The organism is Paenibacillus kribbensis (assembly GCF_001705305.1).
Lineage (GTDB): Bacteria > Bacillota > Bacilli > Paenibacillales > Paenibacillaceae > Paenibacillus > Paenibacillus kribbensis_B.
Map to the genome: position 1 here is coordinate 1 of NZ_MCBP01000013.1, position 198,146 is coordinate 198,146.

Annotated in this window: 154 protein-coding genes, 3 pseudogenes and 2 riboswitches; of the genes and pseudogenes, 35 read left to right on the forward strand and 122 right to left on the reverse strand. The window is 46.6% G+C overall.

The features are described from left to right. Window positions 1-59 precede the first annotated feature (59 nt). The 6 genes from BAZ21_RS20575 to BAZ21_RS30300 all read right to left on the reverse strand — a co-directional run bounded on the left by BAZ21_RS20575 (window position 60) and on the right by BAZ21_RS30300 (window position 6,187). A complete protein-coding gene (locus tag BAZ21_RS20575) occupies window positions 60-740 on the reverse strand; it encodes a hypothetical protein (protein WP_068504677.1) in 681 nt (226 codons plus the stop codon). Window positions 741-754: 14 nt separating this feature from the next. After that, window positions 755-2,644, reverse strand: coding sequence for a KAP family P-loop NTPase fold protein (locus BAZ21_RS20580; protein ID WP_068504679.1), 1,890 nt, complete (start codon window positions 2,642-2,644; stop codon window positions 755-757). 673 nt (window positions 2,645-3,317) lie between these two features. Then, window positions 3,318-3,842 (reverse strand): VOC family protein, encoded by a 525-nt coding sequence (locus BAZ21_RS20585; RefSeq protein WP_068504681.1) that lies wholly within the window; start codon window positions 3,840-3,842, stop codon window positions 3,318-3,320. Window positions 3,843-3,893: 51 nt separating this feature from the next. Further along, on the reverse strand, window positions 3,894-4,520 hold the full coding sequence (locus BAZ21_RS20590) for a type 1 glutamine amidotransferase family protein (protein WP_068504683.1): 627 nt from the start codon (window positions 4,518-4,520) through the stop codon (window positions 3,894-3,896). A 109-nt stretch (window positions 4,521-4,629) separates the two neighbouring features. Continuing rightward, on the reverse strand, window positions 4,630-5,592 hold the full coding sequence (locus BAZ21_RS20595; RefSeq protein ID WP_068504684.1) for a helix-turn-helix transcriptional regulator: 963 nt from the start codon (window positions 5,590-5,592) through the stop codon (window positions 4,630-4,632). Between the two features lie 412 nt (window positions 5,593-6,004). Then, window positions 6,005-6,187, reverse strand: a complete 183-nt coding sequence (locus BAZ21_RS30300) for a hypothetical protein (RefSeq protein WP_373441567.1) — start codon at window positions 6,185-6,187, stop codon at window positions 6,005-6,007. Between BAZ21_RS30300 and BAZ21_RS28125 the strand changes: the two genes are divergently transcribed. From BAZ21_RS28125 to BAZ21_RS30400, 3 genes and pseudogenes are all read left to right on the forward strand, one after another. Further along, window positions 6,098-9,211 carry a CdiA family toxin C-terminal domain-containing protein gene (locus BAZ21_RS28125; protein WP_373441565.1) on the forward strand — a complete coding sequence of 1,038 codons (3,114 nt, stop codon included), beginning with the start codon at window positions 6,098-6,100 and terminating at the stop codon, window positions 9,209-9,211. The genes BAZ21_RS30300 and BAZ21_RS28125 overlap by 90 nt on opposite strands. A gap of 11 nt (window positions 9,212-9,222) precedes the next feature. Next, complete coding sequence (gene cdiI, locus BAZ21_RS20605) at window positions 9,223-9,606, forward strand: ribonuclease toxin immunity protein CdiI (RefSeq protein WP_068504686.1); 384 nt, start codon at window positions 9,223-9,225, stop codon at window positions 9,604-9,606. 335 nt (window positions 9,607-9,941) lie between these two features. After that, a pseudogene (locus tag BAZ21_RS30400) lies at window positions 9,942-10,169 on the forward strand (transposase); the annotation flags it as partial. A gap of 48 nt (window positions 10,170-10,217) precedes the next feature. Here the strand turns inward: BAZ21_RS30400 and BAZ21_RS20610 are convergent. Continuing rightward, entirely contained in the window at window positions 10,218-12,797 is a 2,580-nt protein-coding gene (locus tag BAZ21_RS20610; RefSeq protein WP_068504688.1) for a glycosyl hydrolase, read from the reverse strand. A gap of 359 nt (window positions 12,798-13,156) precedes the next feature. Here BAZ21_RS20610 and BAZ21_RS20615 point away from each other — a divergent pair, with 359 nt between their 5' ends. Together BAZ21_RS20615 and BAZ21_RS30125 are read left to right on the forward strand one after the other, a co-directional pair. Next, on the forward strand, window positions 13,157-13,516 hold the full coding sequence (locus BAZ21_RS20615) for a putative zinc-binding protein (RefSeq protein ID WP_068504689.1): 360 nt from the start codon (window positions 13,157-13,159) through the stop codon (window positions 13,514-13,516). Between the two features lie 176 nt (window positions 13,517-13,692). Next, window positions 13,693-14,086, forward strand: a pseudogene (locus tag BAZ21_RS30125) (hypothetical protein). A gap of 158 nt (window positions 14,087-14,244) precedes the next feature. On the opposite strand, the gene BAZ21_RS20625 reads toward BAZ21_RS30125, so the two are convergent. The 6 genes from BAZ21_RS20625 to BAZ21_RS20650 form a co-directional block, all read right to left on the reverse strand. Then, on the reverse strand, window positions 14,245-15,126 hold the full coding sequence (locus BAZ21_RS20625) for a carbohydrate ABC transporter permease (protein WP_068504694.1): 882 nt from the start codon (window positions 15,124-15,126) through the stop codon (window positions 14,245-14,247). A 56-nt stretch (window positions 15,127-15,182) separates the two neighbouring features. Further along, on the reverse strand, window positions 15,183-16,064 hold the full coding sequence (locus BAZ21_RS20630) for a carbohydrate ABC transporter permease (protein WP_068504696.1): 882 nt from the start codon (window positions 16,062-16,064) through the stop codon (window positions 15,183-15,185). Window positions 16,065-16,090: 26 nt separating this feature from the next. Then, the gene (locus tag BAZ21_RS20635; RefSeq protein WP_068504698.1) at window positions 16,091-17,434 is read right to left on the reverse strand and encodes an extracellular solute-binding protein; all 1,344 of its coding nucleotides are present in this window, start codon (window positions 17,432-17,434) and stop codon (window positions 16,091-16,093) included. A gap of 155 nt (window positions 17,435-17,589) precedes the next feature. After that, on the reverse strand, window positions 17,590-18,390 hold the full coding sequence (locus BAZ21_RS20640) for a response regulator transcription factor (protein WP_068504700.1): 801 nt from the start codon (window positions 18,388-18,390) through the stop codon (window positions 17,590-17,592). A 2-nt stretch (window positions 18,391-18,392) separates the two neighbouring features. Next, window positions 18,393-20,153 (reverse strand): cache domain-containing sensor histidine kinase, encoded by a 1,761-nt coding sequence (locus BAZ21_RS20645; RefSeq protein WP_068504702.1) that lies wholly within the window; start codon window positions 20,151-20,153, stop codon window positions 18,393-18,395. Window positions 20,154-20,439: 286 nt separating this feature from the next. Continuing rightward, window positions 20,440-21,432, reverse strand: a complete 993-nt coding sequence (locus BAZ21_RS20650) for a Gfo/Idh/MocA family protein (protein WP_068504704.1) — start codon at window positions 21,430-21,432, stop codon at window positions 20,440-20,442. 326 nt (window positions 21,433-21,758) lie between these two features. Here BAZ21_RS20650 and BAZ21_RS20655 point away from each other — a divergent pair, with 326 nt between their 5' ends. Both BAZ21_RS20655 and BAZ21_RS20660 read left to right on the forward strand, forming a co-directional pair. Beyond that, window positions 21,759-22,952 carry a glycoside hydrolase family 5 protein gene (locus tag BAZ21_RS20655; RefSeq protein WP_068504706.1) on the forward strand — a complete coding sequence of 398 codons (1,194 nt, stop codon included), beginning with the start codon at window positions 21,759-21,761 and terminating at the stop codon, window positions 22,950-22,952. 295 nt (window positions 22,953-23,247) lie between these two features. Further along, window positions 23,248-23,577, forward strand: a complete 330-nt coding sequence (locus BAZ21_RS20660) for a hypothetical protein (RefSeq protein ID WP_068504708.1) — start codon at window positions 23,248-23,250, stop codon at window positions 23,575-23,577. Window positions 23,578-23,777: 200 nt separating this feature from the next. Here the strand turns inward: BAZ21_RS20660 and nfi are convergent, their stop codons facing one another. The 3 genes from nfi to BAZ21_RS20675 all read right to left on the reverse strand — a co-directional run bounded on the left by nfi (window position 23,778) and on the right by BAZ21_RS20675 (window position 25,705). Next, the gene (nfi, locus tag BAZ21_RS20665; RefSeq protein WP_068504710.1) at window positions 23,778-24,455 is read right to left on the reverse strand and encodes a deoxyribonuclease V; all 678 of its coding nucleotides are present in this window, start codon (window positions 24,453-24,455) and stop codon (window positions 23,778-23,780) included. Between the two features lie 10 nt (window positions 24,456-24,465). Further along, window positions 24,466-25,047: an NAD(P)H-dependent oxidoreductase gene (locus tag BAZ21_RS20670; protein WP_068504712.1), complete on the reverse strand. Its 582-nt coding sequence runs from the start codon at window positions 25,045-25,047 to the stop codon at window positions 24,466-24,468. A gap of 73 nt (window positions 25,048-25,120) precedes the next feature. After that, the gene (locus tag BAZ21_RS20675) at window positions 25,121-25,705 is read right to left on the reverse strand and encodes a TetR/AcrR family transcriptional regulator (protein ID WP_068504933.1); all 585 of its coding nucleotides are present in this window, start codon (window positions 25,703-25,705) and stop codon (window positions 25,121-25,123) included. Window positions 25,706-25,792: 87 nt separating this feature from the next. Here BAZ21_RS20675 and BAZ21_RS29850 point away from each other — a divergent pair, with 87 nt between their 5' ends. Then, window positions 25,793-25,921, forward strand: a complete 129-nt coding sequence (locus tag BAZ21_RS29850; RefSeq protein WP_256022203.1) for a hypothetical protein — start codon at window positions 25,793-25,795, stop codon at window positions 25,919-25,921. On the opposite strand, the gene BAZ21_RS30080 is transcribed toward BAZ21_RS29850, so the two are convergent. Beyond that, entirely contained in the window at window positions 25,899-26,543 is a 645-nt protein-coding gene (locus tag BAZ21_RS30080; protein ID WP_305119361.1) for a DUF4183 domain-containing protein, read from the reverse strand. The genes BAZ21_RS29850 and BAZ21_RS30080 overlap by 23 nt on opposite strands. A 440-nt stretch (window positions 26,544-26,983) precedes the next feature. On the opposite strand from BAZ21_RS30080, the gene BAZ21_RS20685 reads away from it, so the two are divergent. Continuing rightward, window positions 26,984-27,397 carry a DUF4183 domain-containing protein gene (locus BAZ21_RS20685; protein ID WP_068504714.1) on the forward strand — a complete coding sequence of 138 codons (414 nt, stop codon included), beginning with the start codon at window positions 26,984-26,986 and terminating at the stop codon, window positions 27,395-27,397. Between the two features lie 162 nt (window positions 27,398-27,559). Here the strand turns inward: BAZ21_RS20685 and BAZ21_RS20690 are convergent, their stop codons facing one another. Then, on the reverse strand, window positions 27,560-28,297 hold the full coding sequence (locus BAZ21_RS20690; protein WP_068504716.1) for a cyclase family protein: 738 nt from the start codon (window positions 28,295-28,297) through the stop codon (window positions 27,560-27,562). A gap of 464 nt (window positions 28,298-28,761) precedes the next feature. Here BAZ21_RS20690 and BAZ21_RS20695 point away from each other — a divergent pair, with 464 nt between their 5' ends. Then, window positions 28,762-30,045, forward strand: a complete 1,284-nt coding sequence (locus BAZ21_RS20695; RefSeq protein WP_068504718.1) for a pectate lyase family protein — start codon at window positions 28,762-28,764, stop codon at window positions 30,043-30,045. A 132-nt stretch (window positions 30,046-30,177) separates the two neighbouring features. Here BAZ21_RS20695 and BAZ21_RS20700 read toward each other — a convergent pair whose 3' ends face one another. The 5 genes from BAZ21_RS20700 to BAZ21_RS20720 all read right to left on the reverse strand — a co-directional run bounded on the left by BAZ21_RS20700 (window position 30,178) and on the right by BAZ21_RS20720 (window position 40,526). Then, window positions 30,178-31,245, reverse strand: coding sequence for an ABC transporter ATP-binding protein (locus BAZ21_RS20700; RefSeq protein ID WP_068504720.1), 1,068 nt, complete (start codon window positions 31,243-31,245; stop codon window positions 30,178-30,180). Window positions 31,246-31,458: 213 nt separating this feature from the next. Beyond that, the gene (locus tag BAZ21_RS20705; RefSeq protein ID WP_068504722.1) at window positions 31,459-32,838 is read right to left on the reverse strand and encodes a sensor histidine kinase; all 1,380 of its coding nucleotides are present in this window, start codon (window positions 32,836-32,838) and stop codon (window positions 31,459-31,461) included. Continuing rightward, on the reverse strand, window positions 32,819-33,550 hold the full coding sequence (locus BAZ21_RS20710) for a response regulator transcription factor (protein ID WP_068504723.1): 732 nt from the start codon (window positions 33,548-33,550) through the stop codon (window positions 32,819-32,821). Before BAZ21_RS20710 ends, BAZ21_RS20705 begins: the two co-directional genes overlap by 20 nt. A 169-nt stretch (window positions 33,551-33,719) precedes the next feature. Further along, window positions 33,720-34,280, reverse strand: a complete 561-nt coding sequence (locus BAZ21_RS20715; RefSeq protein ID WP_068504725.1) for a hypothetical protein — start codon at window positions 34,278-34,280, stop codon at window positions 33,720-33,722. 159 nt (window positions 34,281-34,439) lie between these two features. Continuing rightward, entirely contained in the window at window positions 34,440-40,526 is a 6,087-nt protein-coding gene (locus tag BAZ21_RS20720) for a WIAG-tail domain (protein WP_068504728.1), read from the reverse strand. Between the two features lie 235 nt (window positions 40,527-40,761). Between BAZ21_RS20720 and fabV the strand changes: the two genes are divergently transcribed. Both fabV and BAZ21_RS28140 read left to right on the forward strand, forming a co-directional pair. Beyond that, window positions 40,762-41,949, forward strand: coding sequence for an enoyl-ACP reductase FabV (gene fabV / locus BAZ21_RS20725; protein WP_068504731.1), 1,188 nt, complete (start codon window positions 40,762-40,764; stop codon window positions 41,947-41,949). 359 nt (window positions 41,950-42,308) lie between these two features. Then, window positions 42,309-42,461, forward strand: coding sequence for a DUF1540 domain-containing protein (locus BAZ21_RS28140; RefSeq protein WP_010347361.1), 153 nt, complete (start codon window positions 42,309-42,311; stop codon window positions 42,459-42,461). A gap of 123 nt (window positions 42,462-42,584) precedes the next feature. Here the strand turns inward: BAZ21_RS28140 and BAZ21_RS20730 are convergent, their stop codons facing one another. Together BAZ21_RS20730 and BAZ21_RS20735 are read right to left on the reverse strand one after the other, a co-directional pair. Then, on the reverse strand, window positions 42,585-42,791 hold the full coding sequence (locus tag BAZ21_RS20730; protein WP_068504734.1) for a hypothetical protein: 207 nt from the start codon (window positions 42,789-42,791) through the stop codon (window positions 42,585-42,587). Window positions 42,792-42,921: 130 nt separating this feature from the next. Continuing rightward, window positions 42,922-43,284, reverse strand: a complete 363-nt coding sequence (locus tag BAZ21_RS20735) for a DUF4190 domain-containing protein (RefSeq protein WP_068504736.1) — start codon at window positions 43,282-43,284, stop codon at window positions 42,922-42,924. Between the two features lie 344 nt (window positions 43,285-43,628). On the opposite strand from BAZ21_RS20735, the gene BAZ21_RS20740 reads away from it, so the two are divergent. Together BAZ21_RS20740 and BAZ21_RS20745 are read left to right on the forward strand one after the other, a co-directional pair. Then, a complete protein-coding gene (locus tag BAZ21_RS20740; RefSeq protein ID WP_068504738.1) occupies window positions 43,629-44,993 on the forward strand; it encodes a DUF6055 domain-containing protein in 1,365 nt (454 codons plus the stop codon). Between the two features lie 308 nt (window positions 44,994-45,301). Beyond that, a complete protein-coding gene (locus tag BAZ21_RS20745; protein WP_176718187.1) occupies window positions 45,302-45,637 on the forward strand; it encodes a YfjL-like protein in 336 nt (111 codons plus the stop codon). A 197-nt stretch (window positions 45,638-45,834) separates the two neighbouring features. Here BAZ21_RS20745 and BAZ21_RS20750 read toward each other — a convergent pair whose 3' ends face one another. Then, window positions 45,835-46,956 carry an NADH-dependent flavin oxidoreductase gene (locus BAZ21_RS20750; protein ID WP_068504742.1) on the reverse strand — a complete coding sequence of 374 codons (1,122 nt, stop codon included), beginning with the start codon at window positions 46,954-46,956 and terminating at the stop codon, window positions 45,835-45,837. A gap of 251 nt (window positions 46,957-47,207) precedes the next feature. Here BAZ21_RS20750 and BAZ21_RS20755 point away from each other — a divergent pair, with 251 nt between their 5' ends. Then, window positions 47,208-47,600, forward strand: a complete 393-nt coding sequence (locus BAZ21_RS20755; protein ID WP_256022214.1) for a MerR family transcriptional regulator — start codon at window positions 47,208-47,210, stop codon at window positions 47,598-47,600. Between the two features lie 105 nt (window positions 47,601-47,705). Here the strand turns inward: BAZ21_RS20755 and BAZ21_RS20760 are convergent, their stop codons facing one another. The 5 genes from BAZ21_RS20760 to BAZ21_RS20780 form a co-directional block, all read right to left on the reverse strand. Next, a complete protein-coding gene (locus BAZ21_RS20760) occupies window positions 47,706-48,197 on the reverse strand; it encodes a hypothetical protein (protein ID WP_141695011.1) in 492 nt (163 codons plus the stop codon). 576 nt (window positions 48,198-48,773) lie between these two features. Further along, window positions 48,774-50,192 (reverse strand): helix-turn-helix domain-containing protein, encoded by a 1,419-nt coding sequence (locus BAZ21_RS20765; RefSeq protein ID WP_068504750.1) that lies wholly within the window; start codon window positions 50,190-50,192, stop codon window positions 48,774-48,776. A 316-nt stretch (window positions 50,193-50,508) separates the two neighbouring features. Further along, entirely contained in the window at window positions 50,509-50,883 is a 375-nt protein-coding gene (locus tag BAZ21_RS20770; RefSeq protein WP_068504935.1) for a VOC family protein, read from the reverse strand. 67 nt (window positions 50,884-50,950) lie between these two features. After that, entirely contained in the window at window positions 50,951-51,463 is a 513-nt protein-coding gene (locus BAZ21_RS20775; protein ID WP_068504753.1) for an SRPBCC domain-containing protein, read from the reverse strand. A 26-nt stretch (window positions 51,464-51,489) separates the two neighbouring features. Then, window positions 51,490-51,834, reverse strand: coding sequence for an ArsR/SmtB family transcription factor (locus tag BAZ21_RS20780; RefSeq protein WP_068504754.1), 345 nt, complete (start codon window positions 51,832-51,834; stop codon window positions 51,490-51,492). A 663-nt stretch (window positions 51,835-52,497) separates the two neighbouring features. Here BAZ21_RS20780 and BAZ21_RS20785 point away from each other — a divergent pair. From BAZ21_RS20785 to BAZ21_RS20795, 3 genes are all read left to right on the forward strand, one after another. Then, a complete protein-coding gene (locus tag BAZ21_RS20785; protein WP_068504756.1) occupies window positions 52,498-52,908 on the forward strand; it encodes a DoxX family protein in 411 nt (136 codons plus the stop codon). 39 nt (window positions 52,909-52,947) lie between these two features. Beyond that, window positions 52,948-53,445, forward strand: a complete 498-nt coding sequence (locus BAZ21_RS20790; protein WP_068504758.1) for an SRPBCC domain-containing protein — start codon at window positions 52,948-52,950, stop codon at window positions 53,443-53,445. Between the two features lie 340 nt (window positions 53,446-53,785). After that, the gene (locus BAZ21_RS20795; RefSeq protein WP_068504760.1) at window positions 53,786-54,373 is read left to right on the forward strand and encodes a hypothetical protein; all 588 of its coding nucleotides are present in this window, start codon (window positions 53,786-53,788) and stop codon (window positions 54,371-54,373) included. 8 nt (window positions 54,374-54,381) lie between these two features. Here BAZ21_RS20795 and lpdD read toward each other — a convergent pair whose 3' ends face one another. The 5 genes from lpdD to BAZ21_RS20820 all read right to left on the reverse strand — a co-directional run bounded on the left by lpdD (window position 54,382) and on the right by BAZ21_RS20820 (window position 65,256). Beyond that, window positions 54,382-54,732: a prenylated flavin chaperone LpdD gene (gene lpdD / locus BAZ21_RS20800; protein ID WP_068504762.1), complete on the reverse strand. Its 351-nt coding sequence runs from the start codon at window positions 54,730-54,732 to the stop codon at window positions 54,382-54,384. Between the two features lie 182 nt (window positions 54,733-54,914). Next, window positions 54,915-60,416, reverse strand: coding sequence for a S8 family serine peptidase (locus BAZ21_RS20805; protein ID WP_068504764.1), 5,502 nt, complete (start codon window positions 60,414-60,416; stop codon window positions 54,915-54,917). Between the two features lie 535 nt (window positions 60,417-60,951). Beyond that, window positions 60,952-62,562 carry a S8 family serine peptidase gene (locus BAZ21_RS20810; protein ID WP_068504767.1) on the reverse strand — a complete coding sequence of 537 codons (1,611 nt, stop codon included), beginning with the start codon at window positions 62,560-62,562 and terminating at the stop codon, window positions 60,952-60,954. A 514-nt stretch (window positions 62,563-63,076) separates the two neighbouring features. Next, on the reverse strand, window positions 63,077-64,897 hold the full coding sequence (locus tag BAZ21_RS20815; RefSeq protein WP_068504769.1) for a SulP family inorganic anion transporter: 1,821 nt from the start codon (window positions 64,895-64,897) through the stop codon (window positions 63,077-63,079). Between the two features lie 29 nt (window positions 64,898-64,926). Further along, window positions 64,927-65,256 (reverse strand): ArsR/SmtB family transcription factor, encoded by a 330-nt coding sequence (locus BAZ21_RS20820; protein WP_068504771.1) that lies wholly within the window; start codon window positions 65,254-65,256, stop codon window positions 64,927-64,929. 544 nt (window positions 65,257-65,800) lie between these two features. Between BAZ21_RS20820 and BAZ21_RS20825 the strand changes: the two genes are divergently transcribed. Beyond that, the gene (locus BAZ21_RS20825) at window positions 65,801-67,258 is read left to right on the forward strand and encodes an RtcB family protein (RefSeq protein WP_068504773.1); all 1,458 of its coding nucleotides are present in this window, start codon (window positions 65,801-65,803) and stop codon (window positions 67,256-67,258) included. A 1-nt stretch (window position 67,259) separates the two neighbouring features. Then, a complete protein-coding gene (locus tag BAZ21_RS20830) occupies window positions 67,260-68,540 on the forward strand; it encodes an AAA family ATPase (RefSeq protein ID WP_068504776.1) in 1,281 nt (426 codons plus the stop codon). A gap of 57 nt (window positions 68,541-68,597) precedes the next feature. Here the strand turns inward: BAZ21_RS20830 and BAZ21_RS20835 are convergent, their stop codons facing one another. The 3 genes from BAZ21_RS20835 to BAZ21_RS20845 form a co-directional block, all read right to left on the reverse strand. After that, window positions 68,598-69,350: an amino acid ABC transporter ATP-binding protein gene (locus BAZ21_RS20835; RefSeq protein ID WP_068504777.1), complete on the reverse strand. Its 753-nt coding sequence runs from the start codon at window positions 69,348-69,350 to the stop codon at window positions 68,598-68,600. A gap of 14 nt (window positions 69,351-69,364) precedes the next feature. Continuing rightward, a complete protein-coding gene (locus BAZ21_RS20840; RefSeq protein WP_007431540.1) occupies window positions 69,365-70,033 on the reverse strand; it encodes an amino acid ABC transporter permease in 669 nt (222 codons plus the stop codon). 73 nt (window positions 70,034-70,106) lie between these two features. Further along, window positions 70,107-70,958, reverse strand: a complete 852-nt coding sequence (locus BAZ21_RS20845; protein WP_068504779.1) for an amino acid ABC transporter substrate-binding protein — start codon at window positions 70,956-70,958, stop codon at window positions 70,107-70,109. A 301-nt stretch (window positions 70,959-71,259) separates the two neighbouring features. On the opposite strand from BAZ21_RS20845, the gene BAZ21_RS20850 reads away from it, so the two are divergent. After that, window positions 71,260-72,564 (forward strand): MFS transporter, encoded by a 1,305-nt coding sequence (locus tag BAZ21_RS20850; protein WP_068504781.1) that lies wholly within the window; start codon window positions 71,260-71,262, stop codon window positions 72,562-72,564. Window positions 72,565-72,692: 128 nt separating this feature from the next. On the opposite strand, the gene BAZ21_RS20855 is transcribed toward BAZ21_RS20850, so the two are convergent. Continuing rightward, the gene (locus BAZ21_RS20855) at window positions 72,693-72,950 is read right to left on the reverse strand and encodes a GlsB/YeaQ/YmgE family stress response membrane protein (RefSeq protein ID WP_068504783.1); all 258 of its coding nucleotides are present in this window, start codon (window positions 72,948-72,950) and stop codon (window positions 72,693-72,695) included. Between the two features lie 294 nt (window positions 72,951-73,244). Between BAZ21_RS20855 and BAZ21_RS20860 the strand changes: the two genes are divergently transcribed. After that, a complete protein-coding gene (locus tag BAZ21_RS20860; RefSeq protein ID WP_176718188.1) occupies window positions 73,245-73,508 on the forward strand; it encodes a YkgJ family cysteine cluster protein in 264 nt (87 codons plus the stop codon). A 165-nt stretch (window positions 73,509-73,673) separates the two neighbouring features. On the opposite strand, the gene BAZ21_RS20865 is transcribed toward BAZ21_RS20860, so the two are convergent. Further along, window positions 73,674-73,997 (reverse strand): DUF3817 domain-containing protein, encoded by a 324-nt coding sequence (locus BAZ21_RS20865; RefSeq protein WP_068504785.1) that lies wholly within the window; start codon window positions 73,995-73,997, stop codon window positions 73,674-73,676. A gap of 149 nt (window positions 73,998-74,146) precedes the next feature. Here BAZ21_RS20865 and BAZ21_RS20870 point away from each other — a divergent pair, with 149 nt between their 5' ends. After that, window positions 74,147-75,151: an LLM class flavin-dependent oxidoreductase gene (locus BAZ21_RS20870; RefSeq protein WP_068504787.1), complete on the forward strand. Its 1,005-nt coding sequence runs from the start codon at window positions 74,147-74,149 to the stop codon at window positions 75,149-75,151. A gap of 342 nt (window positions 75,152-75,493) precedes the next feature. On the opposite strand, the gene BAZ21_RS20875 is transcribed toward BAZ21_RS20870, so the two are convergent. The 8 genes from BAZ21_RS20875 to BAZ21_RS20910 all read right to left on the reverse strand — a co-directional run bounded on the left by BAZ21_RS20875 (window position 75,494) and on the right by BAZ21_RS20910 (window position 84,593). After that, window positions 75,494-77,047, reverse strand: coding sequence for a cellulase family glycosylhydrolase (locus tag BAZ21_RS20875; protein ID WP_068504790.1), 1,554 nt, complete (start codon window positions 77,045-77,047; stop codon window positions 75,494-75,496). 355 nt (window positions 77,048-77,402) lie between these two features. Continuing rightward, window positions 77,403-77,654: a hypothetical protein gene (locus BAZ21_RS20880; protein WP_068504792.1), complete on the reverse strand. Its 252-nt coding sequence runs from the start codon at window positions 77,652-77,654 to the stop codon at window positions 77,403-77,405. Window positions 77,655-77,843: 189 nt separating this feature from the next. Then, window positions 77,844-78,425: an ATP-dependent Clp endopeptidase proteolytic subunit ClpP gene (gene clpP, locus BAZ21_RS20885; protein WP_068504794.1), complete on the reverse strand. Its 582-nt coding sequence runs from the start codon at window positions 78,423-78,425 to the stop codon at window positions 77,844-77,846. Window positions 78,426-78,445: 20 nt separating this feature from the next. Next, window positions 78,446-79,219 carry an RNA polymerase sigma factor gene (locus BAZ21_RS20890; RefSeq protein ID WP_068504796.1) on the reverse strand — a complete coding sequence of 258 codons (774 nt, stop codon included), beginning with the start codon at window positions 79,217-79,219 and terminating at the stop codon, window positions 78,446-78,448. Between the two features lie 209 nt (window positions 79,220-79,428). Then, window positions 79,429-80,094, reverse strand: a complete 666-nt coding sequence (locus BAZ21_RS20895) for a hypothetical protein (RefSeq protein ID WP_068504799.1) — start codon at window positions 80,092-80,094, stop codon at window positions 79,429-79,431. Between the two features lie 59 nt (window positions 80,095-80,153). Beyond that, on the reverse strand, window positions 80,154-81,086 hold the full coding sequence (locus BAZ21_RS20900) for a DUF2167 domain-containing protein (protein ID WP_068504937.1): 933 nt from the start codon (window positions 81,084-81,086) through the stop codon (window positions 80,154-80,156). A gap of 1,055 nt (window positions 81,087-82,141) precedes the next feature. Continuing rightward, the gene (locus BAZ21_RS20905) at window positions 82,142-82,456 is read right to left on the reverse strand and encodes a hypothetical protein (protein ID WP_068504800.1); all 315 of its coding nucleotides are present in this window, start codon (window positions 82,454-82,456) and stop codon (window positions 82,142-82,144) included. Window positions 82,457-82,643: 187 nt separating this feature from the next. Further along, window positions 82,644-84,593, reverse strand: a complete 1,950-nt coding sequence (locus BAZ21_RS20910; RefSeq protein ID WP_068504803.1) for an RHS repeat domain-containing protein — start codon at window positions 84,591-84,593, stop codon at window positions 82,644-82,646. Between the two features lie 50 nt (window positions 84,594-84,643). Here BAZ21_RS20910 and BAZ21_RS20915 point away from each other — a divergent pair. After that, a pseudogene (locus BAZ21_RS20915) lies at window positions 84,644-85,411 on the forward strand (IS3 family transposase); the annotation flags it as partial. Between the two features lie 142 nt (window positions 85,412-85,553). Here the strand turns inward: BAZ21_RS20915 and BAZ21_RS20920 are convergent. From BAZ21_RS20920 to BAZ21_RS21025, 22 genes are all read right to left on the reverse strand, one after another. Next, the gene (locus tag BAZ21_RS20920; RefSeq protein ID WP_068504808.1) at window positions 85,554-86,087 is read right to left on the reverse strand and encodes a hypothetical protein; all 534 of its coding nucleotides are present in this window, start codon (window positions 86,085-86,087) and stop codon (window positions 85,554-85,556) included. 194 nt (window positions 86,088-86,281) lie between these two features. After that, entirely contained in the window at window positions 86,282-89,890 is a 3,609-nt protein-coding gene (locus BAZ21_RS20925) for an RHS repeat-associated core domain-containing protein (protein ID WP_068504811.1), read from the reverse strand. 232 nt (window positions 89,891-90,122) lie between these two features. Next, window positions 90,123-90,713, reverse strand: coding sequence for a CbrC family protein (locus tag BAZ21_RS20930; protein WP_068504812.1), 591 nt, complete (start codon window positions 90,711-90,713; stop codon window positions 90,123-90,125). 26 nt (window positions 90,714-90,739) lie between these two features. Beyond that, complete coding sequence (locus tag BAZ21_RS20935; protein ID WP_068504814.1) at window positions 90,740-98,332, reverse strand: RHS repeat-associated core domain-containing protein; 7,593 nt, start codon at window positions 98,330-98,332, stop codon at window positions 90,740-90,742. A 30-nt stretch (window positions 98,333-98,362) separates the two neighbouring features. Further along, the gene (locus BAZ21_RS20940) at window positions 98,363-98,839 is read right to left on the reverse strand and encodes a DUF4280 domain-containing protein (protein ID WP_068504817.1); all 477 of its coding nucleotides are present in this window, start codon (window positions 98,837-98,839) and stop codon (window positions 98,363-98,365) included. Further along, window positions 98,836-99,378 (reverse strand): imm11 family protein, encoded by a 543-nt coding sequence (locus tag BAZ21_RS20945; protein ID WP_068504818.1) that lies wholly within the window; start codon window positions 99,376-99,378, stop codon window positions 98,836-98,838. Before BAZ21_RS20945 ends, BAZ21_RS20940 begins: the two co-directional genes overlap by 4 nt. A gap of 23 nt (window positions 99,379-99,401) precedes the next feature. Next, complete coding sequence (locus BAZ21_RS20950) at window positions 99,402-100,538, reverse strand: pentapeptide repeat-containing protein (RefSeq protein WP_068504820.1); 1,137 nt, start codon at window positions 100,536-100,538, stop codon at window positions 99,402-99,404. A gap of 20 nt (window positions 100,539-100,558) precedes the next feature. Next, window positions 100,559-102,067, reverse strand: coding sequence for a contractile injection system protein, VgrG/Pvc8 family (locus tag BAZ21_RS20955; RefSeq protein ID WP_068504822.1), 1,509 nt, complete (start codon window positions 102,065-102,067; stop codon window positions 100,559-100,561). Further along, the gene (locus tag BAZ21_RS20960; protein ID WP_068504824.1) at window positions 102,067-102,696 is read right to left on the reverse strand and encodes a hypothetical protein; all 630 of its coding nucleotides are present in this window, start codon (window positions 102,694-102,696) and stop codon (window positions 102,067-102,069) included. The genes BAZ21_RS20955 and BAZ21_RS20960 overlap by 1 nt, the downstream gene beginning before the upstream one ends. Window positions 102,697-102,721: 25 nt before the next feature. Beyond that, window positions 102,722-103,498, reverse strand: coding sequence for a DNA and RNA helicase (locus BAZ21_RS20965; protein ID WP_068504826.1), 777 nt, complete (start codon window positions 103,496-103,498; stop codon window positions 102,722-102,724). A gap of 45 nt (window positions 103,499-103,543) precedes the next feature. Then, complete coding sequence (locus BAZ21_RS20970) at window positions 103,544-104,128, reverse strand: RDD family protein (protein ID WP_068504829.1); 585 nt, start codon at window positions 104,126-104,128, stop codon at window positions 103,544-103,546. A 55-nt stretch (window positions 104,129-104,183) separates the two neighbouring features. Next, window positions 104,184-104,696, reverse strand: coding sequence for an RDD family protein (locus BAZ21_RS20975; RefSeq protein WP_068504831.1), 513 nt, complete (start codon window positions 104,694-104,696; stop codon window positions 104,184-104,186). 64 nt (window positions 104,697-104,760) lie between these two features. Continuing rightward, window positions 104,761-107,412, reverse strand: coding sequence for a molecular chaperone (locus BAZ21_RS20980; protein WP_068504832.1), 2,652 nt, complete (start codon window positions 107,410-107,412; stop codon window positions 104,761-104,763). Between the two features lie 32 nt (window positions 107,413-107,444). Continuing rightward, the gene (locus tag BAZ21_RS20985) at window positions 107,445-108,134 is read right to left on the reverse strand and encodes an iron-dependent peroxidase (RefSeq protein WP_068504834.1); all 690 of its coding nucleotides are present in this window, start codon (window positions 108,132-108,134) and stop codon (window positions 107,445-107,447) included. Beyond that, the gene (locus BAZ21_RS20990) at window positions 108,131-109,450 is read right to left on the reverse strand and encodes a normocyte-binding protein (protein WP_068504836.1); all 1,320 of its coding nucleotides are present in this window, start codon (window positions 109,448-109,450) and stop codon (window positions 108,131-108,133) included. The genes BAZ21_RS20985 and BAZ21_RS20990 overlap by 4 nt, the downstream gene beginning before the upstream one ends. A 51-nt stretch (window positions 109,451-109,501) precedes the next feature. Next, entirely contained in the window at window positions 109,502-111,391 is a 1,890-nt protein-coding gene (locus BAZ21_RS20995) for a PP2C family protein-serine/threonine phosphatase (protein WP_068504838.1), read from the reverse strand. A 22-nt stretch (window positions 111,392-111,413) separates the two neighbouring features. Beyond that, window positions 111,414-112,244: a PP2C family protein-serine/threonine phosphatase gene (locus tag BAZ21_RS21000; protein WP_084011800.1), complete on the reverse strand. Its 831-nt coding sequence runs from the start codon at window positions 112,242-112,244 to the stop codon at window positions 111,414-111,416. Between the two features lie 35 nt (window positions 112,245-112,279). After that, complete coding sequence (locus BAZ21_RS21005; RefSeq protein ID WP_068504841.1) at window positions 112,280-112,807, reverse strand: FHA domain-containing protein; 528 nt, start codon at window positions 112,805-112,807, stop codon at window positions 112,280-112,282. A 67-nt stretch (window positions 112,808-112,874) separates the two neighbouring features. Further along, complete coding sequence (locus tag BAZ21_RS21010) at window positions 112,875-113,423, reverse strand: FHA domain-containing protein (protein ID WP_068504844.1); 549 nt, start codon at window positions 113,421-113,423, stop codon at window positions 112,875-112,877. Window positions 113,424-113,455: 32 nt separating this feature from the next. Further along, window positions 113,456-113,905: a DnaJ domain-containing protein gene (locus BAZ21_RS21015; protein ID WP_068504846.1), complete on the reverse strand. Its 450-nt coding sequence runs from the start codon at window positions 113,903-113,905 to the stop codon at window positions 113,456-113,458. A gap of 132 nt (window positions 113,906-114,037) precedes the next feature. Continuing rightward, window positions 114,038-114,463 (reverse strand): hypothetical protein, encoded by a 426-nt coding sequence (locus BAZ21_RS21020; RefSeq protein ID WP_013311475.1) that lies wholly within the window; start codon window positions 114,461-114,463, stop codon window positions 114,038-114,040. A gap of 119 nt (window positions 114,464-114,582) precedes the next feature. Continuing rightward, on the reverse strand, window positions 114,583-116,751 hold the full coding sequence (locus BAZ21_RS21025; RefSeq protein WP_043891231.1) for a hypothetical protein: 2,169 nt from the start codon (window positions 116,749-116,751) through the stop codon (window positions 114,583-114,585). A gap of 641 nt (window positions 116,752-117,392) precedes the next feature. Between BAZ21_RS21025 and BAZ21_RS21030 the strand changes: the two genes are divergently transcribed. Further along, on the forward strand, window positions 117,393-119,483 hold the full coding sequence (locus tag BAZ21_RS21030) for a VWA domain-containing protein (protein WP_068504938.1): 2,091 nt from the start codon (window positions 117,393-117,395) through the stop codon (window positions 119,481-119,483). A gap of 42 nt (window positions 119,484-119,525) precedes the next feature. Here BAZ21_RS21030 and BAZ21_RS21035 read toward each other — a convergent pair whose 3' ends face one another. From BAZ21_RS21035 to BAZ21_RS21100, 14 genes are all read right to left on the reverse strand, one after another. After that, window positions 119,526-120,437 (reverse strand): serine/threonine protein kinase, encoded by a 912-nt coding sequence (locus tag BAZ21_RS21035; RefSeq protein ID WP_068504847.1) that lies wholly within the window; start codon window positions 120,435-120,437, stop codon window positions 119,526-119,528. Window positions 120,438-120,615: 178 nt separating this feature from the next. Next, window positions 120,616-121,881 carry an L-lactate MFS transporter gene (locus BAZ21_RS21040; RefSeq protein WP_068504849.1) on the reverse strand — a complete coding sequence of 422 codons (1,266 nt, stop codon included), beginning with the start codon at window positions 121,879-121,881 and terminating at the stop codon, window positions 120,616-120,618. A 192-nt stretch (window positions 121,882-122,073) separates the two neighbouring features. After that, a complete protein-coding gene (locus BAZ21_RS21045; protein WP_068504851.1) occupies window positions 122,074-122,838 on the reverse strand; it encodes a LytR/AlgR family response regulator transcription factor in 765 nt (254 codons plus the stop codon). After that, a complete protein-coding gene (locus tag BAZ21_RS21050; RefSeq protein ID WP_305119364.1) occupies window positions 122,835-124,496 on the reverse strand; it encodes a sensor histidine kinase in 1,662 nt (553 codons plus the stop codon). Before BAZ21_RS21050 ends, BAZ21_RS21045 begins: the two co-directional genes overlap by 4 nt. A gap of 28 nt (window positions 124,497-124,524) precedes the next feature. After that, window positions 124,525-125,511, reverse strand: a complete 987-nt coding sequence (locus tag BAZ21_RS21055; RefSeq protein WP_068504853.1) for a S66 family peptidase — start codon at window positions 125,509-125,511, stop codon at window positions 124,525-124,527. A 173-nt stretch (window positions 125,512-125,684) separates the two neighbouring features. Further along, complete coding sequence (locus tag BAZ21_RS21060) at window positions 125,685-128,564, reverse strand: glycoside hydrolase family 9 protein (protein ID WP_068504855.1); 2,880 nt, start codon at window positions 128,562-128,564, stop codon at window positions 125,685-125,687. 510 nt (window positions 128,565-129,074) lie between these two features. Beyond that, a complete protein-coding gene (locus tag BAZ21_RS21065) occupies window positions 129,075-129,716 on the reverse strand; it encodes a 50S ribosomal protein L25 (protein WP_068504857.1) in 642 nt (213 codons plus the stop codon). A 199-nt stretch (window positions 129,717-129,915) separates the two neighbouring features. Then, window positions 129,916-132,348 (reverse strand): type I pullulanase, encoded by a 2,433-nt coding sequence (gene pulA, locus BAZ21_RS21070; RefSeq protein ID WP_068504859.1) that lies wholly within the window; start codon window positions 132,346-132,348, stop codon window positions 129,916-129,918. 264 nt (window positions 132,349-132,612) lie between these two features. Further along, window positions 132,613-134,268 carry an amino acid ABC transporter ATP-binding/permease protein gene (locus tag BAZ21_RS21075; RefSeq protein ID WP_068504862.1) on the reverse strand — a complete coding sequence of 552 codons (1,656 nt, stop codon included), beginning with the start codon at window positions 134,266-134,268 and terminating at the stop codon, window positions 132,613-132,615. Then, window positions 134,261-136,414: a DUF454 family protein gene (locus BAZ21_RS21080; RefSeq protein WP_084011802.1), complete on the reverse strand. Its 2,154-nt coding sequence runs from the start codon at window positions 136,412-136,414 to the stop codon at window positions 134,261-134,263. Before BAZ21_RS21080 ends, BAZ21_RS21075 begins: the two co-directional genes overlap by 8 nt. 216 nt (window positions 136,415-136,630) lie before the next feature. Then, window positions 136,631-137,776 (reverse strand): mannitol-1-phosphate 5-dehydrogenase, encoded by a 1,146-nt coding sequence (locus tag BAZ21_RS21085; RefSeq protein WP_068504863.1) that lies wholly within the window; start codon window positions 137,774-137,776, stop codon window positions 136,631-136,633. Further along, entirely contained in the window at window positions 137,773-138,207 is a 435-nt protein-coding gene (locus BAZ21_RS21090) for a PTS sugar transporter subunit IIA (RefSeq protein WP_068504866.1), read from the reverse strand. The genes BAZ21_RS21085 and BAZ21_RS21090 overlap by 4 nt, the downstream gene beginning before the upstream one ends. After that, the gene (locus BAZ21_RS21095; protein ID WP_068504867.1) at window positions 138,204-140,282 is read right to left on the reverse strand and encodes a BglG family transcription antiterminator; all 2,079 of its coding nucleotides are present in this window, start codon (window positions 140,280-140,282) and stop codon (window positions 138,204-138,206) included. Before BAZ21_RS21095 ends, BAZ21_RS21090 begins: the two co-directional genes overlap by 4 nt. Before the next feature lie 82 nt (window positions 140,283-140,364). Then, entirely contained in the window at window positions 140,365-141,843 is a 1,479-nt protein-coding gene (locus tag BAZ21_RS21100) for a PTS mannitol transporter subunit IICB (RefSeq protein ID WP_068504870.1), read from the reverse strand. Between the two features lie 773 nt (window positions 141,844-142,616). On the opposite strand from BAZ21_RS21100, the gene BAZ21_RS21105 reads away from it, so the two are divergent. Continuing rightward, window positions 142,617-144,815, forward strand: coding sequence for a DUF6055 domain-containing protein (locus BAZ21_RS21105; RefSeq protein WP_068504941.1), 2,199 nt, complete (start codon window positions 142,617-142,619; stop codon window positions 144,813-144,815). 298 nt (window positions 144,816-145,113) lie between these two features. Here BAZ21_RS21105 and gcvH read toward each other — a convergent pair whose 3' ends face one another. Continuing rightward, a complete protein-coding gene (gene gcvH / locus BAZ21_RS21110; RefSeq protein ID WP_068504872.1) occupies window positions 145,114-145,512 on the reverse strand; it encodes a glycine cleavage system protein GcvH in 399 nt (132 codons plus the stop codon). Window positions 145,513-145,815: 303 nt separating this feature from the next. Then, a riboswitch (glycine riboswitch) is annotated at window positions 145,816-146,003 on the forward strand. Next, window positions 146,004-146,099: riboswitch (glycine riboswitch) on the forward strand. 79 nt (window positions 146,100-146,178) lie between these two features. On the opposite strand from gcvH, the gene gcvT reads away from it, so the two are divergent. The 3 genes from gcvT to gcvPB all read left to right on the forward strand — a co-directional run bounded on the left by gcvT (window position 146,179) and on the right by gcvPB (window position 150,251). Then, window positions 146,179-147,279, forward strand: a complete 1,101-nt coding sequence (gcvT, locus tag BAZ21_RS21115) for a glycine cleavage system aminomethyltransferase GcvT (protein WP_068504874.1) — start codon at window positions 146,179-146,181, stop codon at window positions 147,277-147,279. A gap of 123 nt (window positions 147,280-147,402) precedes the next feature. Beyond that, complete coding sequence (gcvPA, locus tag BAZ21_RS21120; protein ID WP_068504877.1) at window positions 147,403-148,758, forward strand: aminomethyl-transferring glycine dehydrogenase subunit GcvPA; 1,356 nt, start codon at window positions 147,403-147,405, stop codon at window positions 148,756-148,758. Beyond that, on the forward strand, window positions 148,755-150,251 hold the full coding sequence (gene gcvPB / locus BAZ21_RS21125; RefSeq protein ID WP_068504879.1) for an aminomethyl-transferring glycine dehydrogenase subunit GcvPB: 1,497 nt from the start codon (window positions 148,755-148,757) through the stop codon (window positions 150,249-150,251). The genes gcvPA and gcvPB overlap by 4 nt, the downstream gene beginning before the upstream one ends. A 131-nt stretch (window positions 150,252-150,382) precedes the next feature. Here gcvPB and ptsP read toward each other — a convergent pair whose 3' ends face one another. The 10 genes from ptsP to BAZ21_RS21175 form a co-directional block, all read right to left on the reverse strand. Continuing rightward, complete coding sequence (gene ptsP / locus BAZ21_RS21130; RefSeq protein ID WP_068504882.1) at window positions 150,383-152,095, reverse strand: phosphoenolpyruvate--protein phosphotransferase; 1,713 nt, start codon at window positions 152,093-152,095, stop codon at window positions 150,383-150,385. Then, window positions 152,088-152,363: an HPr family phosphocarrier protein gene (locus BAZ21_RS21135; protein ID WP_007431597.1), complete on the reverse strand. Its 276-nt coding sequence runs from the start codon at window positions 152,361-152,363 to the stop codon at window positions 152,088-152,090. The genes ptsP and BAZ21_RS21135 overlap by 8 nt, the downstream gene beginning before the upstream one ends. A gap of 124 nt (window positions 152,364-152,487) precedes the next feature. Next, on the reverse strand, window positions 152,488-154,533 hold the full coding sequence (gene ptsG / locus BAZ21_RS21140; protein WP_068504884.1) for a glucose-specific PTS transporter subunit IIBC: 2,046 nt from the start codon (window positions 154,531-154,533) through the stop codon (window positions 152,488-152,490). A 264-nt stretch (window positions 154,534-154,797) separates the two neighbouring features. Then, on the reverse strand, window positions 154,798-155,649 hold the full coding sequence (gene glcT / locus BAZ21_RS21145; RefSeq protein WP_068504885.1) for a glucose PTS transporter transcription antiterminator GlcT: 852 nt from the start codon (window positions 155,647-155,649) through the stop codon (window positions 154,798-154,800). 194 nt (window positions 155,650-155,843) lie between these two features. Beyond that, the gene (locus BAZ21_RS21150; protein WP_068504887.1) at window positions 155,844-157,379 is read right to left on the reverse strand and encodes a flotillin family protein; all 1,536 of its coding nucleotides are present in this window, start codon (window positions 157,377-157,379) and stop codon (window positions 155,844-155,846) included. A gap of 48 nt (window positions 157,380-157,427) precedes the next feature. Next, window positions 157,428-157,946 (reverse strand): protease, encoded by a 519-nt coding sequence (locus BAZ21_RS21155; protein WP_068504890.1) that lies wholly within the window; start codon window positions 157,944-157,946, stop codon window positions 157,428-157,430. Window positions 157,947-158,135: 189 nt separating this feature from the next. Further along, window positions 158,136-159,299 carry an iron-containing alcohol dehydrogenase gene (locus BAZ21_RS21160; protein WP_068504892.1) on the reverse strand — a complete coding sequence of 388 codons (1,164 nt, stop codon included), beginning with the start codon at window positions 159,297-159,299 and terminating at the stop codon, window positions 158,136-158,138. Between the two features lie 186 nt (window positions 159,300-159,485). Further along, window positions 159,486-161,129, reverse strand: a complete 1,644-nt coding sequence (locus tag BAZ21_RS21165) for a UDP-glucose--hexose-1-phosphate uridylyltransferase (RefSeq protein WP_068504894.1) — start codon at window positions 161,127-161,129, stop codon at window positions 159,486-159,488. A 17-nt stretch (window positions 161,130-161,146) separates the two neighbouring features. After that, complete coding sequence (galE, locus tag BAZ21_RS21170) at window positions 161,147-162,136, reverse strand: UDP-glucose 4-epimerase GalE (RefSeq protein ID WP_068504896.1); 990 nt, start codon at window positions 162,134-162,136, stop codon at window positions 161,147-161,149. 1 nt (window position 162,137) lies between these two features. Continuing rightward, entirely contained in the window at window positions 162,138-163,316 is a 1,179-nt protein-coding gene (locus BAZ21_RS21175) for a galactokinase (protein WP_068504942.1), read from the reverse strand. A 220-nt stretch (window positions 163,317-163,536) separates the two neighbouring features. Between BAZ21_RS21175 and BAZ21_RS21180 the strand changes: the two genes are divergently transcribed. Beyond that, on the forward strand, window positions 163,537-164,403 hold the full coding sequence (locus BAZ21_RS21180) for an AraC family transcriptional regulator (RefSeq protein ID WP_068504898.1): 867 nt from the start codon (window positions 163,537-163,539) through the stop codon (window positions 164,401-164,403). Between the two features lie 216 nt (window positions 164,404-164,619). Here the strand turns inward: BAZ21_RS21180 and mgrA are convergent, their stop codons facing one another. The 4 genes from mgrA to BAZ21_RS21200 form a co-directional block, all read right to left on the reverse strand. Continuing rightward, window positions 164,620-165,627: an L-glyceraldehyde 3-phosphate reductase gene (gene mgrA, locus BAZ21_RS21185; protein WP_068504899.1), complete on the reverse strand. Its 1,008-nt coding sequence runs from the start codon at window positions 165,625-165,627 to the stop codon at window positions 164,620-164,622. 95 nt (window positions 165,628-165,722) lie between these two features. Continuing rightward, the gene (locus BAZ21_RS21190; RefSeq protein WP_068504902.1) at window positions 165,723-166,466 is read right to left on the reverse strand and encodes an NAD-dependent protein deacylase; all 744 of its coding nucleotides are present in this window, start codon (window positions 166,464-166,466) and stop codon (window positions 165,723-165,725) included. Continuing rightward, window positions 166,454-167,233: an HAD family hydrolase gene (locus BAZ21_RS21195; protein ID WP_068504904.1), complete on the reverse strand. Its 780-nt coding sequence runs from the start codon at window positions 167,231-167,233 to the stop codon at window positions 166,454-166,456. The genes BAZ21_RS21190 and BAZ21_RS21195 overlap by 13 nt, the downstream gene beginning before the upstream one ends. A gap of 14 nt (window positions 167,234-167,247) precedes the next feature. Further along, the gene (locus BAZ21_RS21200) at window positions 167,248-168,051 is read right to left on the reverse strand and encodes an alpha/beta fold hydrolase (RefSeq protein WP_068504906.1); all 804 of its coding nucleotides are present in this window, start codon (window positions 168,049-168,051) and stop codon (window positions 167,248-167,250) included. Window positions 168,052-168,376: 325 nt separating this feature from the next. On the opposite strand from BAZ21_RS21200, the gene BAZ21_RS21205 reads away from it, so the two are divergent. Both BAZ21_RS21205 and ilvD read left to right on the forward strand, forming a co-directional pair. Next, a complete protein-coding gene (locus tag BAZ21_RS21205) occupies window positions 168,377-169,411 on the forward strand; it encodes an acyltransferase family protein (protein ID WP_068504908.1) in 1,035 nt (344 codons plus the stop codon). A gap of 233 nt (window positions 169,412-169,644) precedes the next feature. Then, entirely contained in the window at window positions 169,645-171,333 is a 1,689-nt protein-coding gene (gene ilvD / locus BAZ21_RS21210) for a dihydroxy-acid dehydratase (RefSeq protein WP_068504909.1), read from the forward strand. Window positions 171,334-171,483: 150 nt separating this feature from the next. Here ilvD and BAZ21_RS21215 read toward each other — a convergent pair whose 3' ends face one another. Next, window positions 171,484-172,881 (reverse strand): polysaccharide deacetylase family protein, encoded by a 1,398-nt coding sequence (locus BAZ21_RS21215; protein ID WP_068504911.1) that lies wholly within the window; start codon window positions 172,879-172,881, stop codon window positions 171,484-171,486. A gap of 165 nt (window positions 172,882-173,046) precedes the next feature. Here BAZ21_RS21215 and BAZ21_RS21220 point away from each other — a divergent pair, with 165 nt between their 5' ends. Then, window positions 173,047-174,201 carry an AI-2E family transporter gene (locus tag BAZ21_RS21220; RefSeq protein WP_068504913.1) on the forward strand — a complete coding sequence of 385 codons (1,155 nt, stop codon included), beginning with the start codon at window positions 173,047-173,049 and terminating at the stop codon, window positions 174,199-174,201. On the opposite strand, the gene BAZ21_RS21225 is transcribed toward BAZ21_RS21220, so the two are convergent. From BAZ21_RS21225 to BAZ21_RS21275, 11 genes are all read right to left on the reverse strand, one after another. After that, window positions 174,156-175,964: a peptidoglycan D,D-transpeptidase FtsI family protein gene (locus tag BAZ21_RS21225; RefSeq protein WP_068504915.1), complete on the reverse strand. Its 1,809-nt coding sequence runs from the start codon at window positions 175,962-175,964 to the stop codon at window positions 174,156-174,158. The genes BAZ21_RS21220 and BAZ21_RS21225 overlap by 46 nt on opposite strands. 95 nt (window positions 175,965-176,059) lie before the next feature. Beyond that, complete coding sequence (locus BAZ21_RS21230; protein WP_068504917.1) at window positions 176,060-178,300, reverse strand: methyl-accepting chemotaxis protein; 2,241 nt, start codon at window positions 178,298-178,300, stop codon at window positions 176,060-176,062. Window positions 178,301-178,524: 224 nt separating this feature from the next. Then, the gene (locus BAZ21_RS21235; protein ID WP_068504919.1) at window positions 178,525-179,856 is read right to left on the reverse strand and encodes a peptidase U32 family protein; all 1,332 of its coding nucleotides are present in this window, start codon (window positions 179,854-179,856) and stop codon (window positions 178,525-178,527) included. Window positions 179,857-179,886: 30 nt separating this feature from the next. Beyond that, window positions 179,887-180,816: a peptidase U32 family protein gene (locus BAZ21_RS21240; protein ID WP_068504920.1), complete on the reverse strand. Its 930-nt coding sequence runs from the start codon at window positions 180,814-180,816 to the stop codon at window positions 179,887-179,889. A gap of 11 nt (window positions 180,817-180,827) precedes the next feature. Further along, window positions 180,828-181,856 carry an endolytic transglycosylase MltG gene (gene mltG / locus BAZ21_RS21245; protein ID WP_068504921.1) on the reverse strand — a complete coding sequence of 343 codons (1,029 nt, stop codon included), beginning with the start codon at window positions 181,854-181,856 and terminating at the stop codon, window positions 180,828-180,830. A 95-nt stretch (window positions 181,857-181,951) separates the two neighbouring features. After that, window positions 181,952-182,254, reverse strand: coding sequence for a DUF1292 domain-containing protein (locus BAZ21_RS21250; RefSeq protein WP_007431621.1), 303 nt, complete (start codon window positions 182,252-182,254; stop codon window positions 181,952-181,954). After that, on the reverse strand, window positions 182,251-182,553 hold the full coding sequence (locus BAZ21_RS21255; protein ID WP_007431622.1) for a DUF1292 domain-containing protein: 303 nt from the start codon (window positions 182,551-182,553) through the stop codon (window positions 182,251-182,253). Before BAZ21_RS21255 ends, BAZ21_RS21250 begins: the two co-directional genes overlap by 4 nt. A gap of 13 nt (window positions 182,554-182,566) precedes the next feature. Next, window positions 182,567-182,983 (reverse strand): Holliday junction resolvase RuvX, encoded by a 417-nt coding sequence (ruvX, locus tag BAZ21_RS21260; RefSeq protein WP_068504922.1) that lies wholly within the window; start codon window positions 182,981-182,983, stop codon window positions 182,567-182,569. Window positions 182,984-182,992: 9 nt separating this feature from the next. Next, window positions 182,993-183,253, reverse strand: a complete 261-nt coding sequence (locus BAZ21_RS21265; protein ID WP_007431624.1) for an IreB family regulatory phosphoprotein — start codon at window positions 183,251-183,253, stop codon at window positions 182,993-182,995. Window positions 183,254-183,390: 137 nt separating this feature from the next. Further along, a complete protein-coding gene (alaS, locus tag BAZ21_RS21270; RefSeq protein ID WP_068504923.1) occupies window positions 183,391-186,024 on the reverse strand; it encodes an alanine--tRNA ligase in 2,634 nt (877 codons plus the stop codon). Between the two features lie 352 nt (window positions 186,025-186,376). Next, complete coding sequence (locus tag BAZ21_RS21275; RefSeq protein ID WP_068504924.1) at window positions 186,377-187,444, reverse strand: AI-2E family transporter; 1,068 nt, start codon at window positions 187,442-187,444, stop codon at window positions 186,377-186,379. Between the two features lie 208 nt (window positions 187,445-187,652). On the opposite strand from BAZ21_RS21275, the gene BAZ21_RS21280 reads away from it, so the two are divergent. Further along, entirely contained in the window at window positions 187,653-189,626 is a 1,974-nt protein-coding gene (locus BAZ21_RS21280) for a methyl-accepting chemotaxis protein (protein WP_068504925.1), read from the forward strand. Between the two features lie 130 nt (window positions 189,627-189,756). Here the strand turns inward: BAZ21_RS21280 and BAZ21_RS21285 are convergent, their stop codons facing one another. The 6 genes from BAZ21_RS21285 to cymR form a co-directional block, all read right to left on the reverse strand. Next, a complete protein-coding gene (locus BAZ21_RS21285; RefSeq protein ID WP_025718630.1) occupies window positions 189,757-189,969 on the reverse strand; it encodes a hypothetical protein in 213 nt (70 codons plus the stop codon). 10 nt (window positions 189,970-189,979) lie between these two features. Next, window positions 189,980-190,501 (reverse strand): PRC-barrel domain-containing protein, encoded by a 522-nt coding sequence (locus tag BAZ21_RS21290; protein ID WP_068504926.1) that lies wholly within the window; start codon window positions 190,499-190,501, stop codon window positions 189,980-189,982. Between the two features lie 136 nt (window positions 190,502-190,637). Further along, window positions 190,638-191,789, reverse strand: a complete 1,152-nt coding sequence (locus tag BAZ21_RS21295; RefSeq protein WP_068504927.1) for a cysteine desulfurase family protein — start codon at window positions 191,787-191,789, stop codon at window positions 190,638-190,640. A 205-nt stretch (window positions 191,790-191,994) separates the two neighbouring features. Further along, window positions 191,995-192,486, reverse strand: a complete 492-nt coding sequence (locus BAZ21_RS21300) for an AAA family ATPase (RefSeq protein WP_084011804.1) — start codon at window positions 192,484-192,486, stop codon at window positions 191,995-191,997. A 123-nt stretch (window positions 192,487-192,609) separates the two neighbouring features. Next, a complete protein-coding gene (locus tag BAZ21_RS28655) occupies window positions 192,610-192,801 on the reverse strand; it encodes a hypothetical protein (protein WP_141695013.1) in 192 nt (63 codons plus the stop codon). A 37-nt stretch (window positions 192,802-192,838) separates the two neighbouring features. Beyond that, on the reverse strand, window positions 192,839-193,258 hold the full coding sequence (gene cymR / locus BAZ21_RS21305; RefSeq protein ID WP_010347246.1) for a cysteine metabolism transcriptional regulator CymR: 420 nt from the start codon (window positions 193,256-193,258) through the stop codon (window positions 192,839-192,841). Between the two features lie 304 nt (window positions 193,259-193,562). Between cymR and mnmA the strand changes: the two genes are divergently transcribed. Then, on the forward strand, window positions 193,563-194,684 hold the full coding sequence (mnmA, locus tag BAZ21_RS21310; RefSeq protein ID WP_176718189.1) for a tRNA 2-thiouridine(34) synthase MnmA: 1,122 nt from the start codon (window positions 193,563-193,565) through the stop codon (window positions 194,682-194,684). 155 nt (window positions 194,685-194,839) lie between these two features. Here the strand turns inward: mnmA and BAZ21_RS21315 are convergent, their stop codons facing one another. From BAZ21_RS21315 to BAZ21_RS21335, 4 genes are all read right to left on the reverse strand, one after another. Continuing rightward, the gene (locus tag BAZ21_RS21315; RefSeq protein WP_256022289.1) at window positions 194,840-195,295 is read right to left on the reverse strand and encodes a DinB family protein; all 456 of its coding nucleotides are present in this window, start codon (window positions 195,293-195,295) and stop codon (window positions 194,840-194,842) included. 157 nt (window positions 195,296-195,452) lie between these two features. After that, window positions 195,453-195,689, reverse strand: coding sequence for a DUF1871 family protein (locus BAZ21_RS21320; protein ID WP_068504930.1), 237 nt, complete (start codon window positions 195,687-195,689; stop codon window positions 195,453-195,455). Between the two features lie 189 nt (window positions 195,690-195,878). After that, the gene (locus BAZ21_RS21325; protein ID WP_068504931.1) at window positions 195,879-196,133 is read right to left on the reverse strand and encodes a CPCC family cysteine-rich protein; all 255 of its coding nucleotides are present in this window, start codon (window positions 196,131-196,133) and stop codon (window positions 195,879-195,881) included. 15 nt (window positions 196,134-196,148) lie between these two features. Next, window positions 196,149-197,327, reverse strand: a complete 1,179-nt coding sequence (locus BAZ21_RS21335; RefSeq protein ID WP_084011806.1) for a WXG100 family type VII secretion target — start codon at window positions 197,325-197,327, stop codon at window positions 196,149-196,151. Between the last annotated feature and the right edge of the window lie 819 nt (window positions 197,328-198,146).

The following is a 198,146-nucleotide window of genomic DNA, read 5'->3' on the forward strand; positions in this document are numbered from 1 at the left end:
GTTTCTTGAACTCTGCTGTAAAGGTACGTCGTTGTTTAGGCATGTAGATGATCCGCTCCTTATGAAGATATGTTTATTCTACAAGCCCTTATTTTTGTTGTCCAACTAAGTGTAGCCGATCCACTTTTCAAACCATCACGTTTATAATTTTCTGCAATTTCAAGCCTGATAAACTCCTTAATTCTCTCCTGCATTTTCACGGCTTGTCCAATATCTTTACAAAGAGCATTGATTTTTTCAGCAAAATTAGTAAAGAACGATACTTGGACATACTTTGTTAAATAGTCTTGTATAAAAACTTCCGACTCCAATTTAGCAAAGGCATCTTCAAGTTCATCTTTATTTCGTACACTCCCCATCATTTCTTCCATGTATTCTTGCATGGCCTGATCCGCAATTGATTGTTGGAGAGAATTTGTCCCTTCTGAAAAATAATTCACTAAACCCTCAAATACTGCTTGAGGGTCTTGACCTGCCAAATGTGCTAATCCCACTTGATTAAGAGCGTTGTCTAATCCTATGCTTTTAACAAGGTCGGCGAAATTCAAAGCTTTAGCTCCAGAAGCTCCTATTGCCGCATTTCCTTGATTTCTGGTTCCACTACTCGCCTTGGAAAAGCTTGAAATAGCTTTACCGATAGAACTGCTACTATAGTTATTTCTGTTCATGCTAGAAACCGCTCTTTTTGTTTCACTCCATAAATGTCCCGTTGGTGGTAAATACCCTTTTGAAGTTCCCATATTTCCCCTCCGTTTTATCTTCTTCTGTTTGCTACACTATCCCAAAGCTCTCCCTCTACTATTCCCTCTTCAATAAAATACTTTTTCAGTTCATCGTAGTGTAGAATGTTTGTTTGTTTGACAAAATTGAATTGCATCACATTTGCTGGAGACATATCAACTTTCCTCAACTTTTTGAACTCTTTGACCAGCTCTTCTCTATGATTAGGAAACAATCCATAAATCTTTATTAATATCTTTAGGATAAATTCTCTATTTGTTTGGTACTTCGCAATAATCCCTTTTATAATTTTTGAATGATCAACATCTGCTCTATTGAACTCCTCTATTTTTTGTTGTCTCAACGATTCCTGAAGACCGTCAACACATATGTCGCTGACCCATTTCCTTTCTTCAGCCGTCAAATTCAACATTGAGATATTCTTCTCTTTAATCGATTCCTTTGCTAAATAGAAATACTGTCTTAAATCCACTTCAGATAATTTAGTTGGCTCTACCTTTAGCCAATGTTGAATGATCGGTTTAAACCATGCATTACTATATAGCTGTTTTAGTTCGTCAATATTTTGTGTTTCTGCATCGAGAGAATACTTTTCTAACGGTGCAAGCTCTCTGGCAAATCCTTCATTTGCTATATGCCACGAATACACCTCTCTGAAAACATCCAGATTGGTGTACTCCAGAACCATTAACTTAGCAAGTATCCCTAAATCAAGTTCAAGATTTTGAATTTCTGATAGTTTCTTTCTTATATAGAAGGTATTTAAGAATCTTTTTGCTTGACGTGGATTTCCTTTCAACGTAGTCGAAATAATATCTGCCACTCTCCCAAAAACATCCAACTGCAATTCAAAATCTTCTTTGTTGTGACTTGGTTTGAAAAATGCATCTGAAATTTCATCCTCATGTTCTAATATTGAACGGATTTCTTCCTGACTTATAATCTCTCCCTTTACAAAGACTTTCCTTTCCTTTAATCCAGATAGCAATCTATCCAAGTGAATTTCATCTAAAAACATTTCACAAACTAAGAGTAATAAGTAGTTTTTCACTTCAATATCCGATAGCTCAGGTATCTTAATAGGCATCTGCACTATTTTTTCTATGTAATCCTTTGAAATATCAAGCGATGCATCATCTATCTTAGGGTACTTTCGTTGTACTGCATAGCTCACAACATCTTCATCAATTGCGATGATAAAAGTTGTTCTTTTCACCGACAAAAATAACTTTATTGCCTCCATGGTTTCAATTATGCGATCTGGGCTACACCTGTCCAAATCATCAATAATAATGATTAAATTTTCTAATCCTGAATCATCCATCATCTGTTCAAACTCTTCACGAAATTTTCTGATATTTTGAACAACATTATCTTCAGGAAGATCTTTTAGGAATTCTTTCATTTCAATTAATTGAGAGATTTTCTCTTCTGCCTGACTTTGGTCTTTGGGAATCATTGTTTTTAAGCCTTCCATCAACATGGGTATAGGATTCCCAAATGCCGCACTTAAAAGTAGAGGAGTTCCCTTTTTTAAGGCATACCCTCCTAACCTAAACCAATCTACTCTATCTTTTAACTTTTTGAGTACCCCCCCGACCTTTTCCTTGACCCCCTTGTTGTCTTCCAAGGTTCTTAGAATCACTTCCATAAGTGCTGTTTTCGCATCATCATATCCTTCAAACATCCATGCATTTACAAAGATAGACACAACCTTTTTATTATCTTCAGCCGTTATCTTTTTATTAATTAAATTTAGAACTGTTGATTTTCCACTTCCCCAATTACCAAAAAGGCCTATTGTTAATGGATTTACCCGCTCACTTAATGACATTTCGTGCAATAATTCAGCGTATGGTTCAAAAGAAAGCATATCTATCTTAGAAGCGTTATCTGCCCACATAAAAATCCCCCTCAGCTTTTTGTTTGAATTCTTCGATGGAAAACCTTGTTTTTAACTAAGTCAAAATACCAAGAGATACAAGAATCTCTTTTATTCTGATAGATTCGACAAATGGTAATATTGTCCTGCATTTTTTAAGTATAATGCACTTATGAATATTCTGAAAAGGCATGTTTTCTCCATAAATGTGCTTTCTTTTTTTTAATTTCATCGAATATAAATTCCAATTTTCAACGTAACATATTTAATTCAATTAATCCTTGTTCTCAGTGATTCTATTACCGTTTCCACTTTCTTTTCCAAAAAGAAAAAAGAGAAAATTACTTTTCTCCTTTTTTCGTCCCTACTATGTTCAGTATAAATAAACCCATGCTAAAAAACAGCCCTCAAACCCACATTCCACCGTTGCTCGTATAAATAAACATTTGCTACAAAACAGTGATTTCCTCAATTTTATCACGTCTTTATTCGATTTTTAGCACGATTTTATTTGGAATAGTACGGGTTTATTTGAGGTCTACATGATCTCGATATATTACTACCACGCACTGCACATGCCTTATGTGGTGATAATGATGCCGTATTATCCGCCAACTATTTTGCACCAGAATTTCTATTACATCATTTCAGCAGATAGACACTTTTAATAATTTCACCAAAAAAGTGATTGCCTTTATTCTCCACTAAAGCTTTTGGCCCAATCAGCAACCCTCCGACTACTTTCTTCTTCTGACAAATCCTCGATCCTAGTCATAATAGACCATCTTACTCCACAAGGATCCAATATACTTCCGAATCGATCACCTGAAACAAAGTTCGCAACTGGTTCTCTTACTTTTGCTCCTCTTGCTACCGCATTTTCAAATACCTGATCAACATTCATTACGTAAATTCCTAAAGAATAACACGCATTGTCTTCATCTGGCGGCAAGACCAATTTATACGTCGGATTCGCTGCTCCCAGTTGCAAAAAACCATTCCCAAAGTCTAATTCCGCATGAACAATTATTTTATTGCCATTCTCATCAGGATATTCAGTGATATCCTTAACCCTTGCATTGAAAACACTTTTATAGAACTCTATTGCTTCAGAAGGATTCTTCACTGTAATAAAAGGGGTAATAGATGTAAAGCCGTTGGGCATTCCACTCTTTGTATATTCACCTGACACTCCCGTATATTCTCTGCTTTCAGTCATTTTAACTCCTCCTTTAAATGTTCGTAACAGTTCAATTTTATGCTCATACCTTCATTGGATTGAATTCATCAACTCATAGAAATATTTGGATTTATGGGTCTTATTTAGACTATACCAGGCTTCTAATGTTTTAGAAGAAAACACACCCAGAGCTTTCAAAACGTGTACGGAAAATTCCAACGGAGCTGTTCCAGATGCAGTGATCAGTTTTCCATCCGTTACAACAGACTGCGTTTTGTAATACTTTTCGCCCGTGTAAGTGGGACAGGTCATTTTGAGGTATCCTAGATCATTGCTTGTATGCCAACGTGAATTCAGCAATCCTGTCTGGGCGAGTCCCATTGTAGCACCACAAATCGCAGCAACCCATATACCTTCCTCTAAACATCTCTCAACGAATTTTAAGATGGGTTGGTGAATTGTTTCTGTCCATGTATCTCCACCGGGTAAAATCAATGTATCTGTGCTTTCGATGCTGCACTCATCCAGTTTGATGTCAGGCAGGGTTTTCAATCCGCCCATTGTAGTTACAGGAGTCTTTTCAATTCCCACAGTAACTATTTTGGATGGAATCAGCCCCTTCTTATAATATCTCCCCGAGTTCAGTTCGGCAGTTAAGTAACCTATTTCCCAGTCTGCCATGGTGTCAAACACATAAAGATATACCGTACTATTCATTTACAAGTTCTCCTTATTTTATAATTTATCAAGTGATACCAACCCTCGGTAATCAATGATTATCCTCATTATAAAAAAGCTTCACTGACATCTGCTGTCAGTGAAGCTATTAAAGTTGATAATATTCCATTAACTCCGACGCAACAGCAACAAGTTTTTTCTTCAAACTCTGTGGTTCGATTACTCGAATGGATTTCCCGTAGGGTAGGAGTAAATAAGGGACATATGTATGAATTGATTTCTCCTCAAGCAAAAAGATTGCTTGATTTGATGCCCGCTCTTTCAGATGATGCCCCAAAAACCAATGCAGACATAAGTCATCCAATGCCTCTGACCTGCCTTCGATCATTAAAGAAATTAAACCGCCCTTGTCCACTAAACCAGGTAACAAATTTTGCATAAAAAATTCACGAGCCGAAAAAGCCTCAGGACGCTTAAATATGATTGGAGTACGCTTGATTTGTAGAATCCGATCTGCCCGAAAGCTACGGATCTCATTCCTTAGGTGACAAAATGCAACAGTATACCATTTGTTGTTCCAGTAAAACATTCCATAGGGGTCTATCACCCTATTCTTGGGTTGTTCTTCATGGCTTGTGCGATAATCCATTTCTACAGAGAATTCGTTCGCTACAGCCTGCTCCAATTCTGCCAATACCGGCTGAAGAGAAGGATCTCCCATGCGATTTATCACTTCAAATCCGGCTAAATGACGGCTAAGTATACTTTCCTGCTCTTGATTCGAATACATTTTCAACTTTGATGTCGCATTGCTTAATGCCTCACTCAAAGGGTATCCAGCTTCTTTTGCAAAAACAGCAGCATGAAGGAGTGCCTTTTTTTCCTCAATATCAAATAGTAAGGGTGCTCTAATAAAATTATTCAGCAAGCTATACCCGCCATTATGACCTGTGTCGGATATTATAGGCACTCCACTGGCACATAGTGCATCAATATAACGATAAACTGTCCTTATATTTATTTCTAACTTTTCGGATATTTGTTTTGCAGTCATTTTTACGCCTGAATTCAGCATCCATAGAATTGCCAGCATATTATCGTTTTTTGGCATAACATAAACCCTCATCTTTCATTAAAGCTCAATCTTTTATAAATATCTTTTTATACTCCCTCTTCATCTATTATATGCTTTTTTCTGCTCAAAACCCCTCTCCGTTATCTCCTTCTTCCAAATATAAACATTGTAAATACCGCTTCCAATGGGTCATCCTGTAAACTAAATTTCTCTTTTAACCGATAAATACATATGCTGGGTTGTTTATTAAATATCACCTCTCGTACCTTTATACTAAACAAATCCTGTAATACATATCTATCTCGACTCAAATTTGTACCCATCTGCGGCTTCTAATATTCAGAAGCGATTGCAAGATGACGTACTTTACTTGGAAATAACCATTGCATCTAGAAAGGAGTCATGAACCCACTTGAGTGTATTGTCAGAAGCAATCGGCTATGAAAGCCTACGCTTTTATGGTCCCTTTCAGCCGCAACACATCGAACAACTTCAAATAACACGTGCCATCAACGATCATGCCTATTTGCATATTAGCGGTATGCTCTCCGAAGAACAGGGAGCAGCTTGCATTGGACAGGATATGGAGCAGGAGCCGATTGTAATTCGTCAATTGGATGATCAGGGACAATCGCTAAGAAGACTGTTCCACGGGATCGTTACGCGCATGTCCGTACATTGTGTACGAGGCGTATATACATTTGAACTGGAGGCCGCTTCCCATTCGTACCAGATGGATATTAAGAGTAAAAGACGCTCCTATCAAGATATTCACCGCACTTATGATGATCTGGTCACTGCGCTGGTTCGAAAATATCAATATGGAGATGCCATTGATACCGTCACGAACTATGCCAAACTGGAGACATTTGTTTTACAATATGATGAGACCGATTGGGCGTTTTTAAAGCGTCTAGCCTCTCGCTTTGGTTCCGTACTTGTACCAGAGGTAACCGCAGCCTCGCCTAAGGTTTTCTTCGGGATGCCAGAAGGCAAACAGCACAAAGTGGAACGGGATGTATTTTACAGGGTACGGAAAACGTTTCATGAGCTGGATGCGGAAAAGCCGGGAGAACAACGTGCTAGCTCGTATGTCACCTATATGATTGAAAGCATGCAATACTATGCTCTGGGTGACCTGATCACGTTACCGATTGGACAAGGTAAAGAATTGGTCGTGGTTCGGGCAGTAACAACGTTAGCAGATGGCTTACTGCGAACCCGTTACGATCTTCAAGCCGAACAAGATATCCGCTATGCCCGTTATGAAAACGATCAGGCTACCGGGATTTCACTGACAGGAACGGTGCTGAAGGTACAGCAGGATTTCGTCCAGCTTCAACTGGACATCGATCCGAAGCAAGATCCTGCCAAAGCCTGCTGGTTTCCCGTGGCCACCCGTTATGTCGCTGAAGAACATGGTGGCTGGTACGATATGCCTGAAATCGGAGAACAGGTGGAATTGTATCTGCCAACACACCACGAACAGGATGCCTATGTGACGGATTCGCTACGACAACAACGCCACACAAATGGACAGCCGAATGTGAAGGCATGGCAACATGTGCAAGGTAGCGGGATAGAAATGTCTGAGCAAGAACTGACCCTTTCTACCTCCGATGGATTTTCAATTACACTGAATGAAGATGGTGGCATTACCGTTAACAGTCCAGGGAATGTGCAGATTCAGGGTAGTCATGTAAAGCTGGATGCAGGTGAGGAACTTTCGCTCGAAGCTGGAACGGCGCTGTATCTGAAAGGCGGAGCCAGCAGCATGGTACTGGATGGTGAGACGGATACCAAAGCTCCGGTGATTTATCAGGAAGGTACAGTAAAAGCACCTGTTTTCGTGGCTGACCTCCCGCCTGTGCCTGAGCCGCCATTGATGAGTATAAAAGCCTATGAAGCTGCACAAGCCGCAACAACCAAGACCAGCCAAGCTCCTACTCCTAAAGCAAAGGTTACAAGTCCGGCAGCACTTCAACAGGCGAATGCCCTGATGGGTACGGTGTCCAAGCTATTAGGCTCCATTCCAGTGATGGGAAAAGTGTCCAGCGTGATGTTGAATATGGTGGGTGGCCTCTCTGGTAAAGTAGCAGCAACGGTTTTACAAGCCACCGCAGCGATCCCCATTCGGAGTAAAGGTACACCTACCGTTGGAGGCCATAAAGAATCAGGATTGCATCCGCTCAAACACTTGGCTGGTTTAGCCATGCAAGGGTTGATTAGTCAATACGAGCATGAGCAAGCCAAACAAGCTTACTATAGCAAGTGGATTTTGGGTAAAGTGTATACGAGTGCGCGTCATATAGCGCATTCCGATGGCACATTAGAGCTGGTTCAAAACTTGCTGGCAGCATCAAAAACTATGGTTCATGCCTATCAGCAAGTTCCTAAAAGCGTTCGAGATAGAATGCTGAGGGAATATAAAGAACAAGAAAAAGCTAGAACTGAAGCTGCTCTTAAAGCAGAAAAAGAAGCTGCGCCACCAGAGCTGACAGAAGAAGACTACGAAAGAATCTGGCAGGATTATCTTAGGGCAGCATATACCGAAGATTTTACACCCAAACTTCAACCGGGGAGTTATCGAGGAGAAGATGGTCTTGTACGTACTCGTGACGGTAAACCGGATCGCCAATACTATAGTGAATGGAAAAATAATTATCCAGGCGATTTCTTCATGCTAACTAGGAAGCAAGGAGTATCCGAAGAAGAGAAAAAATGGATGTTCTATGCTATTATGACAGAAAACCCTCTTATGATTGGTGGTCGAGGGGGTGTGGACAATACTAAAGAATTAAAGGGGATACTTTCAAAACTGGGTAGAGGAAAAGGATTCTTTAATATTTCTTCTGGAGTAAGTGCAAAAGTAAGAGTCCAGGAATTATTATCAAGACAACAAATAGCAGCTAGAGAAAACATAGCTACCCAAAAAAATAACCAAACTCTTGAAACCAGAGGCTACATGCCACAACCAAATGAAAGGTTAACAACGAAAAACCAATATAAACAACAGGATCAACAGACAAGGAAAACATTACGGGAGACTGCTTCCAAGGCAACTAGAGAAGAAGATAGTAAAATTCAAAAGAAGGTCATATATAATGTAGCTAAGAGTACAAATACAAGAAAAGCCTCAAATATAAAAGAATATTTAAAAAAGGAAAAAGAAATTGTTAAATCATCAATAACAGCAACTCCCGAGTTGGAGACTCATATAAAACATAGAGAGTTTGTGGATAAAAACGGAAAGGAGCACCCAAACAAAAAAGGAATCGTTGGTGCACACAATAGTGAGGAGTTTTATAAAAATGATGTAAAAGTAGTAAACGAGTATAAAGTTTATGACGTGAATGGTAATGAAGTAAGGGGGGTTAAACAAGTAGAGTATAGCATGCCTGAATTAGATCCTAAAACAAGACAACCGACTGGTATTTATAACAGTAAGGTGCTAAAGAAAACTATTTATGATCCTAATGTTATATCTGATAAAAAATATATTGAGAGAGGTATCGAAGCCGCGAACAATGCTTTAACAAAAGAGACGTCAGGAACTTTACCTCGTGTTTGGATGGGAGTAGATTCAAAAGGAGTATCATGGGTCGGATATTATGAAAATGGAAGTATAACATCGTTATTCCCAACCACACCTTAGGAGGAAGAAAAATGGAAAAGCTTTTAAATTCTGAAGATTTGATTAGTATTGAACACTTGCCTTTGGAAGGGCTGATGAATTTTTGCTACTTATCAAGATCATTCAAAGATGCAATGAAGTATTTAAGTAGGGAAGTTGGTTTTGGGACAGATTTCGGCGGCTTTACCTTTTGGAGTGATCTTGATGAAAGTGATAAAAGTTTATATCATGAAGAGTTCAAAGGTATTGAAATCGAATACGGAGATGATTCGATAATTATTGCTTATGAAAATCTATATTATTATTTTAAATTAGCAGCAAAGAGATACATTGAAAAAAATCCGCAAGATGAGCAAGAAATCGAAAAGTATCTTAAAGAAATGAGAAGAAACCTAAATGTAGTACAGGAATATTGATTTATAAATTTTATAAGAATTAACTATCAGTATTTATATTGTATAACACCATATGTATAAAGATTTCTCCATTTTGATAGTACGCACACTTTATACCCCAAATAACGCTAAAGCGTTACATAAAACAGGTCGATTATGGTCAGGGACCGCCAGATTGACCTGTTTTTTTGTTTTATCTATTACTTATTTTCTTAATATTTTCATTTATATATAAATCTAAAATTCCCTTAATGAAAAATTTATTTTTAAATATAATTCAAATCTCACTACACAAAAACAAAGACTTGCCATCCCTCCCCATCAGAAATACACAGGAGATTCTGCTAGACCTGATAGTGGGTTTCACCCGTTGGTTGGAGCAAGGCAAGAAAATTGCATAACGCCGTACGCGGAGCACCTTGAAAACCATGCGAAATTGGCAGGATGAGATCATAAACTACCATCGTTGTCGCTGGACGAACGAAACCATTGAAGGACGGCATAATCGCATCAAGGCTTACCAGCGCCGCCACTACTTCACACGTAATCGTGATTGCTATAAAGCTGGCATTTTGATTGAATGTGGGTTGGAGCAGGGTATAACCCCCGATCCAACCCTTTTTCTTACTTCCTTACAGCTCAATCCCCCATACAAGCTGACCGTTCATATATCCGGTAACCTGTTCGTTGTCTGCGAACTGACTGCTGGATGCCTTAAACGAGTAATCGTCAGCCTGGTTGTAATTGGACCAGTCTGTTTTGGAGAACCGAGCTTGAACTTCTGCGCTCTGACCGGGATTAAGCTTTCCAGCCGAACTCGTAAAACCAATTTCCAGATAATAATCGGCTCCGGCAACCGGAGTCGCCAGTTTAACGAATTTGCCGGTTACATTCGCACTCCCGATACTGGACCAGTCGCACCAGAAGTTCTGTGACTTTTCCCCGTCAATCGTATAGTAATACCGCAGTTTTACATCACTAAGCTGAATCGCCGAATCACCGGTGTTGACTATTTTGAATCTGGGTGAAATTCCATTGGTGGAGGCACTCGTGTTGCCGTTGAAGGCTTGGATCGTCAAGTCTCCCGCGGGTACAGGAACAACACTACTGTCCACTACATTTACTGTAAGAACAGCGTTATTTCCTCCGTTGAAATGAAAGGTTATCGCATTCTGGCCCAGCGGCAGCGTGGAAAGATAGGATTTACTCAGAACGACAGCAGCGCTTGATTCCGTATAATCCTGGCCCGATGTAAGCGTATAATTTCCATTCGTTATGCTTGCAAGCTGGTGTCCGTTTAAGATAAGAGATGCGGAAATATCCTGCCCTAGATTCGCCGCTTTATCAAATGTCGCATTCACGGGCGAAATCGCAGCGCTCGGTGTTGAATCGACAATTTTGACTTTTAATACGGAATCTTTTCCTTGATTAAAATCAAAGACGATTGAATGCTCGCCAACCGGCAGCCCAGCCAGGAATTCTTTTTTCAGCAGCAGCGTATTTCCGTTCAAGGTATAATCCTGAGTCACGGTCAATGCATTGTCGCCTGCTCGGAGAGCGGTTAACGTATTGTCGTTAAAATTCACGGTTATGGCTTTGTCGCTTTGATTGGACGCATATGTGTCAAATTCGACGTTTGTAGGTGTGATGGACGCTCTTGGGGTTTTATCGTCAACCTTTAAATCGGGCAGCTCATCCAACGTGATTACATAATCACTTTGATAAAGTGTTTTCAGGGTGGCCGGATAATTAAAGGCGGAACTCATGAGATGCTCGCCATACCAGGGCAAGAAGTAGAGCCATCCCGATTTTTCCTCTGTCAGATTCTGTACGCTTGGGACGGTGTCGTTCTCCGTCATGGCCACCATTTTCTTGCCGCCAGTTAAATCAACAAGCTGATAGAAAATCGAGGTAATGGCATCCTCATTCGGTACGCCGGACAAACCGTCATAGCGGTTGTAGACCGTATTGTATTTATCGTAGCCGACAATATCCACCTGATCGTCGCCGGGATACCATGCGGGAGAAGTGCTATACACGTAGCTGTTGTAGGTCCAGATCAAGTTGTGCAAGCCGTACGTCTCCGTAAGTTCGGTATAGATCTGATCCCACAGCTGTTTGTACACATCCGCGCCTGCCGAAGCCCACCAGAACCACGCGCCTTCCCCTTTCAACCCGCCGTTGCCCTCCGCCTCATGATAGGGACGGAAAATAACCGGCACATTGTTATCTTGCAGAATCTGCAGCTGTTTTGCCAAATCCTTAATAGTCATCTTCACGTATTGATATTCTTTAGTACCGGGAACCACCGCATTGGCTGTATTAAAATTGGTTTCCGTCGGCTTGTAGGTGGCGTTCTTCCAATCCACAGACTCCCCGAGCTGATAGGCGGTGAAATTTCGGGGCACATTGATATGCCAGGAAGCTGTCGCGATCCCGCCCCGGTTATTTACCCAATCGATCATCCGATCGGTTGTACCGTCCTCCCAACCGTACAGCGGATTATAGTTCATCAAATCGAAGCCGCGGATTGCCGGATACTTTCCGGTTAAATTGTGTATCCAATCAAACTCCAACTCCGTATTTCCGTCATTTCCGCCTCCATAAATCTCCTGTTGGCCGGAGATCATATGGTTGCCGTAAACCTCCGTTAAATAATTCATCAAACGTTGAGTTTCCGGTGTGGCTTTAGAATCGGTGAGGACAGGCTGCACATCCAAGGGATCAAGATTGGCATAATCCACAGTGAAGGTGTCAAAATAAGCGAATCCCCAACCGGCCTTCAGTTGGATGGTGTTGCTTCCTTGTTTCAACTTATGAAAGCCAAAATCGAAATTCGACCACGTGGTCGTGTAAGGCAGCATATACGAACCCTTGGTATCGCCGTTAACGGTTAAATATTGAAGTCTGCCGTCAGGACTCAACTCCTGCATATACCGAGTGGAGATCGCATACATGCCGGTTTCCGGGACAGTCACTGTGAAGGTTATTGTGCCGGAATTCTGCATCCAGACAAATCCACTCCCGGAGAATCCGGGCTTGGGCTGTCCGTAAATTTGAGTCGCCACTTGAAGATCGGATGTGAGCTGGGCGTTTTCGCCTTCAATCGTGAAAAGTGGGGTGTCGTCTGCCTGTACGGGTGCTGTCATTAATCCAAGTAGCAGAGTAAATGCCAGCATAATTGCGCTTGCCTTTTTGAGCAAATTTTTCATTCCCATTATTCCTTTCCATGTGAAATATGATAAATAATTGCGCAATCTGTCGACTCATGGTGTCGCTTCCATAGTAAACATAGCACACATACCATAATCTGTAAATATATCAATATTAAAAAGTTTTGCACTTCGTTTCTCCATAATCCCTACGTTCTTCCACTCTCCTTTTCCTCAACGTCAACCACTGATTTTGGGTTTGAGCCACATCTATAATAGATTTTGGAAAATATTGTCGTGACCATTATCACGGTCTAACCTGCAAATTTAAGTTAAAATACAAACAATTTTAATTTGTTTCATTTAAAATCAAAGATACCGTGATGGATCACAAAGAAAAAACAGGGAAGTGTACAAAGATGAAAAGAACTGATTTACCTCTTGTCTATTCATGTTCTGGATGTTCCTCCGCAGCACAAACCGCTAACATGATCGCTATAAAAATGGATCGAGAAAAAGTCGCTGAAATGTCCTGCATTGCTGGTGTTGGTGGTGATGTCAAGCCACTTGTCAGAACAGCAAAATCGGGACGCGACATCATTGCAATTGACGGCTGCCCCTTGTCCTGTTGCAAGAGTTGCTTAGCAAGGCACGAAGTTCAACCCAAACACCATTTCCTGCTGTCTGACTTTGACGTACCCAAAATAATAGGAGAAGATCCTAACCCCAATCATTATAGGAATGCTTATACACAAATCTTAGAACTAATTGGACAATAATTCTTAATCAAAATAAAGGTATGTATCGAAAATTAGATTTTACTGGTGGCTCCTAACACATCTTTAAGGGCCACCAGTATTATTTTTTATACAGCAAAACATCTTTTTGATATGATTATTTTGTCGACTTTACTTCATATCATAATACATAGACAAATACTTCAAGGAGGGACTTTATGGAACATCCCTTTTCATCAATATTGACGTATAGCATACAAACAATTGCAATTTTGCTAATTATCCTTACACTGTTGAGAAAAAACGAAAAAAAAAATAGGTTGGGGATCACTTTCACTGCTTTTAGCTCTTCTTGGTATGGCTGTTTCTTTTGAATTTGGCAATTACATATTTGGTGACCAGTTGCTTTCCTTTTTAGGATTGCCCGCATGGTCTAATGTTGACAATACTGGGTTTCACTACACCCTTTTTCTTTCCAGTATTTTTTTTACTCCCAGTTTAATCATTGGATATAAAAATCCTAACGAATTTGGAGCTCTTATTGGAAAACGGGTTTCAAGTATATATCTATTTTTGATAATAATTTCGCTTATATTTTTTATTACAAGCTAATTTCTTGAAGTGAAAAATACAACTTCCCTTATCATTTGATCACCACTCAAACTAGACTCGCATAAAAATGCCCCCCTAGCATTCATCGGACAAACCAAGAGATTTGTTCCAATGTTTGCTTTAAGAGGTGCACTTTAAATCCGGCAGGGGAATTTGTTTTACCCCTTAACCGACCCGGCGGCGATCCCTTCCACAATCCGGTCACTCATAATGAGGAACACAAGCAAAATGGGCAAAATGCTGATCATCAACGTAGCTCCGATCGCTCCCCAATCGGTCGTATATTGTCCAATAAAGTTCTGGACGCCAACGGTTAGTGTTTTGTTTTCGTCCGAGCTGATGAACGTATTGACGAAAATAAATTCATTCCAGTTATAGATCATGTTGATAATGGAGGTCGTTGCCATCACCGGGGTCGTCATAGGCAGCACAATCCGGAAGAACATCCGGTTGACAGAGCAGCCGTCCATAACGGACGCTTCTTCTACTTCCCGGGGCAAAGCGTAATAGAATCCCAGCAGGATCATCATCGTTGTAGGCAGATTAAAAGCGACATACGACAGGATGATGGACAGCGGCGTGTCTGTCAGATGCAGCTTGAGAAACATACTGAACAACGGAATCAAGGTGGCATGGACCGGAATCATCAGTCCGACCATAAAGAGTCCGAGGACCAGTTGGCTTCCCTTCCAGCGCATACGTGTAATCGCAAACGTTACGAAACTGGCCAGCAGCACCGTTAGCGCCACGGATATGAGTGTAATCAACACACTATTGAAAAAATACCGCCCGATATTGCCACTGGTCCACACATTCACATAGTTTTCCCAATGCGGTTGGGACGGGAGTGCAAACGGTGGAAGGTTAAATACTTCCTGATTATTTTTAAGCGAGAAAAGCATCAGCCACAGCAGCGGTAATAGCTGCGTCACCGCCAAGATGATCAAAATGGTATACAAAACGGCATAACCGGCCCGGGTTAACAGTCTGCTGCGAGTAGCGACTCCAAGCGGATAGCTGGCGGCTGCCTGGGTTTTCATGTCTGTACCTCCCTCTTCCTGTGCTTTGTTGTCCATTATTTATTTGCATGACCATACTATGAATATTCGATCGTGTCACCGGAAGCGGTAGCCTTGCGAATCAGCCATGTAGCGACCAGACAGATGACTAGCAGGGCAAAGGCTGTAGCACTGCCATATCCAAAATCAAAGCTGCGGAACGCCTGGTGGTACATGTAAGAAGCCATCACTTCACTGGCTCCGTTCGGCCCACCGTCCGTCATGACGTAGATCAGGTCAAAATATTTGAGCGAGCCGACAATGGACAATATGATCGTGACGTTAATCACCTCGCGCAACAGAGGCAATTTGATACGAGTCGCAATCTGCCAGGCACTGGCCCCGTCGATCCGGGCAGCCTCCACCAGCGTTTCGGGGATGTTTTTCAGCCCGGCATAATAGATCAGAATATAAAAGCCTGCATATTGCCAAATAATCGGGATGAACAAGGCAGGCAGCACCAGAGACGGATTAGCCAACCATTCGGGCGGGTTGTGGACTCCGAGCGACACCAGTAAGGAATTCAGCACTCCGTTCGTAGGATGATACATTTTGAGCCACAATTGCGCGATAGCTACAGAAGACAGCAGCATGGGAATCAGATACATTTTCCGCAGTAGATTGGCTCCCTTGATTTTCCCTGACAAAATCATCGCAATGACCAGATAACCGATCAGACTGACGCCTGAAAACAAGGCCAGCAGCAGCGAGTGCCAAGCACTTTGCCAGAACGCCGTGTCTGTGAACAAATGTTGATAGTTGTCCAGCCCGACAAATGTCATGGAGCCGATTCCATTCCACTGATTCAGGCCGTAATAGCCGGTCAGCACAATAGGCACATAAATCACAGCGAGTAACAGCAGCAGGGAGGGCAACACATACAGAGCAATGACAAGCTTATTGGACATGACCTTTTCCACGGCCGAACCTCCTTAGGTGATCAATTTCAATTTCCTTTCTCGATGGCAGCCTTATGCTGATCGGCAAACTGCTGCGGTGTCACTGCTTTGCCAAACAACGCCTGAATCATATTCAAATGTACCTGCGCCGCATTCGGCTTCATCTGTACATCGGCGAATAATGTAATGCTGCTGGCTTGGTTCAGCCCATTGAGCAAATCGACATACAGCTTGGGTAAATTTCCTTTGGAGGTGTCCACTTTCGTCGCCGGAATAACTCCCGCCTGCGTTACCGACTGCTCGCCCCATTGGACTACGAAATACTCAACGAACGCTTTGGCCTCTTCTTTTACCTTGGAATTTTCCGAAACAAACAAGCCTACTCCCGGGCCTCCTACCCAACTGTTCACGTTGCCCTTGCCGCCTGCAACCATCGGAAATTTAAAGAAGCCAATTTGATCTTTAAATGCTTGCGGGATGGCAGGATTGGTCGTAAAATTCGGCAATTCCCAAGTCCCCATCAAATACATAGCGGCCTTGTCGTTCATAAACTCGGATTTCCCTTCATCATTGGACAAGCCGTTAAATCCCTTGTTAAATGCATTCATATCCACGAGCGTCTGGATTTCAGATGCCGCCTGGATTAAACCAGGGTCATCGAACGAGCCTGAGCCGTCAATCGCTTTTTTCAGCGTTTCGTTACCTGCTATACGGTCCGCCAGATACATATACCAGAGCGAGCCAGTCCAGCGGTCTTTATTGCCCAGTGCAATCGGTGCAACTCCATGATCTGCAAGTGTTTTCACAACCTGCTTCAATTCGTCATATGTCGCAGGTACTTTCAGGTTGTATTTTTGGAATATGGCTTTGTTGTAGTAGATGGGGGAAATGTTCAATTCGATGGGAAGCGCATACGTTTTTCCATTCAGCGCATAAGCTTCGGTCGTTCCCGGTACGAATTTGCCCTTCAGCTTGGAGCCATTCAACAGGTCATCCATCGGCGTAAATAATCCACCTTTGACGTAAGGCTCCATGAAGCCCGCCGCCCAGGTGATGCCGATATCCGGCAATTCATTGGAGGCTGACAGCACTTTGAGTTTGTTTTTGTATTGTTCATTTTCCAGCACTTCCTGCTGAATGACGACATTCGGATGATCCTTTTCATATTGATCTATAATCTGGGTCACAAGCTTGCTCTGCTGTGCCGAGCTTCCCTCTGGCCACAGGTGCATCATTTTGAGCGTAATCTTTCCCCCTCCACCATCGGAACCACCCTTGCCATCTTTACCAGCACCACAACCGGATAGCACCAGCATTAATGACAGCAGCAGAATCAACCCGGCAACCCATTTTCGGTGTGAGCGCTTACGCAAACCATACTCGTTGGACATCGTTAGACCTCCATTAATGTAGTTGTATTTTTTGTAACCGTTATCATTTGTAAGTTTAGCACTCCATTCCTGCTTCCAACAGGGTACGCTGATTGGGTATAATTCCACTTTTATTGGGTTGTGTATTGGGTTGTGAGCAGCATCAGCATATGCTGTCAATCAATATTCCCCGGCTCTTTACGCATCTGCTGCCTGTAGCGGCTGGGACTTACCCCCTCGGACGCTTTGAACACTTTAATAAAATATTTATCGGTCCTGTAGCCTGAACGCTCTCCGATTTGCGCAATCGTCCACCGGGTATGCAGCAGCAGCTCCTTGGCCCGTTGCATCCGCAGCCGGTGCAGATATTCGGTGAAGGACAAGCCACTTTGCTCCTTGAACAAAACACTAAAATAGCTCGCATTCAGGTGTGAATGCGCAGCAGTCTGCGCCATCGTGATGGATTCATGAAGATGCTCCGCCATATAGATGAAGGCACGCTGTACCGGGTCACTAAATGTAGCCGCTTGGAGGTCAAGCTCTAACAGCACAGGATCAGCTATCTTTTCCAGCTTCTCGTATCGCTGACGTTCCTCCTCCAGCCGTAGCGCTTCATCTACCGCTTTCAGCAGCTCCTGCTTATCAATCGGCTTGAGCAAATAATTGACGGCTCCCAGACGAAGAGCCTGCTGGACATAATCAAACTCCGCAAATCCCGAGATGACAATGATCGCTGGCCGACGTGAATCCCGTTCCAGAGAGCGGATCAAATCCAGTCCGCTAAATTCCGGCAACCGGACATCCGTAATCAGCAAATGAACCGTCTCCGCCCGCAGCATATGTAGTGCTTCCAAACCATTAGCCGATGTCACGATCCGGTATTTTCCCGCGGCCCATTGCTCCAGTGTCTGGTGTATCCCCTGACGTGTTCTCTGTTCATCGTCTACAATTAGAATGGTTTTGGATAAAACACTCATTTCTACCGCCCTCCGTATTCATCAGGAATTTCAAAAACGACCACCGTTCCTTCCCGTACAGCACTATGTATCAGCAAACCGTCCGTGGGATCAGATGCACTGTCATAATAGAGGGCAAGCCTGCGCTGCACATTAACCAGTCCCATACCTGTCCCCTTGCTCTGGCAGGCCGATCCCTCAATTAGCGCTGCACGCACAGCCGCAAGCTCCTCCGGTGTCATGCCCGGCCCGTCATCTATGACTGCGATCTTGGTCCATCCCGATCTTGCCGAAGGAGTGGCACGGATTTCAACACGGCCGTTGCCGATACGATTTTCGACGCCATGCAAAATGGCATTCTCTACAATAGGCTGAATCAGCAGCTTGGGAACCGGAATTCTCACCGCCTCTGGAGGCATATGAATTTGCCAGCTCAGACGTTCACCCAGGCGCATCTCCATCAGTTCCAGATAACGGCGGACTTGTGCCATTTCTTCCCCAAGCGTCACCCAAGCGTCATGGTGAGCCGGCTCGATAATATAACGAAACAACCGTGACATGGACACCATCAGCCCGGCAAGCTCCTCCTCCCCCTTTTCCTGTAGCGACCAGTTGAAAGCATCCAGCGTATTAAAAAGGAAATGCGGATTAATCTGTGCCTGCAGGGCTTTAAGCTCGGTCTGGCTTTGCAAAACCTCCTTCTCGCAAATAACACGGATCAATTCATTGATATCGACAATCATCGTGTTGTACTCTGCGTTCAATTCCCGCAGCTCAACCGCTGCTGCCGGTTCTGGATTCAAGGTCAATGCTCCTTGCCGTGAACGGCGCATCGCCTGGATCAAGTGACCTATCGGTCTGGTAATCAACGTAGACAGCATAAAGGACATAAACAGGAATAACACGGCACCAAGAGATGCAGAGATCATAAGTGTAGTCCTTAAAACCGTAATCCCGTCTGTGACGACGCTAACCGGAATCAGGATCAGCAGCGACCAGCCGGTCCGCTCCGACTGCTGAACCGCCTTTACATATTCCCGCTCCCCAATATGAACCGTCTGTGCCCTGCTGTGCAGTACACCTGACAAATCCGTCTGGTTCATAGGCTCGCCTGACAGCAGCTGGCCTTGACGATCTACAAGCAGCATCGTTTCACCCGCTTCTTCCTTGACCTTCGATACATCATTTAGTCCAAAATAACTTCGCTCTATACGGGTAATCAGATATCCTCCGCGTGAAAACCAACGGTCTACCAGGCTCACCTGCCGAATCGCCAGCAGCGACCGGGGGTCCTCGGGATCGATGCCGATCCAGACTAATCTTCCTTTCATCTGATTCGCTTCCCGGATGTCCGCCTGTCCGATCCGCTCCTCCAGACTGCCCTCCCTTATCGGAAACAACATCTCCCCTTCAGCGGTGTACAGTTCCAGCGAACCGACACTCGGCATATAAGCCTGGTAGCTGTGCATCACTTGCAGTAGTGATTGACGCTGCCGAAAAGTCACCTTGCCCCCGCTGCGCTCCTCCAGCAAAATATGCTGAACAGACGGATGGTTCGCCACCTGCTCCGTCAGGCTGTCCATCTGGCCGATTAATGCATCCAGCCTGCCGCTTGCTTGTACCGCGGTCTGACCAATATGCCGCTCGGCACTGTTTTTCAATAGGCGAGAGACATTGAGGTAAATGAACGCCCCCGCTACACTCATCATAATGAGCATCACCAGTATAAATCCGATAAAGATCTGATTACGCAACGTGTTTAATGGTTGGAACCTTGAACGCATATGCCTTCTCCCCCTGAACCATCACAGAAAAATGGGTATTGATAACGCTTTCTTTTTCTATTCTATCGCATCGTTCTCCTCTGTTAGCATATTTTACAGCAGAGATGATGAATAAAGACGAACCAGACGGATATGAAATAAAAAAATCACAGGGTAAACGAAAAAGATGACTCCCAAAGAATGCAGGAGCCATCTACTCACTAGTTATACCGAAGCTTCTTTCAAAGCGCCCAAACTAAACTAAGGTACAGTTCAGGCTCCAAAGCTTGTCTATTAAATCTGTATCCTATTGAAGCGCAGCCAAAATACGGTCACATAGTTCCATCGTTTTCACGTTATCCCGTCCACTTGAATAAGGCGTCAGTCCTTCTTGGCAGCAGTTCATGAAATGAGCGATTTCACCAACAAAACCGCGCAAATACAAATCACGGTAGCCGCCCGACATCGCCGAGGCTGACGGTGTCAGAACCGTATCGGTTTCCGCAAGGGATTTCCAGGGGAGCTCCGCGTGACTCTCCGACTTGTGAATGAGCAGTGTGTTTACCTCATCCGCGTTCGCAAACCCGTGATCAAAGGTTACAGTGATACCTTCACTCTCGCGCGTCCATGCTGTCATCCCTGCGAAGTATACGCTGCCCACCACACCATTTTCAAATTTTAGCGAAATTGTATGCGAAATAAACTCGCCGTTATCGTTCGCAAATCCGGTAACCTGCGCCACTTCTCCGAACAAATAACGTACCAAATCGACCATATGAACCGCCGCCAGCTTCATGAAATCTTCACCGGTTTTGCAAAATAGAGTACTGTCCACGAGAAATTTCGCCTGAAATGAGCGTGCGGCCCCAAGCGAGCCTCCCTCAATCAGTTCTTTCAATTTTATGTATACAGGCGCGTAGCGCTTCATAAAACCGACCATCAGCACGACCCCCGCCGCCTCGGCCGCATCTGCAATTTGAGCCGCTTCCTCAGCGTTCCAGCCCAGTGGCTTGTCTACAAAAACATGCTTTCCAGCCGTAATACAGTCCAGTACGAGCGACGGGTGATCTGCCGCTTGTGCAATCACGACAACTCCATCACAGTCCTCCTGCTCCAGCATGGTCTTGTAATTGTCATAAGGGGTGCCGCTGCTCCCAAACCGCTGAAGCGCTGCCTTCGATCTGCCTAAATCTCTGGTCGCAATCGCTTGAATTTCAGCACCTGCCCCAATGACAGCAGGATATATATTCGTTGAGGCGTGAAAGCCAGCCCCGATAAAGCACAGCCTCGCCTTGCTCATGTTAGTCCCTCCCATATGTGTGCTCAAATATTCCGATATCATCGTACCATATGGGCACAGCATTTACACCGTGGCAGAAAAAGGATCAAGGCAACGACTTCGCCTATTACTATGTATTCCTTTTCATTCATAAACAAATGCGTTGAATGCTTTTGCATCTAATAATGAATAGGACAAGTTATTTGCATAATTAAGATTGCTAGAAGAAGGCCAATATACCGTCCTGTTTATATGAATTTTATGAACTTGTTTAATGGAAGATTTCAACATAAAATGAAATTGTAACAGGTTATAAATATATTTAGATAAAGGAGGAAGTAAGAATCATGAAAAGAAAAAGCATGAAGAAGCCATTTCTCGTTATTGCATCCCTCGTAATGGGCTTCACATTGTATGGCTATACTCCTGCTTCAGCAGATGCAGCCAGTGTGAAAGGATATTATCACACCCAAGGAAACAAAATTGTAGACGAATCCGGCAAAGAGGCAGCATTTAACGGATTAAACTGGTTCGGTCTGGAGACCCCCAATTACACCTTGCATGGACTGTGGAGCCGTTCGATGGACGACGTGCTGGACCAGGTGAAGAAAGAAGGCTACAACCTGATCCGTCTGCCTTACAGTAATCAGTTGTTCGATTCCAATTCCCGCCCTGACAGTATTGATTATTACAAAAATCCTGATCTGGTTGGATTGACTCCGATTCAAATTATGGACAAGCTGATCGAAAAAGCCGGAGAACGCGGTATTCAGGTTATCCTTGACCGTCACCGTGCAGACTCGGGTGGGCAGTCCGAGCTGTGGTACACGTCCAAGTACCCTGAATCTCGTTGGATCAGTGACTGGAAAATGTTGGCTGACCGTTATAAAAACAACCCGACCGTCATCGGGGCAGATTTGCACAATGAGCCACACGGTCAGGCAAGCTGGGGTACAGGCAACATTTCCACAGACTGGCGTCTTGCGGCACAACGCGCAGGGAATGCGATTCTGTCCGTAAATCCGAATTGGCTGATTATCGTAGAAGGTGTGGACCACAATGTCCAAGGCAACAATAGCCAATACTGGTGGGGCGGCAACCTGACAGGTGTAGCCAACTACCCTGTCGTGCTGGATGTACCGAACCGCGTCGTATATTCTCCGCATGATTACGGCCCTGGTGTGTCTTGGCAGCCATGGTTCAATGAGTCGACCTTCCCGGCCAACATGCCGGCCATCTGGGATCAAACATGGGGCTACATCAGCAAGCAAAACATAGCTCCGGTGCTGGTTGGTGAATTCGGCGGTCGTAATGTTGATTTGTCCTCTGCTGAGGGTAAATGGCAAAATGCACTCGTAGACTATATTGGTGCCAACAACCTGTACTTTACGTACTGGACCCTGAATCCGAATAGCGGTGACACAGGTGGACTGCTGCTGGACGACTGGGTTACCTGGAATCGTCCGAAGCAGGATATGCTGAGCCGCATTATGAAGCCTGTAACCTTCGTAGCAGAGCAAGCGAAAGCTGCCGCTGAATAGATCTGTCGTCTCTATAGACAGGCTATGCTTTTTTTGCTAGCTAAAAAAACCGCTTTTCCTCCTTCTAGCTCAGATTATGCTGGGCCTAGGAAGATGTGGAGAAGCGGCTTTTTTTTGTATTGGCCCAGCTTTACACATTGAAAATACCCCCAATGAATGGGTCATTCTGTAAACTAAATCTCTCTTTTAACCGATAAATACATATGTTGGATTTGGTAATAACAATTTATACTCCAAAATCTTTGGAGAAGGGGCTCACCATGGACGTAAACACAACCAGAAAGGAAGTTTTGATGTGATTATTTGGAAGGGTTTTGGTATTTTGAATATTATTATTCCAGGGGTGCTATTTGCGATTGTCAATATTATATTATCCTCATTGGAGCTTGATTCAATAGATTCGCGGCTGCCGCTGGCTTTTGTGTTCATTGTATCGGGAGTTATTATCTGGCATCTGGGAAAAGCGCTCAACGCCAAATCGGGCAAGGTGCTAGTTGATATGGAAACGGGGGAACACTACCGAATGGGGACCGAGCACAGTCTGTTTTTTATCCCGATGCATTATTGGGGCCCTGCCGGTCTAGTATTAGGATTTGTTTTAACAGTTGCAACGATAGTTACATAACGTTAATGCAAAACATGAGCTATTCCTTGATCAAGGTGTACCTGATTCTCCGATGCATAATCTATAAAGGACCACAATATGAGCGAGTCGCTCCAGTTGTGGCCCTTTTTTCCTTTGGTTCCTATCGCAGCAGCAGGCGAAATAGCCTCCACCCACCATGGTTTACCTGCTATTTGCTTATCGCCTTGGCACTAATTCTATTAATAGGCCTTTGATAAAACCTTTCTCACAAGCTGATCAGCTTGTCGAGTTGTCTCAGGCAAGCGATAATGGGGAGCAAGCTTTAATATCCAATTACAGGCGGTTTCTAATGAAATACGATGACCTACAGATACAAAAAGAGGCTTAACGCTTTCCTGTGTTCTTAATACTCCACCGATAGTCTCCTCATCATCAACTAATAATGAACATGCACCTCTTTCTTGAGAGGGTTCTTTATAATCGCCCCACAGCTTCGTTTTACCACATCCAATGGTAGGAATATCAAAGATAACCCCTAAATGACTGGCTAATCCAAACCGTCTAGGATGAGCAATTCCTTGGCCATCGCAGACGATTAGCTGAGGAGAGGTCTTTATTTGCTCAAATGCTTTAACTATAGGCGGTAGCTCTCTGAATGAAAACAATCCTGGGATATAAGGAAATTGGACAGAATCTTCAACTACCACTGATTCCACGATGTTTAATGAGCTTGCTTCTAAAATGACGATTGCAGCTATTAATAGGTCACTTTGTTCGCTGTAAGCCACGTCGATCCCGGCAACATAATTAATTTCAGGAAATTGGTCTTCCTTTGTAACTTTTAAAGATAATTCCTTTTGTAATTTTATGGCTTCCATTTCACTCAAATTCCATTTGTGATTTATTACGGGTTTCATTTTTGCCCTCCTACTTCATGCTTCGCCCCAGTTGCTCCACCTTACCTAGCCAATCGTTGCGCTGTTGATCCGTCTTCTTATTCATGAGATCAATGGCGGTAGAACGTACGGTCTTGACACCGCATAGCTGGAGCGTGGAATGCTTCATCATGCGATGCCCCGGCTGTCCCTGAAAAAATCGGTAATACCAGTGCGGTCCATCCATCGTTGTGATGAGATGGGCCGTTCTGCCTTTTAAGAGCTTTTCAGGCAAGGGTTTACCTTTGTGATATTTAAACGCAAATCCCGGCATTAAGATACGATCAATGAAACCTTTCATTAACGCAGGCAAGCTGCCCCACCAGATCGGAAAAATGAAAACAAGATGCTCTGCCCATTTAATCAATTCCTGAGCTTGGATCAAGTCGGGCTCCAGCGGCAACTTATCACGATATCCACCTGATAAATTAGGATTAAATTCCAACGCGGACAGCTGCAACAACCGCACCTCAGCTCCCGCAGCCTCTGCTCCTTTTATATAGGATTGAGCCAGCGCTTCTCCATAACTGCCAACGACCGGATTTCCTTGAATAACCAATATTTTTTTAGACATACAAATCACTTCCTACCCTCATTTTATAATTTTAGTTAGAGAACGCTAACCTTTAATTTAAAAGAAAAGGCCACTATTGACCTTTACTTAATAAAGCGGTTAAACGTTGTTTGACCTCTGTTGCCAATGGAATGAGTTCCTGCGGAAGTTCACCTTCCAGGCTGGACACGGATAAGCGTGTAATAGCTCCAATGATAAGCACACCGGATAGCCGGGCATCCTGCTTGGGCAATTCTCCCCGCTCAATCCCCTGCTCGATGAATTCCGTTAACGCCTCCAGTGGCTGACGTACATTCTGACTCTGGCTTGCCTCAATGTACAACTCATGATGCTGCGACAGCAAAAGCAGGCCACACTGATCTTCATCATGCATCCCCAGCACTTCATCTACCAATTTATGGAAACAACTGACAAAACTTCCGCTCTGCTTGCGATAAAAGTCAATTAATGTAGTGTAGCTGTTGCAGTACTGCCCGAATACTTCCATTGCCATTGCATCTTTACTCTTAAAATGCTTGTATATTGCGGCATCCGTCACACCGGCAGCTTCACCAATTTGTTTAACGGAAATCCCATCAATCCCCTTGGTTGCAAATAAGCGCATCGCCGCCTGCAATATATCCTTCTTCTTGCTATCTACATGTGTTTTCTTGTTCATAAACATATGGTAAGTGATAACTAACCAAATTGCAACTCATATGTAAGCAGGCATGTTCCCCACTACGAAAGGTCGTACAAGCCATCCATGCGTTGCGTTGTCTTTAAAGAGACTGCTGAGCGGGCTGCACAATCCATTCTGGCCAGACTGGCAGCCGATCGCATTGAAGGGCCTGCGCCGTATAACGACGATGTCATGCACTGTATCGCACACTAAATTGAACAATTTCCACAATAATCGGTGTGCCTGAGAGAATAGACTCCCCTTCACTGAGGTGAATCGTCAGCGATGCAGGTGTCAGGCTGTACAATGTGCTTTCTTGGATCATGCCGTTAATATACAGATTGGTATAGCTGTTGGGTCCGATATAAAACTGCTGGAAAGCCTCCTGCACACCATCTGCCGAAAACTGTTCCGCCCTAATTGTAACTGAAGATTCAATAGCATCAGGTGCAAAATAAAAATACCGCTCCGCCGTGGGTATAATTTCAATAAATCCAATGTCAGGTGCCGGGCCGGTAGAGCCTGTTACACCTTGGGGTCCTATAGAACCAGTTATGCCCTGCGCTCCAGTGGGACCTCGTAAGCCTGTTGTGCCTGGTATACCTTGCGATCCTGCCGGACCCAGCACTCCCTGTGCTCCCTGTAAACCTGCCGGACCCGGCATTCCTTGCGCTCCCTGTAATCCAGCTGGACCTGGTATTCCTTGGACTCCCTGCCCCCCTGCTGGACCTGGTATGCCCTGCGGTCCTGTTATACCTAAAATACATCGGGCTCCTGCCAGCCCGGTTTGGCACTGCTTTCCTGCTATCTTTTTGATCCATCGCTTATTTACCAAATTTCTTTTCTTCCGATGCTTTCCAGGCGTATTGCAATATCGTCGTTGTATGTTTAGGATTGGATGCTTTTTGGCACGGGACCCCGTTTTCCTTCTTCTGGACGGATACCTTGTTTTATATTTTGTACGACATATACAATGGATGCTCCGCTTTCTATGCCTTCCTAGTGATACAACACGTCTCCTCATACCAGCCGTCTACACCTCCTTCATTCCTGCTTATGTATTGTATGCACATTCCCCTTTAGGGTTTTAGGCATTTGTAGCACTCCGATTTCAAGGATTCGGTTCCAGCCTTATTTGTAACAAAATTGTGCTTTCTTCACTTACCCTATTATTAATAGAAAGGTTCATGTGCCGTTTCCGAATAGATCAAACAATCATTTATTAAATAAGAGCCAGCGCGTGGCTCATGCCCGAAAAGAAAGGAGGTAAAAACCATGCCAATCGTAAAGCCTGTTTTTACAGCGGTTGCTTCAGCTCCAGTCGCAAGCGGCGGTGCTGTAACCACGACCATAAGTCCAACCTCAACTCGATTTTTCGCAACGATTACAGCCGGTATGATCGGAGCAACAGAAACAACCATTCCAGCTGCAAGCTTTGTAGATGACGCCAATGCTCCGGTTGTTAATTTACCAACATTAGCGGCTACTGATACTTCTAATTATTATGTTAACGGACTTGTTCAGCAAAGCTCCTTATTCACCCTAAGCACAGCAAGTCTGGTCATTGACTCCACTGATATTTCAGTAGGTGTTCCAGTTGTTATAGAAATATCCAATTTTAGCGGTACAGCCTCTACGATCTCAACCCAGCCTACCATCTCGGCTCCTACCGTTACGATTACCAGTTAAGATGTTTCACCGTTTAGATTCAAGCTGAATATGCACTCCATAAAGCTATACACTCCTCCCGAATGAGTTAAAAAGGACCGATTCAGATATAAAATATCGGAATCGGTCCTTTATGCTCAGCATCATTGTATAGTCGTATTCAAACGCTCCGGTACCGCATGATTAAGGCAAAATAGCAAAAGAGCGCACCGGAAATCCCGGAGAATCCTGAATGCTCGGAACGATATTATAAATGACCGCACCTGTCGCAGGCAGCTTGTCCAAATTCGTCAGCACCTCAACCTGATAACGATCCTGCTCCAATATGAAATATTCCCCTACCAGCCTGCCCTCTTTGCGATAAGCTGCAGAGGAGTCAGTATCCAGTGTCTCATGTCCAATGGCAGCCACATTTCGTTCTTCTACCAAAAAGCGCAGCGCCTCCAGCGACCAGCCCGGGCAGTGTGCGTCTCCGGCGTCGTCCTTGTTTGAGAACGCATCTGAATCAGGCCAACGCTTGCTCCAATCACTGCGAAAGGCGACAAAGGATTGATCGGCAATGCGTCCATGCTCCTTTTCAAAATCCAGAATATCCGCAACCGTAAGCTCATAGTCGGGATTGGCTGCAACAGCAGCCGAACGGTCAATAACAACCAGCGGCAAAACCAGCTCCTTCAACGAAAGCTCATGCAGATAACGTTTACCCTTCACAAAATGAACGGGTGCATCTATATGAGTGCCATACTGACCCGGAAAGCAGTATTGTTTTACAAAAAAGCCATTGTCATGGGTAAATAAGGTATCCACCTGAACATGATCGAATACCGGAAAATGAGGGATTTCAGGATAAAAGGCGTGGGACAAATCCACCCACTCTTTTTGCTTCAACAACTTCAAAATATCTGCTAAATGCTCTGCCATGATGTCCATTCCTCCTCAGCTATATTATGAGCATTGTACCTGAGGGTTTGGCAAAAATCTACAAACCGGCTTCCAATTCGGCAAAGTAGAATTCCAGCCTCCTTCTTCTGATTTGAAATCGTTAACATTTCAAGCAGATCTATTGCACTTTTCTAGCCTAATATGAAACCCATGAACAGTGTTGCTTCCGAGCAAAAAACACAAAAACAATTCCATATATTCATATATACAATTCCTATTTCATATGATTGTTAACGTTTTCATTATTTTGTATGCGCTTTTAATGGAAAAAGAAGGTTTCTGTTTCATTCTATAAAAAATTAGACAAAAGTTTTAGTATGTAACTTTTATTATATTAACAAATACTGGAACGCGAAGTATGATAGAAAATGTAGAAAACATAAGGAGCACCCGGGACTTCCTTCGTTCGTCTACTCCATTCATCTCATATACGGAGGTATTTTATGAAAAAGAGATTTTCACTCGGAATCGCAGCAGCCCTGCTGTTCACAACCCTGGCTCCTCTTGGTACACCTGCTCAGGCAGCCACTGATATTGGTAAAGAAACGCTCGGCAGCAAAAACGGTTGGGCAGCCTTTTCTACAGGTACAACAGGCGGGGCCGCAGCCTCCTCTTCTAATATTTTCACTGTAACGAATCGCAAACAACTAGTGGATGCTTTGGGCAAAAGCAGCAATACTACCCCTAAAATCATTTATGTCAAAGGTACGATCAATGTCAATGTCGATGACAATAACAAGCCGTTGGGATTGAACGATTACAAGGACCCTAATTATGATTTTGACGCATATCTCAAAGCATATGACCCGTCCACATGGGGGAAAAAGGCTCCTTCCGGTACATTGGAAAAGGCACGTGAAGCTTCACAAAAAAATCAGGCCAGTCGTGTTGTCATTCAAATTCCATCCAATACAACTATTGTCGGCCTGGGCAGCAATGCCGTTATTAACGGCGTGAACTTCCAACTGAAAAAAGGGACAGACAATGTCATTATCCGCAATATTGAATTCCAGGATGCCTACGATTATTTCCCACAGTGGGACCCAACCGACGGCAGTACAGGCAACTGGAATTCGGAATATGACAGCATTACCATTAACGGTGCCACTCATGTATGGGTAGACCACAATACCTTCAACGATGGGTCTCACCCGGATAGCCAAAACGGTACCTACTATGGGCGGGAATACCAGCATCATGATGGACTTCTCGATGTGATCAATCAAGCCGATCTGGTCACTGCTTCTTACAATCATTTTTCCAATCATGATAAAACCTCAATTATTGGCAACAGCGACAGCAAAACAGCAGATGAAGGGGTTTTACGTGTAACCCTGCATCACAATTATTATGAAAACACAGTACAACGCACACCACGTGTACGGTATGGACAAGTCCATCTGTACAACAATTACTATACAGGTGATGTAAAACGTTCCGAATATCCTTTACTGTATATATGGGGCGCAGGCAAATCCTCCAAAATCTTCGCCGAAAACAATGCCATTGACGTTGCCGGTTTATCAGCAGCTAAAATCGTGACTGTCTTTGGTGGAACTGCCCTGTCAGATACGGGCACAATCCTGAATGGACAAGCTGTTAACGCAGGCTCCAGCGCAGGTCTTAGCTCCTCTGTAGGCTGGAAACCATCGCTGAACGATAAGATTTCCCCATCTGCCAGCGTAAAAGCAGAAGTCACTTCGCAGGCCGGTTCCGGCAAACTGTAAAAAAAGGCTTCGCTAACACCAAAAAGGGCTGTCCTCCCCGTAGATTATTCCATGGAGAGAGCAACCCTTTTTTTATTTCAGAATTTTGCAAATCCTTATTACGAGTCATTTAGTAGCAAATTACATCGTTCGTTAAACGCTGTATTGTTCGACCAAAACCGGCTTTTCAAATGCATTATCCAGCTTGCGAAGCTTGGCCTTAACCGCTTCTGGTGGCTCAACCGCAGGCGCATCTGGATGCAACAGCCATGATTTCACAAAGTGTGTATCAGATACTTGAAAGAGTGGAGGCTCTTTCTCAAAGTCAATCTTCATGGCATAAGCACTGCGGGCTGCAAAAGCATCGCCTACAGGTGGGTGCAACAGATCCGGTGGTGTTCCCGGAATAGCTGCCAGCTTCTGACCATGGCTATCCAAACTTGGCATGGAAGCGAGAAGCCCCCAAGTATATGGATGTTTTGGATTATAGAAAATTTCATTAACCGTACCTGTTTCCACGATTTGTCCGGCATACATAACAGCAACGCGGTCCGCCATTTTCGCTACAACGCCGAGGTCATGGGTAATAAAGATGATGGAAGTGTCGATCTTCTTCTGAAGGTCCTTCATCAATTCCAAAATTTGAGCTTGAATCGTTACGTCCAGCGCAGTCGTCGGTTCATCGGCAATCAGAAGCTTGGGATTAGCAGCCAGTGCCATCGCAATCACGACACGTTGACGCATACCGCCACTGAACTCATGCGGATATTGGTTAAAGCGCTGCTCTGGATGCGGAATACCTACCAGATTAAGCAACTCAATGCCCCGCTTGTGAGCAGCATCCTTGGATATCTTTTCATGCTTGAAAAGCACTTCCGTGATCTGCTTGCCGACCTTCATTGTCGGATTAAGCGAAGTCATGGGGTCCTGAGAAATCAGACCGATTTCCTTACCACGAATTTTTTGCATCTGCTTTTCCGTTTTATTAATCAGCTCTTCCCCGTCAAATAAAATTTGACCCTTTTGATAAATACCGGGAGGGGTCGGAATCAACTTCATTACAGCCTGTGAGGTTACGCTTTTGCCTGAGCCGGATTCACCGACAATGGCTAGCGTCTCTCCTTTATTGACATGAAAGTTTACGCCACGAATGGCCTGCACTAGTCCCTGACGGGTCTTGAAAGATATCGTTAAGTCCTTCACTTCCAAAAGGCGGTTCATCTCATCACTCTTTCATTTTTATTCATCACTATTATTGACCACTATCTAAAAAAACGACGTTCATGAGTCAAGGTATATACGGACAATTTTACTCAGTTTAGTGCCTGCCAGTCAAGCAATATCTAAAATAAGCCCAAAAACCTTCCATCGTTTGTCACATCAACGGAAGGTTAAGCCCGAAAAACGATCAGTTTTAACCATTTTTGTACTCATTTATAACATATGTTGTATATAACTGAACCGCGCCCCGCCCAATGGTGAACGTGTGCAGTTCAATTCACCGCCCAGCCGGGAAGCGATTTGACAGCAAATAGCCAATCCCAGCCCCGTGACACCGTTCGAGCCTGTATAAAATCTCCCGAACACCTCGGCTGCCTCTTGTTCAGTCAGTCCTTCTCCATCATCATCCACATGCATAACCCATACAACCTCCGGTGTTGTCCCCGCCTCCAAATGAATGACAACCTCCGTAGAGGTGTGTCGAACCGCATTTTGCAACAAATTCAATATCATGCGGAACAATTGTTCGGCTGGAACGGCCACATGCAGGCCCTCCCCCTCCACACGAAGCGAGATCGAGCGTTCAGCAGCCACCGGCATCAACAAATGAACAGCGTCCTCTGCCATGCTTCCAAGATCTATCAGAGAAACAGGCCATTCTTCATTCAACGCCTCCAGCCTCGATAGCTGAAGCAGCTTTTCCACCATATCAATTAATCGCTGGGACTGCACTTTAATGATACTAAGCCCCTCGTCCTGGGATACGACTTGATCCTGAATGGCATATACGTAGCCTTGAATGGACATTAACGGTGTCCTTAGCTCGTGAGATACATTTTGCAAAAATTCAATTTGACCGTTGTGATGCTGCTGAATACGGGCCGACATGGAATGAAAGGTGCCGATCAGTTCTCCAATTTCGCTTTTATCTGCCTGCGGAAAATCACTATCCTGTGGTTGATTCGGCTCATAGTTGCCTACAGCCTCCTTCAATCGCTTGAGCGGGCGTACCAGTCGTGAAACAACCATCAGCCCAATGACGAGAATCACCAGAAAGCTCGCCACGATGGACAATATTGTGGTTCTCATTAACGGGACATACAGTGCTCTTAATGAAGACAACGGCGAGTATACAAAAATTCGAAAAGGTTGTCCGGGCAATTCTTCATTTGTAAACAGTATCTTTTTACCTTGAAACACGGCAACCCCTTCATGTACGGAAGCCAGATCATGGGCAGACGGATGAACAGATGCAAAAAATCCCTGACGGATCAATAGCAAACTTTCTATCTTCTTGCCCTCCACTCCAGACACGCTGGAGTCGATGATACGATTATCCGTGCTTAAAATAAAATAATCGGCAGACAACAGCATACCTTTGATGACATAGTTAAGCTCAGCGTTATCCAGCCGGTCAAAGCCTCCGTCGCTCATAATATGGACGGCTTTGCGTGCCTGCTCATGAAGCTTTGATTTAGCCTGATTTACGAGTATGTCGTCGATAAGCCTGATGAACAAAACTACCGTAATACAGACAGTAATGAGCATTGCGATAGATAGAGACAGCAGTATTTTAGCTCTCATCGTTCGCATGGCTACGCTCCTGAACCGTTGCTTTATATCCGAATCCCCAAACGGTATTAATGACGAGCGTAGAGTGGTATTCCGCCAGCTTTTTGCGAATTCGTTTGACCAGATCGTCCACGACCCTCACATCACCTATAAAATCATAGCTCCACACCTGCTGAATCAGATGCTCCCTGCCAAAAGGTCTTTCCAAATGATTTGAAAGAAACAGCAGCAGATCAAATTCACGGGAGGTCAAATTTAACTCTTGTCCGTCCACAGTGACCTTACGAAAATCTGCAAAAATACACAGATTGCCCGCTCGGCATGCTTCTGCGCTTCCTGCCGCTCCCTTATCATCCGATGCTGGCGTCCCGGCCTTGCTCAGTCGCAGCATCGCTTTGACCCTTCCAACCAACTCCCGCGGATTAAAGGGCTTGGTCAAAAAATCGCTGCATCCCAGCTCCAGCCCGTGGATACGATCACTTTCTTCGCCGCGCGCGGAAATCATAATAATTGGCATTTCCGTAAACTCACGAAGCTGAGTCAGCAGGGAAAGTCCATCAATTCCGGGCATCATGATATCAAGGACGAGGCAGTCTGGACGGTCCGTATGGATATGCTCTATCAGGGTTTTGCCACTGGAGAAGGAAGTCACCTCGTAAGATTCTTTTTTCAAATACTCAGATATTAATTGCAAAATGAACACGTCGTCATCCACCACTACTATTTTTGTCATGACCATAACCCCTTGCCGTTGTTCTGGATGATTCCATCCTCTCTATAAGCTTAACAGAAGCCCGGCAAAATAGACAAAAGACGGGTATACCGTTCCCGGTCCCGTCTTTTCTTATCATGAATCGCTGCTGTATATGCCAGGCGAACTGAAAACTGACTGCGCTTCAACCTTATTTTTTGGTTGTTGTTACTGCTTTAGCTGCTGCTTTCGGAGCTGTTTTCACTGCTGTTTTTGGAGCTGTTTTCACTGCTGTTTTTGGAGCTGTTTTTGCAGGTGCTGCTTTTTTAACCGGAGCTTTGTGAACTACTTTGTGAGCTGCTTTTTTAGCTACAGCATGATGTGCACGAGTTTTGTGAGCTGTTGCTTTATGTTTAACTGCATGATGTTTAACTGTGCCGTGCTTAACTGTACGATGTTTCGCTTTTACGGCTTTTACTTTGTGGCTTGCCACTTTTTTGGCAACTGCTTTTTTGACAGGAGCTTTTTTCGCTTTTGTTGTTGCTTTATGAGCTACTACAGCTTTTTTAACGGGTGCTTTCACCAAAGATGTTTTCGTCACAGGTGCTTTTGCCGGGGTTTTGGTAGCTGGTGTTGTAGCCGCAGGAGCTTTAGTAGCTGGTGCAGTTGTGGCTGGAGTCGTTGTTGCTGTAGCGGCAAATGCGCTGCTTGCTCCTCCCAGTACGCTTACTACGGTCAATACGGCTGCTGCATTTTTAGTCCATTTTTTCATGATTGAATCACCTCTCCTTTAAAGTATCTTTAGCTTATCAGGAGAATCCGGGATAATTGTGGAGGAAATGTGTGAAAAGTATATGAAAAAAGCGTACAGCTCCGTATCTGGAAAAATACACGGGCTGCACGCTATAAATGTCATACAATAACGCCTTGACTAACCGATGGCAATCCAGGAGACAATGCCGTAGTTATGCGAGGTTTCGTTCCATTTGGTTACGACGATCACCGCCCCACCGGGCGTCTGTGATTTTAGAGTCGCATGAAAAAGAGGATGGTTAGTCATAGCTACGAGCGTATAGTCCGGGTTTACAAAAGGCTCCTCGAATACAATTCTAACCTCCGTTTCTCCTTCACTGCCCTTGAGAAGAAACGGCGCTCTGCCGAACTGCTGCAATGCGGGCTGATTCGCACAAGTACGAACAGGGGTGATGGTCAGATGCTCCGGCTTCACTGCGTTCAGCTCAAGCTCACGTGAGCCTACGGAGCCTTCCACCAGATGATGCCCTTCGATGCTCTGCTCTGCCAAGTGGTGGCTTTGTACCGCAGCGGCCTGCAGATGCTCCGCTCCTACAGCTTCCGGGCTCAGCACCTCACTGTCGACAGCCTGAGCTTTCAGATGGCTGCGAGATACACTATCTGCCTGGAGTCTGTCGCCACTGATGCCTTCCTCCGGCAAAAGCCCCGAGAGGTGAATATCTGTGGATAGCTGAGCCAGTGTCACCGCCCCCGGCTTCAGGTGATACGTATCAATGACTTCCTCGCCAATGTGTTGGCCATCAATGGACTCCTCAGCCACATGCCAGGACTGTACCGCTCCATTCGCGATCTTGCTGGACGTAACCGCTCCGTCCTGCAAGGCCTCCTCCGACACCACCTGCATGCCTACATGCTGTTGCTGGATGACCCCTGCTTGCAGATGCTCCGACTGGACGGAATCCAAAGCGATATGTTTTGACTGTACCGCTCCTTCTGCCAGCGCAGATCCTTGTACTGCCCCATCGGCCAGATGCTGAGGGTGTACAGCATGCTCCGTCAGATGTACGGAGCTTACACTAGCGTCCGCCAGATTCGAAGCATGCACCGCCCGAAGCGCAAGCTTCTCACTGTTCACGCTTCCTGCCTGGAGTGCGTGAACCGATATACTCCCCGGCGCAATATGCTGGGTCGTCACTGCCGAAGCCTGCAAATGGGAAGAGGTGACGGATTCCGGGGCCAAATGGTTCGACTGGATAGCCTCTTCTGCCACATGATTCCCTTGCACAGCTTCGTCGATAATGTGCCACGGCTGTATTGAATAAGGAGATATTTTGGCCGCTGTCACGCTCTCATCCGCCAGTTTGTCAGACGTAACAGACTCATCTTGCAAGGCGTGGGTCGATATCGTTTCTGATGCGATATGCACGCCCTGGATGGTTCCGTTGCTTAGATGGTGCGGCTGGATGGACTCTGATGCAATGTGCACAGACTTCACTGCCCCTTCTGCCAGCGCTATGTCCTGTACCGCTCCTGCTGCCAAATGCCGGGTGTGTACGGCCTGCGCGGACAAATGTGAAGGGCCCACGCTGTCTTCCGCGAGATTCGTCGCTTGCACTGAGCGTGCCGCCAGCTTTTCCGAGGTGATGCTTTCCGCTTGGAGCGCACGACCGGATACACTGTCCGGGGCCATGTGTTGGCCTTTAATGGACTCCTCAGCCACATGCCAGGACTGCACCGCTCCTTCCGCGATCTTGCTGGACGTAACCGCTCCTTCCTGCAAAGCCTCCTCCGACACCACCTGCATGCCTACGTGCTGTGGCTGGATGGCCCCTGCTTGCAAATGCTCCGACTGGACGGAATCCAGAGCGATATGTTTTGACTGCACCGCTCCTTCTGCCAGCGCAGATCCTTGTACCGCCCCATCGGCCAGATGCTGAGGGTGTACGACATGCTCCGTCAGATGTACGGAGCTTACACTAGCTTCCGCCAGATTCGAAGCGTGCACCGCCCGAAGCGCAAGCTTCTCACTGTTCACGCTCCCTGCCTGAAGGGCGTGAACCGATATACTTCCCGGCGCAATATGCCGGGTCGTCACCGCCGAAGCCTGCAAATGGGAAGAGGTGACGGATTCCGGGGCCAAATGGCTCGACTGGATAGCCTCTTCTGCCACATGATTCCCTTGCACAGCTTCGTCGATAATGTGCCACGGCTGTACTGAATAAGGAGATATTTTGGCCGCTGTCACGCTCTCATCCGCCAGTTTGTCAGACGTAACAGACTCATCTTGCAAGGCGTGGGTCGATATCGTCTCTGATGCGATATGCACGCCCTGGATGGTTCCGCTGTTTAGATGGTGCGGCTGGATGGACTCTGATGCAATGTGCACAGACTTCACTGCCCCTTCTGCCAGCGCTTTGTCCTGTACCGCTCCTGCTGCCAAATGCCGGGTGTGTACGGCCTGCTCAGACAAATGTGAAGGGCCCACGCTTCCTTCCGCGAGATTCGTCGCTTGCACTGAGCGTGCCGCCAGCTTTTCCGAGGTGATACTTTCCGCTTGGAGCGCGCGACCGGATACACTGTCCTGGGCCAAATGTCTCGTAAGCACTGAGGAAGCCTGTATATGAACCGAGGTCACTGCTCCGGCAGCCAAATGTGTCGAATCCACAGCCGCCACAGCCAGGTGACTGGTTTGTACGGCTTCATCTGTAATATGCCCGGACTGCACGGAATGGGCAGATAACTTGGTAGAGGTTACGCTTTCCTCGGCCAGTTTATCAGACGTAACAGCCCCATCTTGCAAGGCGTGGGTCGATATTGTCTCTGATGCGATATGCACACCCTGGATGCTTCCGATACGCAGATGGTGCGGCCGGATGGACTCCGATGCAATATGCACAGACTTCACTACCCCTTCTGCCAGCGCTTTGTCCTGTACCGCTCCCGCTGCCAAATGCCGGGTGTGTACGGCCTGCTCAGACAAATGTGAAGGGCCCACGCTTCCTTCCGCGAGATTCGTCGCTTGCACCGAGTGTGCCGCCAGTTTTTCCGAGGTGATACTTTCCGCTTGAAGCGCACGACCGGATACACTGTCCGGGGCCAGATGTCTTGTTAGCACTGAGGAAGCCTGTATATGAACCGAGGTCACTGCTCCGGCAGCCAAATGTGTCGAATCCACAGCCGCCACAGCCAAGTGACTGCTTTGCACGGCTTCATCTGTAATATGCCCGGATTGCACGGAATGGGCAGATAGCTTGGTAGAGGTTACACTTTCCTCCGCCAGTTTGTCAGACGTCACCGCTTCATCCTGTAAGGCCGGGGTCGCCACAGCCTGCAATGCGATATGCTCTCCCTCAATGACCCCGTTTTGCAAGTGCTCCGATTGGATGGATTCCGGTGCAAGATGCACAGACTTCACTGCCCCTTCTGCCAGTGCGGTTTCCTGTACTGCTCCAGCAGCCAAATGCCGGGTGTGTACGGCCTGCGCGGACAGATGTGAAGGGCCCACGCTGTCTTCCGCCAGATTCGTCGCTTGCACTGAGCGTGCCGCCAGCTTTTCCGAGGTGATGCTTTCCGCTTGGAGCGCACGACCGGACACACTGTCCTGGGCCAGATGTCTCGTAAGCACTGAGGAAGCCTGTAAATGAACCGAGGTCACTGCTCCGGCAGCCAAATGTGCTGAATCCACAGCCGCCACAGCCAGATGGTTGCTTTGTACAGCTTCGTCCGTAATATGCCCGGACTGCACCGAATGGGCAGACAGCTTGGTGGAAGTTACACTGCCTTCCGCCAGTTTGGCAGAGGTGATCGCTTCATCCTGTAAGGCCGGGGTCGCTATAGCCTGCAATGCGATATGCTCTCCCTGAATGAGTCCGCTTTGCAAGTGCTCTGATTGGATGGATTCCGGTGCAATATGCACCGATTTTACAGCCCCATCTGCCAGTGTGGTTTCCTGTACCGCTCCTGCTGCCAAATGCCGGGTGTGTACAGCGTGTGCAGCCAGATGTCCAGGTCCCACGCTATTTTCCCCCAAATTGGAAGCTTGCACAGCACGAGCCGCTAACTTCTCAGAGGTGACGCTTTCCGATTGAAGTGCATGACCGGACACGCTATCCGGGGCGAGATGCTTGGTCTGAACCGATGCAGATTTCAGATGGTCGGAGGTGACGGATTCCGGAGCGAGATGATTCGCCTCCACCGCTTCTATAGCCAAATGGTTACTCTGCACCGCTTTATCCGTAATGTGCCACGGCTGCACAGAGCGAGCTGACAGCTTGGAGGAAGTTACACTACCTTCTGCTAATTTAGGAGCCGTAATCGCCAAGTCATTAATTTTGTCCGTAGCCACACTTTCCGGCGATAGCTTTAGCGAAGTGACGGAATGATCCTGCAAATGATGGGAGTACACCGCCCCATTCGCCAGGTGTCCGGTTTGAACCGCACCTTCACCCAATATATCTGCGGTAACGGACTGTCCCTGCATCGCCGAGGTTCCTACACTGCCCTCTCTAAGATGTTCGCTCATCACAGAACTGTGGGCCAGATGTTTCGAATCGACCGATTGAGCCTGCAATGCCTTTCCACCCACACTGTTGTTGGCAAGGTGGTCCTCACGAATCACGCCGGTTGCAATGTGTACGTGTGTAATGGCTTGTGGCGCAATTTTATCTCCCGTTACCGCTCCTGTACCTATTTTAGTCTCAGTCACCGCTTCTTCAGCGATTTTGTCAGACTTAATAGAGTTCGGGGCGATATGGTTATCCTTGACAGCCTGATTCGCCACATGATGATCCAGAATTGCGCCCATCCCTATTTTCTGGCTCGTCACAGCGCCGGATTGCAAATGTTGTTCCGTCACTGCTTCGGCTACGATATGATGCTTACGAATAATTTCAGACTGGAGGTGTAATGAAGAGACCGCCTCCGGAGCAAGCTGACGACCTTTAATTGCCGACGCAGCAATATGTCTGGTAAGTACTGCCTCATCAGCAATTTTGTGTGGCAAAATGCTCTGATCCGATATTTTGGATGATGTCACAGACTGATCGACAATTTGCAGTGAGCCTACGGACTGATCCGCCAGCTTATTGGACTGAATACTCCGGTCCGCGAGATGCCGGGCTGTCACTTCACCTGTACCAATCTGCTCTTCTCCGATAGCGCCGGGACTCAGATGCTTTCTTTCAATCGCTTCTGCCTGAATATGCTCACCGCTGACCGCCTCATGCTCCAGATGACGTCCACTGACAGCACCTTCCTCCAGCTGTTCCTTGCCCACAATTCCGCTAGAAAGCTGCTGACGGTTGATTGAACCAGGGGCCAGATGCCGGGCATGAATGGCATGATCGGTCAGGTGTGCGCTCTCAATGCTGCTAGACTGAATTTTAGAACCATCCACAGCACCGTCCCGCAGCTTGGAAGTGGTTACAGACTGCTCTCCAAGCTTGGAGCTGTCGATGGCTTCATTAGCCAAATTATTCGATTGAATCGTACCGCTGCGAATTTTATCAGAGGTAACCGCATGATCTTGAAGCATGTCTGGAGACACAATCCAATGCTTGAAATGACGGCTCTCAATGGAGCCATTTGCAATATGATCACCGCTGATAATCTTATCGGCCAGCTTTTCCGGGGTGATGCTGCCATCACGAAGTTTCTCACCGCTAATGGAGCGATCCTGCAATTTGCTACCTGACACCGATGCATCCGATAAGTGCTCCACAGTAATGGAATCAGGGGCAATTTTCGAAGAAGTCACTGCACCGTCAGCTATTTTAATCGTTTGAACGGCATAATCCGCCAGATATTCCGTTTGGATGCTTTCTTGCTTCAGCTTGCTGGAGTCGATGGAAGCAGGAGCAATCTTCTCACCAGTCACAGCCAAATCGCTCAAATCATCTGTATAAATGAAAGCGTTGTTTACATGGGGCGCCTTCTTATTGTTCAAAATTTCCTCGACATCAATGGGATCAGGCTGAGGCTCCGGCTCGTTTGCTTCCTCCATCGTAACCTGTCTCTCTTCTGCATCTTCATTTTCAACCTCAGTCTCGTGTACAATATGAACCTCGGGTTCGACAACAGCCTGCTTCTCCAACTCCTCTACTATTGGGGGAGGCGGAGAAGCAACCTGATGAAGTCTTGCTTCTGTCTCCCTCTCCGCGGGCTGTGGCTTCACGCGCTGTATCATACTTAATTCATTCATATCCGGGTCAATTACACTATAGAGCGGCTTTTTGATTCTGGTGGTTTTGCGACTCTTGTTCTTCAAGCAGCTCTCTCCCTTCATATTTATCGTTACTGCATCATATGCAGGCCCATGGGCACTTGCCACCCTTCTCAGGGGTACACTTTTCAGCGAGAAAGCAAATACTACCGAAGTAAATTGCATCATTCGATTTCAGCGGCTCGTAATCCTCACCGAAATCCACGTTTGAAAAAAAATTGTTAAAAGTTAAAATAGTAAGGGTGAAGATTGCTGCAAGAAGAAAGGAATTACAAATAACATGATAATCAAACCAAGAACACGTGGCTTTATATGTACCACTGCTCATCCAGTGGGCTGTGCCCAGCATGTTCAGGAGCAAATTAACTATGTGCAAACCCATCCTGCTATTCAGGGGCCTCGCAACGTGCTTATCATCGGGGCATCTGCCGGATATGGGCTGGCTTCTCGTATTACTGCCGCATTCGGAGCACGGGCCAATACAATCGGTGTATATCGTCCTAGTCATGCTACGGCCACACGTACAGCGTCGGCAGGCTGGTACAATTCCGCCGCATTTGAAAAGGCTGCTCAGGAAGCAGGGCTGACATCCTTAAGCGTGACAGGAGATGCCTTTTCGGATGAGGTCAAAGCCAAAACAGTGGAGGTTATTCGCAAAGAGCTGGGACAAGTCGATTTGGTGATCTACAGTGTCGCTTCCGGTCGCCGTACGAATCCTCGTACAGGTGAAACGTTTAATTCTGTACTCAAACCGATTGGTAAACCCTATACAAATAAAACCGTCAATTTCCACACCGGAGAAGTCAGCAGCGTTACACTGGAACCCGCGACGGCAGAAGAAGTGCAAGCAACTGTAGAGGTCATGGGCGGTGAGGACTGGAAGTTGTGGATTGACGCCTTGCGTGAAGGCGGTGTATTGGCTGATACCACAACCACCTTCTCTTTTTCATATATTGGTTCAGAGATTACGCAAGCCATTTACAGAGAAGGCAGTATCGGAAGTGCAAAGGATCACCTGGAGGCGACAGCACGTCAGCTGAATGATCAACTAAAAGTCACAGGCGGCCGCGCCTTCGTCGCAGTCACCAAAGGACTGGTTACTCAATCCAGCTCTGCCATCCCTGTCGTTCCTCTGTATATTTCCGCTTTGTACAAGGTGATGAAGGAAAAAGGGCTGCATGAAGGGTGTATAGAACAAAGCTACCGCCTGTTTGCCGAGCGTCTGTATGCTCCTGAAACTCCTGTGGATGAAGAGGGACGTATTCGTATTGATGATTGGGAGCTGCGTGAAGACGTGCAGGTAGAGGTTGCGAAAATATGGGACGAGCTGACGACAAACAATATCTACGAGCTGTCTGATCTCGAGGAGTACCGTCGCGAGTTTTTCCAACTGTTCGGCTTTGAGTTTGAAGGTGTGGACTATGAGGCTGATATAGATCCCATCGTAAATATTCCTAACGTTCGCTAACTCTTTTGAGTACCGTGATTATGTTGTTGGAAAAACAAAAAAGCTGTTCTCCGGTAGAGGGGCATTCCGCTCTGCACGAAGGACAGCTTTTGCTTTAAATTATATAAGTTGACTTAAAGGTTACCTATTGTGCCACTACGCAGTCGGATGGTACTTCCCATCGCCACCGCCCCGCTTATATAAAAGGACCAAAATGAAGCAAATATTGCAATTTTAAAATTCATTTGATATTGTACAGATAAGCATAGCAAAAACCCTCTTCTTAACAAGAGGGTGAGCACAGTTGGACAAGTCCTACCTTGACTGACCGTGATACTATTTGCTTAGCCCATCACATCCACATTAAGGAGGTGAACAATATGGCAAAAGACGTTCTGTGTGAAGTTAACTCTTGTACGTTCTGGGCCCAAGATAACAAATGTAGCGCAAACTCCATTTATATCGTAAGCAACAAGCCTGCAGACACTCACACGTCTGAAGAAACAGACTGCAAAACCTTTGAAGCAAAATAAACCTTTTTTAAACCAAAACGTAGTTGCACAATGAAGGAGCCCCTGCCCGGGTTCCTTCTTTCTTATGATATTCTAACAAGAATGATAATTATTATCAAGTTCTTTTTACAGTAATGACTTGAATCATACGAAAACAAAAAAAGAAGCGTCGCTCTGAACGATTCGCTTCTTGTGCTTGATTTTTTGTAATTGTTCCTGCTTGGTCGGCCTCATTCGCACATGCTGTGATATATCGGCATAATGACCATTCGTTTTGCGGCTCTGTGCAGCGCAATACATTCCTGCGCGTTTCGCCTTGCTTAGTGCTTTTTGTGTTCGAGTACGTGCCATGCAGCTTCACTCCCCTTACATTAGACTCCATTCATCATAGCATCAGACATTTGAATCGTGAAGAGGCCATGTTCAGGAAGTATGAAGCAACAACCAAGTGAATCAAAAGCGTACGAATATCATTAAATGTCTAAAACGGATTCGAGTCACTCTCCGCTACTATTACAATAATAACTATAGCAAAAATAATGAGGCCAAAAACCGTGCCAACGATACCACATACTAAACCGGCAACCGCCATACCTTTACCATTTTCGCCATGACGGCGAATTTCTTTGAACGAAATCGCGCTTAATATAATAGCAAGGATCCCCAAAATAACCGAGATATAAGGCATAAATACCAACAAAAGATTTAAAATGCCCAATACCATAGAGGCAATCGATTTACCATTTGTAGGTGGAACCACTGGTGGCTGGTTTAATGGGGCGTTATAATCATTCCTCTCCTGAAAAGAATTGGAAGATTGAGGTTCCTTGTAAAAATCACTCATCTGTTTAATTCAACTCCAATATGTAAAATAGCAATATATACGTTCTAGGGTACCACAATCTTACAAATCAGGACAGTACTTATTTTAAAAAATGACAATATTCTGAACAGAAGTATCCTCATTTTACATATAACAAGAACTTTTATCCATAAATTTGATTTTATCAAGGAACTAAGCAATATTCTCCAGCTAAATCAATTTGATTTCTCAGGCCGTTCTTCTGTTTCAGAGTATTATTGGAAAATAATATAAATTACTATATTTTTTTCATTTTGGTATTAGAGAATTTACGTTATTATATGGAAGAGATCAATATACTACATTAATGTAAAGGAGTGTTAATTATGAAAAAGCTAGTATTCTGCTTGTTAATGGTTTTATTATTGTTGAATGTAACAAGCTATGGGACAGTAGCTGATTTACTAGGCACTGTCAAAACGACAAAAGCTGAAGGCACTGAAAGCGTTATCACTACAGAAATTACGAAGAATGCAAACGAATACAAGGCAAGAGATGCTTTTTATTCTTTATCTGATTCTTCTGTAAATCGTGCTACCTCCGAGCATTTTCAAATTATTTGGGGAAACAATGATACAACTGGAACAGTAAATAGGGATTTTGTTAATGGCAACTTGGCCAACCTCGAAAGTATCCGTTCATTTTACATGGATAAATTTGGACTGGGGGATATCGGAACTTCTCCAAATCCACAAATAACCGGAAAATATAAAACGAACGTTTACATCGCAAGCACTGGACTGAAAAAGATTGACGAAGATTGGGCTTATATGTCAGTAGACAAAGATGCATTTGCTTACATGGTCATGATGCCGGCTGCGATGCGTGTAGACCCACCAAGCTGGGTAGTTCCTCATGAATTAGGCCATGTATTTACCTATCATAATGGAGGAGAAGTCCCTTATGAGTGGTATGAAGCGGTAGCTAACTTCTTGCGTAATGAATATTTGGGTAGCGATTACTATAGTTATGGTGGAACGGTATATGGTCCAGACTCCGACTTTTTTGCCCCCTTTATACTAAATTCAGAATCACATTTTCCACATGTAAAGAATTGGTATGATGCATGGCCTATTCTCCTGTATATTCATGAAAATCCAGATCACATCAACGGACTTGGCCATCAAGCAATGTTGAATTTATTGTCTTACAGTGGAAAAGATACGACCTACTTTGAATCTATGGAAAAGGTAACTGGAGTTTCTATTAAAGAATTACTGGGTGGAATGGCAAGAAGATTGGTAACGATGGACTTCAAGAGTCAACCATATTATTTGAAGCATTTAGATGAGCTTTTGAGAACTAACGGCAATTATGAAAAGATATATACAACATTGAAAAGTGACAAAGGCGGCTGGCTGACCGTACCTCAAAACAAGGCTCCACAACAGACAGGCTACAACATTGTTCCTTTAGATGTTGATTTGAAGAAGGCTTCCGTCACAGTTGATTTCCAAGGAACAAGCACAGCAAAAGGCGCTGATTGGAGAGCTAGCATTGTTTCCGTAACGCATTCGGGAGATACTCGATATTCTACAATGTGGAATAAAGGAAAGAATTCCTTGAATTTGCAAGGAGACGAAAAAACTGTTTATTTGGTTGTTTCCGCAACTCCAGATGCAATTAAACATTTTAATATTGAAGAGAACGGCGAAACTTATCCTTATAAAGTAAAAGTAACAACAAAGTGACTTAGGATAATAGAAGAGTTTGCGAAAAAAAGTGAATAAATGCCTGAACAATGACACTGGTATCAAAATACCAGTGCCATTGTTGTTGATATGCCCTGAAACTAATCTTTTTGGATTGAATACTTTAAAAAGATGTACGTTCAATCGGCATATCAGACAGAGTAATTTACAAGAATAATGAGCGGAAAGATAAAAGAATTGGGTATTGCCAAATAATGTTTCGTATTTATTTCTATTAGTGTATAATTATTACAGAATAAAGTTTGGTATATAATAGATTGATAATGTTTGTAATGAAGGTGAATTATTTGAGCAAAAAACGTTTATTTTTTATAATAGGAATAATTCTCTTGGTTTTGATTGTAGGCTTTATCTATTATTTTTTTAATGGTTCCCCTAATAAAAAAAGCGATGCTGCAACAGAAGTTAAAACATACCTAATGACAGAACGTTCTTACAAAGCTGAATACTTCCAGGAAATTGATGGAATTTATTCTTTTAAGTACAAAGAATATCAAGCTGTTGTAAAGTTTAAAGATGAGCCGAATGTAAATTACACTTATGCCAAAGTTAATGGAAAATTTAGGCTTGTTGGTACCACAAACGTACAAGGTAAACATATGGACAGCACCTTTAACAATTAGATTAAATAAAAGAAACAGCGTGTACCGATTTTTAAAAAAGGGTACACGCTGTTTCTATTTAGCGAGACTGTTGCAAGAGTTAAAAGAAAATAAAGTATTGGACTGAAAAATAAAGTCTTAGACTGCCACCGCTCGATTAAGCTAACGGGCAGCTTAGTTCATGCAAATAGAAAAGCAGCCCCAATGGGGCCACCTTTCTACTCACTGATATTAAACCACCCTGGCGCTGCTTGAATAACATTCCAAAGTTTTTCTGGAATATGAAGCTGGTCAAGTTTTGAAACGCTTAGGACGGAATCGACCTCGGCTTCACGTCCATTTGCCACCTTTTCAACCCAATCAGGGTTTATAATTAACGCATGCCCAATGGCGAAAAGAGGTAATCCTACTTCCATAGCTTTAAGAGCATCATCTGGTGTAATTATGGAACCAGCCGCCAACACAGGTACCTTACCATTTGCTCTTTCAAGAATCAATTCAAGCCTTGTTTTCTCATCTTGACTTTCGACTGGCTTCGAAGACACATGATCTAATGAAGCATGTATATAGTCTAAATTTTGTTCAACAAGGAAATCAATTAATTCATATGTGTGTTTCATACGCAATCCGTCCACTTTAGAGGATTCTTCAGGGGACAAACGATACCCTAACAGGAATGGTTTTGTAGCATGCTTTTCAATTACCTTTTTGATTTCTTCAATAATTGCCAATGGAAAACGCAGTCGATTCTCAAGGGTTCCCCCCCATTGGTCTGTCCGTTTATTGGTTGCTGGAGACCAAAAGTTTTGAATTAAAAATCCATGAGCCCCATGAATTTCGACGCCATCAAATCCAGCTTCAATCGCTCTTCTCGTTGTGTCACCAAATGCACGTATCGTCGACAGGATTTCCTCATTTGATAGCTCTCTTGTTTCTGCACTTGGGCCAAAAGGAGTAGCCTCAGGCTGATAGACACTCGCACTGACTGCATCCAATTCAGGCAAGGCTTTATCGCCTGCATGAAAAATCTGCAGTACAGCAGGGGATCCTCCACTTTTTGCTGCATCAGCTAATTTTCGTAAACTTGGAACGAATTCATCGTTGTATCCAGCAAATTCATTCGTAAATCCTTGCCCATTAGGTAAAACATGAGTACAACCAGTAATGACGAGTCCTACTCCATTTACTCGCTGTTTGTAATATTTCACCTCTTCATCGGAAATGGTAAGATCATCATTGCTTGACCATGTGGTCATAGGTGACATAACGACTCTATTCTTGATTGTTATTCCGCTTCTGAATGTGAAGGATTCAAATAACTTACTGTATTTTTGATTCATTTCAATAACCTCTCATTCCATTATTTTGTGGTATTAAAATTTGTCTAGATGCTAATGCTATATATCACTTTCTAATCCATCGCCTCCCTGTTGCTAGTTCTGCCTCAGTGTATTCTGTTGACGTAAGGGGAAGTCAAGCTTAAATATTTGCATAATTAAACCAAGATTTTTGGATATCCATAATCCTTTATGATATTCTTTTAGTTACAGTAACTGTAGCTAAAAGGTGGGGCGGGTAAATGTTGTATTCAATGAAATATGTAGTGGAAAACTTAAATATAACGGCAAAGACACTTCGATTTTATGAAGAGCAAGGGATCCTGCAAAATGTATCTCGCGATGAAAATGGTCGAAGAGTCTATTCCGAACAACATATAGACTGGATTTCTTTTATTCGTTGTCTCAGAGAGACAGGAATGTCTCTTGCTAAGATAAAAGAATATATGGATCTTTTTGGAGTTGGAAATGCTACTTTCTTGGAAAGACAAGAAATGTTGGTGAAACATAAATTGGAAGTGCAGAAGAAAATTGAAGAAGACCTAAGGTACTTGGAGGAAATAAACTATAAGATAGCCATGTATGAACTTCAAAAAGAAGAGGTTAGGAAAAATCCCAATCATATCTTTAAATGCCATGGTCTATAGATTTAGGATGTGAACTAATATACTTCTAAACGGGAAACGTTAGTTGAATGACAACAGCGACAGTCTAAGACTTTATTTTCACCTAACAGCAAGACAAAAATATTATCAATTTCCAAAGCTAGCAGCTATGAAGAAAGCTTGTTTCCCTGTTTCTCCAAGACTCTCACAATCATATGGAAGTATGTTATAACCATTACCTATAGTATTAACGTGACGTGCATTTAATCCAAAAGAATAATAAGCTAGCCAAGGAATTTTAGAGCAATAAACTTCTTCTAAATTGAGCATATTATTAAGAAGTCCGTATTTTGCATTTGGGTGCTGAGCAACATAGCTTTTTGCCCATGATCCGGCTGAATGTGCCAGAGAAGCATCGCTATTAGAGACAACCACTGTATTGGGGTTTTTTCTAAACCAAGTAGAAAGAGATGTTAATTCTGGGTGTGCCCCATATCCTGCTATAGAAGCGATATATCCATTAGCATCTGTAACAATACCAGCATGTCCCGTTAATCCAGAACTCGATGTATTATTTGTAACTAACACATCTCCACCTTGAACAGTAAGACCATTTGGATATGTGGCCCTAACAGCCATTGTTTCAACAAGAGCATTATATGTAACATCTGTAACACTAGCATCATGTGACGATAATGTCAGTTAAGGTACTTCTTCCACAACTCTAGCTGCATAAGAGGTTGATGATAGCTGCGGTGTTAATGTTAAAAATAACACAAAAAACATTGCAATTGAGAAAAACTTTTTGAACATGGATACATCTACTTTTATATTTTTTGGACTAAAACTCATATAATTATATATTAATTTTATCCATATATAGATTATAAAGTATAGGGATATATTTGTTTGACTTCCTCCTATCATGCTGTTGTTAAATTTAGTTCTTAAGCTATATCTGCTTGTGTTCTGGATGGAAAATTATTTTCTATCCAAATTCTATATGTATGGTGATTACTTATATAAATATAAAATGCACTCTCAAAACTTCATTGGCTAAACCTGTTGGTTCTTCTCCAATAACTGTTTTGAGAGTGCATTGTTGAATGAACTTTTAATTTAATTTGCGTTTAAGAACCTCCAACCGTCTCCTGAAGCTGGATGCTTTGATTATGGCTGTGCGGATGAATAGGCATAGCTAAGATAAACAAAAAGCTAGTTGCCGTGACTAACAGAAGCATTTTTTTCAACATTATTTTCCCACACCCTTTCAACAAGATTGAAATACTCCGCTTTGGTTTCAGGAACTGCATGAGCTTGAAAACGAACAAACAATCCCATACAGTTTATAAAATATGTCTCATTATTTAGTATATTCGCTTTTATCGATGCATTCATCAAATGTTTAAAGCCATCTTTATACATCCCTCGATACAAATAATAATAAGCTAACTCGTATCCAAAACGTGCATACTGGTCTGGTACAACCTGTTGGGTGTACATATCATTAGATGTTGGCAATTGAGCGAAGGAATTAATGTTATCTTCAAATTGTAAGAGGACATCATCAACATCTATCTGAAATTGGTTTGCTGCCATGACTATATTCATCAGATTGGCGATCATTTCTTTTTCAGTGTTATCTGGCGATGCAATAATATGGTCAACATAATCGTGTAGCACACTTAAATCACCAGATAAAAGCTTGTATACGTAAGTATTACACTGCGCCCAGTGTTGATACAGTTTTATCCAATGCAGGGCATCCTCGTCCGTCTCCATAACCCAATCTAAATTAGCGTAGGCGTATGTATATTGTAGTGCTTGTTGATAATCGCCTTTGGCTTCACATACACTGGCACACAGTAAATCAGCATAGGTGATGTACACAAACAGGGGACGACTCAGCTTCTTAGCAGCCTCATTGAGTTCTCGGCTGTTCTGTTGGTGTTTCAAAGTATATTGGATTCTCGCTTTATCTCTCATTTTTCTTGCCATTTCATCAACCTTGTCCCATTTGCGCAATGACCTGTACACGTTGGCCAAATCCTTCAATGCGTCAAGCTGTTCTACTTCATCTAGGCGCTCTACAAAAGCTTCAAATATCGCTGCTGCCCTGACATTTCGGTTTTGATCGTCTCCAATCTGAATCGTGAATATACGATAATGGCAGATTGCCAAACGTTCGGAGTGCTGATATTTCTCCGCTTCTGCAACCCCCTCATAGAGCAACAATGCAGCAGCATGTCGTCCTTGTGCTAATAGCGCTTCTGCTATGTCAAATAGTTTAGGCGAATAGAGTAGATTGTCCATGATTTGCCCAACGATTCGACGGATCGCATCCAGCTTGTCCAGCTCGGCACAACGATATAGCAACCGCTCAATCCGCCTCATATTTGGGGGAAAGTCGATAATGTAGTTTTCTATATATAAGTCGTAAAAGTAGCCTTCCGCTAAACCCATAGCCTCAGTAATTCGGTCAAGCTGGTTTACAGACATGGACTTATTTCCTGTCACAATACTACTTACTATTCCCCGATTAATTCCTGCAATATGCCCAAATTGCGTTAGGCTCAAACCCTGTTGTTTTAAGTATCTGTCTAATTCTGCTCGTATCGTAGGTGTGATTTGCATGAATAAACCACCCTTCCATCATAAAATCGTCATAAGATGCATACTTAAATAAACTATGAAGTTGAGAAATAAGCAGTAGAACATTTTTATCGCTCATGATTGTACCATTTATTAGAATAAAATCATATATCTTTTAGATATTTACTTTAGATACCTTTTTAGATGGTTTACAATGATTTCGTGATTAAGGGTATCATTATTTTACTTATGTATGGCTCTCACCATTCCATTCTTTAAAACACCAATTCACCTGGACCGCATTAAAAAAAGCAGCTGATCATTTTGATTAGCTGCTGTCGTAACTTGTTAAACTCTCTTATTTCTTTTCCGATACAGCAAAGTAATTTTCTTCATTATCTGCGAAGTTAAAGACTCTGCCGAAGGGAAGCTCCACAATTTCCCCAACCTTGATGTTTCTGTTCTTCAGATCGCTATACAACGCATCGAAATTCTCCGTGTAAAACATGATAGATGGTGCTCCGAGATTCATTTCAGGGTTCATTTTGGCAACGAACTCCTTACTATGAAGAACAATGCTAGTTGCTGCACCCTTAGGAGCGACTTCGATCCATTTCATCGGACCATTGGTTTCTTCCGCAATGACCTCGAATCCTAATTTTTCAGACCAAAAATCTCTGGATTCGTCTTGGTTATTCACATACAACATAACTTGGCCAATTTTGTTAATCATCATTTGAACACTCCTCATATGGAATAATTTACGGGTCAAGCCCGAAGGTTTTCTTTCTAACTAAACTTTACTTAAGTGACTCCAACAACTCGCCCAAGCGATTCCAGGTTTCGGTGATTCCTTGTAGCATGCCCATGTCCATGACGGTTTTAAGGGCCTCTACCGTCGCATATTCAGAACGGTTTACCAATTTGGTCTTGCCGCCTAGATCGATAAATTCCATCGTGATTAGGGGCGCTGGCATGGACTCGTTTATATTGCCTTCGGCATCTGAGAAATAATCGGTGTAGATGATCTTCTCCGGCTCGACAATTTCTTTATAAACGCCTTTCCCCCATGATTCCATGCCGTAAAACTGACTTTGATTCTGATCAACGCACTTCATACAGTAGTGCCATATGCCGCCTGGACGGAAATCGATGTTACAGACCGGGATTTCCCAGCCTTTCGGTCCCCACCAACGCTTGAGATGCTCAGGCTCCTTAAACATCCGGAATACGAGATCGCGTGGCGCATCGAATACACGCTCCAGCACCAGGACGCGATCGTTCTCTACACTCGAAATTATGTTATTTGACATTGTTATGATCCTCCAATGAAATGATATTATGGTTTTTCCTTGTTCTGCAGTTCACGCAAGTAATTGTCCAAGTTATCAAACCTATCTTCCATAAGATGCCGGAAGGACTGCACCCAAGAATCCAACTCTTGGAAGGGTTCAGACCGGAGCGTGTAGATACGACGGTTCGCATCGACTCGCACTTCCACAATCCCGCTGTCGCTTAGCACTTTCAAGTGCTTTGACGCTTGTGGTTGGCGAAGCCCCAGCCGATCGGCGATTTCGCCCACGGCCAGAGGACCATCGCGCAACAGTTGAACGATATTCATACGATTCGGTTCAGCTAAAGCACTCAGAGTTGTTATGTCCATTCCCAGTCCTTTGCCGGACATGATACTCACCTCTATATTTAATGGTTTCTTGTCTAATCATCTCCTTGATTCAGAGTAACTTTCTCTTGCCGAATTAAATATACCCGTTAAGGAATATTCTTGTCAATGCATATTTAAAATGAACCCCCCATTTAAATTTATACAGTAAGCTTGCAGACGGCTTGGTGATTCAATCCCTAGCGTTTTGCCTAGGGGCGGTTATACAAAATTTTTCCTTAGGTAAAACCATTGAGGCTAACAGACCGGTATTGCCCCTAGATGTTGGAACAAACTTTGAGATAAGCAAAATCTGACCGTTTACCACGGAGAATCTTTGGTCAGTTCCTTCCTTTACATTTCGATAGTGTGGGCAATGAAGGAAACAAAAATACATTTCAAATATTCCTTGACAGGTATATTCCGTATGGAGTATATTCGACACATGAATTCGATATGGAGTGCTCTGGCTGAGCCAAATCGCCTGGGTATTGTTGAACTGCGCTTCGTCCCCAGCCTTTTATGGAGATCGATATCTGGGTAGAGTCCTATCGCCACCTCTGGGAGGAGAGATTCGACCAATTGGAATCTTATCGAAGAATTGAAAAGAAAGGAAGTGAACGATGACGATAGGCAGAAATTATGCAAGAAATGTTTAGTCCTAGTGGAAGGAGAGGCTGAAATTCAATGAAAAAAATTACGATTCCTTACTGGATTTTTACCGGGCTAGTGGTGTTATTTATGGGGATGGGCGCGATTGCCGATACCGCATCTGTACCTGATGCGGTTGAACTCTTCGAGCATTTGGGTTACCCCGATTATCTTCTTCCCTTTCTCGGAATTGCAAAGATATTAGGGATCATAGCGATTCTTATCCCAGGCTTTCCACGAATCAAGGAATGGGCGTATGCTGGATTGGTCTTCGATTTGACGGGCGCTATGTATTCAAACATCGCTAAGGATGGCATTTCGGCTGGATTGAGTTTTCTTATTGGCTATATTATCATCGCAGGCTCCTACGTTTATTATCATAAAAGACAGAAATCTGGCTTGTTGAACCAAACAAATCAAGTGAAGCAAGCAGAACGCGCACTTTAAACTTTTTAAATACTAATGAATCTTCCTGGAGGAATGAACATGTCCAAATCCAACGAATTAGTGATCACACGTACTTTTAATGCACCGAGAGAGCTTGTATTCCAAGCATTTACACAAGGGGAGCATCTTAAACATTGGTGGGGCCCGAAGGACTGGACACTCAATGTTTTAAAGTCCGATGTCCGTCCAGGCGGTATTTTTCATTACAACCAAACATCAGCAGAAGGGCATGTCATGTGGGGCAAGTTTGTTTACCGCGAAATTTCCGCGCCTGAGAGAATAGTGTATACCAATTCCTTCTCTGACGAAGAAGGCAATACGATCCTGCCGCCATTCAGCCAGACATGGCCTCTAGAAATATTGAACACTCTGACGTTTACAGAACAGGATGGCAAGACAACACTAACCATGCACGGTACGCCTCTTTCTGCAATAGAGGAGGAGCTACAAGCGTTCAAGTTTATGCATGATGACATGCTAAATGGTTTCGTCGGAACCTTCGATCAATTGGCAGAATACCTGGCATCGAAAGTGTAAATCCAATATTCGGCGAAATGGAACCGCCAGTGTTTGAACATAGATTTTACGAAAACCGGATTCCCCTGTATGGGTCCGGTTTTCTCAGCTACTTAGCTGGGAGTGTCAGCTTCGCTGGTATAGCTTAATGAAGCTTCGTTAGTCTAATACCTTATTTTTCAGTCTAGTACTCTATTTTCTTTTTACACTTCAATCTTCTCCCGAAGTCAGTTATAATGTCTCGTTAAAAACCAAACGGCATGATACATAAGCACTTTCCGTGGTGATTGAGCATACAGTATTTTACCCATTACCGATAAAATGCGCTCCATGAGAGCATTCTGCCAAGGAGGACGGAGCTATGGTATCTCGTGCAACATCCCGCAGAAGAGGCTCACTTCACAAACGTTTAAAAGCTGACACGCTCAGAAAAATATCCGTCGCCATGCTGCCATTTTACAAGGCAATCGCGACCCGCCGTGGTTTTGCCGTTCAATGGTCACAGGCTGTGGTTCAGGGCAATTTGGATCGGATAAAATCCCTTCTTTGCTCGGTAGCGCCATTTGCCGCCAAACAAGGATTAGGCACGAACGGCATCGGTTACTTTATTTCCTTTTTATCGCAACCCCCGATGCTCTATTATACGAACGGAACGACGATTCCGCCGGGGACAGTGCAATTTACGTTTGAACCGAGGGTTCATCGCGCCATCGCCAAAGCCGTTTTTCCGCTATATCGGGAGTTGGCACACAATCGATGTTTTGCTTCTGCTTTAGCCAAAGCGATCAACAGGCAGGACCAGCGTGTGGTTACTGTGATGATCCGCAGTTTGATTCCATCTTCTGCACTGAAATCCGTACAAATTGAGGATTATGGTTTTGCCTTGCTTTTTAAGTACCCCTTCAGTATGTATTCCTATCGTAATCTACTCCTTCGGGAGTTCACTTAAAATGGTCGCTACAAGCGTTTTTGCTTAAGCTCTCCAATAAGCTCTTTCCCCAATTGTATAGCCATATCTGTAAGCACTCGGATTTCATCCTTGGTTGCATCGTCCAAATGAGCCCCACAGCAAATCGCAAAATTGCCTGCAAACTCTTTTCGCAAGCGAACTGCAATTTCTTCGGTAATATAAAATTCCTTGTGGGATTGCAATTGCACGGTTTGAACCGGCTCCAGTCTCGCTCCTGCTGTAATCGTTCCCAGATGGGGCAGGTCACCGCCTGATATGAGTACGACTATGTCCTCCCCCATAAAGTAGGCATCCAGCACAAGCCGGATACGTCCGCTTTCTTTTTGCAAATGAATCATATGATCCTCTCCCGCTTAGAATAATATTGTTGTGTGAATATATTCACTTTAGTTGTTTCTAATTATTGTATCGCTTCCTGAGCAGTTCGACAATTAAAAATGGCCCACAGCAGCCTCCATTCACGGTGGCTTGCTGTGGGCCCCTTCGCTATTTTAAAAGAATCATTCCATCCTACGGTCTGCTAACGGATCGTAATTGCATGCACCGCTTTACCGGTTGCACCATCATTATCTGTCACGGTTAGCTCCACCGTATAGGTTCCGGCTGTGGTGAATTTATGCTTCACCTTGGAACCGATGGCTGTATCGCCATCACCAAAATTCCAGCTGTAGCTGACGATTTTACCATCTGCATCACGTGAAGCTTTGGCATTAAATTGTACATTCTTGTTCTTCTTGGCTGAATCATTCGCCTGAATAATGGCTACCGGCTTTTCATTGGATGCAGGTGGATTCGGATCAGGGTCCTGTCCACCGCCTTTCGTTACATACAATCTTCCCGGCGTTTCCGTCTTCACTTCATTGCCTGCCGCATCCCTTACCCGGATTGCAATGACTCCGCCTTCCAGATTCAGGGAAGACGATGTGAAATAAATGCCTTCATAGTGCCCTGACGAAGTTTCGTTTAACGGAATTTCGTTCTGTCCCAAGGTGGACAGGTCAAAGGGCAGCTCCACATGGAAGGACGCCTCCAAGCCGGATGCACTATCGAAGGATACCCGTACCGGCTCCCCTGGAGTGATATGCACATCCTCCGCAGGGCTAATGTTTTCCAGCTTCGGCAGAGCTGTATCGACATACACCGAACGGGTAACGGTCGTTTCATTTTGGGCAAGATCCTTGGCCGTCACCGTAATCTGGTTTTCTCCTTCGTTGATAAGCAAACGCTTGTTAAAGCTGCCGTCACTTCCAAATTCGGCTGGCTCGCCGTTAATGATCAATTCGGAAAGGAACTCATCATACACCGTACCGATTACACTGACAACACCCGCATTGGTATGAGCTCCTTCATCGGGTGAAGTCAAAACCAGTCCCGGCTTCGTCTGGTCGAGCGTCACAACCACCGGCTCGGAACGATCTGTTACTTTGCCGTATACCGCTGCTTGAACGCTGAGCGGATTGGCACCTGGCTGAAGATTGACCGACAAACTGAACTGGCGGTCCTTCACCTTGGTTGTGCCAGCCAGCTCCTTGCCGTTAAAGAGCTGAATGTCAGCTCCTTCTGCCGGGGAAGTACCTGTTACGGTAATGGTATCTTCCTGCGTATAGGTAGCCTTTGTAGGTGTTGTAATCGCTGGAGCATTCACCGGATATCTGACGATAGCCCGAATCATATAATTGCCTTCACTTTCAGGTGATTGGCTCCATGTGCCGCTTACGCCCTGCCAGCTGCGAAGCGCATTCGGTCCACTCTCGTCCGTAGCAAGACCCGGCGACTGTGTGCCTGCCGCAGGCTGTGTATAGACGATATAGAAGTCACCTTGAACGGTTACCGGCTCTGGGAGCTGTACCGTCGTCCACTGTGTCTCATCCCGTACGGCCGTCCCGTCGAATGGGCCAGCCAGCAGATGTCCTGGTGCTCCTCCTGTACCGGAGGCATCATATACGGAGTATTGGAATGCCTTTCCTCCTGGATTCGGAAAGGCAGCGTTCCAGAACAGAAGTGATGCGCCTGTCACTTGAGCCACTTCCGACTCAGGTGTCATTCTGACCGCCCAAGAGTTGCCTGCCGCATTAAAGGCTCTGGCATTTTCCCCTGTGCCGTCATCATAAGCGATGCCTCCCTGAAACCCGATGAAAGGCTTCAACGTGACGTTCGCTTCCACACTGCCGTTTGGAGGAGCAGTAACGGATACACTATCGCTATAATAGTTTTCGGCTGAAATGGATAATGTATAGTTTCCTTCCAGCACGTCCAGCGTAAATTCTCCAGCTTCATTCGTCTCTACCGGAGCAATACGTGCATCCTCCAGCACCAGCACTTTCGCTTTTTGGATGGGTTCACCGGATTGCTTGTCGGTAATGACTCCGTGAATCGTACCGTGAGGTACGGCCTGGAGACTAAAATTCGCTCTGATGACTTTATTATTCTCAATCGTGACCTGTTTCGTTTGAGGCTCGTAGCCATAGGCTTCAGCCTTCAGCGTGTAGTCACCCGCCACATGAATGAAGCTGTATTTGCCCGTGGTTGGATCGGTTTTCACCGAACGTCCGGTTTCGAGTACGGTAACCGTAGCACTGGCTGGAAGACTGTCGAGACCGACACGTCCACTATCCACCGTTGTTTCCGCTGGCTTCACCTTTTCCTGGAATTCGCTCTTTTCAGTGCTTGTAATTTTGTACAGCGGGAATTGTTCTTCTGCTTTTTGCAGTTTGGTATTCGACTCAGGTACGATATCCTTCGTCACCGTCGAAGCTGGAATGCCCAGCACACGGAAATCATCAATGTACCAGCCATTTTTATTCACACTGTTATCCGACTTCAAGCGGAAGCGAATTTGGATCTCATTACCGGTGTAGCTATCCAGATTGTAGTAAACCGGAGCCCATTTTTTCCCATTGGTGTTATGAGAGAATTTGCCTAGCTCGCTCCAAGTGTCACCATTGTTTTTGGACACTTCCACATATCCGTAATCATAGCCGGCCTCAATTTCAAACCAGTGATTGAAGGTTAGTGTTGCGTTGCGTATACCATTCAAATTAATTTTGGGAGAAACCAGCGAAAAGTCCGCACCGTTCTCATAGTTGCTATCGAGATCTGTGGCCCACACGTTCGGTTTGGATACCGCGCTCTCAGGCCCGACTTTAGGAATGCCACGCTCCCATTCATCCTTGGTGCCGGAATGAGTCCAGCCATTATCCGAACTGCCGTCAAAATGATCGCTATACAGCGTATCCGGCACGTCTACTCTCAGAGACACCTCATTCGACTTGGCTCCCTCGTTACCGCTGTAATCCTCGGCCGCGACTGCATAATGATAGGTCGCACTGCCGACGGTGATCGTATCGGTGAAGGTCAGTCCAGAGGTTGTACCGATAGTAGTATAATTTTTGCCTGATTCGTTGGAACGATACACCTTGTACTGCTTCACATCTTCATCGGATGAAGCATCCCAGGCCAGTGCAACGTTGCCGACGGTATCCGCTTCGGCAGTTAAATTACCTGGCGCGGCAGGTGCCACGGTATCCGGTTCCTGAATCGACAGGTCGTCGATGTACCAGCCGTCCTTTACAATCGTATTGTCGCTCGTAAAGTTAAACAGGAGGTAAACCTTTTGACCAGCGAATGCTCGCAAATCAAGATACTGTGTTTTCCAGCCATTGCTGGAACCGGTAAACGATAATACCTGCTCAAATGCATTTTGGCTATTGGTGGTGGCTACATACACTTTACCGAAATCAGAATTGTTTTCAAGATCGTACCAATGCTTGAAGCTGACAATTGCCCCTTTCGGGCTTTCAGTCAAATCAATCGGTGGAGCCATGAAATAACTGTTGGAGTTGGCCTGGTATTGACCTTCGAGATTGGTCGCGATGACCTTTGTTCCCGAATACGCGCTTCTAGGGCCGCTTGTCGGGGTTCCCCATTTCCAGACACTGCCTTGTCCGCCGACATTGATACCAGTGATGTCTTTTTCAAAATCCTGCGTATAGCCCGGTTTAACACCCTTGGAGATGTTAACCTTATATACTTCCGTTTCAAAACCGTTATTACCGTAATCATTTACACGAATATAGTATTCCAGACCAGCGCTGTTCACTAAAAAAGTCGGGATGGACGCTTGATATGTACCGTCTTTGCTGTCACCGGAGGTCCGTTCCAACGGAATATATACATAGTTTGACGTACCCGCTGTTTTGGCAAATGCCTCAACGGCTGTCACGCCGACATTATCTGTTACATGAGCAGTCAGAGGTATATCAATACCCTCGAATGCCGCAGCAGGCGGTGTATGCTCCAGAACAGGAGCCTCCAGATCGTCTCCACCTGTTACAACCTTACCAGATACGGAACCGAGACCCTGAATGACCGAACCAACCGCATCCAGCGCATTAATGACACCATGTCCGTAGCCATTGTTTGGCGAAGTAGGATAGGTGCTGTCTGTACGCGGTGTAGCTGTGTTCATCAAAATTTCCTCAAGCTGGTCTACAGTAAGAGAATGATTCGCTTGCAGCAGCAGTGCTGCGAGACCCGCAACATGAGGACCTGCCATGGAGGTGCCGTTATATCCGCCTTTATAGGCGCCGCCAGCCACGGATGACCGGATATTTACCCCCGGTGCGGAGACTTCAGGCTTTATCTCTCCGTACGGTGAGGGCCCCAGCAATGAGAAGCTTGCCAGTTTATCATTGATATCGGTTGCTCCGGTAGCAAAGGATTCAGGATAGTTGGCCGGATTTGCGACCGATGCAGGGCCACCCGGATTGGAAAGAGAGGTGTTACCTGCAGAGAATTCGGGGAATATTTGGGCATCACGCCATGCCTGAACCACAGGTCGGAACCATTCATCCAGACCGGGTCCGCCTCCCCACGAGTTGTTCACTACATCCGGTGCAAGCTCGGGATGCAGATTGCCTTGGGCGTCTTTCGGCGCAAGCAGCCATTGACCGCCATCCAGTATAATCGCATCCGTCGTCTCCGGATTAAAAATCCGAACCGCAATCCACTTCGCACCAGGTGCAACGCCAATTCGGTTTGTTCCGTTTTCCTCGGAGCCGACCATCGTACCCATCGTATGCGTACCGTGGGAATCAGCCTCCTGATCGACCGGAAGCGTCGCATGACTGTGCGGATCGTACCAGCTCAGCTCGGGATTCACAATATTGCCTGCCGCGTCCAGACCACGCCATTTGCGATGCAGCGCCGGATGTGTATAATCTACGCCTGTATCCAGGTTGGCGACCACAATTCCGGTTCCGTCAATGCCTTTGTCCCAAACTTGTGGTGCGTTAATGTGGGATATATTCCATTCCACCGTAGAAGGGTCTACAGCATTTTTGCCTGCATTGCCGGGCTTGGCCGATGTTTTTCCATCGTCTTTCTCCGGTTCCACAGCTTTCTCTGCCGTTTCAGACTTTGCTGTTTCGGTTGTCGCTTTTTCAGCTGTTTTGGCGTCGGTCCCCTCTGCCTGCTTGTCAACCGTCACTTTCTGCAAATAACGTGTTTCATTCGGCAAAATTTTATCGACTTCAGGCAGCTTCGAAATATGATCCAGCACCTCCTTGGTGCTCGTAACAGCCATCGCATTCACAATAAAGTAGCTTTTATATTCCTTCACTCCACCGTCCTTTGACTGCTGATCCAAATAATTTTCAAGCCCGTATTGGGTTCTGGAAGCCGTCTCGCGCAAAGAACTGATCACATGGCTGCGTACAGCCATTTTGGCAGCGGAGGGTGTTATTTTCTCAAGTGAAGCCTTTTGAAGAGCATTTTTGGAAACCTTGTTGGTATCTACCTGCTCTTTTAATTTAACCAGATAGGTAACATAGTTGTTCTCCTCAAACTGCTTGGTTAGCTTCGGAGATACTTTCGCGGTCGTAACCTTGTGCGAAGCTGATTTCAGCTCCAGCTTGGAGCCATCTGGTGTGTTATTTGCCAAAGCAGGTTGTACAAAAGAAAAGGCCATAAGCAAAGATAGTCCAATAGATAGCGGTTTCTTGAATCGTTTAGGCTTAATCATTGACTTTTCCACTCCTTTTACTAGGTTTAATGTTTCTGTAATAACCTGTACGAGAGTAAGACCTCATGCCTGGCACACCAAACACACGGGCTGCGTGACACGATGTGGCTGACAACCACCTCCTTCATAGAGTATAGAGGCACAAAAGTATATTTGATTGTTCATAGATGGATGTACTTCATAGTGAGTTAACGATTCGAATAGCAAGTGATAAAATTCAGTAGATACCAAGGAGAGAAAGCAGGAGTACTTCGAAGAAAAAGTATGATATATCATTACATGTTATATCATCGCAATTTATATTAAAAATTGTAATATAAATATATAATATGGATAGTATAAAGTTATCAAAACAGATATACAAGTAGTTTTATTGCATTTTTCTTGAAATTCTATGAATTTTATATTCTATTATGTACGAAAACCCCTTTATAGCGGCTGCGTAAACGATGCATTACCAGTTAGCAGGTGTATGCAATCTCTGCGCGAGCCGCTCAAAGGGATTTCGAAGTCTTTTTAATCCTATCTGATCGTGTTAGTTAAGTACTGAATTCACCGCAGCGAGCGCGTCGATCAGGCCGTAGCCGTAGCCATTGTTCGGTGAAGTCCGATACTGGCTGTCTGTCAGCGGCGTTGCTGTTTTCGAAATAACGTCCTCTAATTGATCCACGGTCAAGGATGGCTTGGCTTGAAGCAGCAATGCCACCAATCCGACTGTGTGCGGACCTGCCATGGAGGTACCGTCCCATCCACCCTCATAGGACCCGCCAGGTACAGAGGAACGGATGTTTACGCCAGGAGCCGTAATTTCCGGCTTCACTTCACCATAAGGAGAAGGGCCGCGGAGGGAGAAGCTGGCCAGCTTGTTGTTAATGTCAGTCGCTCCGGTGGCATAGGCTTCCGGCAGGTTCGCCGGATTGGCTACAGACCCGGCTCCACCCGGATTGGTCCATGTGGTGTTGCCAGCAGAGAACTCAGGGAAAATCTGAGCCGCTCTCCATGCTTTCGTAACTGGACGATACCATTCATCCAGGCCAGGTCCGCCGCCCCAGGAGTTGTTCACCACATCCGGTGCAAGCTCAGGGTGCTTTTTACCATTTTTATCTACAGGGGCAAGAATCCACTGTCCACCGTCCAGCAAGATGGAGTCTGTGGTATCCGGGTTGAATACCCGAACGGCAATCCATTTGGCACCGGGAGCAACACCGACTTCATTCGTACCGTTGCTGTCCGAGCCAACGATCGTCCCCATCGTATGTGTACCATGTCCATCTGAATCTGTAGGCAGTGATGCTCCGTTAACCGCATCATACCAACTCAGCTCCGGATTAACGGTTTGGCCGGAAGCATTCAAACCGCGCCATTTTCTTTTCAACGCCGGGTGAGTATACTCTACGCCTGTATCAAGATTGGCAACGACAACCCCTTTGCCGTCAATGCCCTTGGCCCACACTTGTGGTGCTTTGACTTTGGAAATATTCCATTCGACCCGGCTAGGCGTTACAGCATCCTTGTATACAGATTCTTCCACTGACTTCTGTGCATTTTCTTCTGTTACAGCCGTGTCTGCAGCAGCTTGTTCGGCTGTCGCTTCCTCTACTGCTGGCTGGGCATCCTTGTCTATTTCAACCTTTTGCAGCTCTCGCTTTTCATCCGGTAAAATTTTATCCACCTCAGGCAGTGTCGCAAGATTATCCAGCACCTCTTTCGTACTCGTTACCGCCAGCGCGTTGACGATAAAGTAGCTCTTGTACTTTTTAACGTTTCCGTTGTTGACTTCCTTTTTTAAGTATTCTTCCACAGGCTGTTGCGTTTTTTCTGCTGTATCCATGAGCGAGTTCACAACTGTTGTCCGTACAGACAGCTTAGCGGCAGCAGGGGAAATCTGCTCTGCAGAAGCCTTTTGAAAAGCATGCTTGGCAACCGACTCCGTGTCTACCTGATCTTTCAATTTAACCAGATAGGTGACATACTCGCTGTTACTGAACTGCTGGTTCAGTCTGGCTGAAACCTTGGCAGAAATCGTCGAGGCTCCTGCCGAGGAGGTTGTGCTGGAATCTCCGTACACCGGAGAAATGAGAGAAAAAGCAAGCAGAGCGGTAAAACTGACCGACAACGTCTTTTTAATATTTTTTGACTTAATCAATACTTTCCATCTCCCTTTACTTGGTTTTTAAATTCTCAAGGACAACCTTACGGACAGCTGCGTCAAAAGCTCACAAAATAGCCTCTGGTACTCACCTCCTTAAAAATATAGACTCGGAGTGAAATCCATAGGTCATCATTCTGAGGTGAACAACCCTTGGTGCAGACCGCAGGGAACGACAATCAGGTATGGTATATGTGAATAAGTCTTGAAGAAAGTAAGAGAAAAATGAAGAGAAAGGTAGGATAAAAGAAACTAGAAGTTGTCGAGGAGGTAAACATTCGTATATTAAAATACAATTTAAAACAAAACAATGTGAAACATGGTATCTTTTGAATCTAGTATAGTGTCACAAAATCAGATATTCAAGCATTTTTTTGAATTTTATTCCTTTTTTTCTTGAAGCAGAAAAAATCTCTTCCATTTTTCGAAGCAAATGCGAGTCTTGATTGCGCACTTTCTATCGGAAAATAGAAGAGATTATTCGGCATTCAGCAACAAATCTGGAAGCGCGCTATCTGCCGCTATTTACTGATATGGGAACCGGAACGGCAGTATCTGGAAAGGAAGACTTGGACTGCGCGACTGGCTTATGCAATCCTGCTCCTCCCTGCCGCTCTTGCGATTTGCCGCACAGAGTGGCACATTCCCGAAAAGCCATTTGCCTGCATCCAAAGCATTGGTTCTGATTCACCAGTGCAATGGCTGCTGTAATTGCTTCTCCGGTGTGCTCGAAAAAATGATCTTGTCCAATCATGTCGTAGCATCCGGTTTTCTGTAGCAATGCCTGCGGTTGAGGCTGAAGCCCCGACACAAGCACCGTCCCTCCAAACTGCCGATATTTCTGAATTAATGCGGTAAAATTAGCTTCTCCCGTCATATCCATAAAAGGGACCTTGCCCATCCGCAGCAACAAAATCCCTTGCTGGTGGTCAGCCCTGCCTCCCATTCCTGAGCTTTCCAATACGGAAGCTGCACCAAAAAACAGCGGACCTTCCACATTATAGATGGCTACCTGTGGGCAATCATGCTGCTCTGTGACCATATGCGCGCCGACTTTTTCATGTTTTACAGAAGGATCAGGAAGTACCTTATTTACCGAAAGTGTACTGCTCATTCGTTTGACGAACAGCACAATCGCCAAAACCAGCCCCACCTCAACTGCTGTGGTCAGCGTTGTAAAAACGGTCAGCAGGAAGGTAACAACCAGCACGATAGAATCCGCTGTTCGCGTCTTGAGAATATGCGCAAAGTGCTTGCGCTCACTCATATTCCAGGCTACCACCATCAGCACCGGAGCCATACTGGCGAGCGGAATATTGGATGCATATGGAGCAAAAAGCACCAGAATGAGGAACACAACGAACCCATGCACAATGCCTGACATAGGAGAAACAGCACCGTTGCGGATATTTGTGGCGGTGCGGGCAATTGCACCGGTCGCAGGAATGCCGCCGAATAACGGTGTGAGCAAATTAGCAATACCTTGTCCAACCAGTTCGCGATTGCTGTTATGCCGTGCACCCGTCATCCCGTCAGCTACCACTGCGGAAAGCAGAGATTCAATAGCCCCCAGCATCGCAATTACGAGTGCTGGCGGCAGCAGCTTCACGATCAAATCCCAGGTCATCGCAGGAATATGTAGTTCAGGCAAAGAAGCAGGAATATCTCCATAAGCAGAGCCGATTGTAGCCACTTGCCCTGGAAAAAGCCAGACGGCTGCCAATGTTGACAAAAGTAAGCCGACCAGCGAACCCGGCACCTTAGGCCATTTTTTAGGCACCCAAATCAGGGCGGCTAGACAGATACAAGCCGTCAGAATGCTATACACATTCAGTGAAGGCAATCGACGGATCAGCTCTGCCATGGAAGGCAAAAAAGTCTCATGCCGCTCTACCCCGCGCAAGCCGAGAAAGTTGGCAATCTGACCGCTGAAGATCGTCACGGCGATCCCCGCCGTAAACCCAATCGTTACCGGCTTGGGAATAAACTTGATCAGTGCGCCCAGTCTCAGCACACCCATTAAGATGAGCATAACCCCCGCCATAAGACCGGCTATAAGTAAATTCTCATACCCGTATTGCATGACAATCGCGAGCAAAACGGGAATAAACGCGCCTGTAGGTCCTCCAATCTGGAATTTGGACCCTCCCAGCAGTGAAACCAGAATTCCCGCTACGATCGTTGTATATAGCCCATATTCCGGCTTTACCCCTGATGCAATGGCAAACGCCATACCGAGTGGAATCGCCACAATCGCTACAATACTTCCGGAAATCAAATCCTTTCGCAAAGCCCCTGCGTTATAGCCTTCGAACCTTCCTGTCCACTTCATCCCTGTAACCCTTCTTTTCTGTAGTAGCATTACTTCTCGTTACGTATACCTTCCAGCAACGAGATCGCCTCAACCAAATGATTGTCAAAAATCCGCCGTGCCACCGCAAGCAGCTCCTTCAAAAGCGGGTCACGCAATGAGTACACGACCGTTGTCCCTTCCTTGAAGCTGTTCACCAAATTTTTGGCCCGTAAAACGGCCAATTGCTGCGATACGGCAGAACCTTCGGAACCGAGAGCAGTCTGCAGCTCGTTCACATTCCGCTCTCCTTCACTCAGCACCTCCAAAATGCGGATGCGCAGAGGGTGAGCCAATGCTTTGAAAAAGTCGGCCTTAAACTTCTGGAGATCTCCTTCCATGCTTGCTCCATCCCCTCATAAAATTGTCATGTAAACGACCAACAATATCTGAATATTTGAATATTCAGTACAATAACAGCTTTGGGCCAATTGAACTATGATGTTACTCACACTTCACTATGAATATAGTCATATCTTTCCATGCTTCTACCTTATCGGGGTTGACAGCTTCCACAGGTTTCCATTAACATAACAATTAACTTTAAGAAAAGGGGGCCGACAGACATGACTGTGCTTTACATGATAACGACATACAGACAGCAGGATACAACCACATATTTGAATTTTCGTCTCATCGGCCCCGTTCGGGCGACATGATGGGTGACATCACGCTGTCTGACGGCGTGATTAGCCAGGCTTTTTTATTTTTTATGCGATTGGAAGAATAGGTTATTTTACGTATTTATGATGTACGGATCATAAAATGTAGTGACACTTTCGGTGCAGGAAGCCGTAGACGACAAGTCTGCGGCTTTTTTGTTTTTCAAAATCATTTTGTGCAAGACTTTATCCATTTACATGAAGAAGGGAATTACCCCATTATATGAATATACAACATACTCAAAACTCGTCCTTCCAGGAAGGACCCTACAGCCATCTGATGAAGCTTCCGGCAGGTGATCTGACCGTATATGCTTCTCCGCAGCTTTTCTCCTCGTTCGATTACAAAGTGTTCGAGATGGCTAATAACAATCTACAAATCCCGGGAATCCGCTATATGGGATACACACCGGATGTACATGTAGGCGTCGGAACCTGCATCGGTACGACTGCTGTATGGGGAATGGAGGACGGCTATGTATCTCCCTCCATCGTCGGCAGCGATATTGGCTGCGGCATGCGTGTACACCTGACCAATCTGCACAAGGATGCCCTAAAGGAAACCAAGCTGCGCCGTAAGCTGGTCAAGGCCATCGACAAATACCTGCCGATGGAAGCCCATCAGCGTGGACATTATTCGGACATTCGGCTGGAGCATATTGTACGCAAGGGGCTGCATGGCTTGCCCAATAAATATATTCCGGACAGCTACACGCCTAAAAAATCCACCTCGCTCACTCATGTGGAGCACAGTAAGTTCTCATTTGACGAAGAGGTACTGAATCTAGTCGAAGATCGCACATGGCATCGGGCTCACCGACAGCTTGGCACGCTGGGCGGCGGCAATCATTTCGTCGAAATTCAAGCGATTGAAATTGCGGAAGAAAACCGCGAAATAGCCGAAGCCTGGGGCATGTTTGACGGTCAGGTGGCCGTGATGATCCATTCCGGGTCGCGGGCTTGGGGTGGAGCCATTAGCCAGACCAGTTCGTCTGCCATTGCCAAGGTGATGGGTCGTCTCGGACTCGGCACCTCCGACCCGAGACTGGTATTCGCGCCGCTGGATCATCCCGAAGCTGTACATTATGTTGATATGATGTATTCTGCGCTGAACTATGCTGTGGTGAATCGGCACCTGATCGCCTATTCCGTACGTGAAGCCTTCCGCGATGTTTTTGGTACAAAGTGCGAGTTGCGTACCTTGTACGATCTGATGCACAATTATGCTTGGAAGGAATCTCATCCGGAGCACGGCAGCGTGTTCGTACATCGTAAAGGTGCTACACGCGCTCTCCCGGCAGGTCACCCCGACAATCCGCGACCCTATCAGGCAACCGGGCACCCGGCTCTGATTCCAGGCTCTATGGGTACAGCCTCTTATATTATGGTCGGTTTGCCGGGGGGCCAGGATAACTTCCATTCCATTTGCCATGGAGCGGGCCGTATTCGTTCACGCTCTGCGACCAAACGGCTCATCAGTGTGGATGATTTTGCCGGAGCACTCGGTGTAGGGACAGACGACGAGATTGTGGTTAATCAGGCATCACTGGAAAGCATTCTCGACGAATCTCCCCAAGCCTATAAAAACGTAGATGATATTATTGAAAGTGTCACCGGGGCAGGACTCGCAGCCGTTGTAGCCAAATGCAAGCCGCTGGCCGCCCTGAAAGGAGCCAAATAAGTTGAGTATAGACATCCCTGCTATTTACCAATTTGATGAACATACAGATGGGCGGATTACCGGCTATGCCGCATATGCCCGTCTGATCGACGGCATCAGCGAAGCACTCTATCATCGCTATGGCGTAAAATACGAGCTGTATGCCAGTGATGATCCCAATATTGAGTATTGGGACTTGCTGGAGGAGGACATTCGTTCAGGCAGCCCGGAGCTGGAGCATGTGGCGCGGGTCTTTGATCGTTTGGAGGAGCGCACCATTCAATATGACGATGACGGACCAACTCCAGAATACGGTGTGCATCTGTCGATGCGTAATAATGTTTTTGCCTATCCCAAGTGGGGCATCGCGTTGGCGCGGGTTCCCTTCTTCCGTGAGAATGGCGTATATAATGAAGATTACGTATTTGCCATAGGCGATCAGGAGCTGCAAAGCTTCCTCGCGGGAGTACGAGGTCGTGAACGCAAGCAAAATATGAAGCGGGTCACCGTTTTTACCGATACAAGCCGTGGACTTTCTCGGCAGGCAGAGCCGATTACCCGAGCAATTACGCGCGAAGACGTTATATTGAAGGCCGAAATTAAGCGGGATATTTTCCGTTCACTTGATCAGTTTTTTGAAGCAGATCGTACCTTCTATCAGACTTATAACATTCCTTACAAACGCGGTATTCTGCTGTACGGCCATCCAGGCAACGGCAAAACGACACTTGTAAAATCAATTGCAAGCAGTGTACCGGGGCCAGCCGCCTACTGGCAAATTACAGAGTACACAACCAGTGAGTCGGTCAAAGAGGTATTCGAGGCGGCTACCCGTCTGGCTCCAATGGTGCTGGTCATAGAGGATATTGATTCCATGCCGCAAGAGGTCCGCTCCTTTTTCCTGAATACCCTTGACGGGGCTACCTCCAAGGAAGGCATCTTCCTGATCGGAACGACCAATTATCCTGAAAAAATTGATCCCGGTCTGATGAATCGGGCAGGTCGTTTCGACCGGGCCTACGAAATCAGCTTGCCTGACGAAGCACTGCGATTAGCGTATCTCAAGCTGCGTAACTTCCTTGTTTTTGCAGGAGAAGCAGGTACGCAGAAGGCAGCGGCGTTGACCGATGGCTTTTCGCTGGCTCAGCTCGGAGAGCTGTATGTCAGCGCTGCGCTGGAATGGCACGAGCATGGAAAAGCAGATATCGAGCTGATTATTAAAGACATGCGGGGCGAACTGGATAAGAGCCGCAAGCAGGATTGGTTAAAAAACACGGCCGAAGGGCGAGTTGGATTCTTTTGAATATGCAAAGAACCTCTGATGCCCATATTGGTGCAATCAGAGGTTCTTTTCTCTTCTTTATTCCGTTTCTCCGCTCAGACGATTCAAAAACTGAATAGCCCGTGGACTGGTAGGGTGCTCCAGAACGTCATGCGGTGAACCCTGCTCAACGATCACACCCTGATCCATTAAAATAACATGGTCCGCAACCTCGGCTGCGAATTTCATTTCATGCGTGACAATGACCATAGTCATCCCTTCAGCAGCCAGTTGCTTCATGACCTTGAGCACCTCGCCTACCAATTCGGGATCAAGAGCAGAGGTCGGCTCGTCGAACAATAGCACTTCCGGTTCGACCGCCATTGCCCGGGCAATACCGACCCGTTGCTGTTGTCCTCCCGACAACTGATGCGGATAAGATTCTGCTTTATCTGCCAGTCCCACCTTTTGAAGCAGCTCCAATGCACGTTTGCGCGCCTCGTCCTTGTTCTTTTTCTGAACCGTGACTTGACCCTCCATCACATTTTGCACGGCTGTCATATGCGGGAACAGGTTGTAGGATTGAAACACCATACCGGTTCGCTTGCGCAGTGCCAAAATGCTTTCTTGCCGAAGCTTCGTTCCTGTGGCAAAATTCAGTGCAATATCTCCGAGCTGGATCTCTCCCTGGTCAGGAACCTCCAGTAAATTCAAACAGCGCAGAAGCGTTGTTTTTCCAGAGCCGGACGGGCCGATGATCACGAGCACCTTCCCTTTATCCAACGTCACGTTAACACCCTTCAGCACTTCCAGCGAGCCGAACGATTTGTGTATATTCCGAATTTGGATCACCGGTACAATCTCCTTTATCTAACGGAAAAACGGCTCAGGCGCTTTTCCAGGTAATTTTGCAGCACAGTCAAAATGGTGCTAAACAGCAGGTAGATCACTCCAGCCTCGGTATATACCAATAAAGGTTCATACGTGGTAGCTACAATCTGGTTAGCTGTTCTGAACATTTCCACATAGGTAATGGTCGCAGCCAGTGAAGTATCCTTCACCAAACTGATGAATGAATTAGCGAGCGGAGGTACAGATACACGGGATGCTTGCGGAAGCACGATACGGCGCAGCACTTGCCAGCGCGTCATCCCCAGAGAGTATCCCGCCTCCCATTGGCCTTCCTGAATGGAAATAATAGCGGCACGTATAATTTCAGAGCTATAGGCCCCCACGCTAAGCGTAAAGCCGATCACTGAAGCAATAAACGGGTCCAGTGTAATACCGACGGACGGTAAACCGTAGAAAATAATATACAATTGCACCAGTAAAGGAGTTCCCCGAATCACCCATACATAGAAGCCGAAGATCAACTTGAGTATTCTCCATTTGGACAGCCGGGCCAACGCTGTAATCAGCGCCAGCACGAGTCCCAAAGCAAAGGAGATCAGTGTGAGCGGAATTGTAAAAGAAACCCCTGCTTTTAGCAGAGGCCATAATGAATCCATAATGATTTGTATCTGGCGTTCATCCATTATACAGACATCCTTTAAAAAGATAGGTTTGCGAAAATCCGGTTCGACTCGTCGAATCTTCGATCATTCATTGTTATTTGGATACATCGGCTCCAAAATATTTCTCGGAAATTTTCAGGTACGTACCGTCAGCCTTCATGTCAGCCAACGCTTTGTTTACTGCCTTGATCAAATCTTCGCTGCCTTTATTGAAGACAGCTGCGCTATGTGAAGCGTCTGCAGACTCATCCACCTTTTTGATAGGAGCGTCAGGCTTTTGCTTTTTCAAATCAAGATAGGATAATCCGTCATTGACGGTCGCATCCACCCGTTTGGATGTCAGAAGGTCAATGGCTTGGTTGAATCCTTCGGTTGCTACAATTTCCGCACCGTTGCTTTTCGCGATTTGAGTCAGGTTGCTGGTCAGGGATTGCGCGGCCTTTTTACCTTTTAGATCAGCAAATTTTTTGATGTCCGTGTTATCTTCGCTCACAATCAGAACTGCCTTGGAGACAATGTACGGATCGGAGAATTCGTATTTTTGCTTGCGCTCATCTGTAATGGACACTTCATTGAATACCGTATCGAACCGCTTGGAGTTTAATCCCGCGAAGATCCCGTCCCATTGTGTCTCGATAAACTCCGGTTGTACACCCAGACGTTTACTCACTTCAGTCGCAATATCAACGTCGAAGCCTGTCAGTTTGCCCGCAGCATCATGGTAAGTAAACGGAGCATAGGTTCCTTCTGTTCCGATTCTCAGCTTGCCGCTTGCTTTTACAGATTCAAGCGTAGCTGTAGCGGTTGTATCTGCTTTTCCATTGTTAGTTCCGGTGTCTCCGGTCGCAGCATTATTCGTATTAGCGCCTTTATGATTATTACCGCAGGCCGAAACCAGCAAAGCCATCACGATAAGTACAATCGGCAAAAAGTTAAATTTTTTCATGTTAACCACACTCTTTTCCTTGTTCTTGATAACCTAGCACGTGGCTGGCTCATTGAATAGTACATCATTCATTTTGGCACGTCAATGCTTTTATCCAATAATCCCTATGCAAAAGGTAAGTTATATCTTATTTGAAGCCTATAGTTATTCTAGGTTGACTCATTCAGAAGCAAGATATTCATTTTCACAGCTATCGCAGCGACTTTCTCTGTACCTTTACGCTTGTGGTTTCGTATAATGGTTTCAAAATGAAGTTTAGTAATATTTACCTCAATTCTGTTTGAAAGGAATACATACTAATATGGAAACCCAAAATTCAACCCCATCCGCCGCTTCTTCGAAAGGAAAGCACTCGGCCTGGGCTACCTTTACTTCGCCCTTAAAGCAATCCAAAGCATTCACCCTGCTGTGGCTTGGACATTGGATTGCTATGCTGGGAAGCTCAGTCACGACCGTTATTTTGCCACTGGTCATCTATTCCCTGACAGGTTCAACTACAATCATGGGACTGGCAATGACTGTCTATATGCTGCCTAACGTACTTATTCTGCCCTTCGCCGGGATGATCGTCGACAGAATTGATCGAATCCGTCTGCTTCTGTTTACGAATATCGCCCGGTTCGGACTAATGTCTGTTGCAGCGGTGCTGATGTTGACCGGCGGAATGAAAATGCCGTTTCTGTTCATTGGCCTTGCGTTATACGGATTGATGGACGGCATCTTTAACCCGGCTTATTCTGCCTTGCGGGCACAGGTGTTCACACCGGACATTCGCAATGCGGCCAACGCGCTCAGTCAGATCAGTATACAAGCCGTCCGTCTGCTTGGCCCTCCGTTGGGAGGCTTCATTGTATCCTTTTCCTCGCCAGGCGTCGGCTTTGGACTGGATTCTGTCACCTATCTAATCTCTTTTGCCTGCTTTTGGATGCTGAGCGCTCATTTGGCCTCAATCATCGGTAAGCGGCAGGTAGCAGATCCAGAGCAACAGGATCAAGGTGGACAGCATTTTGTCAAGGATTTTATAGCAGGCTTTACCATTCTCAAAAGCCATCCCTGGCTGTGGATTACGATTCTGGCCTTTTCCTTCATTAATATTTGTTATTCAGGCATTATTGCTGTACTTATTCCGTGGCTGTTCAAGGTACATCATAGCTATAGTCCCGTTGTGTACGGTGTCGCAATGGCAAGCAGCGGCGTTGGCGCCATGGTGGGAGCCTTTGTGTATGGGTCACGCAAGCATTGGAAGCATCGTGGTCTGCTGGCTTACCTAGGCGCTTTGGTCAGCGGCCTTGCTTTGCTTCTGTTGTCTGTCATCACCTGGATGCCCGGATTGATTATGAGCATGATGCTCGAAGGCTTCGGCATTATGATATTTGCGATTATATGGGAGACCAGCCTTCAGGAATTGGTGCCCGCCGAATCTTTTGGCCGTGTAGCCAGTCTGGATCTGATGTTTTCCTTTGCCCTACTGCCTGTAGGCTATCTGGCAGTAGGTGCCGTGGCGGACAAGCTTGGCGGCATCTTCACGATTGGCATATTTGCAGCGATCGGCATGTGTATCGTACTAGGCGTTCTATTTGTTCCCCATATCAGGCGCTTTCAATAAGAAACGAACGCTCTTTTTGCAAAATAAAAAAGCTGCTCCCACAGGCTCATTTGCGAACCTTGCGGTAGCAGCTTCTTTCATTTTATTTTTGTGCCTCATGGAGGACAGTCTATTCATGATTCGTAAAATCAGCTTCTGCTCCGCCCTACAGAACGGAAGATCAGGCTTACGATAACAACCAGCACGATCGCACCAATTAATGCAGGAACGATGTAGAACGATCCGATTACAGGACCCCAGTTCCCCAGAACCAAGCTTCCCAACCATCCACCGATAAAACCGGCGATGATATTGCCAATGACACCACCCGGAACATCTCGACCTGCGATAATTCCTGCCAACCAACCAATAATACCACCAACAATCAATGCCCATAACCAACTCATTTTACGTCACCTCGTTTAAGTTTTTATCGTTGTGTTCTATTATTAACCACTCGAACTCCTTTTGATCACACAGAAGACAATTGGTTAATATTACCTTTGGGTAGCACGCTGATTTAGGGGCTTGATAACATCTTACGTACCTCCTCGACGATTTATGCCCCTTGTGTGAAAAGCGTGTCTAAAATACAGTTATCCTTGTCTTCCTGCTTTTTTTGTGCCATCCTCACATTATGGCTTCATTGAAGTCACTTCATGCAACAGTAACAAAAATAACGATTAATAAGGAGTGACCCAATGGAGTGCCGAGTCGGATGCGCCGCGTGCTGTATTGCTATTACGATTTCATCCCCGATTCCCGGCATGCCGGATGGAAAACCAGCTGGCGTACCTTGCCCTCAGCTCACTTCGGATTATCGTTGTCAATTGTTTGGCAAGCCTGAGCGTCCAGCGGTATGTAGTGGATTTCATGCTGATGAGGATACGTGTGGAAGCACCAACGAAAAGGCATTTGAGCTGCTCAGAGAGCTGGAGGAGTCCACTTTACCGGATAGAGCTTAAAACATTAGCATTAAGTTCATTTTCTGATATAAAAAAAGAGCACTACGCCTCAAACGGGACCAGTCCAGCCAATCCCAATTGCGTAATGCTCTTTTTAGTTCAACGAGGGCAGCCCCACACTTGCAGACAAGGTCCGGGACACTGCTTACCAGATACCTTCAAATGTTACGATACAACTTGCTGTTTGGCTGCCGTATCCCCTGTCCATTTTCGCACCCACACAAAATCCATAATCATCAGACCAAACGGAATAAAGGATGCAAACATAATAAACAGAGGCCGCCGGATGGGCCAATGCAATGCTGTTTTGCCATAGATCAAAGCGACGAGAAGGAGCAGAAAGCTCACCCGATATATATTACCAATCACCATAACCGCCTGAGTCAGGCCCGCAGCTTGCAGCGGCTGGTGGGTGAAAAGTATCGCCAAATACGCTATAGCTTGAATCCAGAGCATGAGTCGGACACGCCCCAAAGGTGTTCTTAACACAAATTCGTTCCCCTCTCCAAAAGCAAGGATGTTCTCTCATCCTGCACAATCTTCATTATAACGAAAAGGGGCTCAAACTCCAACCTTCCCATTCTAAGTTTTGACCTAATGAGTTGTGTCTGATACAGTTGTGTAAGAGGTGATTGCATATGCTTAAACTGGGTATACTGGACCAGTCTCATATTCCTGAAGGCGGTACTGCTTATGATGCATTATCCAATACAACAGATTTAGCGCGTGAAGCTGATCAATTGGGATACAGCCGTTATTGGGTATCCGAGCATCATGCGTCCAAAACACTAGCGCACTCCAGCCCCGAGGTCCTGATTGCGCATTTGGCTGCTCATACATCACGTATTCGTGTTGGTTCAGGCGGTATTATGCTGCCTCACTACAGCGCGTATAAAGTCGCCGAAAATTTCCGGCTGCTGGAGGCGCTCCATCCAGGACGCATCGACCTGGGAATAGGACGTGCTCCTGGTGGTTTGCCGCTGGCTACTCGTGCTCTGCAGGAGGGCAAGTATCAATCTGTCGAACAATATCCGCAGCAGATTCTCGATTTAATCGACTACTTCCATGATTCCGTGCCTGACAATCATCGTTTTGCCGGGCTTCATGCCTCCCCGATGATACCGACCGTTCCCGAGATGTGGCTGCTTGGCTCCAGCGGGGAGAGTGCCAGATTGGCCGCGATGATGGGTGCTTCCTATGCCTTTGCCCAATTTTTCGGCACTCCGGGCGGCGTGGAAGCTACCGCACGTTACCACGAGCAATTTCAGCCTTCCATCCTGGGGGATAAACCCCGCTCCATGGCGGCTGTTACTGTAGCCTGTGCGGAAACTGAAGAGGAAGCCGAGCAGTTGGCGTCCAGTGCCAGCTTATACTTCCTTTTGCTCATGCAGGGCAAAGAAATGAGCTCTCTCCCGTCAGTGAAAACGGCAATGTCCTATCCATACACGGAGTGGGACCGCGAGCGGCTGCGTCAGTCCGCAGCATGGCGTGTTGTAGGGACACCTGAGCAATGTAAGGAAAAGCTGCTAAGACTGGCTGAGCAGTATCGTACGGATGAGCTGCTGGTCGTCTCCTCCATTCATGACTTTGATAAACGTGTTCAGTCCTACCGTCTGCTGGCCAAAGTTTTTAATTTGGCATAAACATAGTTGAACGGACGCAGAGCTTCCGAAACATTAAAAAGCCCCCGCCTGCCTGTAATGGCAACAGCGGGGGCTTGTTGTTGAGGAACGGTCCAATGGGACCAAATCCTCGGTACTATGGAAGCAGTTGATGAAGTACCTAAGGAGTACTTGAAATACCACGAAAGTCAAATAGGATATGGTACTTTGGTAGTATATACATTGGAACCAAAGTATCCAAGGTTGCCTCCTAAAGTTCCAGTACCCATATACCAAAGGCGCATACTCTATACTCCAAATCTCCAAATCATCGCAGCCTGAAGTCCCATATTCTCTAGGTCCGAAGTAGTTAACAGATAGATTCTAGGGTTCTATGCCCCATACCAGCTTACCCTGCTGATATACAGTGGCATGGTTCCAGTCTGCGAATGCAGTTTGGTTAGCTCCATACGAATAATCGTTGGTCTCATCAAAATTACTCCAATTCGCAGCATGAATTCGAGACTTGATATCCCCACTTTCCTCGCCAGGCTGAATACTTCCTGCTCCATCGGTGAAAGAAATTTCCACATATTTATCAGCCTTGGCCTTCGAGTTTGGCAAGGTTACAATGGTCCCCTTTACCTTTTCATTGCCTAGCCTGGCCCAATCTACAAAAAATTGCTGGGCTTGTTTGCTTTCATCAGTGTAATAGTAGCGAATTTTCAGATCACTCAGCTTCACAGCGGTTGTACCTGTATTTTTGATATTAAATTCAGACCGAATGGCATTATCCTTTGCGTTCGTATCGCTAGTACGATATTGCAGCACAATCCCCTGGTTATCACTGCCCGGTGTGTTTCCTCCGTTATCGCCACCATTGTTGCCGTCTCCACCGTTATGGCTGGAGCCTTCCAAAATCGCCTGTTTTACGAATTTACCGGAAGCTGACAATTGCGAGTCAGGCCATCCGCCCTTACGGTCAGCATCAGGCAATAGCGCAGCAGAGGTCTCCTCTTTGTCGGCTAGCGACCAGTTTGCCCAACTGATTCCACGACTGGCCATAAAATCAGTCCATACCTTAGCTTCGTTCAGGAACGGACCACCGTCACCCGAAGCGTCGCTTGTCCCCCATTCGGTAACAAATACGCCCACGCCTTTATTCAGCGCATAATCGATCCGATCCCGTAAATATTGTCCATGTGTTCCCGCATAGAAATGTACGGTATACATGGTATTCTTGTCTGGCAATGGATTGTCTGCTGCATCATGTACATCCTGACTCCATGTGCCTGTTCCTGCAATAATAACATTGTCCGGGTCCTTGGCACGAATGACCTGGGATACCTCCAATGCATATGGCCGGATTTGGTTGTTCCACTTCACATTATTACCATTCGGCTCATTGGCAAGCTCATAAATTACGTTAGGCAAATGGCCATACTGAGTGGCAAATTCATCAAAGAAGGCTTTAGCTTCATTTTTATGAATGTTCGGATCTCCATCCGAAAGAATATGCCAGTCAATAATGACGTACAAGCCCAGTTTCTCTGCTGCCTCAATCGCTTCCTTCACTTTATTTTTTAATGAAGGATCTGAAATATAACCGTCTTCTTCAGTGTACAACGCAACCCGGAACAAGGAAATGCCCCAATCGTCCCGCAACCATTTCATCGAATCTTCGTTTATTAGATCCCCAAACCATTGCACCCCATGAGAGCTAATCCCTTTGAGCTGCACAGGCTTTCCACTTTTATCTACCAATTTCCCGTTCTTCACTGAAAGTTGTCCATAACGCTCCACAGGAGTCGTTCCAGCAGCCTCTGCCGTTTGTGTGTTCCAGTTGAATCCGTTTGTTAACGTTAACAGTAATACCGCAGTTAGCATCACCGCAACTTTTTTTGCGATCCTTGGCAGGATCCTTTGCCTTTTCATCATTTACACATTCCTTCCTCTTTTAAAAAGTGTTATCAGTACGTTGTTCTCTGCTTTTCCACTCCTCCCTTCATACAACAAGAGGATCAGGTCCAAATCGATGCCACTTACCTGTATATGGATGATACTACTATTATAGTTAGTTCTATGTTACATTTCGACTTTATGGTATAAAATGAACTAAAAGTCACAATTTTGGGACAAAAGACCCATTCAACATCCGCGAAATTTGACGAATTTTAGCTAACATACGAGAAGACGCTTCCAACTTATTTAACCTAAAAAAAGACTGCATCCCGATGCCTTAGGCTCGGTATAGCAGTCTTGTATATTATCGTGTATGTGATTGATCCCCTTATTACCTCTTGACGGCTGCCTGAGGTTCTTGGGTCGTCTGAGCCTTCTTCTTATCGCCGCCATCCGTCGCTTGATCTGTCAGTACAGTCTCAGATGAGTTGCCCATTACCTTGTCCATGAGTTGCAGCCAAGGTTCTTCACTGCCTCCACAGCTCTCAATATCACCGAGCAGGGACTCTAGCGTGGTTCCTTCTTCCGGCAAATCAATAACTAAACTGTCTTCGTCAACTTGGATGGTGCAGCAGGTTTTCATTGTAAATCCCTCACTTAATTCTTATTTGAGCATGCCGTATGCAAGCTCAGATGGGATCATTCCCATGAATTCCGGGATAAGCCCTTTGAATCCGTCTGAGATTATAATCCTATTGCACATCAATTGCAATGAACAAAGTTTGAACTTTTTCAGAATTAGCGAGGGATCATATGAAATTTTCAAAAACAATTAGATACGTGCAACAATCCGATCAACCAAGCCGTATGCTACCGCTTCTTCAGCCGTAAGGAAGTGATCTCTTTCCGTGTCTTTTTCCACCCGCTCCAGCGGTTGCCCGGTGTGATCTGCCAAAATGCGGTTGAGCTGTTGTCGGCTTTTGATCAGACGCTCGGCATAAATCAACACATCGGAAGCTTGGCCCTTCGCTCCACCCAGCGGTTGATGGATCATTATCTCACTATTGGGCAATGCCATTCGCTTGCCTTTTGTGCCTCCAGTCAATAAAATCGTACCAAAGCTCGCTGCCATTCCTGTGCATATGGTAGATATATCATTTTTCACAAATTGCATCGTATCGTAAATGGCAAACCCTGCCGAAATAGACCCGCCCGGACTATTTATATACATCTGAATATCCTTTTCGGAATCCTCGGCAGTGAGATGCAGCAGCTGAGCTACAATGACATTGGCCATATGGTCCTCAATCTCACCTGATACCATAATAATGCGATCCTTTAATAACCGGGAGTAAATATCATAGCTTCGCTCTCCTCGGCTCGTTTGCTCAATTACATAAGGAATGGTGCTCATTTGTATTAACTCCCTTCTCGTTAAGCGACCATCATAGCCTTGATGTCATGAGACGTATGGGAATTCATTAACGTACCGGAAGGATAAAAGCGCTGGTACAGCACAGAACCGGCAATTGCTATCGGCTCAGCAGCATCGTTCAAGCTAAGCGTAATCCAGCGCTGTATGTCTCCGGCGCGAAAGGCGGCCAAATAAGCTTTAAGCCATTCTCTTTCTCCTTCAAGCTCAGGTATGGATACAGATTCCAGCTTATATCCCTCCCTGTGCCTCTGAGCGAGCAGAGCGCGTGCGCGACTTAAAGCCGCTTTTACCGCACCTTCCGTCGTATCCAGCAGCTCTGCCGTCTCCGGCCCCGTAAAGCCCCATACATCCCTGAGCACCAGGATGGTTCGCTGCCATGGCGATACATGTGTACATAAATATTGAAGCGCCAGCTCCAGATCTGTTGTGTAGTTTTCATTACAATACCGAGCAGACTCCTCATGCCGCCGGGAAAACTCTTTTTCGTCAGGGGCAGATAGGCGCTTTTGGGCGTTTTGCCTGCGAATATGATCAATCCATCTATTCCGCGCGGAACGGATCAAATAAGCCTCTTCATTTTCCACCTCATGCAGGTTCTTCTCAGATTGCAGCATATGCAGGATGGTCGTCTGTACCAGATCCTCGGCATCCCATACCGATCCTGTCAACGAAAGACAGTAGCGATAAAGCACAGGAAGCACGTTATGCAATAATTCATTTCCCTTAGGCGGGGACGATTCATTTGTCATCCGTTCGGATATCACAAAGGCCATGTTTGGGGCCCCCCTTTGCTTAGTCCATTTGTGTTCAGGTGTTCGTTAAAGTAGACGGAATCGCATCCCCAAAGGATACGGCTGTTACAATAAATTTATTGTAGCAAGTAAAACAAACGAAAAACAGATGATTCACGGGGTCTTTGCCACCATGATCATCTGTTCAGGTAAACTTATTCTGCTAAACTGTTGTATAGCCTGTGTACTTCTCAGGCAACCTGAGATTGAGATTTGCGCTCTATAACCAGTTTAGTGCTTGGTTTGACGGCTCTATTTACGACCATCATTAAGGAGACTAATGCAATTCCCCCCATAAAGATAGCCACCGGAATATATCCGGTATGTGAAATCAACTCAACAACCGGGTACAGGATGGCGGGCACCCTGAGCGAATACTCTTCAGCCGTCTCCATATAATACGCCAGCCAGGAGAGAAAGCCCCCGATGAGTAACGTGTACATGAAAAAAACAAACGACGGTTTCATTGATGCCCAAGCGGTATTCGTATATTGCTCATAAGAGTAATCCTGCTTCATGTAACTATACATGTGCTGGACAAACCTATCCTTTTCGTCGCTGGCAAATTCCATTTTCACCTTTTCAGATTTGGAGTTTCCTCCTTTTGTATAGGTAAGAAGCAACGTATCATCAAATTTAGTCAAATTCGTTTGTACACTCTCTATTGTATTTAAGGGAATACAGTTCTCATAGTGCTCCATTTCCTCTAGGGTCACTGTCCCTTCCGAAAGCTGTGCAGTGATTGCTTCTGCCTGAGCTTGATCCAGATTGGTTAGAATGGCATAGGAATGAAGAATAGCAAAGCGTTTATCATCCAATTTATAAATTTGTGTCTCCGTAACGCTGTTAACGGACATCTTATATCCCCCTCTTTATCTGTTTATTTATTAATTTATTTGATCATGTCAGCTTGGGGTTACGGTAATGTCTCTGAATGCTCGCGGTCGTTCGTTTCATCCTGCACCGCTTTTGATTTTTTTCTGCGAAATAATTTAGCAAAAAACTTGCCTATCACACCAAAAACACCCGCACAAGCTGCACCAATAATTACGATAACCTTAACTCCCGCGCCCTTAAAAAAAGCAATTAGTAAGGCCAACAATCCTGCTTTTTTGGCTACCGCCAAGCCTGCTCCTCCCAAAATCAGTCCGGTCAGGCCATATTCGGAAATTTTGTCCGTTGAAGCATTAAAATCTTCGTATCGCTCGCCTGATTTGACTGTCAGCTTGGGCAATATTTTCTCACTCAAAAATTTCTTGTCCGCATCCAAATGCGCAGGATCGGACACTAATATTGCAGAAATATAACCCTGACGGGTAAGCAAACGAACATTATAATTGATCAGTTTCTCCTTGTTTCCATCCTCCGCCAGCATGGACCAGGTAAGATTATGAGTACCTTCATTATAGAAGGGCTTCACATCCCAGCCCGTTACATAAAGGCGATCACTTTCCGCTTTTTCCTTGTTGCTTTCTTCTGTACCTTCTTTATAGCTTTCCAGAATGGCATCCGCATCGATGTCCTCTTTTTCATCATCCTTGATGTGCCCAAGCTCATAGTATTCAAAAACGACTTCCCAATTTTGATTTTCATCCTTAGGAAATATACTTCCAATTTCGTTGCCAGATGGGTTGTCGTGATTCATTCTGCTCGCCTTTGCTGTGTTAGCCGCATCTAGGAAAAGAAGCGAAGTGTCCAAATCAACCTCAGCCACGTTTCCCAAGTCTACCTTTCTGCCGCCTTCTATCCATGTTAATTGTTCATTGGATGAAGCCCATGCGCTACCTCCACTGAATAATACCAGACTAAGCGCTAGCAGCACTCCAAAAATCGTTTGACTCCATTTCAATTTGTCGTTACCTTTGTCGTTATCTCTGTTATCTAGTCTCTTGTTCAAAACGCATTACCCCTTTTATAAATTCCAAAATCCCCCTGTACCCAAATCATATTATCTACTGCTTCATATTTTGTCAATTTACAGTAGTAAAGGGAGTTCCTAAGACCTAATACTCATTTTTATACATATGCATGCAAATTCTCTAATCTAATCGAACTGTTTTTACAATATATGGTTTACAGATAAAGAAAAGCTCATGCAGAACAAGCACAATTGCGCAATGGCTGCTACTTGTCCTTTAAAGTTTCCCGCTTATGAATTCCTAAAAAGGGCATATTCCTTGATATGACAACCTTGTTGACTTTTGTATTAATCTCGAATACATACATCTATCATAAAAAATGTCGAATTTCAGCAGATTAAGGGATACGTAATTCATCAAATAAGAGACTATAGTCCCAGTGACTTTTTTCCTGTTTTTAAACATATGTCATCTTTTTTATTTAAAAGAATGTATAGGCTTACATAGGGTCGATTTATATTAAAATAAGCTAAATATCAAAAAATCTTCCATACAAGTTTCCTGCTTGTTTTGAGGGTTAAGGAGCTATTCACCAACATCTGATAATGTCACCATACTACTTAGGTCTTAGTTCTTTTACCTTTTGTTTAGCTGCCTCTACTAGAATGTATTTCATTAATACGACAAGCCTCGTTGTAACTCATCAAGCCGGCAAACGCTGCGCTCATATTTCCATTGCCCATATAATATTTACCCATTTAGCAAACTATCTTCATATCGCGTATGCTCATTTGCCGCTCTTTGCAGCAGAACGAAAATCTACTCAATTGCATGTTATGACAGAATAAATCACTGTTTGATACATGTAGTAATAAAAATAAAACACCACTTTTTTTGTTGAAATGACAGTATAGAACTATCATCACCATATAAAAGAGGTGTTTTTTATTTTCTACAAATTATATTAAATTTAAAATTAGTTTAGTTTTCGTTTTAAAACCCATTATTGTATTCTCGTAAATGAACATCAATCAACCTGTCTTGCTTATTGAACATCGTTTATTTGCTGGTCGATAGGTCTACCCTCTTCTTTATATTTTTTTAAAGAATCTGCAATTTTTATTAGGATTTCTATATGGCTTTCCTTTAGATGTTCGTGTAAATCATTAATTTCGTCTTCTAAAAAATTTTTACCTATATTTTCTAAACACGCTGATAAGATCGATATCATTCCATATATATTGTATTGTTCCCATGTATCATATAAATTCCCCCAATTTGTTATAGTATGTATAAATCCTTCAAAATCTTGTATTTCTCTATAGGGTTTATCCCAATCTGATTTATTACTATCCGTCATTTTTTTCGACCTCCTGTTTATTTGATTTTTATTCTCCCTACTTCTTGGAACACTTTATCTAATAACTTTAGCCCTTCCTCATTAAATATCTTTCTTTTAGATATAATCCTTATATGATATGGATTTCTACTCGTTGAGCATATAGTACATCAAAACTAGCATTTCTAATTTGTTCGACACTTGCCTGTTATTTCTGTACCTGTTTTTTTGTCCAACCATCACCAAACATTTTTGTATACTCACTTTCCACTTGAGCTGTGGTGAATAAGAAACCTGATTTCCCCGGTTTATTAATACTCCCCAGTGGTTTGTCATCAAAACCCGGTCTTAATTTGAGGTGGCCTCCCTTTCCAGCTATTACTATCATCTCATCTGCAGGTAAAGGTGAACCCTCCAAAATATTTCTACCCTGTAAATCTGCATATGTTCTCTGTCCAGATGAAGTTGTATTAAATTCAAACTTTCGTGAAGAAGTCCCCGTCCCCTCACCTCTGAGATTAACGCCAATGTTATCTCCTGCCATTGGTCTGTCAAGAAGAGGTGGGTTCTTACCCTCGGTACCGTATGGGCTATTCTTATTCCCTTCGTACACATCACTTTTCTGCTTAGACATGTATCCACTCGGGTCCACGTAGTGGATCGGGTTATTCCCTACATACGCATAGAGATTCAGTCCGTCTCCGCGATACGTATCTTCCTGGGTAAAGCGGGCAATGGCCGGATTGTAAAAACGCGCACGCAGGTAATACTGCTGCGTTACGCTGTCCCACGCCTCTCCCGCATAGCGGAATCGGTTCTCAATCTGCTCTGCCACTGACAGCGTATTCCCGAACGCATCGTATGCGTAGCTGTTCTGAATTCCGCCCTTACGGTCGGTCAGATGCAGGACATCTCCGTGTGGGTTATTTACATAATAAGACGGATTCCCTACCTCGTCCACCCGGGCCAACCATTCATGTCCGCGTACAAATGAGGCCTGAACTCGGGCTTGCTCATCCAGTTCGTTCACCATATGCCAGCCGTCATACACAAATCGACGATGCGTGCCGTTCTCCTCGACTCCGTTTCGCAGTCCTTCCGGATCATATAAATGGCGGATATAGCTACCGTCGGACTTCTCTGCTCTCACTGTTCGGTTAAAGGCATCATAGGTATACGAGATACTTTCCTGTCCGCTTCGCTCTCGCAGTAAGTTTCCCTGCGGATCATATTCGTAACGCGTCTGCTGTCCTCGCGCTCCCGTTTCCTGATCCGAACCTTCACCCAGCGCTTCTTCCAAAACCGACAGCAATCGGTTACGTGAATCGTACGTATAACTCGCTTTATGTTCGTTCCACATCCGACTTAGCCGACTTCCCACCGCATCATAGGATAAACGTTCCGTTCCCCATCCCGGGTATTCGGCTTCTACCAATTGCCCTATGGCGTCGTAGTGATACTTTGTTCGTTTTCCGTTTTCGTCCCGAGCGATCTGGTGACCGTTGTTATCATATTCGTAACGGTGCTGTAGAAGCGGACTTCCGTCTGGCGATTGAGCTTGCAACTTCGAGACATTTCCATCCGCATCATAGTTATATGCCATCTGAACGCCGTTACCATACAAAATGGAAGCCACACGGTTGCCGTGTACGTATCCATACTTCGCCAGCAGCTCTTCATCCTGTCGGATCTCGGAGACACGCCCAACCAAATCATAACGGTATTCCGTAGACCGGCCACCCGCATCGGTCTGAGCAATCCGGTTGCCTTCCACATCATATTCATAAGCCAGTATTTTACGACCTGACCCACGATCTTCTGCCGTGTTGTTACTCATCAGGCTGGCAAACGCTGCACTCATATTTCCACTGCTGCTGCTCATATATTTGCCCGTCAGCAAACCATCTTCATTGTACGTATAATCATATCGCGTATGCTCGTTAGTCGCCGTTTGCAGCAGACCGTCTTCCCGGTACATGTAGGATTCTTCCATACCACTCGACATTTCACGCCGCTTGATCAACTGATCATTGAAGTTATAGGCATACTCTATGACCTTGCCGTTACGGTCCGTTTGGCGGGCCAAGCGGCCTTCGGTGTCATACTGGTACAGCATCTTCTGCTGGCCCGGGTCTTGTATAGCAGACAGCTTGCCCAAGCTGTTGTAGTCATACTGTGTCGTTTGACCGTTGCCACGATAATTCTAGCCTGAGGATTGCCCGCTCGAAATACTATCGTTGGAAAGCAGTATACGGGACTAAGCCCATAGATCACACGGTCGAGAAGATACGGGACCTCTGCACTCAACATCAATTTCGTTGCGGATATCGAAAGATCACTGCGCTACTTAGAAGAAAACAGACCATCAATCACAAACGTGTACAGCAGATTATGCAGCGCGAAAGGTTACAGTGCCGAGTCAGGGTGAAGAAACGTAAGCCAACCAGACAGCCTGTGCAAATCGCGGAGCATCAGTTAAAGCGTCAATTCGGTGCTGATGCACCCATTCAAAAACTCGTCACGGATATTACGTATTTGCCGTTTGGTGGAAAAACGTTGTACCTGTCAAGCATTTTGGACTTATACAACAGTGAGATTGTCGCTTACAGTATAGCAGACAAGCAAGATACGACGTTTGTTCTAGATACGCTGAATCAACTGCCAACCCTGCCAGGTACGATGCTTCATAGCGATCAGGGCATCGTATACACATCGGAGGCCTATCAAACAGCCGTCAAAGGAAAAGGCATTACCATGAGCATGTCCCGCAAGGGTACGCCCGCTGATAATGCCCCCATCGAATCGTTTCGTTCCAGGCTAAAGTCTGAAACGTTCTATCCCGAAGGTCTCACATGTACAACGACGGCAATCGTTGAACAAACCGTTCGAGACTACATTACCTACTATAACTCTATTCGGATTCAAGCGAAACTAAATAACCAGTCACCGATTGATTCCCGGCGACTGGCTACTTAGACTTGCAAGGTGTTTTGATCCCTGTCTCACAAATGGGGGGCAGTCCCAATCAAGATCCATAGTATTTATTTCTTCTTCTGTCCATTCCTTAAAACCATTGTGGATTTTACCTTACCCCAAGGATTCACAAGCACTCAGGATCTTATTCTAATATATGAGCAATATTGTACATAGATATCCAATCCCTAAAAAGCTTTTCACTCAATAGTTCTGGACATACCTTTTGGCTATAAGCAATAAAATTTCCAAACAACTCTTCTATCATTTTTTTCACAGTTGGCTTTTCCATTGCTATACATGATGGTGAAGGTGACCATCCATGCATTAAACTTTTGCATTCTAACTGTAGCTTTCCACCTTCTTCATCACTAAAGACTATTTCCCTCATCACACCTTGCTCATAAAAACCTAAGCAGAAGTTGTATTCATTTTTATTGAGATTTTGAATTATTTCTGGCAATTCCTCAATAATTAATGGAAGGTCGAATTTACAATCTACAGGCCATCGCTCACTTCCAAAACCTGAAACAATAAAATCAATATCTCCAGTTTGATGTAGATATTTACAAATGTCAGATATTATACTAGTTTCATCATCGAGCTCATCATCATATTCTTTTTCTTCAATTGTCACTTTATCAAAGTTGTTTTTATGCTGTAAATACATACTAAACACTGAATTTCTCCTCCTTTATTTATTACCTACCTGACTGAATCCATGGCAGAGGAAAATTGAGATTCAGAGAAAACAAGAGAATATCAGAAAAAAATTGAGATTTTATGAATTTCTCAAGCAAATCGCAGGATATACTTCACAAATCCCCGTAAATCTCTTGTTTCTAAAAATGACGATTACGGATTCAGGGACTATCATTTTAATTTAAATGTTTCACTTACAGGGTATGAAGTTATTAATTTGCCTGTTTTTGAACTAGGGATAATAACGGCTTTTGTAGCTGGTACTATATCCCAAGAAGGTTTTATTACTTGTCCTAATCCCTCTGGTATGTTTACAATGGTTGGCTTATCAACTTTACCATACGAATTTAAAAAATCTGCTGCTTTTTGATTATCAAGCCATTGGCCTTGTTCTGTCATTTCTCCCAGTTCATTAACAGTTCTTGCTCGTCCTTTCAATGACTCTAAATTCTTCTTGCCCGCGCCATGTGTTTCAAAAGTATGCCCAAAGTTAGGTCTGCTCTTCCAGTTTACCTCGCCATTTTTCCCAATCAACCATCCACTTACTCCTGTATCTCCTGTCCCCTCATTATTTAAAGAACCTTTCTTTTTATTACCATCATAAACATTCCCTTTTTCCTCACACATGTATCCACTCGGGTCCACATACGTGAGCGGATTATTCCCTACATACGCATACAGATTCAATCCATCCCCACGATACGTATCTTCCTGGGTAAAGCGGGCAATGGCCGGATTGTAGAAACGCGCACGCAGGTAATACTGCTGCGTTACGCTGTCCCACGGCTCTCCCGCATAGCGGAAGCGGTTCTCGATCTGCTCTGCCATCGACAGCGTATTCCCGAACGCATCGTAGGCGTAGCTATTCTGAATTCTGCCCTTACGGTCGGTCAGATGCAGGACATCCCCGTGTGTGTTATTTACATAATAAGACGGATTCCCTACCTCGTCCACCCGGGCCAACAGTTCATGTCCGCGTACAAATGAGGCCTGGATTCGGGCTTGCTCATCCAGTTCGTTCACCATATGCCAACCGTCATACACAAATCGACGATGGGTTCCGTTCTCTTCTACGCCATTGCGAAGTCCTTCCGGATCATATAGATGGCGGATATAGCTACCGTCCGACTTCTCTGCCTTCACCGTTCGGTTAAAGGGATCGTAAGCATACGAGATACTTCCCTGTCCGCTTCGCTCTCGCAGCAGATTCCCTTGGGAATCATATTCGTAACGCGTCTGCTGTTCTCGCGATCCTGCTCCCGAACCCGAAACTTCACCCAGCGCCTCTTCCAAAACCGACAGCAGTCGATTACGGGAATCGTACGTATAACTCGCTTTGTGATCGTTCCACATCCGACTTAGCCGATTTCCCACCGCATCATAGGATAAACGTTCCGTTCCCCATTCCGGGTATTCGGCTTCCACCAATTGCCCTATGGCATCGTAGCGATACTTTGTTCGTTTTCCGTTTTCATCCCGGGCGATCTGGTGCCCATTGTTATCATATTCGTAACGGTGCCGTAGGAGCGGACTTCCGTCTGGCGATTGAGCTTGCAGCTTCGAGACATTTCCATCCGCATCATAGTCATATGCCATCTCAATGCCGTTACCATACAAAATGGAAGCCACACGGTTACCGTGCACGTATCCATACTTCGCCAGCAGCTCTTCATCCTGTCGGATCTCGGAGACACGTCCAGCCAGATCGTAGTGGTATTCGGTGGTTCGGCCCCCTGCATCAGTCTGAGCAATCCGGTTGCCTTCCGCATCATACTCATAAGCCAATATTTTACGACCTGACCCACGATCTTCTGCCGCGTTGTTACTCATCAGGCTGGCAAACGCTGCGCTCATATTCCCACTGCTGCTGCTCACATATTTACCCTTCAGCAAACCATCTTCATTGTACGTATAATCATATCGCGTATGCTCGTTTGCCGCCGTTTGCAGCAGACCGTCTTCCCGGTACACGTAGTTTTCTTCCATGCCACTCGACATCTCACGCCGCTTGATCAACTGGTCATTGAAGTTATATGCATACTCAATAACCTTACCGTTACGGTCCGTTTGGCGGGCCAAGCGGCCTTCGGTGTCATACTGGTACAGCATCTTCTGCTGGCCCGGGTCTTGTATAGCAGACAGCTTGCCCAAGCTGTTGTAGTCATACTGCGTTGTTTGACCGTTTCCGTCCGTCGAGCTGACGATATTCCCCGCATAGTCGTAGCGGTAATGCTCCGTGCTACCGTCCGCTTTGTGGAGGGCCGTGATCTTACCCCAGCCGTCTACGGTATGGCGAGTCAGATGGCCTTCACCATCCCGAATGCCGGTAATGTTACCTGCCGCATCATATATATATTCTTGCCTAACGATACCTTGTCCTGCGGCACCTGATGTCATCACTTGCTTCACTCGGCCACCAAGGGTGTACGTATATTCGGCTCCAACGCCACCTTCCATTTTGCTAACCAGTTCACCGAACTCATTATACCGGCTACGCTCGATGATCTGGCCATACGGATCAGCCACTTCAATTAACCGGTTCAGGCGGTCATAGGTGAAGGTCATTCCCGGCCCATCATCGACAGCCGGATCATACTGATTCGGCGTGACTTGCTTCACGATATTCCCCGTCTTGTCATAGAACAGACGGGTCGTTCCGCCACGTTTTCCGATCATGCGGATACGCCGGTTCATCGGATCATACGCATAGGTTACCTTGCTGCCGTTCGTATCCGTCTCTTCGATCACGTTACCCGTGCAGTCGTATTTCAAATAGACGCTGCTTGCTCGGGCACCTTCCCCCTCCCGGCGGCTGATCTGAGCCATTCGATCCACGGCATCGTAGCTGATCTCGGTGTGATACCCTTCCGGAGTTATGATCTCGACCACATTGCCGTTACGGTCATAACCGTAAGAAGTGACAGCATGCACCAAGCCCGGTACATGATCGGTCAGATCTTCAGCGTTCAGCACTTCCACACGCCGTTGCAGCCATCCAGCTTTGTTATATTCGTAACGGATGAACCGATCCTTTTGCTCGTTCAGTTTCTGTCTTTCCGACGTTTTCTGGTTCAGACAATCGTACGTATAGCGAATTTCCGCTCCAGTATCATCCGCAATGGCGACCACCCGATGATTCCGGTCATAGCTGTAACGAACACTTTGATAGTTCTCCGCATAACCCGTTTCGCTAACATACTCCTGTGTACGCTTCTCTTCCAGCAGGTTTCCAGCTTGATCATAACGGTACAAGGTCAGGCGATACTGAATGGGACCCGTGCTGACAGCTCCTCCTGAGCTTTCTTCCCCGGCTTCCTCCACAGGCTCACGCTTTTCAATTAACCAGCCTGCCGTATTGTACACATAAAGCGTGCCAAAACGTTCATTATCGTTTGTTCCACTAGCATAGCCCTTGGCATCAATGGCCTTTATTACACGCCCTGCATGATCATACACGAATCGGCGGCTGACATGACCTTCTGCATCGGTGATCTGAACCAAACGATTCATGACATCATATACATACTCAGTGCCCGGTCCATCATCAACAATCAGATCATAATGTTCCGGTAAGACTGTTTTGATCCTATTCCCGGCAGCATCGTATTTCATGCGAGCGATGCCACCGTCCGGATACATCGCCTTGATCCTGCGTCCCCGGTGGTCGTACTCTGTTCCGGGTCCATCATCTTCCGCGTGATTATAGTAATTCGGTTCAATCTCTTTTACTGTCCTTATCTTCACAATTCCTCTGTCTACAGTCAGCGTATGATGCGCCATCTTTGCTTATACTTATTAAACCTAATGCTCTGATGGGTAATTTATTGTCCCTTTGTCTTCTCTCCTTTCGTTTTTCTGCACACAAAAAGGCTTATTCCAACTCATATTTCGAGTGGAATAAGCCTCCAGTTCATCTATGATTTTTTCAAATTTATCAAATTATTCTAGTCTACCTTTTTAACAGGTGTCGCACTTCAAATTACAATCCATAAAATAAAAAGGTATAAAACCTTTAAGTGAAATCAACATGTAATTTATACTTATCATCTCTTAAAGATTTAAAAAGATATATACCTGCATCTTCTGCTGAACCGTCTAATGAGATACCATATTTGGCTTCAGCTTGAACTATCGCATCTCCTAACTGCTCTCTCATATCACCTAATTTCTGTGAATCAAGATATTCAATAAAAGCATACAACTCATTGTCTTTGGATAACCACTGAGACTCTTGCCATGACACATAACCTGGCGTCCGAAACAATAATTCATCTAATTCTTTATCATTAATTTTAGGAATTTCTTCGTAGTCTAAAAAATACATAAAATCTTCATTTTGATCATCGTAAGTAATAGAGAGTAATCCCCCATTATACTCTACAGCAGCTTGGAAGACTCCCTTGTACTTTGTAGCAGCAGTTCCATTATGAATACACCAAGGACACATCTCATGCACATCCTCAATAGAGTAAAAGGGACCCGCATAAATGTATTCAGTTTCTTGTTTGCAAATTGGACATATTTTCATAGAAACCCTTTCGAAAATTCCATTATCATATGCATTTGGCTGTAATCGAAAGAAGGGTACTTTATCTTTTGACATAAAAATTTTGTGCTCCTCTCCATTATTTATTTATGCTTTTTAAATCCATTGTATCCATGATATGTGACATCTAGTATTTCAGCATGAGTACGTGGAGCTACAATTAAAAGGTTGTCTAAATTGTATACCGCACCTCCTCTTCCTATAGGGGTTGTATGATGAATATTATATACCATTTGTGGCCAAGCCCGTCCAGATTGTTGGGTTTTATCAGCAAAAGGCGCATTACCATTTTTCATTCTGGTTAAATTGGCTTTGTGGTAAGAAGTAAACTCATCAGCATATTTGCTGTTCGCTACTGATTTCCAAAAAGATTTTTGGAAATCACTGAAGTTTTTGAATGATTTTCCTTGTAGCTGCGATGCTACTTCTTTAGGTATGCGACCAATGTTTCCGTGTGTTCCTATTAGGATCTTTTCGTAATCCTTCGCTCTATATCCACCAGTTACTGTGCCGGGACTATTTCGACGCTGTGTAGCTGTTTTAGGTCCTGAAAGCAATAAAGTACTTTCAGATGCGTCCGTTCCAAATTTGTTATTACCATCATAAACATTCCCTTTTTCCTCACACATGTACCCACTCGGGTCCACGTAGTGAATCGGGTTATTCCCTACATACGCATAGAGATTCAATCCATCTCCGCGATACGTATCTTCCTGCGTAAAGCGGGCAATGGCCGGATTGTAATAACGCGCCCGCAGGTAATACTGCTGCGTTACACTGTCCCACGCCTCTCCCGCATAGCGGAAGCGGTTTTCGATCTGCTCTGCCATCGACAGCGTATTCCCGAATGCATCGTATTCGTAGCTGTTCTGAATTCCGCCCTTACGGTCGGTCAGATGCAGGACATCCCCGTGTGGGTTATTTACATAATAAGACGGATTTCCTACCTCGTCCACCCGGGCCAACCATTCATGTCCGCGTACAAATGAGGCCTGGACTCGGGCTTGCTCATCCAGCTCGTTCACCATATACCAGCCGTCATACACAAATCGACGATGGGTTCCGTTCTCTTCTACGCCATTGCGAAGTCCTTCCGGATCATATAGATGGCGGATATAGCTACCGTCGGACTTCTCTGCCTTCACCGTGCGGTTAAAGGCATCATAGGCATACGAGATACTTTCCTGTCCGCTTCGCTCTCGCAGCAGGTTCCCCTGCGCATCATATTCGTAACGCGTCTGCTGTTCTCGCGATCCCGCTCCCGAATCCGAAACTTCACCTAGCGCCTCTTCCAAAACGGACAGCAAACGGTTGCGTGAATCGTACGTATAGCTCGCTTTGTGGTCGTTCCATAGCCGAGTTAACCGATTCCCCACCGCATCATAGGATAAACGTTCCGCCCCCCATCCCGGGTATTCCGCTTCCACCAGTTGCCCTATGGCATCGTAGCGATATTTTGTTCGTTTTCCGTTTTCATCCCGGGCGATCTGGTGACCGTTGTTATCATATTCATAACGGTGCTGTAGGAGCGGACTTCCGTCTGGCGATTGCGCTAACAGCTTCGAGACATTTCCATCTGCATCATAGTCGTATGCCATCTCTATGCCGTTGCCATACAAAATGGAAGCCACACGGTTGCCGTGTACGTATCCATACTTCGCCAGCAGTTCTTGATCCTGTCGGATCTCGGAGACACGTCCAGCCAAATCATAACGGTATTCCGTAGTCCGGCCCCCCGCATCCGTCTGAGCAATCCGGTTGCCTGCCACATCATATTCGTAAGCCAGTATTTTATGGCCCGGCCTACGATCTTCTGCCTCGTTGTTGCTCATCAGGCTGGCAAACGCTTCGCTCATATTTCCACTGCTGCTGCTCATATATTTGCCCGTCAGCAAACCATCTTCATTGTACGTATAATCATATTGCGTATGCTCGTTTGTCGCCGTTTGAAGCAGACCGTCTTCCCGGTACACGTAGGTTTCTTCCATGCCACTCGACATCTCACGACGCTTGATCAACTGGTCATTGAAGTTATATGCATACTCCATGACTTTGCCGTTACGGTCCGTTTGGCGGGCCAAGCGGCCTTCGGTGTCATACTGGTACAGCATCTTCTGCTGGCCCGAGTCTTGTATAGCAGACAGCTTGCCCAAGCTATTGTAGTCATACTGCGTCGTTTGACCGTTTCCGTCCGTCGAGCTGACAACATTCCCCGCATAGTCGTAGCTGTATCGCTCCGTGCTACCGTCCGCTTTGTGAAGGGCCGTGATCTTGCCCCAGCCGTCTACGGTATGACGGGTCAGATGGCCTTCACCATCTCGAATGCCTGTAATGTTGCCTGCCGCATCATATATATATTCTTGCTTTACGATGCCTTGTCCTGCCTTGGCTGGTACCAGTACTTGCTTCACTCGGCCACCCAGGGTGTACGTGTATTCCACTCCAACGCCACCCTCCATTTTGCCGACCAGTTCACCGAACTCATTGTATCGGCTACGCTCCATGATCTGGCCATATGGGTCAGCCACCTCAATTAATCGACTCAGGCGGTCATAAGTGAAGGTCATCCCCGGTCCATCGTCAGTAGCCGGATCATACTGATTCGGCGTGACTTGCTTCACGATATTCCCCGTCTTGTCATAGAACAGACGGGTCGTTCCGCCACGTTTCCCGATCATGCGGATACGCCGATTCATCGGATCATACGCATAGGTTACCTTACTGCCATTCGTATCCGTCTCTTCGATCACGTTACCCGTGCGGTCGTATTTCAAATAGACGCTGCTGGTCCGGGCGTCTTTACCCTCCCGGCGGCTGATCTGAACCATTCGATCCACGGCATCATAGCTAATCTCGGTTTGATACCCTTCCGGAGTCACAATCTGGACCACATTGCCGTTGCGGTCATAACCGTAAGAAGTGACAGCATCCACCAAGCCCGGTACACGATCGGTCAGATCTTCAGCATTCAGCACTTCCACCCGCCGTTGCAGCCATCCGGCTTTGTTATATTCGTAGCGAATGAACCGATCCTTTTGCTCGTTCAGTTTCTGCCTTTCCGACGTTTTCTGGTTCAGACAATCGTACGTATAGCGAATCTCCGCACCGGTATCATCCGCAATGGCAATTACCCGATGATTCCGGTCATAGCTGTAACGAACACTTTGATAGTTCTCCGCATAATCCGTTTCGCTGACATACTCCTGTGTCCGTTTCTCTTCCAGCAGGTTTCCGGCTTGGTCATAACGGTACAAGGTCAGGCGATACTGAATGGGACCCGCGCTGACAGCTTCTCCTGAGCTTTCTTCCCTGGCTTCCTCAACGGGCTCACGCTTTTCAATTAACCAGCCTGCCGTATTGTACACATAAAGCGTGCCAAAACGTTCACTATCGTTTGTTCCACGAGCATAGCCTTTGGCATCAATGGCTTTTACCACACGCCCTGCATAATCATACACAAACCTGCGGCTGACATGACCTTCTGCATCGGTGATCTGAACCAAACGATTCATGACATCATATGCATACTCGGTGCCCGGTCCATCATCAATCATCGGATCATAAGGTTCCGGTAAGATCATTTTGCTCATATTCCCGGCAGCGTCGTATTTCATGCGAGCGATGCCACCATCTGGGTACATCACCTTGATCCTGCGCCCCCGATGGTCGTACTCGTACTCTGTTCCGAGTCCATCGTCTTCCGCGTGGTTATAGTGATTCGGGTCAATCTCTTTTAAAATGTTATCATTAATGTCATACCGAGTACGGGATACGTTCTGCGCCAGGTCCGTCATCCGGACCAGACGATCCATCGCATCGTAACGATATTCGGTGCCTTTGCCATTATCTATACGGGCAACATAATCGTTAGGGAGCACTTTTTTGACCAAATTGCCCATCTTATCATAGAACATCAATGTAGTGTTGCCTTCGGCATCTACGATACGTGTACGCTTGTTCAAATGGTTATATTCAAACTCTACCGTCCCATAGTCCGTGGTAATGCTCATCACCCGCGCAGCCTCATCAAACGTGTATCGGTACTCATTGCCTTCGGCATCTCGTACCCGGGTTGGTGAGTCCGTATGGCCTGTCTCATACGAATAAACTGTCGTGTGACCGAGTGCATCCGTGCTGCTCAATACTCGGCCGTGTGAATCATACGTATAAGAAATGACCGCCTGATTTCCGTCTCCAATGCTGGACTTCTCTTCGGTCAATCTTCCCACAGCGTCATATGTGAACCATTTCTCTGTTACGCCGTTAACTTCAATCTGGGTCACGTTATGATCCTGGTCGTATTGACGCTCAGTACGTGTTCCGTCTGGACGTATTTCTTCCACAAGATTACCAAAGATATTATATGCCCACTTTGTGGTGTGCCCCATCGTATCCGTATGACTTGATTTATTTTGGTACGCATCATACGTAAAGGACTCGCGAGTTCCATCACTGTAGATCGTATCCGTCACCAGATCATCGGCATTGTATTCAAATTTCTCGACGACTCCTGTGGCATGATACGTAAAAGTGGTTCTCCGTTCCGCATCGTCGTATTCGATATCCGTAACCTGATCGTCCGCGTCCCACTGCCTGGTAACCCGGCCATGATGGTCATATTGATTTCGGACATACCTATGTCCGTTTTGGTCGGTAATCGTATCTATATATCCTTGGCTGTCATATTCGTATGTGGTCGTTCCACCATTCGGATAAGTAACCCGGGTCAGCCAATCTCCCTTGTACTCATACATTACCGTTCTGCCAATGTTATCGGTAATCTGATGTAGCTTGCCGGCTTCATAAGTGAATTTGATTTCTTTTCCGCCTGGCGTGGTCAACTTGTACAGTCCATCATGGTTATAATGAAGCACGGTCTGGTTCCCGGAACGATCGGTTATGCGTAGCAGACGACCTTCGAAATCGTATAAGTATGCATTACGTTGCAGATCCTGCAATACATACTCCCGCGTTCCGATGTTTTCTGTGAGAGCATATTCCTGCTTGCCTCCCCTCTCGTTAACCCATTGGTCATCCTGAAGAATAAAGCTTTCATAGTGTCCGTCTGTACATATGACCAGAATATGATCCTTCACCCGTTGGAGCGAGCTTTCATAGGTAAAAGTAAACCCTTTGCCCGTTGTCCCTGCAACCGGATGAATGGAGTTATACGTACGGACCATCTCAATCGACGGGCCGATATCATAAACTACCAAATCTGTTGCCGTAAAATAAAATCTACCTTTAACAACATCTACCGGATCTATGCGTGTAACGAGATTGCCGAGGCTGGATATCAGGGACTTTTTTAAATTGTCGATCGTTAGCGATTCCTTCACATTCCCATGCTTTCGATAGTCATCGGCCATGGACCCTAGCATATCTCCTACCACGGAAGAAACATAGGTGCTTGCCTTGGTATTGCCCAAAAAGGAAAAAGCGCCCCCTACCGCACTTCGGGTCAGATTAGACGTTACATCTGTTTGTCCAGTACTCATCACATCCTGAACCGTTCCGGCGGTAAAGCCCGCAGCCACGCTCCGTGAGTATATGTTGATTGCACTGGCACCACATTTTAATCCACTAAAAAATTTCCCGGCTATTCCACCGCTGACGAACCCGTTGGTAAAGCTACTCATGTAATGGCTTAGTAAAGTTTCACCAGGCCGAAGATTTCGATCAAAACCCAATGTTATCCCTAAATTAAGTCCACCGCCAATAGCGGGCATAATAAGACTTGCAGCTCCGCCTGTCAACACAAAAGTTCCGCCCGCTGCAACCATAACGGATCCGTATTTTACAGCATTATAGAGTTCCTTATTCCCGCCAAGCCACGTATCTCGTGCAAAATTATAAGACTGGGACAGATCACCTTGTCTGGCTTTAGCGATGTCGCTAGTTCCTTCACTGTACTCGCTGGCTGCAACTGTCATTGCCGTGGCTCCAGCTATGACTGCCGTTGTGGCCGTTATCGTAGCAGCCGTTGACATTGCTCCACCTGCTGCAGCCACAACCAAAGGAGTAGCCAGACCGCCCGAAAGCACGACGGCTGCCACACCGATAGCGACTGCCCCCACAATCATGGCTACCTGTGCAAACCCAATTTTAGATCTGCCTGCCTCAATCTTGTCAACCAATTGCTGACGTGTAGCCTTAGCCTGTTGATTAATGGCATCCATCTGCTCTTTGTCAGCTTTGAGTTGCGCGCTATCATCATATTGTGCAGTAGGCGGTTTTCCCGGTTCACCTTCGTGATAGACTTTTGCCGCTTGCACATAAGCCGCTTGTTCGATCCAGATGAACTGGCTCGGATTTATCTCTTCCACAGGACTGCGACTAATAGCCATAACCTCTCCCACGCTCAGTTCAAGGCGCTTTGGAGCTGGCATTTTTCCCAAGCTATCAATCAGGAAATCAGTAGTTGCCTTAATATCCATATCTGTGTCTGAGAGAATTTCTACTTTTCCATCACCTGTCAGTTGAAGCTTGATGCTTTCCTGACTATTTGCCGCAAAGACGATATCCGATCCGGTTAATTTCATCTCTTTATCTGAATCATTGGTCAACGATTTCACAACCGGGTCCGAAGACTTTTTGCTGTATTTACTTTGCTCTGCCCCCCGGCGGACCGAGCTGCTGGCAATAGCCCCTGTTTCATACGTAGTGGGGAAATGCAGCTTCACACTTGATCCCGGCTTGGGCATTAAATATGAGCTTTGATTATCCATTCCTGTGGAGTATGGAAACCAGCAGCTGCCTGCCTCATCATTGGCGTTGTCAATGTCCAAGTGTAGCTTGACTTGATTGCGGGATATCTGAGTGATTTTCCCTTCGAGTGATAGACCCTGAATTTTAGGGTTCGTTTTTGTGTTCCGTCTGATCTCACTCCGGGAGCCTAAGGTATACGAATACAATAGTTCCCCCTTAGTTACATTTGCTTCCGCCTGCACGATTATATAGGGTTCATGCTGGAACTCTACAGAATCCCCTAACTTGAGCCTTGTCCGGCTTTCAAGCTTGAATGTTGTTGTTTCCCCACTTCCTTGTTGTGAGGAACCGAACTGGCTCTGTATCGTGTATTGATCTATGTCCAGCTTGGCAACCGCTTGGCTGTCACTTAGTCCTAGCCAAAAGGTCGGTGTATCATGTCCGGCTGCGGATACAAGCACAGTCTTCAGATGAGAAGCCAGCCGCTTCATAAATTGCCAGTCCGTTTCATCATATTGCAATAAAAACTGCCCGGTTGTCTTATGGGCAGTCGTCTCATCCGAGCAACGTGCTCCCGGATAATCTTCAAGCAACTGATCTATAATTTGTCCGTACGTTTTTTGTTTGTTTTGAAAAGATCTTTGCTTCCATTGAATATCAAGCTGATAGGTATAGGACACAGCTTTAATCGTCAAACGGTGGACTCCCTGTACGTGACTCATAGCAGCTTCTGCAATGATGCCTTTAAATAAAGCCTCTCCTTTCTTCCCGGTCTTCGGATGCTCAGCAAACAACATTACTTTGTCATCTGTACCCAGCTTTTGTATAGCTCCGTTGCTATGCTCCGGGATAATTGTACTGAAACGCAGCACAGCATGATCATTCAATTGATGGGTAAAGCTCAGATGCTCCAGCAGCTTAATTTCATATGGAAAATCAAGAATAAATCCCGCATAATGGACTTCCAATTTTTTATACCTCCCTTCTGCGATGACCGATTATACCGGTTGACCATTATCTACAATTTTAATTTTTCCGCCATATATGCAGGAATTAATACTTGTGTTTAACAAGGCGTCTGCATATCCAATCTTTACATCTTCTTTCGCAAGCAACCAGGGACCCGTTAGTTTGGGATCACACATTGCTACACATTGTGGTGGAGGAAGCTTTTCAAGAGGAATTTCTTCTTCCTTCATAAATAGGGATTTGAACCAACCGACATCTTGTTTCGGGGCCTTTACTTCATCTTCCACCTTTTTCATTTCAGCTTGTACGGCGGGATTTTTTGTGCTTCTGCATACTCCGAATGGACGGATATTGACATTGGGAGCACAATCATATCTCTCTAATTGTGGCTGATTGTGAATATACGTTCCGTGACTCTCCGGAACAATAATTCTTGCTTCGCGTGATCCTTGATCACAGAACGCACAGGCACCATGGACGACGAAACTTTGATCCGATTCGGTCATACTGTCATCACCTTATCATGGGTCTCTATCTCGCTAATTTTCATACCGAACAGCTCCCTTCTTAGCAGACTTTCTGCTATATCCAGATTGATGACAAGTGTGGTTTCTGCAATTCCCTTAATTCGAAATACCGCATGCCCTTTCGCCCGGTCTGGATCAATCACGATACGCTTAACTCCTCCGGTTTTATCGAACTCCGTTTGTTCTGACAGACAATCCAGACGGTCTACCAGCATAAGCCAGTAGACGCGTTGCGATTCTTCACTTACATTCGTCAGTATGGCGCATTTAAAAATGACGTCATCATCGTACATTTCGAACACTTTTTTCATCGTATCGGATACCAAAACCACTGGACGCTCGATAAAATCGGGACAGACGTAATCCGTATCGCCGTTCACGAACACCACCGTCAGATCATGAATGGCATCCGCTTGATCGGAGGTTACCTCCAAAGTGGAGTTTGCTGCCCGCAAGCCTTCAAAAGTCATTAAATGGCCCTGCAGACTTTCATCTTGAGAAATCACGAAATACTCCATATGTCCTCCTAAGCATCTAAACTTTATTCAGAACACAACTGTATCGTGGCGAGCTGTTGATCATTCAGATTTAACCGGCCGATATCTGTTTTTAAAAATCGGGCACCTTCCAGGCTGGCTTGTGCAAAGTTGGTACCGTTTAATACAGCCCCGCGAAAATCCGCACCTCTCAAATCGGATGAGTCAAAGCTCGTCTCTTCCAAATTCGCTCCCTCAAAGCTTGTTGCCATGAATGGAGGAATGTGAAACGCACTACGCTCCGGCACTACAAAACTCCCCTGAACCGACTCAACTTTAGCTTTGCGCAGGTTAGCCCCGCGAAAATCCGCGCCATTGATCAAGCTCTGCTCCAATATAGCCTCTGTCAGATCGCTATGACGGAAATCGGCACCGATGAGAGGACAACCGACCAAGTAACTCCCGACCAATGAACTATTTGTAAAATAGCAATAACACAGATCAACCAGTTTAAAAACCATTCCGCTTAAATCAATGTCCCGGAAGTTTTCATGTACATAGTGATCCTGTTCGTTGGGACTGAGTGCTTTTCTAATCTGGTCACTGTCCTGCTTCTTGCCGTTATACTTAAACACAAGTTCATTGGCATCTTTGTACTCACCCACCCGAATATATAATTCTTCTTCCTTGGCCAGGGCTGCGAACTCATCCGTCTCCACAGCTTTCTTCATGGCATGCCTCACCAAGTTGGTTAAGTAATGAACATATAAAGCTGCCTCTTCTCGCTTAATTAGTGATATATCCGCAGAATGAATTTTGTTGACATACCGTTTGCCTGCTTGTCGAATTTGATCTTCGAAGGCATCCAGATAGTCGAACACCCAGCTTGCATCGTATTCAGCACTACATTCCACTGGATCTGCATATCCCTGATGATCATAAACATTGATACGGCAGCGGGGATCGCGATTAAGAACCCGATGCCTGAAAAAAGTAAAGTGTATATATTGTGCTTTACCTTTTTGACAACTGGTCTGCATCTTTAGCGCCTGTGCACAAATTTCTTGAAAGGCAGTAACAACATCCGATACTAGATCCATCCGATGATCGACCAAATGTGCGTGCAAAGCTGCGATTTGTTCTACACGGAATTCCCATAAGCTGTTTTCCCTCAGGTGCAGAAGTGATTCTTTCCGATTCAAGATGACTCCTCCCTTTTGGTCTAATTCGTGAATACCTCGGTTCCCGCAAAATTGGCGTTCCCGGCCTGATCCAGCGTTATTTTTCCGCCTTTATCACTACTGATTACGATTTCATCTGTAGCCGTCATCTTTAGGGATTTATCAGCCCTAATATTTACATTTTCTTTAGAGTGCAGGGATACTTCTTTTTGTCCAATAATCGTCACAGCCCCGCTTGCATCCAGTTTAATAAGCGCTTGTCCATTGTTAGCAGATATTTCTACATGACCAGGTGTAAGCTTAACTTCCATGCCCGCCGGATTCCGAAAGTATCTGATGTTTGGATCAGACATACGATCGCCGGATGATCCGCCTCCACCAGCACCACTTCCAGAGCTTCCAACATTAGTCGCAACTCCTGTACCAGATTGACGCTGGGCAGCATCTTCTGAATAAGAGTTGACCGAGCTGATCGCAAAAGCAGCAGATTCCCACTGAGTAGGTAAGTTAATCCTCACACTATCCCCTTTCTCAGGCATACAGTACCAGCCGCTTCCATCTTCAGAAGCGTACACGGTTGAATAGGGAAACCAGTATGCGGGTCCTTCATCTTGATGGCTATCAATTTCCAGATGAATTTTCACCGTGTCCCTTTTAATTGCTAATACTCTTCCCCCGATGGACGTGCCCCGTATTCGCTCGTTATACGGTTTGGCACGGTTGATTCCCAGACGGCTTGCCAAGGTATAACGATGAACGATCATCCCTTTTTCCATCTTCGAAACACATTTCTGGATAAAATATTGTTTCTCATGAAATCGGATGGGGTCTCCTAAACCCAGCACCTTATGAGTTTCAATCTCGTAATATATAAAATCCGTCTCATGAACATTCGGCAGATGGTTTTTGGAACTTACCAAATAATCCGACAAGTTCTTTTTGACGGTGTAATTGTAATCCTCCAGACGTTCAGTCGCTTCATCATCGGGAATACCAAAAAAGGTTTTTATACTTTTAAATTTCCCAACGGGCATCAACACTGTATCCATGCGTGCAGCCATTCGTTTAAGAAATGCCCAGTCCGTTTCATGATATTGAAGAACAAAAGGACCAATACTTTCATCCTTATCAGCGGCATAAATCATATCAAAATCTTCATATCCTCTCCCGACTTCACGAACGAGCGTGGAATATACCAGGGAAGGATTTTGGAAAGATTTTGTCCTCGTTGTTATGTCTAATAAATGAGAATATGTCAATGCTTCTACCTTCAGATAGTACACGTCCATAACTTTTCTAACTTCCAATTTACTGATTAGACCACAAAATAATTCTTTACGTTTACCACCTTTCATGACCTGTGCGACTTCGACAGGAGTAAGCGCCTTAATGGAATGAATATATTGATCTTTTTGTTCTTGAGTAATCGTACCGGAAAAAGTAAGCTTTCCGTGTTCATTCACTTCGTGAACGATTTGTAATTCTTTTAATTTGACCTGTTCAAAAGGACTAATTTTAATATTGTCATAGGCAAGAATGGGAGAGCTCATCAGGATTCCACCTCCAAAGTTGCTATCATTCCTTCAACAATCGCTTTCCAGAGATCTCGTCTCTGATCAGTTCCATTTATATTAATAAGCAGCTGCCTAGAACCCGTCCGCAAAAAAGCTAAAAAATTGAATACAACACCATTTGCAACATAATTGGTAAACAAGCAATAGTTGACTTCCTGCTGCCGACTATTCATCACTCCGTCTTCAATCCAGTTCACGGGTATTTCCATATCTTTATATTGCTGGATCATCGTTGTCTTCATTTTAGTCATGGAGAACGTTTCTTTAGCTTCAAAACTATTGAATATGAAGTTAATGGCGTGATCATTATTGTTAAATACCAAATGTTCCTCTGTATCAAGTGCACATATAAAATAATCCTTTGGGAAATTCAAGCTTATCCCTGTGTTCAAGATATTTAATCTTTCAAAATTCAGTTGTATAATTTCATGATCCAAAAATCCATTTTTAACCCCTATAATAATTTCTTCATGATTCAGGGTCTCTTCTTGTCTCGGATAAGCCTTCGCCTCTTCATTTATGGGCTTCACAGGTTGCTCTTGTAGAAGTTTCTGCCTCCGCTGCTCTTTTTCCAGCTTGGCAATTTCCTCGTCCAAATATTTCATAATGCTCACTCCTCTACCTGATTTTCTAATCCACAATCATCCGCCCGGCTCCGCCGCCTTGCCAGCGGCCTGCTGTGCGCTTACCCCTCCCGGCTCCTTCCAGGATCAGCACCAGCTGTCTATGTAGCTGAGCATGTGAATATTCCCTGTACTCCATACCGCTTCTGTTGGCGATGTAATGCTGAATGGACTCCCTGTCCACAGCTTCCAGGTTCAGGCACATGAGCGAAAACATACAATCCATCGGATCGGTTGTACCGCTTTTAAGCAGCTCGGACGCGAAGTATCGCATCGTCTCCGGGCGCAATGTACTCTGCTTCAGGCCCGAAAAGGGAGCATGGATATCACTCCATGTATTGAATTCGGTAGCCATGTCGGCAAAATCCTGATAGTCGGAGCGAAGTACAGCTCCTTCTTTGAGCTTGAATCTGCCCAGTTCTATCTCATCCAGACCGATCTCTGCCTCATCCTCCAGCACGATATCTGCATGATGAGCGGTGAAATCCGGGCGATCTGTTTGTTCCAAAAAGAGCATCTTCAACACCGACAGCCGCCCGGTGGCTGCATACGGCACTTCCTGCTCCTGCTCCAGCAGGTACAGTCTGCCTTTATGCTTCACAATGCCTCTGCCAACGGTCAGCGCGTGTTCCCCGACGGTCACGTTCATTCCGGTAATGATGCCATCCGAATAATCCTGATACCGGATATCGAGAAAACTGCGGGGGTAGTCCCGCAGATTCTCCAGCATCTCGGTCTTGAGAATGCGGCCTTTCTCAAATTTCGGCACGATATGGGTTAACATGTGTTTTCCTCCTCTCTTCGCTCTGCGCCGTCATTACTGTTTTGTCTACTCTTCTTTATTTAGAGATATAGACAACCGATTCACACCGGGTGCAGGGGCCGGGACAGGCATCTCTGTCAGCGGTGGATTTTGCTTAATATACTCCGAGTAGTCCAGCCAATTTTTGTTCACCACATAGGTATGAGCGATTTTGTCATGCAGCGTCTGCTTTTTTGCTGTGAAAGCCGCCATGATATAGCCGACAAATATAGTGAAAAATGTAATTATTCTACTCCAGTAGCGGGCACTCGCACGTCCGAAAGTTATTTTTTCATTGTGTTCATCCACGACAATAATCCCCAAAGCGAGCTTACCTACGGTTCCTCTAAATTTAGACGATTCCATGACAGCGTAGTACAGCCAGCCTATCGAAAATAAAACAAATAGGCGCGAAATAGTTCCCAATCCATAAAATAACTGTGCTACATGAAAAGTATATACCGAGGGATACAGCGTGCTTCCCCATGCAGGGATCAAAGAAGTTAATATCCCTAGCAAAGTGGTAAGCAATACAATGATCATCGTACCCACATACAAAACAACATAATCTAGCAAATAGGCGAAAACCCTTTTCCAAAAACCTGCGTACATTCCTGCTGTTCCCCCTGATTGAAAACTACGATTTATTAGAATTTATGATCTACTTTTACATCCCGGCTCCCCGCCCAGACTGCTTCTGAAGGATATAATTCAGCTCACGTTTGTCCACAACATAGGTATGGGCGATCAGATCGTGAAGGGCTTGTTTTTTGGCGGTGAAAGCCGTCATGATAAAGCCGATCCACAAAATAATGGAGGAAATTAACTTACTCCAATAGCGGGCACTCGCGCGTCCAAAGCTAAGCTTTTCGTTAAATTCATCTACTACAACGATGCCGAGAGCCAGCTTACCCACCGTAGCTCTGCATTTGGACGATTCCATGATTGCAAAATACAGCCATGAAGCCCCCAAATTCAGCAAAGTCTGTCCTAATAATCGCATTGTAAAAATAGCAGGTGGCCCGTCTGTCAGCACAGAGGCTTCTGCCGGGGATGGTACCCCATTTCCAAGAATCTGAATCACGCCCCAGATTAATCCGATCAACCCAAATACAAATCCCAAAATAAGACCATCAATGATATAAGCCAAAGTTCGTTTCCAAAAACCTGCATACAGCATGTTATCCCCTCCAAGTGTTGTGTGTACTTTTCATATTTCAGGATTTTGAAAAATCCTCAGTTTATTATTTTGTACCGTCAAAGAAATCCAGCTCGGAAAGATCATTTTCGAAGGCAAAAAAACGTTTGGGTCCCAGATGCAGCAATTCATCCCGGCGAATAATCGGTACTACATAAAAGCCCCAACGGCTGTCGCCAGCAAAAACAAAGTATTTCGTCTCCTCATTGCGAATAGAGTCGGTATCATCCTGCGGAATATCCCGCCCGTATAGCACGGCGATTTCCTCATACGGCATAGGCTCAAAGGCTTCCGGTCGGCTGCGGTACACATGGCGCTGACGCAGCTTGCCGCCATTGGCCGTCAGGAAAAACTCGACCTCAGCCGCGTGAGACGGCCGGGAAATGGAGCCGCGCACCCGATCGCTTTCCAGGCTGGCAATCAGCTCTTTTTCACGCCCCGTATGCGTCCAGGCGCTAACGGTGTACGGAATAGCCGGGATATGATTGGTAATGACAGGTTCAATCGTGCCCATTTTTTTGGCATTCAGGTAACGGATCGCTCCGCGCAGGCAGGCCATTTTCAGCTCAGGCACCCGGCTCAGGTCTTCCGCTTTCTGCCGGAATTCAATGCTGCGTCCCGGCACAAACTCCTTCAGTGCTTCGCGAAAGACGTCAATCCGGCAGGACTGCCCGGTCAGCTTGATAATGGAATAGTCCTGCAAGCGTCCCTCCTGATAAAAATCATCCAGAAACTTGCGCACAATATTGTAGATATCCGCCTTAAGAAGCTGCTGTATTTCCCGAATGTTAAACACCACATCAGGCAAGCCATACTCATCGCGAAAACGTCCGTTTTCGATGACTGAAACCAGCCAGCGGTCCAATACCGCAATGTTCAGATCACTTTCGGCTGATAATACCTGCTCGGACTCGAAGCGGCTGCGCAATATGCCTGTACGCAGAAAAAATTCCTTTTTCATATTTTCTGCCGCACTCCACAACAGATGAAAATTACTCAGCACCCGCTGATATTCATCCCGTGTCGCATGCTCATATCGTTTGAACGCCGTAGGCAAAATAGCCTCTGCCTCACGATAACGCTCCTCCAGCCCCGCATAAACAGCATCTACGCCAAACTCATCCACATGACGGTACAAATCCCCTGAAGGAATGCCGATCAGGGCATCAATATCGGTGTCAGGCAATCGCGTTTCGGCTGCATAATAACCTGCAAACACGATTTTCATAAATTGCATAATCCGATACGTCAGATTGTTTCCGCCAAAATTGGTATCCCCATTTTCATACGTCGTGTGGATATCCAGCTTGTAAGCGATACGTCCATCCTCAATCCGGAATCGGCAGGATGACAAATCTGTCGTGCCTCCACCGCAATCAATGACAAGTGCCTGATACTCCTCACCGTCCGCAAAAGTTCCTCGCTCCATCTGATCTGCCAGCGTGTTGTACAGCACGGCCAGCCCCTCATCCAGCGCATCCTCCGCTTCAATCCGATAGTCTGGCAAAATGTCACTAAACATCTCAATAAACTGTGGCTGTAGCTTGACGGGAGCAGAAAAGTGCAGATTGCGAAACCGGCACTTAAATTGCTGCTCGGCGGTGCCTATCACATAACGGATAAACGCCGCCAAAATATCGCTGCGGGAAGCGGTCGCTGTATTCCCCTCCGAATCCATTAGTTCCTCGATTCGCTTGTAATCATTGACCCAACGCTTGATGCCCCTAAATACCGTCGCACGGCTGCCCGCCACATCTGTCCCACGTAATGCCTCCTCCCCGAATACATAAACGATATGCTCCGGGTTGGAGCAGTCCGCCACGCGAATAGCGGTCGGCAGCACCTCGATCCAGTCGCCTTCCGCACCTGCCGGGCCGGGGAATGACACATAGTTGATCGCGTTCAGCCGTACCGTGCTGCTCATACCTGTATCAGGGGCCGTCACGTAGGAGCTATCCAAATAAGCACCTGCCGTCGTGTTCGAGGTGCCAAAATCGATGGCCAGCACGGCATTTGTCGTTTCAGTGCCCCGAATGATCAGCTCTGCCACCGGAACTCGGTGAACCTGCAGCTTCAGTGGCAGCATCGGCTTATCTCCATAGTAGAGGTTATAAAAATATTCCGATTCCTGTCTTCGCAGAAACAGCAGGCTATAGCTATGGTTGGCCGTCTCTCGCAGTTCAGCGTCGCGATGTCGCGATAGATAATATACGCCTGTCCGTTCCTCATCCTTCACCACATTCAAAACACCGCACAGTTCTCCCACCGCATTCACCAGCAGCACATTAGATGAGCTAAGCCAAGGCAGATCAGACTCGATTCGATAGTTGTCCATACGACCTGTCCGCACACCCTGATACAGCGTAATTTTGGCGGGAACCCGGATGCCGCTGCTCTCCTGCCGACGATCATTCCAATTTCGCTGGAGTGCTGATTCCATACGTTCAAAACCGCCGGGATTGGGTCTTGTGATGAGTAAATGCTCCTCTGCGCTCCGAAACCGCAAAATAACGCGAATGAGCTCTTCACGCGCCAGACGATTGGCAAAGCCCTCGACCAGACGCTCCTTATCGCATATCCCGCGCAACTGGAAGGTCGTCATTTGTTCCAATTCCGACCGCGTGTATTTCGCCGTGAAGCAAACGCTTTTTCGATCGGTGAGCGGGTTAAGCAATCTGTATGTATAGGGTCCGTTCATCGTTCACATATCCTTTCTGAGCCATTTGGCCTTTAATAGAGGGCGATAGCGTCTATTTTCATCGTAGGATCTGCCTCCAAAATGCCGAAATGACTTGTCCAATACAGCTCAGTTGTAAAACGTGCCGGAAGAAACAAATCCAGAATCAAATCCACCTTCATCCGTGACAGCTGCGTTTCCTCCTGGCCGATATAAACGAGCAGTTCATCTTTTTCCTCACAATTGGCATAAATGATCGAGCGATGAAAAACGCGCCGCATCGTTTCTTTTAACAGATGCACAGCCTCCCCTGTCTCATACAGGCGCAGCAGTCCTTCGGCAATCGCATCCTGCTCCTCGCGGTTTAATTGTTCAAAACTCCCCTTCACCTTCGGGCCAAAAATGCCGTCAGCAATATCACGCTGAACAAACCGGATGTGATACTCGCGCCGATTCATCCCCTGATACAAATCAATTTCCGCCAGAAAATGCATCATAATATCAAACAGCGATTCCCTTAGCTCCAGACAATCTTCTGCATCCGGTGGAAACAGGTCCCGAAAAATAGAATAAAAGCGGTAGTACGGATTGATTTCCACCACCTGCTCCAGTTGAGAATTATTCAAATCTACCAGACTAAGCTCCATATAGGGAGAATAGCTGACAGCGGGTACAAAACGGAATTTATCCACATCCAGCTCCTGTTCCCGCGCGCGCATGAGCAAATCCCAGACGTAATTCACACCCATTCTCCTTCACATTTGTACTCTGGAAAATACAACTGCACTTCCGATACCAGAAAGCTCATCAAGTCGGATAACATGTAAGCAGGTGAGGCTGGCGCAGCTTCTTCAGAGCCGCGTCTGAACCCCAGCCGCATGATCTGCTTGCCTTCCTCCGTCCGCACATTATCGCTGACAAACGGGTTTAGCGGATACGTCTGGGTTTTGGATACAAGGTTGCTTACATCATTCCTACCGGTGCCTCCCCAGATATCCACACGTTCCAATTCCAGCCCCTGGGCTGCTTCAAAAGAGTTAACGATACGCGTGATTTCCGCTTTGGCCCGGACAATCACAGCCTGCTTGCCTGCATAGCGTCCCAAAAAGCTGTCCTGCCGCCGATTGGACAATACTGGATACGTCTGCCGGCTAAGTCTCGTCGTGACTGGCTTCGTTACCTTTAACACATTCCACTCACCGGATTTATCCCGTGGCGTGACAATGGTCAGTTCTTCTTCCGTACGCTTGATATACCGGATATCCCCTTCAGCGCCGTCGATCAGATAGCCGTGCTCAGGTCCTGTTTTACGCAAAGGCAGCACATGCTCATAGTTCACACGGTCCATAGCGGGTATCGGAAAACCGCTGTTCTTTAGAGAGAGCCGTTCAATGTTCCAAAGCGGAAAAACATCGCCCTTCTTAAAAGCGTCGAACTCCTCCAACGAGATCGTAATTTCATGAATTTCCTCGTGTGCTGCGGGCTCCCCGTCTCCCCCAATCAACACACAATCAACAAATTTATAAGCATACGGGTGATTAATCGTTTTCCACGGCATGCCATTTTGCAAAAACATATGATACAGCTTTTCAATCTCCAAAATATAGGAACGGTTGTGCTCCAGCCGAAAACGTATGGGATAATTTCCGGTTTCCGTGACCAGCATCCCTGCAAAAATTCGCTTGCTGTGTACCAACGCTGTGATTCGTTCGGTCTCCATCTCCAAAAAAAGCGTAAACAGCGGCATCGCTCCGCCTTCGCGAACCACCTCCGCTACACGGCTGATGTCCACCTTCTTGTCCTCTGTATCAGACGGTAACACCGGATATAAAAACTCATGAATCGGATCATAGTCCTCACGCGATGTCAATGATACATACACATCAAACTTTTCTTCCGTATTCTCTATTTCCTCAAATACCCGCCGTTCTAGCTGGCGGGTCATCTCTTCCTGATATTCGACGAGGTTCATAAACACCCCCGCCATCATATTTTTCAGTAAACGTCTCTGCTCCAGATCGTCCATTTTGCTCAAACGGTCCTGCACCAGTTCTTTCACAGCGTTTCACTCCTTTTTCGGCTCCAGCATGCATTCATTGAACATGAAACCTTAACTTCCGTTCACGGCAGCCTGATCCTGGCTTGCTGAATCGGACACTCCCGTTGCTTTAGGAGCGGAATCAGCAGTTCCCTGCTCCTTGCTGGTGGCCGACTTGGCTGAAGAGGCGTTTCCGTTGCCAGTACTGCTGCTGCTCGAAGGCGAAGTTGAAGGCGAGGAGGCCTCCTTCTTCACGGCCGTAGGACTCGCAGAGCCCGTCGCCGCAGCCTTTGTCTGCGAATCAGCAGCAGGGACTGCGGCTGCGGAGGTCAAACCTGTGCCCGTTGTGTCCTCTGCGTTCGCATCATTCAACGCTCCGTCAGACAAGCCCAACCCGGATGGAAGCTGACCATTTTTCTGCTGCTCCGCGCTCTGCTTTTCCTCTGCCTTCGCGATGCTCCGCTCCATAGCCAGAACGCTTTCGAGCTTATCGATCTCCTGATAAATTTCCTGTGCACCGCTATAAGCTTCAATGGCTCCTTCATAATCGAGATCCTTCATCAGCTGATCCCCTTTGGTCTGAAGCTTGCCAGCTTGAATCTCCTTCAGCTGCTGCTGGATGGATGCCAATTTATCATTGGTTTCGGTAATCTTCTTTTCCAGCTCTTTTTGCGCGGACGTATACCCGGATTCCATCGCAGCCTTGTTTGCTTTTTGGTACAGCTTAAGCGCATTCGTGTAATCGCCGCCCTGAAATTTCAAATCTCCGTCCTTCATCCAGCTCGCAGTTTCGGCATAGCTGTCCAGCTGATCGATTTTATGCTCAATATCCTTCACATTAAACGGTGGATACAGTCCCGCGCTTTTCCGTGCTTTTTCGTAGCTGGCTTCGGCTTTGGCAAAATCCGCCTTTTCCACATAGCCATCCCCGTCAACCATCAGTTGAGAGACTTTCTGCTCGGCCGTATACAACCTCTTATGAATCTTATCGTTGATTTTAACTGCAGCATTTTTCGCCTCACTGTAGGACTTGAGCGCCTTTGCATAATCCCCTGCCCTTGCGTAATCGTCTGCCGTCTGAGCTGATTCGATCATCGTTTCCAGCGCTGCTGCCTTATTTGCAGCCATGCGGGCCAAGGTAATCCATGCTCCACCGCCTACAACGATAAAAACAAGTAAAGCAATCAAGATTCGTTTGATCAGCTTGCGACGGTTTTTAGGTTTTTCCTGAAATACTTTGTTAGCATAAATGGCTGCGGCTGTATAATTGTTCACCGCCCGGCGCTGCTTGCTCAGCAATACCTCTTCCAGCGTATCCGTCAGCATGACCGGGTCCTTCGCTTCCTCCAGCGCACCGAGCATTTCCGCCAGCTCGACATCTTCCCACATCCCGGATGTGGCCAGCAGCATGACATCTCCATCTGCAAGCTGCGTCTTTTTGGCATAATGGGCATGAACCCCATTCGGGTTTCCCAGATACTCCAGCAGATTCCCCCGTTCCTCGTGAGTGCTGGTCGCTTCGTCCGGAATGCGTCCGTCATCTGCCAATGACTGTGCCAAGCTATGATCCTTGCTGCGAAAATTAAGCCGACCATTGCGAAAATGATATAGCCGTACATTACCGCACGAAACGTACACCATTTTGTTGTAATTGGTCACCACCATCAACAGACTGGCCTTGAGCCGAACACGGCGGCTTTCGAATTGCAGCCATTCCTGCGCTTCACGCAGATCTCTCATCAGACGCCGCTTGGACATGGAAGGCTTCTCCATGAAATTTTCCAGCACCGTTTTGACAACCATTTCCGCGCTGCGCAGCTCCTGATCCGAATCCAGACCGTCTGCGAGGACATAACAGGCCATGTCGTCCGTCTCCATGAATGCAAAATAGTCCCGGTTGTCTATGTAAGAGCCCGCTTCCGACACAAAGGCGGTACTAAAATCGCTGTTGTCCTTGCGCATCGCTACCCCCGTCTTTCTTGTTTCATCCTATCGCCAAAATAAGTACTGTCGCATTATCCTGACTCTTAAAACCTTTATCATTAATAGAGTCAATCATGGTATCCGCCATTTCCTGTGGTGTGCCACCTTTGCGCATGATCTCTTCGAGTTCAATTTCCGTCAACGCCTCCTGAATGCCATCGCTGCACAGCAGAACATAATCGCCCGAATACAGACGAATCGGTGTAGTACCAAGCTCCATGCTCTCAAAGCCTTCATAGCCCAAATAGTTGACCAGCTGATTGCGTACAGGACTCGTTTTGGCTTCCTCCGAGGTCATTTGTCCGGCCAGCACACGTTCCTCCAGCAGTGTTTCCGCTGTATGCTTGGAATTGACCGTCTGGAAATGCCCATTGCGATAGATCGTAATCAGACTGTCGCCCACCGCTCCGTAATACAGCCGATAACCACATACGATGGCCGCCGCCAGTGTCGTTCCTCCGCCTTGCCCATTCAAATTTTGCAAAATGCTGCGGTTGCTTTGGGTGGCCGCCCCGGCAAAATATTCATTCAGATTCGATGCATCCTCCAGCTTGGCAAACGCCTTCGAAAAGGTCGTCACAGCCAGTGTACTGGACATGCGCCCATTGGCCAGTCCGCTGATACCATCTGCGACAACGGCCAGCGTACCGACAGGTGTCGTCATACTTGCAAAATAATCATCCTGCTCGCTTCGACTCCCAATCGTTTGACCATTCCCGATCTCAATTCCACTCACGGTACGGCTGCCGGAACTTCGTGTCAGTCGTATACGGATGATGAGAAGAACAGCGAATAGCACCGCAGCTCCACATACAACAAAATAAGGCTGCATTCCGTTACCTCCCTGCACCATTGCCCACTTCCGTCCTATTTGTCGTTATCCCACTCAAAATGGGCACCGCACAGCGGAATAAAGATAAATTTGCTGTGTCCCAATTCAATTACATCATAAGCAGCCAGCTCCACTGGTGAATATACCGCTTCACTATTGTGGTATGCCAAGCCTGACGAATCACCTGGCAGCAAAAAGAAGTTGCGTTTCTTCGGATCATACACAATCACCGCATGATTTCTGCGGGAAATCGTGTTGTCCCCGATAATACGGACATGCATTTCCTCTGCGCGTCCGATAAAGTTTTTCTCTGCCATAATGCGATAATCCTGACCCACCTGTGCTCCCTCGATGCACACCAGCCATCCGGTTACCGGGTGAATCCCCACCGTCTCGCCCAAATACGGCATGGTTTTGTCATCGTCTCCTGCAGCATTGGTTTTCGCCGTCGGCTCCACGCTCTTGGATGCGGCTATATTTACTACCGTATTGCAATAAGGACACGTATTTCCGTGCTTTCGTGTACTGAACATGTGTCCGTTCGGGCATCTTGTCAAACTCATAGTCGGTTCCTTCCCCCATTGTCATGAATGTCTTTTTTGCGATCTAAGGATTTTGCAATATCCCTATCTATTTGACGAGCAGCCTCGTATTGGCGATGAATAATAAATCACCTGAGTAAATCCGGTAAGGCTCTCCGCTTTCCAGTTTGTTGGCTATACTTTCGTTGGCAGGCCGCAAGCCTGTTCCGTTCCCGGAATCCACGTCCTCCACAAACCAGTCGCTGTTCACCCGGTTGAGCACCGCATGCTCCACGCTGATCAGCGATGCATAGTCTGTATCTGCCAAATCAATATCCGCCTCAGAGCGGGACGTTGTTTTGCCGATCAAGAGCGACGTTTCACCTTCGATATACCATTCTTTAATGGACTCGCCTTCCTCATCTATCAGCACCAGCTTGGCAATCCGCTTACGCTCTGCCTTTGGCTTTGCCACGGGTACAACGGACACCAGATTGTGCAGTATGTATACAAGCACGCCGATTCCAATACCTATCGCAACCACGGTTTTCAAGCCGCTGTAGCCTGTACGATTAAACACATAAAAGGCGATCGCCAGCATCAGCCCGAACATGGCAACATCTATGATGAAAACCCATCTGTTCTGCGCCGTTTTCACTGCTTGCTTCCCCCGTTTCCATCCTGAAATCATCACTTTTTACGAATACCAAAAAACTGGTTAAACATCGCCGAGGTATCCGTCGGATCACCGGATTTTTTCGTATTTTTCCCAGGTGAGCCCTCCTTCGTTTTCGGATGAAAACCGAAAAATTGCTCAAAATTACTTCCTATGTCAGCCGGATTAAATCCTTTGGCTGCCTTGCGCGCACCTCCGGAAGCTGCAGCTCCTCTTCCTCTCTCTTGCTGTTGTCCGCCAGCTCCCTCAGTTTTTCGGATGAGCTCGGCATCGTATGCCTGCCGCAATGCTTCGTCACGCAAGGTATTATAAGCCTCGTGAATCAGCTTGAACTTGCGCGTTGCTTCCTCGCTTCCCTGGTTGGTATCAGGATGATACTTTTTCGCCAGTTTGCGGTAAGCCTGCTTAATCTCTGCCTCCGAAGCATCCCGGCTGACACCGAGCAGCTCATAGTAGTTGGCCATGGTATGATGTTCCCCTCTCCGAAAAAAATAAATATTAAGAGACCCTCAGGCCTCTTAATATTTATCCACCCTGCACCTGAGCACAGGGTGAGTGTGTGTGTTCAAGCTGTGCCTGACGTTAAGCCGTCAAGCTTAAACCGGATATCCGCCGTCGATTGTAGCCAGCTCGGTTTTGTCTTTCTTTTGTTTGATGTAGAGTGTAAATGCACCCACACCTTCTGTGTCACCGAAGTGCTCATTGTAGTCTACAACGAACGCATTCGGGAAGTGGATTTTACGCACAACTTGATCAGCTGCGATAACTTCCAGTGTTACTTTACGGTAGCTGTCTGCTTTTTCAGCAGGAACCAGGGACCACAAAGCCAGTTTCAGCGTGTCATCCGCGCTGTCACCGTCTACTGCTGTGATGATTTTACCGCTGATGCGCAGCGTAGAGCCTACGTCAGTGGAGCGTGCATTGGAATCGTCCGGTGTATCGGTGTCATAAATAACCGTTTGGATGTTATCCAAGCCCAGCTCGATTGTTTCTTGTCCTTCTACTTTCAATCTGAATCCCATGTGTGTTGCCTCCTTGAAATTGGGTAATATAATGGCGGGAGAAGCAGAGCTTCTCCGCAATTTATGTGTAAAGGCGGTTCTGGATAGAAACGCCTCTAACATCTTTCTTAGCGCTCGGATCATGATTTAACCGAGCTGGTTCCCTTAGTGATCATGACTTCCAGGTTCTTCACATTACCGTTGAAGACCAGATCGATATGGCACATATTGCTTTTCTCATCAATAATGAAGCTCATATCGTCTCCATCCTGAATGATCGAATTAACAGATCCTCTGCTGCCCAGCCACTTGCTCTTCTGACTGCTCGGATTGTTGCTGAAGAAGCGGACGATATTTTCGTGCTTGAAGTCTCCTGTCTGGTAGCGCAAAATACGTTCAATGTACGTGCTGACCAGCGTCTTGTAGATGGAGTCAAAGCCGTCCTCGGACATCGCCATGCTTCTCGCCTTGTAGACGGTAATCCGGCGGATATCCTTATCCTGGAGCTGAGCATTCTCTGACGAGAATACAAAACCGAAGTTTTTACGGTTAATAGCATCCTTGATCGTGTTGGTGAACCCGGTGATTTCCTTGGCCATTGTTGTCACTGTGCGCAGACTGTTGTCTCCCGCTTCAATATCGAAGCGTACGCCAGGGTAGTTTTTGTTGACCGTTTTGAAGGTCTCACGCAGATACTCGGGACATTGATAAGCAGAGACCAAACCGGCGGCAACATAGGCTGCCCCTACATAGACACCCTCGATCCACAGCTTGAGGATATCCTCTTTTTCCTTGGAGAGCTGTACACCGCTTTCGGTTTGCAGCATTTTGCTGTCGATAATGACACCCGATTTGTCCTTTGGAATAATCGTGAAGTTCGGTACACATGGAATCGCAAATTCGCTGTATTCTCTGCGAACGAGAGTGGAGCACTTGTCGATATATTTGTCGATCCCGGCCGTCGCCATGCTGTTAAAGGTTGTTTCTTCTCCAGATTCAAAATTAAAGAACATTTGAATTTTGTAATCCTTCACAACCTGCAGCAGCATCGAAAGGGATTCCATGGAATTTCCACCCTGCTTAACCACCTTCTCGTTGCCCTTGAAGCGTTCGCGTGTAACCTTCACCTTACCGGCTGCTTCCAGCTCAATCGATGGGACGATACCGAACCAGATTGTGTCGCTAAATTCATTTTTAGCATTCACCGTGTTCAGGTATGTTTCCAGGCGCGGGATGTTGCTGCTTTTCACCAGCATGTCCAGCTTGTTATTCGCCACCAGCATCGTCGGCAGCATTCCCTTGCTCTTGGTTGCATATTGATCAAAAAACATTTTCACACCAAGGATTTTTTCCACAAGCGGCTTGACTGCCTTCACGAAATCGTCCTTCGCATTTTTATAGAACTCCAGATACGTGTTGTAATTTTGCACTTCAACTGCTGTATCGACCTTGGTCTGAACAGCTGGCAGCGGCACAAATGTACGAACCACCAAATCCTTCACATAATCAGAAGGTGTATCTGTGATGGAGTTATAATCTTCCTCGAATACCTGTGACAGATCGCCGGTGCTGTTTTCATCCAGCAGCATCAGCTCGGTGCTTTCGCTCTTCGGCGCTTCGATAATTTTCAGTTCGCCGCTTTCTCCAATAGAGAGCATACCCACCTGAATCAGCTCACCAGAGTTTTCCTCTTGAGCACCACCGAGCAGAAGACGGGTTTTAATATCCTCAATTGCCAGTGGCAGCATAGCCATCACATTGTTGTAGTTCTGACTCGCTTCCTCAAACATTCCATTCAGCTTGTCGCCCATGTCGAGTTTCTTTGGATCGCCATCATCCAGCTTGTCGTATTCACCGTACATATAGTGAATTTCTTTGCGGACTTGACGAATATCATCCATAACCTTTTTCGGAGAAATCATATCCAGCAGATTTTCAAACTTGAAATCCACATTCGTGATTCCTTGACTGCGTTTGGTATCAATGAGTGTAAACAACATTTTCAGAAAATCATTACTTTGATTGATACGAATTTCAGAAATGCTATCCTCATCGATCCCCTCCGGCTTTTTAATGGTGTAGACGACTTTTTGATTGGCCGCGTTAAAAAACGAATATACGGTCGGTGAAAACTTATCTAAAAATTCGTCAAAGCTGCGCACCAGAAGGTGCTGGTTAATTTCCTTGATCTTCTCGTCACTTAAGCTGTCAATACCTTTTACATCACCTACAATGGTGATCAGGTCCAGCTTTTCCGGGTTAATTTCTTCAAAAAGCATGGTCCGGTTCGTTTGATAAATGATTTCCATCGCTGTCGGCAAACGAATAAGGTATGAGTATAGGTCCATTGCTCCATGTACGGACACGGGATGTCCAATATGGAATGTACGAATGCCCATTACTAGTTCATTTGCCTCCTCCCCCCTACATAACATTCAAATTGGCCAAAGGATTCGGCTTATACCGTATTTACGGTATAGGCATGTAACCTCGAAAATCAGTCCGAAGTGTGATTTAACTTTTAACAGCAAAAAAATTAAAGATGAGATATAAATTTTAATGTGAAGTCAGATAACAAAAGAAATCTTGAATTATTGATTTCGCATTCCTAACTTCAATCCCATTTTTTGCCGTTGATACGAAAGCTATCATACAAAGTACTCTTTGGTTTTGTCAATTTCTGTACTCTCAGATTGAAACAGGGCATTTTGACTCATTTTATGCGTAAATACGTAATTTTTATGATAACTTAGACCTGTTTCTACAGGGAAATATTCACAAATGGAACTGAATTGCCGATAGAAATCCATTGGATATTTCTGATAAGCGTAAAAGTATCAAATTCATGGCCAAATGTGAGTGTTAACGGCTATTTTGATCCTTTATCCCTTATATCCCAAGGATTAGGAGGGTCGCTACACCCACATTGGCCTCGTCGACGGAGGAGCTTATGTTCAGGATAAGGAAACTAGGGATTATCATTTTCATGACTTTTGTACTATTTTTTCAAATAGGCTTAAATGGGGGGATTTTCACTGTACATCAGGCTAATGCAGCATCTTCGGGGACTGCTCCGATTGAGGGTTACGATGCTGTTTTTGTACTGGATACCAGTTATTCCATGAGGGACACCGATCCTGAGGGCATTGCAGCCGAAGTCATCAGTATGTTTATGGACTTGAGTGATGCAGACCGTACACGCGTTGGCTTCGTCGCCTACAACCATCACGTAGTCGCGTCCAAATCCCTGACCTCAATTGCCGTAGCAGCGCAAAAATCCCAAATTCAGCAGGAAATCAGAACGCTAAACCGTTCCGGTTATACGGATCTGGGACTTGGATTGCGTAAGGGCTCGGAGCTGCTCGCCGCAGGAGCATCCAAGGGACGTCAGCCTTTTATGATCCTGCTATCAGATGGGGAGACTGATTTTGGTGCCTCCTCCGGTTCCCGAACGAAAGGGGATTCCAACAACGATGTGGCTTCTGTCATCAAATCCGCACAGACCAAAGGATATCCGGTGTATACGATTGGTCTGAATCATGACGGTACAGTAAATCGGCAGGAGCTGGAGCGGATTGCTTCTCAAACGGGGGGAGCTTCTTTTATTACGAGCAGTGCCGAGGATCTGCCGGAAATTTTGAATCGGATTTTCGCCAGTCAAATTCGTTCCAAGCTCGTGCCTGTTGCCGCCATTACGACCACTGGCGAGATGCAGGAATTAACAGTCAACCTGCCAGACTCCAGTATGGAGGAAGCGAATTTGGTGCTTTTGTCCGAGCATCCTCTTCAGGAAACACAGTTGTATTCCAATTCAGAAAATGTTCGCAGGTATAAGTCGAGCCGATATGCGATTTTAAAAATTGAGCATCCACAGGCAGGCAAAGTAAAGCTGAGGCTGAGGGGCATACGCGGGGATTTGGTCAAAATCAATTTGCTCGGCAGCTATCGACTGGAAGCTGAAGCTGGCATGGGAGGAAAACAAGGAACCGCAATGAATGGCAACAAGCCAGTGCAGTTACTTAAAGGCCAGGCCACACCTTTTCAGGCTCAGCTCCTGTTACCGGATGGCCAAAAGCTTTCAGATGAAGCCGTATATACGTCTCTCCAAGCCCATATTATAGTTACCCCTGTAAAGGGTGGCACAGCCAAAAAGGTGCCTATGACCTATAAGGACGGTGCGTTTCATGCCGAATATGCGTTCCCTCAAACAGGAGATTATACTTGGCAGCTCGCTCTGGACAGCCCGCAATGGTATCGTAATGGAACCGTACATAAGGTCCACGCGGCCAATGCAGCGCCGCAGGTGTTAAAGGACCTGACGATTCGCCTGGTGAAAGAAGACGGAGATTCCCGTCGAAGTTTATCGGATTTCTTTGCTGATCCGAATCATGACAAGCTAACCTACAAGCTGGAGACGGGAGCCTCTGGGGATGCGGCCCGTGCCGAGATTAATGGTAATGATCTGCTGCTATCCGAGCTTCACACAGGTGACTCTGAGCTGAAGATTACCGCAACTGATCCGGAAGGAGCTTCCAGCAGTGCTACGCTGACCGTTTCCGTGCAGTCCCGGTATACCGCCATTAAATGGACGGTGGCTATCGGTATCGTGGTAGCAGCGCTTCTGTACTGGTTTTTGCGGCCTAAGCCGCAATTTGCCGGAAGAATCGAAGGATATTTTCTCGCAACGGCCAGTGGACAGGAGATTCCGGTAAAATCCTGGCCGCTCACCTCCTTTCCGGGCCGAAAGGTTAGCCTAAAAGAATTGTTCCGTACGCTGGACGTTCACGAACCGCTGCCAGAGGCGGAGCGAATCCTGTTTTCCGCAGGTAAAAAAGGCAGTCTGGTCGTCAAACATGATACACGCTGCGCCCTGCAGCACGGAAAGGTCAGATTGGCCCGCAACAAGAAAGCGGTAATGGATTACGGTGACAAACTGTACATCACGTTCGAGGACGGCGTAACTGAAATTGAGCTGCGCTACAAAGCGATCAAGCCGAATACCTCAGTGTACACCGATCATATTCAAGCTCCGACAGGATAACGTCGGTCGTAAAACAAAAAAAGGAAGCACCGTCCCTTACGATTAACGAACCGTAAGAGTGCGGCGCTTCCCTTTTTTTATCCAGTATTCCGCACGTAGTGCGGCTTTAAACCATCTGAGTGAGCGACAACGCTTGTTAGCCTGCACCTCCAGACCACGCCGAATCACATACGGCAGCAAGGAAATTCCTGCATTTTCGATCCGAATCCGGTCGGTCCGATCTGCAAACAATCTGCCTGGCACATCCGGTGGAGGTGATCCTTTCTGGCAATAATACAGCGTGGCGGCCAAGCTATAGATATCCGACACAGGCCCCTGCTGCGAGCGGTTAGAATAAAACTCCAGCGGAGAGTAGCCTGCCGTGGTGAAGATCGGATGCTCCTTGCCCTCAAAATGTACAGCTGAACCGAAATCAAGCAGCTTGATGCTGCCATTTTCCCCAATCATAATGTTGCCAGGCTTAATATCCCGGTGAATAATGCCCTTATCGTGAATATACTCCATGGCATCAACTAAAGACAGCAACGCCTGATACTTAAAAGCAGGATCGGACGTGAGCGCAGACTCTTCTTTCATCACCCTGTCCAGCGTCTTGCCTGCACAGTATTCCATAACCAGATAAGCAGTTCCATTTTCCTCAAAGTGATCTATATAACCGACAATCCCAGGATGACTTAACTCCTTGAGCATTTGCCCTTCACACAAAAAATAATGCATAAACTCCACATATTTGGATTGCATAGACGCGCCGCAGGTCACCGTTTTTCGATCCGATCCCCGCAGGGCCAGTGCACTCGGAAAAAACTCCTTCACAATGACCTTTTCTCGATGATCCAACAGCCTTGCCGTATACACGATGGCCAGCTCACTGCGGGACAAGGTGCTTCGAATTTGATATGTATTTCGCAGCTTCGTATTGCGGGCAAGCAGGTTCCCGCTTGTATCCACGATCATGACTCGTCCTCCTGTCAGGTTCTTAGCTTATGTCTTTTGTATATATCGGCTTATTACACATCTTTTTATTATACCTTAAAATAGATTGCTAGAAAAACAAATAACCTGCCAGCATTTCCCACAGAGAAATGATGACAGGTCTTTTGGCATTCATCTGGTCCTTTTTTCTCAAACCCTGTTAGCCCAGCTTCGTTCCGGGCTTCATGCCACGCAAGGTATGAGGATTTTTCTTGCGTTGACTGCGCAAATTGCCTTGATCCGGTTTGCTTTGATCCGGTGTACGAATCGTCAGCGCGATCAGGAACGATACAACACACAGCACCGCAATGGTCGTAAAGGTCGGGATAAAGCCTCCGAGCAAGGCTGCGATAAAAGATCCCGCCAGTGCACCGAGGCCAAAGCCCTGATACACGATACCATAGTTTTTACTTTGATTTTTCAGGCCGAAGAAATCAGCCACGATGGCTGGAAAAACGGTAATGTTGCCGCCGAAGCAGAATGCAATTCCTGCTACACAGGCAAAGAACAAACCATAGTTCAGCGGTACCAGACTAAGTACTGTAACCGCGACCGCTGTTGCCAGCAACGCACCCGCTACCACTTTCAGACGACCGACTTTATCCGATAGCGCACCTAATATGATCCGTCCCGCCGTGTTGAAAATAGCGACCATTGCGACCGCATTAGCGGCTGTTGCTACATCCAGCCCGGCCATCCGTACGCCGATATCCTTGACAACTCCAATCAGGTACAGACCACTCATACAAGCGGTAAAGAACATCACGAACAGCAGATATGCCTGCTTGGTGCGCAGCATCTCTTTAACGGTGTAATCCCGCTGCGGTGTACCCGCATTTTGTACCGAAGGCTTGTTCACGACTACAGCCTCCCGTACCAGGAAAGAACCGCCCACGATCATGATTAACACGATCATACCCCAATACAGAAATGCCTGCGATACGCCAACGGACTGAATCAGCGAACCATTAATATATTTGAAAATAAGACTGCCTGTCCCGTATGCCCCAACCGAAATACCGGAAATAAGTCCTTTTTTCTCAGGAAACCATTTGATCAGATTCGACAGTGATGTAATATATGCCGTACCGTCCGCAAAACCTACGACAACACCCACTAAAATGTACAGCAGGGACAGGGAGCTTACCTGTGAGCTGAGCATTAACCCTGCACCTAATACGACACCTGCGCCTAAAATCAGACGACGCAATCCCCATTTATCCTGCAGCTTGCCTGCAAATAATGTAGCAAATGCCAACGCAAAGCTGGTAATCGAAAATGTAATGGCGACCGAGCTGAGGTTCCAGCCAAAGCGGTCCACCAGCGGTTGATTAAACAAACTCCAAGTGTAAATCGTTCCTAATCCCATCTGGACAATAATCGTTCCAAGCACGATCAGCAGGCGGTTTCCGCTGTTTGTTTTCATATAAATCTCCTCTTTTCATTCCGGCTCTTATAGCGTCAATTTGTCATCATGATAACCGGGAATCCAGTACGCACCTGCGCCCTTGGAGGAGCAAGTCTGTAAGGATTCTCTCTACATGGATCATTATAACGTCGTAAGTTAGCCAGAATTCATTTGAGGAATGAAATGCACATATAGCGGAATGAAGTGCCTTTATAGTCGCATAATTTGCCGAAATTCCTTGGCTTTGCTTCGGCTTACCGGAATCTCCGCGTCCAGGCCGCGCAAACGCAGGAGATACGTGTGATTGAACCAGGGCACAATTTCACGAATTTGCGACAGATTCACCGTGTAGGAACGGTGACAACGGAAAAAGTCCTGCTGCGGCAAGCGGGCATGAAATTCCGAGATACTCATCGGCATCGTATATTCCTCATGCCTTGTAAACACGCGGGTAACCTTTTCCTGTGCACTCGCGTAGTAAATATCGCTCGCATTGGTCACAATAATTTTGTCGTTTTTCAGCAGATTGATGCGGCCCGAAGCGCTGACCGTGCTTGCTTCAGCAGCCCGAGGCTGTGCAGGTGGGACCGTATCCTGTGACTGAGCATTCCGCTGCTCATAGGCATTTTCCAGCTTGCGCAGCATGGCGGCGATTCGTTTTTCATCATACGGCTTGAGAATATAGTCGAATGCCTCCAGTTCAAAGGCCTGTGCCGCATGTTCTTTATAGGCGGTCGTAAAAATAATATAAGGCTTTCTGGCAAATTTGCTAATATTCTGAGCCAGCAGCATCCCGTCCAGCGAAGGAATGTTAATATCCAGAAAGATGGCGTCCGTCTCCTGCTCCTGCAAAAACCGGAATACATCCAGTCCGTCCTCGAAGCTATTCGTCACCTCAATGCTGCTATGAGTCTGAATAAGATACTCCAGCTCTTCGCGCGCCGGAATTTCGTCTTCTACAATTATGGCCTTCATGACTTCTCCTTTGGTATGTCAAAATAAACTTCGGTGCCTGGCTTATGTTTGAGAATAATAACTCCTTCACCGTACATAAGCTTGAGTCGTCTGTGCACATTGTACAAGCCTATTTGTTTGGCCGGAACCTGATCATGATACAGATTATCCACAACATCATCTCGTATACCCACCCCGGTATCTGCCACGGAAATCCGCACCTTTTCTCCCCGATCCCGTACGGAAATCGTCACTGTACCCGGCCCCTTTTTCTTTAGTATCCCATGATTAATCGCATTTTCAACCAAGGGCTGGATAATTAGGCTTGGAATGCGCACAGATACCTCATCCATCACATACTCCACCTGAAGCCGGTTGCCGAAGCGCGCTTTTTCAATTTCCACGTAATCAGATACCTGCTGAAGCTCCTTATGAATTTCGATCAGATCATCATTGAGCTCCAAATTATAACGCAGATAGCCCGACAAATTAATGATCAGCTCTCGTGCCTTATCCGGCTTGGTGCGTGTAGTCGAGGCAATCGCGTTCAGCGCGTTGAACAAGAAATGAGGATTGATTTTGGTCTGCAATGCCTTCAATTCGGCTTTGTTCGCTGCTTCTTTAATTTGCTCCACACGCGACACTTCCATTAACGTGGAAATGATTTGAGACAAACCAATAGCCATCGTCTGCAACGGGTACGTGATTTTATATGCTTTACGGTAATAAATTTTCAGGGTTCCGGTTACCTCCCCCCGCTCCTCTAACGGGATAATGAGCAGAGACTGAATTTGGGGCGTTTTATCATCTGCAATATGATTGCGAATCGTGATTTTTCCGCTGCGGATCGTCGATTTGGTCACATCGCTAATGATCTCGTCACCAATGTGATAGCGTTCCTCGCCAAAACCGACATAGGCCAGCACACTTCGAGTATCCGTAATCGCAACCGCGTCTGCCTTGATATCCTCTTTTATGATCGAACAAATGGTATGCAGCGATTCCGCATTAATCGAACGAAAATAGGGCAACGTCTTGTTGGCAATATCCAGTGCCAGCTTGGCCTGTCTGGCCGCGATATTTTCCTTTTCCCCCTCGACACTCTGGATAAACAGAACGATGAGACCGATACTGACTTCCCCGATAATCATCGGCAATCCGATCTTGGAAACGATGTCCAGACCCAGAGCGTACGGGTGTGCCATCACCAGAATAAGCAGCATCGTTAATGCCTCGCAAATCATTCCTGCGGCGATGCCGACCAGCCATCTTTTGGAACGGCTAACCCGACGACCAATGTATCCAGATCCCACACCTGCCAGAATACTGGTGATCAGACATGGAATCGAGGTCACTCCCCCGATATCAATCAGATAGCGGTGGATACCCGATATAATACCTGTAATGATTCCAACCCATGGTCCGAACAAAATACCGCCCGCCATAATCGCAATGATACGAACATTCACAAGCGAGCCTTCGACTTCAATCCCGGTGTACGTGCCGAACAATGCAAACATACAAAAAATCAACGTTAGCAGTGTCAGCTCGCCCGGAGAATGGCTGTTCTTTTGCAGGGTTTCCTTAAACCGCGGGATACGGGTAATAAAAAATAAACAAATCAGCAGCAACGCTGCGCGCTCAAATAGCTGCATCAGCATTTCCAAAAAGGCGTTCACATGCGTTCCTCCTCAATCATTAAACCCACTACTCACTTATTTCAATATTCACTATGCCATTCCTGGCACAGATACTTGCCTTCCCACCAATCGGATATGTAAATTGCGGTGTGGTGTGTCCAAAATCGGCATCTGCAATCACCGGAATAGAGGCCAGTTCCTTTTTTGAGCTAATGATTTGCCGCAGCAATTCTTTTGTCATGTGCGACGCCTGCTGAAAACGTCCAATAATAATCCCCCTGACCTGATCAAATTCAGGCTGATGCAGCAACGATTGCAAATCCCGATCAAATGTAGCAGGGGAGCTTTCGTAATCATCTTCAACAAACAGAATGCTTCCCTCAAGACTCGGCATATATGGAGTTCCCTGCAGCAAATTCAGTGTGCACAAATTTCCGCCTACAATTGTACCCTGTGCTTCTCCTTCATAAATCGCATACGGGCCCGCATTGCGGTGAAAGATTCTTTTATCCTGATCCAGATACCAGGTATCGTCACTCCACTCGGGCGAAGATTGGATTTGAATGCTGCCCTCTTCCAGCATTAGCCTTTGAAAATACGCCGTCGTATATTCATTTCCTTGCAACATGGCAAACGTCAAAAAAAGCGGACCCGCATATGTGATAAGGCCGGTTTTCGCGTAAATAGCATGGCTTAACGCTGTGATATCCGAATAACCACATAATCGTTTGGGATGAGCGCCAATCAGTTCATAATCAAGGTGGGCAAGCAGTTGATTGGCATTATAGCCCCCAATCGAGGTCAGGATGCCCTTTACATTCGGATCGGCAAAAGCTTCGTGCAAATCTGCTACTCTGGATGCTATCGAAGAAGATGTAAAATCATCGTTTTCCAGTACATGTTGTGAAAAGCTCACCGTAAAACCAAGCTGCTCCAGCCTTTGCCGGGCAATCAGACGATTTTTCTCGGAAACGAGCGACAAGCTTGTGGACGGTGAAAGAATGCGTATCTCATCCCCGGCTTTTAGTTTAGGTGCTTGTTTTCTTAAGTTCATAATTCGCCCCCCTATCCAACATTTAAACTGCCACAAATTATACCATCAGCCTCCAAGTAAATATAGCAAAACCGGGGAATACCGCTTGATCACGATACTCCCCGGCTTATTTAGCCCTAAGATTCTGTTGTTAGGTTGAATTGCACAATCAGCGTCTCCAACCCAGTCTTACGTTACGGTTCAACACCCCAAACGAGCGTACCGTTCTGATACAAGGTTACGTGATCCCAGTTCGTAAACGAGGTCTTCGTCGGATCGAACGAATAGTCGTCCGCTTCGTTGTAGTTCGTCCAGTCGTTCTTGTTGATCCGCGCCTGGATTTCGCCACTGCTGCCGCCTGCCACGAGGCTGCCCGCACCCGGGCCGAACGTTATTTCCAGATAAGCGTCCGCGCCCTCTTTCGCCGTCGGCATCTTCACCAGCTTACCGCTCACGCTGCTGCAGCCAACCTGCGCCCAGTCGCAGTTAAACGTCTGCGGCTTGTCCCCGTCGATCGTGTACCAGTAGCGGATCGTCAGGTCTGACAAAGATACTGCGCTTGGGCCGTTGTTGACGATATTGAATTGCGGCTTGAATTGGTTGTCGCCTGCATTCGTATCCCCGGCTCTGTACTGCAGCGCGAGCGCTCCCGGTTTGCCGTCTTCCGAAGCCTGCGGCGTCACGCTTGCCTGATCTGAATCCTCACTCTCGCCAGCACTGTTCGCCGCGCTTACTACGTAATAATACGTGTTATCGTTCGTCAGCCCCGTGTCGATGTAGGTTGCCGAGGTGACGGTGGCTATCGTCGTATACGGGCCGCCGCTGGTCGTCGCGCGTTTCACACTATAGCTTGTCGCCCAGCTCGACGTGTTCCAGCTTACCGTCGCCTGCGCGTTCCCCGCCGTTGCCTTCAAATCCTTCGGCACCGTAGGCACGATCGGAGAGCTGCTTCCACTGTCCGGTTCATTCCCGTATACTTTTACTCCGTTCAAGTAGACCGGAACATAAGGAGAGATCGCGGCTGTTTTCGTAATACCCGTATGGCTCCAGTCATTCGTCGGATCCCAGTGACTCTTGTAGTTGTGATCCTGCTTGGCGATCAAGCCAAATTGAAGATCACGGTCCCCATATATTTGGGAGTCAGCCCAATCGAATTGGTAATAATAAGCGCCTGTAGCCGCATCGACTGCAAAAGGACCGGTCACCTTAACGGGAACACCGCTGATCGTCTTTTGCTCATCGTAATAGATTTCGAGGGATACGTCGTTAATGCTTTGTCCGGCAGCCAGCAATTCGCTGATCGAGAAGTAATATCTCGCGGCCATCCCTGTTTCGAAGTGTGGGGGATGAACAGATTCATTATGAACGGTGAGTGTAACTTGCGACCGTTCGGTATTTTCCTGCTCCAGCTTGGCTTCCGCATAATATTCGTCCGTTTGCTCCTCTTTCGGCGGAAAGTCCGCCAACGGCTGCTGTCCCTGACCATAATGCTGATAAAGCCCGGCCAGCGCTCCGACAAGGCCTGCGTTATAATCAATCGCCACCTCGTTGTAAACATAGTCGGTCGTCACATCATTATGGAAATCGTCCGGATCCGGACCGCCGACGAGAGCGCCCCAGAGAACGTGCCGATGCTCTGTCGGAGTGAGCATGTTGTTCGTTTTGGAGCCATGGGCCGCACGATGATGCGGATGTTTGGCCGATTGCTGCGGAGTTGGAAATCCAACGATATAGGAATACCCCATCGGGTTGTCTCCCATGATATAGTCCATTTGGCTTTTCGCCCATTCCGCAAAGTCGGTCCGACCCGTATATTTGCTGTACACGAGCGCGCAAAGCTGGGCAGCCGAATTATATCGGGCGGACCCCCACGTGCTAATAACCCCGAATCCACCGGGACTCTGCTTCAAATAATTCTTGTCGTTCGGGTCCTTGTGCTGAATTTTTCCGCCAGACCAGTATTCCAGATTCCAACGGGCAAAATAATCAAAGTCCGGATTGTCTGGAAACAAGGTGGCCAATTTCATGAAAACGCCGCCCCATACGGTATCCCAACTGTGTACCCAGATGTTTTGCCAGCTGTCGGAAGTGCTTCTGATGATTTTTTTCATATATCCGGTGTACATGCCGTCCGGTCCCGTAGCGTTGATATCGTGGATATAGTTCATATCGCCCGTCGCAGCGTAAAGCCAGACCGCCGCCCAAGACAAATCGTCTTCGTCGAAGCTCGAATTGTAAAATCCGTCCGAGTTGCCAAGCCCCCTATAGGTTTGGGCAAAACGGTAAAGTGCCTTAGCGTTGTCCAGACACGTCGATGCATACTGGGCATCGTCGTTTTTCATATTTAACGACATGATTGCAAGCGCCGCCGCCGCGGCCGCAGCTTGATCGCTGGCCGGCGTTTCCGCTGTGGCAAAAGTAGCCGTACGGGGATACTTCGCCGAGTCTTGTAATTCCGGCGGCCCCCAGTACGTGTGATCCACCGTGCCGTTGCCCACCATGTAGTTAAACGCGATTACATTACCGCTGCTGTCGCGAAAAGTAGACTTTAACAAATAGTCCGAAAACCATTTCAACTCTTCCAGCATATGCTCTTCTTGCCCGCTCTGGCGAAACGCATCGCGAAACTCGTAAAATCCCCATCCCAAAGTCGACGCAGTATAGGATTGGGGCAATCCAAACTTGACATGGTCGCCGGCATCGTGAAAACCTCCGCTGACATCCACAGATCCATTGCCATCGGGGTCCAAAACTGCCTTATTACTGTTGATAAAATTGGCCGACATATTCGTCATGTTTGTGGTCATCCCGTTGATTCCCAGAGGAATATGCGAATCTGTAAGCTCGGAGTCTCCCCGCCACTCCAAATGTCCACCCGTTATACCCTGGCCGGACTTCTCCGCATCATAAAAATACAGTGATTTTTGCAGGGCCTCCGCATAGTTAAACTTGCCGGTATCTGCCGCTTTTGCAGGCACGGCCAAAAAAGACAGCGAACTTAATGTCATGGCCGTTGCAAGCACCGCGACTCCGCATGTCCGGAAAACGCCCAAGAAGCGTTTGCTGGTCTTCATTGTATCATCACTCCTTTGATCTAATTGTTTCGTTTCTGGTAACCTCCTTGGAAGAACATGCCGTTCCGGTACAAATTTCCGAGGCCCTTATATGTAGAACGACAGCTTCCGCGTGCATGTAACATTCACTTCACCGGTCCTCATTTCATCCATTATATGGATTATCAACCGCAGCAGGCACCCCCTGCTCCCGAACCAAGGACTAGTACAATCTCCCCCCTTATGCACGAAAATTGTTTCTCTTCCCCTTCTCCCAAGATAATTAATTTTAAATAAAATTTCCCAAAAAATTCATCTTGCTTGTCCATTATAACTAAAACAATTTGAAAATGATGTAAGATTTTGTCGAATAAAAGGTGTGATTTTTTAAGTTATTTATGCAAAAAGGTCGAAAACCGCTATTGTGGCATATGCGAGGGAAGAGGACAAAAAAAAGAAACCCCCGAAGGAGCTTCTTTATTATTTAAAAATAGGTAATACGATTATAGAAGTTTGCAACGAGCAATAAGACTAGGCTTCCTTGTTTTCGGAAGCCTTTCCGGCGCCTTCAGTTGCCGCCGCATCACCTTCCACAGCAGCATTTTCTACTTCAGCCGCACGCGAGACAATGATAGAAGCAAGCAGCTCTTCTCCAGGGACGTGGAGTGTTACTCCTTTTGGAAGCTTCAAATCGCTTGCGCTGACTTTGTCACCAACCTCCAATGCAGATACATCGACTTCAATGGTAGATGGCAAATCGGCGGGAAGCCCCTCGACTTCGACTTCCGTTTCCTGAACTTGCAAAATCCCACCCTTTTTTGTACCTGCAGGGGTTCCTTGATAATCAATAGAAACACGCACGCGAAGCGGCTTGTTTTTGGATATTTTCAAAAAATCGGCATGCAGCCAATGATTGTCACGCTGTTGATAATCTTTAATGATAACTGGTATCGTCTCTTCACCCTCTATTGTGAGGTTAAATACTTCTGAACGTCCAGTCTTGACTACTTTATTAAATTCCTTGGCATCGACATGTACAGGGGTTCCTTCAAGCTCAGAGCCGTAAACCACAGCTGGAATCCGTCCTTTTAACCTCAAGCCACGAATGGCCGAACCTTTCTTCTCTGTTCTCGGCTGGGCGGTTAGTTGAATACTTCCTCCATTAGAACTCATGATATACAACCTCCTTCAGGTTATCTTACCCATGATTTTCTCCAAGAATCTTGCCTGCTAAACAAGTCCATAATTCTATTTTACCCCTTTTTTCTGAAACTGACACACGTTTGCAAAAATATAGCATTTCTCGAAATCATCGAAAAATGCTATTTAAAAACGCTATTTTAGGATATCCGAGGCAACCAGCCATAAAAATCTAGCCCGCCCGGTTATCGTTTACCAGCAGCAAATATTCTTCTCGGCCACTATGAATCAATACCTGCATCACAGACCGGGTCGGGTCTACTTCAATATATCGATCTGCCTCAATATCCTTGGCATCCCATTGATTGAGCCGAACAATGTAGCCGATTCGCTGTACATCAAGGGCCACCTGAATACGCGCTACCGCACGACCATCCTCCAGATCGCGTAATTCCACATGTCCGTCCCGGTATCCAGTTCCCCATACCCATACATTCCAGCCGGAATACTGCCGATCTGCACGCTCATAGATCAATTCAACCGTGCGAAAAGAAGCAGATTCGCCTGTTGCGATTTCCTGATCCTGTTCAGCCAATAAGGAGACTTGAGATGGTTCCTCCTGATCGTACAACACCATCATCGACCAGCGCGAAACAGTCACACGATGACCTGCTACCTCGTATCGTATCTCGATTCCAGCTCCGTGTGCATCCACAACAACATGCCAGCGATCCGATTCTGCAGGTAGTAATACCGTTTGCTCCGTATCCGAACCGTTATAAATGACCACAATATGATTCCATATGTCGCCGTTAGCGTGATGCCTCAGCGCAAAAGCCACCACATTTCCGCTGCTTTGCAGCACCTCCATATGCTGCTCTACCAGCTCACGATGATCCATGCGGAACGCCGGGTGACTGCGTCGCAAAGCGATTAACCCCTGATAGTAGTCAAACACCGGGCGAAATCTCGCTTTATTAGCCCAACGTATGGCATTCACTGCATCCACGCTGTGATAGCTGTTATGATCCCCATATTTGGAGCGCAGGAATTCATCACCTGCATGGAAAAAAGGAACGCCCTGCGAGGTCAGGACCATGCCGTTTGCCAGTAAGGATTTTCGTACGGTTTCATCCTCCAGCAAAGCTTTTTCATCCAGCTCCCGATATGGATCTGCTTCAGCCACAGCTTGTTCAGCTGTTCTCCCATCCTGTGGCTTCCCCTGCTCCCAATGCGGAAAACCACAGTACTCACGCAAACCTCTTACCGTTACAATTTTATCCCACAGATTGAGATTATCATGCGCTGTTACATAATTGATGGCCTCCGAAGGCTGGGCTGTAAAATCATGAATAGCGCCAAAGACGCCTTTAAGCACCTGCTCCTCCTGATTCCATGCCCCCGTAGTAAAGCCGCTCCCGGTACCGTCACTGTCACCCTTGATAGCAGAGCGGTAGTTGTCGTTAAAAACAGCAAAGCCCTTGTCTCGCTGCGTTCCTTTTAACGTCAGCAAAGGCTGCGGGGACTCTCCCCCCGTCCAAGGCTCACCATAGATCAGTAGATCGGGACGCACCTCAGTCCGCAACTCTTGTGTAAGCTGCTCCACGGTCGGTGTATCAATCAATCCCATCAAATCAAACCGGAAGCCGTCTATATGATATTCCTTAGCCCAATAGCGCAGTGAATCCTTGATATACTTGCGCACCATCGGGCGTTCGGTTGCCACCTCATTGCCTACCCCCGATCCGTTGGTAAGCTGTCCCTGCTCATCCGTCCGGTAATAATAACCGGGTACGACAGGTTCAAACGGTCCCTTTTCCACCGAATACGTATGGTTGTACACGACGTCCAGAATGATACCGATGCCAGCAGTGTGCAAAGACTGCACCAGTTGCTTCAGCTCTCGTACACGTGCCTCCGGGTCGGCCGGGTTCGAGGAATACGATCCCTCCGGTACATTATAGTGCTGCGGGTCATAGCCCCAGTTATATTCAGTTTTGAATTCCGTCAAATCATTCACCGTATGGAAATCAGCCACTGGGAGCAAATGAACATGTGTAATGCCCAGTTCCAGCAAATGGTCCAGCCCGATGGTGTTACCCGCCGTATCCTTTAAACCCGAGTACGTAAAGGCCGCAAACTTCCCCTGTACGGCAGACATGTCTTTTTCACCCGTATTAAAATGTGCATCCATTGAAAAATCGCGCACATGAAGCTCATAGATAACGGCATCCGTCGCCCGCTCCAATGTAGGACCCGTGTCCTCTTCCCATCCGTCCGGGTTGGTTGGCGCCAAATCAAGGATCGCCGTACGCTGACCGTTGGCTGACACCGCTGTCGCATAAGGATCGACGGCATAATGAACGGTGCTATCCGCCCACTCCAGCCTGTACATGTAATAATATCTATTCCAGTCGCCTTCCAGTGCTACGGACCATACACCTCGATCATCACGGCTCATCGGAAATTCCTGGCCGCCGCCATGCTCCTGAACGTTCCCTTCCTGATCGTACATCCCCGCGTCGTCATACAGCGCTACATGAACCTGCTGCGCAGTTGGTGCCCATACTTTAAACAGGCTGCCCGCAGATGTATAAGTCAGACCCAAATCATAGCCTTCATATGTTGGATATGTTGTGTGCTCAAGCTGTTTGAAATCAGACATTCCTGTTCACCACCCATTTCTGTACATCGGCTTCCAGCCTCTGTTCATCCATCATTTATGATGTTTATGACTCGTCAATATACCTCAGGCTTTAGCAAAATTTTCACCTAATAGGCTATCAAAATATGACAAGCTTGAAAAGTCGGATGATTTTCAATACGGATGCTGCTTCCATTTCACACGCACACTCCATTTTATGACAAAACCATGAACAGGCTACAGCATCAGCCCTCAAGGCATGACAATCATTCACTTGATCTCATCTCAGGACAATCTGCGATGATCCATTTGGAAAATATCATCGGCAATCCGCATGGTGGAGCTTCGGTGCGAAACAAGAACAATGGTTTTGTCCTGCTGCTGTTCCTTTAACGATTTCAAAATAATGGCTTCGTTCAGGCTGTCCAAATTACTGGTAGGCTCGTCCAGCAGTAGGAGAGGCGCATCATGGACAAAGGCTCTGGCCAGCCCCAACCGCTGACGCTCGCCACCGGACAGCCTGTCCCCCAATTCTCCGACGCGGCTGTCATACCCTTGTGGCAAGGTCATGATAAAATCATGCACCGACGCCTTGCGAGCTGCTTGCACAACCTGCTCGTGCGTCGCATCAGGCTTTCCGATTTTGATATTGGCTGCAATCGTGTCATCAAACAGGAACGTATCCTGATCGACATAGCTTTGCAACCCTCTCAAATGCCGGGTCCCGATTTCCTTTAAATCATGTCCTGACAGCAAAATTTTGCCCTGCTGCGGGTCCCTGAATCGCATCAGCAGCTTAAGCAGCGTTGACTTGCCAGAGCCGCTTTTCCCCTGAATGCCTGTAATCCGCTTATGCGGTATCGTGAGACTTACATCATTCAGCACGGTTTCACCACCGTATGCAAAAGTAACCTTGTCTACCTCTGCCCCAGTAAAAGCAACGCTCATTCCGTGAACATTTTCCTCTACCTCCGGGGTTTCCTCCAGCAGACTCAGCACTCGTTCCCCGCTCGCCAGCGTTTGAAGCAAATTGTTGGACAAATTGCTGAGCGCGACCACCGGACCAAATGAACTGAACAAAGCAATGACAGAAACCAACATTCCTGTAAAGCTAACCTGACCTTTGGACATACCGTATAATCCCGCCAGCAGCATCAGAAAGGAAAATCCCACTACAGCCGCATCTGTCACCGCTCTTGTGACGCCTTCATGCTGCTTCAAGCCCTTCTGCTTGGCATCCAATTGATCTGTACGACGGTTAATCTCCGCCAGCCGTTGTTCCCCGCGCCCGAATTGTACGATTTCCTTCATACCACGTAAGCTGTCCAGAAAATAACTGCTAAGCTTGCCGAAGCTGCTCCGATATTCCATCCCCTGACGTCTACCCATACGCGACGTTAACAGTGGAATAAACAGCCCCACCGTTATGTAAGCAAGCGCAGCCAGCCAACCTAATCCAGGTTCATAGGAACCAATAAAAAATACCATGAGCAGCGAAGTGATGATGCCGATCATAATCGGCGCTATCGTATGCGCATAAAATACTTCCAGCAGTTCAATGTCACTTGTAATCAGCGAGATCAGATTTCCCTTGTCCTTGCCTTCCAGCTTGGCAGGAGCCAGTCTTCGCAAAACTTGAAGCACCTTGTCACGCAGCACAGCCAGCAGCTTGAATGCCAGATAATGACCACTCATTTGCTCGCCATAACGAAATGCGCCGCGCAATACGGCACAAACAACGATAGCTGTCAGCAAAAACGTCATGCTGTAGCCTGTGGTGATGCCCGTTGCTGTCAGCAGAGCAAGAGCTCCGTAGACAATAATGCCGATAGCACAAACAAAACCAAGCACCCCGGTAATGATCGTTATGAGCAGCACAGGTAAAAGGGGCCCGGCCAATATCAACAATTGGGCCATGATCCGTAATCCGTGTCTACGCATAGACAGCACCCCCTTTTACAAATTGTTCTACCCGGTGTTGACTGAGGTACATCTCCGCATAATGTCCCTGCTGATTCAAAAGCTCCTGATGTGTGCCGGATTCTGCCAAAAGACCGTTTTGCAGCACATAGATGCGGTCAGATTGGACAACGTTTTCCAGTCTGTGCGAGATAAGAATGACTGTTTTTTGGCCTGCTAGCGCATGGATAACCTCCATAATACCTTCCTCACTCTCACTGTCGATGTTAGAGGTAGCCTCGTCAAAAATGTACACATGGCTATCATGCAGCAGCGCTCTGGCCAGCGCCAGCCGTTGTCGTTGTCCACCTGACAGATTCGCTCCCTGTTCCTCCAACTCCAGTTCCAGCCCTCCTTGTGAGAGAATGAAGTCATACAGCTTCACCTCCCGCAAGACTGCCAGCATTTGTTCCTCGTCTGCGTGCTCATTTCCCATTCTTAAATTAGCTTCAACCGTACCTTTGAAAATATAGCTGTTGAAGCCGATCCAGGTCATATGGTGCATGCGGCTTTCTTCCGAAATGTCGGTAAGCTCGGTTCCTCCCACGGTCAGGCTTCCTCGATAGCCCTCATGATGACCAACGATCAATCCGGCTACCGTACTTTTACCAGAGCCCGATTCTCCAACAATCGAAACGAAGCTGCCCTGAGGAATATCCATAGATATATTTCGCAAAGTATCTCTTTCGTCGTAGGCAAAACTCACTTGCTCCAGTCGAATATCCGTATTTTCTATGCTTTCTTTTCCTTGGACAAGGTCTTCCGTGCTCAGCATTTGAAATATTTTGTCACTTGCTGCCATTCCGTTCATAGCGATGTGAAAGTAAGAACCCAGCAAACGCAGCGGAATGAAAAACTCTGCTGACAGTAACACAATGATCAGCGCTCCCGCCAAGCCAATATGGCCCGAACCATATTCGCTCACTGCAACCAGCACGCCCGCAGCGGCACCGCCGTATGCGATAAGATCCATGACGGCTACGGAATTTAGCTGCATGGTCAGCACTTTCATCGTCATTTTGCGAAAATCCTCAGCCGCTGTATTCATTTCCTGATGTTTCTCCTGGTCTGTACCGTACATTTTGAGCGTCGTCAGACCCTGTACATTTTCCAAAAAGCTGTGACCCAAATTGACATAGCTGCCCCAGTATTTTCGAAACAGTTTTTTAGCCATCCGCATAATGACAATGATCGATACGGGAATCAGGGGTACGCAGATCAACAGAATAATAGCTGCCTTGAAACTGACAAAAGATAGGGTGATAAACAATGTGACGGGGGCAAGCAGACTGTAAAACAACTGAGGCATGTATCTGCCGAAATAAGTCTCAAGCTGCTCTACTCCTTCTACAGCAACCTGAATAACCCCCGAGGTGGATGTATGATCCGTATACGAGGGTCCCAGCTTTAGCAACTTGCCATAAATCTGTGAGCGCAGCGTTTTTTTTGCATTCACCGAAGCCCGATAAGACAACATGCTTGCTGCATAATTACTGAGGCATCGAACTGCAATCGCAGCAAAAACAATAACCGTCGCCGATAAAATCAGCTGACGAGTCACTTGTCCGGCCCATGCCTGCTGCAAAAGAAAGGACATGGACAACACAGCGGCTATACTGCCTAAAAGACCGATCCACTGCACCAGCACACCCAATACGATATATTTTCGAGAATGTTCTACCAGACCGAGCAGACGGCTGTCGACCATCTTGGACCTTTTTTTCGTCGTAGGGACAGCTTCAGATGGAGAGAGAGTTTCTACCGCAGCTCCCTTCACGGTCCCGATTCGGAATATAAAGAAATAATATTTAAACAGAATAACCATAACGATCAGCGTTTTGGCCCACACGGTGGGGGTGAAAATAAAGCCCGTAATCAGCATGGCTGACGCTAAGCCCAATGATATGATTTTCGTAGACAACTTCAATGATCTTGTTTGGACAAAGCTCTCCAGATGCTTATGGTATAAAGAGGTGTTCGAAAACCATTGGTGAAGCCTTTCAGACCCCCGCATAAAGAAAAAAGCCGCCAGCAGCAAAAACGGCGTAGTAGGCAGCAACGGCACCACCACACCAATAACTCCAAGCGCCAAAAAAAGAAACCCTAAGGTTATATATATCGGTTTCACTGTAATCCTCCCTAATAAAATAAGATCATAAATATCATTTTATAGATAATGATAATCATTATCAATATAAAATAATTCGGGCAGATTGTTATGTGATGTTTATCACGAATAATAAAAAATCCCCTTGAAGCACATCCCAGCAGAACACTTTAGTGTTGATGCAGAATGTTTGTCTTCAAGAGGATTATCGAAAATATCATGCGTTAATTCGTTGTTTTATGAATTTATAATATCATATTGCTCCAGAACCTGCCGATGTAGCGGGTGATCGGCAGGTATGGATGTATAACGTGTCAGCGCCACACCCAGTCCTTCGCTGCGGATTATCTGCTGAAGCTCGACTGCCTCGGGATCTTCCGCAATATCAAATTTACAGGCAGCAGCCATTCCTAACGCCAGATGATCCGTCAGGATGCCATACTCCTGTGCTTGCAGCGCGGGACGTACAAGACGGTCATTGGGAGACAGCTTGCGCAATGGTGAACGTCCGACCCGAGTAACCTCGTCTGTCAGATTAGGATTGCGGAAGCGATCCAAAATTTTGGAAATGTACTTTTTATGCTCCCCTTGATCCAAACCGAAGCGCTTTACAAGCACCGCCCCTGTTTCCTCCAATGCTCCTTGTATCGAATCCACCACCTTGCTGTCCTTCATGGCCTCCTGAATCGTAGCATAACCTGCCATATAACCAAGATAGGCCGCCACGCAATGCCCTGTATTTACCGTGAACAGCTTGCGTTCAATGTAGGGCTCCAAATCCTGCACGTAAAGGATTCCTTCGATCTCTTTATGGTCAGGAGCCATTTGCGAACGATCCACAACCCACTCGTAAAAAGGCTCTACCTGCACATGCAACGGGTCCTCATGATGCTGGATCGGTACAATCCGGTCTACAGCAGCATTGGGAAAATACACTGAAACCTCTGCCTTGGCACGGGTCGCCTCATCCAGTAGTGCAAAAACATGCTCTTTCAGTTGGGCGCTACCCCCGATTGCATTTTCACAGGCGATCACATGTAACGGCCCTGCCCCTCGCTCTACCCGCCGCTTGATTCCCTCCGCGATGCCTGCTGCAATATGCTTGAGGATGCTGACGCCCACTGCGGTCGTTACCAGATCAGCGTGATCTACCGCATCCGCTACAGCCACTACATCTTTGCCGTCAATCGCCGTTACATTCGTGACCGTCTCCGTGTCCTTGGTATCATTCGCCAACTCTACAGTGTATTGCTTGCGACGGCGTAACTCGGATATAAGCGCGTCGTTAACATCCGAAAAGACAACCTCATAGCCTGCACGCGACAGAATTAATCCGATAAAGCCGCGACCGATATTTCCTGCTCCAAAGTGGACGGCTCTCATAGCTCCATCTCACTTTCAAACAGATCAATAATTTCCTGAGGGGTCACCGCGTTACGAAGTTTGTCCATGTTTTCTTCCTCCGCACACACCATAGCGATACCCGTCAGAATCTCCATATGATCGCCGCCTTGTGCTGCGATGCCGATCACCATATATGCTTTTTCTTCCCCAAAATCTACACCTTGCGGGAACTGAATGATCGAGATTCCTGTCGATTGAATTAACATTTTGGATTCCTTCGTGCCATGTGGAATAGCCAACCCATTCCCGATATAAGTGGACACGATCTCCTCGCGTTCAAGCATCTTGTCAATGTACTCACTTGTAATATGTCCCGCATCCAGCAGGATCTGTCCAGCCATGCGTATCGCCTCATATTTGTCTTTGGCGGTTGCGTTCATTTTTACTTTATCTATCGTCATTATGCTCACGGTAGGTTCCTCCCTGTTCCTAATTTACTGTGAAAAAATTCAGCCAGTTCACTCGATATATAATTGGCAATATGCTCCCGACTACCGCGCTCCAGTAGCATAACCATCTCTTCCTGCAAAAGTAATGCACTAATCTCGCTCAATACCTCCAGGCTTTCTCTCGGCAACTCACGAGGTCCCAACATCAGCAGCACGCATTCTACCTGTTCGCCTGCATCCGTCAGCAGCGGCTCTGCCAGCTTATACAAGGTAAGCGAAGGCTCGCGAATATAGTGGCTGCGCGTATGAACTAGAGCAATCGAGGTATCAGGGATAACCTGACTACCTTGGCGCTCTCTTTCCATAAGTTGTGCGGCAACGGCAGAAGGCTCTGTGACATTTCCCCGCCCCGCCTCCAGCATGCATATGGCCTGTACGGTAGCCTGCATATCCATCCCCTGATTTTCAAGCGGATATACTTGAAATTGCTGTACAATGTGTACAATTTCCTCGAGACTTTTCCGCAGCCCGGTAAGCCACTCCATGCCCTGACCGGGCTGAATAGCCTGTTCCTGCTGATGATCATTGGGATGCTTGAGTGTAATATGCTGGATAAAGTTACGCAGGCGATCACTCTCCTCCTGCGTCAGCAGCGGGCTGATCTTGAGATATCGATCCGGTTCAAGCGGCAGTTCCACTGTCGAAATGATCAGATCATAATCCTCCTTCGGAATTCGCGCTGCCTCGAACCATGACGCCCTATCTACAATTTTGATCTGTGGCAGCTCCTTGGCGAGCCTTGTTGCCAGAAGTCTGGATGATCCAATGCCGCTCGTGCAGACAACGATGGCCCGTACCTCTCGCCGGAATTGTCGCAGCCGTTCCAGCGAAGCGCCGAAATGCATGACGAGAAATCCGATCTCTTCATCCGGTACTTCCATGTCTGTCATGTCCGCGGCAGCCTTTTTCACCGAGTCGAACAAGCTGCCGTAATCCTTGCGGATTTGCTGAAGGAGGGGGTTGCGGATCGACCTGCCTTCCTTCAAACGTTTGAGTACCGGAGCCATATGGGCAATCAGCCCTTCACGCAGAACGCGATCCTCTGCCAATGGCGTGCCTGTCTCTTCCTCCACACGGCAAATCAACTCATGAACGGTCTCCAGCAGTACGAGATCATCCAGCGGCAGCAGCCGGGTGGAATGATCCTCGGCATCACGAAACAACAGCCTGAAATAAGATCGTTCCGGCTCTGGAAAGTCCATATCCAGCGCCTCTGACAATTCCGTGCATATGCGTTCCACCATAGCCGCGCGCAGCATGATATTCTCATCCGAATCTGTTTTCGAATACGAGAGACGATGATCCACAACATACCCGAGTCGCAGACGTGCTAGCGAAACACAAATTTGAATCAGCAGCTCCATATATTTGCTTTCCACCATGTTTTCCAGCCATTTATCATGGGGCTGCCAGAGAGTATTTTCCACGGTCAGCAGGTTCTCTCTGCCAATCATCTCCAACAATTTGTCGGCGACACGTGTCACAGGACGAAGTTCCTCCCGACTGGAAAACAAATCAGATTCATCCAAATATTCGAGAGCCAGCTCGGAAATCGCCCGTCTTTTGTCCATCTCCCGGCCTGTAATCTCGACACCGTATCCCCGTCTGCGCACAAGCACGAGTCCCCGTTCCCCGATCCAGCCTTGCAATTCGTCCAGATCATGGCTGACAGTAGTGATCGTGACCTTCAAATCAGAAGCCAGCGCCAGCAGCTTGATCGGCTCCTGTGTATCCAGAAGCATACAAAGAACCACGATCTTTCTTTCCTCAGCCGAATAGTCGTCCGACTTCGTATGCATCAATTGCTCCCGCAGGCTTGCAAGCTGAGCCGGGTCGGCATCCACATAGATACCGATCCCTGATTTTTTCTCCAGCTTTACCTCATGAGCCGCCAGCCAATGCTCGACTGCACCGAGTTCCCGGTGAACTGTCCTTGTGCTGACATTGATCTTCTCGGCAATTTCCCCAGCCGTAACCTCTTGGGGTTGCTCCAAAAGATATTCCACGATGTCAGATTGCCGTTTCGTAATATTCATAAGCGCATACCGTTCCTTCCCAAGCTCTCATCCCTTCAGCAGGAAATACAAACTGTACACAGACGACCTGACTTTACGGGGATTAAGAATCGGATTTCAGACGTTCCACCAGCGCTTCGTACTCAGGGCTTTTCAGGAAATTGTCAATCGAAATGTGCTCGGCATTCGGGGCTACTGTTTTAGCCCGTTCTGTCAACGTTTGTTGCGTAATGACAATATCCGCATCCTGTGGAATTTCACTGATTGCCGTGTTCGTTACCGTAACGTCCACACCCGCCTGCTTCATTTTTTTGCGTAAAATCGAGGCGCCCATTGCGCTTGAACCCATACCTGCATCACAGGAAAAGACGATCTTGTTAACTTCTGATTTATCCTTCAGCGTTCGATCTGTGGCAATCTCGGCAGCACGATCAGATTCGCGGTTATCTTCCGCTACAGTGGCGTTAGCACTTGCACCCTTGCTTTGACTTTTCATATCTTTCATGCGGGATGCGGCTTCCTCCAGCCCCTCTTCTTTTTGCTTACCTGTCTTGAGTAGTACTGCACCAACAGCAAAGGATACGACCGCACCAGCTACCACACCGCTCAGCATTGGCAAATATCCGCCTTTTGGTGTCATCAGGAAATAAGCGATGATACTGCCCGGTGAAGGAGCAGCGACCAGTCCGGCACCTGTCAACATGAAACAGAAGGTTCCCACAACGCCCCCTGCTATAGCAGCTAGAATCAGAATCGGCTTCATCAAAATATAAGGGAAATAGATTTCATGAATCCCGCCGAAAAAATGAATGATTACTGCACCAGGAGCCGACGACTTTGCGGAGCCTTTACCGAACAGACAATATGCCAGCAAAATACCGAGTCCCGGCCCAGGGTTGGATTCAAGCATGAACAGAACGGATTTGCCTGTTCTCGCAGCTTCCTCCAGCGCAATTGGACTCAATACTCCATGATTCAGTGCGTTGTTTAGAAATAATACTTTTCCGGGCTCAATAATGAGGTTGACGAGCGGCAAAAGCCCTGCGTTCACGAGGAACTGTACCCCTGCTGACAACACTTGACTGATAATTTGTACAAACGGACCAATTGCCACATGGGCAAGCATGGCTAGAATGGCACCGATAATCCCGGCCGAGAAATTATTGACCAGCATTTCAAAACCTGATTTGACTTTGCCTTCAATAACCTTGTCGAACTGCTTTAATACCCATGCAGCGAGCGGACCAGCTACCATTGCGCCCAGGAACATCGGGATATCTGCTCCCACAATGACACCCATCGTCATAATGGCTCCGATCACACCCCCACGCTGTCCGTGAATCATCGTGCCACCGGTGTAACCAATCAGCAGCGGCAGCAAGTAATTTTTCATCGGATCAACCAGTTGGGCAAAACCCTCGTTCGGGAACCACCCGGTCGGAATAAAGAGTGCCGTAATCAACCCCCATGCGATAAAAGCCCCCATATTGGGCATAACCATACCGCTGAGAAAACGGCCAAAACGCTGTACGGCGACGCGAGCGCCTCCGTTTGAATTGGACTTTGCGTCCACTGTGCTCATATTCATATCCTCCTTATTGATAATGGCATCACTACCTTTTCTCAAGATTCATACTAAATGACAGCGCTATCGCCATCAACGAAATGAAAACGTACTTTCGTCATGAACGTTGATGACAACATTTAAATTTAAATTAACAATAAGGTATTATACCCTGTATAATTCTCTTTAATATGGCCTGTAACTATAGAAATTAGTCGGAAATCCATAGTGTCATTTGTACTACTCTTACAAGAAGACAAGCCTCTAAATAGAAGAAAACACACGTAATTACGCCTGCTCAAAAAGACAACAAAAAATGGGGCTGTCCCAAAAGCAGACTTTTCATTAAAAAAAGAACAGTTTGCAAAAAGGAAAATTGAAAACCGGACCTGGCAAGAAGCTAATCCTTACCCGGTCCGGTTATTTTTTCGTCCGCTTTATGCTTTTTCACTGGACAGCATTGCCCTCATTTTCCATTTATACTGATAGTACGATAGACTGACCTGAATTCTGCGGTTGCCAGCCGCCTTGGTACAAGAAGGTTTATAACCTCCCTATTAAAATTTCTTCTTTTTTCTGTTTGGAAATATAAACTATAAAATTGAATATTCATACATTAATGTATTCACTTTTCATTTGGTCAACCGATAAAAATAATAGGAGAACTCTTTTTTTCCTGAAATGAAGAGAAAGGGGGGGATTGACAACGCTCGAAGAGCATGGCTTATAAGACCATGAACAGAAAAGGATTTGCAAAACAAAATGAGGGTTACACAGAAAGGAGAAAAAAAATGAAAAAGAAACATGTGACAAGAAAAACAAGAAAAGAGCGTGCGCTTGCAGCAGGAGTGAGTGTCTTGGCCATGACACTGGCATTTACCGGGGGGCTGTCTCTGCATACGCAGAGCGTATCGGCTCAAAGTGAGTCGGAAGTAAAAATGGTTGCCGATTCACTTAGTGAGAGCCAAAATGCGGTAGAAGCAACCTACGCGGTAGAAACAGCCTACGCGTTAAAAGCAGCCTACTCTGTACGTGGTGTTCATAATGATGCGGAAGTGATTTCCAAATCAAATGCCAATGTATACGAATCGGAGCATTTTCAGTTCCTATGGGGAAACGGCGGGGAATCTAAAAAAGTAACCAAGGCTTTCCTGGAGGGAAATGCAAAGATTTTGGAGGATAACTGGGATTTATTCATAAATAAGCTTAAAATGACACAGCCTACCCGTTCGACTCATGAGTGGATACGCGATAATAAAGATTACAAGGTCAACGTGGTCATTCTGGGAACCGGGCTTCATCTCTACGAGGGAGGATGGGCTTTTGCCGGGCTTGACTCAGAGGGGTATCCATACTTGATGTGCGCTCCGGATGCCATGAGTCCCAGAGTGCAACCAGGTTTGCCAGTCCCTCACGAATTTGGACATGTAGTACAATTTGCCCAGGGAAGCAACAGCTGGAGAGGAAATGATTACCTTGGTCCTTGGAGCGAAGCGGTGGGCAACTGGTTCCGCGAGGAATATACGTCCAGTGATGCTTATAAACAACAGTCAGGAACGGAGGGAGCAACCGACTTTTCCGCTCTATATTTACGCGCAAGCACGTTGACCGCCGTAAATGGGCGGGCATATTACGAAGCCTGGCCGCTCCTGAAATACCTTGAGGAAAATCCGGATGGCTTACCGGGTTACGGATCGGGTTTTGTTGCAAAGCTGCTGCAGTCCGGGAAACCGGAAAACCCAACGGAGTCCATCTATGAGGTGATCCAAAGAATTAATCCTCAAGTAAAGGTGCAGGAGATGATTGGCCGATTTGCCAGCAGAATGGCTACTTTTGATTTCAGTAATCAGAAGCTCTACAAGCGCAATGTCGAGAACATGCTCAGGTACGGAGAACTATATTGGCAGCAGTATTATACGATGATGCTTAAAGTGGATGGAAGTGAGAATATCTATACCATTCCTTCTGAGCGTGCCCCTCAGGCTACCGGCTACAACATCATCCCGCTTGATGCAAAGATTCCTGCAAACGCTTCCTCCACCACAGTACGAGTCAAGTTGGATGGCTTGGCTAAAGCAAACGGTGCTGGCTGGCAAGCATATCTTATCGTTGAAAATGAGAATGGGAAAAGCCGGTACAGCCGTTCTTTCGGTAACGGGGAATCCGTCCAGGAAGAAGTCTTCAATGGGGAAAAAGCTTATTTGAGCGTGGCGGCAACCCCTACGTTGGAAAGCATGCAAAAAACCAAAATAGGTATTGGAAGCTGGCAAAAAAAATTCTCTGAGAAAAATATTCCTTTTGAATCAAAACCGCAATATCCTTATCAAGTCACCTTGGAAAATGCTGAACCGCAAATGCGCAAGGTTGAAGAAAGTGCTGGCATCAGGGGGCACGTACACAGAAATGGCGGAGGCTTCGTAGCCGACACCGCTCGGGTCGATGATAGTGTCTATGTGGCTAAGAATGCCAAGGTTCTTGACAGTGCAACCGTGACCGGGAATGTTCGCATTGAAGATTTTGCTGTGGTGCGCGGTGCCGCAAGAGTAAGCGGTTCAGCAAAGATTACAGACTATGCGCTGGTGCGTGGAAGCGCCCAGATCGGCGAATCCGCTACCCTAAGCGGGTATGCGATTGCAGACGGTTCTGCAAAAATAACAGGTCATGGTCATGTAGGGGATCAAGCCGTTGTTACTGAACAAGCAGAAGTTTCGGAATATGGACAGGTGGTTGAAAGCGCTTTAGTGAAGGGATATTATACTGTGAGCGGTCATGCCGTAGTTAAAGGACTTTCGATTGGTCACGGCGGGGTCAGCAAGCGAGAACATGGAGGAGCCACCGGACAGGCCGTTACTTACGGCGATTTCTTCGATGATATGGGATATACCATAAGTGGCGGTTCCTTTGCAGGCTATGAAAGTCTGGAGGCCTCTGTGAAAAACTTCAGGGACGGTTATGCTCGATCAGACGGCAAGGGCGGCTATATGCGCTAAAATAGCCAGTCCGCAGACTAGAGTTCAAACGCCGGATACCGGCATGAACAAAACGAAAAATATTTGATATAAAATGACCTCATCCTCCACTTAACACTTCACCGTGGAATATGAGGTCATTTTTGGCTTATTCCCATCCGATAGAAACTCTTTTGGGACAGCCCCATTTTATACAATCACGAGCGAATAAACGACACTCTTATTCAATTTAAAATTCAGCGCAGCAATTCACAAAATTCAACACAGCAACTTACAAAATCCAGATCGAAACGCCGTAATTCGACACGATATGGCTTTATTATTGCCCATCGGCAGTCAATCTCTCGTACTCATCCGCAGACAATAGCTTGCCCAGAGCTTCCTCTACATCGTTGCCGACCTCCACTTCGATCATCCAGCCTTTTCCATAGGGAGATTCGTTCACCAGCTCAGGCGTACTTTCCAGCGCTTCATTTACCCTCAATACAGTTCCCGTCACTGGAGCAAAAAGATCGGATACCGTCTTCACCGATTCAATCGTACCAACCTCCGCTCCCTGCTCAATCGTCGCTCCCTCACCAGGTAATTCCACAAAAACAATATCACCCAGTTGATGCTGTGCAAAGTCTGTAATACCAATCCGCACCGTTCCATCTTCTGTGCGCTCAACCCACTCATGTTCCTCCGTATACCAAAGCTGCTGTTTCACTTCACTCATCCTGCTTCCGCCTCACTTCCAAGGGAATGTAATTACTTCTGCTCACCTATACTAGACAGGTTAAGATTATGACAACAGGAACACTCATGTCAATAATACTAACAAAAATACTTCACATCACTTCTGATAGCGTTCTATATGAAAATATGATAAGGTATAACAAACGCTTACATATCCTTATTTATGCATTAAATGTTTTTCGCATTGACTTTCATGACATTTTTGTTGACATTTTGAATGAATTTGCGTATTAATGGGTTATAACAAATGTTTTTGGAAACACCCCGACAACTGCAAACGCGGATGAACGCGGAGGGAGAGACTACCAAGATTCGCATAGCTGTTGCCGCCTGTGAGACAGAGGTATATGCGAATCGGATCAAGTTGTTATCTGCATGACCCGGTAACAGCAATAGTTTCCAAAGGTAGCGCCGAAGGAGTAAACCTGCACGGCAGGTGAATCTCTCAGGCAAAAGGACCTCTGCCGGACGCATCTCTGGAGAGCATTCGCTATGGAGCGGATCACCCAAGAGGAAACCTGGTACACACCGGGGTAACTTTCAGGTATCAAGGACAGAGCTGAAAAAAGAGTATGGACTGACGTCTATGCGTTTTTTTCGGCCTGTCTTTTTTGTTTAGCCGATCACACCGGATAGGAGTGGAAAAATGACTAACTTGCGCAAAACGCCGCTGTATTCGTCTTATGGGACGCTGCCGGGGGTCCGTTGTATTGACTTTGGAGGCTGGGAGCTCCCTGTACAGTTTAGCGGCATTCAAAAGGAGCATGAGGCCGTCCGCCAACATGCGGGATTATTCGATGTCTCGCATATGGGTGAGTTTTTGGTTGAAGGCAAAGAAGCCCAAGCTTTTCTGCAACGGGTAACGACGAACGATGTCAGCCAGTTGGAAGCGGGTCAGGCCCAATATTCGCTCCTGTGTTACCCAGATGGAGGTGTAGTAGACGACCTGCTTGTATACTGCAAAGGGCCGGAGCGCTACATGCTCGTTGTGAATGCCTCCAACATCGACAAGGATTGGGATTGGCTTATGCGCCATGCGCCTGCATCCGTTCATCTCGAAAATGTGTCGGATGCCATAGCATTGCTGGCGCTGCAAGGACCGGAAGCAGCGCGTATTATCGCAGCCGTGACAGATACGGATATAACAAATCTGGCATCCTTCCGATTCCGTGAGAACGTGCAGCTGTTCGGAGTGAAAGCACTCGTCTCCCGCACCGGATATACGGGTGAAGATGGTTTTGAAATGTATATCCCTGCTGCGGAAGCACCGACTGTATGGGAAGGATTGCTTCGCTCGGGTGAGCCGTATGGTCTGGTTCCCACCGGGCTCGGTGCCCGGGATACGCTGCGCTTTGAGGCAAGGCTGCCGTTATACGGACAGGAGCTATCTGCCACGATTTCACCGCTCGAGGCTGGCTTAGGCTTTTTCGTTAAGCTGGGCAAGGGAGATTTTATCGGCAGAGAGGCGCTGCAGCGCCAGAAAGAGCAAGGTATTCCTCGCAAGCTGATCGGACTGGAAATGCTGGATCGCGGTATCCCGCGCGCCCATTACCCGGTATTCGCGGAAGGACAACAAATCGGTGAGGTTACAACAGGGACCCAGTCGCCAACCTTAAAGCGCAATCTGGGTCTGGCCCTGGTGGACAGCCGTTTTAGCGCTCTATCCACACCGCTGGAGGTCGAGATCCGTGGCAAACGCCTGCGCGCCGAGGTGGTAGCAGCACCCTTTTATAAACGTTCACGCTGATCCTAGACTCTTTTCATTTCTATAAAGCGAACAAGGAGATATGGACTTCTGGATTTTCCAGTTCACGATTATGTATTAGCCCATTTACGATTTTATATTGCTTTTCGAAAGGAGCCAGAACCTATGAAGCAGCATCGCTATCTGCCCATGACCGAACAGGACCAAACCGAAATGCTGCGCGTGATCGGCGTATCGTCCATTGACGATTTATTTAGTGATATTCCAGAGGATATCCGATATCAGGGCGAGCTGCCCATGTCCTCCCGACTGGATGAAAGAGGCTTAACCCGCCATCTGGCCGAGCTGGCCGGGCATAATGCCAACACAGACACACATGCCAGCTTTCTTGGTGCAGGAATTTATGATCATCATATTCCGTCCGTCATTCAGCACATCACTTCGCGCTCGGAATTTTACACCGCCTACACTCCCTATCAGCCAGAGGTAAGCCAGGGCGAGCTGCAAGCCATATTCGAATTTCAATCGTATATTTGCGAATTAACAGGTATGGCTGTAGCCAACGCCAGCATGTACGATGGAGCGACTGCGCTGGCAGAGGCGGGCTCACTGGCCGCCTCTGCCACCCGTCGTAAACAGCTTATCGTATCGCAGACCGTCCACCCGGAGGCACGCCAGGTATTGGCTGCCTATGCACGCGGGCTGGGCTTGGACATTGTTGAGATTGGCTATTCGGACGGTGTAACGGATGCGCAGGCATTGGCAGCGGCCGTATCGGAACAGACGGCGGCTGTTTTGGTTCAAAGCCCTAATTTTTTCGGAGCCGTGGAAAATTTGAAGCCGATGGCTGACCTGATCCATGCGCACAAAGGGCTTATGGTTGTCAGCGCCAATCCGCTGGCACTTGGCTTGCTGGAGACACCCGGCAAGCAGGGGGCGGATATTGTCGTCGGAGACGCACAGCCGCTTGGCATCTCATCCTCCCTCGGCGGTCCGACCTGCGGTTACTTTGCTGTATCTCAGGCACATATGCGCCGCATCCCCGGACGTATTGTAGGCCAAACGACAGACCGCAATGGCAAACGCGGCTTTGTGCTGACCTTGCAGGCACGGGAACAGCATATCCGCCGTGAAAAAGCCACGTCTAACATCTGTTCCAATCAAGCCTTGCTTGCTTTATCTGCATCTGTGTATTTGTCCGTTATGGGTAGACAGGGCATGCGGGAAGTCGCCGAGCTGAATTTGCATAAAAGCCGCTATGCATTAGAGCAATTGCTGAGCTTGAAGGGCGTGACGGCATCTTTTAACGCACCGACCTTTAACGAGTTTGCCCTTAAGCTGCCTGAGGGTACGGATATGAATAAGCTCCAGACCGGATTGCTTAATGCGGGATTTATCGGCGGCTATGAGTTGGGCCGGGACTACGAGGAGCTTGCCGGTCACATGCTGATTGCCGTGACAGAGCAAAGAACCAAAGAAGAGATCGACCAATTTGTACACACCTTGGGGGGATTGCTATGACACACACCGGACAGGATCAGAAGCAAGGGCTATTAAAGGAGCATGATCAATCACTCATTTTTGAATTGAGCCGTCCGGGTCGCATCGCCTATTCCCTTCCCGAATGCGACGTTCCACGGCGCCCGGTGGCAGAGCTTTTGCCGGATTATGCGCTGCGCAGCGAGCCTGCCGCATTGCCGGAGGTATACGAAGTAGACGTTATTCGCCATTATACCGCCTTGTCCCGGCGCAATTTTGGCGTGGACAACGGATTTTATCCGCTCGGCTCCTGTACGATGAAATACAACCCGAAGGTAAACGAGGATGTCGCCCGTTATGCAGGCTTCGCCAAGATTCATCCGTATCAGCCTGAGGATAGCATCCAGGGTGCCATGGAGCTGCTGCATACGCTCCAAAACGATCTGGCCGCGTTAACCGGCATGGATGCCGTCACCCTTCAGCCCGCAGCAGGCGCCCATGGCGAATGGACCGGGCTGATGATGATCCGCTCCTACCATGAAGCCCGTGGTGAGCGACGTACCAAGGTACTCGTGCCGGATTCCTCGCACGGAACGAACCCCGCCAGTGCAACCGTCGCGGGCTTCGAAACGGTCACCCTCCCCTCCACCCCGCAGGGGCTGGTGGATCTGGACGCGCTGCGTCAAGCTGTAGGCAACGACACCGCTGCGCTCATGCTGACCAACCCGAACACGCTTGGCCTGTTCGAGAAGCAGATCGCTGACATTGCCGCGATTGTGCATGAAGCCGGAGGCCTGCTCTACTATGACGGTGCGAATTCCAACGCCATCATGGGCATTACCCGCCCCGGGGATATGGGCTTCGATGTCGTGCATCTCAATTTGCACAAAACGATGAGTACCCCACATGGCGGAGGCGGCCCCGGCGCAGGGCCTGTCGGCGTGAAGCAGCGGCTCATTCCCTATTTGCCCAAGCCGATGGTTGTGCGTGATCCTCAGGGTACGTACCACTGGGACCGGGAGCAGGGAGATTCCATCGGACGGGTCAAAGCCTTTTACGGTAATTTTGGCATTCTCGTCCGCGCCTATGCCTATATCCGCAGCTATGGTCCTGACGGCTTGAAGCGGGTATCTGAATGCGCCGTACTGAATGCCAATTATATGATGCACCGGCTGGCTCCGTATTTCGACCTCCCCTACCCGGGACATTGCAAACACGAATTCGTAATGTCTGGACGGAATTTGAAAAAATTTGGAGTGCGTACGCTGGATGTTGCCAAACGCTTGCTCGATTTCGGCTACCATCCGCCTACGATTTATTTTCCACTGAATGTAGAGGAATGTATCATGATTGAGCCGACGGAAACGGAAAGCAAGGAAACGCTTGATGGTTTTATCGACACCATGATTCAGATTTCGCGAGAAGCGGAGGAGAATCCCGAGTTGGTGCTTAATGCACCCTATACCACGCCAGTCACACGCTTGGACGAAACCACTGCCGCCCGCAAGCCCGTACTGAACTGCTCGTGCAGCTAAAAGTAAATTTAATCAAATACATGCAAAAAAGAAGCATGCAAAAAGGCCGGTATCTGTTGAGATACCGGCTGCTGTATGTACACAGCAATTTTTTGTTGGAAAAAGATATAACCCTTAAAAATGTGATACCCTTAGCCTTCAATACTTTGAACCAATTCAACAACCTGTTCGGCTGTTTGCATGTCCAAAGCTTTGGCAGCCAGTTTTTCCATATCCGCACGAGACAATTTGGAGATTAGACTGCGTGCTGGCAGAATGGAAGTTGCGCTCATACTGAACTCATCGAGTCCCAGTCCCAGCAGCAACGGAATTGCTGTCGCATCCCCTGCCATTTCGCCACACATACCAGCCCAACGTCCTTCACGATGAGCTGCATCGATAACCATTTTCACCAGACGCAGAATGGATGGATTGTATGGTTGATACAAGTAAGACACGCGTTCGTTCATACGGTCTGCAGCCATTGTGTATTGGATCAGGTCGTTCGTACCGATACTAAAGAAATCAACTTCTTTGGCGAATTGGTCAGCCAATACCGCTGTAGAAGGAATTTCTACCATGATGCCCAGCTGAATTTCTTCAGATACGGCTACACCCTCGGCCACCAACTTTTCCTTTTCCTCCAGCAAAACAGCTTTTGCTTCACGGAATTCGTTCAGCGTAGCAATCATCGGGAACATGATGCGCAGGTTACCGTGTACACTTGCCCGCAACAAAGCACGCAATTGAGTACGGAAAATATCCTGACGATCCAGACACAGACGAATCGCACGGAATCCGAGGAACGGATTCATTTCTTTCGGCAGATCCAGATAAGGAAGTTCTTTGTCGCCACCGATGTCCAACGTGCGGACTACAACCGGTTTGCCTTCCATTTTTTCCAGAACGGTTTTGTATGCTGTGTACTGTACTTCTTCAGATGGAAGCTTATCGCGTCCCATATACAAGAATTCTGTACGATACAAGCCGACGCCTTCACCACCGTTATCCAGAACACCAGCTACATCGTTAGGCGTACCAATATTGGCTGCCAATTCGACATGGACACCATCGACAGAAACTGTAGCTTCGCCGCGCAGCTTTCGCCACTCTTCGCGCTGCTTGTCGTATGCCACTTGTTTAGCACGATATTCTGCAATGATCTCTTCAGAAGGATTCACGAATACGTGTCCATCCAGACCATCAACGATAATCAAATCGCCGCTTTTAGCTTGGGACAATATATTTTTGGTTCCTACAACCGCAGGAATTTCAAGTGAGCGAGCCATGATAGCCGAGTGCGAAGTACGTCCACCGATATTTGTTGCAAAGCCTTTAACAAATTCACGATTCAGCTGAGCTGTGTCGGAAGGCGTCAAATCTTCTGCAAGTACAATCGTTTCTTCGGCAATTTCTGCAGGGCTGACAAAATGAACACCTAGCAGATGATTGAGCACCCGTTTGGTTACATCACGCATGTCAGACGCGCGTTCTTGCAAATATGCACTTTTCATGTTTTCAAACATGGAAATAAACTGTGTAGCTACTTCATCCAAAGCATAATCAGCATTAAGCTGCTCATCTTTGATTTTAGCTTTTACTGGATCGATCAGTTCAGGATCATTCAGGATCAACAGGTGAGAAGCAAAGATTTCTGCTTTTTTCTCGCCCAGTTCCTTTAATGTTTTCTCCTTAATCGCTTCCAATTCAGTTTGAGATTCTGCCAAAGCCGCATCCAATCTTGCGATTTCAGCTTCAACATCACCAACCGCGCGTCTCTCTACAGCGTAATTCGGATGCTCCAAAATAAACGCCCGGGCAATAGCAATGCCTGCCGAAGCGGCAATCCCGGAGATCTTAAGCATGAATTTCGCCCAGCCCTTCGTTAACGATTACATTTTCAAGAGCTTTCAAAGCTTCAGCAGCTTCAGCGCCTTCACAGATAATATTGATGGTATCACCTTGTTCCAGACCCAGAGACAATACACCCAGAATGGATTTCAAAGTTACTTTTTTACCATTAGCTTCGGCAAAAGATTCAGCACCGCTGAATTTGTTAGCTGTATTTACCAGCGCAGTTGCAGGACGTGCATGGATACCATCTTCATCTGTAATTCTAAAAGTTGTTTGCATAGATTTGTTCCTCCCACTTTTCTAAAGATTATATTTGTTTACACGCAGTATAATACGTGCAGTGAAACCGGGCAATGATCAGACGGACTAAGCCGCCTAATCATTAAACCGAAACACATAGAGTTTATTTTATCGTAATTATACCATCTTCGCCAGCCTTCAATACTCCTGTTTTGTTTAAAGTTATCGAAGAACCTTCTGGAAGGTTGGTAAAAATGACAGGTGAAATGATGGATTTAGCGTTTGCCTTCACGTATTCCAGATCAATTTTCATGATTGGCTGACCGGCTGACACAAGATCGCCTTCGTTCACCAAAACGTCAAATCCTTGTCCTTTCAGCTTCACTGTGTTCACTCCGATATGAACAAGCACTTCTTTACCGCCATCCGATTGAATGCCAACCGCATGCTTGCTTGGGAATACATTGAATACTTTACCATAAACAGGGGATACAATCGTTCCATCATTTGGCACGACTGCAAAACCGTCACCTGTCATACGCTCTGCAAATACCGGATCGGGAACTGTCGAAATATCAACCAGTTCGCCATTAACAGGCATTACGATATCTTCCACAATAATCGTTTGCTTTTGTTCTCCGGCTTCCTTTTCCTCTTGTGGAGCTGGTTGTGCAGGAGCAGGTGCAGGCGTGCGTCCCGCCATGATATCAGCCATTTGAGTTTTAATCGTATCGGAACGTGTACCGAAAATCGCCTGTACGTTATTGCCGACTTCAAGCACACCCGATGCACCAAGCTGTTTCAAACGAGCTTTGTCAACGTTCGATTTCTCATTAACCTCGATCCGAAGACGTGTAATACAAGCATCCAGATGCTTGATATTTGATGAACCACCGAAAGCGGCCAAAATGTTGTGTGGCAGATCATCACTACTTCCGGTTGCAACGCCATCCACATTGTCTGTAGCTTCTTCACGGCCTGGTGTTTTCAGGTTGAACTTCCGTATGATGAATCGGAATCCGAAGTAGTAAATTACCGCCAAAATCAGACCAACGATGATGACATACCACCAAGGCGTACGAGTTGGAATAATCCCGAAAATCAAGAAGTCAATAAATCCGCCCGAGAACGTCATGCCGATTTTAACATTCAAAATTTGCATGGTCATAAATGACAGGCCCGCAAATATACAGTGAACTGCGAACAACAGTGGAGCAACGAACAGGAAGGAGAATTCCAGCGGCTCCGTAATCCCTGTCAAAAACGAAGTCAATGCTGCGGAACCCATAATACCTGCTACATATTTTTTGTGCTCAGGTCTTGCTTCATGGTACATTGCAAGCGCGGCAGCTGGCAGACCGAACATCATGAATGGGAATTTACCCACTTGGAACGTACTTGCTGTCAGGGCTACTCCGTCGCGAAGCTGGTTAAAGAAGATCTGCTGATCACCATGAATCGTTTGACCTGCTTTGTTAACATATTCGCCGAACTCAAACCAAAACGGTGAATACCAGATATGATGCAAACCGAATGGAATAAGCGCACGTTCAATGACCCCAAAAATGAAAGCGGCCAGTGTCGGATTAGAATCAACCATGAAGTGAGATACGGTGTTCAGTCCGTGCTGTACGGGAGGCCATACAATGACCAACAGTAGTCCAATCAGCAACGAGGATAATGCCGTTGCAATCGGAACAAAGCGCTTGCCTGCGAAAAAGCCCAGATATGAAGGCAGCTCAATTTTGAAAAAGCGGTTGTACATAGACGCGGCCAGAATACCGATGATAATCCCGCCGAATACCCCTGTTTGCAGCGTTGGAATACCCAATACATTGGCATAGCCAGGGATTTTTTGGGCAATCAGGCCCGGTGTGACACCAACGGCTGTTCCCAGTGTAATATTCATTACAAGGTAACCGATGATCGCAGCCAAACCTGCTACACCCTCACCGCCTGCCAGACCGACGGCTACGCCGACTGCAAACAACAATGCTAAATTATCAAAAACGATTTGTCCGGCATTCATCATGATCGTCGCAACTGATTGTACCCAGCCCGCATTTAATACAGGAATGTACTGGAGAAAATCAGGGTTGACCAGCATGTTACCAATCCCCAATAAAAGTCCCGCAGCTGGCAAAATAGCTACAGGAAGCATCAAAGCTTTGCCGACACGCTGTAAAACGCCGAAAAGCTTTTTAAACATACGTTCCACTTCCTTCTCTAAAAAATTTAGAATGCAGAGGCAAAACAACAAAAAAGGCATGAGCCGATTTAAGTATGTTTGAAGACAACCTTGGGATATAGCTTACCCCAGTAGGCTGTAAACAATCATAACTTAAAACAACTCATGCCTGATCGAATCAGTAACACGTTAAATGTTCAATTGTTGTCTTGCTCATTACAGAATTGATTATAGCATCCTGCTAAAAGTGAGGCAATACTTTTTTATTTCTCGGCTTTATCATGGTTACTCTCCCTGCTCTTTGCGCTGGGACAATCGCTGCAGATGCATCGTCAAGTAGCTGACCTCAGCCGGATACACAGGCTTACGGAGCCTTTTCTCCATAATTTTTGTGAGCTTCCAGGCCAGCATGTACATTTCCGGATACTCCTCATTCAAAAGCTTGTCCAAACGATAAATCTCCTGCACAATTTCACCCCGGCGCACACGTTCAATGGCAAATCTCAGATGAGTCAGCAGGCGGGAATAATCGAGGGACAGGAGAGGAATACGATAATCGAGGGTATTCTCGACTACCTGAACCATATCGGCTATCAGACGTGAATCCTTCCTAACCTCGGAAATATGCTGGTTGGTCATAGCACTATAAATATGCAGGGCCACAAATCCGATCTCATCTTCTCCCAAATCCACGTCCATCTTTTCCCTGATTAATGTCACAGCTTGTTCAGCCATCTTGTATTCCTGGGGATAGATTTCCCTGGTTTCGTACAGAAACGGATTATGAATCGTAATCCCCTGTTTCTGACGTTTGATGGAAAAAGCGATGTGGTCGGTTAAAGCAATCAATATGTGCTCATTCAAAGGCTTCTTCGCTTGAAGCTGAACATGATGAAGCACCTCACCGATGACCTCAATGAGCTTTTCATCCAGCTCAGGAAGCAATCGCTTGTATTGCTCCTGCTCTTCATGGCTTTTTAATATAAATAATTTTTCAACTGAATCCAACGTTATAAGATCGCCGGCTTTGCGATTGAAACCGATTCCTTTTCCAATCACGACAACCTCATCATGTTCGGGATGCATTCCTATAATCACATTGTTATTCAGCGCTTTCGCCACTTGTAGGCTGCTCACATCCGCACCTCTTTTTATCAGAACCTTGATCCTAAGAATTATAGCATGCTGCTCAGAGGAATCCACGTTAAAGTACCAAATATTCCGCTAAAGGTCAATAAAAAGAAAACGCTTTTCATCACAATTGCTGGGAAAAGCTGTGATGAAAAGCGTTTCTTCTGTTCAGCAACGTCTGCTGCTAAAATGGCTTATAGCTACTCTTTTTCGGTATACGCTACCTCAACCGGGGCGTGAATGTGAAGCTTATCCGTTTCACCGGAGGAAGGAACGGAATGAAGGCCATTTTTCCCAGTGGTCAATCCCTTAATTAACTGCTCCACATCGATACCGGATACATTCTTAAGCATCTCGGGAGCCGTGGCCATCAATTCTGTGACATAATTGCTGACACGTGCTGCTCCTTCTCCTTTGCCTGTATCAACCACCGTCAGTTTATCAATGGACGCTATCGGTTCGGCAATGCGCCCAGCCAGATCAGGCAGCATTTTCACGATAATATCGAGCACAGCTGCCTCTCCAAATTTCTGAAACGCCTCCGCCAGTTTTTCCTTGGCCTCCGCTTCTGCCAAACCACGCAAGCGTATGACGTCTGCGTCCGCCGTACCCTTCGCACGTTCCGCATCCGCTTCGGCTTGCCCGTTCAGGCGTTTTTGCTCAGCTGATGCTTTAGCCTGTGTCTCAATCGAGTATTGCAGTGATTCCGCCTCACGCATTTTACGCGATTTGTCCGCTTCCGCAGCCTGCTCTACAGCATACCGATCGGCTTCCGCTTTCTTTTTCACTTCCGCATCATATTGCTTTTCACGAACCTGAATTTCCTTGGTTTGAAGATCAATTTCCCGCTCCTTGCGGACCAGTTCGACCTTCATCTGCTCCTCAACAGCAGTTTGCTTAGCACGAGCCTCCTGAATATGATAAGCCTGATCAGCGTCGGCCTTGGCTGTATCTTGCTCCTTCTTAAACGCAGCCACTTTCAGTTCCTTCTCTTTGGCTGCCTCGGCAATATTCGTGTCCCGCAGCAGCTCAGCCTTCTGGCCTTCCTGTTCTGCACGCGCCTTCTGAATCCGGGCATCCCGCACAGCCTCGGCTTCCGCAATTTCTGCATCCCGTTTTACAGCAGCAATTCTCGGCTTACCGAGCGCATCCAGATATCCATGTTTGTCACGCACATCCTTGATGGTGAATGACACAATTTGCAGCCCCATCTTTTTCAGATCACGGGCAGCTACGCCCTGTACTTCCTGTGCGAATCGGTCCCGATTACGGTACACTTCCTCCACAGTCATCGAGCCGAGAATCGCACGCAAATGCCCTTCCAGCACTTCCTGGGCCTCTCCCCTAAGAGCCTCAAGGGGCTTCCCAATAAATTGTTCCGCTGCTGTCGCTACATCCTCAATAGAACTGCCCACCTTAATAATTGCTACACCATCAGCAATGACCGGAACCCCTTGCTCCGTATATACTTCCGGTGTGGTTACGTCAAGCTTGTGGGACAAGAGAGAAATAAATTCAGATTGCTGAAAAATAGGCCAAATAAAGGCTCCTCCACCGCGCACAATTTTAATTTTACGACCGGATTCATCCTCGGAAATATTTTTGCTTCCCAGAAAAGAACCCGTCACGATCATCCCTTCATCCGGTCCTACCGTTTTGTAGCGGGCCCAAAAAGCGATCCCTAGTATGACAATAACAATCACAACAATCCCAGGGACCAGTACAACATCCTGCAAACTTGACACTCCCGTTCACGCTCCCTTCAAGTTAAGCGAATGCGCCGTCTATGTGTCCAGATATGCTACACGGACGACGCCCTCTGCGACCTCAACCACGACAATACGGGTCCCCGCAGCCAGCGGCTTGTGATCAAAGCTCGATGCCGTATGTATGGTGTTGCTTGCACCGAAGCGGATCATGACCTCCCCGTAACCTACCTCCGGTACCGGAATGGTGACCTCACCGATCCTGCCAGTCAGCTCACGCATAGAGAAGCCGCTGGATACCTCTGAGTTCGCCATTGGCTTGATAAACGCAAAAAACACGAGTACTCCAATGACAAATGCAACACAAAAAGCAAGCACAACGACCCAGCCCGTGCTTAGCCCTGTATATTTTGTCAATAGTACACCAGTCCCGCCAAAGGCAGTCATGGCTCCAAGCAAAACGACAGGTCTGAACCAATCAAGGCCCGGCAGCTCCAACGCCCCATCCAGCCAGCTACCGAGTACATCCCCGACCAGCACACTGACCACGGTAAAGATAGCGCCCCCTGCCAATAACCACCAAAATATGGTTTCCATGCGACTCCTCCTTCCATGTACCTTTTCAGTCTGGTTTCCAGCCTATAACTATGTTTACGTATTCAACCTAAAAAAGTTTCAAAATTTTCCTCCAATACCACACATGAAACCCAAAAAACATGAAACCCAAAAAAGCACGTCCCTACATCAAATGACGTACAAACGTGCTTAAAGTGATCCGAAACCGAATTACAGGGAAGCGTTGTAAATTTCCACTACATCTTCGCGATTGAGCTTGTTAAAGCCACCGAAAGCTCCAAATTTTACAGCTTTATCCGCCATAACATCGATTTTGGAAGCATCGATATCGTAATCTGCCAGACGGCTTGGCGCACCAATCGAGTTCCAGAAATCACGCAGCGCCTGAATACCTTCCAACGCTACTTCTTCATCACTCTTGCCTTCCGGGTTTACATGGAATACATTCACAGCCAGTTGCTTGAAGCGTTCTGGCTTCACATGCAGATTATGTTTCATCCAGTTCGGGAACAGAATAGCCAGTCCTCCGCCATGTGGAATATCATACACAGCAGACACAGCATGCTCAATATTATGAGTAGCCCAGTCACCTGTCAGCCCCATGTTCAGGAAGCCGTTCAGCGCCATCGTACCACAATACATAATCGTTTCACGCAACTCGTAGTTTTCCAGATCGTCAACCAGACCCGGAGCAGCATCAATAACCGTACGCAAAAGCGTTTCACACCAGCCCAGTTGAACCGGAGTATTGGATTCCAAATGGAAATAATGCTCCAGCGTATGTGACATCATATCCACAATTCCGTAAACGGTTTGATCTCGCGGCAGAGAGTACGTGTTCACTGGATCAAGAATGGAAAACGCAGGGAACGCATATACGCTGCCCCATCCCAATTTCTCCTGTGTTTTTTCGTTCGTAATGACAGAACCTGCGTTCATTTCGGAACCGGTTGCTGCCATCGTCAGCACTGTACCTAATGGCAATGCCGCCTTTGCAGCCGCTTTACGCTCCGCAAAATCCCACATGTCGCCATCATATTTTGCGCCGACAGCGATGGCCTTGGAGCAATCCAGCACACTACCGCCGCCCACAGCCAATACGAGATCGATTTGATGTGTTTTACACAATTCCACGCCTTTATGTACGGTAGACAAGCGAGGATTTGGTTCTACACCAGCCAGTTCCGTTACCTCTGCGCCGATTTCACCAAGCAAACTTATTACATTATCGTACAAACCACTGCGTTTAATACTGCCGCCGCCATATACAAGCAATACACGTTTACCATATTTAGGAACTTCACGCTTGAGAGCTTCCAATTGCCCTTTACCGAAGATCAATTGTGTCGGATTATAAAATTCAAATGCTTTCATCGCAAACGCTCGCCTCCAATATTTTCAAAGTTTAATGTTAAGAAACTCCTCTATTATAACCTTATCAGTTACAGGAAACAAATCAGCATTATTATTCAGAAAAAAAACCACACTCCTAAAGGAGCATGGTTCCATGTCATATCTTGGGAGGGTTCTCGTAATGTAGTATGCGTCGTGCAACTGATTTTATTCTCCCAAGGTGTATCCTAATTGTTGCATAAAACGACCAAAGGCCTGCTGACCGGACGGATTCCGTTTATACACTCCTGCATGCTCCAGAATTTCGCTGAATTTCAGCCCAACTTCATTTTGCACGGTACGGACAGCCATCTCCTTATCAGGCAAGCGACCAAAACGGGTGTTTAACTGATCAATCCAGTCTGCATGTTTGAACAGTGGATGTCCTTCCTCCTGTATAGCAGCAGCCAACTCGTCGTTTCCACACAAAATATCTGCAATTCCATCCAGTTCTTCCTTGAGCCGCCCCGGTAATATGGCAAGTCCCATCACTTCGATCAGACCGATATTTTCCTTTTTGATGTGATGCATCTCGCGGTGAGGATGAAAAATACCTTCCGGGTATTCATCACTTGTTCGGTTGTTGCGCAGCACCAGATCCATCTGGAACCTTCCTTCAGAATCCCGGCGCACAATCGGCGTTACTGTGTTATGCGGAACCGTTTCCCCCTCCTGCTCTGTATGAGAGAGAACGTCGGCTGCAGGATCGTTGTAAGCTTTCCAGGCTTCAAAAGCAGCATTTCCTGCCTCCAACAGCTCCTCGGCATCCGTTGATGTAAAGCGGATCACCGACATGGGCCAGTTCACGATGCCTGCCGTTACCTGCGGAAACGTTTTATTATAGTACACGCCGTCCACACCTGCTTTTTCAATCGGGAATGTATGGCGCCCGCCTTGAAAATGATCATGGGTCAGGATCGATCCTCCAACAATCGGCAGATCCGCATTGGAACCGATAAAATAATGCGGAAACGCTTTCGTAAAGGCCAGTAACCGCCGCAGCGTGTCCTTTGTCAGCTTCATTGGCACATGATCATGATGGAACACGATGCAATGCTCGTTGTAATACACATAAGGTGAGTATTGAAAAAACCACGGTTCCCCGTTCAGCTCTACCGGAATGATGCGCAAATTTTGACGGGACGGATGATTTACTCTTCCGGCATATCCGACGTTTTCACGGCATAATTGACACTTGGGATAAACAGGCGGTGGAAGCAGCTTCGCCATCGCAATTTCCTTTGGACTTTTTTCCGGCTTGGACAGGTTAATCGTAATTTCCATATCCCCGTAAGCTGTCGGCTGATTCCAGTACACATTGCTGGCAACCCGGTCCATTCGAATGTAGTTCGAGTCGATACACAGCTGATAAAAAGCATCGGTCGCCGCCTCTATGCCACGTTCAGCTTCCGTTTGCTGAAAGTCACGGACGACCTCAGAAGGTCTCGCCATCAGCAAGCCCATGATTTTGGAGTCGAGCAAATCACGATACGTATCTGTGTTTTCAGGAATAAGTCCAATGGCAAAGCCATAATCAATCAATATATTGAGCACAGGCTGGAGAACTTCGGGGGCAGTAATGCCCCCGGCCTCCCCACCTGAATAAGGCTCCGAGAACCCGAATTGCTCCAGCAGCAAATTACGGCTGTAATCTATATCTTGCGGACTGATCAAGCCCCGTTTTTGCGCGAATGCAACCAATTGCTCCACCGCATATAGAGCTGCTTGCTGCATCGTTTCATCTATGTCGTGGGCCAGATGCCGGGTATGCTCCCGGTCCTGGCTCTTGGCTGCAGATTGATTCTCGCTCATATGTCATCGTCTCCTGTCTACTCGTCGCCGTAGCCCTGAGGATGCGACTGGTGCCAGCCCCATGCTCCGCTAATAATATCCTCCAGTTGGGTCCGCTTCGGACTCCAGCCAAGCACGGAACGAGCCTTGTCAGAAGATGCAACCAATACCGCAGGATCACCCGCACGGCGTGGTTCTGTAACAACAGGAATATCAAGTCCGGTGACCTTGCGCGCCGTCTCAATGACTTCCTTCACTGAGAAGCCCTGTCCATTACCCAGATTGAACACATTGCTGTCATTTCCTTCACGCAAGTAGTTGACTGCACGCATATGAGCATCTGCCAGATCGCTGACGTGAATATAATCACGGATGCACGTCCCGTCCGGTGTCGCATAATCATCACCAAACACGGAGATGTGTGGACGCTGTTTCAGTGCTGTTTGGAGCACCAATGGGATCAGATGGCTTTCCGGGCGATGATCTTCACCGATCTTGCCACTCTCATGTGCGCCAGCCGCATTAAAATACCGCAAGGACACATATTTAATGCCCAATACTTTATCAAACCAGGACATCATGCGCTCCATCATCAGCTTCGTTTCACCATACACGTTCGTCGGCTCTGTACGGTCGCCCTCTTCAATCGGCACCTTTTCCGGTTCGCCATAGGTAGCAGCAGTAGAAGAAAACACGATCCGGCGTACTCCCGCTTCTTTCATAGCCTCCAGCAGACTCAACGTGCCAAACACATTGTTGTCATAATATTTCCCAGGATTTTGCATACTTTCCCCAACCAGCGAGTTGGCTGCAAAATGGATAACCGCGTCGATGCTATTTTCGGAAAACAGTTTGGACAACAGCTCTTTATCTCTCAAATCCCCTTCATACAACTTGCCCCCAAGCAGTGCTGCCTTGTGCCCGGTCTGCAAATTGTCCAGCACAACCACTTCTTCCCCTCGATCCAACAGTTCTGCTACCGTATGTGAACCAATGTATCCCGCTCCGCCTGTGACCAAAATCGCCATGTTATTCGTCCTCCTTCAGTTCTTTAACTCCGTCTCCCGCCTTACATACATAAAAGCTGGCTTCCAGTCCTGTCCGGGTCTGATAAGCTTCGCCTACTTCCTGCACAAAACGTTCCACATCATCTTCATGAACCAATGAAACCGTACAACCTCCAAATCCGGCTCCTGTCATACGCGCACCCAGTGTGCCTGAAATGCGTCGTGCTTCCTCAACCATGACATCCAGCTCCGTACAGCTGACCTCATACAAATCGCGCAATGAATCATGTGAAGCGTTCATCAGCTGACCAAAAGCTGCGAGATCATTGGCCGCAAGCGCATCGACAGAGGTCAGCACACGCGCATTTTCCTCTACCACATGCTGTGCCCGGCGGCGCACCGTTTCATCCGCTATATGATGCTGTAGCTGACCGAAACGGGCTTCATCCAACTGAGCGAGGTATTCCAATGTCGGCTCCTGCTGCTGCAAAATGGACAGCGCTTCGGCACACTGGCTGCGGCGCTCGTTATAAGCTGAGTCCACCAACCCGCGGCGCTTGTTCGTGTTGCCGATCACCAGCTTATAGGCACCGGTGCGGAATGGCACCTTACGGTACTCCAACGTATCGCACATCAGCAGAATGGCATGATCAGCCGCTCCATTCGCGACAGCGAACTGGTCCATAATACCGCAGTTGACACCAACGTAATTGTTTTCTGCCCGCTGGGACAACAAAGCAATTTCGACGGTATCTGTTTCTTGTTTTTCGATCGTAAGGAACGCATATCCTGTTACAACCTCAATGGAGGCAGAGGAGGATAATCCGGCACCATTTGGTATTTCTCCATGATAGAGCAGGTCGTATCCACTAGACGGATAAACTTCCTTTTCAGCCAGCTCTACCAACACACCGACCGGATAGTCCACCCACTCATCGGTTTTGCTTTTGCCTATCTCTCCGCGTGGAATAGAACCTTCATACGAAAGGTTTGTCGAAGCAAAATGAATCTCATCATCATTACGCGCACGAAGGATCAGTGTCGTTCCGAATTCCAGCGCAGCCGGGAGTACATAGCCACCGTTATAATCGATATGCTCTCCAATCAGATTGACCCGCCCAGGTGCGTGAAATATCCGCAGTTCATGACTGCTTTCACCATATTTTTCAATAAAATGTTTCTTTAATTCAGCAGAGTTCATATCCACATCCACCTCATTCACGTTAGTAAAGATCCCCCTGACTTCCCTGTAAAAATCATAATCAGGTTGACATCTCTTATGAACTCAGTATAAATGAAAGCGCCACACAGTGTAATGCATCCATGTGTTGAAGCTATGGATAAATGTGACTTGGACATGTACAATGTAAGTATACCGCATTCGCTAAACTATTCACAAATGTAGGAAGGATGACCCTATTTTGCAAGCGCATTCATATAGTTATGCTGTCGCCTCCAATCCGGTTCTTTACGAAAATAGCCCGCTGCATGTGCTCTTTGCAGGGAAGAGCCAAACCAAATCAGGTCATGCCGTCGGGCCCAAGCTCTATGATTACTATCTTCTTCATTTTGTCGAATCTGGGAAAGGTATTTTCCGAACGGAACAGCACACATACCAACTTGAAAAAAACGATTTTTTTCTGATCCATCCCGGTCAGCTTGTCAGCTATACCTCGGATGAAGAAGAACCGTGGCGCTATCGTTGGTCAGCATTTACCGGATACCTCACCGAGCAGGTGGTACAGGAAGCAGGACTGCGCGTTCATCAGCCTGTCTTCCATGCTTCCGATCACAATCCCATTCCCGGTTATCTGGAGCAAATGCAATTGGCCTTTTACAGCAGAAAATCCAGCTCTCATCTTTCAGCACTCGGCTATTTGTATCTGATCATGGGAGAAGCAGGTAATCATCTGAGTGACTGGTCTGATCCGTCGGGAGCAGATTCACAAATTCGACGCACAGTCAAGCAGATGGTTCAGTATATGTCCACCCAGTATGCACACCCCGTTTCCATTGAGCAAATGTCTGAAGGACTTGGGTATAATCGTGCGTACTTGTCACGAATATTCAAGAAGGAGACGGGCGTCTCCCCCGTGACCTATCTGCTCAAGCTGCGAATCGACAAATCACGTCAATTGCTGCGTGAGCGTCCCGAGCTGTCTGTGGAGCAGGTAGCCGCCTCGGTTGGATTAACGGATGCTTTGTATTTTTCGCGTCAATTCAAGCGCTTCTGCGGTCAGTCACCCACCGAGTATCGAAACAAGGTTAAACAATATCCACAGTCTTAGGGATAGGCTTAGAGACTGCATAAGTCTGCACACTCAGCCCGACAATTGATCTTTTTGCAGCCAAGGTCACGGAGGATAGATTCAGCATGGTTCACAATATGACAAACAGCCCGCATCTTCAACGATGCGGGCTGTTACGTGTATAGTATTTATGACAGAATGTACATAGTGTCGATGATGTCGAAATGTCCATTGGCCTTTAGGCTGTGCTCTATCCTAATCCTGGGTGTTCCCCGTATGCAAAATGGAATCTATCCGATCCAGTTCCTCCTGTGAAAAGTCCAGATTGGACAAGGTGGCAACATTTTCTTCAATTTGGCTGGCACGGCTGGCCCCGATCAGGACGGAGGTCAGTCGTTCACCGCGCAGAGCCCAGGCCAACGAGAATTGAGCCAAACTTTGTCCGCGCGCAGCTGCCATTTGATTGAGAGCACGTACCTTGCGAAGTGTTTCAGGCGTCACATGGCTCTCATTCAAGAAGACTGACGTACTCGCCGCACGTGAATCTTCTGGAATGCCGTTCAAATATTTATTGGTCAGCAATCCCTGAGCCAGCGGGCAAAAGGCAATGCTGCCTATCCCGTTTTCGTCCAGTACGTCCTGTAATCCGTTTTCAATCCAGCGATCGAGCAGAGAATATTTTGGCTGATGAATCAGAAGCGGTGTTCCCAGCTCCTTCAAAATACGAGCGGCTTCTGCCGTTTGCTCCGCGCTGTAATTAGATACACCTACATACAGCGCTTTGCCGGAACGTACGATATGATCCAGCGCCTGCATCGTTTCTTCCAGCGGTGTATCAGGGTCAAAACGGTGAGAGTAGAAGATGTCGACATAGTCCAGCCCCATCCGCTTCAGACTCTGATCCAGACTGGAAATCAAATACTTGCGAGAGCCCCAATCCCCATAAGGTCCCGGCCACATGTAGTAGCCTGCTTTGGTTGAAATGACCATCTCATCCCGGTAGGGTTTCAGATCACTAGCTAATACTTGTCCAAAAAATTCCTCTGCTGATCCTGCTGGAGGGCCGTAGTTATTGGCGAGGTCAAAATGCGTAATTCCCAAATCAAAGGATCGGGTAATCATGCTGCGGCCATTCTCCGCGTTGTTGATTCCGCCAAAATTGTGCCACAAGCCCAACGAAATGGCGGGCAGTTTGAGGCCTGATCTCCCTGTGCGGTTATATTTCATGCTTTTATAACGATTATCGTCAGCCAAATAAACCATGCTATCCCTGCCTCTCTCGAAACATTCTTAAAGTACGGTTATGTCCGGTACAACAATACTATAGCGCTTTTATGCGACCGTTGACAAGAAAACGATTACAACCCCAATTGATCAGCGAGTTGTGCCATAACCTGTCCAATCGGATCAGTGATAAGGAGATCCGCCTTGTGATCATAGGAGGTGGGGTCGGTATTAAGCAGAACCGTATGTTTACCGTGGAAATAAGTGATCAGACCTGCCGCAGGATGCACGGTCAACGACGTTCCCCCAATTAACAGCAGATCGGCCTGCGAAATGGCCTGAACGGATCGAACAATCGTATCCTGATTCAGCTCCTCCTCATATAAAACAACATCCGGTTTGATAATTCCCCCGTCCACCGGACATTTGGGTACGACCTCAGTGCTGTCCATCACCTCATTCAGGCTATAAAAGCGCCCGCACTTCATGCAATGATTGCGATGCACCGAACCGTGAAGTTCGAGTACATTTACACTGCCTGCGGCCTGATGCAACCCGTCAATATTTTGTGTCACCACCGCTTTAAGTCGGCCTTGGTGTTCCAAGGACGCAAGAAAACGATGGCAGCCGTTCGGCTCCGCATCGGGATGCAGCATTTTGCTGCGATAGAAGTCGAAGAACACTTCAGGATGCTTGACAAAAAAAGAACGGCTCAGCATAACCTCCGGGGAATAAGGCAGTTTTTCCTCATTCTGATACAAGCCGGCCGCCGAACGAAAATCCGGAATACCGCTTTCCGTCGATGTCCCGGCTCCACCGAAAAAAACGATATTTTGCGCGTCCTGTATCCATTCAGCCAACATTTTTACTTTGTCCATGTTTCACGCACCTCCAGTTCTTCATATGCGCGGATAACCATGTCCGCATCCAGCAAATGAGCCGAACGTTCGGGCTCCGTCGCAAATCCAATAGCCAGCCGCACTCCGGCACGCTTGCCCATCTGCATATCCCCGTTGCTGTCTCCGATGACAACCACATCCGATGGTGGCAATCCCAGTAAAGTACAGGCTTTTTCAGCCATTTCCGGGTCAGGCTTGCCGTATGTAACCCTATCGTGCCCAATGACCTCGTCAAAATAGGATGTTAGCCCCATCCATTCCAAATGCTCCTGTGCGGCCTCTGTACTGTCAGAGGTCACAACCGCCAGCTTCACCCCGGCGCGGCGGCTTTGCTCCAGCAACGTCCGCAACCCCGGAAACACCTTCGCTGCCCGGTGTCTTCGAATATCAGCCATCGCCGTTTTATTAAAATCACGGACAAGCCGCACAGCTTCATTCCACGGCACACCGGCAGCATACAGCTGCCAAGCGAGTACGCCCGTACTTTCATCCACCGTTCCCATAGCCAACGGACCGGAAGGATCATAGCCGATCACGCGCCCCTCCCGGTCATGAATCGTGCCCAGAACACTATCTTTTTCCACTGTAAAACCGGTACCCGACAAGACAAGGTGCTGCTCCATCATATCCAGTATAGAACGAGCCCAAGGGCCCCACAACTGAATAAAATCCAGCAGCGTGCCATCCTTATCTAACAAAATGCCACGGCACGGATACCGTTTTCCCTGCACGATCAGCTCAGACATGCAGTATGCCTCCTTTATTGGTTTTTAGGAGCCTCATCTACACTCTTCATCCAGTCCTGTAAAGCCGATACCGTTTGATTCCATTGCTCCGCGGCATCAATGGCTGCCGCATGATCGCCTTTTTGAGCTCCATAGCTGCCGAACTGGGCATGATTGCCTCCCTCCACTGTAAAATATAACGTATTGGCTGGTAAATAGGCTCTGCCACTCTGAACCTGGTCCATATTGATAACTCCGTCATCACTTCCCAGGAGAGAAATGACCGGCAGATTCTTATCCTTTAAATTGCCCTTGCTGTCCGTGTAGGAGGCGAGAAAAAATACGCCCTTGATTTGGTCAGCGTGTGCAGCAGCATAGCGGGCCGCCATCACACCACCCAACGAATGGCCTCCAATGACAAATGCTTCCTTCGGATAAGCCTTGAGCACTTCACCCGCCAAATCGGGGGAAGCCAGCGGCAAATTCAACGGCATTTTAACAATGATCACATGATGGCCCTTTTCCGCGAGACGCCGTGCCAAAGGTGCGTAACTTTCGGGCTTCACCAGCGCTCCCGGGTACAAAATGACTCCAGCACCGTTTCTTTTGGCGGGCTCAAAACCCACCCAATGCTCTTGTTCATTTACCTTCACAGCATCAGCGGCTTCTGCTAACGCAGCTACAGCCTTCTCATCAGGCTGATAAGGTGTAAACACCTTCCATGCTCCCCAGCCTGCGATCAGCACAATAACAATCAGGATGCCCAGGAGTATTTTCCATATTTTTCGGGGACCGCGTGTCCCATATGAATGGTATGATCTTCTTGTTTTTCTTCTCATTTAAAATGTTCCTTTCACCTTGCCTGCCTCGTGTTTCATCTTTTGAATAATTTTGAATATACAATGTGTAGCTGTATTCACCAGCGTAACTATAGCCATGTTAGGGTAACACCGTTGTCCATTCAGGGTCAAATCAGCAAATATTTCCTAGTATTGGCCTATCTTTATCCGCTGTTCAATCTTTCGCCACATAATAAGGACATGATAACGCTTACCATTGTGAATTAAATCACAATAGTTAAGTCCAGAGTATCGTACCTTGTTCCTTGTAAAGAATTATTTTTTAAATAGTTTACACGGCTGAATGCCGTTCGGAGGGAAACCCATGACGACAAGCCATGATGTACAGGGGGAAAGCTTCTTTCTCAATTTGCGATTTATGTTGATCATATGCGTGTTTGTAGGAAATGCTCTGGAGCCGCTGGCCAGTTCATTTCATATCGCCCAGCAATGGTTCAGCTGGATATTTATGTTCCATATGCCGTTGTTCGTGCTCGTTACAGGCTATTTTTCCAAGTCCTCCCTGGCGGGACCGGCAGGCCGTAAAGTTCTTCTACAGATTGGTATGCAATATCTTATTTTCCAATCGCTCTATTCTGTATTGGATGTTGCACTCTTTCACGTTCCACGTATCCATCATTCTTTTTTCGCACCTTATTTGCTGCTCTGGTTCCTCGCCAGCCATATCTGTTGGAGACTGTTGATGCTCGCTTTGCGGGGAGTGCCACCTGTCTTGCAATTGGGTATATCCGTACTACTGGGCATCCTTGTCGGATATCTCCCTGTGGAGGGTGTATGGCTAAGCGTATGCAGAACCTTTATTTATTTACCTTATTTTATAGCAGGATATCATTTGAATTATGCAGACGTTCAACGCTTCTTTACAGCTCCAGTCCGAATCATCGCTGGTGCTGTATCCCTTCTGCTCATGGTGTTGGCGGGAACGTCGTATTTCGGCATCCCTGCAGGCTGGCTGTATGGCAGCATGACTTATGGCGAGCTGGGCCATACCGAATGGTACGCAGGGATTTACCGTATCGGCATGTATGGCGTTCAATTCATAGCCTCCATGGCGTTTTTAGGCTTAGTTCCAGCAATCACAGGACGTATCACCGAGATGGGCCGGCGGACATTATACGTCTTCTTGCTCCATGGCCTGATCGTCCGTACCGTTGTTGCGAAGGGAGTCTACGAATATATAGATACACCGGTGGAGATTATTTTAATCGTAGTGTGTGCAGCAGGTCTGTGCTGTTTGTTGACCATGCCTTGGGTTCGGATGGCAACACGGCCTCTGGTTGAGCCACAAGTAGATTGGATGCTTAAACCAGCTCCTTATCCTTTTAGACGATCTGCATAATTTTTTTAGCTCGCTTCATATCAAGCCCTTCTTTAATCATAGAAACCAACTGGAGCTCACCCGTTGTATAGCGGTGTGGGCTTTTTCACATTCACTTTTTGTCACTTCTCGAAATCTTCAAATATGTAGAAAAAAGCTCACATCTATGATAGACTCTTTAGAAAACATCTGCGCTATTAACGGCGTCTATTGAACGCCATATCATTTTTATACTTTGGGGGGAAACCAGCATCATGACAGCAAAGACGAAAATGCGTTCCGATATGATTAAAAAAGGCTTTGACCGCGCTCCTCACCGCAGCTTGCTACGCGCAGCAGGCGTTAAGGAAGAAGATTTTGACAAACCGTTTATTGCGGTATGCAACTCGTATATTGACATTGTACCGGGTCACGTTCATTTGCAGGAATTCGGCAAAATTGTCAAACAGGCCATTCGTGACGCAGGCGGTGTACCTTTCGAATTTAACACCATCGGCGTAGATGACGGCATTGCCATGGGACATATTGGTATGCGTTATTCTTTGCCAAGCCGCGAAATTATCGCCGACTCTCTGGAAACCGTCGTTTCCGCTCACTGGTTTGACGGCATGGTGTGTATTCCTAACTGTGATAAAATTACCCCCGGCATGATGATGGGTGCATTGCGTGTTAACATTCCGACTATTTTCGTCAGCGGCGGCCCTATGAAAGCTGGTAAAGACAAAAATGGACGCTCCATCTCCCTGACCTCTGTCTTCGAGGGCGTAGGTGCATTCCAGGCAGGTAAGATTGACGACCAAAGCTTGCTTGAATTGGAACAATACGGCTGTCCAACCTGTGGCTCTTGCTCAGGAATGTTCACAGCCAATTCCATGAACTGTCTCGCTGAAGCGCTGGGTCTGGCTATGCCAGGTAACGGTACCATTCTTGCAGTGGCAGAAGAGCGTAAAGAATTCGTCAAACAATCTGCACGCCAATTGATGGAATTGATCAAGCTGGATCTTAAACCACGTGATATCGTAACTAAAGAAGCCATTGATAATGCATTTGCGTTGGACATGGCAATGGGCGGTTCCACCAATACGGTATTGCATACTTTGGCACTGGCTCATGAAGCTGAAGTGGATTACCCTATTGAACGTATTAATGAAGTCGCCAACCGCGTACCTCATTTGTCCAAATTGGCACCTGCTTCCGATTATCACATTGAGGATGTTCATAATGCAGGCGGCGTAAGCGCAGTGCTGAATGAACTGTTGAAGAAACCGGGCGCACTGCATGGCGACTGTATTACGGTAACCGGAAAAACTATTCGTGAAAACGTAGAAGGACAGGAAATTCTCGACACGAATGTCATCCACAAGCTGGACAACCCTTATTCCGAACGCGGCGGACTGGCTGTACTATTCGGTAATCTGGCACCACAGGGCTCCATTATTAAAGTCGGTGCAGTTGATCCTTCTGTTAAGGGGTATCACAAAGGTCCTGCCATCTGCTTTGATTCACAGGAAGATGCACTGGCTGGCATCGCCAACGGTAAAATTAAGGAAGGACACGTTGTTGTTATCCGTTATGAAGGTCCTAAGGGCGGACCGGGTATGCCTGAAATGCTGGCTCCAACCTCGCAAATCGTGGGCATGGGGCTTGGTGCCAAGGTGGGGCTGATTACAGACGGACGCTTCTCTGGTGCATCTCGTGGTATCTCCATCGGTCACATTTCCCCTGAAGCCGCTGAGGGCGGTCCTATCGCTTTTGTTGAAGACGGCGATATTATTGAGCTGGATCTGAACAACCGTAAGATTGAGCTGCAAATTTCGGACGAAGAATTTGAACGTCGCCGTGCCAACTGGAAAGGCTTCGAGCCGAAGGTGAAGACTGGCTACCTGGCACGTTATTCCAAGCTGGTAACGAACGCAAGCAACGGCGGAATTATGAAAATCTAATGCTTGGCTAAGATATGTTTTATAATAAAATATGCTTTATGAACAGCTAAAAAGCCTCCCGCTCCCTGATAACAGGGGGTGAGAGGCTTTTTCGTATTAGGTTAACCGCTTTGATCCTGTGTCTGCTGCTTGTGAAGCTCTAACCGCTGTCTAAATGGAGCTAACCTCATCATTCACTTCACCCTGGAGCATATGTGCAACATCGCGTTGATTGGCTTGACCAGGAGTTTGATCTATTTGATAGGGTCCCTCTTGGTGAAAACGATCAAACAAAGTATCAATTGGCATCACGATCATTTTCGGTACCATCACCTCTTTTTTTTCGTTCAACTGCTCGGGTCCCGAAGGATGGATGACACTAAATAACAGCTTTAAATATACGGTCGACGCCTTCTTGAACAGTCCTTTGGGTAACTCTTGAATTTGAAATCCCAGCCTCTCCGGTCCGCGGTGAATCATACTTACTGCATAGACTGCCTTTACACCATTCATTCCAGAATCATGTACAAGCTGGTGGGCAAGATCAGGAAGCTGCCGCTTCACTATTCGGATTAATTGAATAGCCAAGTGCACCATAGACTTTGCCGTCGAACCTAAATGAAACAACATTTTATTATCAAAATGAAGCTCGACTATCGGGTCTCCCTTTTTTAGCCACCTGCCGTTCTCCATGCTTACATTTGGTCCATGATAGGTGCGGCGACGATAATAAAAAATCGTATCCTCCTTGCTTACGGGGCGAAGCCGGAATAAAGTGTGGAATAGCCGCTCGTAGAGCAGCCATCCGAATACCAGCATTCTTTTGAACCAGCCCGTACTGGCTACCTCATCGGCAGCTGAAATATAAACAGGCTGACAAAATAATGTATCCACCCGTACGCTGCGCAATTGCCGTTCTTGGGCGACCATCAGAAGCTCCTCCAACGCGATTAGCATATTCTGGGGAGCTTCTTCGTCTGCCCCCAATGTCGTACCACAGTCATGGAGCAGCATCACCTCGCCACCCCTCAGCTTTTTGAGCATCCGCTCCGCTAACTGTTTGGCTCCAATGCTCGCCTTCCAATCTCCGAACATGGAGGACCATAATACAATTCGACGACCATTCGTTTTAGAAATATCAAAGAAATTCACAATTCCCCATGGCGGACGGTAGAAGGTCGTTCCCTTTCCGGTTACCCGGCGAATGACTGCCTCTGTTTGGGCAATCTGTCTTCTGACAGTAACCGGTCGCATAAGCCAATTTGATTTGTGCACATAATTATGAATACCGATCAGATGACCTTCATCATGCATGCGTTTTAGAAGCTCGGGATGCTTCTCCGCATTGATACCGACGACAAAAAAAGTGGCCTTGGCATCAAAACGCTTCAATAAATCCAGCAACTGCGGTGTATACACCGGATCAGGACCATCATCAAAGGTAAGCGCAAATTCTTGCTCGCTTTTGCCACGTCGAAACACTCTGAATCCAAAAAAACGACTGACTAGCGCTGGAATAAAAGCATAAAAAGTTGAAATGTAAAACATCCATAACAGCAAAGTCTGCACGTTTTTATCCCCACTTTTCTATTCTGAACTCCCAAGCTGGCTTCCTGTGAAAAACTCACTTACTTATATATTATCATAAAGCGCAAGCATGCTGTTGCATAATCAGCAATGAAGTCCAATTTAGTGTACAATAAGTAAAAATCTCAAAGGAGTCGTTGTATACATATGCTTCCATTGTACAAAAAATATTGGCGCACCGTTTTTGATATCGGTCTGATTGTATTAACCGTGTATTTAATTATGTTCGTATCCAGTAAACTGTATCAGCTTGCGGCACCAGTATTCCTATCGTTCGTCGTGTTCTGGTGCATTGAACCTGCAGCCCGTTATTTCCATCGCAAGGGGATGAAGAAGCACTTCGCCTCCGCGCTCTCCGTGTTGCTGTTCATCATCCTTTTACTCGCTATTTTTTTCGGATTGGGTTTGATTCTGGTCACGCAATTCACGAAAGTCGCGCAAAACCTTCCACATTATACCCAGATTATCCAAACGGAATTCACACGAATTCTTCATCTTTCTCAAGATAAAATTGCTGCTTTACCCTCGGGTGTTACCGAACGTGTGAATGAATATTTTGCGACTGCGACCACGATTGCTACCAAATGGGCACAGCTCGGATTATCCTTTTTCATACAATTTCTCAGCTCCTTCACTGTTTTTATGGGTAATTTTGCCGTCGCAATCATTTTAGCGTTCTTTTTAAGCATGGAAATTAATCTCTGGAAGGGAATTGCCCGGAGTAAAACTCCCAAGACACTAAAAACGGCTTACCTTTTTCTAAAAAACCACGTGCTTAAAGCGATCTCCGCCTTTCTGAAGGCTCAAGCCTTACTGGTAGGGATTACCTTTATTCTTGTATTTATAGGTTTACTCATTTTGCAAGTGGATAATGCCCTGTCATTGGCACTTGTGGCAGCTTTGTTTGATATTCTCCCCTTGCTGGGTGTGCCTGTTATTTTTATTCCGTGGGCAGTGTATTTGTTCATCACAGGGAATACCGGCTTGGCTATCGGGCTGCTTATTGTCATGGCTGTTGCGGTGATCGTCCGCCAATTGGCAGAGCCTAAAATTACTGGAAATTCCATCGGTGTCTCATCTGCCTATCTGATGCTTTCCTTTGCCATTATATCGTTATCCATTTTCGGATTGGCCGGATTAATCTTGTCTCCGATTCTGATTATTTTACTCAAGGAATTGTGGCAGCAAGGCTATCTGCAACAATGGATTCGATTTCCGACAGAAGAATTTGATGAACTCCCGTTTATTGTCAAAATTCAGGAGGAAGACCGTGAGACTGCTCGTGGAGCTGAGGAGAATTGAGCCAGCAGATCCATCACCTGTCCGAACAGTGCAGTAGCCTGATTGGCAGAGTCCTTTGGAGCATTTTGCACCAGGACGGCAACGGCATAACGAGGTCGCTCTACCGGACCATAACCGATAAACCATTGGTGATTTACGGGACGACCGTCCTTTAAGGCTTGGGCTGTACCCGATTTTCCAGCCAGATGCCATGATTTATCACGCAAGGATACGCCGGTGCCGTGGGCCACAACTTCCTCCATCGCCTCGCGAAGCGTGCGAGCCGTGGAAGCATGAATCTGATGGCTTCCCTGGGGTGCTGGTGAAGCATGAGCAGGTAGCTCCAGCATGGTGCCTCCGTCTGCGTAGCTGATGCGATTCACAAGGCGTGGAGCATGGACCTGGCCGTCGTGCAGCAAGGTGACGATGAGATTGGCGGCTTGGAGGGGCGTGACCAGCACGTCGCGCTGACCGATCGCTGTCTGTACACGTACGCCCCGATCTGCCGCATTAGTATGGGAGCCGAATACGGCTCCCTTTTCCTCGTGATCCAGCGGTCTGAATTGCGGTAGCCCTGCAAGATTTCGCTCCTGCCAGCCCACTGTTCGGCTCAATCCCAGCGCAGAAGCCGTAGCCTGAATTTGCTCAGGTTTAAGCCGTTCACCAAGATGAGCGAACACGATATTACAGGATACGGCAAGCCCCTCTTCCAGGTTCAGGGTGCCGTGTCCTTCTTTTTTCCAGCAAGTCAAACCGTACTTGCCATAGGTTCCATGGCAATGGAACTGCTCCTTCGGTTGGACAACACCTGATTCAAGTGCAGCTGCAGCCGTAACCAGTTTAAAAATGGAACCGGGTGTTACCGCCTTGAGCGCGCGATTCGACCAGTCTGTCGTTTGCTGCGGATCAACACGAACGGGATTATAAAAAGGACGAGACACCATCGCCAGCACATCCGCATTACCGGCATCAAGTACAACCACCGCACCTTCTGCCAGGTGATTGGCTTCCGTCAGCTTTTCAAGCTGCTCCTGTAAGGAAAGATCAATGGTGGTATGCACCTGTAGCGGATAGTGAGCATTGGCTGGAGCACTGACCCGCAGCGGTGTATTAGCCAGCGGACGACGCTGCGCATCCACAAACCGGGAGACGAACGTTTTACCCACGCCACTCAGCAGCGGCTCCAGCGTTCTTTCCAGCCCGGCTGCGCCGATCGGCAGTTCACCCGCTCGGTCGGCACGCTCATACAAAAAGCCAAGCCATTGCCTGCCGTTGGGAAGATCCGTGTAGCGTTTCGCATAAGGCACAAGCTCGATGAGCGAAGGGGCTAGCTCTAGCAGCTTGCCCGCTTCATTCGGCCTGATTTGTACGGGCTCTCCGCGCCCATCCCGCCATAATAGCGGTGATTGCAGACCTTTCCACTGCGTCAACAGTTGCTTCTTGTTCGTCCGCAGCAGCCTGGCGAGCTCTCCACCATGCAATGCCGCTTTGCCGTCAACATCGGGAAAAAGCACTGGCGCCCATACGACACCACCCGTCAATGGCTGTCCATATCGATCCGTGAGCTGCCCACGCCCAGAGTCGATAGCAATTCCTTCCTGACGCTGACGCATAGACATTTCCTTCAGCGAATGTCCCCCGTAAGCAGACATATGTATCCCCGCCGTCCCTTGGAGCCAAGCCAGTCGGAGTAGTAAAATGAGCAGCAGCGCCATCATCCCCATGGCCATATATGCAATTCGACGTTTTCGCATAAAGCTGTTGCCACGCCTCGGCACACGCATCCTTCTTTCATCTTTTTCCAGTAGTATGTCCTGTAGTTAAAAAAGAAAACCCATTCCACCTTTTGAGCTCGGGAATGGGTTTTCTGCCGTTACATTTACACCGTAAACCGCGAAAGCTGCTCCTTCAACTTCACGGATACGCCTTCCAGCTTATCAGACAAGCCTACCAGTTGATTACCGATATTTGCCTGCTCATTACTCAGAGAAGCGACTTCCTGCGAAGTGGCCGAGGATTGCTCGGCTACTGCACTTACATTGGTCATCGCCTCAGATAAAGTTGTCTGCGATTCACTCAATTCCTGAATGGATGAGGTGACCGTTCCCAATCGAAGCGCGAAATCTCCCATTTGCTGCTGCACCGATTGGAAAATGTCCGTCGTCACCTGCACGGCTCCCATCTGCTCACGGAACAGCGGATACACCTCGGATAAGGCCTGAACCGTTTCATTCATCTCATTGATGATGTTGTTAATAATGCCTGAGGCCGTATGAATGGCTTGACGTGATTGCTCAGCCAGCTGCCGAACCTCGTTCGCCACCACCATAAAGCCACGTCCGGCGGTTCCCGCCCGTGCCGCTTCAATCGTCGCATTCAGCGATAGAATATTCGTTTGTTTAGCAATATCCTGTAATACGTCCAGCACCTTAAAGACATCGGAAGTGGTCTGCTTCAGCTCATCTACCTTGCCTACCAGAGCATGCGTAGTTTCTTCAGTAACCCGCGTCTTGCTTAACAGGTTTTTCAGCTGAATCGTCCCTTTTTCACTGGATTGTTCAACCTCCCGTGCGGCCAAGCTCATTTCATGATTAGAAGCCATCACCACATCCATTTGCTGAGATATATTCCCCGTTAGTCCGCTGCCACGTTCAGCCTCGGTTGCCAAACTGGTGGAGCCATGAGCAATTTCCTCAGTTGCGGCTGCAATTTCCTTGGCTGAAATAGCCGTCTTCTTCGAGGCATCACTCAGTTCCGTCGCTGTATCCAGAACCTCCTGAGCCGACGCGTTCGTCTGCTCTACCAGCAATGTAATTTGCTCCATCATCATGTCAAAACTGACAGACAACTGGCCAATTTCATCCTGAGCCTCGTAGTTCGTTCGGATCTGCAAGTTACCTTTGGCACCTTCGACCATTAAATTTTTCAAATGGGTCAACGGGCGCGCCACAAGGCGTACGATCCACAGGCCAATGAACAATGCAATGAGTGCAGCTACTGCAGCAAATATCCAGGTCGTCGTTAAAATCCCCCTAGCGTCTTTAACCAGCTCTGATACAGGTACTACACCCACGAGAATCCACTTGGAGGTTCCCAGCGTATTATGAACCGTAAGCACATTTTGCTCTTCCCCATTTGCTTCCTGCTCCATAAATTGAGTTCCTTCGATCCCTTCAAGCTTGGAAACGTAATCCAGTTTTTTCTTTCCTCCTGACAAGCTATCTACGTTAGAGCCTACAAATTCGCCCTTGTCTGTCACAAGGCTAATCATACTGCCTGAGCCCAAATTAACACTTTTCAACTCGTCCTCCACCACACTGGACTTTAAATCCATAACCAGAACGTAAGTCCCTCCCAACCCGGACATACTGTTCATGGAGCGTGCCAGACGAAAGGTCTTGCTTCCATTGTCATTCACCTGCGTAGGCAACCAAACAATTCCCTTGTTTTTAAGAATATCCTTAAACCATGCTTCCTGTCGTACATCCTTTTGTGTTCCTGTGCCCATCCCAGCTAAACTGGCTTCTTCCGGGTACAAGTACAATGAATCAATCGCTTTATTTGTGAAAGCAAGATTCGTTAACTTCTTGTTTACTTCACCCATGGCAACAAAAGATTCAAAAGAATTTTTTTCTTGCTTTGACGCCTTTTGCAGCTGATCACTTAATTCTGTATCAAAAAATACCTGTGTCGAGGTATCTTGAAAACGTTCCAAAATAATATCCAGCTTTTCCGAAGTTTGCTGAACGGTTTGCTGATAGGCTGTAGCCGCATTTTGCTCAATCGTACTTTTAGCCTTGTAGTATGAAAGCATCCCCAAGCTGACCACAAATACCATAATTGCCGCAAAAAAGATCAGGAACAACTTCATCCCAACTGAACGGATCGGATTATAGTTTTTGACTAAATGCATGAAATCCTTACTGTACTTTTCCGTCTTAAGTAAGCGCTTTAATTTAGATGTGCCTTTACGAGTGGCTTTAGCTACCCAGGGGAGAACCTTCGAGGACACCCTAACCACTTGTGCCCCTTTATCCGTTGTCACCTTGCTACCTTTCATGAGATCCGTTTTCTTTGGTTGCCTCTTTGTTGTATTCCCCTCTTTTTTCCGAAAACCCATTCCTCTCACCTACCACTATATGATTAGTTTCCTGTTCCACGTCATCCATTATGTATCTGTTATCTATATAACGTCTATCGGAACTATTCGACAAGGAATGAAGCTTTCCTTTGTGGAATGACTAAATTTTGTGAAACTTTTTTCCTAGAAAGGTATTCAAAAAAAAGCCTCTCCAACCGATAGGAGAGACTTTTGAATCTTTTTGCCCGCGTCTTAGGGCCTATTCACTTCTTTTTACGCATCATATCAAAATACGATACAGGCTGATCTACCTTCATTTTAATCCGTTGAAGCGGGTGACGTGCAGCATCCAGCTCATTGCCTTCCTCATCCCAGATCGTTCCGACCTTTTGTTTAAAGAACGTTCCGTTCGGACCAAAAAATTCAATTTCATGACCCGGCTTAAAATGATTGCGTTGCTGAATCGTTGCGATGCCACTCGCAGCATCATAATCCATGACCAGTCCGGCAAAATCATAAGGCACTGCCTTCTCTTCCGGTTCATAAATATGATCCTCATGATCCGGTGTATCGTAGAAAAAGCCTGTATTCAGCGGACGATTGGCTGCCTTGTTAATCTCTTCAACCCATTCTGGCTTGAGCACATAATTTTCAGGATCAGCCATATAGGAGTCAATCGCTTGACGATAGACATTCACGACCGTAGCCACATAGTGAATGGACTTCATGCGTCCTTCCACTTTAAAACTGTCTACACCGACATCAATCAGATCGGGAATATTTTCAATCATGCACAGGTCCTTGGAACCCATTGAAAAAGCGTTATCGCCTTCTTCAAACAGCGGAAGCTGGTTAACGCCAAGCTGAAACTGTTTCAGCACATTGTTATCCTGCGCCTCTTCCTCAGATATCCACACCTCGCCCGGGCGGGCATCCTCGAACAGGTCGTATTTCCAGCGGCAAGACTGACAGCATCCCCCACGGTTGGAATCTCGGTCTGTAAAGTGATTGGACAGCACACAGCGACCAGAGAATGAAGAACACATCGCACCATGGACAAAAGCTTCAATCTCAATATCCACATGCTTTTTAATTTCCTCAATTTCTTCCAAGCTGGTCTCACGTCCCAAGACAACACGCGGCAGTCCCTCGCCCTTCCAGAACTTTACCGCTTGCCAGTTCAGTGTGGACTGCTGTGTGCTCAAATGCACTTCCAATCCCGGAACAGCACGCAATGCCACAGATACAATGGCCGGATCAGCAACGATCACAGCATGAATCCCTACCTCGTACAGATTGCGCAGATATTCCTCGATCCCGGCAATATCTTCATTGTGGGCATAGATGTTCGTGGCCACAAGCACCTTGGCACCGTACTTGTTGGCAAATTCCACACCTTCCCGCATTTCCTCAAAACTAAAATTGTCAGCGTTAGAACGCAGACCGTATTTTTGTCCACCAATATATACAGCATCTGCGCCATAGTGGACCGCAAACTTCAGCTTTTCCAGATTTCCGGCAGGAGCCAACAGCTCCGGCTTATCCAGACGGTTCCGCTTGCCATTATATTTTCTCGTTTTGGTCAACGTTCCCATGACGTTCCCCCCTTGTGTGTTCATGTAGTATTAATAAACCTGCTCTTTATAGAAAAATCCGAAGGATAGCTCCCGTTCAGGGTCTTGAAGACGGCGAACCTCATCCAGCCAGCTTTCATCATATGCATAAGCTTCCGGATCAGCTGTAAAGGTGTCAATGGCTTTACGATAAGCACGAACAACTGCTGCATTGTAAGCCGTAGTTTTTAGCAGCCCTTCGATTTTAAAGCTGTGAACGCCTGCCTCCATCAGAAAATGCAAATCCTCCATGATGCAGAAATCATCCGAGCTCATAATATGAGTCCCGTTCATATCCTCATAAATGGGGAACTTCTCTTCCTTCCGTTCGGCTTCAATCAGGAACAAGCCGCGCTCCCTGCCCAGATCGCCTTCTACCGGGCGTCCCTGATGCAGCATGTAGCTTTGTACAAGCTTACGCTTGGAATGATAAATATTAGTCATGCCATGTACCTGAACCTGTGCCTCCATATTCAGCTTCGGAATCATCTCCGTAATTTCGTCCATACTGAGCTCACGGGCCAAAATAACGCGCGAAGCACCCTTCTCGCCCCAATAGTTGGCGGTTGCGAAGTTGGTGGAAATCATTTCTCCGTTCCAAAACAGCTTCAGATGGGGTGCATACTCCTTCACCGCCATGAGTACCGACGGATCATTAAACTCAATGGCATCTATACCGCACCCAGCAAGTGTCTGCACATATTCGGGAAGGAGCGGCAACAGCTCGTTCGTCATCAAATTTGTCATAGATACGTATACCTGTGCCGTATGCTTCCGTGCCTCTTCTACAACCTCACGAATTTGATCCGGTGTAAAATGTCCCGGTAGCCGCATGCCAAAGCGGTCATCACCAATAAGCAATGCATTTGCTCCGGCCTTCAGCATTTGGCGGGCATCCTCCGGAGAGCTGGCGGTTACCAATAGTTCGGGTTTGTAAGCCACAGGCTCACCTCCTATTTTGTCTTACGGTTACTTACCTGAATGTTATGCAAATGTTCTTTATATGTGGCGGCAAACAAATGTTCATGTGTTCCGTCTTTTTTGGTCACATAAAATAAATAATCCGTAGCTGTCGGCTGTAAGGCCGCCACCACTGATTTCAAGCTCGGACTTGCAATCGGTCCTGGCGGAAGTCCCGGATGCAAATACGTATTATAAGGACTTTCTACAGCCAAGTCCTTGTAATACAGCCGTTCCTTCTGCTTATCCAGCATATATTGAACGGTGGCGTCAATTTCCAGCTTCTTGTCCTGCTTGAGTCGGTTATAAATGACTCCAGCCACTATAGGCCGTTCATCATCCACAACCACCTCGCGCTCCACCAGAGATGCAACGCTTAGCAGCTGATGCAGCGTTTCGCCCCGTTGCTTCAGCTTGGCATCCAAATCGGGTATGGTATCCAGACGCTTTTGCGTCTGCTCCAGCATCGCCTGAACAATATCCTTGGTTGTGCTGCCTTTTTTCAGCTCATAGGTTTCCGGGAAGAGATAACCTTCCAGCGCATAGCGGAGCCCTGCCTGCTTCGGAATATCCCGCACCAGCGGGACGTCAAAAGCGGACGGCTCGTTGGCCAACTGCAGAAATTGCTGCCGGTCCGCCAGTCCTTCTTTTTGCAGCTTATCAGCCATTTGTCTGATCGTATAACCTTCCGGTATTGTAAAACGAATCATTTCCGCTTTGACAACGTCCCCTGCCGATAGCTTGGCAATCAGCTGATCAAAGGTCATGCCAGGCTGCGCCTCATAATTCCCGGCCTGGAATGCATTTCCTTGTTGTTTGAATTTTACATAAGCCTTAAACACAAGCGCATTACGTATAAGTCCCTTTTGCTCCAGCGTATCTGCAATAGCTGAGGTCCCTGTTCCCTTCACTACCGTAAATGCAACAGGCTGCGTTTTCGGCTGAACAGGCTGTAACGCACTCCAAATATAGAAAGCTGCTCCTCCCGCTATGATAACAAGCAGCAAAAACAGCGTGGTCATCCTCGTCCTTCGCTTCACATCCACTCACACTCCTTCACAGCCAAAAAGGGCGGACAGGTCCGCCCTTTCAGGTTTGATCTCCTCGTTATCCAGCCTTACAGCTCCGGCAGCGTACATTCATCGTACAGCTCGGAAATATCTTCCCATTCATCATCATCTTCGATGGTGGTGATGGAGACTTCCCCGTCTGTGGATGAGCTCACATGATATAGCTCATGCTCACCTGCAGCAGCCCCAGGTCGACGTAATACGGCGTACCGTTGATTACCTACCTTGAACTCTGCTTCCAGCTCCATGCGTACCGCATGACCCTGCTCATCCTGCAACTCTACATCGCCGTCGAACGCTTCCTTTAAATCAGAGGTCCAGCTTAGGTCTTCACGTGAATAGTTCGTCATTTCCCGTCTTCCTCGTCCTCTTCTTCCACAAATGTATTAAAGGTCTCTTCAACGATTTCCCACTCGGCATCGTCTTGGATCACATACAATTTAATATCATCGCCTTCTTCCTCATAACGGAAGGCGTAAACATCGGACTCATCAGCTTCAGGGTCCACTGGCGCAACCATCATGTACTTCGCTTCGGAACCGTCTACCTCAAACTTCATAATGACCTCGAACTCTTCTTCGTTGCCCTCGTCATCGGCAATATAAATAATTTCCGGCTCTTCTTCCATACCCACTTGATTTTCAGCCATTACGATATCCCCCTCACCTTGTACTGTGTGCGTCCAAATAGTTTTGCAAGATCAGGCTTGCTGCTAGCTTATCTACCACCTGCTTGCGTTTTTTTCGGCTGACGTCGGCTTCCAGAAGCGCACGCTCTGCCGAACGCGTCGTCAGCCGTTCATCCCAAAGGTGAACGGGTAATCCCAGTAACTCCTTGAGCCGGTTCGCAAACTCAATGCAAATCTCACCGCGTGGACCCACGGTTCCGTTCATATTTTTCGGCAAACCTACAACCACCTCACCGATTTCATGGTCACGGATTAAATCTGCAATTTTACCGAACTCACTGTCGTTACCACGTCGTTCTATGACTTCCAATCCTTGGGCGGTCCAGCCGAAGGCATCACTTACGGCGACCCCGATTCGGCGGTCCCCGTAATCCAATCCCATTACTTTCATGCCTGTCTCCTAACGGTGCTTCGCCAGATAGAAACGAACCAGCTCTTCAATCAATTCATCGCGTTCTTTTTTGCGTACCAGGCTTCTGGCATTATTATGCCGCGGCACATAAGCAGGATCACCTGATAACAAATACCCGACAATCTGATTGATTGGATTGTATTCCTTTTCTACCAAAGCATCATATACGGTCAACAAAATTTCCTGAGCAGAAGCTTCCTTCTCATCCGCCTTGACATTAAATTTGACCGTTTTGTCCATGGAATCCATTGTTGACACCTCGCTTCCACAAAACATGTGTACATGTTTATGCCAGCTTATTCTTATACATCATACCATAAGCAGAGCCTTTCAAGGAAATGTCTTAGCCCGTTTTTTTTCCAAAAATCCGCAAAAATGATCGAACTTTATCCTTGAGAAGCTGCCGCCACCAGCTCATGGGCACGTTGAAGCGCTTCGTCCAGCTTGCTGGCATCCTTGCCTCCAGCTTGTGCCATATCAGGACGTCCGCCGCCGCCGCCGCCGCATACGGCAGCAATTTCCTTCACAAGCTTGCCTGCATGAAGTCCTGCCTTCGTATGCTCTGCAGGTACAGCTACGACAAAATTGACTTTGTCGTCCATCGCAGCGCCGAGCACCAGCACAGCAGCCGGAAGCTTCCCTTTCAACTCATCGGCAATCGCACGCAAAGCGTCCATACTGGAAGCCTGCACGCGTGCAGCGAGCAGTTGTACTCCACCGACTTGCACGACCTGATCCGTCAGCTGACCTGCCTCAATAGCGCTCAGCTTGCTTTGCAGCGATTCATTTTCACGACTAAGGTCTTTAATGTGCTGCTGCAAGGACTCGATGCGCTTCGGCACCTCGGACAGCTTGGATTTAACCAGCCCGGCCGACACCTTTAACAGCTCTAATTGTCCTTCCATATACTCAAAGCCAAAACGCCCGGTTACCGCTTCAATACGACGCACACCTGATCCGATACCGCTCTCGCTGACAAGCTTGAACAGTCCGATTTGCGAGGTATTGCTGACATGACAGCCCCCGCACAGCTCGATGCTGTAATCGCCTACCTTAACGACCCGCACGATATCTCCGTATTTTTCACCGAACAGCGCCATCGCTCCCAGTGCCTTGGCTTCCTCAATCGGTTTCAGTTCAATATTCACATCCAGTTGGCTCCAGATCGCACGGTTTACCCGCAACTCAATATCCGCCAGCTCTTCCGCTGTAATGCTTCCGAAATGGGAGAAGTCAAAACGCAGACGCCCAGGCTCTACCAAAGAACCTGCCTGATTGACATGGTCACCCAGTACTTCTTTAAGCGCTTTGTGCAGCAAATGTGTAGCCGTATGGTTTTTCTCAATTTCTCCACGCGAGGCTTGGTCTACTTCTGCTTTCACCGTATCGCCAACGTTCAGCTCACCGGCCTCTACAACGACCTGATGCACATGCTGGCCTTGTGGTGCCTTGAACAGTCCTTCGACCTTCGCAGTCACCGTGCCTCCACGCAGCAAGCCATGGTCACTGACTTGTCCGCCGCTTTCGGCATAGAAAGGAGTCACATCCAGCACGACCTGACATGTCTGCCCTTCACTAACACTGTCCACCAGCACATCCTCAAATACAATCGCCACAATTTTAGACTCAGTTACGAGGTCATTATATCCAACAAATTCACTTTTAACCGCCAAGTCGGACAAAGCTCCGCCCTGAATCTTCATGCTGGCATTGTCCTGATGAGCGTCACGCGCGCGTTTGCGTTGCTCCTGCATCGCTTCATCAAAGCCCTCACGGTCTACTTTCAAACCCTGCTCATCCGCATAATCCTCGGTGAGGTCAAATGGGAACCCGTACGTATCGTACAGTTTGAATGCGTCTGCTCCGCTAATCATATCGCGGCCTTCCGCCTTCGCCTGAGCGCTGATATCAGCCAAAATAGCCAATCCGTCTGTCAGTGTTTCGTGGAAGCGTTCCTCTTCTGTTTTGATCACCTTGATGATGAAATCACGCTTGTCCACCACTTCAGGGTAGTACACACCCATGATATCCCCAACCGTTTCCACCAGTTCAAACATAAACGGACGGTTCATACCGAGCATTTTTCCGTAACGCACAGCCCGGCGCAACAAGCGGCGGATAACATAGCCCCGTCCTTCGTTGGAAGGCAGTACACCATCGCCAATCGCAAAAGCTACGGTACGAACATGGTCGGCAATGACTTTGAGAGCCACGTCGCTGTCCACATTTTCGTTATATTTGACTCCTGCCATGGCAGCTGTTTTCTGAATGAGCGGCTGGAAAATATCTGTGTCAAAATTGGAATCCACATTTTGCAAAATGGATGCAAAACGCTCCAAGCCGGCTCCTGTATCAATATTTTTGTTTGGAAGCGGCGTGTAGCTGCCGTCTTTGTTATGGTTGAATTGTGAGAATACCAGATTCCATACTTCCAGATAACGCTCGTTCTCTCCGCCCGGATACATTTCAGGGTCCGTCATGTCGCTACCGTAGGCTTCGCCGCGATCATAAAAGATTTCCGTACAAGGTCCGCAAGGGCCTTCGCCGATGTCCCAGAAGTTATCTTCCAATTTGATAATTCGCTCAACAGGCAGACCGATTTTTTCGTTCCACAGCTTGTACGCTTCTTCATCTTCAGGATACACGGTTACAGCCAGACGCTCCGGATCAAAGCCAATCCATTTCGGATCGGTCAGAAACTCCCATGCCCACGTAATGGCCTCTTCCTTAAAATAGTCTCCAATGGAAAAGTTGCCGAGCATTTCGAAAAAAGTGTGGTGACGGCGCGTTTTGCCGACATTTTCAATGTCATTCGTACGAATACATTTCTGTGAATTGGCGATACGTGGATTTTCAGGCTTCACACGTCCGTCAAAATAAGGCTTGAGCGGCGCCATGCCCGCATTAATCCACAGCAGGGAAGGATCTTTATGAGGAACAAGCGGTGCGCTTGGTTCAATCACATGTCCCTTGCTTTCAAAAAACTCCAGCCATTTGGAGCGGATTTCACTAGCTTTCATATAAGTAGCCTCCTAGTTATGGTGTCACTTGTTCTTGGCACAGGCCATAAAAACAGAAAAACGCCCCTGAACGGATCAGGGACGATTGTATCGCGGTACCACCCTGGTTATCGCCGTCCCCTCTGTACGAAATGCCACATGTGCAAGCTGCACACTCAGGCATCTGTTTAACGGACGAGCGATCGCCTTGTTTTCACTGGTAACGGGAGCATCCCGGCGGGTTCAGCCCGCACTCCGAAATGAGCTTTCCCTACTGGATAAACACATTTAAACATACTCAATTCAGTATATCCGTGTCATTTAGCCGTGTCAACGCGATTTCAGACAGGATGCATTAGGAAAACATACAAAATCAGATCGGTTTACGCTTCACATAATAAGCAAAAAAATGCTGAAGCGCTACCTTTAATACGGCCATCACCGGAACTGCCAAAATCAAGCCGGTAATTCCCGCTATTTCTCCACCCACCAACAGGGCGAATATGATGGCTATCGGATGCAGATGCAGGGTTCGTCCGACCACCTGAGGGGAAATTACATTACTTTCCAGTATTTGAATACAGGTGTTCACGACCACGACCAACAGCACCATTTTGAAGGAAACCGTAGAAGCCATAACTACCGCCGGAGCAGCCCCCAAAAAAGGACCCAAATACGGAACAATATTAAAAATCGCCACCACACCTGCCAGCAACAGCGCATAAGGCATACCAACCAGCATATATCCGATATAAGCCATTACGCCGATAATGACGCATACCAGCAGCTGTCCTCTAACATAGTTGCCAAGCGCCTGATCAATTTCCTTAAGCACCGTTACTATCGCCTTACGGCGAGAACGCGGGAGATAAGATACAATCGTCCGCTCGAACACTTCAAAATCCTTTAAAATATAAAAAATGAGAAATGGCACAATGAATACATTGAACAGCATGTTGATCATGCTACCAATGTTATCCATAAAGTTAGAAATCCCCGTAGCCATGCGGTTTTCCAGTTGGAAAAACCATTGGTTCATCCCCGTTCGCACCCCTTGAGGCAAAATGCCGCTATCCATATTCGACATTAATCCCTGTGCATGCATGGTCAGTTCAGGTAAATGCTCATTCAACTCATCCAATTGTTCAATAAACATCGGGATCAGATTCATTAAAATGACAACAAGGCTGGCCAAAAATACAGCATAGATCAGCAGTACGGCTACACTTCGAGGCACCTTGCGACCGCCCAGCATACTGACAATAGGATTGAGAACATAGGAAATGATCATGGCTACCGCAAACGGAGCAATGATTGTTTTCAGAAAATCATACAGATTCAAAAACAAAGGTCGCAGCAGCCAGATAAAATATAGAATGACAAGTCCCAGCAGCGTCCATATTCCGTACCGGAACAGTCTACTTTTCGTTAATTGCTCCATATTGTGCCCCCTTACCGGACTAGCCTTCTTTAAGTATATGCCTGTACCTCTACTTTAATCCTTCCCTGAGTATGAAGGTGCCAATAATAACCATTGTAAAAATATGATGAAAACGGATGAAAATAATTAACAAAGTCATTCCATCTGTCGATATAAGTACAAAGCACTATTTAAGCTTTCACATTTCTGAATCACCGGAGGTCGTGACATGAACTTAAAAATGAAACTAATTCTTCTTTTTGCATGTATTGTTGTCGTTGCAGCCGGGCCTTTGTCCGTTATTAGCATGACAAGCATTCAAAATCAGGCTAACCATGATATCCAAGAGCTAATGAACAGCAAAGCCTCCGAAACCGTCAACCAGCTCGACGGATGGACGCGCGGGAACGCCAAAATAATCGAAACGCTGGCTGCCGGATTGCAATCAGCTGATATACCATCAGATGTCAAATTAGTTTCCCTGAAAGCGGCCTTTCAAAATTATAAGGATCAAAGTATCGCTAACATTTATGCTGGACTTGAGGATGGAACCTACTGGGATGGCTCCGGCTGGTTTGAAGCAGGCTATGATCCTCGCGTCCGTCCGTGGTACAAGGATGCCAAAGCCAAAGGGGATGTGTTTTATTCCTCACCATATATTGATGCAGCCAGCACCGATTTCACCATCTCGATTGCCAAGCCTCTCAAAGATTCCAATGGATCCATCACTGGGGTTGTCAGCGAAGATATTTTGCTAAACGATATGACAAAAATCATTAAAGACATAAACCTGAACGGATTAGGCTATGCATTTCTGATTGACCAAAACGGAGTCGTGGTCGCACATCCAGACAGCAAGCTGGCTGGTAAAAATCTCAAGGATACACCCGAGTTAGGTTCGTCAACTGCAGCCCTGCTGAGCGCTCCTTCGGGAAAAACAGACTATAGCTACAATGGCAGTGAGCGCCAGCTTTATTTTAAAAAGATGCCCAGCACAGGCTGGATTGTAGGATTGTCTATTTCAAAAGATATTGCTTTTCAGGAGTATTACTCCACCCGTAACCAAATGTTGATTACTGTTGCTATTATTTTCGTCGTTGCCATGCTGCTGGCGATCTGGGCGGCAAACAGTTTTATCAAGCCGATTCGGAAGCTCCAAGTGAACGTCAAACGGGTAGCTGAAGGAGATATGACAACACGAGTGGATATTAAGGGTAAGGATGAAATCGCCAGCCTGGGTACGGATTTTAATATCATGTCGGACAATCTCTCTAACCTGTTGCGTAAGGTAGCAGATACAGCCGCCGATGTCAGCTCAGCTTCGCATGACATGCACCAGCACGCCAAAGATACGGGAACCATCGCGTCACAAATCTCAAGTGCCGTTCAGGAGCTTGCCCAAGGAGCGAGCGATCAGGCTGAGGCCGTGTATTCCGGATCTGAGAAGCTCACCCACATGACAGACTCCATCAACCTGATTGGGGAAAGTGTCAAACGGACCCAAACTGCTGTGTTCGAGACAGATTCTGCCGTGCTGGCAGGGTATGAAACAGCAGAGCGTCAAGCGAAGCTGGCAGCGGAGTCCAGACAAACGACGACTGCGGCAGGAGAAGCGGTAGATTCGCTCGCTCTAAAAACTCAGGATATCGAGCGACTAGCCGGTGCCATCCACGATATCGCTGCACAAACAAACCTGCTGGCCCTCAATGCGTCCATCGAAGCAGCAAGAGCCGGGGAACACGGACGAGGTTTTGCCGTCGTCGCAGGGGAAGTGCGGAAGCTGGCTGAACAAGCGGGCAGTTCCAGTGACAGTATCATGAATAAGCTGGAAGAAATCAAAATTGCAGGACTACGAAGCGCCCAGGAAATGAAAAAGGCTCTTACCGTAACTGCTGAACAGGAACAGGCAGCCACCGCAACGAGACAGGCGTTTGAATCCATCCGCGGAGCTTCTCAGCATATGCTTGCCCAAATTGAGGATGTTTCCACCGCGACGGATCAACTCCGCGTGAATGCTGGACATATTTCGGATGTTATCTCCAGCGTAGTCGCGGTCTCAGAACAAAGCGCAGCTTCTACCGAGGAAGTGGCTTCCTCCGTGCAAGAACAAGGCCATGCCATGAACAATATTGCCGACCTTTCTGCCAAACTCGATTCGCACGCAGATCTTCTGCTGGAAGAGGTCAAACGCTTTAAACTGTAGCGTGGGTTATCTCCGTAAAACTGTGAATATAAAAGAGGGTGACTCCCGGGCCAATACAGCCACCGGGGGTCACCCTCTTCATTATTTTGATACAGCATAGTAGATAGCCTGTCCGCTCCGTGCGTAAAGCTTAAGAAGAAGCGTGGATCTGCGGCAAGTCCTGTTGCACCATTTCATCTCCGAAGAACAGGTCGTCCAACGAACTAAGCGTTCCATCCTCTTCTACCTGGTAGACGGACATTTTCTCACCATTCACCTGAAGTTCGATAAAGCATCCCCAGCAATAAAATTGATGGGAGCCGATTTTGCCGATATCTTTCGAATTACAATTCGGACATCTCAATAAACTCACCCTATCCATTAACAGAATATATGGCTTTTTCCAGACGCTGCTCGCTTAACGGGGGCACCATAACAGCATTTTCCCCGATGGACATATCTTCGGTGCAGGGCAGCCATTTCCGCCCTTCTATAATATCCGATACAAAACCATCGCTGATTTCCAAGCCTATTATGTTATTGCCCATTTCCTGATCGAAATAAACATCCGAAATGTGGCCGAGCATAAGCCCTTCCTCTGTCAGCACGGATAAATCCTTCAGTTTACCGGGTCCAAGCAAGTACGTATGGCGTATATGACTAGCTTCCGTTTTACGGACAGCCTGCTGATTGCGAATCATGATCGCATCTTCACCATAAGCAACAATGTCATCCCAAGCAACCACTTTCACTTGAGAAGAGAAAAGGTCTTTGCCCTCCAACTCGATCCCCGTAATTCTCCAATCAGCTGTCACCATAAAGTCATGTATTTTACCAATCTGCTTTCCGTCCTCCACATCGAAAACGGCGAGCCCGATCATATCTTGAAGCCTCATAATATAGGGTACCTCCTCATCCTGCAAATCCGAACGAAGGTGCGGTCCTTTTCGTACATGCCTGTCAGACCTTGCTTCCGTTCATGCAATGAAATGGAAAACCGCCCTCCCTTCTTATTAAAATGCGGAGAAAACCCTAGTACCTAGTACGCAGCCGCTTCCATATGGTTTCAATTTTCTTGGCCGTGTATTCCATTTCTTCCGTAGTATTACCCAAACCGAAGCTAAAACGAATCGCTGATTTCAAAATATCTTCAGGAAGATTCATCGCCTGCAGTACATGCGACAACTCCAGAGACCCGGATGTGCAGGCTGAGCCGCTGGCCGCTGCAATTCCTTCCATATCGAGGTTCATTAGCATGGTTTCTGTACCAATGGCCGGGAAGCTGACATTCAGGACATTGGGGAGAGAATGTTCCGGATCACCATTGATCACAAAAGCATCGCTTCCCAACGTATCTTCCAATGCTTTCAGCAAGGTTTGACGAAGCTTTGTATCGTACGCCGATCGTTCCTCTATGGACGCACTGGCCAGCGTTGCGGCTTTTGCCAGACCAGCAATTCCCGCGATGTTTTCGGTACCGGCACGGCGTTTCTTCTCCTGAAGTCCTCCATGCAATAGCGGCTGAATGCGTGTACCCTGACGGACATACAGAGCCCCCATCCCCTGCGGACCGTTAATCTTATGACCTGATACACTAAGCAAATCAATCGGAAGGCTCTGGCAATCAATGTGAACATGGCCGAAGGCTTGTACCGCATCTACATGGAATACAATGCCGCGTTCTCTTGCAATCTGTCCTACTTCATGAATCGGCTGGATGACGCCCACCTCATTGTTGGCATACATCATGCTGATCAAAAACGTATCGGGCCGAATGGCAGCCTCTATATCCGCAGGGTTCACACGCCCAAAGCCGTTGACCGGAACGTAGGTTACCTCATAACCTGCTCTTTCAAGTTCATCGCAAGCATGAAGCACCGCATGATGCTCAATCGCAGTCGTAATGATGTGGCCGGCAGTACGTCCATCTGCCGTAGCTGTCCCGAACAGGGCCAGATTATCGCTTTCTGTCCCTCCGCTCGTAAATATGATTTCTTCAGGCTTGCAGCCCAAAGAGGCCGCAACGGCATCCCGCGCAGCACTGACGGTGCGCTTGGCATCCCGGCCAAAGGCATGAACGCTCGAAGCGTTGCCGAATTGGCCGGTCATGATGTCCATCATAGTCTGCGCAACCTCAGGATGCATAGGAGTCGATGCGGCATGATCCAGATAAATTCTGTTCATGTTCATCCACCTCAAATATAGAACATCTTGTTCTTAGTATTGCCGAACTTCAATTATATACTTTTTTCTTAATATAATGCACTTTAAATGTGACTTTTTTGGGCTCATTAACCACTTCCTTCAATTGTATATTGAGGCATACAAACTAGCAATAATATTTCTGAGAATTTAAAAGTTGCATTTAAGCACAGTTTCATTTTGTTGATTAAGAACATCTTAATACCCATTTTTTAATTTCTACAGCAACTTTATGGACGTTTAATTTTGAAGTATTCACAACTGGAATTGGTGGATTTGAATTTTGTGCTTTATTAAGCAGTAGGTCTGCTACTCCAATTTCATGTTGGATAAGCTCAGACGTCCAGACGCCGCCCCTAGCTATTAAACGCTCGGTTTGTTCTGCTTTGTCGCAATGAAGATGCAAATAGTAGATACGATCAAAGCAATGGATATAATCGCATATGTGGATATTGTACGGTTCGGGGATATGCCCGAATAAAATGGTACTATGACCACTAAAGGAAAGGGATAAGGCGATTCTTACCCAATTATTACAAGCTTCCTGAAAGTTATTTTGGTTCACGATAATATCCATATCAAATACAGCGTAATCTCTCATTATTTTACCTACTTCATCTGCCGTTGTAGACTTACCTGAGCCACTGCATCCTGACACAATAAAAAGAGGCATTTCCACAACAATTACCCCTTTCAAATTTTATAATACATTATATTAGTTTTACTATTTTAAGCCTGTGTCATTCTAACGATTAAACAGAAAAATACCCCACCGTCCAAATTTGAACTGACACCAACAGACTTAGTAAGCTGCTACAAAAGACTGAATGCGATATTCTACCGGCGACAGTCCTCCCTCAAGTACATCTATGGCAACTTTTATTCGTATTTCTTTGCTGTATTTGGCCATAAATACGTAAACGAGAAAAAACACCCCACCAGCGTAGCAGTAGGGTGTCACCGATATTTTCGGATTACACAACAGTATTTCCAACGATTGGATTCTAATCAACTTTTCTCTGTCATTAACTTCAAATGTAAAACATATAATTATCCAACTCATCATGTTCCTGGTATGTGATCAAGTCCTTCAGCGTTGTGGAATCCAGTACTTCTGCAATGCTGTCACGAATTCGCAGCCAGAGCTGACGTTTGGCCGGATCGTCTTCTTCCGTGAAATCGACTGGAGAAATCGGACCCTCCAGTACACGAATGATATCTCCCGCTGTTACTCCTGCCGGTTCATTGGCAAGAATATAACCGCCGTAAGCACCACGGATACTTTTTACCAAACCTGCATTACGCAAAGGTGCAATAAGCTGCTCCAGATAATGCTCGGAGAGCTGATTTTTTTCGGCAATACTTTTCAAAGAAGTTGGACCTTCGCCAAACTTGGCAGCAAGCTCCATCATAATGGTCAGGCCATAGCGGCCTTTTGTTGATATTTTCAATTGTGCCACCTCACTTATAGTAACAATTCCGTTAAACACGCGGAATAACTGGTGTTGTAAACCTCTCTATTCCGATCCTAACCCTCAGCTTATGTTAACATATTAGGGCAGGTAAAGGGAAACATTACAGATACAATCTTAAAAAAAGTTGTTTTCGAGCGATTTGGAACGGCTTTAGCCCGTTTTATGTAGCTTTCTCCCATCGTTCGCCTTGTCGTTTAATCGTCCAAACATCGTAACTCATTATCGTTTATGTTACAATAGGTGGGTTCTACAACAATAATGAAAGAATTGGGTGATGACCATGGCTAAAGCCAATCATGAAACCCGTGTCGTCGTCGGGATGTCCGGTGGCGTCGACTCATCCGTTACCGCGCTGCTGCTAAAGGAGCAGGGCTATGACGTAATCGGCATCTTCATGAAAAATTGGGATGACACGGATGAATTTGGCCGTTGTACGGCTGAAGAGGATGCGGAGGATGTGCGCCGCGTCTGTGAACAGATCGACATTCCTTACTATACCGTCAATTTTGAAAAAGAATACTTTGATAAAGTATTTTCCTATTTTCTTGATGAATATAAAGCTGGACGCACACCTAACCCGGATGTCATGTGCAACCGTGAAATTAAATTCGGTGAGTTTCTCAATAAAGCGCTGGATTTGGGAGCAGATTATGTTGCTACTGGGCATTATGCACGGGTTGTGGAAGAAGACGGCCGCTTTACTTTGCTGCGCGGTGTGGATAGCAACAAGGATCAGACCTATTTCCTGAATGCGTTAAGTCAGAAGCAGCTGTCCCGGGCCATGTTCCCGATCGGTCATTTGCCAAAGCCGGAAGTTCGTAAAATTGCGGAATCCGCGGGACTATATACGGCCAAGAAGAAAGACAGCACGGGCGTTTGCTTTATCGGCGAGCGTAATTTCAAGGAGTTTCTGAGTGGATATCTGCCTGCAAAAGGTGGAGACATGGTGGATATCGCTACTGGTGAAGTCAAAGGGCGCCACGATGGGCTGATGTACTATACACTGGGTCAACGGCAAGGCTTGGGTATCGGCGGCTCAGGTTCAGGCGAACCGTGGTTCGTAGCCGATAAGGATCTGGAGAAAAATATTTTGTATGTGGTACAGGGTGATCGTCACCATAGCTTGTATTCCACCGGCCTGATTGCAACCGATGTGAATTGGATTGAAGGCGCAGATGCACGCCCATCCGGGGAATTCCGTTGTACAGCCAAGTTCCGTTACCGCCAGCCTGACCAGCAAGTAACCTTGCGATGGCTTGAGGATGGAACTGTACACGTCGTATTCGATGTACATCAAAAGGCCATTACTCCTGGACAAGCTGTCGTATTCTATGATGGGGAACGATGCCTAGGCGGCGGAACCATTGATAAGGTAGAAAAACTTCAACCTGAAACAGTTTAAATGAACGATAACCAGTTTGCGTTGGCACCGCAATAATTAAAAAAGTCGTTTCTCCTTATTGGGGAGAGACGACTTTTTTTATTGCAGGACGCAGACTAATGGGCGCTTTCGTCCTTTGCCGCTCAGGCGCACAATCCAGTAATCCCAGACTAACGTCAGCGAATGACTCGAAGAGCTTTCATGATTTGCTCTTTATGATGTCTGTCATGCTGGACAAACATTTGTTGCAAAAAATTTTCCATGGTGTATCGGCTATTAGGAAATTGACGGACAAAAGCTGATTCTGAAACCATTTTGAGCTTCCTAATCATTTGCTTGCGCTGAGCAATAGCTTCATTTAACAAATCATGTGGTTTCATATTTCTGCCGAACGCAACGGATGTATCGTTAAATGCCTGTACATCGGGATGTTCCTGAAGTGCGACTTGTTCATCATTGATAATCTGTATAAGCGTCTTAGTCAAGCTTTTGTCCCAACCCATAATATGACTGATAATATCTTGAATCGACCATGTACCCGCAATTGGTTTGCAAAGAAACTCATCCGAGTACGAAGATAAAGCAGAAAGAAACTCAAGCCATTTTTCTAAATCATCGGAAACCTCAGCCACCGTTGCCAAGTGAATTCCTCCTATTTGATGAGCCTATAAGAAGTAATATTTTTATTTCTAATCTACTCAACTATCCCTTACATACATTCCTCAATTGAAACTCAACAATATAAAGCTCACTCCATTTTATAGTGGAGGAGCAAACTTAAATTTCAAGCTATTTTATAAGATCAATTATTTTCTCAGCAATCCACCGGCATTCTTCGATACTTTTGTTGAACTCCTTTTTAAAAGCTTGTGCAAATACAACATGCATTTGTTCAGCTAATTCTTCTACAGAGTTTGTTTTAATCTCATAAATTTTACGTATTTCCGAATAGTACTCATCTTCTATTAAAGGGTATATTTCGATTGGATTCCATTCATTAATGATTTGTACAATCTCAGCGTTCATTTCTTCTATACAACCCTATTCTGCAAATTACGAACTTTAGCTATTACAGCAGCACTCTCTTAAAAAAACAAATGCTTTCTACCATTATTCTGGGAGAAGGACTTTCCATACTTCACCCCAGAATCCGTCAAATTCCATACTGGGTAATCCTCATCAAACGTATCTCCTCCTCTAAGACTCGCTTTTATGTTAATCACTCTCAGTATTGTTTTCTGGAAGTTCCTCCGATAATGGTTTTCTGACCTTATCTATAAATCTCTCTTCAGAAGCCCCAAAAGTTTTATAATTCTTTTGCGCCATGTTCAAAGAAATCTTATTCGCTCCCATGGCTATATCAGGATTATTGTGTGCAATAGTATCATACTGCCAATAACAAACTTCACAAATATCAAAATCCTCTTCAACGGTAAAATTACCGCAACATGGGCATTTTTTCGTATCCATCTTAGTTGCCTCTCTTTATTTTGGAGTATATAAACTAATTTGCTCTAACCAATAGTCCAACCCATTTTCAGGCTTGAAATAAGTTGAGATTCCTCCGTACTTATTAATTATCCCAAATTCATTTGTAGCAGAATCATATCTGAAATATGTTCCTTCGTTTGAGACAAAAGTCTGAGTTGTTGACGTTGGGCGTTTTTCTAGAAATTCTCTTGCATCCTGTAAATATTTTTCCGGTAAATCATAATCGTGCTTACTGGCATGTCTATCTAATGTACTTTTACCTTTACCATTCATAAAATCCACTTCTGGATTACGTGTTCCGTCATAGGGTTTAGCATAATTTCCACCTCCGTCCGCCCCCTCAATAGCATGAGACGCACTCTCTGCCTTACCTCCCGAAGATGGAGTAGATTTGGATAAACCTCCACCTTCTCCCTTCGTCATCTGCCACAATTCGGCTGAGCTTTTCCCAATTCCGCTTGCACCTTTAAATGCGGTGGTGCTTCCATGTGCTGCCAAAGCTGCCGATCCAATTAATCCCGGTACTCCAACGATACTCCCTACGCCTGAAGCTGAAACAGCAACTGATAATCCTTCTCCACCTGTTCCAACGATTACCTCACCAGCCCCCTGCAATGTCGTAGCTACGTGACCGAGAATTTCACCTACTTTAGCTGCCATGGGATGATCATAATTACGGTCTTTGTCGGGCAGCATCCCCAAGGTTAAATCTTCCTGAATGGCTCCTTTTGCTCCTTGAACAGTATCCCATAAAATTTCTCCTTGAAGCTTACTAGCTTCCATCTGGGCTTCAGCCTTAGTGATCTCAGCTTGTCCTATTTGTTCAAAAATTTTATGTAGCCAACCTTCATCGCTGGATGCCGTTTTCATAGGTACACCATTTCCCGGCACATCCAGTACGACTTTTTCTCCGTCCACCTGTGTGAAGCTTTTTGAAATAAAAATAAGTTCCTGTGCTACTGCCGATAGTCGTTCAAGCGTCACACTCATAGATTGTCGAGAAACCTGAAATTCCTGAAAAAATCTCTCGCGGGTAGCTCCAGACCAACCTTGTTGAACAAAATATATTCGCCCACTCAAAAAGTTCAGCATACGTTCCATTTCATGTTTGCCTTGCAAGAACTGGTCAGCCACTTGTATCAGCATGTCGGGTGGAACCAATATTCTCCCCATTCTACCACTTCCACTTTAATTTGATGGAAATAATCTTAGCAGAAGGTGATGTTTAGGGATATCCATCCATTATCCTGATATTTCCTTTTAATTGAAATGACATTTGAACTGAAATAAAACAGAGATGACTACGACTAAAGTAGTGTATATCGCTGTTAGATGATGCCTAAGTTAGGGTATAGCAGTCGTCGCTTTCAAATCTTGTTCCTCAACATGTCCTGCAACTCAGAGATAAGAGTTAGGTATTTTTTGTAGTTATGTAACTGCTGTTTCGTGATGCCAAGTTCCTGAGCAATATCCTCCTGCGTTTTTGCCAAAGTAAAATTATTTGACTTTGCCTCTTTTGTCTCTATATTGATTGCTTCCTTCTCGATTGACTATTATATAAAAAATACACTCCTTAGAATTTTATCGGTTCAACCTGTGTCGGGTTCCTCCAATATCCATTTTAGGGAGTGTATTTCTTTAAGCTGGGATTTTTGCTTTCCTCATTCGTTTGAAATATTAAGCCCCTCCATGTTGATCGTAAAGCACGATATTCTGGTGTTGGCTATGAGTCTGAACAGAACAGGTGCAGTCACGATAAACAAAAAACTAGTTGCGAAGATCAATAGCACCATTTTTCTTAACATTGTCTAACCAAACCTATAAGATTTACATACGGGCTTGGAATTTAACTTTGAAAAATTAATCACTACTAATAATAAAATAATTTCTCTTTTTGCCCTTCACTAACTAAATTTTCGTACTTTACATAAGCTTTAACATCTGCAAATTCTTTAAACTGTTCAAATAATCTTATGCACCTAATAAAGAAAG

Coding starts and splice junctions, on each gene's coding strand:
- BAZ21_RS20575 (WP_068504677.1), bottom strand. CDS start 740: ATGGGAACTTCAAAAGGGTATTTACCACCAACGGGACATTTATGGAGT.
- BAZ21_RS20580 (WP_068504679.1), bottom strand. CDS start 2,644: ATGTGGGCAGATAACGCTTCTAAGATAGATATGCTTTCTTTTGAACCA.
- BAZ21_RS20585 (WP_068504681.1), bottom strand. CDS start 3,842: ATGACTGAAAGCAGAGAATATACGGGAGTGTCAGGTGAATATACAAAG.
- BAZ21_RS20590 (WP_068504683.1), bottom strand. CDS start 4,520: ATGAATAGTACGGTATATCTTTATGTGTTTGACACCATGGCAGACTGG.
- BAZ21_RS20595 (WP_068504684.1), bottom strand. CDS start 5,592: ATGCCAAAAAACGATAATATGCTGGCAATTCTATGGATGCTGAATTCA.
- BAZ21_RS28125 (WP_373441565.1), top strand. CDS start 6,098: ATGCTCTCCGAAGAACAGGGAGCAGCTTGCATTGGACAGGATATGGAG.
- cdiI (WP_068504686.1), top strand. CDS start 9,223: ATGGAAAAGCTTTTAAATTCTGAAGATTTGATTAGTATTGAACACTTG.
- BAZ21_RS20610 (WP_068504688.1), bottom strand. CDS start 12,797: ATGAAAAATTTGCTCAAAAAGGCAAGCGCAATTATGCTGGCATTTACT.
- BAZ21_RS20615 (WP_068504689.1), top strand. CDS start 13,157: ATGAAAAGAACTGATTTACCTCTTGTCTATTCATGTTCTGGATGTTCC.
- BAZ21_RS20625 (WP_068504694.1), bottom strand. CDS start 15,126: ATGAAAACCCAGGCAGCCGCCAGCTATCCGCTTGGAGTCGCTACTCGC.
- BAZ21_RS20635 (WP_068504698.1), bottom strand. CDS start 17,434: ATGTCCAACGAGTATGGTTTGCGTAAGCGCTCACACCGAAAATGGGTT.
- BAZ21_RS20640 (WP_068504700.1), bottom strand. CDS start 18,390: ATGAGTGTTTTATCCAAAACCATTCTAATTGTAGACGATGAACAGAGA.
- BAZ21_RS20645 (WP_068504702.1), bottom strand. CDS start 20,153: ATGCGTTCAAGGTTCCAACCATTAAACACGTTGCGTAATCAGATCTTT.
- BAZ21_RS20650 (WP_068504704.1), bottom strand. CDS start 21,432: ATGAGCAAGGCGAGGCTGTGCTTTATCGGGGCTGGCTTTCACGCCTCA.
- BAZ21_RS20655 (WP_068504706.1), top strand. CDS start 21,759: ATGAAAAGAAAAAGCATGAAGAAGCCATTTCTCGTTATTGCATCCCTC.
- nfi (WP_068504710.1), bottom strand. CDS start 24,455: ATGAAACCCGTAATAAATCACAAATGGAATTTGAGTGAAATGGAAGCC.
- BAZ21_RS20670 (WP_068504712.1), bottom strand. CDS start 25,047: ATGTCTAAAAAAATATTGGTTATTCAAGGAAATCCGGTCGTTGGCAGT.
- BAZ21_RS20675 (WP_068504933.1), bottom strand. CDS start 25,705: ATGAACAAGAAAACACATGTAGATAGCAAGAAGAAGGATATATTGCAG.
- BAZ21_RS29850 (WP_256022203.1), top strand. CDS start 25,793: ATGCGTTGCGTTGTCTTTAAAGAGACTGCTGAGCGGGCTGCACAATCC.
- BAZ21_RS20685 (WP_068504714.1), top strand. CDS start 26,984: ATGCCAATCGTAAAGCCTGTTTTTACAGCGGTTGCTTCAGCTCCAGTC.
- BAZ21_RS20690 (WP_068504716.1), bottom strand. CDS start 28,297: ATGGCAGAGCATTTAGCAGATATTTTGAAGTTGTTGAAGCAAAAAGAG.
- BAZ21_RS20695 (WP_068504718.1), top strand. CDS start 28,762: ATGAAAAAGAGATTTTCACTCGGAATCGCAGCAGCCCTGCTGTTCACA.
- BAZ21_RS20700 (WP_068504720.1), bottom strand. CDS start 31,245: ATGAACCGCCTTTTGGAAGTGAAGGACTTAACGATATCTTTCAAGACC.
- BAZ21_RS20705 (WP_068504722.1), bottom strand. CDS start 32,838: ATGCGAACGATGAGAGCTAAAATACTGCTGTCTCTATCTATCGCAATG.
- BAZ21_RS20710 (WP_068504723.1), bottom strand. CDS start 33,550: ATGACAAAAATAGTAGTGGTGGATGACGACGTGTTCATTTTGCAATTA.
- BAZ21_RS20715 (WP_068504725.1), bottom strand. CDS start 34,280: ATGAAAAAATGGACTAAAAATGCAGCAGCCGTATTGACCGTAGTAAGC.
- fabV (WP_068504731.1), top strand. CDS start 40,762: ATGATAATCAAACCAAGAACACGTGGCTTTATATGTACCACTGCTCAT.
- BAZ21_RS28140 (WP_010347361.1), top strand. CDS start 42,309: ATGGCAAAAGACGTTCTGTGTGAAGTTAACTCTTGTACGTTCTGGGCC.
- BAZ21_RS20730 (WP_068504734.1), bottom strand. CDS start 42,791: ATGGCACGTACTCGAACACAAAAAGCACTAAGCAAGGCGAAACGCGCA.
- BAZ21_RS20735 (WP_068504736.1), bottom strand. CDS start 43,284: ATGAGTGATTTTTACAAGGAACCTCAATCTTCCAATTCTTTTCAGGAG.
- BAZ21_RS20740 (WP_068504738.1), top strand. CDS start 43,629: ATGAAAAAGCTAGTATTCTGCTTGTTAATGGTTTTATTATTGTTGAAT.
- BAZ21_RS20750 (WP_068504742.1), bottom strand. CDS start 46,956: ATGAATCAAAAATACAGTAAGTTATTTGAATCCTTCACATTCAGAAGC.
- BAZ21_RS20755 (WP_256022214.1), top strand. CDS start 47,208: ATGAAATATGTAGTGGAAAACTTAAATATAACGGCAAAGACACTTCGA.
- BAZ21_RS20760 (WP_141695011.1), bottom strand. CDS start 48,197: ATGGCTGTTAGGGCCACATATCCAAATGGTCTTACTGTTCAAGGTGGA.
- BAZ21_RS20765 (WP_068504750.1), bottom strand. CDS start 50,192: ATGCAAATCACACCTACGATACGAGCAGAATTAGACAGATACTTAAAA.
- BAZ21_RS20770 (WP_068504935.1), bottom strand. CDS start 50,883: ATGATTAACAAAATTGGCCAAGTTATGTTGTATGTGAATAACCAAGAC.
- BAZ21_RS20775 (WP_068504753.1), bottom strand. CDS start 51,463: ATGTCAAATAACATAATTTCGAGTGTAGAGAACGATCGCGTCCTGGTG.
- BAZ21_RS20780 (WP_068504754.1), bottom strand. CDS start 51,834: ATGTCCGGCAAAGGACTGGGAATGGACATAACAACTCTGAGTGCTTTA.
- BAZ21_RS20785 (WP_068504756.1), top strand. CDS start 52,498: ATGAAAAAAATTACGATTCCTTACTGGATTTTTACCGGGCTAGTGGTG.
- BAZ21_RS20790 (WP_068504758.1), top strand. CDS start 52,948: ATGTCCAAATCCAACGAATTAGTGATCACACGTACTTTTAATGCACCG.
- BAZ21_RS20795 (WP_068504760.1), top strand. CDS start 53,786: ATGGTATCTCGTGCAACATCCCGCAGAAGAGGCTCACTTCACAAACGT.
- lpdD (WP_068504762.1), bottom strand. CDS start 54,732: ATGATTCATTTGCAAAAAGAAAGCGGACGTATCCGGCTTGTGCTGGAT.
- BAZ21_RS20805 (WP_068504764.1), bottom strand. CDS start 60,416: ATGATTAAGCCTAAACGATTCAAGAAACCGCTATCTATTGGACTATCT.
- BAZ21_RS20815 (WP_068504769.1), bottom strand. CDS start 64,897: ATGAAGTGGACAGGAAGGTTCGAAGGCTATAACGCAGGGGCTTTGCGA.
- BAZ21_RS20820 (WP_068504771.1), bottom strand. CDS start 65,256: ATGGAAGGAGATCTCCAGAAGTTTAAGGCCGACTTTTTCAAAGCATTG.
- BAZ21_RS20825 (WP_068504773.1), top strand. CDS start 65,801: ATGAATATACAACATACTCAAAACTCGTCCTTCCAGGAAGGACCCTAC.
- BAZ21_RS20840 (WP_007431540.1), bottom strand. CDS start 70,033: ATGGATGAACGCCAGATACAAATCATTATGGATTCATTATGGCCTCTG.
- BAZ21_RS20845 (WP_068504779.1), bottom strand. CDS start 70,958: ATGAAAAAATTTAACTTTTTGCCGATTGTACTTATCGTGATGGCTTTG.
- BAZ21_RS20850 (WP_068504781.1), top strand. CDS start 71,260: ATGGAAACCCAAAATTCAACCCCATCCGCCGCTTCTTCGAAAGGAAAG.
- BAZ21_RS20855 (WP_068504783.1), bottom strand. CDS start 72,950: ATGAGTTGGTTATGGGCATTGATTGTTGGTGGTATTATTGGTTGGTTG.
- BAZ21_RS20860 (WP_176718188.1), top strand. CDS start 73,245: ATGGAGTGCCGAGTCGGATGCGCCGCGTGCTGTATTGCTATTACGATT.
- BAZ21_RS20870 (WP_068504787.1), top strand. CDS start 74,147: ATGCTTAAACTGGGTATACTGGACCAGTCTCATATTCCTGAAGGCGGT.
- BAZ21_RS20875 (WP_068504790.1), bottom strand. CDS start 77,047: ATGATGAAAAGGCAAAGGATCCTGCCAAGGATCGCAAAAAAAGTTGCG.
- BAZ21_RS20880 (WP_068504792.1), bottom strand. CDS start 77,654: ATGAAAACCTGCTGCACCATCCAAGTTGACGAAGACAGTTTAGTTATT.
- clpP (WP_068504794.1), bottom strand. CDS start 78,425: ATGAGCACCATTCCTTATGTAATTGAGCAAACGAGCCGAGGAGAGCGA.
- BAZ21_RS20890 (WP_068504796.1), bottom strand. CDS start 79,219: ATGGCCTTTGTGATATCCGAACGGATGACAAATGAATCGTCCCCGCCT.
- BAZ21_RS20895 (WP_068504799.1), bottom strand. CDS start 80,094: ATGTCCGTTAACAGCGTTACGGAGACACAAATTTATAAATTGGATGAT.
- BAZ21_RS20905 (WP_068504800.1), bottom strand. CDS start 82,456: ATGACGGATAGTAATAAATCAGATTGGGATAAACCCTATAGAGAAATA.
- BAZ21_RS20925 (WP_068504811.1), bottom strand. CDS start 89,890: ATGGCGCATCATACGCTGACTGTAGACAGAGGAATTGTGAAGATAAGG.
- BAZ21_RS20930 (WP_068504812.1), bottom strand. CDS start 90,713: ATGTCAAAAGATAAAGTACCCTTCTTTCGATTACAGCCAAATGCATAT.
- BAZ21_RS20940 (WP_068504817.1), bottom strand. CDS start 98,839: ATGACCGAATCGGATCAAAGTTTCGTCGTCCATGGTGCCTGTGCGTTC.
- BAZ21_RS20945 (WP_068504818.1), bottom strand. CDS start 99,378: ATGGAGTATTTCGTGATTTCTCAAGATGAAAGTCTGCAGGGCCATTTA.
- BAZ21_RS20955 (WP_068504822.1), bottom strand. CDS start 102,067: ATGAGCTCTCCCATTCTTGCCTATGACAATATTAAAATTAGTCCTTTT.
- BAZ21_RS20960 (WP_068504824.1), bottom strand. CDS start 102,696: ATGAAATATTTGGACGAGGAAATTGCCAAGCTGGAAAAAGAGCAGCGG.
- BAZ21_RS20965 (WP_068504826.1), bottom strand. CDS start 103,498: ATGTTAACCCATATCGTGCCGAAATTTGAGAAAGGCCGCATTCTCAAG.
- BAZ21_RS20970 (WP_068504829.1), bottom strand. CDS start 104,128: ATGTACGCAGGTTTTTGGAAAAGGGTTTTCGCCTATTTGCTAGATTAT.
- BAZ21_RS20975 (WP_068504831.1), bottom strand. CDS start 104,696: ATGCTGTATGCAGGTTTTTGGAAACGAACTTTGGCTTATATCATTGAT.
- BAZ21_RS20980 (WP_068504832.1), bottom strand. CDS start 107,412: ATGAACGGACCCTATACATACAGATTGCTTAACCCGCTCACCGATCGA.
- BAZ21_RS20995 (WP_068504838.1), bottom strand. CDS start 111,391: ATGCGCAAGGACAACAGCGATTTTAGTACCGCCTTTGTGTCGGAAGCG.
- BAZ21_RS21000 (WP_084011800.1), bottom strand. CDS start 112,244: ATGCAGCCTTATTTTGTTGTATGTGGAGCTGCGGTGCTATTCGCTGTT.
- BAZ21_RS21005 (WP_068504841.1), bottom strand. CDS start 112,807: ATGAGTTTGACAAGATGCCCGAACGGACACATGTTCAGTACACGAAAG.
- BAZ21_RS21015 (WP_068504846.1), bottom strand. CDS start 113,905: ATGGCCAACTACTATGAGCTGCTCGGTGTCAGCCGGGATGCTTCGGAG.
- BAZ21_RS21020 (WP_013311475.1), bottom strand. CDS start 114,463: ATGGGATTCAGATTGAAAGTAGAAGGACAAGAAACAATCGAGCTGGGC.
- BAZ21_RS21025 (WP_043891231.1), bottom strand. CDS start 116,751: ATGGAAATCATTTATCAAACGAACCGGACCATGCTTTTTGAAGAAATT.
- BAZ21_RS21030 (WP_068504938.1), top strand. CDS start 117,393: ATGTTCAGGATAAGGAAACTAGGGATTATCATTTTCATGACTTTTGTA.
- BAZ21_RS21035 (WP_068504847.1), bottom strand. CDS start 120,437: ATGATCGTGGATACAAGCGGGAACCTGCTTGCCCGCAATACGAAGCTG.
- BAZ21_RS21040 (WP_068504849.1), bottom strand. CDS start 121,881: ATGAAAACAAACAGCGGAAACCGCCTGCTGATCGTGCTTGGAACGATT.
- BAZ21_RS21045 (WP_068504851.1), bottom strand. CDS start 122,838: ATGAAGGCCATAATTGTAGAAGACGAAATTCCGGCGCGCGAAGAGCTG.
- BAZ21_RS21055 (WP_068504853.1), bottom strand. CDS start 125,511: ATGAACTTAAGAAAACAAGCACCTAAACTAAAAGCCGGGGATGAGATA.
- BAZ21_RS21060 (WP_068504855.1), bottom strand. CDS start 128,564: ATGAAGACCAGCAAACGCTTCTTGGGCGTTTTCCGGACATGCGGAGTC.
- BAZ21_RS21065 (WP_068504857.1), bottom strand. CDS start 129,716: ATGAGTTCTAATGGAGGAAGTATTCAACTAACCGCCCAGCCGAGAACA.
- pulA (WP_068504859.1), bottom strand. CDS start 132,348: ATGTCTGATTTCAAACAGCTTGAGCACACAACATATCCAACATATGAA.
- BAZ21_RS21075 (WP_068504862.1), bottom strand. CDS start 134,268: ATGCGTAGACACGGATTACGGATCATGGCCCAATTGTTGATATTGGCC.
- BAZ21_RS21085 (WP_068504863.1), bottom strand. CDS start 137,776: ATGAGAGCCGTCCACTTTGGAGCAGGAAATATCGGTCGCGGCTTTATC.
- BAZ21_RS21095 (WP_068504867.1), bottom strand. CDS start 140,282: ATGAATATTACGAAACGGCAATCTGACATCGTGGAATATCTTTTGGAG.
- BAZ21_RS21100 (WP_068504870.1), bottom strand. CDS start 141,843: ATGAGCACAGTGGACGCAAAGTCCAATTCAAACGGAGGCGCTCGCGTC.
- BAZ21_RS21105 (WP_068504941.1), top strand. CDS start 142,617: ATGAAAAAGAAACATGTGACAAGAAAAACAAGAAAAGAGCGTGCGCTT.
- gcvH (WP_068504872.1), bottom strand. CDS start 145,512: ATGAGTGAAGTGAAACAGCAGCTTTGGTATACGGAGGAACATGAGTGG.
- gcvT (WP_068504874.1), top strand. CDS start 146,179: ATGACTAACTTGCGCAAAACGCCGCTGTATTCGTCTTATGGGACGCTG.
- gcvPA (WP_068504877.1), top strand. CDS start 147,403: ATGAAGCAGCATCGCTATCTGCCCATGACCGAACAGGACCAAACCGAA.
- gcvPB (WP_068504879.1), top strand. CDS start 148,755: ATGACACACACCGGACAGGATCAGAAGCAAGGGCTATTAAAGGAGCAT.
- ptsP (WP_068504882.1), bottom strand. CDS start 152,095: ATGCTTAAGATCTCCGGGATTGCCGCTTCGGCAGGCATTGCTATTGCC.
- BAZ21_RS21135 (WP_007431597.1), bottom strand. CDS start 152,363: ATGCAAACAACTTTTAGAATTACAGATGAAGATGGTATCCATGCACGT.
- ptsG (WP_068504884.1), bottom strand. CDS start 154,533: ATGTTTAAAAAGCTTTTCGGCGTTTTACAGCGTGTCGGCAAAGCTTTG.
- BAZ21_RS21155 (WP_068504890.1), bottom strand. CDS start 157,946: ATGGAAACCATATTTTGGTGGTTATTGGCAGGGGGCGCTATCTTTACC.
- BAZ21_RS21160 (WP_068504892.1), bottom strand. CDS start 159,299: ATGAAAGCATTTGAATTTTATAATCCGACACAATTGATCTTCGGTAAA.
- BAZ21_RS21165 (WP_068504894.1), bottom strand. CDS start 161,129: ATGAGCGAGAATCAATCTGCAGCCAAGAGCCAGGACCGGGAGCATACC.
- galE (WP_068504896.1), bottom strand. CDS start 162,136: ATGGCGATTTTGGTCACAGGCGGAGCGGGATACATTGGTTCACATACG.
- BAZ21_RS21175 (WP_068504942.1), bottom strand. CDS start 163,316: ATGAACTCTGCTGAATTAAAGAAACATTTTATTGAAAAATATGGTGAA.
- mgrA (WP_068504899.1), bottom strand. CDS start 165,627: ATGGTTTATTTGGCTGACGATAATCGTTATAAAAGCATGAAATATAAC.
- BAZ21_RS21190 (WP_068504902.1), bottom strand. CDS start 166,466: ATGGACAAAGTAAAAATGTTGGCTGAATGGATACAGGACGCGCAAAAT.
- BAZ21_RS21195 (WP_068504904.1), bottom strand. CDS start 167,233: ATGTCTGAGCTGATCGTGCAGGGAAAACGGTATCCGTGCCGTGGCATT.
- BAZ21_RS21200 (WP_068504906.1), bottom strand. CDS start 168,051: ATGAGAAGAAAAACAAGAAGATCATACCATTCATATGGGACACGCGGT.
- BAZ21_RS21205 (WP_068504908.1), top strand. CDS start 168,377: ATGACGACAAGCCATGATGTACAGGGGGAAAGCTTCTTTCTCAATTTG.
- ilvD (WP_068504909.1), top strand. CDS start 169,645: ATGACAGCAAAGACGAAAATGCGTTCCGATATGATTAAAAAAGGCTTT.
- BAZ21_RS21220 (WP_068504913.1), top strand. CDS start 173,047: ATGCTTCCATTGTACAAAAAATATTGGCGCACCGTTTTTGATATCGGT.
- BAZ21_RS21225 (WP_068504915.1), bottom strand. CDS start 175,964: ATGCGTGTGCCGAGGCGTGGCAACAGCTTTATGCGAAAACGTCGAATT.
- BAZ21_RS21230 (WP_068504917.1), bottom strand. CDS start 178,300: ATGGGTTTTCGGAAAAAAGAGGGGAATACAACAAAGAGGCAACCAAAG.
- BAZ21_RS21235 (WP_068504919.1), bottom strand. CDS start 179,856: ATGGGAACGTTGACCAAAACGAGAAAATATAATGGCAAGCGGAACCGT.
- mltG (WP_068504921.1), bottom strand. CDS start 181,856: ATGACCACGCTGTTTTTGCTGCTTGTTATCATAGCGGGAGGAGCAGCT.
- BAZ21_RS21250 (WP_007431621.1), bottom strand. CDS start 182,254: ATGACGAACTATTCACGTGAAGACCTAAGCTGGACCTCTGATTTAAAG.
- BAZ21_RS21255 (WP_007431622.1), bottom strand. CDS start 182,553: ATGGCTGAAAATCAAGTGGGTATGGAAGAAGAGCCGGAAATTATTTAT.
- ruvX (WP_068504922.1), bottom strand. CDS start 182,983: ATGAAAGTAATGGGATTGGATTACGGGGACCGCCGAATCGGGGTCGCC.
- BAZ21_RS21265 (WP_007431624.1), bottom strand. CDS start 183,253: ATGGATTCCATGGACAAAACGGTCAAATTTAATGTCAAGGCGGATGAG.
- alaS (WP_068504923.1), bottom strand. CDS start 186,024: ATGAAAGCTAGTGAAATCCGCTCCAAATGGCTGGAGTTTTTTGAAAGC.
- BAZ21_RS21275 (WP_068504924.1), bottom strand. CDS start 187,444: ATGGAGCAATTAACGAAAAGTAGACTGTTCCGGTACGGAATATGGACG.
- BAZ21_RS21280 (WP_068504925.1), top strand. CDS start 187,653: ATGAACTTAAAAATGAAACTAATTCTTCTTTTTGCATGTATTGTTGTC.
- BAZ21_RS21290 (WP_068504926.1), bottom strand. CDS start 190,501: ATGAGGCTTCAAGATATGATCGGGCTCGCCGTTTTCGATGTGGAGGAC.
- BAZ21_RS21295 (WP_068504927.1), bottom strand. CDS start 191,789: ATGAACAGAATTTATCTGGATCATGCCGCATCGACTCCTATGCATCCT.
- mnmA (WP_176718189.1), top strand. CDS start 193,563: ATGGCTAAAGCCAATCATGAAACCCGTGTCGTCGTCGGGATGTCCGGT.
- BAZ21_RS21320 (WP_068504930.1), bottom strand. CDS start 195,689: ATGAACGCTGAGATTGTACAAATCATTAATGAATGGAATCCAATCGAA.
- BAZ21_RS21325 (WP_068504931.1), bottom strand. CDS start 196,133: ATGGATACGAAAAAATGCCCATGTTGCGGTAATTTTACCGTTGAAGAG.
- BAZ21_RS21335 (WP_084011806.1), bottom strand. CDS start 197,327: ATGGGGAGAATATTGGTTCCACCCGACATGCTGATACAAGTGGCTGAC.